The 176,806-nt window shown below is 45.5% G+C and carries 157 protein-coding genes and 3 tRNA genes (1 of these 160 only partly in view); 103 read left to right on the forward strand and 57 right to left on the reverse strand.

What is annotated here, in order from left to right; translation table 11 throughout:
* From ICE90_RS07720 to ICE90_RS07730, 3 genes are all read right to left on the reverse strand, one after another.
* Positions 1-550 carry the 5' portion of a hypothetical protein gene (locus ICE90_RS07720; protein WP_216191839.1) on the reverse strand. 425 nt of this gene lie to the left of the window's left edge, so the window shows 550 of its 975 coding nt (coding positions 1-550); the start codon lies at positions 548-550; its stop codon lies off the left edge, out of view.
* 2 nt (positions 551-552) lie between these two features.
* Positions 553-972, reverse strand: a complete 420-nt coding sequence (locus ICE90_RS07725) for a hypothetical protein (protein ID WP_215320266.1) — start codon at positions 970-972, stop codon at positions 553-555.
* Positions 973-1,058: 86 nt separating this feature from the next.
* The gene (locus tag ICE90_RS07730; RefSeq protein ID WP_216191841.1) at positions 1,059-1,889 is read right to left on the reverse strand and encodes a hypothetical protein; all 831 of its coding nucleotides are present in this window, start codon (positions 1,887-1,889) and stop codon (positions 1,059-1,061) included.
* A gap of 94 nt (positions 1,890-1,983) precedes the next feature.
* Between ICE90_RS07730 and ICE90_RS07735 the strand changes: the two genes are divergently transcribed.
* The 8 genes from ICE90_RS07735 to phoR all read left to right on the forward strand — a co-directional run bounded on the left by ICE90_RS07735 (position 1,984) and on the right by phoR (position 9,799).
* Positions 1,984-3,015: a CorA family divalent cation transporter gene (locus tag ICE90_RS07735; RefSeq protein ID WP_370624658.1), complete on the forward strand. Its 1,032-nt coding sequence runs from the start codon at positions 1,984-1,986 to the stop codon at positions 3,013-3,015.
* Positions 3,016-3,196: 181 nt separating this feature from the next.
* Complete coding sequence (gene pstS, locus ICE90_RS07740) at positions 3,197-4,219, forward strand: phosphate ABC transporter substrate-binding protein PstS (RefSeq protein ID WP_216154849.1); 1,023 nt, start codon at positions 3,197-3,199, stop codon at positions 4,217-4,219.
* Positions 4,220-4,292: 73 nt separating this feature from the next.
* On the forward strand, positions 4,293-5,279 hold the full coding sequence (gene pstC, locus ICE90_RS07745) for a phosphate ABC transporter permease subunit PstC (RefSeq protein WP_215322329.1): 987 nt from the start codon (positions 4,293-4,295) through the stop codon (positions 5,277-5,279).
* Positions 5,276-6,142 carry a phosphate ABC transporter permease PstA gene (gene pstA, locus ICE90_RS07750; protein WP_215320256.1) on the forward strand — a complete coding sequence of 289 codons (867 nt, stop codon included), beginning with the start codon at positions 5,276-5,278 and terminating at the stop codon, positions 6,140-6,142. The genes pstC and pstA overlap by 4 nt, the downstream gene beginning before the upstream one ends.
* An 8-nt stretch (positions 6,143-6,150) precedes the next feature.
* Complete coding sequence (gene pstB / locus ICE90_RS07755) at positions 6,151-6,987, forward strand: phosphate ABC transporter ATP-binding protein PstB (protein ID WP_223146584.1); 837 nt, start codon at positions 6,151-6,153, stop codon at positions 6,985-6,987.
* A 13-nt stretch (positions 6,988-7,000) separates the two neighbouring features.
* Positions 7,001-7,708 carry a phosphate signaling complex protein PhoU gene (gene phoU, locus ICE90_RS07760; protein ID WP_215320253.1) on the forward strand — a complete coding sequence of 236 codons (708 nt, stop codon included), beginning with the start codon at positions 7,001-7,003 and terminating at the stop codon, positions 7,706-7,708.
* Between the two features lie 14 nt (positions 7,709-7,722).
* Positions 7,723-8,436: a phosphate regulon transcriptional regulator PhoB gene (gene phoB / locus ICE90_RS07765; protein WP_215320251.1), complete on the forward strand. Its 714-nt coding sequence runs from the start codon at positions 7,723-7,725 to the stop codon at positions 8,434-8,436.
* Between the two features lie 64 nt (positions 8,437-8,500).
* Entirely contained in the window at positions 8,501-9,799 is a 1,299-nt protein-coding gene (phoR, locus tag ICE90_RS07770; RefSeq protein ID WP_216191843.1) for a phosphate regulon sensor histidine kinase PhoR, read from the forward strand.
* A gap of 2 nt (positions 9,800-9,801) precedes the next feature.
* On the opposite strand, the gene ICE90_RS07775 is transcribed toward phoR, so the two are convergent.
* Complete coding sequence (locus ICE90_RS07775; protein ID WP_215320248.1) at positions 9,802-10,002, reverse strand: hypothetical protein; 201 nt, start codon at positions 10,000-10,002, stop codon at positions 9,802-9,804.
* An 83-nt stretch (positions 10,003-10,085) separates the two neighbouring features.
* Positions 10,086-10,562 carry an MgtC/SapB family protein gene (locus ICE90_RS07780; protein WP_216154853.1) on the reverse strand — a complete coding sequence of 159 codons (477 nt, stop codon included), beginning with the start codon at positions 10,560-10,562 and terminating at the stop codon, positions 10,086-10,088.
* A 476-nt stretch (positions 10,563-11,038) separates the two neighbouring features.
* Between ICE90_RS07780 and ICE90_RS07785 the strand changes: the two genes are divergently transcribed.
* The 8 genes from ICE90_RS07785 (at position 11,039) to ppx (ending at position 18,203) form a co-directional block, all read left to right on the forward strand.
* Entirely contained in the window at positions 11,039-11,215 is a 177-nt protein-coding gene (locus tag ICE90_RS07785) for a hypothetical protein (protein WP_215320244.1), read from the forward strand.
* Between the two features lie 27 nt (positions 11,216-11,242).
* Complete coding sequence (locus ICE90_RS07790) at positions 11,243-11,740, forward strand: arsenate reductase ArsC (protein ID WP_215320241.1); 498 nt, start codon at positions 11,243-11,245, stop codon at positions 11,738-11,740.
* 23 nt (positions 11,741-11,763) lie between these two features.
* A complete protein-coding gene (locus tag ICE90_RS07795) occupies positions 11,764-12,204 on the forward strand; it encodes a tautomerase family protein (RefSeq protein ID WP_215320239.1) in 441 nt (146 codons plus the stop codon).
* A gap of 60 nt (positions 12,205-12,264) precedes the next feature.
* Positions 12,265-13,695, forward strand: a complete 1,431-nt coding sequence (locus ICE90_RS07800; RefSeq protein WP_216191845.1) for a DUF2252 domain-containing protein — start codon at positions 12,265-12,267, stop codon at positions 13,693-13,695.
* Between the two features lie 93 nt (positions 13,696-13,788).
* Positions 13,789-15,534 (forward strand): alkaline phosphatase, encoded by a 1,746-nt coding sequence (locus tag ICE90_RS07805; RefSeq protein ID WP_216191846.1) that lies wholly within the window; start codon positions 13,789-13,791, stop codon positions 15,532-15,534.
* 11 nt (positions 15,535-15,545) lie between these two features.
* Positions 15,546-16,262 carry an MgtC/SapB family protein gene (locus ICE90_RS07810; protein ID WP_216154863.1) on the forward strand — a complete coding sequence of 239 codons (717 nt, stop codon included), beginning with the start codon at positions 15,546-15,548 and terminating at the stop codon, positions 16,260-16,262.
* Positions 16,263-16,316: 54 nt separating this feature from the next.
* Entirely contained in the window at positions 16,317-16,529 is a 213-nt protein-coding gene (locus ICE90_RS07815) for a GDCCVxC domain-containing (seleno)protein (protein ID WP_215320231.1), read from the forward strand.
* A gap of 111 nt (positions 16,530-16,640) precedes the next feature.
* Positions 16,641-18,203 carry an exopolyphosphatase gene (gene ppx, locus ICE90_RS07820; protein WP_216191849.1) on the forward strand — a complete coding sequence of 521 codons (1,563 nt, stop codon included), beginning with the start codon at positions 16,641-16,643 and terminating at the stop codon, positions 18,201-18,203.
* A 70-nt stretch (positions 18,204-18,273) separates the two neighbouring features.
* Here the strand turns inward: ppx and ICE90_RS07825 are convergent, their stop codons facing one another.
* Genes ICE90_RS07825 through ICE90_RS07840 form a run of 4 tightly spaced genes read right to left on the reverse strand, consistent with a single transcriptional unit; the run spans position 18,274 to position 21,469 of the window.
* Complete coding sequence (locus ICE90_RS07825; protein WP_216863863.1) at positions 18,274-19,197, reverse strand: GNAT family N-acetyltransferase; 924 nt, start codon at positions 19,195-19,197, stop codon at positions 18,274-18,276.
* A 19-nt stretch (positions 19,198-19,216) separates the two neighbouring features.
* Positions 19,217-19,621 carry a diacylglycerol kinase gene (locus ICE90_RS07830; RefSeq protein ID WP_216154865.1) on the reverse strand — a complete coding sequence of 135 codons (405 nt, stop codon included), beginning with the start codon at positions 19,619-19,621 and terminating at the stop codon, positions 19,217-19,219.
* Positions 19,622-19,634: 13 nt separating this feature from the next.
* A complete protein-coding gene (locus ICE90_RS07835; protein WP_215320225.1) occupies positions 19,635-20,663 on the reverse strand; it encodes a glycosyltransferase family 1 protein in 1,029 nt (342 codons plus the stop codon).
* Positions 20,660-21,469 carry a UDP-2,3-diacylglucosamine diphosphatase gene (locus ICE90_RS07840; protein WP_370623812.1) on the reverse strand — a complete coding sequence of 270 codons (810 nt, stop codon included), beginning with the start codon at positions 21,467-21,469 and terminating at the stop codon, positions 20,660-20,662. The genes ICE90_RS07835 and ICE90_RS07840 overlap by 4 nt, the downstream gene beginning before the upstream one ends.
* Before the next feature lie 103 nt (positions 21,470-21,572).
* Between ICE90_RS07840 and ICE90_RS07845 the strand changes: the two genes are divergently transcribed.
* Both ICE90_RS07845 and ppk2 (ICE90_RS07850) read left to right on the forward strand, forming a co-directional pair.
* A complete protein-coding gene (locus tag ICE90_RS07845; protein ID WP_216191851.1) occupies positions 21,573-22,367 on the forward strand; it encodes a 1-acyl-sn-glycerol-3-phosphate acyltransferase in 795 nt (264 codons plus the stop codon).
* Between the two features lie 50 nt (positions 22,368-22,417).
* Positions 22,418-23,323 (forward strand): polyphosphate kinase 2, encoded by a 906-nt coding sequence (gene ppk2 / locus ICE90_RS07850; protein ID WP_216154868.1) that lies wholly within the window; start codon positions 22,418-22,420, stop codon positions 23,321-23,323.
* A 4-nt stretch (positions 23,324-23,327) separates the two neighbouring features.
* On the opposite strand, the gene ppk2 (ICE90_RS07855) is transcribed toward ppk2 (ICE90_RS07850), so the two are convergent.
* Together ppk2 (ICE90_RS07855) and ICE90_RS07860 are read right to left on the reverse strand one after the other, a co-directional pair.
* Complete coding sequence (gene ppk2 / locus ICE90_RS07855) at positions 23,328-24,101, reverse strand: polyphosphate kinase 2 (protein ID WP_216191853.1); 774 nt, start codon at positions 24,099-24,101, stop codon at positions 23,328-23,330.
* Entirely contained in the window at positions 24,101-24,391 is a 291-nt protein-coding gene (locus ICE90_RS07860) for a serine/threonine protein kinase (RefSeq protein ID WP_216191855.1), read from the reverse strand. Before ICE90_RS07860 ends, ppk2 (ICE90_RS07855) begins: the two co-directional genes overlap by 1 nt.
* A 143-nt stretch (positions 24,392-24,534) precedes the next feature.
* Here ICE90_RS07860 and ICE90_RS07865 point away from each other — a divergent pair, with 143 nt between their 5' ends.
* The 5 genes from ICE90_RS07865 (at position 24,535) to ICE90_RS07885 (ending at position 27,197) form a co-directional block, all read left to right on the forward strand.
* Positions 24,535-24,861 (forward strand): helix-turn-helix transcriptional regulator, encoded by a 327-nt coding sequence (locus ICE90_RS07865; protein ID WP_215320215.1) that lies wholly within the window; start codon positions 24,535-24,537, stop codon positions 24,859-24,861.
* Complete coding sequence (locus tag ICE90_RS07870; protein WP_216191857.1) at positions 24,858-25,319, forward strand: ArsI/CadI family heavy metal resistance metalloenzyme; 462 nt, start codon at positions 24,858-24,860, stop codon at positions 25,317-25,319. The genes ICE90_RS07865 and ICE90_RS07870 overlap by 4 nt, the downstream gene beginning before the upstream one ends.
* 17 nt (positions 25,320-25,336) lie before the next feature.
* A complete protein-coding gene (locus ICE90_RS07875; protein WP_215320211.1) occupies positions 25,337-25,816 on the forward strand; it encodes an arsenate reductase ArsC in 480 nt (159 codons plus the stop codon).
* Positions 25,813-26,859: an ACR3 family arsenite efflux transporter gene (gene arsB, locus ICE90_RS07880; protein WP_216191859.1), complete on the forward strand. Its 1,047-nt coding sequence runs from the start codon at positions 25,813-25,815 to the stop codon at positions 26,857-26,859. Before ICE90_RS07875 ends, arsB begins: the two co-directional genes overlap by 4 nt.
* Positions 26,860-26,939: 80 nt before the next feature.
* A complete protein-coding gene (locus ICE90_RS07885) occupies positions 26,940-27,197 on the forward strand; it encodes a hypothetical protein (RefSeq protein WP_216154880.1) in 258 nt (85 codons plus the stop codon).
* 32 nt (positions 27,198-27,229) lie between these two features.
* Here the strand turns inward: ICE90_RS07885 and ICE90_RS07890 are convergent, their stop codons facing one another.
* Positions 27,230-28,108 (reverse strand): hypothetical protein, encoded by an 879-nt coding sequence (locus tag ICE90_RS07890; RefSeq protein ID WP_216191861.1) that lies wholly within the window; start codon positions 28,106-28,108, stop codon positions 27,230-27,232.
* Between the two features lie 217 nt (positions 28,109-28,325).
* On the opposite strand from ICE90_RS07890, the gene ICE90_RS07895 reads away from it, so the two are divergent.
* The gene (locus tag ICE90_RS07895) at positions 28,326-28,541 is read left to right on the forward strand and encodes a YdcH family protein (RefSeq protein WP_215320203.1); all 216 of its coding nucleotides are present in this window, start codon (positions 28,326-28,328) and stop codon (positions 28,539-28,541) included.
* 49 nt (positions 28,542-28,590) lie between these two features.
* Here ICE90_RS07895 and ICE90_RS07900 read toward each other — a convergent pair whose 3' ends face one another.
* Positions 28,591-28,935 (reverse strand): zinc ribbon domain-containing protein YjdM, encoded by a 345-nt coding sequence (locus ICE90_RS07900; RefSeq protein ID WP_215320201.1) that lies wholly within the window; start codon positions 28,933-28,935, stop codon positions 28,591-28,593.
* 66 nt (positions 28,936-29,001) lie between these two features.
* On the opposite strand from ICE90_RS07900, the gene ICE90_RS07905 reads away from it, so the two are divergent.
* On the forward strand, positions 29,002-30,801 hold the full coding sequence (locus ICE90_RS07905; RefSeq protein WP_216191863.1) for an AsmA family protein: 1,800 nt from the start codon (positions 29,002-29,004) through the stop codon (positions 30,799-30,801).
* A gap of 27 nt (positions 30,802-30,828) precedes the next feature.
* Here the strand turns inward: ICE90_RS07905 and ICE90_RS07910 are convergent, their stop codons facing one another.
* The 3 genes from ICE90_RS07910 to ICE90_RS07920 are packed head-to-tail and all read right to left on the reverse strand — an operon-like array spanning position 30,829 to position 31,669.
* Positions 30,829-31,176: a phage holin family protein gene (locus tag ICE90_RS07910; protein ID WP_215320197.1), complete on the reverse strand. Its 348-nt coding sequence runs from the start codon at positions 31,174-31,176 to the stop codon at positions 30,829-30,831.
* A gap of 60 nt (positions 31,177-31,236) precedes the next feature.
* The gene (locus ICE90_RS07915; RefSeq protein WP_215361387.1) at positions 31,237-31,437 is read right to left on the reverse strand and encodes a SlyX family protein; all 201 of its coding nucleotides are present in this window, start codon (positions 31,435-31,437) and stop codon (positions 31,237-31,239) included.
* 10 nt (positions 31,438-31,447) lie between these two features.
* The gene (locus ICE90_RS07920) at positions 31,448-31,669 is read right to left on the reverse strand and encodes a hypothetical protein (RefSeq protein WP_215320193.1); all 222 of its coding nucleotides are present in this window, start codon (positions 31,667-31,669) and stop codon (positions 31,448-31,450) included.
* Between the two features lie 33 nt (positions 31,670-31,702).
* Between ICE90_RS07920 and ICE90_RS07925 the strand changes: the two genes are divergently transcribed.
* Complete coding sequence (locus ICE90_RS07925) at positions 31,703-32,701, forward strand: LLM class flavin-dependent oxidoreductase (protein WP_215320191.1); 999 nt, start codon at positions 31,703-31,705, stop codon at positions 32,699-32,701.
* Here the strand turns inward: ICE90_RS07925 and ICE90_RS07930 are convergent.
* Positions 32,696-33,112, reverse strand: coding sequence for a putative toxin-antitoxin system toxin component, PIN family (locus ICE90_RS07930; protein ID WP_216154888.1), 417 nt, complete (start codon positions 33,110-33,112; stop codon positions 32,696-32,698). The two genes, ICE90_RS07925 and ICE90_RS07930, sit on opposite strands and share 6 nt — an antisense overlap.
* A 9-nt stretch (positions 33,113-33,121) precedes the next feature.
* Positions 33,122-33,667, reverse strand: coding sequence for a YaeQ family protein (locus ICE90_RS07935; RefSeq protein ID WP_216154890.1), 546 nt, complete (start codon positions 33,665-33,667; stop codon positions 33,122-33,124).
* 121 nt (positions 33,668-33,788) lie between these two features.
* Here ICE90_RS07935 and ICE90_RS07940 point away from each other — a divergent pair, with 121 nt between their 5' ends.
* From ICE90_RS07940 to ICE90_RS07950, 3 genes are all read left to right on the forward strand, one after another.
* Entirely contained in the window at positions 33,789-35,402 is a 1,614-nt protein-coding gene (locus ICE90_RS07940; RefSeq protein ID WP_216191864.1) for an NAD(P)/FAD-dependent oxidoreductase, read from the forward strand.
* Positions 35,403-35,420: 18 nt separating this feature from the next.
* Positions 35,421-36,836 carry an oxygen-independent coproporphyrinogen III oxidase gene (hemN, locus tag ICE90_RS07945; protein ID WP_216191866.1) on the forward strand — a complete coding sequence of 472 codons (1,416 nt, stop codon included), beginning with the start codon at positions 35,421-35,423 and terminating at the stop codon, positions 36,834-36,836.
* A gap of 169 nt (positions 36,837-37,005) precedes the next feature.
* Positions 37,006-37,641 carry an OmpW family protein gene (locus ICE90_RS07950; RefSeq protein ID WP_216191868.1) on the forward strand — a complete coding sequence of 212 codons (636 nt, stop codon included), beginning with the start codon at positions 37,006-37,008 and terminating at the stop codon, positions 37,639-37,641.
* A 61-nt stretch (positions 37,642-37,702) separates the two neighbouring features.
* Here ICE90_RS07950 and ICE90_RS07955 read toward each other — a convergent pair whose 3' ends face one another.
* Complete coding sequence (locus ICE90_RS07955; protein WP_216154895.1) at positions 37,703-38,299, reverse strand: AAA family ATPase; 597 nt, start codon at positions 38,297-38,299, stop codon at positions 37,703-37,705.
* A gap of 67 nt (positions 38,300-38,366) precedes the next feature.
* Here ICE90_RS07955 and ICE90_RS07960 point away from each other — a divergent pair, with 67 nt between their 5' ends.
* Entirely contained in the window at positions 38,367-40,307 is a 1,941-nt protein-coding gene (locus tag ICE90_RS07960; RefSeq protein WP_216154898.1) for an ATP-binding cassette domain-containing protein, read from the forward strand.
* Between the two features lie 9 nt (positions 40,308-40,316).
* Here ICE90_RS07960 and ICE90_RS07965 read toward each other — a convergent pair whose 3' ends face one another.
* The 4 genes from ICE90_RS07965 to ICE90_RS07980 all read right to left on the reverse strand — a co-directional run bounded on the left by ICE90_RS07965 (position 40,317) and on the right by ICE90_RS07980 (position 43,975).
* Positions 40,317-40,625 carry a chaperone modulator CbpM gene (locus ICE90_RS07965; RefSeq protein WP_216154899.1) on the reverse strand — a complete coding sequence of 103 codons (309 nt, stop codon included), beginning with the start codon at positions 40,623-40,625 and terminating at the stop codon, positions 40,317-40,319.
* Positions 40,626-40,630: 5 nt separating this feature from the next.
* Entirely contained in the window at positions 40,631-41,611 is a 981-nt protein-coding gene (locus tag ICE90_RS07970) for a DnaJ C-terminal domain-containing protein (protein ID WP_216191870.1), read from the reverse strand.
* Between the two features lie 61 nt (positions 41,612-41,672).
* Positions 41,673-43,220 (reverse strand): UxaA family hydrolase, encoded by a 1,548-nt coding sequence (locus tag ICE90_RS07975; RefSeq protein ID WP_216191871.1) that lies wholly within the window; start codon positions 43,218-43,220, stop codon positions 41,673-41,675.
* 53 nt (positions 43,221-43,273) lie between these two features.
* Positions 43,274-43,975, reverse strand: coding sequence for a pirin family protein (locus tag ICE90_RS07980; protein WP_216191873.1), 702 nt, complete (start codon positions 43,973-43,975; stop codon positions 43,274-43,276).
* Positions 43,976-44,062: 87 nt separating this feature from the next.
* Between ICE90_RS07980 and ICE90_RS07985 the strand changes: the two genes are divergently transcribed.
* Together ICE90_RS07985 and ICE90_RS07990 are read left to right on the forward strand one after the other, a co-directional pair.
* Positions 44,063-45,487 (forward strand): TAXI family TRAP transporter solute-binding subunit, encoded by a 1,425-nt coding sequence (locus ICE90_RS07985; RefSeq protein ID WP_216191875.1) that lies wholly within the window; start codon positions 44,063-44,065, stop codon positions 45,485-45,487.
* 70 nt (positions 45,488-45,557) lie between these two features.
* On the forward strand, positions 45,558-46,895 hold the full coding sequence (locus ICE90_RS07990) for a DUF3422 domain-containing protein (RefSeq protein ID WP_215320159.1): 1,338 nt from the start codon (positions 45,558-45,560) through the stop codon (positions 46,893-46,895).
* Positions 46,896-46,952: 57 nt separating this feature from the next.
* Here the strand turns inward: ICE90_RS07990 and ICE90_RS07995 are convergent, their stop codons facing one another.
* A complete protein-coding gene (locus tag ICE90_RS07995; RefSeq protein WP_215320157.1) occupies positions 46,953-48,227 on the reverse strand; it encodes an NAD(P)/FAD-dependent oxidoreductase in 1,275 nt (424 codons plus the stop codon).
* A gap of 14 nt (positions 48,228-48,241) precedes the next feature.
* Entirely contained in the window at positions 48,242-48,574 is a 333-nt protein-coding gene (locus ICE90_RS08000; RefSeq protein WP_255533335.1) for a hypothetical protein, read from the reverse strand.
* Positions 48,575-48,755: 181 nt separating this feature from the next.
* Between ICE90_RS08000 and ICE90_RS08005 the strand changes: the two genes are divergently transcribed.
* From ICE90_RS08005 to ICE90_RS08025, 5 genes are all read left to right on the forward strand, one after another.
* Positions 48,756-50,477 carry a glycosyltransferase family 39 protein gene (locus tag ICE90_RS08005; protein WP_216191877.1) on the forward strand — a complete coding sequence of 574 codons (1,722 nt, stop codon included), beginning with the start codon at positions 48,756-48,758 and terminating at the stop codon, positions 50,475-50,477.
* The gene (locus ICE90_RS08010; protein WP_216191879.1) at positions 50,474-51,712 is read left to right on the forward strand and encodes an exo-alpha-sialidase; all 1,239 of its coding nucleotides are present in this window, start codon (positions 50,474-50,476) and stop codon (positions 51,710-51,712) included. The genes ICE90_RS08005 and ICE90_RS08010 overlap by 4 nt, the downstream gene beginning before the upstream one ends.
* A gap of 8 nt (positions 51,713-51,720) precedes the next feature.
* Positions 51,721-52,323, forward strand: a complete 603-nt coding sequence (locus ICE90_RS08015; RefSeq protein WP_255533336.1) for a hypothetical protein — start codon at positions 51,721-51,723, stop codon at positions 52,321-52,323.
* Positions 52,324-52,398: 75 nt separating this feature from the next.
* Entirely contained in the window at positions 52,399-53,670 is a 1,272-nt protein-coding gene (locus ICE90_RS08020; RefSeq protein WP_216191882.1) for a DUF3300 domain-containing protein, read from the forward strand.
* Positions 53,671-53,691: 21 nt separating this feature from the next.
* Complete coding sequence (locus tag ICE90_RS08025; protein ID WP_216191884.1) at positions 53,692-54,060, forward strand: Rap1a/Tai family immunity protein; 369 nt, start codon at positions 53,692-53,694, stop codon at positions 54,058-54,060.
* Positions 54,061-54,120: 60 nt separating this feature from the next.
* Here ICE90_RS08025 and ICE90_RS08030 read toward each other — a convergent pair whose 3' ends face one another.
* From ICE90_RS08030 to fabI, 6 genes are all read right to left on the reverse strand, one after another.
* Positions 54,121-55,110 (reverse strand): tripartite tricarboxylate transporter substrate binding protein BugD, encoded by a 990-nt coding sequence (locus ICE90_RS08030; RefSeq protein WP_215320145.1) that lies wholly within the window; start codon positions 55,108-55,110, stop codon positions 54,121-54,123.
* A 94-nt stretch (positions 55,111-55,204) separates the two neighbouring features.
* On the reverse strand, positions 55,205-56,050 hold the full coding sequence (locus ICE90_RS08035; RefSeq protein ID WP_216191886.1) for a CoA ester lyase: 846 nt from the start codon (positions 56,048-56,050) through the stop codon (positions 55,205-55,207).
* 39 nt (positions 56,051-56,089) lie between these two features.
* The gene (locus ICE90_RS08040) at positions 56,090-57,466 is read right to left on the reverse strand and encodes an MmgE/PrpD family protein (RefSeq protein WP_216191888.1); all 1,377 of its coding nucleotides are present in this window, start codon (positions 57,464-57,466) and stop codon (positions 56,090-56,092) included.
* An 18-nt stretch (positions 57,467-57,484) separates the two neighbouring features.
* The gene (locus ICE90_RS08045) at positions 57,485-58,369 is read right to left on the reverse strand and encodes a MaoC family dehydratase N-terminal domain-containing protein (RefSeq protein ID WP_216191891.1); all 885 of its coding nucleotides are present in this window, start codon (positions 58,367-58,369) and stop codon (positions 57,485-57,487) included.
* A gap of 22 nt (positions 58,370-58,391) precedes the next feature.
* Positions 58,392-59,720 (reverse strand): chromate efflux transporter, encoded by a 1,329-nt coding sequence (chrA, locus tag ICE90_RS08050; protein WP_216191893.1) that lies wholly within the window; start codon positions 59,718-59,720, stop codon positions 58,392-58,394.
* On the reverse strand, positions 59,717-60,502 hold the full coding sequence (fabI, locus tag ICE90_RS08055) for an enoyl-ACP reductase FabI (protein WP_072583474.1): 786 nt from the start codon (positions 60,500-60,502) through the stop codon (positions 59,717-59,719). Before fabI ends, chrA begins: the two co-directional genes overlap by 4 nt.
* Before the next feature lie 50 nt (positions 60,503-60,552).
* Here fabI and ICE90_RS08060 point away from each other — a divergent pair, with 50 nt between their 5' ends.
* From ICE90_RS08060 to ICE90_RS08080, 5 genes are all read left to right on the forward strand, one after another.
* Complete coding sequence (locus ICE90_RS08060) at positions 60,553-62,421, forward strand: extracellular solute-binding protein (protein ID WP_216191896.1); 1,869 nt, start codon at positions 60,553-60,555, stop codon at positions 62,419-62,421.
* 11 nt (positions 62,422-62,432) lie between these two features.
* Complete coding sequence (locus tag ICE90_RS08065; RefSeq protein WP_215322324.1) at positions 62,433-63,497, forward strand: microcin C ABC transporter permease YejB; 1,065 nt, start codon at positions 62,433-62,435, stop codon at positions 63,495-63,497.
* Positions 63,494-64,519 (forward strand): ABC transporter permease, encoded by a 1,026-nt coding sequence (locus tag ICE90_RS08070; protein WP_215320132.1) that lies wholly within the window; start codon positions 63,494-63,496, stop codon positions 64,517-64,519. The genes ICE90_RS08065 and ICE90_RS08070 overlap by 4 nt, the downstream gene beginning before the upstream one ends.
* On the forward strand, positions 64,516-66,153 hold the full coding sequence (locus tag ICE90_RS08075) for an ABC transporter ATP-binding protein (RefSeq protein ID WP_216191898.1): 1,638 nt from the start codon (positions 64,516-64,518) through the stop codon (positions 66,151-66,153). The genes ICE90_RS08070 and ICE90_RS08075 overlap by 4 nt, the downstream gene beginning before the upstream one ends.
* Before the next feature lie 137 nt (positions 66,154-66,290).
* The gene (locus ICE90_RS08080; RefSeq protein ID WP_215320128.1) at positions 66,291-66,938 is read left to right on the forward strand and encodes a C40 family peptidase; all 648 of its coding nucleotides are present in this window, start codon (positions 66,291-66,293) and stop codon (positions 66,936-66,938) included.
* 26 nt (positions 66,939-66,964) lie between these two features.
* Here the strand turns inward: ICE90_RS08080 and ICE90_RS08085 are convergent, their stop codons facing one another.
* The gene (locus ICE90_RS08085) at positions 66,965-67,888 is read right to left on the reverse strand and encodes a patatin-like phospholipase family protein (RefSeq protein ID WP_216191900.1); all 924 of its coding nucleotides are present in this window, start codon (positions 67,886-67,888) and stop codon (positions 66,965-66,967) included.
* A 186-nt stretch (positions 67,889-68,074) separates the two neighbouring features.
* Here ICE90_RS08085 and scpB (ICE90_RS08090) point away from each other — a divergent pair, with 186 nt between their 5' ends.
* The 10 genes from scpB (ICE90_RS08090) to ICE90_RS08135 all read left to right on the forward strand — a co-directional run bounded on the left by scpB (ICE90_RS08090) (position 68,075) and on the right by ICE90_RS08135 (position 82,224).
* On the forward strand, positions 68,075-68,803 hold the full coding sequence (gene scpB, locus ICE90_RS08090; protein WP_216191901.1) for an SMC-Scp complex subunit ScpB: 729 nt from the start codon (positions 68,075-68,077) through the stop codon (positions 68,801-68,803).
* A gap of 6 nt (positions 68,804-68,809) precedes the next feature.
* A complete protein-coding gene (locus tag ICE90_RS08095; RefSeq protein WP_216191903.1) occupies positions 68,810-70,606 on the forward strand; it encodes a pseudouridine synthase in 1,797 nt (598 codons plus the stop codon).
* 173 nt (positions 70,607-70,779) lie between these two features.
* Positions 70,780-71,271, forward strand: coding sequence for a ribosome maturation factor RimP (gene rimP / locus ICE90_RS08100; protein ID WP_215320120.1), 492 nt, complete (start codon positions 70,780-70,782; stop codon positions 71,269-71,271).
* The gene (gene nusA / locus ICE90_RS08105) at positions 71,268-72,749 is read left to right on the forward strand and encodes a transcription termination factor NusA (protein WP_215320118.1); all 1,482 of its coding nucleotides are present in this window, start codon (positions 71,268-71,270) and stop codon (positions 72,747-72,749) included. Before rimP ends, nusA begins: the two co-directional genes overlap by 4 nt.
* Before the next feature lie 13 nt (positions 72,750-72,762).
* Complete coding sequence (gene infB, locus ICE90_RS08110) at positions 72,763-75,522, forward strand: translation initiation factor IF-2 (protein WP_216191905.1); 2,760 nt, start codon at positions 72,763-72,765, stop codon at positions 75,520-75,522.
* Between the two features lie 5 nt (positions 75,523-75,527).
* Positions 75,528-75,896, forward strand: a complete 369-nt coding sequence (gene rbfA, locus ICE90_RS08115) for a 30S ribosome-binding factor RbfA (RefSeq protein ID WP_215320114.1) — start codon at positions 75,528-75,530, stop codon at positions 75,894-75,896.
* 3 nt (positions 75,897-75,899) lie between these two features.
* Positions 75,900-76,811, forward strand: a complete 912-nt coding sequence (truB, locus tag ICE90_RS08120) for a tRNA pseudouridine(55) synthase TruB (RefSeq protein ID WP_216191907.1) — start codon at positions 75,900-75,902, stop codon at positions 76,809-76,811.
* 51 nt (positions 76,812-76,862) lie between these two features.
* Entirely contained in the window at positions 76,863-78,680 is a 1,818-nt protein-coding gene (gene typA, locus ICE90_RS08125) for a translational GTPase TypA (protein ID WP_215320110.1), read from the forward strand.
* Between the two features lie 111 nt (positions 78,681-78,791).
* The gene (locus ICE90_RS08130) at positions 78,792-81,143 is read left to right on the forward strand and encodes a Tex family protein (protein ID WP_216191908.1); all 2,352 of its coding nucleotides are present in this window, start codon (positions 78,792-78,794) and stop codon (positions 81,141-81,143) included.
* 94 nt (positions 81,144-81,237) lie between these two features.
* On the forward strand, positions 81,238-82,224 hold the full coding sequence (locus tag ICE90_RS08135; protein ID WP_216191910.1) for a tripartite tricarboxylate transporter substrate-binding protein: 987 nt from the start codon (positions 81,238-81,240) through the stop codon (positions 82,222-82,224).
* 75 nt (positions 82,225-82,299) lie between these two features.
* On the opposite strand, the gene ICE90_RS08140 is transcribed toward ICE90_RS08135, so the two are convergent.
* The 3 genes from ICE90_RS08140 to ICE90_RS08150 all read right to left on the reverse strand — a co-directional run bounded on the left by ICE90_RS08140 (position 82,300) and on the right by ICE90_RS08150 (position 89,250).
* Positions 82,300-83,253: a transglutaminase family protein gene (locus ICE90_RS08140; RefSeq protein ID WP_255533337.1), complete on the reverse strand. Its 954-nt coding sequence runs from the start codon at positions 83,251-83,253 to the stop codon at positions 82,300-82,302.
* The gene (locus ICE90_RS08145; RefSeq protein ID WP_370624659.1) at positions 83,231-85,792 is read right to left on the reverse strand and encodes a circularly permuted type 2 ATP-grasp protein; all 2,562 of its coding nucleotides are present in this window, start codon (positions 85,790-85,792) and stop codon (positions 83,231-83,233) included. The genes ICE90_RS08140 and ICE90_RS08145 overlap by 23 nt, the downstream gene beginning before the upstream one ends.
* A gap of 62 nt (positions 85,793-85,854) precedes the next feature.
* Positions 85,855-89,250 (reverse strand): DUF2126 domain-containing protein, encoded by a 3,396-nt coding sequence (locus ICE90_RS08150; RefSeq protein ID WP_216191914.1) that lies wholly within the window; start codon positions 89,248-89,250, stop codon positions 85,855-85,857.
* Between the two features lie 173 nt (positions 89,251-89,423).
* Between ICE90_RS08150 and ICE90_RS08155 the strand changes: the two genes are divergently transcribed.
* From ICE90_RS08155 to ICE90_RS08185, 7 genes are read left to right on the forward strand one after another with little or no spacing between them, the layout of a single operon-like run.
* Positions 89,424-90,083, forward strand: coding sequence for a glutathione S-transferase family protein (locus ICE90_RS08155; protein WP_216154945.1), 660 nt, complete (start codon positions 89,424-89,426; stop codon positions 90,081-90,083).
* A 2-nt stretch (positions 90,084-90,085) separates the two neighbouring features.
* A complete protein-coding gene (locus ICE90_RS08160) occupies positions 90,086-90,523 on the forward strand; it encodes a cupin domain-containing protein (RefSeq protein WP_216189558.1) in 438 nt (145 codons plus the stop codon).
* Positions 90,514-90,852, forward strand: a complete 339-nt coding sequence (locus tag ICE90_RS08165) for a hypothetical protein (protein WP_215320096.1) — start codon at positions 90,514-90,516, stop codon at positions 90,850-90,852. The genes ICE90_RS08160 and ICE90_RS08165 overlap by 10 nt, the downstream gene beginning before the upstream one ends.
* On the forward strand, positions 90,849-92,066 hold the full coding sequence (locus ICE90_RS08170) for a polyhydroxyalkanoate depolymerase (RefSeq protein ID WP_216191915.1): 1,218 nt from the start codon (positions 90,849-90,851) through the stop codon (positions 92,064-92,066). Before ICE90_RS08165 ends, ICE90_RS08170 begins: the two co-directional genes overlap by 4 nt.
* Before the next feature lie 12 nt (positions 92,067-92,078).
* Complete coding sequence (locus ICE90_RS08175; RefSeq protein WP_215320092.1) at positions 92,079-92,294, forward strand: hypothetical protein; 216 nt, start codon at positions 92,079-92,081, stop codon at positions 92,292-92,294.
* 40 nt (positions 92,295-92,334) lie between these two features.
* Positions 92,335-93,123, forward strand: a complete 789-nt coding sequence (gene scpB, locus ICE90_RS08180) for a methylmalonyl-CoA decarboxylase (RefSeq protein ID WP_215320090.1) — start codon at positions 92,335-92,337, stop codon at positions 93,121-93,123.
* Positions 93,124-93,182: 59 nt separating this feature from the next.
* A complete protein-coding gene (locus ICE90_RS08185) occupies positions 93,183-94,085 on the forward strand; it encodes a pseudouridine synthase (RefSeq protein WP_216191916.1) in 903 nt (300 codons plus the stop codon).
* Here ICE90_RS08185 and ICE90_RS08190 read toward each other — a convergent pair.
* Positions 94,074-95,708, reverse strand: a complete 1,635-nt coding sequence (locus ICE90_RS08190) for an FMN-binding glutamate synthase family protein (protein WP_216191917.1) — start codon at positions 95,706-95,708, stop codon at positions 94,074-94,076. The two genes, ICE90_RS08185 and ICE90_RS08190, sit on opposite strands and share 12 nt — an antisense overlap.
* A 168-nt stretch (positions 95,709-95,876) precedes the next feature.
* On the opposite strand from ICE90_RS08190, the gene ICE90_RS08195 reads away from it, so the two are divergent.
* The 4 genes from ICE90_RS08195 (at position 95,877) to ICE90_RS08210 (ending at position 97,861) form a co-directional block, all read left to right on the forward strand.
* Positions 95,877-96,260 (forward strand): translational machinery protein, encoded by a 384-nt coding sequence (locus tag ICE90_RS08195; protein ID WP_216191919.1) that lies wholly within the window; start codon positions 95,877-95,879, stop codon positions 96,258-96,260.
* 25 nt (positions 96,261-96,285) lie between these two features.
* Complete coding sequence (locus ICE90_RS08200; protein ID WP_215361276.1) at positions 96,286-96,546, forward strand: hypothetical protein; 261 nt, start codon at positions 96,286-96,288, stop codon at positions 96,544-96,546.
* Positions 96,547-96,635: 89 nt separating this feature from the next.
* On the forward strand, positions 96,636-97,718 hold the full coding sequence (gene dusA / locus ICE90_RS08205; protein WP_216191920.1) for a tRNA dihydrouridine(20/20a) synthase DusA: 1,083 nt from the start codon (positions 96,636-96,638) through the stop codon (positions 97,716-97,718).
* A 67-nt stretch (positions 97,719-97,785) separates the two neighbouring features.
* A tRNA-His gene (locus tag ICE90_RS08210) sits at positions 97,786-97,861 on the forward strand.
* Between the two features lie 483 nt (positions 97,862-98,344).
* On the opposite strand, the gene ICE90_RS08215 is transcribed toward ICE90_RS08210, so the two are convergent.
* The gene (locus tag ICE90_RS08215; protein ID WP_215319806.1) at positions 98,345-99,346 is read right to left on the reverse strand and encodes a helix-turn-helix transcriptional regulator; all 1,002 of its coding nucleotides are present in this window, start codon (positions 99,344-99,346) and stop codon (positions 98,345-98,347) included.
* Between the two features lie 109 nt (positions 99,347-99,455).
* On the opposite strand from ICE90_RS08215, the gene ICE90_RS08220 reads away from it, so the two are divergent.
* Positions 99,456-102,302 (forward strand): S-layer family protein, encoded by a 2,847-nt coding sequence (locus tag ICE90_RS08220; RefSeq protein ID WP_216191921.1) that lies wholly within the window; start codon positions 99,456-99,458, stop codon positions 102,300-102,302.
* Positions 102,303-102,743: 441 nt separating this feature from the next.
* On the opposite strand, the gene ICE90_RS08225 is transcribed toward ICE90_RS08220, so the two are convergent.
* On the reverse strand, positions 102,744-103,235 hold the full coding sequence (locus ICE90_RS08225) for a hypothetical protein (protein WP_216191922.1): 492 nt from the start codon (positions 103,233-103,235) through the stop codon (positions 102,744-102,746).
* Positions 103,236-103,325: 90 nt separating this feature from the next.
* Between ICE90_RS08225 and ICE90_RS08230 the strand changes: the two genes are divergently transcribed.
* Genes ICE90_RS08230 through ICE90_RS08260 form a run of 7 tightly spaced genes read left to right on the forward strand, consistent with a single transcriptional unit; the run spans position 103,326 to position 113,366 of the window.
* Positions 103,326-104,555: an HD domain-containing phosphohydrolase gene (locus ICE90_RS08230; RefSeq protein ID WP_216191923.1), complete on the forward strand. Its 1,230-nt coding sequence runs from the start codon at positions 103,326-103,328 to the stop codon at positions 104,553-104,555.
* A gap of 2 nt (positions 104,556-104,557) precedes the next feature.
* Positions 104,558-105,391 carry a GGDEF domain-containing protein gene (locus ICE90_RS08235; protein WP_216191924.1) on the forward strand — a complete coding sequence of 278 codons (834 nt, stop codon included), beginning with the start codon at positions 104,558-104,560 and terminating at the stop codon, positions 105,389-105,391.
* 40 nt (positions 105,392-105,431) lie between these two features.
* Complete coding sequence (locus tag ICE90_RS08240) at positions 105,432-105,776, forward strand: diacylglycerol kinase (protein WP_215320065.1); 345 nt, start codon at positions 105,432-105,434, stop codon at positions 105,774-105,776.
* On the forward strand, positions 105,776-106,468 hold the full coding sequence (locus ICE90_RS08245; protein WP_216191927.1) for a hypothetical protein: 693 nt from the start codon (positions 105,776-105,778) through the stop codon (positions 106,466-106,468). Before ICE90_RS08240 ends, ICE90_RS08245 begins: the two co-directional genes overlap by 1 nt.
* A gap of 5 nt (positions 106,469-106,473) precedes the next feature.
* Positions 106,474-109,200, forward strand: a complete 2,727-nt coding sequence (gene bcsA, locus ICE90_RS08250; protein WP_216191929.1) for a UDP-forming cellulose synthase catalytic subunit — start codon at positions 106,474-106,476, stop codon at positions 109,198-109,200.
* Positions 109,201-109,204: 4 nt separating this feature from the next.
* Positions 109,205-112,966, forward strand: coding sequence for a cellulose synthase subunit BcsC-related outer membrane protein (locus ICE90_RS08255; protein ID WP_216191931.1), 3,762 nt, complete (start codon positions 109,205-109,207; stop codon positions 112,964-112,966).
* 58 nt (positions 112,967-113,024) lie between these two features.
* Positions 113,025-113,366 carry a hypothetical protein gene (locus tag ICE90_RS08260; protein ID WP_216191933.1) on the forward strand — a complete coding sequence of 114 codons (342 nt, stop codon included), beginning with the start codon at positions 113,025-113,027 and terminating at the stop codon, positions 113,364-113,366.
* Here the strand turns inward: ICE90_RS08260 and bcsG are convergent.
* Both bcsG and ICE90_RS08270 read right to left on the reverse strand, forming a co-directional pair.
* Positions 113,363-114,907 (reverse strand): cellulose biosynthesis protein BcsG, encoded by a 1,545-nt coding sequence (gene bcsG, locus ICE90_RS08265; protein WP_216191935.1) that lies wholly within the window; start codon positions 114,905-114,907, stop codon positions 113,363-113,365. The genes ICE90_RS08260 and bcsG overlap by 4 nt on opposite strands.
* Before the next feature lies 1 nt (position 114,908).
* A complete protein-coding gene (locus tag ICE90_RS08270; RefSeq protein ID WP_216191936.1) occupies positions 114,909-115,922 on the reverse strand; it encodes a glycosyl hydrolase family 8 in 1,014 nt (337 codons plus the stop codon).
* A gap of 117 nt (positions 115,923-116,039) precedes the next feature.
* Between ICE90_RS08270 and ICE90_RS08275 the strand changes: the two genes are divergently transcribed.
* Genes ICE90_RS08275 through ICE90_RS08295 form a run of 5 tightly spaced genes read left to right on the forward strand, consistent with a single transcriptional unit; the run spans position 116,040 to position 120,953 of the window.
* Complete coding sequence (locus tag ICE90_RS08275; RefSeq protein ID WP_216191938.1) at positions 116,040-117,350, forward strand: HD-GYP domain-containing protein; 1,311 nt, start codon at positions 116,040-116,042, stop codon at positions 117,348-117,350.
* A complete protein-coding gene (locus tag ICE90_RS08280; RefSeq protein WP_215320049.1) occupies positions 117,347-118,900 on the forward strand; it encodes a sensor domain-containing diguanylate cyclase in 1,554 nt (517 codons plus the stop codon). The genes ICE90_RS08275 and ICE90_RS08280 overlap by 4 nt, the downstream gene beginning before the upstream one ends.
* Before the next feature lie 52 nt (positions 118,901-118,952).
* Entirely contained in the window at positions 118,953-120,281 is a 1,329-nt protein-coding gene (locus ICE90_RS10855; protein WP_216191940.1) for an ATP-dependent RecD-like DNA helicase, read from the forward strand.
* 55 nt (positions 120,282-120,336) lie between these two features.
* Positions 120,337-120,627, forward strand: a complete 291-nt coding sequence (locus ICE90_RS08290) for an AbrB/MazE/SpoVT family DNA-binding domain-containing protein (RefSeq protein ID WP_216191941.1) — start codon at positions 120,337-120,339, stop codon at positions 120,625-120,627.
* Positions 120,628-120,632: 5 nt separating this feature from the next.
* On the forward strand, positions 120,633-120,953 hold the full coding sequence (locus ICE90_RS08295) for a type II toxin-antitoxin system PemK/MazF family toxin (RefSeq protein WP_072583596.1): 321 nt from the start codon (positions 120,633-120,635) through the stop codon (positions 120,951-120,953).
* Between the two features lie 8 nt (positions 120,954-120,961).
* On the opposite strand, the gene ICE90_RS08300 is transcribed toward ICE90_RS08295, so the two are convergent.
* Together ICE90_RS08300 and ICE90_RS08305 are read right to left on the reverse strand one after the other, a co-directional pair.
* A complete protein-coding gene (locus ICE90_RS08300) occupies positions 120,962-122,548 on the reverse strand; it encodes a gamma-glutamyltransferase family protein (RefSeq protein WP_216191942.1) in 1,587 nt (528 codons plus the stop codon).
* A gap of 22 nt (positions 122,549-122,570) precedes the next feature.
* On the reverse strand, positions 122,571-123,551 hold the full coding sequence (locus tag ICE90_RS08305) for a tripartite tricarboxylate transporter substrate binding protein (RefSeq protein WP_215320042.1): 981 nt from the start codon (positions 123,549-123,551) through the stop codon (positions 122,571-122,573).
* An 89-nt stretch (positions 123,552-123,640) separates the two neighbouring features.
* Here ICE90_RS08305 and ICE90_RS08310 point away from each other — a divergent pair, with 89 nt between their 5' ends.
* Positions 123,641-124,981: an aspartate aminotransferase family protein gene (locus ICE90_RS08310; RefSeq protein ID WP_216192020.1), complete on the forward strand. Its 1,341-nt coding sequence runs from the start codon at positions 123,641-123,643 to the stop codon at positions 124,979-124,981.
* A 24-nt stretch (positions 124,982-125,005) separates the two neighbouring features.
* On the opposite strand, the gene ICE90_RS08315 is transcribed toward ICE90_RS08310, so the two are convergent.
* Positions 125,006-125,734 (reverse strand): LrgB family protein, encoded by a 729-nt coding sequence (locus ICE90_RS08315; RefSeq protein ID WP_216191943.1) that lies wholly within the window; start codon positions 125,732-125,734, stop codon positions 125,006-125,008.
* Positions 125,727-126,074: a CidA/LrgA family protein gene (locus tag ICE90_RS08320; protein WP_215320038.1), complete on the reverse strand. Its 348-nt coding sequence runs from the start codon at positions 126,072-126,074 to the stop codon at positions 125,727-125,729. The genes ICE90_RS08315 and ICE90_RS08320 overlap by 8 nt, the downstream gene beginning before the upstream one ends.
* Positions 126,075-126,204: 130 nt before the next feature.
* Here ICE90_RS08320 and ICE90_RS08325 point away from each other — a divergent pair, with 130 nt between their 5' ends.
* The 6 genes from ICE90_RS08325 to soxA are packed head-to-tail and all read left to right on the forward strand — an operon-like array spanning position 126,205 to position 130,942.
* Positions 126,205-126,654: a (2Fe-2S)-binding protein gene (locus ICE90_RS08325; protein ID WP_215320036.1), complete on the forward strand. Its 450-nt coding sequence runs from the start codon at positions 126,205-126,207 to the stop codon at positions 126,652-126,654.
* Between the two features lie 10 nt (positions 126,655-126,664).
* Positions 126,665-128,881 carry a xanthine dehydrogenase family protein molybdopterin-binding subunit gene (locus tag ICE90_RS08330; RefSeq protein ID WP_216191944.1) on the forward strand — a complete coding sequence of 739 codons (2,217 nt, stop codon included), beginning with the start codon at positions 126,665-126,667 and terminating at the stop codon, positions 128,879-128,881.
* Positions 128,882-128,908: 27 nt separating this feature from the next.
* Complete coding sequence (soxX, locus tag ICE90_RS08335) at positions 128,909-129,349, forward strand: sulfur oxidation c-type cytochrome SoxX (protein WP_216191945.1); 441 nt, start codon at positions 128,909-128,911, stop codon at positions 129,347-129,349.
* Positions 129,350-129,360: 11 nt separating this feature from the next.
* Complete coding sequence (locus ICE90_RS08340) at positions 129,361-129,837, forward strand: SoxY-related AACIE arm protein (RefSeq protein ID WP_216191946.1); 477 nt, start codon at positions 129,361-129,363, stop codon at positions 129,835-129,837.
* Positions 129,834-130,163 (forward strand): thiosulfate oxidation carrier complex protein SoxZ, encoded by a 330-nt coding sequence (locus tag ICE90_RS08345; protein WP_215320029.1) that lies wholly within the window; start codon positions 129,834-129,836, stop codon positions 130,161-130,163. The genes ICE90_RS08340 and ICE90_RS08345 overlap by 4 nt, the downstream gene beginning before the upstream one ends.
* A 38-nt stretch (positions 130,164-130,201) precedes the next feature.
* Positions 130,202-130,942, forward strand: a complete 741-nt coding sequence (gene soxA, locus ICE90_RS08350; RefSeq protein WP_216191948.1) for a sulfur oxidation c-type cytochrome SoxA — start codon at positions 130,202-130,204, stop codon at positions 130,940-130,942.
* Positions 130,943-130,959: 17 nt separating this feature from the next.
* On the opposite strand, the gene purU is transcribed toward soxA, so the two are convergent.
* The 4 genes from purU to ICE90_RS08370 all read right to left on the reverse strand — a co-directional run bounded on the left by purU (position 130,960) and on the right by ICE90_RS08370 (position 135,203).
* Positions 130,960-131,814 (reverse strand): formyltetrahydrofolate deformylase, encoded by an 855-nt coding sequence (purU, locus tag ICE90_RS08355; protein WP_215320026.1) that lies wholly within the window; start codon positions 131,812-131,814, stop codon positions 130,960-130,962.
* A gap of 74 nt (positions 131,815-131,888) precedes the next feature.
* Positions 131,889-132,269 (reverse strand): hypothetical protein, encoded by a 381-nt coding sequence (locus tag ICE90_RS08360; protein ID WP_216154981.1) that lies wholly within the window; start codon positions 132,267-132,269, stop codon positions 131,889-131,891.
* Positions 132,250-132,654 (reverse strand): surface-adhesin E family protein, encoded by a 405-nt coding sequence (locus ICE90_RS08365; RefSeq protein ID WP_215320022.1) that lies wholly within the window; start codon positions 132,652-132,654, stop codon positions 132,250-132,252. The genes ICE90_RS08360 and ICE90_RS08365 overlap by 20 nt, the downstream gene beginning before the upstream one ends.
* Before the next feature lie 89 nt (positions 132,655-132,743).
* Positions 132,744-135,203, reverse strand: a complete 2,460-nt coding sequence (locus ICE90_RS08370) for a penicillin acylase family protein (protein WP_216191950.1) — start codon at positions 135,201-135,203, stop codon at positions 132,744-132,746.
* Between the two features lie 125 nt (positions 135,204-135,328).
* Between ICE90_RS08370 and ICE90_RS08375 the strand changes: the two genes are divergently transcribed.
* Positions 135,329-135,417 (forward strand) — tRNA-Leu (locus tag ICE90_RS08375).
* Between the two features lie 96 nt (positions 135,418-135,513).
* On the opposite strand, the gene ICE90_RS10845 is transcribed toward ICE90_RS08375, so the two are convergent.
* Positions 135,514-135,657, reverse strand: coding sequence for a hypothetical protein (locus ICE90_RS10845; RefSeq protein WP_251368578.1), 144 nt, complete (start codon positions 135,655-135,657; stop codon positions 135,514-135,516).
* Between the two features lie 73 nt (positions 135,658-135,730).
* On the opposite strand from ICE90_RS10845, the gene ICE90_RS08380 reads away from it, so the two are divergent.
* Genes ICE90_RS08380 through ICE90_RS08405 form a run of 6 tightly spaced genes read left to right on the forward strand, consistent with a single transcriptional unit; the run spans position 135,731 to position 143,344 of the window.
* Complete coding sequence (locus ICE90_RS08380) at positions 135,731-139,207, forward strand: filamentous hemagglutinin N-terminal domain-containing protein (RefSeq protein ID WP_370624660.1); 3,477 nt, start codon at positions 135,731-135,733, stop codon at positions 139,205-139,207.
* Positions 139,208-139,229: 22 nt separating this feature from the next.
* Positions 139,230-140,003: a DUF4239 domain-containing protein gene (locus ICE90_RS08385; RefSeq protein WP_215320016.1), complete on the forward strand. Its 774-nt coding sequence runs from the start codon at positions 139,230-139,232 to the stop codon at positions 140,001-140,003.
* A 2-nt stretch (positions 140,004-140,005) separates the two neighbouring features.
* Complete coding sequence (locus ICE90_RS08390; RefSeq protein WP_215320014.1) at positions 140,006-140,797, forward strand: phosphate ABC transporter substrate-binding protein; 792 nt, start codon at positions 140,006-140,008, stop codon at positions 140,795-140,797.
* Positions 140,797-141,630, forward strand: coding sequence for a phosphate ABC transporter substrate-binding protein (locus tag ICE90_RS08395; protein ID WP_216191954.1), 834 nt, complete (start codon positions 140,797-140,799; stop codon positions 141,628-141,630). The genes ICE90_RS08390 and ICE90_RS08395 overlap by 1 nt, the downstream gene beginning before the upstream one ends.
* Before the next feature lie 12 nt (positions 141,631-141,642).
* Entirely contained in the window at positions 141,643-142,827 is a 1,185-nt protein-coding gene (locus tag ICE90_RS08400) for a TAXI family TRAP transporter solute-binding subunit (RefSeq protein WP_216191956.1), read from the forward strand.
* 49 nt (positions 142,828-142,876) lie between these two features.
* A complete protein-coding gene (locus ICE90_RS08405; RefSeq protein ID WP_251368442.1) occupies positions 142,877-143,344 on the forward strand; it encodes a hypothetical protein in 468 nt (155 codons plus the stop codon).
* Positions 143,345-143,347: 3 nt separating this feature from the next.
* Here ICE90_RS08405 and ICE90_RS08410 read toward each other — a convergent pair whose 3' ends face one another.
* The 5 genes from ICE90_RS08410 to ICE90_RS08430 are packed head-to-tail and all read right to left on the reverse strand — an operon-like array spanning position 143,348 to position 147,532.
* Complete coding sequence (locus tag ICE90_RS08410; RefSeq protein WP_216154985.1) at positions 143,348-143,761, reverse strand: biopolymer transporter ExbD; 414 nt, start codon at positions 143,759-143,761, stop codon at positions 143,348-143,350.
* A 2-nt stretch (positions 143,762-143,763) separates the two neighbouring features.
* Positions 143,764-144,456, reverse strand: coding sequence for a MotA/TolQ/ExbB proton channel family protein (locus ICE90_RS08415; RefSeq protein ID WP_216191958.1), 693 nt, complete (start codon positions 144,454-144,456; stop codon positions 143,764-143,766).
* A 5-nt stretch (positions 144,457-144,461) separates the two neighbouring features.
* Positions 144,462-145,166, reverse strand: coding sequence for an energy transducer TonB (locus tag ICE90_RS08420; RefSeq protein WP_216191960.1), 705 nt, complete (start codon positions 145,164-145,166; stop codon positions 144,462-144,464).
* Complete coding sequence (gene murI / locus ICE90_RS08425) at positions 145,163-145,969, reverse strand: glutamate racemase (protein WP_216191962.1); 807 nt, start codon at positions 145,967-145,969, stop codon at positions 145,163-145,165. Before murI ends, ICE90_RS08420 begins: the two co-directional genes overlap by 4 nt.
* A 39-nt stretch (positions 145,970-146,008) precedes the next feature.
* A complete protein-coding gene (locus tag ICE90_RS08430) occupies positions 146,009-147,532 on the reverse strand; it encodes a fumarate hydratase (protein WP_216191964.1) in 1,524 nt (507 codons plus the stop codon).
* A 187-nt stretch (positions 147,533-147,719) separates the two neighbouring features.
* Between ICE90_RS08430 and acs the strand changes: the two genes are divergently transcribed.
* From acs to ICE90_RS08445, 3 genes are all read left to right on the forward strand, one after another.
* Positions 147,720-149,693: an acetate--CoA ligase gene (gene acs / locus ICE90_RS08435; protein WP_216191966.1), complete on the forward strand. Its 1,974-nt coding sequence runs from the start codon at positions 147,720-147,722 to the stop codon at positions 149,691-149,693.
* 57 nt (positions 149,694-149,750) lie between these two features.
* A tRNA-Ser gene (locus ICE90_RS08440) sits at positions 149,751-149,841 on the forward strand.
* A gap of 103 nt (positions 149,842-149,944) precedes the next feature.
* On the forward strand, positions 149,945-150,247 hold the full coding sequence (locus ICE90_RS08445) for a YciI family protein (RefSeq protein WP_216191969.1): 303 nt from the start codon (positions 149,945-149,947) through the stop codon (positions 150,245-150,247).
* Between the two features lie 69 nt (positions 150,248-150,316).
* On the opposite strand, the gene ICE90_RS08450 is transcribed toward ICE90_RS08445, so the two are convergent.
* Positions 150,317-150,910, reverse strand: a complete 594-nt coding sequence (locus ICE90_RS08450; RefSeq protein WP_216191972.1) for a DUF1080 domain-containing protein — start codon at positions 150,908-150,910, stop codon at positions 150,317-150,319.
* 77 nt (positions 150,911-150,987) lie between these two features.
* On the opposite strand from ICE90_RS08450, the gene ICE90_RS08455 reads away from it, so the two are divergent.
* The 7 genes from ICE90_RS08455 (at position 150,988) to ICE90_RS08485 (ending at position 162,216) form a co-directional block, all read left to right on the forward strand.
* Positions 150,988-153,408, forward strand: coding sequence for a DUF748 domain-containing protein (locus ICE90_RS08455; RefSeq protein ID WP_216191974.1), 2,421 nt, complete (start codon positions 150,988-150,990; stop codon positions 153,406-153,408).
* Between the two features lie 10 nt (positions 153,409-153,418).
* A complete protein-coding gene (locus ICE90_RS08460) occupies positions 153,419-153,643 on the forward strand; it encodes a hypothetical protein (protein ID WP_215319989.1) in 225 nt (74 codons plus the stop codon).
* Between the two features lie 204 nt (positions 153,644-153,847).
* The gene (locus tag ICE90_RS08465; protein WP_216191976.1) at positions 153,848-155,650 is read left to right on the forward strand and encodes an NAD(P)H-dependent oxidoreductase subunit E; all 1,803 of its coding nucleotides are present in this window, start codon (positions 153,848-153,850) and stop codon (positions 155,648-155,650) included.
* Between the two features lie 41 nt (positions 155,651-155,691).
* A complete protein-coding gene (gene fdhF, locus ICE90_RS08470; RefSeq protein ID WP_216191979.1) occupies positions 155,692-158,586 on the forward strand; it encodes a formate dehydrogenase subunit alpha in 2,895 nt (964 codons plus the stop codon).
* A gap of 109 nt (positions 158,587-158,695) precedes the next feature.
* A complete protein-coding gene (locus ICE90_RS08475) occupies positions 158,696-159,004 on the forward strand; it encodes a hypothetical protein (RefSeq protein ID WP_216191980.1) in 309 nt (102 codons plus the stop codon).
* Between the two features lie 116 nt (positions 159,005-159,120).
* Positions 159,121-160,779: an L-aspartate oxidase gene (gene nadB, locus ICE90_RS08480; protein ID WP_216191982.1), complete on the forward strand. Its 1,659-nt coding sequence runs from the start codon at positions 159,121-159,123 to the stop codon at positions 160,777-160,779.
* 63 nt (positions 160,780-160,842) lie between these two features.
* Positions 160,843-162,216: a TAXI family TRAP transporter solute-binding subunit gene (locus tag ICE90_RS08485; protein ID WP_216191984.1), complete on the forward strand. Its 1,374-nt coding sequence runs from the start codon at positions 160,843-160,845 to the stop codon at positions 162,214-162,216.
* Positions 162,217-162,246: 30 nt separating this feature from the next.
* Here ICE90_RS08485 and nadC read toward each other — a convergent pair whose 3' ends face one another.
* The gene (gene nadC / locus ICE90_RS08490) at positions 162,247-163,104 is read right to left on the reverse strand and encodes a carboxylating nicotinate-nucleotide diphosphorylase (RefSeq protein ID WP_216191986.1); all 858 of its coding nucleotides are present in this window, start codon (positions 163,102-163,104) and stop codon (positions 162,247-162,249) included.
* Positions 163,105-163,106: 2 nt separating this feature from the next.
* Positions 163,107-164,237 carry a quinolinate synthase NadA gene (gene nadA, locus ICE90_RS08495; protein WP_216191988.1) on the reverse strand — a complete coding sequence of 377 codons (1,131 nt, stop codon included), beginning with the start codon at positions 164,235-164,237 and terminating at the stop codon, positions 163,107-163,109.
* Between the two features lie 256 nt (positions 164,238-164,493).
* On the opposite strand from nadA, the gene ICE90_RS08500 reads away from it, so the two are divergent.
* From ICE90_RS08500 to ICE90_RS08510, 3 genes are all read left to right on the forward strand, one after another.
* Complete coding sequence (locus ICE90_RS08500) at positions 164,494-166,083, forward strand: TolC family protein (protein ID WP_216191990.1); 1,590 nt, start codon at positions 164,494-164,496, stop codon at positions 166,081-166,083.
* Between the two features lie 9 nt (positions 166,084-166,092).
* Complete coding sequence (locus ICE90_RS08505; protein WP_216191991.1) at positions 166,093-166,947, forward strand: efflux RND transporter periplasmic adaptor subunit; 855 nt, start codon at positions 166,093-166,095, stop codon at positions 166,945-166,947.
* Positions 166,948-166,958: 11 nt separating this feature from the next.
* On the forward strand, positions 166,959-176,806 hold a 9,848-nt coding region (locus ICE90_RS08510), incomplete at its 3' end, for a DUF4347 domain-containing protein (protein WP_216191992.1).

The raw sequence follows: 176,806 nt of genomic DNA on the forward strand, positions 1-176,806 counted from the left end.
CTTGTTCATCGCGTTCAAAATTATTGTTAGAGCCGGGAATGTGTATGCTGACAAATAGAAAATGGTTTTTTACCCAGTAAGCATTTTCAACAAACTTTTGATGTTTAGGGTCAACATCAGATTGTCTGGTGAGCTCTAATTGTTGCTTACCCAAACTCTTACGAGTATTAAAGAAAGTACTTCTGAGTTTGTCTAATCGTTCAATGGGATCATAAGATCCAGCCATCGGTCGATGGCAATCAGTCCACTCATTATCCCCAACGCTATAAATTAAGGGGGATGTGAATTGATTGAAATAGCCCTTAACCTTTTGGTTGTATTCATCGCTACAAGGTGTTGAGCCTGATTTAGTGTCGCCAATAAATAGGCTAAAACTCGGATTAGTTTGGTTGATTGCGGCGATTAATCTCTCGTAGCGGGGGTAGTCTTCAGGGATGGAGTAAGGCATATCTCCTAAGGCTACAAATTTAAATGACTCTAATGATTGAGCGGTTGCACCCAAAGAACAAGCGAAGAGTAGTCCAGCAAGTATTGATTTAAGTAATTTCATGCTTATTTGTAAGAGGTGAGTGCATCATCTAGTTCCTTTATTTCAAGCTCGCCAAAAATATAGGAATCTGAGCTTACTTGCTTCCAGCCTAGGTCATGGAAAACATCTTCATAACTCTTAGAATATTTTTTATTACTCTGATAAAAGATCTCCGTTAATTCATCTTGCTCATCTTCCTCGATGGTATCGGAAAAATAAATCACTTTTTCCCCACCATAAGTCTTGCTAATGGCGCCACCAGGGATATCTTCAATACAGATGCCAATATTTGGGTCGTATGCCTTAATAAAGGTGGGTTTACTTTCGGTTATAACGGAGCCCAATTTCCAGACCATGCCGCACTTAATTTCTTTATTGGATTTCTGAAATAGGTTGCGCTCTACTAAGGAGCCCATTTCTAAAGGAATAATCTGATAGTACATTTAGTTGCTCCAATTTAAATGTAATGGGGTTCCTTTGAGTTTGCTACGAAATTGTGACAATTTCATATCCGCCATCTAATCAAATTTCAAAATCTCCAAGTAATCCCAACTTCGCTTCGTGTTGCCCCGGCCGATTGCGCTGCAAAAGTTTCACCATAGTTTGCTCCGGTCCGCATATAGGAAATACCAAGATCTATAGTCTTAGTAAGGGAGTAAATCCCCGCTATCAAGGCGTAATGACTTAAGTATTGTTCGGTTGATGGTGGGTTAGTTGCTGCCCCAAGGTCTAAAGCGATTTTTAAATTCTTAGAAATAGACCAAACAGGAGCAATAGACACTAAAAAGATATTTGTCCGATTAGGATCAGAAGCAGTCCCGACACTGTAATTCGTGTTGTATGGCGAGCGCATATAAACAACGTTCAGGTGCAGCTCGATATCCTCCCAGTATTTAGAGGCGATGAAGTTCACGCCATAATTCAAGGCAGCTAAGCCTAAGCCTGCAACTTGCTGCTGTTTACCGGCAGGCAATACAGCCGTTGGCTTAATGGCGAGGGCATACCCTAGATCGTTATCCTCATGAAAGCGCCACTTGCTTGCTAGTACATAATTTGAGAACTTGGAGAAAGTACCGCTTGGCTCGTTATAGTAGGTTGCAGAGAGCGATGCCTCTAATTGGTCGCTTAGTCCACGCGTGTACGTAAATGGAAATGCTTTTGCATCGGTTCGGCCGGTGTACTCTTCGCCTGGGGTCATTACGTCTGCTTGCTGGGATCCACCATTTCGGTTGATGGAGAAAAAATATTGCTCAATTTGATTCCCTCCAGCCTTTACAGTACCTGCATCATCGGTATTCAGGGGCTCAAAAGCATAGGCAAATGCTGGTAAAAGCAGAAACGCAAGGAATAACGCTTTCATTGGAATCTACAAAGACCTGCTTATTGTTCAAACAATCTGTTTAGACTAATTTCATGTCATTTTGATGTCAGGTGTACTTAGTGTCACTTGTTGTGTGCCATACAATTTAGTGATGACTTTAGAAATCATTGCAAAACCTTTTCCAGTTGCAGGTGTTGTATTCGCTTGGGCTATGCCCATTTCAGGTAATGGGTATGAAATTCCATTGTTTGAAATTTCTGGGGCACTTGAAAATCCAGATATCTCTATTTGGCTGCATTTAAATCTATCTAATTCCCAAATTCAGCGGTGGCTCGAAAATACCCCATTGATTCCAGAGCGTGTGGTAGAGATGATTCAAGAAGGTGTCAACCTCAGTCGTTTGGAACGCATTGAAAAGTTAGATGATTGTCTTTTAATGGTCATGAACGACTTTCAGCAAGAGTTTGGAGAGGAGGGCGGTGACTCCGGCTTGGGAACCCTTTGGGCGATTGTCCGGCCAAAGCTGATGGTTTCTTTGCGCAACAACCCCCTGAGAACTACCGATAAATTGCGGTATGACTTAAGAAATGGTCAACTCAACCCAGCCTCTGTCATTGAATTATTTCATGAGCTACTGGACTTGCGTGCCGAGCAATTGCGAACGCTGTTGGTACATCTTTCTGAGAATATGGATGATTTGGAGGAAAAACTTCTCAAAGGAAGGGAATTTCCAGAGCATGAAAATCTTGGCAGGATACGCATTCAATGTAGTCGGCTTCGAAGACACTTTTCACCAGAATTAATCGCTTTACATCGCCTATTAAAGCGTCTCCCATACTGGTTTAGCGAGGAAGATAAGCATCGCTTAAATGATGATTTGGACTTGCTTTCCTACTTGGTGCAGGAGATTTCTAGTCTTTACGACCGCGCAAAGGTACTGCAAGACGAGCAGGCAGCCCACGTAGCAGAATTTAATGCCAAGAACTTGCAAGTGTTGTCCGTAATGACGGTAATCTTTTTACCAATGACCTTAATTACCGGCGTGATGGGTATGAATATGGAGGACCTGCCGGGATTAAGAGGGTCTTTTTATGAAGTCATGGTTCTGATGTCTGTTACTGGTGCGGCAGTTTTTGCTGCATTAAAACTAAAAAGGATCATTTAATCTCCTGATTAAGTCCTCCCCAGTTGGTCGAATGGCATCATAGCGGGCTGGAAAATATTGTATAAACCATTGATTTATAATGAATTTTTCCTTAATGACACTTTGTCATTAAATCGTCACAGTGAAAACGTATTGTCTCGTTATCGCAATGTTGCGTTATTTCAATACCAGGACTAATCACATGAAATCTTTTTTGAAAAAAGCACTAGTCATCGGTGCTATTGCTTTGGCCCCTACAGCTTACGCTGTTGAAATGACTGGAGCTGGCTCTTCATTCATCTATCCAGTGCTCAGCAAATGGGCTGAGTCTTATAAGGCTAAAAGTGGTGATGGCCTTAACTACCAGTCTATCGGCTCAGGTGGTGGTATTAAACAAATTAAAGCTAAGACAGTAGATTTTGGTGCTACCGACGCCCCAATGGCATTTGATGATCTCCAAAGTCATGGCATGGTTCAGTTCCCTGCAATTATTGGTGGTGTTGTAGTTGTTGTGAACATTGAAGGTGTTGGTCCAAATCAGCTCAAGCTCTCAGGCGACTTGTTGTCAGATATTTTCCAGGGTAGCGTAACTGATTGGAGCGATAAGCGCGTTGCTCTGTTGAACCCAGGTATGAAGATTCCTTCAGGCCCAATCACTGTTGTTACTCGTGCTGATGGTTCTGGTACTACTGCAATTTTTACTAGTTTCCTTTCTAAGGCAAGCAGCAACTTTAAAGAAGCGGTTGGTTTTGGTGCCCAAGTTAAGTGGCCTGCAGCCTCTACAGTTAGCGGCAAAGGTAATGAAGGCGTTGCTGCAAACGTAGCCCGCATTAAGAATTCCATTGGTTATGTTGAGTATGCATATGCCAAAAAGAATAATTTGAGCTACACACAAGTTCGCAATGCTGATGGCGTAATGGTTTCTCCAACTGCTGAAGCATTTGCAGCCGCTTCCGCTGGTACAGATTGGTCTAAGTTTCCTGGCATGAATACATTCATCACATATGCTGCTGGTGCAAAATCCTGGCCTATTACCGGCGCTACTTTTGTGGTGCTTTACAAAAAGCCAGAAAACAAATCTCAAGCTGCTGCAGTATTGAAATTCTTTGAGTACTCTTTCAAAGATGGCAAAAAAGCAGCTTCAGAATTGGATTACGTTCCAATGCCTGATGCAACTGTAGATTACATTCGCAAACAAGTTTGGTCACAGGTTGACACTAAGTAATTCTTCTTTGTATTTTTGATCATTACGACCCTGGCTTCCAGGGTCGTTTTTTAACTTTAGCTTAAGTCTAATGATGAATACTTTGGAATCAGCGGGCGCGCCGACGCTAGTGGCCGCAAGAATTGCGCGTCTTCAGCGCATTCAAGATTTTCTTTTCCACCGCGTAACTCAATTTTTCTCTCTTTCTGTGCTTTTTGCGCTCTTGGGGATTATTGGCTCCTTATTTGTGAATGCATGGCCTGCATTGAAAGAGTTTGGACCGCAATTTTTCATTACACCAGCCTGGGATATTGTTAATGGTGATTTTGGTGGATTAATTGCTATTTATGGCACCTTGGTCTCCTCGGTGATTGCGCTATTGATTGCAGTACCACTTAGTTTTGGCATTGCTTTTTTCTTGACTGAAATTTGCCCTCCACCCTTAAGGCGTCCACTTGGGACTGCGGTGGAGTTGTTGGCAGCAGTACCATCTATTATTTATGGCATGTTTGGTTTATTTGTTTTTGCACCAATCTTTGGTGACTATATTGAGCCGGCACTTCAGGCCACTCTTGGTCAAATTCCCTTTATCGGAATTTTATTTTCTGGCCCACCAAACGGAATTGGAATGTTATGTGCGGGATTAATTCTTGCCTTGATGATTCTTCCTTTTATTGCATCGGTCATGCGCGATGTCTTTGAAATCGTGCCTCCTGTTCTAAAAGAGTCGGCTTATGGTATTGGTTGCACTACTTGGGAAGTAGTAAGAAACATTGTTTTGCCATACACCAAAGCGGGAGTAATTGGCGGTGTGATGTTGGGTCTTGGCAGAGCGCTTGGAGAGACGATGGCTGTTACTTTCGTTATTGGTAATGCGCAGCGTATTTCAGCTTCTCTTTTTGCGCCAGGAAGCTCAATAGCATCAACATTAGCCAACCAGTTTGGCGAGGCAGAGGCTGGTTTGCATTACTCATCTCTTTTCGCGCTCGGACTTGCTCTATTTTTTATTACGTTTGTTGTATTGGCTTTTGCTAAATGGATGTTGATCAGCATGGAAAAGAAGCAAGGACTTAAATCATGAGTTCAAACGTTAACTTTGATATGACCGTGTTTGCCCGTCGAAAAAGGACCAATAAAATTGGCCTAACTTTATCCATGATTGCAATGGCAATTGGAATGGCAAGTTTGATCTGGATTTTAAGCATCCTTTTTATTAAAGGGTTTTCTGCAATCAATCTAAATATGTTTACAGCAAGCACACCAGCTCCAGGCACTGAGGGTGGTGGATTGGCTAATGCAATTGTTGGTAGCCTTTTATTGGTTGGGTCATGTACATTTATCAGCACGCCTGTAGGTGTGCTGGCGGGTCTCTATCTTTCTGAATATGGTGATCGAAGTCGAGTGGCCTCTTTGACTCGTTTCGTTACCGATATCATGCTGTCCGCACCATCAATCGTAATTGGGCTATTTGTCTATGCCTTATATGTTGCTAAGGTACAGCATTTCTCAGGATGGGCGGGCACTATTGCATTAGCTCTGATTGCAATTCCAGTGGTTGTGCGTACCACGGAAAATATGCTGCGCTTAGTACCTGGAAGTTTGCGTGAGGCGGCTTATGCTTTGGGAACACCTAAGTGGAAAGTGGCATTTATGGTTACCTTGCGCGCTGCACAAAGCGGTATCATGACCGGCATTCTTCTAGCTCTTGCTAGAGTTAGCGGCGAAACAGCGCCTTTATTGTTTACTGCGTTGAGCAATCAATTTTTCTCCACAGATATGAATAAGCCTATGGCTAATTTACCGGTGGTTATTTTCCAATTTGCGATGAGCCCCTATGACAACTGGGTAAGTCTTGCTTGGGGTGGATCTCTTTTGATTACATTTACCGTTCTCGGTTTGAATATTTTGGCACGAGTGGTATTTCGTGAGAAGGTCCAAGGATGATGAGTAATATGAAAACTATGTTTGACTTAAATAAGATTGATGGTCAAGGGGGTAAAGTGGAAACAACAAATCAACATTCAGAACAGGCAGCAATTAATGCCCTTGAAGTCAGAAATCTGAATTTCTTTTACGGTGCTTTCCAGGGCCTCAAGAATATTAATCTGGATATTGAGCAGGGTAAAGTGACAGCATTCATTGGCCCTTCAGGCTGCGGCAAATCCACATTACTACGTACCTTGAATCGTATGTACGACCTCTATCCAGGGCAACGTGCTGAAGGTGAAATCAATTTCTATGGCCAGAATATTTTGGAGCCAGGGCAGGACTTGAACCTGCTTCGTTCACGTATTGGTATGGTTTTCCAAAAACCAACCCCATTTCCAATGTCGATCTATGAAAACATTGCTTTTGGTGTGCGCCTCTATGAAAAACTCTCTCGTTCGGAAATGGATGAGCGTGTTGAATGGGCTTTGAATAAAGCTGCTCTATGGACTGAAGCAAAAGACAAGTTAAACCAAAGTGGTTTATCTCTCTCTGGCGGTCAACAACAACGTTTGTGTATCGCTCGTGGTGTTGCAGTCAAGCCATCAGTCATTTTGCTCGATGAGCCAACTTCTGCTTTGGATCCAATTTCGACTGGAAAAATCGAAGAGCTGATCAATGAGCTAAAGCATGAGTACACCATTGCTATCGTTACTCACAATATGCAACAGGCAGCCCGCGTATCCGACTACACTGCTTATATGTACCTTGGTAGTTTGGTCGAGTATGGTAAAACAGACGAAATCTTTATCAAGCCTAAGCGTAAAGAAACAGAAGACTACATCACCGGCCGCTTCGGTTAATTGGAGATACAAAATGCCAGATAAACACCTATCCTCACAATTTGATGCCGATCTTAATTCGCTTTCAAGCCGATTGCTTGAAATGGGTGGATTGGTTGAGTCTCAAATTTCCACAGCTATGCGTGCATTCACGCAAATGGATCTTGATACCTGCAACATCGTGATTGAAAACGAAAAGCTTGTAAATGATCTTGAGATCCAAATTGATTTAGCTTGCACTGAAGTAATTGCGCGTCGTCAACCAACTGCGCGAGATCTTCGTTTGGTAATGGCGGTATCTAAAGCGATTACGAATTTGGAGCGAGCGGGCGATGAGGCGGAGCGCGTTGCCAAGCGCACTAAGCGTTTAATTGAGTCTGGTACCCCACACAATATTAACGTTGCCGAAATTCGTCTATCAGGGCAAATGGCCATTAATCTATTGCGTCGTAGCTTAGATGCATTTGCAAGGCTAGACACTGTAGCCGCTGCAGAGGTGGTTGCGGAAGATCGTCAAATTGATGAGGAATTCAGAGGCTTTGTTCGTAAGTTAATTACTTATATGTCTGAAGATCCGCACATTATCAGCACTGGATTAGATATGTTAACGATTGCTAAGGCTATCGAACGTATTGGCGATCACGCTAAGAATATTGCAGAATTCGTGATTTACATCGCAAAAGGGTCCGATGTGCGTCATATTCCGCATGAAGACTTGGTGCGCGAAGCCAATAAGCAGTAAACCAGCGCCTGAACATGACTCACCGCATACTAATAGTTGAAGATGAGCCATCAATTGCAGAGTTAATTGCAATTAATCTAACTCATGCTGGTTACGAAGTTGAAAAGGCCATGCAGGCTGATATAGCCTTGGGCATGATGAAAGAGCGCTTGCCGAACTTGGTTATTTTGGACTGGATGCTTCCTGGAAAGTCCGGCGTACAGTTTGCCAAAGAATTAAGAGCAAATGATCGTACAAGGGGACTACCAATCCTGATGTTGACTGCTAAAAGTGAAGAGGTAGATAAAGTCTTGGGTTTAGATTCCGGGGCCGATGATTATGTCACCAAGCCATTCTCGCCCAAGGAGCTGATTGCTAGGGTTAGAGCGCTACTGCGAAGACAGACCGCCGTTGACGATACTGGTCCCCTCACGGTTGGCCCACTAAAGTTAGATCCCAGCTCCCACAGAGTCTTAGCAGTTTGGCCTAATTCTGAGCCAAAGCCAATATCCCTTGGCCCTACTGAATATAGACTTCTTCAGTACTTCATGGCTAACCCAGAACGAGTGCATTCACGTACAAATTTGCTCGATAAAGTATGGGGCAATGAGGTCTATATCGAAGAGCGCACTGTGGACGTTCACATCAAACGCTTAAGGGCTGCATTAAGCCCTTTTGACTGCGATCGATTTATTGAGACAGTTCGAGGTAGCGGCTACCGCATCACCAAGATACCAACTGAATCCTAGGGCCTATTTTTAAGGCTTTTAAGGCTATTTCAGGGCTCTCCTTAAGATGGTCTAAGATTGCACCATGATTTCTGCCATCTCGCGCTACATTGTCTTTGCATGCTTTGTTTTGATAGCTTCATTTACCGCCTTCTATACATGGGGTGCTCAATGGGCTATTTTTATAAGTATTGCCCTAATGTCCATTCCTTTGATTTACTCTTACATCAATCTAGCGCGCCTATTAAAGAATATTCAGTCAGATACCGTTGAGAGCATGCCTTTGCCTAGTGGTTTTTGGGAAGAGATTTTTTTTAAGCTGCAGCGTTTGGTAAAAAGCTTAAAGCAGAGAATGCGCATTATTGAGCAGCAGCATGAGCACTTTATAGAGGCCTTCCAAGCATCTCCTAATGGCATCGTGATGCTTGATGAAAGCGATCATATTGAGTGGTGCAATTCAATTGCAGAAAGTTTCTTTGGCCTGAACTATAAGCGTGATGTCATGCAACGGATTAATTTTCTTATTCGTCGCCCAGAATTTATTCAATATTTAAGCAGACGTCATTTTGAAGAGCCATTACTTTTAGAGCGAATGGGGCCAGACAGTAGCTTTAGCTTAATGGTGCAAGCATTTCCATTTGGAAATCAACGTAATTTGTTGTTGGTGCAAAACGTGACCGATCTGCAAAAAGCAGATTCTATGAGGCGCGATTTCGTTGCTAACGTATCCCATGAGATGAGAACCCCTATTACCGTCTTAATGGGATTTCTAGAGACCGTTCAAACCCTGGATCTCGAGAAGAGTCAACGCGATCAATATTTTGACATGATGATGTCCCAGGCGCACCGTATGAAAAGTTTGGTTGAGGACCTGTTGACGCTAGCAAATTTGGAGGCAAATTCATTGCCAGCTGCAATGAACAAGATCAATACTGAAACTTTGATGGCATTGCTGAGAAATGATGCTGAGGCTTTATCCCAAGGAAAGCATAGCTTTAGTTTTGAGGTTGCTGATAAGCAATGCTTGTTGGGTGAGGAAAGAGAAATACTCTCAGCATTTAGTAATTTAGTTTCAAATGCAATTCGCTACACGCCAGATGCAGGTTCAATTCATGTAAGGTGGTGCGCTAATGCACAAGGGCAGGGTGAATTTTCTGTTACAGATACTGGCCCCGGGATTGCCTCAGAGCACCTTGCAAGGCTGACGGAGCGTTTTTATCGAGTGGACAGAAGTCGTTCTCGTGATACGGGTGGTACCGGCCTAGGCTTGGCAATCGTCAAGCATATTGCAAGTCGTCATCAAGCTCAGTTATTAATAGAAAGCATGCCCGGCAAAGGCAGCACTTTTACGCTGCGCTTTCCTAAAGAGCGTTTAACCCTTTAAATCTAGTCTTTCTTCTTTTTCTTCTTCTTCTTGGATTCTTTGGTCAGCTTTTCCGCCTTTCCGCTTGCGTATAGGCACCAAACCTTAATCTCTTCAAGCAACTCAACTAGATCTTCATGTGGAAGGCTTTTAAGGTCAACCAGCCCAATAGCACCAGTTTCTTGCAGCTGTTTCACTGCGTCTTCATATCGATAATCACTCATGGCATATGCTTGTCATTGTTGGGATGTGCAATCCTAGCAAAGTAATATGACAAAAATCTATTTTTTGACTGTTTTAATGGATTTCAGTCAGGCTCATTCGAGATCTCGGAGCTACGCCTAACCCCATTTAGCCTGGCAAACAACCGCTCCATAGGACCGCCAATCAGTAAGGTGAGCAATATTGCACCCAAAGAGAATCCCCCAAGCGCAAATTGCCCAGCCCCAAATGCCGCCCCAATCAGGGCGCAAGCCCAAAGGCTTGCTGCTGTAGTTAGCCCGTGGACTCGCTGTGAGCGCTGCTCCCGAATAATGACACCGGCACCCAGGAAGCCAAGGCCGGTAATAAGCCCTTGAAGAACACGGCTAACAGACTGCGCATCATCCTTCACAAAGTCGCTGATAAGCATAACAGCCGTGGCTGAGCCAATGGCTACCAAAGAGTGGGTCCGAATTCCGGCAGATTTATGGTGCAGCCAGCGGTTTAGGCCGAGCACAGATCCAACAAAGAGGGCCAGGGCTAATCTGAGGGCAATAGTGCTGTAGAGATCCCAATCAAACATCTGAATTTCCTTGTTGGATAAGTGTTTATATAAGTCGGAGTGTATCGCAGCTGTGTCAATCGGTCACAAAAGCGCCTTCACCTTGTCACTTCGACGGTAAATAATTCAATTGTTAAACCAATGGCATTTTTACAAAATAAAAATGTCCCAATTAATCTTTCATCATAGAGATTTATATGAAAAAAACTTTATTAGCAATTTGGCAAGTCTGGTACGAAGCACGCTTAGCTTATGCAAGTCGTTACGCTTCCCATCGTCTTGGTAGTTAATTTTATTTTCATAATCTGGTCATTTCTTTGTAACAAAGCACTAATATCTTTAATGGGTCAGAAAGTTTCTGACCAAGACAAATCTGTACCGCTCTTCCTTTACACCCAGCCTATGCTGGGTTTTTCTTTTTTAAACGCTTTAATAGAATTGAAATATACAAGCCATAGGATAGCGATATCGATGATTTACTAGAAAGCGAAAACCCTATGAATGCAGATTTAACAAAATACCTATCTGATGTATTTCGGAATGAAGTTCAGGGAAATGCGAATTTCAAATCCGTCAATAATGAAATGCAAGCCAGTAGAGATTTGGTAGACCCAAAGATCGATCAATTTGTACTCGATAAAAGATTCTCACTACGCTTAGATGAAATTATTTAATTAGTGTTCTTTAATGGCTATTGATTGATGACTCATTCTTACAATATTTTATTTCTGTGTACCGGTAATTCAGCTCGATCCATTCTTGCTGAAGCACTTGCAACCACTCTTAGTCATGGTCGTTTTATAGGGTACTCAGCGGGCTCGAATCCAAAGAAATTTGTACATCCGATTGCTTTGAAACTCGCTAGAGAGATGGGATACCCTCTCGAATTGCTTAGAAGTAAGTCTTGGGATGAGTTTGGTAGGCATGATGCGCCACATATGGATTTCATTATTACCGTTTGTGATTCTGCTGCAGGTGAAGAGTGCCCTTATTGGCCCGGCCATCCTACAACTGCACATTGGGGCTTTATGGACCCAGGTGCTGTTACTGGTACCGATCAAGAAATGTGGGGTGCGTTTAGAAAAGTTGAGATGGGTTTGAGAAATCGCATCGAGTTATTGCTTGATCTTCCAATTGATAAATTGGATCATTTGCAAATTAAAGATGAGCTTCATTCTATTCATCAACATTGTGACTAAAGTATTCACAGGTATACCTCACTATGGCTACATATAGCATCAATTACGCCGGAATCTCGCTCACAACTCATCAAAAATTTACTATTGCTAAAGCAATTACTAAAATTCATGCTGATGTCACTGGTGCTGAGGCTTACTTTGCCCAAGTCATTTTTAAGCAATTGGATCCGCATGATTGTTTTATTGGTGGCGTTCTTCTTGATGAACCCCACCTTTTTTTAAGCGGGCAAATCCGCAGCGGTAGAGGTGAGCAAATGAAAAAACAACTTCTCGTTGAGCTTGAGGTAGCCATTCAGAGCGTCTCTGGATTGGCGGGTCATCAGATTTGGGCATATATTGATGAAATTATTCCCTGTCAAATGATCGAATATGGCCAAATATTACCTGCGGTCGGGGACGATAGTGTTTGGTTCTCGACTCTGCCGGTAGGCATTCAGAAGAAGCTAAATTTCCTGAATTCATAGTTAGACCTGTTTTTGAAATAGCTTTAATATGGGTGGGTATATTCATTACCCAGGTAGCCCATGCACCCACAGAAGAAGCCTAAATTTGCTGTACTTAGGTCGGTAGAGTCCTTTAGCAATCCAAGACCTAGCATCAAAAAGCGTATGGCAGATGGCAAGGCCTTGCGTAAGGTGGTGAGCTTTGCTCAGCAGGGTATCTATACGCCACCACCACATCGGATTCATCCCATCACAATTCTTGAGAATCAAGCCAAGACTCGCATTGAGTCCTTGATTCCAATTCGTTACGAACGAATGTTGCAGTCACCTTTTGCTTTTTACCGTGGTGGTGCTGCGATCATGGCTCAAGACTTAGCCAATCAGCCATATACCAATATTACAGTTCAGCTGTGTGGAGATATGCATGTTTCTAATTTTGGCCTGTTTGGAACTGCAGAACATCGTCTGGTATTTGGCATCAATGACTTTGACGAAACTCTGCCCGGTAGTTGGGAGTGGGATCTGAAGCGTCTTGTTGCTAGTGCGGTGATTGCATGTGAAAGCAATGGTGGCGATAAAGCATTAAGCAAAAAAATAGTGTTACGCATTTGCGCTGAATATCAAAAGCGGATGCTTCAATATGCAAAGATGCCCTATTTAGATTTGGCACAAGAATTCATTAGCGATACAAATATTCGCAAGCATTTTAATAAAGATCACCAAAAGCAAATCGACGCTTACTTAAGGCAGACTAAAGGGCAGGGAAATGTGCAGGTCTTACAAAAACTCACCACTCTTGTTGGCAAAGATAGAAAGATTATCAATAAGGCCCCCTTAATTGAGCATTTCAAAAAGAATGCTTTTGGCCATCCTTTGAGTACACTCATTGATAAGGCTTTACTGAATTATTCAAGCACCTTGCTGGCTGATCGCAAGATTCTGTTTGAGCGCTATGTTTTGAAGGATTTTGCACGCAAGATAGTTGGGGTTGGAAGTGTGGGGACTAATTGCATGGTTTTTTATTTTGAGGGTGATAGTGAAAGCGATCCCTTATTCTTGCAATACAAGGAAGCCCAAAAATCTGTCTTGAGTCCGTATTTGGGTGAATCAATCTATCGTGATATGGGCCAGCGCGTCGTGGCTGGTCAGAGATTGCTCCAAGGTGCCCCAGATATCTTTTTGAATTACGGCTCTATGCAATTTGATATTGATAAAAGCCAGGGGTTTTATCTACGTCAATTACGTGATATGAAAGGCGGTATACCGATTGGCTCAGGCGGAGTTTCTTTAAAGAATTTTGCAGATTATTCCAAATTGTATGGCTGGGCACTAGCTCTTGGGCATGCCCGTTCTGGCGATGCAGCTGAGATTGCTGGGTATTGTGGTGAGGAAAAAGAGTTTGGTGCGGCCATGTATTCATTTGCCAGGTCTTATGCAAAGCAAAATGAGCATGACTTTGAGCTGTTCCGTAAGGCCGTTAAGAGTGGAAGACTTAAGGCAGCCAAGGCATGAATGCTCTGAATTAGAGTGCTGTCGGGCGGTCATCAAATTGTCATTTGATTGGGAGATAGTCTAATTTGACCTATCTTGTTCACTATTTATCCCATGAATACATTACCATTTCTGAGAACTACATTTCTTATCTTCTTGGGTAGCTTTGCTGGACTAGCGCAAGCTGCAGCAATTTATCCAATCGATCAAGCCTCTATATTGGCGGGTTCTAAGTTCGATATCAAGGTTGAATTCAATGCCGTTACCACTCCTGAAGAGGTTCTTATCGAACTTAACGGCTCACCAATCAATAAAACCATTGGCGCCAAACCAGAGTTCATTTCAAATGAAAATGGTAGAGGTAGCTCCTTTCTATTTAGGGATGTTCAGCTATCAAAAGCTGGTAAATATCAAATCATCGCTCGAGCACCCCAAGAGAAATTACAGGTAACCTGGGATGTTTACGCAACGGGTCCTCGCCGTGTTAAGAATGTGATTCTATTTATTGGTGATGGGATGACGATTGCTAATCGAACAACTGCTAGAGTTTTATCCAAAGGTATTCAGGAGGGCAAGTATCAAGGTCGATTAGCCTTTGACGATATGCCAAATACTGCCATGATTGGGACATCGGGGTCTGATTCCCTTATTACAGACTCTGCCAACTCTATGAGTGCATATACAACGGGGCATAAGACAGCAGTAAATGCCATGGGAGTCTATGTATCCCGGGCCAGTGATAATCTCGCACATCCCAATGTGGAAACGATTGCAGAGCTCATCAAGCGCAATACCAAGATGGCGATAGGTATCGTTTCTGATGCTGAACTAGAAGATGCAACGCCAGGCGCTATGGTTTCTCATACAAGACGCAGGGCAGACAAACAATATATCGCTGATCAACTACTATCTAGCGGTGCAGAAGTCATTCTCGGTGGAGGGTCAGCCTATTTTTATCCGCAATCCACCAAGGGTTCAAAACGTAAAGATGAAAAGAATTTGGTAGACAGTTTTAAGTCTGATGGTTATCAGTTGGCCTTTACCAAGCAGGAGTTGATTTCTGCGTCTGAAAATAAGACGACTAAAAAGTTATTTGGCGTCTTTCATCCGGACAATATGGATGGATCACTGGATCGCCTGTATTTGAAAAAGAATACGGTTGAGCAATACCCTAATCAGCCAGATTTAACAGAGATGACGCAGTCTGCCATTGATGTGCTATCTAGAAATCCTAATGGATTTTTCTTGATGGTTGAGGCAGCATTAATTGATAAGTTCAACCATCCTCTCGATTGGGAGCGGGCGGCATTCGACACCATCATGTTGAGTAACGCCGTGCAGATTGCTAAAGATTTTGCTAAAACGCATCCGGATACCTTGATCATCGTAACGCCCGATCACACCCATAGCGGATCCATTAGCGGGGTGGTGCACGACGATAAGCCGGGCCCATTGCGTGAAAAGGTGGGCACCTATGCTGAGGCAGGCTACCCAAACTACCCAAAAGCGGATATCCAGGGTTATCCAAATAAGATCGATGTATCTAAACGCATCGCATTTTTTTATGGCAACTACCCAGATCATTATGAGACCTTACATCCAAAACTGGGTGGCACTTTTGTTCCTGCCGTTAAAGATGATTCCGGTAAATATGTAGCCAATCCAAAATATCTCCAACTTCAGGAGGATGCGATTCATGTGGGCGGAAATCTGCCCTCGCACCAAGAGTCTGGGGTGCACACAGCAGATGATGCCGTTCTGAATGCTATGGGTCCGGGGGCAGATAAATTCAAGGGTTTCATGGATAACACCGAGGTATTCAAAGTAATGGTAGAGTCATTAGGTCTTGGCTCTAAATAAATACTAGTCCTATGGAGTTTGTTAGCAACATTAATTACGCGTCGTTAACTGATACCACAATCAGTCTGACTGCGGCTTTTTTCTTTGGCGGTTTAATTGGTCTAGAGCGTCAGTATCGCCAACGAACTGCAGGCTTAAGAACTAATATTCTGGTAGCTATTGGCGCTGCGATTTTTGTTGATGCTGGAAATCGTCTGACGGGTCATGATGGGGCTGTGCATGTAATGGCTTATGTTGTCTCTGGCATTGGCTTTTTAGGTGCTGGCGTCATCATGCGCGAGGAAGGTAATGTTCGTGGGATTAATACGGCGGCCACCTTATGGGCCTCAGGAGCGGTGGGTGCCTGTGCTGGTGCAGATCTAATTTTGGAGTCCGGATTGGCGACTTTATTTATTTTGGCTGCTAATACTCTTTTGCGACCTGTGGTGACTTTTATCAATCGTCAGCCACTAGATACCATCTCGGTTGAGGTGACCAATTCGGTATATATCATCACCCCTAAGCATGCTCAAAAGCATGCCTTAAAGCAATTTATTAAGACGCTAGAAGAAGCAGGGTATCAAACCCAAGACGTTGAGGTGCATCAATTTGGAAGTGATGATGTGGAAATACAGGCTGTTTTAACTGCATCGGCTGTTGATGGAGATGAAATGGATCAGTTGATTGCTAAGATTGCTGATCAAGAGTTCGTGACTCAGGCATTCTGGAGCCCTAGTACAACGGATTAAGCTATTTATATGTATTGACACAATATTGAAATATTTTTGGTTCAGTATTGCGTTGTGAATACAAACGCTGCATTTTTAGAATCTATCGTTACCTGCCCTTATTGCCAAGCTTCAGAGGCTATTCAGATTGAGCAGGGCTCTTCTCAGCACTTATATCGTTGCCGCACCTGTAGTGCTATTTTGAAGCCAAAGTCTGGTGATTGCTGCATCTTATGTAGCTTTGGCAATCGTGATTGTTCCAGTTCAGAGCAAAACTTAGCAGCCTAATCAGAGCTCTTATTCCCGGCCACAAAGGCTTGCTAGCATTTTCATCAATGTGTCACGGTTTTTACATAAAATAGACACAATTGATACAGCATTCCATTTTTGGGGAATATTTTGGCCGGCAATCCCGTAGATCCTTTAGTTCATTCAGAAGACCTTGTTGCTGCGGTCGATTTAGGATCGAATAGTTTTCGCATGCTGGTGGCTCAAGCAGTAAACACCCCATCAGGCACTCAGTTACGTCCTATAGATACCTTGCGTGAGACAGTCCGCTTGGCTGCTGGTCTGACTGAAAATAAATTGCTTGGTAATGATGCCTATCAACGGGGTTTGATTGCTATTCGGCGCTTTGGAGAGCGCATTCGCGGCTTTGATCCTGCCAATGTTCGAGCGGTCGCAACGAATACTTTGCGCGTTGCCAAAAATTCCCAACAATTTATAGAAGATGCGCAAGTAGCTCTAGGGTTCCCGATTGAAGTCATTGCTGGGGTTGAGGAGGCACGGCTGATTTATATCGGAGCGGCGCATGAGGTTCAGGCTGTACAGGGTAATAGATTGGTGATTGATATTGGCGGTGGTTCTACTGAATTTATTATCGGCAAAGGCTATGAGCCTAAGTTGATGGAAAGCCTTTATATCGGCTGCGTATCTCACAGTATGCGATTTTTCCCTAAGGGAAATATTGATGCTCATGCCTTTAAGGAGGCTGAGTTGGCAGCTCGCCGTGAAATACAGGTTATTTCTGGCGCGTATTTAAGAAGCGGCTGGAAGCAGGTTATCGGCTCTTCCGGTACCGCTAGAGCTTTAGCTGATCTCATTGGAAATAATCATTTCAATGGCAGTGGCGACGGCTTAACAATGGGCCGCGTCAATAGCTCAAGCGGAATGATTACCCGTGAAGGCCTTAAGAATCTCAAAAAACACCTTCTCAAGTATGAACATGTAAATCAAGTGGAGCTAGAGGGTCTGAAGGATGATAGAAGATCTGTGTGGCCAGGCGGTTTAGCAATTATGTTGGCAGCATTCGATGAATTGGGCATTGAAGAGATGGAAGTAACGGACGCTGCATTGCGTAGCGGTGTCTTATATGACTTACTTGGTCGATCGCAACATCACGATATGCGATATGTGACTGTAGAGCAATTTATGCAACGCTATATCGTTGATCGAGAGCAGGCAGATCGGGTTGGTAAATTAGCTGCTGATTTTTTGCAGCAATTACCAAAGCCAGAATCAGAGAGTAGAGCTGATAATATTGCCCTATTGCAGTGGGCTGCCAACCTACATGAAATCGGCTTATCAATCTCTCACAATGGCTATCACAAGCATTCTGCTTATATAGCGGGCAATGCAGATATGCCTGGGTTCTCTAAGAATGATCAGGCTAGGCTTGCCGCCTTGCTGATTGGACATACTGGCAAACTAGGCAAGCTAGCGAATAATGTTAGCTTTGAAGACTGGCGCATGCTTTTTTGTTTGCGACTTGCTCAAGTGCTGTGTCGCGGCCGCAATGACACCAACTTTCCGAAGGTAAAAGTTTCTGAACATGCTGGCTCGTATTTAGTTAGCCTTTCCAAGGAATGGGTTGCTGAGCATCCTTTGACTGAATTTAGCCTCCTGAAAGAGGCGGCAGAATGGGAAAGGGTAGGGCGCTCCTACCAAGTTAGCTTTAAGTAGATGTGCATTTCAGAATAAAAAAGCCACTTCAATACGAAGTGGCTTTTGTCTTGCAATTAATGCTCTTGACTTATAAACCCAAGAAATGCTTTGCGTAACGCGGGTTGATTTCTGAGAGACGGAGCATTGTCAATAAGTCGGCTGTATTGAAATCTGGATCCCAAGCTGGGGCGCTACAAATTTTGGCGCCAAGCTTCAAGTAGCCCTTGATTAACGGTGGAGGCTGTACATCTAAGCCGCCATTTAATTTATCTAAAGGCAAAGGTAAACGCGGGAAGGCATGGAACTCCGTTGGCGCCATTTGATCATTGCCTAGGGAGTTGTAGAAGCTCGCTGCAAAGTGACCTCCATCAGCCATGGGGATGCTAGCGCAGCCAAGCATAATTTCATAGCCATTCTTTTGCATATACTGAGCCAAGCCGCTCCATAGCGCCATGATGACGGCTCCTGAGCGATAGTCTTGGTGAACACAAGACCTACCGAGCTCAACCAATTTAGGACGTAGGTGATCAATGCGGGATAGATCGAATTCGGAATCAGAATAGAGGCGACCGATTTCTTGTGCCTTATGTGGAGGCAGTACGCGATAGGTGCCAACTACTTTCAGGCTATCTTGATCGCGAATCAATAAATGATCGCAATAAGAGTCAAACTCATCTACATCTAAGCCTTCGACGTTCTTTGGGAGATTGGCGCCCATTTCTTCAGCGAATACTTTATAGCGTAATCTTTGTGCCTCTTTAACCTCGCCCGGTGTGCTTGCCCAAACAATTTGAAATGCCGGTTTTTTAGGCTTATCAATCTGAATCGCAGGAGCAGGAGCTATTTCTCTGAGCTCAGCTCTGGATGTAGTGACAAATTTTTTGCCAAACAGCTTCTTAGCCAACTTTTTGGTGAGTTTTTTAAGGGGATTTGGCTTGATTCCTTTTAAGGCTTTGACCTTTTTAGGGGAAAAGATCTCAAATGAACCAATTGGATTAGGGATGTCAGACATAACTGGCCTTAGTGGATGATTAAAGTGTTAGAAGTAGGGGGATGCAGACTGCGGCCCAGAGTAGAGCAGCTACAAATAGAGCAAGCATGACAGCGGCACTACCAAAATCTTTCGCTCTTTTAGAGAGGTCATGATGTTCGAATGAGATGCGATCGATCGCCGCTTCCACACTGGAATTTAATAGTTCAATAACAAGCACCATCATCAACGAGGAAACTAGTAATGACTTTTCTAGCAGGGTGATCGGCAACAAGAGGGCGACTGGTGTTAGCAAGGCAAATAAAGTCAGCTCTTGTCTAAACGCACTTTCTTCCATAAATGCATAAACCAAACCACACCAAGAGTTCTTGGCTGCATGCCATGCTCTGGCAAGGCCTCGATTGCCCTTATGGGGGTTCTGATCTATGTGATATGGAGAGTTCAAGATACGTTTTTCTTTAGGCTAGTGCTGTTACATGAACTTCTGTTGTTGGTACGGGCTTAAGGTGATTGGCAAATTGCTCTGAGGCCGCTCTCCAGGAGAATTTCTCAGCATGTGCACGTGCTACTTCACGAGGAATTTTCAGGGCCTGCATACAAGCCTCACGCAAGTCTTCGTTCATGGCGCCTGAATTGGAGTTACCCAGCACATCAATCGGGCCGGTCACTGGGTAGGCTGCCACTGGAGTACCACATGCCATAGCCTCGAGTAAAACCAGGCCAAAAGTATCGGTTTTGCTAGGAAATACAAATACATCTGCTGCTGCATACACTTTTGCTAACTCATGCTGCTGAAGAACTCCCAGATAGTTCACTTCTGGATATTTTTCTTTGATTCCAGCCATCGCTGGACCATCTCCTACCACCCACTTTGAACCTGGTAAATCAATTTCTAAAAATGCATTGATGTTTTTCTCAACAGCAACTCTGCCCACGTATAAAAAAATGGGATGCGCAGTATTCAATGCCTTTGAATCTTGCATCTTAAAAATATCCAGATCAACGCCTCTTGACCACAAGACCACATTCTTGAGGCCGTATTTTTCAAGATCATCTTTAACCACAATGGTTGGCGCCATCACAGCCATTGATGGGCCATGGAACCACCGAATAAATGCATAAGTAATTGCCAAAGGGATGCCGGTACGCGCTTTGACGTATTCAGGGAAGCGTGTGTGATAAGCGGTAGAGAATGGCAGGCGATTCTTTACTGCATAGGCGCGAGCTGATAAACCTAGTGGGCCTTCAGTGGCAATATGCATTGCATCCGGTGCAAATTCTTTAATGCGACGAGCAACTTCTTTTCCTGGAAAGAGTGAGAGAGCAATATCCGGGTAGGTTGGGCAGGGGATGGATTTAAAACCTGTTGGTGTAATCATCTCTACTTGATGCCCCATTGCGGTTAATTCAGCGCGGGTTTGTTTTAGGGTGCGGACAACACCGTTTACTTGTGGATCCCATGCATCCGTAATGATCATAATTTTCATAGCGCAGCCTCTTTGATGAGTGATTCGATAGCGGGTTGAAGAGTGATTTGAGGTGACTCAACTGGCTCACCCTTGATCTGTGTCCAGTGAATAATTTTGAGTTCACCTGTTTGTGTTTCAACTAGTGCGGTAAGGCTCTCGACCCAATCACCATCGTTGCAATACAACAAGCCATCAATCTCGCGAATTTCTGCTTTGTGAATATGTCCGCATACAACCCCATCACAACCACGTAGACGTGCTTCTCTGGCCATAATGTGCTCAAAGTCTGCGATATAACTGACGGCATTCTTTACTTGGTGTTTAAGGTATTGCGATAGCGACCAATACTGCAGACCCATCTTGGCGCGGACCATATTAAAGTAACGGTTTATATAAAGAATAAGCGAATAGAGGTTATCACCAACGTATGCAAGCCACTTGGCGTATTGCATCACGCCATCAAACTGATCACCATGGGTGACCCATAGTTTTCTGCCATCTACTGTTGTATGAATTACCTCTTCAACTACCTTGACATCACCAAAAGACATTCCAAAGAATTGTCTGGCGCTTTCATCATGATTTCCGGGAACATAGATGACTTCGGTTCCCTTGCGTGCCTTACGCAAGAGTTTTTGTACTACATCATTATGCGATTGAGGCCAGTAGAAAGATTTTTTCAGTCTCCAGCCATCAATAATGTCACCAACTAGGTAAAATTTATCTGCTTCGTTGTGTTTTAAGAAATCCAGAAGGTAGTCTGCCTGACACCCTGATGTTCCTAGGTGTACGTCTGAAATCCAGATGGCTTTGTAATGCATCATGAAACAGTATTAAGCCTACTGAGTATGAAACTAGAATGACAGTTCCAAGTCAGTTTTATGACGACGTAGCATTTTCCGAATGTGTTTTATATTCCTATAACGTATGAGTCTAAGTAAATACCTCAAACAGCCCCCGTTTCAATATTGGGCTTCTGCATTCTCGTGGGTTTTAGTGTGGGGTCATGTGATTGGCGGATTAGCTACTTTGTCTTTTCAGTTCCCATTTGCCACTCAGGAGGTCAAAAATAGGCATATTCAAAAGTGGTCAAAAAGGTTGCTATCTATTTTTGGTGTTGAATTAAGACTCAAAAATGCAGAAATTCTTCCTGCCACCCCCTATCTGCTGGCATCAAACCATATCTCTTGGATGGATATTCACGCTATTAATGCGTTTAAGCCTATTCGATTTGTTGCAAAATCTGATGTAGAGGGCTGGCCTATATTTGGATGGATGGCGAAACAATTGGGTACGGTATTTATCAGGCGTGATAGCGCTCGTCATGGAAGGCATGTTGCTAACGAAGTGAGTGATGTGCTTAAAGCTGAGTCTGTCTGCATTTTTCCGGAGGGTACATCCACAATAGGTGAGGGCGTCCTGCCATTCAAGCCTAATTTATTTGAATCGGCTGTTATTGCTCAGGCGCCAGTCTATTCCTTGGCAATTACCTATAGATCTTTGTTATCTGGTGACAGAAGTGAGGCGCCGGCATTTGTGGGTGATATGGGCTTGCTCGAATCCATGAATAGGATCCTGAAAGATCGAAAGCTGATAGTAGAACTGGTCTTTTTACCACCCTCAGGGGCCAGTCCAGATGCATCGAGTGACCGAAAGTGGCTGGCATTGCACAGCCAGGAGGCTATCTCTGCTCATATAAAAGGCAATCCTCGGCTGATGTAATAAATGTGTCATCATTTCTAGCTATAAATCTAGTCTAGGAGCGTAAACCAATGACATCGAAGCATAACGAAATGGCCGACTGGTATCGCCGTGCCCAAGAAGAGATTCTGGATAGCATGGACGAGGAGCTTGAAATGGAGCTCGATGATGATCGTCTATCGCACGATGGAAGCGAGAGCTCTCAAATTCCACGTAATGTCTACTTTCGTGAGCTTTTTAGACTTCAGGGTGAATTAGTTAAGCTCCAAGACTGGGTTGTAGCCAATAAACTCAAAGTTGCAGTCTTATTTGAAGGTCGTGATTCTGCAGGTAAGGGCGGCGCGATCAAGCGAATCACTCAGAGACTTAACCCGCGTGTATGCAAAGTGGTTGCCCTACCTGCGCCAAACGAGCGCGAGAAAACACAGTGGTACTTTCAAAGATATATATCCCAGTTGCCTGCTGGCGGCGAGATCGTTTTATTTGATAGAAGTTGGTACAACCGTGCTGGCGTTGAGAGGGTAATGGGTTTTTGTACTGATGATGAGTACGAAGAATTTCTAAGAACAGTTCCTGACCTTGAGCGCATGATGATTAGTTCAGGCGTTATCTTGATCAAGTACTGGTTCTCTATCTCAGATGACGAGCAATATAACCGCTTCATGATGCGTATTCATGATCCGTTAAAGCAGTGGAAGTTAAGCCCAATGGACCTGGAAGCAAGAAGGCTTTGGGAGGCTTATACAAAGGCCAAAGAAACCATGCTTGAACGTACGCACATTCCTGAGGCTCCTTGGTGGGTGGTCGCCGCCAATGATAAGAAAAAAGCACGTCTCAACTGCATTACGCATTTATTGAATCAAATTCCCTATCAAGAGATTGATCACCCAGAGATTACTTTGCCAAAGCGCGTGCACAATCCAGACTATCTACGTGGGCCAGTACCGCCTGAAATGTATGTTCCAGAGGTTTTCTGAAGGCTTATTTTTCGAGCTTAGATAGATTGCCGTCCCACGTGAAGACAATATCTTTGTTAGCCTTCAGCAAGTTTTTATCTTTGCCAGGATACGTGACTCTTGATAGCAGATCTTGAATCATGTTGAGATGAGCAACTTTTTTATCGTTCGCTTTCACGATGATCCAGGGTACATCCTTAGGGCTAGTTTTTTCTAGCATGTCATTTCTACACTTGCTATAGGCATTCCAATATTTCTGCGCTTGCTGATCAATCGGGCTAATCTTCCATTGCTTGAGTGGATCCTTAGCTCTATCTGCAAGACGAGCAGCCTGTTCCTTTTTAGAGATATCTAAATAATATTTAAGAATAGTCATGCCTGAGCTGGCCAAGATGGACTCAAACTCATTTACGGTTCCCATAAAGTTGGCATATTGCGGCTTGGTACAGAAATTCATGACCTTCTCAACGCCAGCACGGTTGTACCAACTGCGATTGAATAGAACAAAGTCACCTTTCTTGGGTAGTTCTGCTACATATCTTTGAAAGTACCATTCAGCAGATTCGCTATCAGATGGTTTGCCAAGTGCAACCACGCGAGTTTCTCTAGGGCTTAAGTGTTGAGTGATGACTTTAATAGTGCCATCCTTGCCTGCCGTATCACGGCCCTCAAGAATGACCAATATTTGATCACCTTTGCTTATTAAACTATTTTGTAGCTTAACCAACTCAATTTGCAATAAACGAAGTTGATCATCATAGCTAGATCGCTCTAGTTTATCTTTGCCTTTTTGGCCCATTAGCTTGCTTCATTTGTATTTGATGGCTGTGGAGGAGCAGACTTTTTGGAGGCAGCTTTTTTAGCAGGCGCTTTCTTCGTGGGCGTCTTTTTGGCGGCGACTTTCTTTACGGGAGCCTTCTTCGCAGGAACCTTTTTTGTCACAGCTTTCTTGGCCGGAGCTTTTTTGGTAGCTACTTTTTTATCTAACCTATCCAGTGCTTTTCCAAGCTTGTCTATGAGCTTTTCTCTATCGGACTCTAATTTATCAAGCTTTTTTAATAGCTGCTTTACTAATTTCTTCTGGCTCATGCTGATTCCTAGGTGGATTGGTATATCTAATTACCCGATCCTACGTTTTATTTCTCCTATTTTCAAGCATATGTGACACATATATGTCAGTTTTGTGACATCGCTTGTAAGAAAGAAATATATATTTCGATATAATTGGAAATATGAAAAATACTGATGCTATCAAGGTGTTCCTGGCGCTGGGCCAAGAGACCCGCTTAAATATCTTTCGTTTGGTGGTGCAGCGTGGAGATACTGGATTAACGCCTAGTGAGATTATTGAAAAATTAGGTATTGCCAATGCCACACTCAGCTTCCACCTTAAAGAACTGGTTGGCGCTGATCTATTCTCAGTAGAGCGTCAAAGTCGCAATCTCATCTATCGACCCAATGCAAACTTAGTTCAAGAGTTAAGCGGGTTCTTACTTGAAAACTGCTGCGGTGGAAATTCTTGTGAGTCAGTAAAGAAAAAGAAAGTGATTTGCAAATGAAAAGACTTCATGTTCACGTGGCGGTGACTGACATTCCATCCTCTATTCCTTTTTACGCGAAGATGTTTGGGTGTGGGCCAACTATTCTTAAGGGCGATTACGCAAAATGGCAGCTAGAGGATCCTAAAGTTAATTTTGCTATTTCAGCTCGTGGAGCCCCCATGGGTATTAATCATTTAGGTATTCAGGTAGAAAACAATATTGAGCTTGAAGAGATGAAGATGCGCCTCGATACGATTGACGAGGGGGTAATCGAGGAGATGGGTACCGCATGTTGTTATGCAAAATCAGATAAGTATTGGGTCAATGATCCTGCAGGTATTCCATGGGAAACATTTCATACCCTAGACACAATCCCTGTTTTTAATACTGCTCAAAGCGGGGACGATGCATGTTGTGTGCCGCCAACCTTGACAGCAGTATCAGTGGCATCTATTACAAAAAAATCTTGCTGTTAATTAATTAAGGATCAGTAATGAAGCAATACAACATCTTATTTCTATGCACTCATAATTCCGCCCGATCTATTCTGGGTGAGGCATTAGCGTCTACCCATCCTAGTGGTAAGTTTGTCGGCTACTCTGCTGGCTCAACTCCGGGCACCAGTGTTAACCCCATTGCTAGAGAAATTGCCGTGGAGATGGGTATGGACCCTGCAAAATTAAAGTCCAAGAGTTGGGACGTATTTGGAGTGCCTGACGCTCCTAAGATGGATTTTATTATTACCGTTTGTGACAATGCAGCTGGTGAGCAGTGCCCATTTTGGCCGGGTAGTCCAGCAACTGCCCATTGGGGCTTTCCTGATCCATCAAAAGTAGAGGGTTCCGACATGGAGAAAAAGACGGCTTTTGTTGAGGTCATGAATGGACTTAAGAAGCGCATTGATATTCTTGCATCAATGCCGTTGGAGAAATTAGATTCGATGAGTCTCAAAGAAATTCACGCCAAATCATGAGTACAGTTACTAGCAAACTTTCCTTTTTAGATCGATATCTCACTGTTTGGATCTTTGCTGCCATGGCGGCAGGTATTGGCTTGGGATATTTTGTCCCTGGAGTAGAGGGATTCATTAATTCTTTTCAATCTGGTACTACCAATATCCCAATAGCCATTGGATTAATATTGATGATGTATCCACCTTTTGCGAAGGTGAAGTACGAAGACTTGCCTGACGTCTTTAGAGACAAGCGGATCTTTGGATTGGCATTCTTACTCAATTGGATTGTTGCACCTACGTTGATGTTTTTCTTGGCCATCATTTTTGTGCCCAATCAGCCGGATTATATGGCCGGCTTAATACTCATTGGGATAGCGCCTTGTATTGCAATGGTGATTGTCTGGAACGATATTGCTAAAGGCTCAACAGAATATGCCGCTGGTTTGGTTGCCTTTAATGCCGTCTTCCAAGTACTGTTCTTTAGTCTGTATGCCTATTTCTTCTTGACAGTTCTACCGCCATATTTTGGTTTTGCAGGCTCCGTTGTCAATATTACTATTGGCGAGATTGCTAAGACAGTTGCTATCTATCTAGGCGTTCCTTGTGTGGCTGGCTTCTTAACGAGATATATTTCACTCAAATTTGTGTCGAGAGAGTCGTATCAAGATGCATTTGTTCCAAGAATTGGAAAGCTCACATTAATTGCCTTGCTCTTTACTATAGTGGTGATGTTTAGTTTGAAGGGTAAGTTAATTCTTCAGTTACCAATTGATGTCATTACTATCGCAATTCCATTGTTAATCTTCTTTGTAGTGATGTTCTTACTGACATTCTTTATCACCATAAAAATGGGTATTGAATATAAGCGCTGCTGCACTTTATCTTTTACGGCATCTAGTAATAACTTCGAGTTAGCCATTGCCGTTGCAATAGCAGTGTTTGGCATTAACTCGGGAGCTGCATTCGCTGCGGTGATTGGACCTTTGGTAGAAGTGCCCATTATGGTGGGCTTAGTCTCGGTTGCACTCATGCTTAAAGAGAAGCTCTTCCAGGCCGCCTAATTTGGCTGTAAATTCTTGCTTTCCATAACTGGAGATAAGATAGAATTCATCTTTCTCTTATCTGTTAGGCAGCATTCAAAATGTTAAGTCGCTCTCTATTTCTACTGATGTGTTTGTTGTTAGCAGCTTGCTCTACACCGCAAAGTGAATTTGGCGTCTATCAACAATCTGATGGCACGATTGGTGTACATGCGCCTAAGACTGCAAAAGAGAGCGAGGCCCAGGAAGCTGCTCTTGCAGAATGCAAGAAGCAGGGCAAAAGAACTGTGACGATTCTAGAAAGCAGAAAAACGGTCAATGACCGTTTTCCCTTAACTTATATCTATCTTTGTAGATAGTGGCGATTAGTTAGCCCGCCATTGATTGGATCTTAGCTAAGCAACCACTTCTTAATCGACTTGTTGACGCACATTGCATCTAAAGCAAGACCAAAGAACTCAGAGCCATTGGTAACCATGCTTTCGATTGCCTCCACTTTGCCAGACTTGATGCCACGCAAATAGGTTGCAGTACGGTAACGCAAGAAGTGCTCAGTTTCGCCACTTTCATTCTCGGTTGGGCAGATTTCTAGACTGCCATAGCGAGTTTCTGGGTTAATGTTGAGAACGGCTAGGCTCAAAGCCCCAACCAATTTCTCAGGCACTGGGATAGGTACATAGGAGTAGAGGGAGATCATCATTTCCTCTTCGTCTACTTCAATGATGTGATCAATATCCAGCACATCTTTTTCAGTTAACTCAGTCTCGCCAGAATCGCCACCACCAAATGTGGATTCAAACTGCAACATAGCAGTATTGCTTCCTTTGGATATCTCGATCATGTCAGGGTAGCCAAGCAAACCTTTCCACCAATACATCAGTGAGAAAGTGCAGGGCTTTACTTCAACCAATCCCTTGTTGGTAGACTTTGCAAAATACAGACCGTAAAACTCATCATCTTGCTCAAGACCATATTGGTCTACTTTAGGTGATTTAGATGAAGCGGGTTTTGCAGTCTTCTTGGCAACTTTCTTCGCTACAGGCTTTTTGGCCGCAGGTTTCTTTGCCACTGATTTTTTAACTGCTACTTTTTTGGCAGCAGGATTCTTTGCGGCCACTTTCTTGGCTGCTGGTTTTTTCACTACCTTTTTGACTGTCTTTTTGCTTACCACTCTCTTAGCGGCAACTTTCTTGACAGCTTTTTTAACAGGGGCTTTTTTTACCACCTTGGTAGCTACTTTCTTTTTTGCTGGTGACTTCTTTGTAGCCATGGTTTATTACCCTTCTTTCGGTAGTTATTGTGCTTGATGCACTATCTGATATTACTGCAAATTCCCTGGGGAATTCGCCTTTCCTATATGGGGTTTTTCCTGCGGATTACAAGGGTAGGGGTGAAATAAATAGATGGACGTAGCCATTGTTCTTGCAATGCAGGGTTGCTACACTAAAAGCGTGAAGTTTTGTCTAACCTAAATATGAAGAGGGTCTATGTTTCCTGAATATCGCGAACTCATCACCAAGCTGAAAACGACAGATCGTCATTTCTCACATTTATTTGATAAGCATAACAATTTAGATCAAAAGATCCAAAGAATGGAATCCCATTCAGAGCCGAGTACCCCAGAAGAAATCGAGACCTTAAAAAAAGAAAAGCTCCTTTTAAAAGATCAGATTTATGCCGTCTTAAAGAAGGCAAGCAACTAGCTAATTAACTAAGCAAGCAATAAGTTGGAAAAGCCTAGGTTTTGTAGATCTAGGCTTTTTTCAGGAAACAGGCTTTGAGTAGCATATTGCCTGCTTCTGTTTTGCAGTCGACTTCGTGATCACCTGATACCAGACGAATCCCTTTAATCTTGGTGCCAACCTTCAGGGTGGTGGAAGAGCCTTTGACCTTGAGGTCCTTAATGAGGGTGACTGTATCGCCATCTGCCAATAAATTTCCATTGGCATCTTTCACAATGAGCCCAGCCTCAGCCTCTTCTGCAACAGCAGCCATAGGCCATTCATGACCGCACTGGGCACAAACGTAATTTTCCCCATCGGGGTAGGTCATATCTTCCTGGCAGGCAGGACACTTTGGTAGATTATCTGTGCTCATTGACTCATTTTAGTCTACGGGTGATCAGTCTTGTCCCGCATTTAGCACTCGATTTAGAATGGTTAGGTGAATAAAACCCTGAAGATTTCTCTTATTGCTCTGATAGGCTGTCTTGCCATAATAGGTTTGGGTGCATGGTATGCATCATCTTTTGTAAATCCTGCCCAGGTAACCAAGCTCCTGAGTGCTTCGGTCAAAGAGGCTACTGGGCGTGAGTTGAAAATCGCCGGTCCAGTAAGTCTGAGTCTTTTCCCATCAATTAGCGTAAAAGCCGAACAGGTATCTTTGAGCAATGCCTCATGGGCAAGCAACCCTGATTTGTTTGTATTCAAGCATATTGAATTAGATATTAGGATACTTCCGCTTCTGAAAGGTAGCGTTGAAATCAGCAGAATCGGTATAAGAGGGCTAGAGTCGAACTTACAAACCAATAAAGCTGGGGAGGGTAATTGGAACCTCACTCCACCTACGATAGTTGCCAGTGGTTCAGTAACGCAGTCTGCAAATAGCGACTCCTCTAATAACGCCCTTGTCTCCATTAACACTCTTGATGTCGTAGATGCCCATATCAATTATCAAGACGGAGAAAAAGCAGCCAGCCCGATTAGCATTCCCAAAATTTCTTTAGACGCTAGCGATGGAAGGTCTACGATTCTGGTAGATGTTCAGCGCGCTAACTACACCCTAAATCTAAAGGGTAAAACAACTTCACTGCGTAATGCTTACTTCGCCTGGAATCAATCTCCAGTAAACCTAGATCTCGATTTAGTTCTAACCTTAAACGGTAAGTCGCTTGCAATTACGGGCGATATTGATAAAAAGCCAGATCTATTGCCAAAATTCAATATCAATCTCAATTCAAAATCCTTTGATTTAGGACCTTTAGCGGGTTCTGTTGCTATTGCTGGATCAGCTGGAAAAACTCCTCAAGCATCTACACACAAGACCCAAGGAAAGTATTTATTCTCCGATGATGCTCTGCCTTTTGATCTTTTGCCTTTGGCTGACGGCTCGATCAACATTAATATTACTGAGCTTGGGATTCCGCATCAGGCGCCGTTTACTAACTTCAAAACAACACTCCGATTTCAGAAGGATAGGATTGATGCGAGCGATGTCAGCTTTAATGTAGGCAAGGGAAGTGCCCAAGCACAACTTTCCATTGCTCAGTTCACCAGCCCTACGCCTAAGATTTCTGTGAAGGGTATTGCTAAAGACTTTACCTTAGAGCAAATTATTGCCGTCACTGATTCAAGCTCTAGAGTATCTGGTGGTGATGCAAAAGTCGCTTGGAGCTTGCAGGGGAGCGGGATGAGCCCACATCAAATAGCTAGTCGAGCTAATGGCGCTATTCAGGTTTCACTAGGGCAAAGTAAATTAGATTCAAAGTTCATCAATAAAGGCGGGGACTTTGTTATCACTGTAATAGATGCTATCAATCCAATGTACAAGAAATCCAATCAAACTATCTTAAATTGTGCAGTTGCTTACCTACCCATCAATAGTGGAATGGTAAATATTCAGAATTCAGTTGGCATTGAGACGGACCGTCTTGATATCACCTTGGCGGGCACGATCAATCTTGCCGACGAGGCTCTCAATATCAATATTAATCCAAGAGAAAAATCAGGCCTTACAACGGGCTTGAATCTGGCCGGACTTGTAAAAATTGAGGGAACCTTACAAAACCCGCAAACTGGAGTGAATAAGGCAGGGGTGGTGAATAGCGCCGTCTCCATTGGGCTAGGTTTCTTAACCGGCGGTATTAGTATTGCGGCGGAGAATGCTAAATCATTAGCGACCAAGTCGCAGCCATGTAAAACAGCGCTGCACTCTTGGTCTGATATCTATCCTGCTAGCAAGTAAGACTAGCTAAGCTCGTAAACCAGCCTTTTAAAAAACTAAGCCGCTAACAAAGAGACTGAATAAAGAAATAAAGATGCTGGCAAAAAAAGCGGTCCAGAAGCTAGAGATCGTAAAACCACTTACTACTGCAGAAACCAGCATCAACACCAAAGCATTAATCACGAGCAAGAAGAGGCCCATAGTTACTACCGTTAACGGTAGCGTGAAAAGAATGAGCAAAGGCTTAACGATCGCATTGGCAAATCCTAATAGGAGGGCGGCAATTAATAATGAGCCGCCATCCGCAAAGCGCAAGCCACTAAAAATATAACTGGCAACCCAAAGGGATAAAGAAGTTAAGCCCCACTGAACTAGAAATAGAGTTAAGTTGCTCATGGATGATTCCTTTGCTGGTGTTGTAAGGATTTTATGCCTAATGGCTATATTAGCAGTTGATTAATAGTGCGGGGGGATTTCATCTTGAGGGCTTGCGCCTCCGCCTCCGCTACCGCTGGCTTGTTCTTTAATTGCCTTTAATTCGCGATACAGAAATTCGATTTGCTGCTGTTGCTTGTAGACGGTCTCATTGAGCTTTTCAATTAAGTCTTCTGTGAAGCTCAATTTGATTTCTAGATTAGTGATGCGTTCTTCAGACATAACTTACTTTCTATTCTGAGATAAGCTCAAAGCGCCCATCTTCCATTTCTGCTTTTGGCCTAATCCAAAAATCATGAGATTGCATGGATTCATAAACGTAGGCTGGCTCAAGATTTGCCTCTACGTTAGCCAAGAAGACCACTTTATAAAATCCACCAGTCTTAATGTGACGCAATCTACTGCCTGGCTTAAAGAGGCCATCGTCAGGATCGGCCATTTTGGGTTTACTCATGTCAACAATGCACTTTCTCGGTATGATCTAGCGATGGCAAATTCCATCCCATACTCCATTCTAGATATATCTCCGATTCCCCAGGGTTTTACTGCTGCCGATGCACTGCGCAACTCCTTGGATGTGGCAAGGCATGCTGAAAAATGGGGCTATACCCGCTATTGGGTGGCAGAACATCACAATATGACGGGCAATGCGAGCTCTGCAACTGCAGTCTTGATTGGCTACATCGCTGCTGGCACCTCCCATATCCGGGTGGGCTCAGGTGGCGTTATGTTGCCAAATCATGCTCCCTTAGTGATTGCTGAGCAATTTGGCACCCTAGAAGCTTTATACCCGGGAAGAATTGAGCTTGGCTTGGGTCGTGCACCCGGCACCGACCAAATGACTGCCAGGGCATTGCGTAGGGATTTATTGGGTAGTGATGATCGTTTTCCACAGGATGTCCGTGAGTTACAGCATTATTTTGGCCCGCTACAAGAAGGACAATCTGTAAAAGCAATACCGGGAGTGGATAGCAATGTTCCCATCTGGATTTTGGGTTCTAGTTTGTATGGGGCTCAATTAGCCGCTCACTTTGGCTTACCTTATGCCTTCGCCTCTCACTTTGCGCCAGAGCAACTTTTAGAGGCAATGAAGATTTATCGTGAGCTCTTTAAGCCATCGGCACAACAAGATAAACCCTATTCAGCATTTGTGATGAATGTAGTTGCAGCAGATACCGATGAAGAAGCTCAATATCTGTTTACTACTTTGCAACAAAATGTTGTCAGAATGCGGCGCAATACTCGCGGGCAATTACCACCCCCAATTGCTGACATGAATGAATTTTGTGCGCCTCATGAGCAAGCGGCGGCAGATCATACCTTGCAGGTTTCAGTGGTTGGTTCGCTAGAGACGGTAAAGCGGGGGATGCGTCGTTGGTTGGATCTGACTGGCGCAAACGAAATCATCATGACTGGGCAAATTTTCGATCATCAAGCTCGTCTCAGATCATTTGAGATCGCCGCACAGGCCGCGCAAAGCCTATAAGATCGCTACGTTGTAATCTGCGGTAATGAATACTTGTTCTTTTGCAGCCTGATTCGCAAATCGCAGCACTGCATTGTCTTTGCTGATTAAGAAGCAGGGCTTTGCGGTGTAAGCCAGGTCTAAAAAGACTTGGTCATCCGGGTCTTGGCATAGCCAGGGTGCTTTGGCTAAGTTTTTATCATCCATCATGCTTGCTAAACCATGCCATTTCTGGCGAATTTGCTCTTGTTGTACTTCATCGAGCGAAAACAGGGGGCGAGCAATCACATCAGCAAATTCTTCTAAAGTGTTTGGAGTTGCGAGCGCATTTATTTTGCCTTCGATCAGCGCTTGCTTTAAATGAAGCGCTCTAAAGTCATTAAAGACAAAAAGATCTAGCAGGACATTGGTATCGAAAACTACTACCTTCATTTCTAACGCCTATTGATTGTTGCGCCAAATCTCTGGGGTAATAGTGACCTGCCCTTTATCAGAGGAGACGTAAGCCTCACCATCTTGAACATTGACATGAATCACCATGCTGCGCTCAACCAACTTGTTCAGCTCTTCCGCTTGTTCTGCTGGTATAGAGATTATTTGTAAATTGCGAGCACGAGTTAGTTTGTTGGCAATGCCATCCCACCAGATTTTGCTGGTATGTCCGCCGTAGCAATAGACAATCACTTGATCAGAACGACCACAGGCTTTCAGAATACGACGCTCGTCTGGTTGACCGATTTCAATCCACAACTTGATTGCATCGGTAAGATCTTTAATCCACAGATCGGGTTCGTCGGTATCACTCAAACCCTTTGTAAACACTAGATCCTCATTTGCCTGCAATGCAAAGGCGATGATGCGGATCATCATCCGCTGCTCAGTCTCAGAAGGGTGCTTAGCAATAGTTAATGAATGGCTGCCATAGTAGTGGCGGTCAGAATCTGCGACATGAAGGTCGACTTTGTGGATAGTTGCGCGTAGAGCCATGACGTATTATCGCCTTTATGAACCAACTCCTGGCCTGAGCTAACCTATAACCAGTATTATTTGGCTTGGGGCTCCTGATGAGCCTGGAAATACCTCAAAGTACTGTGTACCGTAAAAACCCATGATCCGTATTACTGAATTACGTCTGCCAATTGACCATGCTCCAGAAGCTCTGGAGAAGGCGATATTGAAGCGCCTCAATTTAGACGCTAAAGACTTAATACGATTTGAGGTCTTTAAGCGTAGTTACGATGCTCGAAAGAACGTCGCTCTCTCTTTTATCTATACAGTAGACTTATCTGCAAAGCATGAAGATGTTCTTCTGAAGCAATTTTCTGGAGATCTTCATGTAAGACCATCCCCGGATACGAACTATCACTTTGTAGCAAAAGCCCCTGAAGCTATAGATTCTGGAAAAGCACTGCGCCCAGTAGTCGTTGGATTTGGCCCATGCGGTATTTTTGCCGCTCTAGTATTGGCGCAAATGGGTTTTAAGCCTATCGTTCTTGAGCGCGGCAAGAAAGTTCGCGAACGCACGCAAGATACCTGGGGCTTATGGCGTAAGAATGTTTTAAATCCAGAATCCAATGTGCAATTTGGAGAGGGCGGTGCTGGTACGTTTTCAGATGGTAAGTTGTACAGTCAGATCAAAGATCCTAAGTTTTATGGGCGCAAGGTCATTCATGAGTTTGTGAAAGCTGGCGCTCCCGCAGAAATTACCTATGTAGCTAAGCCGCATATCGGCACCTTCCGCCTAGTTGGCGTAGTCGAGAAAATGCGTCAGGAAATTATTGACTTAGGTGGTGAGATTCGGTTCTCGCAAAAGGTGATTGGCTTTGATATTGAGAATGAGCAAATTACAGGGGTCAAGATTGAAGGGCAAGAAGATCTACCTGCCAACCATGTCATCTTGGCTCTGGGGCACAGTGCACGGGATACCTTTGAAGCCTTGCATCATGCCGGTGTCTTCATGGAATCTAAGCCCTTTTCTGTTGGCTTTCGGATTGAGCATCCCCAATCACTGATCGATAAAGCACGCCTGGGCCCTCATGCTGGCAATGAGTTAATTGGCGCGGCAGATTACAAATTGGTTCATCACGCCAAAAATGGTCGTTCCGTCTATAGTTTTTGCATGTGCCCTGGTGGGACAGTGGTCGCTGCCACCTCCGAGCCGAATCGAGTTGTAACCAATGGCATGAGCCAATATTCTCGTAACGAACGAAATGCCAATGCGGGAATCGTTGTTGGCATTACTCCAGAAGATTACCCGGGTGGCCCATTGGCGGGAATTGAGTTTCAGCGTGCTATTGAATCAAAGGCTTTTGAATTAGGTGGTAGAACTTATGAAGCGCCGGGTCAACTGATTGGCGACTTTTTAGAAGGCAAGCCTTCAACTCAGTTCGGTAGCGTCATGCCGTCATATAAGCCCGGCGTTCATTTAACGGATCTGGCAGATAGCTTGCCCGCTTATGCCATTGAGGCCATTCGTGAGGCGATTCCCGCTTTTGAAAAGCAAATCAAAGGCTTCTCTATGAAAGATGCTGTTTTAACTGGTGTGGAGACACGCACTTCTTCCCCTTTGCGAATTACTCGAGGCGCCAACTATCAGAGTCTGAATATCAAAGGCCTTTATCCAGCGGGAGAGGGTGCTGGCTATGCCGGTGGAATCTTGTCGGCAGGTGTTGATGGGATTAAAGTAGCAGAAGCAGTCGCGCTAGACTATCTGTCAAAGTAAATATCACATAAGAACCCCATGAATTCTGCAGTAACTCATTCATCGACCGAAGAAAAAGAAGTTCTTTTTCATCCGGAGTTATTGAAGAGGTTTGATATTAATGGACCGCGCTATACCTCTTATCCAAGTGCAGATCGATTTCATGGGGATTTTTCTGAGGCTGATTATCTAGGGGCATTAGAGCGGGTGGCTAAAGCGAATGAGCCGCTGTCTTTATATTTTCATTTGCCGTTTTGCCCCAATATTTGCTATTACTGTGGTTGCAACAAGATCATCACCAAGGATCATGGGCGTAGCGCTAAATATATCAAGTATCTTGCCAAAGAAATGGCCATGGTTACTAAAGCCATGGATGCTCAGAAAAAGATTCCCGTTACGCAATTGCATTGGGGTGGAGGCACGCCTACTTTTTTATCTCATGAAGAGATGACCGAGTTGATGAAGCACACTCGCGAGCATTTTGAACTGCTGCCTGACGGTGAGTATTCAATTGAGATTGATCCACGCCGTGTTACTGAGCAAGATATTGCACTCTTGGCTGATCTGGGCTTTAACCGCATTAGCTTGGGTGTTCAGGATTTCAACTTAGCAGTTCAAGAGGCTGTTCATCGCGTGCAAACGATTGAAGAAACTCAAGCGGTGATGGATTGGTCCCGAAAGTATGGATTTAAATCACGCAGCGTCGATTTAATCTACGGTCTACCAAAGCAAACACCGGAAACGTTTAAAGAAACGGTGGATGCAGTGCTGGCCATGAATCCAGATCGCTTGTCTGTTTACAACTATGCGCATTTGCCGCATATCTTTAAGCCGCAACGCCGCATTGCTGAATCTGATTTGCCTGCTGCTGCTGATAAGTTGGATATTTTGTCTAATACCATCGCACGGTTAGGCGAGGCTGGCTATGTCTTTATTGGCATGGATCATTTTGCTAAGCCTGATGATGAATTGGCTATAGCCCAAAAAGAAGGAAGGTTGCATCGCAACTTCCAGGGTTACTCCACCCAGGCGGAGTGCGATCTTTTGGCATTTGGAGTCTCTTCTATTGGTAAAGTGGATGATTGCTACTCTCAGAATGTCCGTACTTTGGATGAATATTACGAAGCATTAGATGCGGGTCGCTTACCGGTACTCCGAGGTTTGCGTCTTGATAAAGATGATCTTCTGCGCCGTGAGTTAATTGGTGAGTTGATGTGCCAATTCGCCTTAGACACCAAAGCGTTTTCAATATCGCATCAAATTGAATTCTCAAATTACTTTAAGACGGAAATGGAAGAACTCAAGAGTCTAGAGGAGGCCGGTCTCCTCAGCTGGGAGGGTGAAAGTATTCTGGTTCCCACGAAGGGTCGCCTCCTGGCTAGACGAGTGGCCATGACTTTTGATCGGCACCTCCGGGAATCCCAGGCTAAAGGGACTTATTCCAAGGTTTTGTAGTGTCAAACCTTAAGCAATTTGATTTAGATCAAATGCACTCAAAAATACTGTTGCTTTTTAGCAAAGAAAAAAATCCCAGGGGCTGTTGATTTGATTTGTATCAAATCGCCCACTCTGTATCAATTCGAAAATGATTTCATCGAAATTGATAACAAAAAGGGAAACCATCATGCGTATTAAATCACTCGTAGGAGCAATGGCTGCAGTTGTATCTTTAGCCCCAATCGCGGCTCAAGCCCAGGCACAAGAAAATCCTTGGATGGTGCGTGTACGCGCGGTGGATCTGCTTTGGCAAAATGGACAGTCTGGCCTGGTTCAAGCCGCAAACGTAAAAGCTAAAAATCAAGTTATTCCTGAGTTTGATGTTTCTTACTTTTTCACAAAAAATATTGCAGCTGAATTGGTGTTGACATGGCCGCAACAGGTGAATATTACTTATGGCCCAGGTAATGCCAACGCCGGTAAGATTACAGCTTTACCGCCATCACTTTTAGCCCAGTACCACTTTACTGACTTAGGTGCTTTTAAACCTTATGTTGGCGCTGGCATCAATTACACCATCTTTGGAAATCGTCAAAATTTCCCTGCGCTCGGAAATCAGGTACAAGTTGATCAGTCAAGCGTTGGTTTTGTTGGTCAAGTTGGCATGGATTACATGTTGGATAGAAATTGGGGTTTAAACGTTGATGTGAAATATGCAACTATGAGTACCAATGTAACTGGTAGCGGAACGCTTGCCGGTGCATCTGGCAAGTTGACATTGAACCCGTGGATGCCAGCAGTTGGCGTAACTTACAAGTTCTAAGAATTCAGTACTTGGGTCTTGAGATAGGGCTCCTTAGGGGCTCTATTTTTTTGTCTCAAAATTACCGGGATAAGTCATCGACGAGTTTTTCAAACCCCCCTTCATTAAAGGTGAAATTATTAAACCGATGCAATTTAGCGTGGTCTGGCGGCTCTATTCTCCGCTTAGCATATTGATCCCAGTGAGCAAGCTTCCATTCGTCTCTTGGGTCAGCTCGTTTCTCCATCCGCTTTTTGGCTTCAGACTCCTCTAGGTCAATCCAAGCAACCTGAATAGAGGTCTGTGGGGGCACCCCCAATTTCTGCGCATCAAACATCTTGCCACTCTGAATCTCCTTCGAGAATGGGCCGATCAGAATGACATTTACCCCTAAAAGCAAATTCTCCCTGGCGATATTAATGAGACCTTGGTACTCCCAATCGCGCAGATTCTCAAGGTAGAAGGGGCTGTCACGGTCATTTGGGTTCTGAGTAGTGAGGCCCATGACATGGGCGCTGAAGTCGCCATACACGGTGTCTTTATCTAAAAAGAAAAAATCTTCTCCAGTTTTCTCAATAATTAGAGGCAGAGCCTTTTTGGCTAAAGTCGACTTTCCAGTGCCGGCATGTCCCGCAAAGAGGATCAGGCGGGGCGCATAAGGAGTTAATTTACAGACCATAAGTAGCTAGTCTCGCAGAAATAAGTGGAAATATCTCCTCTTTTAGGGAAGTGACGATAATGTTGCCATGGCCTTAATCGTACTCACTGATGCAAAACTGGCTTTTGGCCACGTTGACCTCCTCGCAAACACTGCTTTTTCACTGGAATCCGGTGAACGTGTTGGCTTAATTGGCCGCAATGGCACTGGTAAATCTTCCTTGTTGAAGATATTGGCTGGTATAGAAAAGCTGGACGATGGTCTCTTGCAGTATCAGCAAGGCCTCAGAATCGCATATGTTCCCCAAGAGCCTATATTTGAGGCGGAAGAGACTATCTTCGAGGCAGTTTCCAAAGGTGTTGCTCAAGCAAAAGCCTTGCGCGAGGAATACGAGGCCCTCAGCGTTGGCGAGTGGGATGATGCATCCCATGATCGCCTTGACGAAGTGCAATCGCAATTAGAGGCCTTGAGCGGCTGGAATTGGGAGCAACGTGTTTATGAAACATTAGACCGTTTGCACTTGGAGTCTGATCTCAAAATCAATACACTTTCTGGCGGTACTAAGAAACGGGTTGCCTTAGCGCGTGCTTTAGTTGAGATGCCTGACGTGCTACTACTTGATGAGCCAACCAACCATTTGGATTTGGATTCGATTGCGTGGTTGGAAGAACTTCTTAAGGAGTATCAGGGTTCAGTAATTTTGATTACCCATGATCGCGCCTTCTTGGATAACGTCTGCACCCAGATTGTTGAGCTCGATCGCGGCATTCTGCGTAGTTACCCAGGTAACTTTACTCAATATGAAGTATTAAAAGAGCAAGAGCTCAACTCTGAATCCTTAGCTAATGCTCGTGCCGATAAATTATTGGCGCAAGAAGAGGTCTGGATTCGTAAAGGGGTTGAGGCTCGCCGTACTCGAAGCGTTGCCCGAATTGCCCGTTTAGAAAAATTACGGAGTAGCCGTGCCGAACGCAGAGATGCGATGGGGCAGGTGAAGTTGGCTGTTTCTGCTGGAGATCGAAGCGGCAAGATTGTGGCTGATCTTCAAAACGTCAGCAAAACCTACGACCGTCCAATCGTGAAAGATTTCACGGCAACGATTTTGCGCGGCGATAAGGTTGGTTTACTGGGTCCTAATGGCGCAGGTAAAACAACTTTGCTGAAATTAATTTTGGGAACTATTGCACCAGACTCCGGTACTGCAACTATGGGTACACGTATTGAGGTGGCCTACTTTGACCAAATGCGCGAAGGTTTAGATCTCAATGCTTCGCTGGAAGATTACATTAGCCCAGGTAGCGAGTGGATTGAAATCAATGGTAATAAAAAGCACGTTAAAAGTTACCTGAGTGATTTCTTATTTGCTCCAGAGAGAACCAATTCCCCGGTAAGTACTTTGTCGGGCGGTGAGCGTAATCGTTTATTGCTAGCACGTCTATTTGCGCGGCCTGCAAACGTCTTGGTCTTGGATGAACCAACAAATGACTTGGATATTGATACTTTGGATTTGCTTGAGCAACTCCTGCAAGACTATAAGGGCACGGTCTTCTTGGTTAGTCATGACCGTTACTTCCTAGATAACGTCGTCACCAGCATTATTGCCAACGAAGGTGATGGCTTCTGGCGTGAGTACGAGGGAGGTTATGAGGATTGGAAAATCCAGAAAGCGCGCTCAGACAAAATTCGTGCAGCGAATGGAAATGCCAATGCCAACTCGAAAGCTGTAGAAAAAGTTGAAGCCAAAGCAGAGGCAAAGGTAGAAGTTAAGGCGGAAGTTAAGCCTATAGCTAAAAGTGGGGTTCAGAAACTCAATGGTAAAGAGCGCCAAGAACTGGAAGTTTTGCCATTACAGATTGAGACATTGGAAACTGAGCAGACCGATATTGGTATTGCTATGAGCAATCCCGATCTCTATAAAAATGAACCTGAGTTGGCAGCGAGCATGCAAGCGCGCTTGAGTGAAATCACTGCTGACTTAGATCAAAAGCTGCAACGCTGGGAACAGCTTCTGAGTCGTTCGGAGTCTTAGTGCTATAACCTAGTCGCGCGGTAAACGAGCGCGCAACTGGGCGATTTCATCAAGCAAGTCCAATGCTAAGGCAACTCCAGGCACATTCAACTCGAGATCATGGGTGAGGTGTGCAGCGGTTTTTGCTCTTCGCAAAGAGTCGCCACTAAAGCGCCAATCCTGAGGTGATGAGCCTGCTGGACTTAAAACACCTTCAGATACCCAGGTCATGATGAGATCTTCTGGTGTACGTGATGCATGAGAAAGTTCAACAATTGTCATGTGCACTTCATTCTCTACAACTGTACCTTCAATCCAGGTAATATTAGTTTGCGTCATATTCATCATCCCTTCAAGTGAGATCTAGGATTGAAATCAAAAGCCTTTTCAAATATTTGATAGGCTTCTTTTTGTGATTCAATATCAGCAGGTGGCAGGGCGATAGAAGGTACGGCATATAAATCACCTGGCTCTGAGCTTGGTATGCCTTTACCTTTGAGGCGCATCTTACGACCAGCAACAGTTCCTGCGGGGATCTTTAATTCCAAAGTGCTGCCAGCTGGTGTGGGCACCTTAACAGTTGTTCCCAGTGCCGCCTCCCAGGGAGCTAAAGGAATGTCGATGAAGACATCTTTACCTTCTACACGATAAATAGCGTTAGGATGAAATTCAATTTCGAGATAGAAGTCACCAGCTGGGCCCTCGCCAACACCAGGACCACCTTGTCCAGAGAGTCGCAGATTTTGGCCAGCCTTAATGCCTTTAGGGATGCTGACGTCTAACTTGCGTTCTTGGGTGCTGACGTGGCCGCTCGCATCTTGCACGGGCATATGCAATGCAATAGTGCGCTTAGCCCCGTTATAGGCATCAGCGAGATCAATCAAAATTTTGGCGTGATGATCTTGGCCTTTGAGATTCATACCCTGGCGAGGATTGCCACCACGACCACCTTGGCGATGTTTGCCGCGACCGAACAGAGATTCAAAGAACTCACTTTGATCGCCCTCAAAGCCACTACCATAACCCGGGTGACTGCCACCATAGCCGCTATCAGAATATTCAAAGCCTTCATTCCAATTTGGCGGAGGGGTAAAGTCTTGACCGCTTTTCCAGTTCTCGCCAAAGCGATCGTATGCCGCACGTTTCTCAGTGTCTTTTAAAACGGCATAAGCTTCGCCGATTTGCTTGAACTGCTCTTCAGCACCAGGTTCTTTATTGACATCTGGATGGAACTTACGCGCCATCTTGCGATAGGCTGATTTAATCTCAGCTTCAGTGGCGCCACGAGCTACGCCAAGAGTTTCGTAGTAATCCCTAAATTTCATAAGCCTGTTTCAGTTCGTTTTCTGTCTGGGTTGAGCTAATAGGATTAATTCTACAGTTCTCTTAGCTCATTACCCCAATTTGCCAGGGAACAAATTCATAATCTCCCAGGCCAAGAAGTTCACTTTTGGAGACCTCTCCTGAGGCAGTTCGCAGAAATAACTCAAAGATCCGTTGTCCCATCTCCTGAACGGAGACGGTTCCATCCAAAATCTCACCGCAATTAATGTCCATATCTTCAGTGAGGCGCTGATACATTGGCGTATTGGTAGCTAGTTTGATGCAGGGGGCAGGCTTAGAGCCGAACATGGATCCACGGCCGGTAGTAAAAGCAATCAGATTGGCGCCGCCAGCGATCTGGCCGGTGGCGGATACGGGATCAAATCCCGGGGTATCCATAAATACAAAGCCTTTAGTGCTCACTGGCTCGGCATATTTATAGACTTCCATTAGGGGGCCAGTGCCACCCTTCATGGAGGAGCCTAGGGACTTCTCAAAAATATTCGCTAAACCACCAATTTGATTGCCGGGACTTACTTGCCCGTTAATTTGCACATCTCTACCAACAGAGTATTCATCCTTCCACCAGCGAATTCGTTTAATGAGCTTTTCACCCACTTCTTTGCTAACAGCGCGGCGGGTAAGGGTATGCTCTACACCATAAATCTCTGGAGTTTCCGAAAGAATTCCAGTGCCACCATGGCGGGACAAAATATCAATCGCGGCACCTAGTGCGGGATTGGCTGTAATTGAAGAGAAGCCATCGGAACCGCCACACTGTAAGCCAACCGTCAGGTGACTTGCCGACACTGTTTGCCGTTTTGCTTGATTGGCTGCAGGCAAAAGTGCTTTGACAGCTTCGATACCTGCCTCAATGGTTTTGCGCGTGCCGCCCGATTCTTGCATGATAAAGGTATGCAGAGTATTTCCTTCGGCCAGGTCTTCTTGCTCCATCAAGCCTTTTAGTTGATTACGCTCACAACCGAGACCCACAATTAGAGCGGCTGCTAGGTTGGGGTGACGAGCATACCCAGCCATAGTACGGCGAAGCAATTGCATTGGCTCACCACTCATTTCCATGCCGCAGCCGATGTCATGACTAAACGCCACAACGCCGTCTACATTGGGAAAATCTTTCAATCTTTCGGGGGTAAACCAGTCTGCAATTTTGTTCACAACAGTTGCTGAACAGTTTACTGTCGACAAGATGCCGATGTAATTACGTGTTCCTACTTTTCCATTGGGTCTGACGTAGCCCTGGAAGGTAGCTCGTTGAGCTTCGGGCAACAATTGGGTCGGCTTATATTCGCTGGCGTAAGCATAGTCACGATCAAACTCGCGAAACTCGGTATTGTGACTATGTACCATTGTGCCGGGTTCAATATCGGTATTTGCAAAACCTACCGTAACGTTGTATTTCAGAATTGGCTCGCCCTTGAGGATCTTTTTGGTGGCAATTTTGTAGCCAGCAGGTACTTGGCTGCGACTTGTAAAATTCTCGCTAGAGACTTCAACACCAATTCCAACATCAACCCTGGCAACCACAATATTGTCATTCGAGTGAAGACGAATAATCGGGCCAGCGAGTTTTTTTTCAGAAGTTTCAATCATGATCTTTAAGAATTATGGGCGATATATGATCGTAAGCAGTTGCAAAGTAATACTTAATGACTCAAGTCAAAAAAAAGCACTTCTGCATCTACTCCATCGCTTATTTGTAAAGAAGGTTCATTCTCGATCATCAGGGCATCTCCACCGGTCAATTTTTGATTATTAATCATGAGCGATCCGCGGATCAGGTGAACATAAGCTTTACGATTTATATCAAGCTCAAGACAGGCTGATTGAGAGTTGTTAAAAACCCCAGCGTAAATCTTGGCATCAGCATGAATCTTGACGGCCCCATCATTTCCAGTAGGGGATGCGATGATGCGCAACTTCCCAGATTTTTCAATGGCGGGAATGGTTTTCTGCTCGTAGCTGGGGTCAATTTCCAAGACATTGGGCTCTATCCAGATCTGTAAAAAATGCGTAGTTTGATCTTTGGCGTGATTGAATTCACTATGAGTGACTCCACTGCCCGCACTCATACGCTGGACATCCCCAGGGGGAATGCCTTCGACGTTTCCCATGCTGTCTTGATGGGCGAGCTCCCCTGATAAAACATAGCTAATGATTTCCATATTGCGATGACCATGCTTGCCAAAGCCCATGCCAGCAGCTACGCGATCTTCATTGATAACACGCAGATTCCCCCAGCCCATAAAGCGGGGGTCATGGTAGCCCGCAAATGAGAAGGAGTGAAAGCTTTTAAGCCAGCCATGGTCGGCATAGCCGCGATCCTGGGATTTTCTAAGATTTATCATATTTTTAGGGGTGTTAAAAGACCAATTGAAAGAATCAGAATAAGCCTATTATCATTATCTTTAATGATATTTGCCGATTGGTAGCGCATGGGAAGCTTTAAACAAGACATTCATGAAACATTCTTGGGATTTTCTGAGAGCGCTCAGGAGAAGTGGGATGACTTTACGCAATTTCTGAGGGAGACCTGGCCGCTTCTAACCCTTCTTTTGTTAATCCTTATTGGCATCTGGTTGTATGCAGATCCACCCCCACCAAGACACGTTATGTTGGCGACCGGATCGCCTGGTGGCTCCTATGAAGTGCTTGGGAAAAAATATGTGGAATTTTTCAAGAAAAAAGGTGTCACTCTAGAGCTTGTTCGCACTATGGGAGCGCAAGAAAATTTAGATCGGCTATCGGATCGTAATGACCCTTTACAAGCGGCATTCGTTCAAGCCGGTATTGATTCCGCTAATGAAGCCAAGGGGATTAAATCCTTGGGTGCAATTGCCTATGATCCTATTTGGTTTTTTTATCGTGGTCCGGAGCTGAAGTCTGCCGAGTCGGATTCTATTGGCGTTGTAATGCGACATTTTGTTAGTAAAAAGATTTCCGTAGGAATTGAGGGTAGCGGTACCTATGCTCAGTCAACCAAAATACTGAAAGCCGCCGGCTACGAAAAAGGAGTGCAAGTTCTCAATCTTTCTGGAAGTGACGCAGTTAAAGCGCTGCAGGCAGGTGAAATCGATGGAATTTTTATCGTGGATGCTTATGAGGCCCCAAATGTCCAGGTCTTGTTGCAGGATCCGAGTGTGCATCTAGTGACCTTTAAACGGGCAGAGGCTTTTGCTAAGTTAATTTCCTATCTACATATCCTTAACGTACCCCAGGGAGCCTTTAGTTTGCCGCGTAACTTTCCGCCAACTGATATGAAGTTGCTCGCCACAACTACCAATTTATTGATTGATGATCGTATGCATCCGGCTATTCAATTTCTGTTTCTTGAGGCTGCCAGAGAAATTAATGGCAAGGCGTCCTTCTTTGCCGAACGAGGGGAGTTTCCATCCTTCAAGGACTCCGGAGTAACTGAAAGCCCAGTTGCAGTTCATTACGAGAAAAATAATTATCCTTTATTGGCGGCTTATTTCCCCTTTTGGATTGCAGAGCTAATTAGCCGTCTGGTATTCGTGTTTCTCCCATTCTGTATTTTAGGCTATCCAATTTTGCAGTCTTTGCCAAGTTATCGCACTAAGCGCATGCAAAATAAGATTAATCGCTTATACAGCTCTTTGAAATCTTTGGAGCAAGAATTACTGAATGGGTTTGACGGTCAACAGCGGGATGAGTATCTAAAGAGGCTTAACTTACTTGAGTATCAAGCTTTAAATATTAAAGTTTCTAAGCGCCTGTCTGGCGACTACTATGCCTTGCGAGCCAGTATTGATTACGTGCGTAATTGCTTGAATAGGGGCGTACACCCCTATCAATTTGATGAAGTTTTTGACCTAGGCTCTGGCAATATGCGCTATTAGATTTATGGCGCCTTATTAGCTTATAAATCTGGGTATATGATCGTAATAACTTAGAAATTTATACCCTTTTATGAGACCTTACGACCATCCCTCTAGAGCAGTCTTGCATGAAGAGGTTCATGCACGTCCTCCAATCCCACTGTGGCCAAATGAAAGGGTGATATCCCAATCCTTTTTATTGGATGCCGCCTCTCGTCAGCAACAAATCCAGTGGGTGCAAAAATTAGGCAATGCCTTAGGACGTCCTCCAAATACAGATGACCACTCTTTTATGATCTTGCGGTTAGCGCCAGAGCCCGAAAGAGTGCTGGTGAAGTGGGAGTTGCACGGAGAATTCGCAACCATTGCGGTAATTTTTCACAACAAGTCGAAGGTGAAAGAACCTTTGCTCAAGTCTAGATTGGAAAATGAGCGCGAGTTAGATTTACTTTTTAAGGATCTAGGTTGCCCGATCATCTCTGAGGCTGGCGGCCAAAGAATTTCTGCTTTAGATTTAGTTTTTGAGCATCGCCCACTATTTATAGAGGCGCAAGAAGTGTCCGAAATTTTTAGCGGCAATACCGTTTTAGGTAGCCACATCTTTTCTAGTAAAAAGGCTCAGTTATGGACCGACTTACAACTTGATCAGGATGGATTCATTTCTTTTTTCATCCCGCATGAGGGGATGGGCTCAAGACAGCTAGGGCGAATCGCTAGGGCGTTAGCAGAAGCAGAAACATACCGTATGGTTGCCATGATTTCTTTTCCGGTAGCTAAAAGCCTTTCTTTGCCATTAAGAGAGGCAGAGTCTGAGTTAGCCGCCTTGTCTGAAAAGATATCGCAGTTACAAGGTGAGGCCGGTGTGAATACGGAAAAAGATGGGATTTTTCTAGAAGAGCTTTCTCGCTTAGCTTCTCGTATTGAGCAATGGATCTCTGGGTATGGACTTCGATTTACTGCTTCTGAAGCCTATAGTCAGCTTCTATCAAAGAATTTAATAGGCTTAAATGAGTCATCTATCCCAGGGGTGCAAACATTGTCCGAGTTTATGGATCGGCGTTTTCAGCCAGCTATGGGAACATGCATTTGGACTCAGCGACGTTTACGAGAATTATCTGATCGTATCTCCAGAACAACGCAAACCCTAAGAACTCGAATTGAGTTTGTAAACGAGGAGCAAACGCAAAAATTACTAGCTAGTATGGATCAACGGGCCAGATTACAGTTAAGACTTCAAGAAACGGTCGAGAGTTTATCGGTGCTGGTGCTAACTTATTATGCTGTGAGTTTATTGGCATACATTGTCAAAGGCGGGAAAGAGGCAGGTCTCGATATTCACCCTGAGATTATTGCTGCTATAGCGGCGCCAGTGATTGCCATTATTTTCATAATTATTAGTCGGCGTAGACGGCATCGGCTATCGTCTTGATGTCCTGATCAATAAAAAAGAGACTCGAAGGTCTCTTTTTTATTAAGGGTAAAGGCTCTAGCCCAAGCTATCAGCCCAGATGTTATGAGCCCAGCCCCAGGCGTATACCCCTTCAAGAGTTGAGGGTGCTGGAGATAGCCCTCCTGCACCATGAACAGGTTCAAAAGTTTTCTTAGTAGCACTGTATTGATGAACGCTTGCCACGTGAATCACTTCTCGTTCGTTCACAAAACTGTAGCAAGTATTGTTTACTACTGGCGCTGGATTAACTTCCCAATTACTGAGTTCGGCCACAATCGCCGCAGCCGCCACTTTGGCGTGTTGATTGGCCATGTGCCCTGACTTAGGCATTGCTGGCGCTACTTGAATCGAGTCACCCAAGACATGAATGTCTTTTTGTGCAGTAGATTCAAAGTTGAGGTAATTTACATTAACCCAGCGGCCATTGGAATTTGCTAACCCAGTTTTGACGGCAATCTCACCTGCGCTCATCGCCGGTAGGATATTTAAAACATCCGCCTTAATATCGTCCTGGACTTCAAATTTCAAAGTTTTTGTTTTTGCATCCACGGCGGTGACATTGTATTTGGGTAAATACTCAATCAATCCTGAGTACTGTTCTGCCCACACCTTCTTAAAGAGCGCACCTTTTGAAGTGACATCTTGGTTAGCATCCAAAATGAGAACTTTAGACTTAGGCTTGTGGTGCTTAAGATAGTTTGCTACCTGGCAGGCTCGCTCATAAGGACCGGGAGGGCAGCGATACGGTGCTTCCGGAATACTAATGGCAAAAGTGCCACCATCACGCATGGAGGCGAGTTGTTTATGTAAGGCGGTAGTTTCAGGACCCGCTTTCCAGGCCTGGAGGGTAACGCCTGCTTTATTGGCTTGAGCCAGTCCTTCAATACTATTCATGATTAAGGTAACGCCAGGTGAGACGATCGCTTTGTCATAACGCAAGGTTTTCCCAGAGGCAAGCTTAACTGTTTTTTTATCGGGGTCGATGCTGGAGACGCTGTCTTGAATGATCTTCACGCCATGACGCTTGCTCAGATTGTCATAAGGGGTCGTGATTTCAGATATTGTGCGTGAGCCACCTACAACTAAATTAGATAGTGGGCAGGAAACAAAAGCAGCATTAGGCTCAATCAACGTCACCTTGGCGGTATTGTTGGAAAACAGGCGTAAATATTTAGCAGCAGTAGCGCCACCATACCCTCCGCCAATCACGATGATTTCTGCCTTTTGTAAATTTGCGTGGGCTTGACCAGAAAAGCCTGCCATCAAACCAAGTGCGGCGGTGCTCTGACCAATAAAGTGTCGACGATCCATGATGGGCTTCCTTATTAGTTCTTGCCAAGTTGATTGGCAATGGTATTGAGCTGTTCTTCGGTATAGCCCTTGGTCAGCTGCGGCATGATAGTGCCTTCTAATGAGCCAGATTTATAAGCCATCAATTTTTCTAATATTTGTGTATGAGTGAGATTGTTGATGAGTGGGATGTTGCTATCAATAACACCGTTTCCTTCAGTGCCATGACAATTGGCGCAGGTTGCTGCAAGGCTGCGTTTATATAAATTGCTTGCATCTGGATTTTGCGCTAAAGAAAGACTGCTCCATAGCCACAATCCAATGTATGTCGATACTACGATTGCGGGTCTTGAAAACAGTGCTCGCATGCGGTTTTTCTCCATTCAAATTATTTTTTTTGACTCATAGGTTTATTGCTTTATGAGTATCTTAATCAAGAAATCCTTAAAAAGTAGCGCTTACCTCAGATTCATTTTTCATAAGCTCATTCGAAAATACGGGCCTGATGTGTTTTGTTGGAATTTTCTATAAGCCCTATAAACTACGGGTATGAGAATTTCATTTTCTTACCGTTCCGCCTTATTGATACTCCTTTTAGGTGTATTTACCTACCTTTATGGTTTGGATAGCCGATTTGCACCAAAAAACGGTGATGAGTACCCCTATATGCATATTGTGCGTATGACGGCGGAGTCGAGCCAATGGCTGCCGTTGCGGTCTGAAATGGATGGCATCAAAAATACCAAGCCACCACTGATATTTTGGCAAGGTATTGCTAGTACGAATTGGGCAAGTGAATGGAGTTTGGCAAATTTGCGTTGGCCCAGTGTTCTATATACCGGACTCACAGCATTTTTCTTATTTTTAGCAGTCCAACGTTTCAGTGGAAAAACGCAAACTGGAATATTGGCAGCATTAGTTTGGCTCTCCTTTTTTGCAACCTATCGCTATGGTCGACCATTCTTAGCAGATCCTCCGGAAGTATTTTGGATATCGCTACCATTTATGGCGATTTTGTATTGGGGTAAAAGTGCATTTGAATCTAAATTCTTTTTCCCATTGATGGCGGGGGTTTGTTTTGGCTTTGCACTATTTGCAAAATCTTTTGCCTACATCTTTCCTGCTACTTTTGCTTTGGGGCTGTATTACTGGCGCTGGCGGCAGTGGAGTATTCCTCAGGTACTTATCCGCGACCTATATAAGTTAATCCTGATCGCTGTACTTGCCCTGGGCGTATTTGCCTTGTGGTTTGCCATGGACCCTTATCCAGAAGCTGTTTGGAAAGAGTTTGTACTGGGCGAGAATGCCGGTAAGTTTGCTGCACGCCGGTCTAGTTATTTCATGGATTTGCTGCGCGGTGGCGACAGTATTTGGCTTTTAATTTTGACGACGATTACTAATGCTGGCTTATTTAGCTTTGTGTTGATATCGAGCTTGATGCAATGCTGGCGTGCACGTCGCTTTCTGAATTTAGAAGAGGTTCTATTGCTGCTGTTGATAGCAGCGTTCTTCATTGTATTCAGTCTACCTAGTCAGCGTTCAGGTCGCTACCTTTTACCAGTGATGCCAGCCTTTGCGGTGCTAATTGCCTTATATTGGGATAAGTTGCCTTTATGGGGCTTTCGCATTGCTTTGCTTTTGCAATTACTGGTGTTATCGCTCTTGCTATGGATTGGTATCAACCTTCAGTTCTCACAATTTATGGGTGATGCTGGCGCATGGACATACTCCTATTGTCATTGGATCCTCATGGCATCAGGAATACTGCTGGTCTTGCTGGGTTTACTGAATCAACGTTTTACCAAAACCATTTCTTTGGCAGCCTGCTTTTTGGTTTATTGCGGGCTGACTAGTAGTCTTGCTCCATTAGAAGGGCGCTTAGGGCGCTACTCGGCAGAAACGATTACTCAGTTGCAAGGCAAGGATGTTTGGATTCCTTGTGACTATCGAGCCAAGGATGAGGAGTATCGATTATTGCTACCGGGTGCAAAGCTGCATGGTTATTTGGCTAAGGATGCTGCTGAAGTCGCAACCCTTACCTCTACCTATCCCCTGGTAGCAGTGCATACCCCGTTAGGTTCTCTGCCAGCAATCTGTGAGTCTTGTCAGATTGTTGGGCAAAGAATGGAGATGAGGGCACGTCACTCAAACGAAGAAATTCAGGAGATGATGATGGGGAAAATTGGCAAGCATTTATTCGTTAATGAATACCTGATCTCTACACCGGTAGCAAACCCAGATTTATCGAACTTAAAGGATGTTTGTAGATGAGTCGTGTCATTGCCCTTTGTTTTTTGTTGCTTGCTGCAGTGATTGGCTTTCTGCACATTGATAGTCGCCCAGTATGGGCGCCATTTGCGACTCCTTCTTTCCGGGTAGATGAAGTTCTGGATGAGACTGCAGTAACGAAGACAAAAAGTCCCATCAAGATCAACATCCCCGCGCCTCAATCACATTGGCTTCCTGATACTGGTGCTGCCTCAGTCCATGCAGCTTCAATGATTGCCCTCAAGGATGGTGAAGTGAGAGCGTTTTGGTTTGCCGGTAGTCGCGAAGGTGCTGCTGATGTATCGATCTATAGCTCCGTATATGACCCGAAGTCTTCTAGCTGGAGTGCGCCCACTGTTGTGATAGATCGCATTAGCGCAGAGAAGGGGCTTTCACGTTATATCGCTAAGTTAGGCAATCCTGTACCAGCCAGATTAGCTGATGGTCGTCTGCAATTGTTCTTCGTCACCGTCTCTATTGGCGGTTGGGCGGGCAGTTCAATTTCTGCCATAACTTCGAATGATGAAGGTTTGACATGGAGTAAGCCGCAACGCCTTATTAGCTCCCCGTTACTGAATTTAAGTACCCTCGTGAAATCCCCTAATGTGATGTTCGCTGATGACCTACTAGGCTTGCCTGCCTATCATGAATGGATAGGGCGTTTTGGCGAGTTTCTAAGAATAGAGGCAGGTCAAGTAATCGATAAACGTCGTATGAGCTCTGGGCGCGGTGCGATTCAGCCACTTGTATTTGTCAATGACACGCAAGATGCTAGCGCTTATTTTCGACAAACGCGCAGCTCAAGCCTACCAAAGCAAATTCCGGTCGCCCATACCCAAGATGCGGGTCAAACATGGCAACATTCAGAAGATTTGGCAATAGCAAATCCGAATTCTGCGGTTGCAGGACTCATGTTAAAAAATGGCGCTCGTATTTTGGTTTTAAATAATATTGAAAATGGGCGCTATCGCCTGGTCTTATTGATGAGCGATGTCAAATCTGGGCAGTGGCAAACCGTTGAAGTATTAGAGGATGATGAGACTTTACCTGAGGCTCAACGTAAAGAATTCTCATACCCTTACTTAATCACCGTAGACGGTGACGATGCGCATTTGGTTTACACCTGGGATCGTAAGAAAATTCGGCATCGTTATTTTTCTGGTGCTTGGCTAAGACAGGCCCATCAACAAATAAACAGCGCTGAAGCAGATCCGGCTCATCAGGAGGTGCAGCAATGAATCAGCTCATGCAAATCATAGCTTTGATTGAATTGTCTATTTCTTGTGCGGTAGTGGGTATTTGGATCTTGCAAAAGTTTTCTTCAAATCCTTTTCCATTTGCTATAAAAGTATTTTTAGTCCTTCTGATGGGAAATATTCTGTTTTGGCCATTTGGTATGAATTTACCCTTGGTGGCTTATGTACGCGGCTTGACTGGTGATCTGAGCATCGTGCTGACTTTATTGTTGTGGAGCTCATTGCTACCAGCCAATAAGCCTACGCCAATTGCTTTCAAATTTTCCGTGGCAATCATCTCCCTATGTTTTTATCCATTTGCCTTGGGCTTGGGAATGATCGACCCTTATGCATGGGGCTATGGATCCATAGCATTCTTAATTGGGGCCCTATTTTTTGCCCTAGTGTGTGGCTTGGCAGGCTGGACGAAGGGTATATGGATTATTGCTATCGCCATTCTGGCTTGGACAGTCCACTGGCATGAGTCGGCCAACCTTTGGGATTACTTGCTTGACCCATTCTTGGCTATTTGGGCTCTGTTTGCTCTTATAGGGGCCATCTATAGAAGGCGTAGAGATAAAGCTCGCTCTGGATACTTATTTAGACCGGGCTAATGCCCAAAGCATTGCAAAGTAGTAGAGTGGGTTAAATCTAGTGAGCTATTTATTTAGAACAATATTGAGGCGGATATGAAGCGGACAAGTCAAAAAACTATTCCTGCGCAGAATGCAAAAGTTGGATTGCTAACGCTGGCATCGATCGCTTTAGGATCTCTTCTGAATGGATGCGTTATGAATCCTGGACCGTATCAATCAAGTGGCTACTATTATCCTCAGGGTTATATGCAAAGTGGCGGATCTGGTAGTCCTGGCTATACCCAGGATTCAAGCTATAACGCAGGCCCACAAACTATTTCTTCAGAGCAATTGCAGTCCTTAGTTTCGCCAATAGCGCTATATCCCGACTCCTTGCTCTCGCTGATGCTTCTAGCCTCAACGTACCCCTTAGAAGTTGCTGAGGCCTATAACTGGCGCACTAGCAATGCTTCATTGAAGGGCGACGATCTACTAAATGCGCTCAAGGCACAAAGTTGGAACGACAGCGTGAAATCCTTAATATCGTTCCCAGAAGCATTCAATATGATGGGCAGCAAATTACAGTGGACCCAGAATCTTGGCAATGCTTATAAGCTCCAGGCTGCTGACACAATGCAAGCGGTTCAAATCCTTAGAAAAATGGCTATCAAAGCTGGTAACCTTAAGTCTAATAGGCAAATTACTGTCACTACCGATGCGGGTGGTAACGTCTTGATTAGCCCGGCTAATACAAAAGTGGTTTACGTTCCAAGTTATAGTCCAACAGTTGTTTATGGATCATGGCCCTATCCAGAGTACCCACCATATCCTGTCTATGACCCTGCTTGGGGTCTGATGACTTTTGGCCTAGGCTTTGCGATCGGAGATGCTTTCTGGTCATCCCCCAATTGGAACAATGGCACGATTAATTCCACAACAATTAATGCCTCAGGGCGTGTACCTTCTCGGGCAATTATCGGACCAGCAAACATTGCTAACCAACAGCGCTTACTAAACGATTGGAAAAATAACGCCACTCCAGGCGAGAGGCAGGCGGCCAGAATGGATGGTCAACGCGCTAACAATGCTTTTCAGAAAGATGCAACTCCTGAAGAAAGAAATCAAGCAGCACGTTTAAATCAAGAAGCACGCAATGATGCCCAGATGGATAGATCTAATCCCAATATCTATCGCGAGGCCGCTCAAGAAAACGCTTTGCGAGATCAAGCCCGCTTTGATGGCAATCAAGATCGCTCACGTAGCTTTGATAACGGTGGGCGAGATGGTGGATTTGGCGGTGGCCATATGGGTGGGTTTGGTGGTGGCGGTGGTGGCGGCCACATGAGTGGATTTGGCGGTGGCCACATGAGCGGTTTTAGGCGTTAACCTTTATTGAGAGAAAGAATCATGAAAACATTCATAGCAACATTCGTAGTTATTGCATCCATCCTGTCCTTTGCCCCAACTGCATTTGCGCAGAAGGATCTCCCAGCAGATGATGCTAGTACTGCTGCATTTGTTGAGCTCTGTAAAAATCCTGATGATGAGCAAGGCCGCAGTTTTTGTTTTGGCTTTGGCGAAGGAGTGTATCAGGGATACTTAGCGAATCGTCGTCCAGACGCCAAGCCAGCCATTTGCTTTGCAAATAAGAGCGAGACTCGTAATGAGGTCTTGCAAAAGTTCCTGGCGTGGTCCAAGACAAACCCTCAGTTTAATAAAGAGAAAGCAGCTAAAACTTTAGTGCGTTTCTTTACTGATAATTACCCCTGTAAATAAGAACTCAGCACAATAAAAAAGCCAGCGAGATGCTGGCTTTTTTATTTCTAAGGTAAGCCCTTAATCCGCATAGGCTCCAGCCTTGCGAATTACAGGACCCCATTTATTAATCTCAGCCTCAAGATGTTCTTGCAAGCCTTTTGGAGTTCTCTTGGCTGGTGAAACAATTTCAATATTGGACTCTGCTAAACGAGCCTTTACTTCAGGGTCATTCAAAGCAACGTTAAGCGCCTTATTGATTTTAGCGACGACTGCAGGAGGCGTGCCTTTAGAGACATACATACCATGCCAAACTTTGACATCAAAGCCTTTAAGGCCTTGCTCATCCAAGGTAGGGATATTTGGTAAGGCTGGCAGGCGTTTTGGTGTGGTAACACCATAGGCTTTTACTAAACCATCTTTAATATAGGGAACAGTCTGTGTGGTCTGATCGCAGAGTAGGTCAACCTGGCCGCCAAGCAAATCGGTTAATGCAGGGCCAGTTCCTTTGTAGGGAACGGTTGTTAATTCCACGCCTTCGCGCGACATAAATAAAAGGCCACATAACTGAGATACCGCACCAGGACCAGCGTTTGCCAGCGTCACTTTATCCTTATTGGCCTTGATGTAAGCCTCTAATTCTTTAAAGTTGTTTGGTGGGAAGTTCTTGCGACCCAAAAGTACCATTGGTACATCCACGACTTGGCCGATGTATTCAAAGTCCTTCATTGGATCAAAGTTCAATTTTTTATACAAAGCCGGTGCGGTAGCCATACCCATGTGATGAATGAAAATCATATAACCATCTGGAGCGGAGCGCGCAACACGGGTGGCTGCAATGGTGCCACCAGCACCAACAGTGTTTTCAACAATAACGGTTTGGCCCAATTCTTTACCCATCGGCACGGCAATCAGACGAGCAACAGCGTCTGTAGGTCCGCCAGCAGCAAACGGCACAACCAATGTGACGGGCTTATTTGGATAGGGATCTGCGGCTAACGCATTACCTGCAATAAATCCTAGGGTAGCGATTGCACAGAAACCGGCAAATAGTGATTTACGTAATTTCATTTTTGTCTCTAGTAGTAGTTATAAAAATTATATGAGTGCAAAACAACTCAGAGTTATTTTGCCAGTTTTGCAACTCTTTAGACAGAGGAAACTCTTAGTGTTTACCAGCAATAGCCAGGGTTCTTTTAGCCAGCAACACAACTGGGCGATCTATCATGCGGCCATCGAGCTTTACTGCACTGCCCTTGGAGGTCATATCTGCCTCAATAACCCGTTGGGCCCAGGCCAGATCTTCTTCAGTTGGGATAAATGCCTTGATGACGATAGCCACTTGTTTTGGGTGAATACAGAGTTTTCCACCAAAACCCATACGTTTTGCACGCTCTGCGTCATCGGTAATGCGCTCAATGTCGTCAGTGGATGGTGTAACTCCATCAATAGGAGGGGCAATCTGTGCAAGTCGTGATGCTAAAACGATCTGGAAACGTGCTGTTTGCAATTCCGTTTCTTGAAGATCACAGACCATGCCTAGATCCGCTTGTAGATCTAAATTACCCAAAGCAAGGCGAATCACCTGATTGGAGTTTGCAATTTCTTTTAGTTTATCCAGCCCAATTGCCGTTTCAATCATGGGAATAATTGCGGTATTAGGAAGTATGAGGGCGGCGCCATTAATTTGGTCGAGCGATTCACTCTTGGGAATTAATAGGCAGGCAACTTCAAGTTGTTGCGCAAGAATTAGGTCGGCCGAATAAAATTTACTACCAGGTGAATTTGTGCGAATGACTAGACGCTTCTTTTGCTCAGGGCTAAAGCTAGGCCATGCTGTACGAATGGCGTCACGTGCATTCTCTTTATCTTCCTCTGCAACGGCATCTTCTAGATCCAAGACAACGCCGCTAGCGCCACTATCGAGGGCTTTCATAAAACGTTCAGGATAAGTGCCCGGTACAAATAGAAAATTAGTGCTAAAGCCTAGCGGCGTATCAAGTGGGTTCATATCAACCTAAAAAAATAAGGGGGCGAATAGTAGATTTGCTTATGTGGACGGCAGTAGAAAGCTTATCTTGGCTTGTTTGCGGATATTCCACAAGAGATCAATTGCTTTGCTCATCTCTGTTGGGCTAGCACCCCCTCTAAATGCTGCTAAGCGCATTGCTTTATCGGTAATCTCTGCGCGAGATAGGGTATTACCAGGGTCGCCTTTAGGTTCATCCACCCGACCCTCCAGAATTTGCCCATTGTTCAAGTGAACTTTGACTTTGCCAATCCAACGTTGCGGATAGGCGCCATCTACCTCAGGATCTAGCGTCATCGAGACGCGCTCACGGAAGGCGCAGATTGCATCATCATGAAAGTGCCGATCAAATTCTTGTAAGCCAGCAAATTGGTAGTGTGCAACTAAAGCGAGCACCGTTCCCATAGAGAACTTGGACTGATGAATGGTAGTAGGGTCAGTTACTGGGCCTAATACATCAATAGCGCCTTGGTGAACCAAGGTTTCTACTTTCGCAATATCGCTAGGAGATAGTTTGTTTGCCAGCATGACTTGCAGTAGAGCGTCAGCAGCAGGGTGAGTGTGACGGCAGGAGGCGTAATACTTAAAGCTAGTTTCTGCTAAAGCCCAGCGGGTACCTAAACGATCAACCAATTTACTGGGGCGACTATCGCTTGACATGCCTGCCGCTAATCCCTGCTTGCCTTCCAGGATATGTTCAGCGCCTGTAAAGCCAGCTTGTGCAATATAGGCGGACATTAAGCCAGTGGAGGCCGCATGGGCCGTATGCAATTGTTTGGAATCTGCGGCATCACGCAGAAACTCCCAGAGGCCGGCTGACTGCGTGCCCGCTGAACCAAAGGCATGGAGCATTTGTTCTGAATTGAGTTTCAGTAGGCGACCAACTGCCGCAGCTGCAGCTAATGTGCCGGCCGTTCCAGTGGTATGAAACACTTTGTAATGAGAGCGACCTAAAAATTCACCAACCCGAATGCCTACCTCGTAGCCTGCTACTGCAGCAACTAATAAATCTTCACCAGATGCACCAATGGCTTGCGCACAAGCAAGTGCAGGTGGAAATACTACGGTGGCCGGATGAAAGACTGAGCCATTGTGGACGTCGTCTTGTTCTGCAACATGTGATGCTGCAGCATTAGCCATAGCCGCTAAAAAGGGGCTAGAAGTTTTGCGAGAAATTAAAACTTCAGAGGGGCCAGCGTGTGTTGCATTAAACCCACCCATATTTTGTGCAAACTGAGTAATGAGCTCCACTGGGCGCGAGCCTCTGCCAGCAATAGCGGAACCAAACCAATCGACTAATAGGTCTTCAGCACGGTTCATGACATTACTTGGAATGTCTGCAGCTTGTAAATTGGCCGCAAAGCTAGCTAGCTCACGAGAAAGGTGTTGAGTGGTCATCAGTAAACCTTCTTGTGATTAGGCTAGAACAGCAGTGGCTTGCATAGTGAGCCAACCTTCATGATCCTCTGCCCAAATGGAAATAGTTTTTCCACTCGGATCATTTTCTAGATCCGGCTTGGCATTGACTTTAAAGATATTGATATCAAAAGTAGGGCGTATCGCGCGGAACTCAAAACTCTTAAGCTTGCATCCTGGAATACTTTGACGCACTAAATCAACTAATAGAGTCGCAATCAAGGGGCCGTGAACAATGAGGCCTGGATAGCCCTCAACTTCAGTAACATATTTGCGATCATAGTGAATTCGATGGCCATTAAAAGTTAATGCTGAATAACGAAATAGAAGTACGTCATCAGGCGTAATTGCTTTGCTCCATTTAGCATCCGTCGGTGCGGCAGTAGGGGTAACAGGTTTATCGTCTGGCCCTGGCGCATCGCGATACACAATGTCATGCTCTTCAATAATCGCTAGACCGTTCTGGTTAGAGATTTTGTGATTGACCAATACGAAAATTAAGTCGCCTGTGCGACCTGCTTTATGGCTTACGGACTCAATCGTGGAAACGCGTTCAATCTCGTCGCCAACAGCAAGTGGTTTTAGCCATTCAATGCGGCTACCTGCCCACATACGACGAGGTAGTGGCACCGGCGGAAGAAAGCCACCACGTTTTGGATGACCATCAGGTCCGATTTCGGATTCGCGGGCGTGGGGCAGAAAATACAACCAGTGCCATAGCTCAGGTAAAAAAGTCCCCTTACTTGGTGCAGCATCATTGCGATCCAAAGTTGCGGATAGTGCTCGCACAGGGGCTGCTGTGACGGTGTCTTGGAGAGACTCGGTTTTACCAAGCCATTCTTGCAGGTGGGTGATAGTTTGAGATTCGATTCGCATAAGTTCCATTATGCCAATCTTGTGAAAAAACTCACCCTATCAAAATAGAGATGTAATAGAAGAGCAATCCAGCCAAGGCTGAACCGCCCAATACTGAAAGAACACCCTTTTGAAACTTAAATAAAGCCAAACCAGCTAAACCGCAGATCAAAATCGAGATCCAAGAGATAGATCCGCCAAAGCCTCTTGGTAAAAAGACGTGATAAGCAAAGAAGAGGCCTAGATTAGCGATGACGCCAACCACTGCTGCTGTGATTGCGGTTAGTGATGCTGTAAATCCTAGCTTGCCATGGGTTGACTCAATTAACGGACCGCCCACCAAGATAAAAAAGAAGGAGGGTAAAAAAGTAAACCAAGTAGCAACGCAAGCGCCTAGCACTCCAAACCAAAATGGGTTGCTGTTGCCAATCAGATATTGAATATGTCCTGCAAGGTAGCCAACAAAGGCTACCACCATGATCAGCGGGCCTGGCGTTGCTTCACCCAGCGCCAAACCATCAATCATTTGATTGGCGCTGAGCCAATGAAAGTGCTCGACTGCTCCTTGATATACATATGGAAGCACAGCATAAGCGCCACCAAAAGTCAGAAGGGCGGCTTTGGTAAAGAACCATGCGATATTTGGGTATAAGGTTTTCCAGCCAAAGATTGCTACTAGCGCACCAATAGGGGCTAGCCAGCAAGCAAGCGCAACACCACTATGGCGTATCGTTTTTGAATAAGTAAATTTGGCGTGCTCGGGAGTAGGGGTGTCGTCATCAATGATGGCGTTATCAAATTGTTTTGCTTCTTTCGTACTATGCCCACCAGCTTGTTGGAAATATTCTGGATAGCGTTTGCCACCCCAGTAACCGATTGCTGCCGCAATGAGCACGATGATGGGAAAAGCGAGATTCAGAATAAAGATGGCTAAAAAAGATCCAAGGGCGATCCATTGAAGTGCTTGGTTATGAATTGTGCGTTTACCAATTCGCACTGCAGCGTGCAATACGATCGCAGTCACTGCAGGCTTGATACCAAAAAAGATGGCTGCAATCCAAGGAACTTGTCCGAAGGTGAGGTATACCCATGACAAGCCAATCAAAATGAATAAGGAGGGCAACACAAAGAGCGTACCCGCTAGGATGCCGCCCCAGCTGCGGTGCATGAGCCAACCAATATAGGTTACTAGCTGTTGGGCCTCGGGCCCTGGTAATAGCATGCAGTAGTTCAGAGCATGCAAAAAGCGCCGCTCAGAAATCCAGCGACGCTTTTCAACTAACTCTTGGTGAAGAACGGCAATCTGTCCTGCGGGCCCACCAAAACTGATAAAGCCTAGCTTAGCCCAAAACTTCAGGGCCTCGCGCAGCGAAATACTCAAACTTCATCCATTCCGCCAACTACTTGACTAAAGCCGTTGTCAACGTAAATGATTTCAGCGGTGATGCCATTGGCTAAGTCAGACAATAAGAATGCAGCAGTATTGCCCACATCATCAATGGTCACATTACGACGCAGTGGGGCAGTTTCCTCAACCGCTTGCAAAATCTTGCCAAAACCTTTAATGCCAGAAGCCGCTAGAGTTTTAATTGGGCCAGCAGAGATGCCGTTAGCGCGAATGCCTTTAGGGCCAACTGAGCCAGCGAGGTAGCGAACGGATGCTTCAAGCGATGCTTTTGCTAAACCCATAGTGTTGTAGTTAGGAACATTCTTCATGGATCCTAAATAAGTTAATGTGAGCAATGAAGATTTATCACGCAACATTGGGAGTGCTTCTTTTGCCATTGCTGGGAAGCTGTAGGCAGAAATATCATGAGCAATCTTGAAGCCTTCACGAGAAAGACCTTCCAAAAAATCGCCAGCAATTGCTTCGCGTGGGGCAAAGCCAATCGCGTGTACAAAACCATCAAATTGGGGCCAGGATTTAGCTAAATCCTTAAAAAGGGCGCTGATTTGTTCGTCGCTGCCCACATCGCAGTCAAAAATCAGTTCGGTATTGAATTCTTTTGCAAAATCAACGATACGGTCCTTAAAGCGCTCACCTACATAGGTAAAGGCTAGTTCGGCACCTTCGCGGTGGCAGGCCTTGGCTATGCCATAGGCAATAGAGCGATTAGAGAGGAGGCCGGTAATGAGGATTTTTTTGCCGGTGAGAAAGCCCATGTTGTGTCCTTTACTTCAAATATGATTAGCTATCTACAATTGTTGCATATATGTCCACCTTAAAGCCCATTCGACAAATTGCCTATTTATTGCTGCTAGCCCTGCTAGCGGGGCTAGGGGCCAATATCGCTCTGGCAGGACAGGGGATTGCGCAATACGGCAAGCCTAAATATCCTGATGGATTTGCCCATTTTGATTACGTTAATCCCAATGCTCCCCGGGGTGGAACCCTGGTCTTGCCAAACCCGGGGCAAAGAACGAGCTTTGATAAATTTAATCCATTTACCCTGAGAGGTATCACTGCTCCCGGTATTGAATTGATGTTTGAGTCCTTGGCCGAAGGAAGTGCGGATGAGGTCTCTAGTATTTACGGTTTATTGGCAGACGATATTCAGGTGGCCAAAGATCACAAGTCGGTTACCTTCCATCTTCGATCAGAGGCAAAATTTTCAGATGGCAGTCCAGTCTTGGCTGCTGACGTTAAATATAGTTTTGATACCTTGATGAGTGGTAAAGCGCATCCGCGTTATAAAACTACTTTTGCGGATATTAAAGAAGCGGTTGTTTTGTCTGAACGATCCATCCGCTTCGACTTTAAGAATGACAATACTGAACTACCTATTTTGGCGGGGACATTTCCAGTGTTCTCACGGAACTGGGGTAAGCAAGCTGATGGAACGGTGATTCCATTTGAGAAGCTTGCCTTTGAAATGCCAGTCGGTAGTGGGCCTTACTTGATTGAATCTTTTAAAGCAGGTAAATCGATTGTTTATAAAAAGAACCCAAACTATTGGGCTGATCAACTCGGTAAACCATTAAATGTCCGCGTTGGCTTTTATAACTTTGATCGTGTTCTATATAAGCTCTATAGCGATGATGCTGTTAGGTTAGAAGCCTTTAAAGCAGGGGAGTTTGATGCTCTGGTTGAGTATCGCGCCAAGATATGGGCTAAAGGGTATGTTGGCTCTAAGTTTGATCAAGGTGTTCTCTTAAAGAAAGCATTCCTAAATCACAATGGCGCTGGCATGCAAGGTTTTGCCATGAATGTGCGACGTCCTATTTTTAAAGATGCGCGTGTGCGCGAAGCCTTAGGTTATGCGCTTGACTTTGAATGGCTTAATCGCCAAATATTTTTTGATCAGTACAGCCGTATCAATAGTTATTTCACCAACAGTGATTTGAGTGCCAACTTTGACGGCCCTCGCAAACCTACAGAGTTAGAGCTAAAGCTACTTAAGCCCTTAAAAGCAAAATACCCACAGTGGGTTCCGGATGCCGTCTTTGAGCCAATGCCTGCGGCGCCATCAACTAAGCCGCCCGGCAGCCTACGCCAGAACTTAAAGAAAGCCCGTGAGCTCCTTCTTCATGCCGGCTGGCAATATCGTGACGGTGCATTACGCAATGAAAAGGGTGAGCCATTTCGTTTTGAGATTGTGGAAGATGGCGGGTTCTTCTTGAGAGTGATTTCTGCTTATGTACGCAACTTAGAGAAGCTGGGAGTGGAGGTAGATATTAGGACTAGCGACTTTGCTTTGCATCAAAAGCGCATGAATGAATACGACTTTGATATGACCACCGTCAGATTTCAGGACTCCCAAAATCCAGGCAATGAACTCTGGGATCGCTTTGGCAGTCAGGCTGCTAAAGAAAAAGGCTCTGATAATGTGATTGGTGTGCAGTCTCCTGTGGTGGATGCTTTGATTGATGAAATTACCAGAGCACAAAATCGGGAACAGTTAAGAACCGCAACGAGAGCCCTAGACAGAGTTCTGTGGAATAGTTATTACGTTGTGCCGCAGTGGTATAACCCAACGCATCGTGTTGCCTTCCGCCACGAGATGCGTTATCCAGAACCTCCTTTGTATTACTCGGCCGAGACATGGATCATGCAAAATTGGTGGAAAGAAGAGGTCAAATAATGCAAGGTCAAATGCGCGCTTATATTTTTAAACGTTTGCTCTTGATGATTCCTACCATCTTGGGAGTATTAACGCTTACCTTCGCAGTAGTGCAATTTGTTCCTGGTGGTCCAGTAGAGCAAATGGTATTGGAACTAAAAGGGAAGGGTGGCGCTGCAACAGGCGGCTCCGAGTCCTCTGGGTCCGGATCAACCTATCGCGGCCGTCAAGGTGTGGATGCACAGCGCCTAGAGGAGGTGAAAGCGTTATATGGTTTCGATAAGCCACCACTTGAACGCTATTTCATGATGTTAGGCCGCTTTGCCAGATTCGACTTGGGTCAAAGCTATTACCAGCACGAAAGCGTTTGGACTTTAGTGGTCTCTAAGTTGCCGGTCTCGATCAGCATTGGACTATGGACCTTCTTCATCACGTATTTAGTTTCCATACCCTTGGGAATAGCTAAAGCAGTGCGCGATGGTTCACGTTTTGATGCCGTAACCAGCAGCATGATCTTGGTGGGTTATGCGATTCCTGGTTTTGTATTGGGTGTCTTATTGCTGGTGCTTTTTGGCGGAGGCAGTTTCTTGCAGTTATTCCCGCTACGAGGCCTCACTTCAGATAATTGGAGTGATCTGAGTTTGGTTGGCAAAGTCATGGATTACTTGTGGCATTTAGTGTTGCCGATTACCGCCTCTGTTTTGGGTAGTTTCGCCGTAGTCACGATGTTGACTAAGAACTCTTTTTTGGAAGAGATTCGTAAGCAGTATGTTTTGACTGCGCGCGCAAAGGGCCTTACTGAAAAGCAAGTGCTATGGAAGCATGTATTCCGTAACGCACTCTTGCCCTTAGTAACGGGTTTTCCGGCCGCATTTATCGGCGCATTCTTTACTGGCTCACTATTGATCGAAACACTATTCTCATTAGACGGACTCGGTTTGCTTTCGTACGAGTCTGTAATGCGTCGTGACTACCCAGTAGTTTTCGGCACTCTGTATTTATTCACTCTGATTGGCCTATTCACCAAGTTAATCTCTGATCTTTGCTATGTTTATGTAGACCCACGCATTCAGTTTGGTGCAGGAGGCGGCTCATGAGTCGTTGGCAGCGCTTCAAAAATAGTCGTATAGGGTATGTAAGCTTATGGATCTTCATGATCCTCTTTGGCTTATCGATGTGCGCTGAATTGATTGCGAATGATAAGCCTTTGGTGGTGCGCTATGAAGGCCATTTCTATTTTCCGATTGTGAAGAGTCAGCCAGAAACTGTTTTTGGTGGTGACTTTGCGACTCCAACTGATTTCTTAGATCCCGATATTCGTCAGAACATTACTAGTAATGGAAACTGGGCAATCTACCCGCCGATTCACTATAGCTATGAGACGCTCAATTATTTTTCACAAGTGCCTAATCCAGCACCACCATCATGGGAGAACTGGTTAGGGACCGATGATCGTGGGCGCGATGTTTTGGCTCGCCTGATCTATGGTTTTCGCTTATCTATTCTTTTTGGTCTTGCACTAACGATCGTTGGCGTGAGTGTGGGCATCATCACTGGATCCTTAATGGGCTTCTTTGGAGGAAAGTTTGACCTAGTCTCGCAGCGCCTGATAGAAATCTGGTCAGCTATGCCAGAGCTGTACTTGCTCATCATTTTTGCCTCAATCTTTAATCCCAGTGTTTCCCTACTGATTATTTTGTTAGCCGCTTTTGGTTGGATGGGCCTATCAGATTACGTCCGTGCAGAATTTTTCCGCAATCGCGCCCTGGAATATGTGCGTGCAGCAAGAGCATTGGGTTTAACCAATTTGCAAATCATGTGGCGTCACATTCTGCCTAATAGCTTGACACCAGTGATTACCTTTTTGCCATTTCGCATGAGTGCCGCCATTTTGTCGTTAACCAGCTTGGACTTTTTAGGCTTGGGTGTACCCCCAGGTACTCCAAGCTTGGGTGAACTACTCTCTCAAGGCAAAAGCAATCTTGATGCCTGGTGGATCTCTCTATCAACCTTTGTTGTCTTGGTCGCAACTCTGTTGCTATTAACTTTTATGGGTGAAGCATTGCGTAATGCTTTTGATTCTCGCAAGGCTGGCGTAATGAGCGGAGGTCGTTCATGAGTTTGCTTCGTTATGAAGATCTGTGTATTTCATTTGGAACGGGTCGTCGTGAAAAGTTTGCAGTCAATCATCTGGATTTAGAAATCGGCATTGGCGAGCGTGTGGCATTAGTTGGGGAATCTGGCTCAGGTAAGACGCTGACTGCATTGGCGCCATTACGTTTAGAGCCCGAGGGCGCCAAAGTCTCTGGAAAGATTTTGTGGAATAAAAAAGATGGGGAGGGTACGGTGGACTTGCTCTCGATGTCTATCCAAGATATTCGGGAGATTCGTGGTCGTGAGATTGCGATGGTGTTTCAGGAGCCGATGACGGCTCTGAACCCACTCTTTACTGTTGGTAATCAAATCATCGAGGCAGTACAAATCTATCAACCTTTGATTTCTAAGGCGGATTCGATTGATGCTGCAATTGATCTACTCAGAAAGACGGGCATTCCAGAGCCTGAACGCCGCTTTCATTCATATCCACATCAACTTTCGGGTGGCCAAAGGCAGCGCGCCATGATTGCGATGGCTTTGGCATGTAAGCCACGGCTACTGATTGCCGATGAGCCTACGACAGCTTTAGACGTGAGCTTGCGTTTGCAAATCTTGGATTTACTCAAAGAGCTCCAAGAAGAATCCAAAGATCATGGTGGCATGGGCATTCTGTTGATTACCCACGATCTCAATTTGGTGAAGCATTTTGCACAACGTGTAGCTGTCCTAAATCAAGGTAACTTGATGGAGGCTGGGCCAACCAAACAAGTGTTTGAGCGCCCAGAGGATCCTTATACGCGTGCCTTGGTCAATAGTGAGCCGGTACGCGATCTGGCACCTCTGATGCCATTAGCTCCGGTATTGTTGAAAACAGAGGGCCTCTCGGTTGCTTACCCGAGCGAAGAATCAGTCTCCTGGTTTAAAAAAGCGCCATCACATAAAGTATTGAAAAAAGTGAGCTTTGAACTAAAGCAAGGTCAGACCATTGGTGTGATTGGAGAGTCTGGCTCTGGCAAAACCACCCTAGGTATGGCTGTACTCGGCTTGCTAGGTGATTCAATGGCAGAAGTGAATGGCAATGTTGATGTGCTTGGTAGCGATTGGCAAAAACTCAAGCCTATTGAGCGACGTGCGATGCGTTCTAGCTTGCAGGTGATCTTTCAGGATCCCTTTGGCTCGCTGTCACCGCGCATGAACGTATTGCAGATTATTTCTGAGGGATTGGATGTGCATTTTCCGAAACTGTCTACTGCAGAACGTGAGACACGTTTAGTGGATATGCTCAAAGAGGTGGGCTTAGATCGTTCTGCGCTTCTGCGCTACCCACATGAATTTTCTGGAGGGCAGCGCCAGAGAATTGCGATTGCGCGTGCCTTAATTTTGCGCCCACAAATTTTGGTATTAGATGAGCCCACCTCGGCATTGGATGTCTCTATTCAAAAACAGGTACTTGCCTTGTTAACCGAGCTGCAAAAAAAGTACAACTTGGCGTATCTCATGATTAGTCACGATCTAGCAGTTATTAGAGCAATGTCTCACGAGGTGATGGTTCTCAAAGGGGGCAAGGTGGTGGAATTTGGTGATACCGAAACCCTGATTAAGTACCCTCGTCAGACCTATACGAAAGAGCTATTTGCTGCTGCAGAGCTGACTTAGATAGCAGATCAAAACCCCCTTGAATGGGCTAATTTGGTGCATTTGCCCCGATATAAAGCAAATTTATCATTATAAACAAAGACTTAAGCATAGAGTGAAGACTTGGTTAATTGAGGGTTCTTTGTTAAACTGAACCGATGTCATTGAAAAAAGCACTTCTTTTGAAACTACTGGGCCTAGGTTTAGGCGCCATCATCTCTGTATCTGCCTATGCGGTTGATACGGCGGTAGAGGCATCTGCGGATGCTGTAGTTCCCAAAGAAAGTATGTTCCAAGCAGGGCGCTCCTACATTGCCCGAGTATCAGACCGCTTGGCCGATACCGTGACTGGCAAGTCAGACGAATTAATTAACCGCGCTATGGAAGTTATTGGCGTGCGCTATCGCTGGGACACAGAATTACCGCAGTCTGGATTAGATGGCAGTAGCTTCGTTGGCTATGTCTTCAAAGATAAGTTGGGATTCTTATTGCCGCGTAAGTCAACGCAAATGAGCCGTGTTGGTAAACCGATTACCCGTGAAGAATTGCAACCAGGCGATCTCGTATTTTTTAATACGATGCGCCTTACTTTTTCTCATGTTGGAATTTATGTGGGTGATAACAAATTCATTCACTCACCTTCCAGAGGTACCAATGTTCGAGTGGATGATCTCGGCAGCCTCTATTGGGATAAACGTTTTGACGGAGCACGTCGTTTAGATGGTAGCGACAATCTCGATGACTCTGAGCGTCAAGAGCTTCTCAACGAAGTCAAAAATCTTAAGCGTAATTCACGCAGCCTTTAAGTAAGAGACCCTCAGCCTGATTGCTATTAGCCTTTCAGCTTCTCTTTAATCAAACCCATTTGCTCTTGTGCTGCAGCTTCACCAGCGAGTATGGCGGCATTTCTGGATTTGAAATCACCACTACCCATTTGTTTTAACTGCGGCTGAATCACGATGTCAGCGCTTTTGAGTTCGTACTGATTAATACTTCTCTGCATGATGGAGATGGTTTGCTGCAAGACACCTAAGGTTCCACTGGCATCTTGATGAACTGGCTCAGAAGAAATATTTACTGCAATGACTAGGGTTGCCCCCATCTGTCTTGCATAGCTGACTGGCACTGGTGCTACTAAACCACCGTCCACATATTCTTTGCCGCTGATTACTGCCGGCTGAAATACTCCGGGTACGCTGCAAGATGCGCGAACGGCTAGACCGGTATTACCTGTCCTAAATAAAACCCCTTTGCCGGACTGCAATTCAGTGGCAACAATACCTAAGGGGATGCGCATTTGCTCAATCGATTTATTTTGCACTTCTCGGTTAACCATATTTTGTAGTGCATCACCTTTAATGAGCCCGCCAAAACGGCCGGCAAACGGGAGACCCCAGTCAGCAATCGTGGCCTCATCCAGATTGAGGGCCAAGCGATTCAGATCATTCCCGGTGGCGCCTGATGCGAGGAGGGAGGCAATGACACTGCCAGCGCTACTGCCGACAACAATATCGGGTCTAATGCCCTGGGCTTCCAATACCTTAATGACGCCTATGTGGGCAAAACCTCGAGCTGCTCCAGCACCCAGAACTAGGCCAACGACAGGTTTTTTACTCCCCACCAGGCTACAAGAGCTCAAACCTGCGCCTCCAAGTAGGGTCCCCATACCAATTCCGAGGCCCAGGAGTCGACGGCGCTCTATGGAATAGATCGTCCTAGGCATAAATAAAGGGGGTTTGGTGGAATTCTTGTGCATGTGGCTATTGTATTGAGCCTACCTTATAATAAGAGCATGGTGAACGAAAAGTACTTCGTTTCAGCGCGGGCATATCCCAAGAAGAATTGATGAGATGGATTGTCCGTAGTAGCTTGAGAACACCAAAACCCATTACTAAATACCTTTTAAAGCCTAGCCAGGATTACTCCTGGTAGCCCGAATTTTATGGACGATCACAATAAGCGCGTCATTGAAACAGCCCTCCTGTGCGCACAGGAACCACTCACCGTTGCTGATTTGTCTCGCTTATTTGTAGAGGACATCACTACGGCAGATATCGATGAAGCATTAGTCGAGCTGCAACGTGTTTGGGATGACAAGGGTATGGAGTTGGTACATATCGCAACTGGCTGGCGTTTTCAAAGCCGTATCTCAATGCGCGAGTACCTTGATCGCTTGACTCCAGAAAAGCCACCAAAATATTCACGTGCCGTGATGGAAACTTTGGCCATCATTGCTTACCGTCAACCTGTCACCCGTGGTGAGATCGAAGAAATTCGCGGTGTTGCTGTGAGTAGTAATGTAATGAAGCAGTTGGAAGATCGTGGTTGGGTTGAGGTGATTGGGCATAAAGAAACCGTTGGACGCCCAGGCTTGTATGCCACTACTAAGCAATTTTTAGACGATCTCAGTTTGACCAATTTACAAAGCTTGCCGATGCTGGAAGATGCGGCGCCAATGGCTGCTGCAGCGCAATTAGGTCAAGCGGTAATGGAGTTTGATCCATCTGCTACGGTAGAGACAGTAGTAATTGATACTGATGCTCAAGAGGTGATCGAAATAGAAGAAGAGACAACTGAAATCACTGCAGAGGAAATCATCATTGATATTTCTGAGCTAGATTCTGAGGAAGTTACCCCTGAGTCTGAAGACAATCCAGACGAAACAAAATAATAATTAATGACAAGCTCTAACGAAAACGATTCATCCCCGGTAGTAAATCCATCGGCAACCCCTTCTAATGCAGACGTTGCGCCATCGAACTCAGATGGCCAAAAGTCTGAAGGTGGAGAGCGCGGTGAACGCCGCCCACGTCGCCAGGGTGCTGGAGGCGGTAAACACCCGTTTAATAAGAAACGCCCATTTAACAAAGATCGGCCACGCCGCGAAGGTGGCGATGCCAATGGTCCGCGCGAAGGCGGTAACAATCAAGGCAATAACCAATCTTCTAAATTAGCTCCCAATCTAGCTGAGAGTGAGGCTTTGTTTGCTTCAGTTGTCTCTGGTGAGTTTGACGCCGCTTTAGATGCTCCTGAAGTTGAGGAATTAAAAAATCCCGATGGTGTGAATGAGAACGAGGTATCTCATCAAACTGGTGCAGAGCGTCGCGCACAACGTGCACAACGTTCACGCGAGGATGAAGATTCAGATGCGCCAACGGATGAGGAAATGAGTAGTCTGCAGTTTGCCAACGTTGATGATCTCCCGCTCAGTTTGCGTGATGAAGTTTGGTCTGACCTCGATGGTTTGGATGATGATGCAGATGATGAAGATACCGTTAAGTTGCACAAGGTATTAGCTGATGTTGGTATGGGATCCCGTCGCGATATGGAAGACTTGATTATTCAAGGGCGCGTATCGGTGAATGGATTACCAGCACATATTGGTCAGCGCATTGGACCAACCGATCAAGTGCGCATCAATGGCAAGCCAGTACATCGCAAGATTCAGACTAAGCCACCGCGCGTGATCATGTACCACAAGCCTGCAGGTGAGATCGTTAGCCAGTCAGATCCAGAGGGTCGTCCAACCGTATTTGATCGTTTGCCAAAGCCGCGTCAAGGACGCTGGATCGCGGTAGGTCGATTAGACTTTAATACCGAAGGTCTTTTATTGTTTACCACTTCTGGTGAGTTAGCAAATCGCTTAATGCATCCCCGTTATGGTGTTGAGCGTGAATACGCCGTGCGCATCTTAGGTGACTTGAGCCAAGAAAATACTTCACTATTAAAGAGTGGCATTACGCTCGATGATGGCCAAGCTAAATTCTTACGTCTAGCAATGGGCGGTGGTGAAGGCGCTAATCGTTGGTATCACGTTGCATTAAGTGAGGGTCGTAATCGCGAAGTGCGTCGTATGTTTGAGGCGGTTGGTCATGTAGTATCTCGCTTGATCCGAACTCGTTACGGTATTTTCTTATTGCCTCCACGTTTAAGACGTGGCAAATGGGAAGAGATTGAGGCGGGCGGTATTTATAACTTGATGAAGTCTGCTGGCTTAAAAATGCCACAGCCACAAGACAAGGGCCGCAACCCGAATCCCAATAATCGTGATCGTCGCCCGATGGGTGAAGATTTCCAACCGGATCCAATGCAAACCTCAGTTTCTTATTGGGGTTCCCGTGATGCTTTAACCCTTGCTAGTGGCCATAACGGCCTAACGCATCAAGGTAGGGGTGGCAAACCGGCTGGCGGCGGCGGTTCTAGCGAGGGGCGCGGGCCATTCCGTGGGCGCACTCAAGGCGGCAGACCTGGTCAGGGCGGTCAAGGTGGTCGCAGTGGACAAGGCGGGCAGGGTGGTCAAGGCGGTCAGGGCCAAAACCGCAGTAAAGGCAGCAAAGTTCACCACGGGCAGTCCGCTTTTGTGACAGGCAATCCTCAGAGTCCTGGAAATGGACCTAAGCGTAGCGCACCAAAAGGGCGCAAACCCTTCAATAGGGGACCTAGAAAACCCCGTAATCCGGGCGAAAGCTTCTGATTTGTATCAGTTTTCTGCCAAATAGGCTATAATTTTGGTCTTACAGCAGTATTCTGCTGTTTTTAGTGGTTACCGACTGATGTTGCGATCAACGTAAGTCGGCCTGTTCTGAATTTCGAGAATATGGGCTTTGAAGCCCATTTTTTTTTGCCATTTTGGTATGAAGGGGCGTCGTGAAAGATCAGCAGGTTATTTCTGCAGAGCTGGAAAACTTGGGTTACACGCTAGTTGAGATAGAGCGTGAAGCCGGTGGATTGCTGCGCGTCACGATTGAAAACCCAGATTACGAACGCTTGATTTCTGTTTTGGATTGCGAAAAGGTGAGCCATCAGTTGAGTTACACCTTGCCAGTTGAAAACATTCCTTATGAGCGTTTAGAGATTTCATCTCCAGGACTGGATCGTCCAGTGAAAAGTGCCGCTGATTATGAGCGCTTTGCTGGAATGCAAGTGGATTTGAAATTGCGCGTTGCAGCTGGCGGTCGCAAGAATTTTCGTGGTGAGTTGCAAGGTTTGCTGAGTGGTGAATTGAATTCACCAGATGCAAAGTTTGGTTTGGTATTTGAGGGTGCTGATGGTCAGCCCTCTCAATTGGAGTTCTCTTTAGCCGAGGTCGATAAGACTCGGTTGGTCCCTGTTATTGATTTCAAAGGAAGAAAGTCATGAGCCGAGAAGTTCTCATGTTGGCAGACGCGTTAGCGCGTGAAAAGAACGTTGATCAAGCGATCGTATTCGAAGCGTTGGAGATGGCTTTAGCCTCTGCGACTAAGAAGCGCTACGCTACAGAAGATGTGGATATCCGTGTTGCGATTGATCGTGAAACTGGTGAATACGAAACCTTCCGTCGCTGGTTGGTTGTGCCCAATGAAGCTGGTTTGCAAGAGCCGGACAAAGAGATTCTGCAATTTGAAGCCCAAGAGCAACTCGCCGACATGGAAGTTGGTGACTACATCGAAGAGCAAATCGAATCTTTAGCCTTCGGTCGTATCGGCGCACAAGCTGCTAAGCAAGTGATCTTGCAGCGCATTCGTGATGCTGAGCGTGAACAGATTTTGAACGACTACCTTGAGCGTGGCGAAAAAGTCATGACTGGTACCGTGAAGCGTGCTGACAAGAATGGCCTGATTATTGAATCTGGTCGTGTTGAAGCATTGCTCCGCCGCGATCAAATGATTCCAAAAGAGAACTTACGTTCTGGCGACCGTGTGCGGGCATACATCCTTAAGGTGGATCGTGAAGCACGTGGCCCACAAATCGAACTCTCCCGTACTTGCCCAGACTTCTTAATTAAGTTGTTTGAGAACGAAGTTCCTGAGATGGAGCAGGGTTTATTAGAGATCAAAGGCGCTGCCCGTGATCCTGGTATCCGCGCAAAAATTGCGGTTATTACTTATGACAAGCGCATCGATCCAATTGGCACTTGCGTTGGCGTACGTGGCACCCGTGTGACTGCGGTTCGTAATGAAGTTGCTGGCGAAGCAGTGGATATCGTATTGTGGTCTGAAGATCCAGCCCAATTTGTAATTGGTGCTTTGGCTCCAGCTCAAGTTTCATCAATCGTGGTTGATGAAGAGCGTCATGCGATGGATGTAGTGGTTGATGAAGAGAATTTGGCAATCGCTATTGGCCGCAGTGGACAAAACGTTCGTTTGGCAAGTGATTTGACTGGTTGGCAGATCAACATCATGACCCCTGAAGAGTCTGCTGAGAAAACTGAAAAAGAAGCTTCTTCTGTACGTCAATTGTTTATGGACAAGTTGGACGTCGACCAAGAAGTGGCTGATATTTTGATTGAAGAAGGTTTCAATACATTAGAAGAGGTGGCCTACGTACCATTGTCTGAAATGTTAGAGATTGATTCATTCGATGAAGATACTGTGAATGAGTTGCGTACCCGCGCCCGTGATTCTTTGTTAACTATGGAGTTGGCAAAAGAAGAGCGTATCGGCGAAGTGTCACAAGACTTGCGTTCCCTGGAAGGAATGACCACAGAACTGATTGCTAAGCTTGCTGACAATCAGGTACATACCCGTGACGACCTTGCTGAATTAGCTGTTGATGAGCTGGTTGAGGCGACACAAATTGACGAAGAAACTGCGAAAACGCTCATCATGAAAGCGCGCGAACATTGGTTTACTTCATGAGAGGAAGTAGTGCATGGCAACAACAGTAAAAGTACTCGCTAAAGAATTAAAACGTACCGCGCCAGACCTCTTGGAGCAGTTGAAGGCGGCTGGTATCGAAAAAGGTTCTGAGGACGATAGCATTACCGAAAAGGACAAAACTGTCCTGCTTGAGCATTTGCAAAAAGAGCACGGCAGTGCAGACACTGGCGCGCGTAAAAAGATTACTTTAATCAAGCGTGAGAGCTCAGAAATTCGTCAAGCAGACTCTGCTGGACGTACTCGCACTGTGCAGGTTGAAGTTCGTAAAAAGCGTGTGCTCGTTAAGGCCGGTGATAAGGCGCCTGAAGAGATTCCAGTTCCAGCGGCTAAAGAAGTTGCTCCAGCAGCACCAGCTAAACCCGTTATTTCCGAAGAGGAGTTGGAAAAACGCGCGGCAGAGGCAACACGCCAAGCTGAGTTGTTGGCTCGCCAAGAAGCGGAAATGAAAGCTGCCGAAGAAGCACGTCAAAAAGAAGTTGCAGCTCCAGTAATTGCTAAAGAAGAGGCGCCTGTAGATACAGCGCCGGATGCTGCCGCAGCGGCAGCAGAGAAAAAGGCGGCAGCAGATAAAGCAGCTAAAGATTTGGCTGCTAGCAAAGAAAAAGAATTGGCAGATATTCGAGTTCGTCGTGCTGCGGCTGAAGCTGAGGCTTTAGCAATCCGCGACATGATGAGCGCTCCTGCACGTGTTCTCAAAGCACCTAGTGAAATTGCTGCTGAAGAAGCGAAAAAAGGCACTTTGCATAAACCTGCAAAAGTTGAAGGTGCTGATGATAAGAAGAAGGCTGTTGCCAAAGTTGGTGGCAAGACTATTAAATCTTCTGAGACATCATCCACTTGGCAAGAAGAGGGCGCTAAGAAACCTGGCGGCCTAAAGACTCGCGGCGATTCTTCTGGTGGTGTTGGTGGTTGGCGTTCAGGCGGTGGTCGTAAGAAGCAACGTCAAATTGCTGAGGCGAACGTAGATACCAACTTCCAAGTACCAACAGAAGCCATAGTGCGTGATGTTCACGTACCAGAAACCATTACTGTTGCTGAGTTAGCTCATGCAATGGCAGTGAAGAGTGCGGAAGTGATTAAGTTGCTGATGGGTATGGGTCAAATGGTCACCATTAATCAAGTGCTTGATCAAGATACCGCAATGATTCTTGTTGAAGAAATGGGCCATAAGGCTTTTGCTGCGAAATTAGATGATCCAGATTTAGATCTTGGTACCGATGGTCACGATGCAGAGTTGTTGCCACGTCCACCAGTAGTTACAGTGATGGGTCACGTTGATCACGGTAAAACTTCTTTGCTCGATAAGATTCGTGCGGCCAAAGTGGCTACCGGTGAGGCTGGCGGCATTACTCAGCACATTGGTGCATACCATGTGGAAACTCCACGCGGCATGATTACCTTCTTAGATACTCCGGGTCACGAAGCCTTTACGGCAATGCGCGCTCGCGGCGCCAAGGCAACGGACATTGTGATCTTGGTTGTTGCGGCAGATGACGGCGTGATGCCGCAAACAAAAGAAGCAATTCACCATGCGCTTGCAGGTGGCGTTCCAATTGTTGTGGCAATTAACAAGATTGATAAGCCAGAAGCCAATTCCGAGCGCGTCAAAACTGAGTTGGTGGCAGAGCAAGTGGTTCCTGAAGAATACGGTGGCGATGTGCCATTTATTCCGGTATCCGCAAAAACTGGTGAGGGCATTGATGCCCTGCTTGAGAACGTACTCTTGCAAGCTGAAATCTTGGAATTGAAAGCGCCCAAAGATGCACCGGCCCAAGGTTTAGTCATTGAAGCGCGTTTGGACAAAGGTAAGGGCCCTGTAGCAACCATATTGGTTCAATCAGGCACGCTCAAACGTGGAGATATGTTGTTGGCGGGTTCAACCTATGGTCGCGTCCGCGCCATGCTGGATGAAAACGGTAAGCCATGTAATGAAGCAGGCCCATCTATCCCTGTTGAAATCCAAGGCTTAGGGGATGTTCCTGCAGCTGGAGAGTCAGTACAGGTGGTTCCGGATGAGCGTAAGGCTCGCGAGATTGCATTGTTCCGTCAAGGTAAGTTCCGTGATGTGAAGTTGGCTAAACAGCAAGCATTCAAGCTTGAAACCATGATGGAAAACATGGAAGAAGGCGCTATTGAGGCTAAGTTATTGCCATTGATCATTAAAGCTGATGTACAGGGCTCTCAAGAAGCTTTGGCACAGTCATTAATGAAGCTTTCTACACCGGAGGTGAAGGTGCAAATTGTTCACGCAGGTGTTGGTGGCATTACTGAAACTGACGTGAACTTGGCAGTGGCTTCTAAAGCGGTTATTTTTGGCTTCAATTCCCGTGCAGATGCGGCAGCTCGCAAGTTAGCTGAAAACAATGGTGTGGATATTCGTTATCACAACATCATCTATGACGCAGTGGATGAAGTAAAGTTGGCTCTGAGCGGCATGTTGACTCCAGATAAAAAAGAAGAAATCACTGGTCTCGTTGAGATTCGTCAAGTCTTCTTGGTATCTAAGGTTGGCGCAATTGCAGGTTGCTTGGTAGTTGATGGAATTATCAAGCGCACATCTAGTGTTCGTCTCTTGCGTGACAACGTCGTTGTTTGGACTGGTGAACTGGACTCTCTCAAGCGCTTCAAAGATGATGCTAAGGAAGTTCGTGCCGGTGTCGAGTGCGGCCTGTCATTAAAGGGCTATAACGACATTAAAGAAGGTGACCAGCTTGAAGTATTTGAAGTTACTGAAGTTGCACGTTCACTCTAAGCAATATGCATAAAACTAGCCCGCATCGTAACCAGCGTCTCGCCGATCAAATTCAGCGAGACCTGGCCGAGCTTATTCCCCGCGAATTGCGTAGTCCGAGTTTGGGCTTGATTACCTTACAAAGTATTGAGCTCACACCGGATCTGGCCCATGCCAAAGTGTTCTTTACAGTTTTGGGTGCTGAGCCTGAGCATGCGTTAAGGGCGCTTCAAGAAAAAGCCGGATACTTGCACTCACTCTTGTTTAAGCGTTTGCATATTCATACCGTTCCTACTTTACATTTTCACTATGACAGCTCAGTAGAGCATGGCATAGAAATGTCTCGATTGATCGATCAAGCAGTTGAGAGCGATCACAAAGACGAGACTAAGTAATTCATGTCTATACGGATCGACGGCGTAGTGCTACTAGATAAACCCGCTGGAATGAGTTCTCAGGGTGCGGTTACTGCCGTCAAGCGTGCCTTTAATGCTGACAAGGCTGGCCATACCGGTACATTAGATCCAATGGCGACTGGCTTATTGCCTATCTGCTTAGGCGAAGCAACTAAGTATTCACAAGACCTGCTTGAAGCTGATAAGTCTTATATCGCTCGAGTAAAGTTCGGCTCACGCACTGATACCGGCGATGCTGAGGGTCTCACTATTGAAGAATTACCTTTGCCGGTATTTGCCAATGAAGTTGAGCTCAAATCTGCATTAGATGCCTTGCTCCCAAAATTTTCGGGGCCTATTTCTCAAGTGCCGCCAATGTATTCTGCACTCAAGCGTGATGGCAAACCTTTATATGAATATGCTCGTGCAGGTGTTGAGTTGGAGCGCACTCCGCGAGATATCACTATTCACTCCATTCGTTGGACTGACATCGCTTGGCCAGAAGCTACGTTAGAAGTCAGCTGTAGCAAAGGAACCTATATTCGCGTTCTAGCAGAAGATATTGGTAATGCCCTAGGATGTGGCGCCCATTTGGTGGGATTACGCCGAACCGAAGTGGGGCATCTCAATCTTGAGCAGTCCTTTACGATTGAGGCGATACAAAGCAGCCTTCAGAATAGCGCCGACTACATATTGCCTGTTGATGCCTTGCTGCAAACATTGCCACACTTAACGGTGGATGAGCAACAAGCTAAACGTCTTGAAATGGGACAGCGTGTTCCTCTGAACTTACCTTCCATTGAAGCATTGGTACGCATTTATCGAGCGACCGCTGCTTCTCATAACTTTATTGGTACTGCTGATTGGCGTTCTGGTGTTTTGCATCCAAAGCGCTTGATTTCGCAGGCTCATTAATTAATCATTATTTATAACCCTTTTACTTATCTTTAACTCAAGAAGCTTCACATGACTAAACGCGCACTTCGTAACATCGCTATCATCGCCCACGTTGACCACGGAAAAACTACCTTGGTTGACCAACTCTTGCGCCAATCAGGCACATTCCGCTCAAATGAAAAAATGACCGAACGCGTCATGGACTCAAACGACTTGGAAAAAGAGCGTGGCATTACTATTTTGTCCAAGAACTGCGCAGTGGAATATGACGGTACACATATTAATATCGTTGATACCCCAGGACACGCGGACTTCGGTGGTGAAGTAGAGCGCGTTCTCTCGATGGTTGACGGTGTATTGCTTTTGGTTGATGCGGTTGAAGGTCCAATGCCGCAGACCCGCTTCGTTACCAAGAAAGCTTTGGCATTGGGTTTGAAGCCAATCGTTGTGATTAACAAGGTTGACCGTCCAGGCGCACGTTGCGACTACGTGATTAACGCAACTTTTGAATTATTTGACAAACTAGGCGCAACTGAAGAGCAGTTAGATTTCCCAGTGATCTATGCATCAGGCTTGAATGGTTATGCAGGAGAGTCAGAAGATGTGCGTGAAGGTACTATGCGCCCCTTGTTTGATGCTGTTCTGAAGCACGTTCCTGTGCGTGATGACGACGCAGAAGGCCCCTTGCAATTCCAGATTTCTTCAATTGACTACAACAGCTATGTTGGCAAGATCGGAGTTGGCCGTATTAGCCGGGGCCGTGTGAAGTCAGGCATGGAAGTGCTCTGCATGAATGGTCCTGATGGCACGCCATTCAAAGGCCGTATCAACCAAGTATTGAAATTTAAAGGCCTGGAGCGAGAAATCGTTGACGAGGCTGTTGCTGGCGATATCGCCCTCATCAATGGTATTGAAGATTTGGCCATTGGCACAACAGTATGTGCGGTTGATAAGCCAGATCCATTGCCAATGCTCAAGATTGATGAGCCGACCTTGACTATGAATTTTATGGTGAACACTAGTCCATTAGCTGGTCGTGAAGGTAAGTTTGTAACTAGCCGTCAAATTCGTGAACGTTTAGACCGCGAATTAAAAGCCAACATGGCTTTGCGCGTAAAAGAAACTGATGATGACACCGTATTTGAAGTATCAGGTCGTGGCGAGTTGCATCTCACCATCTTGGTAGAGACCATGCGTCGTGAAGGTTATGAGATGGCAGTTTCCCGTCCACGCGTTGTCTTTCATGAGGAGAATGGCGTCAAAATGGAGCCGTATGAGAACTTAACGGTTGACGTAGAAGATGCCACTCAAGGTTCTGTGATGGAAGACTTGGGTAAGCGTAAGGGTGAGTTGCAAGATATGGTGAGTGATGGCAAAGGCCGCACCCGTCTTGAGTACCGCATTCCTGCACGTGGTCTGATCGGCTTCCAAGGCGACTTCATGACCATGACTCGCGGTAATGGTTTGATGAGTCATACATTTGATTCTTATGCTCCAGCGAAAGATGGCATCTTGGGTGAACGTCATAATGGCGTATTGATTAGTCAAGATGATGGCGAAGCAGTTGCCTACGCTATTTGGAAGTTACAAGATCGTGGTCGTATGTTTGTTAGCCATGGTGATCCTGTATACGAGGGAATGGTGATTGGTATCCATAGTCGAGACAATGACTTGGTCGTTAACCCAATTAAAGGTAAGCAATTAACCAACGTTCGCTCTTCAGGCACTGACGAAGCAGTTCGCTTAGTAACGCCAATTGATTTGACCTTGGAATATGCGGTTGAATTCATTAGTGATGATGAGTTGGTTGAAGTAACGCCGAAAAGTGTACGTATCCGTAAGCGCCACCTGAAAGAGCATGATCGTAAGAAAGCATCCCGCGAGTAAGCTCTTTTTCAGCTACACAACAAAAGTCACCTCCGGGTGGCTTTTGTTCTTCATTGAAATCAAAACTATAAATTAATCATTTATAAGTTAAATAAATAAAACTAGATATACATGCTGCCATCAATTGAACAACGTCTTGCCCAAGAACTTGCTGCTAAGCCTGCTCAAGTAGCTGCTGCTATAGCTCTGATGGATGAGGGCGCTACCGTACCATTTATCGCTCGTTATCGTAAAGAAGCTACCGGGGGGTTGGATGATACGCAGTTACGTTTATTGGAAGAGCGTCTTAGCTATCTTCGTGAACTAGAGGATCGCCGCAAGACAATCGTTGCTTCTATTGAGGAGCAGGGCAAGATGACGCCAGAGTTGCTGAAGGCCATTATGTTGGCAGGGGATAAGACTCGCTTAGAGGATCTTTATTTACCGTATAAACCCAAGAGAAGGACTAAGGCGCAAATTGCCTTAGAGGCTGGCTTAGAGCCATTGGCAAATGATCTGCTGAATAACCCCAAGCTCGATCCTGAAACAGAGGCTGCAAAGTATCTGAAGGAAGCGTTTCAGGTCGATGGGACAGATAATCCTGGTGTTGCGGATACCAAGGCTGCGCTTGAAGGTGCACGTCAAATTTTGATGGAACGCTTTGCAGAAGATGCAGCATTGGTGCAATCTCTTAGAGAGTACTTACAAGATCACGGTGTAGTCGAATCTAAAGTGATTGCTGGTAAAGAGCAAGAGGGTGAGAAGTTCGCTGATTACTTTGATTACTCTGAGCCGATTAAAGCTATTCCATCGCATCGTGCCTTAGCTTTATTTAGGGGTCGTCGGGAACAGATGTTAATGGTTAATTTACGTTTAGATAGCGAAGAAGAAAAGCCAAAATGGGATTCTCCTCACAATCCTTGTGAAAATCGGATTGCCAATCATTTCAAGATCAAAAATGAAGGACGACCTGCCGATGCGTGGTTAGCAGATACCGTTCGCTGGACTTGGCGCATCAAGTGTTCACTCCATTTGGAGTCTGAGTTGATGACAGCGTTACGTGAGCGTTCAGAAACTGAAGCGATTAATGTATTTGCCCGCAACCTTAAAGCCCTCTTGCTGGCGGCACCCGCTGGCCCAAGAGTAACCATTGGTCTCGATCCCGGAATGCGAACGGGAGTGAAGGTGGCAGTGGTGGATGCTACTGGAAAAGTAGTGGATACCGAGGTCATTTACCCGCATCAACCAAAAAATGATTGGGCTGGTTCATTGAATGCCTTGGCTAAATTAGCTGAGAAGCACAATGCCACCTTAATCTCGATTGGTAACGGTACTGCATCTCGCGAGACTGATAAATTAGCCCAGGAGCTGATTAAAGCTAAGCCAGAACTCAAGCTCACCAAGATTGTTGTTTCTGAAGCGGGCGCTTCTGTTTACTCTGCGTCTGAATATGCCTCAAAAGAATTACCGGGTATGGATGTTTCATTGCGCGGTGCCGTTTCAATTGCCCGAAGATTACAAGATCCATTAGCCGAACTGGTCAAGATTGATCCTAAATCGATTGGCGTAGGCCAGTATCAGCATGATGTGATGCAAACCCAGTTGGCTAAATCATTAGTTGCGGTTGTAGAAGATTGCGTAAATGCTGTCGGTGTTGATGTGAACACGGCTTCAGCCCCCTTGCTAGCAAGAGTTTCTGGTTTAAGCTCTACAGTGGCTGAAGGGATAGTGGCCTATCGCGATAGCAAGGGTGCATTTAAATCGAGGGCCGATCTCAAGAGCGTTCCGCGACTTGGCGATAAAACGTACGAGCAAGCTGCTGGATTCTTGCGCATCATGAATGGCGATGATCCATTAGATGCCTCTGCAGTTCATCCTGAATCTTATCCTTTGGTAGAAAAGATTCTGAAGGATATTAAGAAAGGCGTAAAAGAAGTGATTGGCGATGCCAGCTTGCTGAAGTCACTTTCACCAGAAAAGTATGCTGATGGTCAATTTGGTCTACCTACTGTTACTGACATCATTAAAGAATTAGAAAAGCCTGGTCGAGATCCGCGCCCCGAATTCATTACTGCAACTTTTAAAGATGGTGTCGAGAAAATTGGCGACCTCAAGACGGATATGATTTTAGAAGGCGTAGTGACTAACGTTGCCGCCTTTGGGGCCTTTGTCGATATTGGTGTACATCAAGATGGCTTGGTGCATATCTCTGCTTTATCTAATACCTTCGTAAAAGATCCCCATAGCGTGGTTAAGGCTGGACAGGTAGTGAAGGTTAAAGTGCTGGAAGTGGATGAAAAGCGTAAGCGCATCGCGCTAACAATGCGTTTGACAGATGAAGCTCCAAGAGAGGGCTCCAAGCCTGATCAAAGGGCTCTTAATCGTCCTAGAGAGCCTGAAAACAGAAAGCCGCATGAAGATAGAAGGCAAGCGCCCCCAATGAATAATGCAATGGCAGCCGCCTTTGGCAAGCTGAAGAAATAATCATTTTTTAGAGAATTTTCCCCTGCTGGGGTGGCAAATTCTCTAAACTATTGCTTTGTATGTTTAACCAAGAATGACAAGGATTACCGTGAAAATGTCCCAATCAATTTTCCGCATTGCAGCGATTTCGCTGTGTGCATTAGGCGTCAGTATTTCTGCTGCAAAGGCGGCTGATTTCCCTGGCGATCGCCCTATTACTTTAGTGGTGCCATTCTCGGCTGGCGGTCCAACCGATAAAGTAGCTCGTGAGCTGGCTTTAGCAATGGGTAAGCAGCTCAAAGGCCAAGTCATTGTGGATAACAGTCCTGGTGCTGGTGGCACGATTGCGGCTAAACGTGTCATTAATTCTAAGAATGATGGTTACACATTACTGATTCACCATATTGGCATGTCTACAGCCCCAGCTTTGTATAAGAACTTGGGCTTTGATCCAATGACCGATTACGAATACGTTGGCCAGGTTGCCGATGTACCAATGATTTTGGTTGGCAATAAAGATTTGCCTCCTAAGAACTATCAAGAACTTCTACCTTATATGAAGGCAAACATAGGTAAGATTGCGTACGCTAATGCGGGCGTAGGTTCCGCTAGCCACTTGTGCGGCTTGCTCTTTATGAGCCGTATTCAGCTGGATTTGACGACTGTTCCATACAAAGGCACTGCGCCTGCCTTGACCGATTTGATCGGTGGTCAGGTGCAATTGATGTGTGATCAAACAACCAATCTTTCAGGTCAGTTGGCAACTAATGCGGTGAAGCCTTATGGTACAACCACCATGCAGCGCATTAAAGCCTTTGAAAAGATTCCCACTCTCAATGAGCAGGGCTTAAAAAACTTTGAAGTGAAAGTGTGGCATGGTGTTTATGCACCTAAGGGCACTCCAAAAGCAGAGATGGATAAGTTGGCCAAAGCATTGCAAGGCGCTATACAAGATCCCCTTTACAAGCAACACATGGCTGAGTTGGGCGTTGAGATTCCATCGCAAGCAAATGCCACTCCAGAAGGTTTGAAAAAGCATCTGAAGGCACAGATTGATTTATGGACGCCAATCATTAAGGCTGCAGGTATTTACGCAGACTAAGTCGAAAGTAATGCACGCTTCAAATAATAAAACCGCCTTCGGGCGGTTTTATTATTGGGGAGAAAGAAGGGTGCCTTAAGAGTTAATGGGCATCACCGTTACCGCTACCTCTAGCGTATGATCTGCTCCGCCATGGATCACCCCGCGAATAGGGGAGACATCTGAGTAATCTCTTCCTTGAGCCAAGTGAACATAATCTTCCCCAGGAGTTCCGTAGCCCCAGCGATTATTGGTTGGATCTAGATCACACCAAATGCCCTTACCTAAAATACTGCTTTCATCCATGCTAGGAACATAAACCGATACCCAAGCATGCGAAGCATCTCCGCCAATTAGTCTTGCTTGACCGGGTGCAGGATTGGTCAGAATATAGCCGCTCATATATTTTGCTGGAATGCCGATACTGCGGAGCGATGAAATCAAAATATGTGCAAAGTCCTGACATACCCCCTCTCGCTTATTCAGCGCCTCTAGTGCAGGGGTGTTGATATCGGTACTTTTGCTAACGTAATGAAATTCACTATAGATGCGTTTCATCAAATCAATTGCAGCATCTAATATAGGTCTACCAGCTGTGAAATTGGCCCTCGCAAATTCTGCGAATTCTGGTCTTAAAGTAATGAATGGAGATGTAAATAAAAATTCTGAGGCGGCATCCCATTGGGTATTGGAGTGATAGCGGAAGTATTCACGTACCAGCTCCCAGGGTGCAGTTTCCTGGGGCTTAGGGCCATATTCAGTAGCTGTAGTCTCGATCAGTGATTTGGCTGTAATGAGTAATTCGCTGTGCCTATTCTGCAAAGAAAAGAAGGTGCAAACATTTCCATGACTATCTCGATTTTCTTCGCTCCAAGAAGGCCTCGGGCTCACCTGAACATCGGACTTTAATACTCGTTGTGTTTCTAGATCTGCTGGTTTGAGGTGAGCAAAATGCTGCGCAATCTCTACATCAGGATCGTAAGAGTAATGGGTATCGTGGGTAATTTCTAGCAACATAAATGGCGCATTACATTTGGATACTGTATTCATTAGAGTGAATCAGATTGAAATAGCGTGCGCTAATTGCATCTGAAACATTCCAGGCGGATTGCGAGCAATTACTCAAACAATTTCTGAGGTTAGGGAGATTGCCAAACCCATCGGCAGTCGATAGGATATATAAGTCGTAATCTAGTAGATTAATGACGCTACGAGTTAACTCATCCGGGTTATTTCGCTCGGTGCCCGCAAGTTTAGAGAGTCTGGCGCGGAGCGCTTTGCTAACCCAGGCCAGGGAACGTGGGTTTTCATCATCCATCACCAGTAAGCTAATTAAAGGAGCTATCTCGCGACTTTGTTGATGCTGCGCATGAAAGGTGATCGTGCTGTCAAATAAATTGAGTAGGGCGGTATAACCTGAGCTATCTGTATTTGGATTGTTAAGTAAGCCAGAAACGATAGCTGAGTCTAATGCGTTTGTTAGAAAGGCGAGCCTCTCGATATGCCTTCCAATTGAAAGTAGTTGCCAGCCGTCATCACGTGTCATACGGTCAGTTTGAGCGCCGGTTATCGCCGCCAAGCAGCTACTCGCGCCATTTAAAGCATCGATAGCGAGCGAAGCGGAAAAATCATTAAAGGTATTGGCTTTATGGCAATCAGACTGAAATTGCTCAATGCAATGATTGATAGTGCTCCATTGTTCCGGGGAGAGTCGCTCTCTCACATTAGAGGCAGTGCGTTTCATGGCGTTCAGGTTGTAGCCCACGCTGGTGACGCTGTCGCTGGCATTGAGAGAGTTAATTAAAGTACGCTCAAAAATTCGGTGACGCATATCACTCTGGTCAAAATTACTTGGTACACCTTCAGGCACAAGCCCGTAGTGGTGACATAGGTTTTCTAACCAAGACCATAATGACCGGGAAGGGGTGTATTCACTATTAATATTTTCAAGATAAAGCTTGGCTAAGCGCAGAATATTTTCACTGCGCTCGGTATAGCGCCCAAACCAATAGAGATTCTCAGCTGCGCGGCTGGTAACCAAGCGCTTGCGCATCACTTTTTCAGGGGCTTGAATCGGGTGCTGAGTTTGTTGTCCTTGCTCTTGGGAGGGCTGCGGGCTTTGAACCCATACATCCGCACTACTACCGCCCCGTTGCATCGAGGCAATACCTGAATCAGTGCTTGCGATACGGGCAAGTCCACCAGGTAATACTTGCCAGCCATTAGGACCATCACTCAAGGCAAAGACTCGCAACATATAAGAGTGGGGCTCAATCAAAGACGCATCATTGAGGTTAAAAGCATTTAACCAGGTTGGCATTTGTGCCAACGGGATGTAGGTTTGTACTGTGTGTTCATCTGGCTGGCGCGTAATGCGACCCACCCATTCATCTAATTGGGCCTGATTCAGATCGCAACCTAGGGCGGATTCATAATTTTGATGACCCGTGCCATTAGGGTAGGTTGGCTTAATAGCACTATGCCCTAAATTTGGAATAGCAGCCTCTAATGCAGCGCGTTCACCACACCACCAGGTATCCATTGCTGGAAGCTGAACTTTTTCATTGAGAAGTCGTTCGCTAATCGCCGGTAAGAATCCCAATAGGGCTGGAGATTCTAGGAAGGCGGAGCCAGGAGCATTTGCCAACACAACATTACCGGCACGTATAACTTGTAATAGACCAGGGACGCCTAGGGTGGAGTCAGAACGCAGTTCTAAGGGATCTAAAAACTCATCGTCCAAACGTTTGAGCAAAATATGAACAGGCTCTAAACCGCGTACTGTTTTCAAAAACAAATGTTGATCGCGTACTGTTAAGTCACCGCCCTCAACCAAAGTTAGGCCGAGATAACGAGCGAGATAGGCATGCTCAAAGTAGGTCTCGTTATAAGGTCCTGGAGTAAGAAGGGCAATATGGGCATTAGCACCTGCTGGACTTTCAAGCTTCAATGCATCGATTAAGTCCCTATAGGCATTGGCTAGCGGGGCAATCTGCATGAGCTCATATGCTTTGGGAAATTGCCTTGTAATCAGATTGCGATTTTCCAAAAGATAGCCAAGACCAGAAGGTGCTTGGGTGCGTTGAGACAGTACTGACCATGATCCATCAGGCGCTCTGGCTAAATCAAAAGCCATGATGTGAAGATATTTTCTGTTTTTCAGCTCGACGCCATGCATGGAGCGCAAGTAACCAGGGTGTCCATGAATTAATGCCGGAGGAATCCATCCTTCCTTCAACAAATTTTGCGGCCCATACACATCCGCCATAATCGCTTCGAGCAAACGCGCTCGTTGTAAAACCCCCGACTGAATTTTTTGCCAAGAATCAGGGCTAATGAGGAGCGGAAATAAATCTACTGACCAAGGGCGCTGCGGACCAAACTCGTCGGCATAGACGTTATACGTAATGCCGTTATCCCGAATCTGCCTGTTAAGTTCTTGGGTGCGTTGATCAAGATCGCTTAACCCGGATGAGCCAAGAGATTCAAAAAAAGTTTGCCATTGGGGCAGTAGCGACCCTGATTCCCCTCGCAACTCATCAAAGTGCCCCTCTTTGGGTGCGGGTGATAGACGGTTGATATCCTCCACCAGCGAAGGGTTGCTCGCGTATTTCAAGGAATGGGTCTGAGAGTTGTCCACAAACTATTGTCTCACCGACGCATATCCAGCGTAAATGGAAATTCCTTACTGGCCGGGAGGTCAATATTCGCCTGAACCCCTTCAGCAGTTCCCGGGGTGTGGCCCATCCTAAAGAAGCGAGAAAGACGGCGACTCTCTGCCTCATAGGCATTGATGGGGAAGTTGTCGTAGTTTCGGCCACCAGGGTGGGCAACGTGATATTGGCAACCTCCCACAGAGCGTTTATTCCAGGTATCAATCACATCAAAAATCAATGGAACATGAATACCAATACTGGGGTGCAGACTAGACGGAGGATTCCAGGCCTTATAACGAACACCTGCTACATACTCTCCTGCAACTCCTGTTGGTTGGAGTGGCAAAGGCTCGCCATTGCAGGTGATGGTGTAGCGACTTTGGTTTAGGCCTGTAACACGCAATTCAATTCTCTCTAACGAGGAGTCAACATAGCGTGCAGTTCCGCCTGCTGAATTTTCTTCACCCATAACATGCCATGGTTCAAGCGCATTGCGCAAGGTAATTTCTGTGCCCATCGTTTGCACTTGTCCAATGAGCGGGAAGCGGAACTCAAGGTGAGGTGCAAACCACTCCGGCTTAAAGTCATAGCCATACTTTTGCATCTCTTGAATGACATCATCAAAGTCCATTTTGATAAATGTTGGTAAGAGACAGCGGTCATGGAGTTCAGTTCCCCAGCGCGTCATTGGCGCCTCATAAGGCTTATCCCAGAAGCGAGCTATCAAGGCGCGAATGAGTAATTGCTGAACAATGCTCATATGTGCATGTGGGGGCATTTCAAAAGCACGTAATTCTAATAAGCCTAAGCGACCCGTTTGACTATCTGGTGAATACATCTTATCAATACAGAACTCGCTGCGATGCGTATTGCCAGTGACGTCAATCAGGATATTGCGTAGTGTTCTGTCAACTAGCCATGGTGGCATGCTTTGGCCAAACTTCTTGCGATTCTCATGAATTTCCTTCAACGCGATTTCTAACTCGTAGATTTGGTCATTGCGCGCTTCATCTACTCGAGGCGCTTGACTGGTTGGTCCAATAAACATGCCACTAAAGAGATAGCTCAAGCTTGGATGGTTGTGCCAATACAAAATTAGGCTAGCCAAGAGCTCGGGTTTGCGTAAGAACGGGCTATCAATCGGTGTTGCACCACCCATTACAAAGTGATTGCCACCACCTGTGCCGGTATGGCGGCCATCTGCCATAAATTTCTCAGCAGAAAGGCGAGATTCAAAAGCAGCTTGATATAAGAATTCCGTATGCTCAACTAGCTCGCCCCAGTTATGAGCTGGATGAATATTGACTTCAATAACGCCTGGATCTGGTGTCACCTGTAACAACTTCAAGCGTGGGTCGCGTGGTGGGGTATATCCCTCCAGCACAATTTGAAACTGAAGTTCTTCCGCCGTAGTTTCTACCGCCTCCAATAAATTGAGATAGTCTTCAAGGCGTGCGAGTGGGGGCATAAAGACATACAGCACGCCTGATTTACCACCATGTTCATTCTCAGCCTTGGGTCCATTGGAGCGCATTGGATCGCGCGCTTCTACGCACATCGCCGTTCTGGTAACCCATGCAGCTGATTCTTGACGTTTTGGATGCCTTACTTCTTGTGACTGACTCCAAATCGTTTTTCCAGACGCTGTAAATTCTTTACGAGTTGGTTGTTGTTGGTGAACAATTGACGCTTGACTGTTTAATGGCGATCTAGGAGCAAATGGATCTTGCTCAATGAGATAAGGATAGTCTGCTTTGCTAACCCAGGGTAGGGACTCTAGGGGAAGTCGATAGCCCATTGGTGAATCGCCTGGTAACAGATAGAGGCGATCATCACGATATTCCCAAGGTCCCGTCTTCCAGGCGGTATCTAAGTAATTCTTTCCTTCATTCGCTTCAATAGGGAGGACGTAGCCCACCACGGAATCTAATTTCTGAGTGAAGACCCGCTTTAACCGAGTGCGCTCCATCTCATCATCTAGGTTTGATTTGAAGGGATCAACGTTGACTGGTAGCTTGGATTCTCGCCAGAGGTAATAAAAAACATCCTCATAGGCAGGTTCAATAAATTTGTCCGCCAAGCCTAATTTTTTGGAGAGTGTGTAGACAAATTTTTCAGCATCTTTGCTGGTGTAGTTTGTGGGGTGGCGTTCATCGGCGAAGAGTTTGGGATTTTTCCAAATAGGGTGCCCATCAGCCCTCCAGTAGATAGACAAAGCCCAACGAGGGAGTTGCTCTCCTGGATACCATTTGCCTTGACCAAAATGAAGGAAGCCACCATCGCCGTATTCCTTGCGAAGTTTTTCTACTAAATCGGTTGCGTAACCCCGCTTAGTTGGCCCTAATGCATCTACATTCCATTCACGTTCATCACGTCCATTAACGGATACAAAAGTAGGCTCACCACCCATGGTCAAGCGAACGTCGCCCGCAACCAATTGCTTATCAACTTGATGGCCTAGATCAACAATCGCTTGCCACTGTTCTTCGGTATACGGTTTGGTTACTCGGGGCGATTCATAAATGCGAGTGACTTCCATGGAGTGAGCAAATTGCACTTCACATTCGTCAACACCACCTTCAATCGGTGCTGCGCCTGAGGGTTCAGGTGTGCAGGCAACAGGAATATGACCTTCGCCAGCAAATAGGCCGGAAGTCGGGTCTAAGCCAATCCATCCCGCACCTGGCAAATACACCTCACACCAGGCGTGCAAGTCTGTGAAATCTACCTCTGTTCCACTTGGTCCATCTAGCGCTTTGACATCTGGTTTAAGCTGAATGAGATAGCCTGAAACAAAGCGCGATGCGAGTCCGCAAAGACGCAAGAGATTCACCATTAACCAAGCAGAATCTCGACAAGAACCACTGCGAAGTTTTAATGTCTCTTCTGGGGTCTGTACTCCAGGCTCCATGCGAATGGTGTAGCTAATATCCTTGTGAACTTTTTGATTGATCGCAACTAAAAAATCGATAGTGCGCATCTTGCTGCGATCAACCGTTTTAAAATATTTGTTGATGCCGTCATTGCGCTTTTTACCTAGGTAAGGGCGCAACTCTTTCTTAAGATCTTGGCTGTAGGTAAAGGGGTAGTCTTCTGCATCTGGTTCTAGAAAGAAATCAAATGGGTTGTATACGGCCATTTCCGTAACAAGATCGACCGTTACTTTAAAGTGCGTCGTAGGTTCAGGAAAAACCAAACGAGCTTGATAGTTTGAAAATGGATCCTGTTGCCAGTTAATGAAATGACCTTCAGGCTCAATTTTGAGAGAGTAAGAAAGAATATGGCTGCGGCAGTGAGGTGCCGGTCGCAAACGAATTACCTGTGGCCCCAGTTTGACTGGGCGGTCATATATGTATTCGGTGACGTGGTGTAGGGCGGCGTGTATAGACATGACTCAAAGTCTATAAGTTCACCACAAGGGTGCATTATTACGGCGCACAAGATGGGTGCGTAAAGGTGAGGTATGCCCAGATTTGGGTAGAACATGTCAAAAATAGGGCATTTGGCTACCAATCCTTATTTCAGGGGGAATAAGTTGTAGTTGTACCTCATTTGAAAGTTCTTATGCCTAAGCAAACTACCTTGACGATTAGTAGCAAAAATTATTCTTCATGGTCATTACGCGGTTGGCTGATGCTCAAGCTTTCTGGCTTACCTTTTCAGGAAGTGCAGGTTCATCCGGATGATGTGGATAACCGAGCAGAACTCTTGCTCTTGTCACCCTCCATTCTGGTTCCGCGATTAGATCATGATGGTTGCAGGGTTTGGGACACCATGGCTATTGGTGAGTATCTGAATGAATTAAATCCCAAAGCGCATCTGCTACCAAAAGATCCAGCAGCAAGAGCCCATTGCCGCTCCATCTGTGGCGAGATGCATTCCGGCTTCTCTGCCTTGCGCGCTTCTTTGCCTATGAATGTCAAAGCGAATTTTGAGTCATTTAAGGTGTGGTCAAAAGCACAAATCGATATTAATCGTGTCTTGGTCATATGGCAGGACTGCTTAACAACATACGGTGGGCCTTTCTTATTTGGCAAGGAACCCACTTTAGCTGACGCTATGTTTGCGCCAGTGGTCACAAGATTCTTGACGTATCACGTAGAGCTGGACAAGGCGAGCAGGGATTACTGCACGCACATCATGGCGATGCCTGAGATGAAGGAATGGGTGATGGGCGCCCTCGAAGAACCCGATGACATTGAAGAACTTGAAGTGGAGTTTTAAAAATGAACGCACCCGTAAAATTTAAAAGTGATACCGAGTTTTCTCATGTAAAACCTGCCGATACTCAGTTTTTACCAGGCGGCCTTAGGGATTTTTTTCTCTATAAAGATTTGGGTGTCGCTAAGGCAACCAAAGGTAAGGTCATTGCCCATCTCGTGAAGGCCAATAAACCCCCAGAGAATGGTACCGGCTGGCACTATCACGTAGCAGAGTTCCAGATTGTCATCATGACCAAAGGCTGGGCTAAGTTTATGTATGAAGATAAGGCTACCTTGGTTGAGGCGGGTGATGTTGTTCATCAAATGCCGGGCATCACCCATTTCCTCTTCGACTATTCACCCGACATGGAGTATCTCGAGATAGTGGGCCCTGCGGACTTTGGCACTATCCCAGTTTCTGTTGCTCCAGCCGAGGTCCCAGGGGTAACTCCATGGAAGTAGTCAAAAACAATGCGCTGGCATCAGACTTTGCGGTCTTGTTTCAGCGGATTATGACAATTGCTGAGGAGCTCGATGGTATGAGGAGTTACTACCGCGATCTTTATCAAAAGATAGAGGCTGGCGAAGTTGCTTCAGACGATCAAGAGTTGCCCGACCTTCTCAAAACTTTTAATGTTGCTGGTTTTGTGAATTTATCCATCGTGGCAGCACGTGCAGCGCAAACCGCAGCCATTATTGCCAATGATGTGTCTTTGAGTAGGGTATTTGACCCAGCACTCAAAACTACAGAACGAGCATTGCGTCATATAGAAAGCGGTGCCCATAGATGATGTACAAAGCTTATCAAACCTTTGCTAATTTGCATAATCCAGTGCGGATGTTTGCAAAAGCGTCAGAGCGCGTCTCTACTAATTGGTTTGGAAACTTTTCCCTAAACCCCATGCAGCGATTGGCTGCGCACTATGAGCAAATTTCTTTGCTTGGATTTACGCATACAAGACCTGATTTTAAAATTCAATCCATCATTGATTCGTTTGGGGTGGAGCAGCCTGTTACAGAGGAATTAATTTACTCAACGCATTTTTGTAACTTGATTCGATTTTCAAAGCCCAATATTTCTGATCAACCTAAGATTCTCTTAGTTGCTCCAATGTCAGGACACTTTGCTACTTTGTTAGCGGGAACCATTAAGACGCTTCTAACTGATCATGAAGTTTATGTAACTGATTGGTTGAACATTCGTGACATTCCATTGAGTTGTGGCGACTTTGACTTTGATACTTATGTCGAGCACATCATTAACTTCTTGCAGGTGATCGGACCTCAAACCCACCTGATGGCGGTATGTCAGCCAACAGTAGCCTGCTTAGCAGCCACAGCCATCATGTCTGAAGACAAGAGTCCCTATGTCCCGGCAAGCTTGACCTTGATGGCTGGGCCGATTGATGTCAGTCAAAGCCCAACAAAGGTCAATGAATTAGCTACCAGCAAACCCATGTCTTGGTTTGAAGAAAAGCTCATCGGGGTTATTCCAAATCAATTCAATGGTACTGGGCGCAAAGTCTATCCTGGCTTCTTGCAGCTCATGGCATTTATGAGTATGAATCCTGATCGTCATGCAGAGTCTTTCAGAAAGCTATATGAGTATCGCGTTAATGGTGACGATGCGAAGGCGGATATGATTCATGATTTTTATGAAGAATATTTTGCAATCATGGATTTATCGGGCCCTTTCTATTTAGAAACCATTAAAAAAGTATTTATGGATCGCGATCTAGCTAATGGAACTTTGACATACCAAGGTAGGTTAGTGAATCCAAAGCTGATTAAGAAGACATTTCTACTCACCGTTGAAGGTGAGCGAGATGATATCTGCGGCATTGGACAAACTTTAGCAGCGCAAGATCTCTGTTCTGGCCTACCTGGATACAGGAAGTCACATCACTTACAAGCGGGTGTCGGCCATTACGGGGTATTTAATGGTAAGCGCTGGGAAAGCCAGATTTATCCAGTAGTTCGCAACCACATTCAGTCAGCACTTTAACCAGGAGGAAATATGGTCGTCTATATCACTCGAAACATCATTGCCAGAATGCGTCGTAATGACGGTACGGATAATGGCTGCAGACCTCTAAATCCTGGAAAATATGAGGCTAACAAGACCAATGATGGAGCGCTGGAAATTCTTCAGGATGCTGGGGAGCCGGTCTATCTTTTACCCTTTATCTGGTGGGAGAAGATGGAGCTAGGTGATATTTTGATTGCGGCTTAATACGCAGACAACCAAAAATAATAAATAAAGAGACAGCGCATTGAACTATCAATACATCAAAACCGAACAGGCAGATTTAATTGCCACAATTCGCTTTAATCATTATGAAAAGCGTAATGCATTAAGTGAGTGCTTAATCGAAGAAATGCATCACGCCTTGGAAGAGTTCGGTAAACAGGATGTGCGCGTATTGGTTTTGCGTGCCGATAAGAAAAATAAAGTTTGGTCTGCAGGTCATGATGTGATGGAATTACCTAGATCAGAGCGGGATCCCTTGCCTGCTGACGACCCTGTTATGGTTTTGCTTCAATCTATCAGGGCGTTTAGAGCGCCAGTGATAGCCATGGTAGATGGTTCGGTATGGGGCGCTTCGACTGATTTAATTATGAGTTGCGATATTGCCATTGGTGATCACGACTCGACCTTTGCGATTACACCGGCCAAGTTGGGACTCCCTTATACCGCGAGCGGAATTTTGCATTTCATGTCACGCATGCCCTTGAACGTTGTTAAAGAGATGTTCCTGACTGCCGATCCTATAGGCGCTGATCGTGCCTTGCAGATTGGCATCCTGAATCATCTCTACGTCTCTGGTGAATTAGAGTTAAAAACTTACCAAATGGCTCGAACTATTGCTTCGCGTTCACCTCAGGCTAACTCTGTGCTCAAAGCCCAGGCACAAATGCTCTCTGATGCCGCAGTCATGAATCCCGCCGTTTTTGAACACTTGCAATCCTTGCGTAAGAATGTGTATATGGGAAGTGACTACCGAGAGGGGATTACCGCCTTCCTAGAAAAGCGCGACCCAGTATTTGGTCAGGCCAAATAAAGCGACGCCAATTACGCTCTGGCAAAAGCATAAAATAGAGCTCCAAACTATGGGGTACTATGAGCACACAAGTTAATTCAGAAGGAGTCTCAGCATCGCGGGTGTATTTGCCTGCAAATCAAACCCATCTGAATTTGCTGGCCTTTTTCATAGCGCAATTTCCCCATATACAAGCTACTGAGTGGGAGCTTCGTTTTAATGAGGGCCTTATTCTAAATATGGAAGGACAGCCTCTTAATGTGGCTGATCCATATCAACCGAATACTCATCTGATGTACTTCAGGAGGCTGACTCGCGAGCCAGAGATTCCATTTGAAGAGCAGATTCTCTATCAAGATGAGCATATTCTGGTTGCAGATAAACCGCATTTCTTGCCAGTAACGCCAAGCGGACTTTACCTGCATCAAACCTTATTAAATCGACTCAAGAAAAAAACAGGCATACAAACGCTCAGCCCCATTCATCGAATTGATCGTGATACAGCAGGGCTAGTTATCTTTTCAGTTAATCTAAATGAGCGAGCTCAATACCAAAATTTATTCAGGGATAGAGCGGTCAAAAAAGTCTATGAGGCGATAGCACCATACTCTGAAGAATTGGAGAAACAACTTCCAATGACTTATCAAAGTCGAATTCAGGAATCAGAACATTTTCTGCAGATGCAAGAAGTTGAGGGTGAGCCAAACTCGGATACCTTGATTGAAATTATAAAATCAAATAAGCCATGGGCTAAATATCGGCTGACTCCTGGTAGCGGAAAAAAGCATCAACTACGTTGCCATCTCAATGCCCTCAATATCCCCATGAAGCATGATCAGATCTATCCCATTCTTACGCCTTATCAAGAATATGACTTGGATTTTTCAAGGTCACTACAGTTACTGGCATATGGGATTGAATTCCTAGACCCAATAACTGGGGAGTTAAGATCATTTAAAAGCCTTCAACAATTAAATTTTTAATGCAGCAAAGCTTTCGGCTTGGGAGCGATTCCAATACAGCTCAAATACTCTTGGCAAATTCAGGCTCGGATCTATATGTTCTGCCTTTAGTAACAGTCCAGCGGGCATTTCAGGGAGTAAGAAGGATAAAAGACGTACTTCATGCTTATTAATGCGTCGGATGATGTGAGGGGCATCAATTTCACCGGGGTGATGTAATCCAGCAGCCTCTACCAGCTCTTTTAAGGTCTTCAGGGTTTCATTGTGGAAGTTGTACACGCGCTCAGCTTTATTCGGCACTACCAATGCTTTCTGGCGCAATGGATTCTGTGTAGTGACGCCAGTAGGGCAGTTGCCCGTATTGCAAACCTGCGCCTGAATACAGCCAATGGAGAACATAAAGCCACGCGCACTATTACACCAATCGGCACCTAAAGCAAAAGCTACAGCCATATCAAAGGCGCTAATGATCTTTCCGGCACAACCAATTTTGATTTGATTTCTTAGGTTTACACCCACAAGGGTGTTATGAACCAGGCGCAGGCCTTCTTGTAGTGGTGTGCCCACGTGATTAGTAAATTCCACTGGCGATGCACCTGTCCCGCCTTCAGAGCCATCCACTACGATGAAGTCCGGATGAATGCCAGTCTCTAGCATGGCTTTGACAATGCCAAACCATTCCCATGGATGGCCAACGCAGAACTTAAAGCCAACCGGCTTACCGCCAGATAGATCACGCAACTTCTTCACAAAATGAATCAGCTCAAGCGGTGTCGAGAAAGCGCTATGCGAAGCAGGGGAGATGCAGGCTTCCCCTTCCTTGACGCCACGTGCTGCAGCTATTTCAGCCGTCACCTTAGAGCCCGGCAAGATGCCGCCATGACCAGGCTTGGCGCCTTGGCTCAATTTAATCTCGATCATCTTGACCTGAGGATCTAAAGCATTCTCCTCATATTTTTTCTCATTAAAACTACCGTCGGTATTGCGGCAGCCAAAGTAACCAGAGCCAATTTCCCAAATGAGATCGCCACCATATATGCGGTGGTATTGAGAGATCGAGCCTTCGCCAGTGTCATGAGCAAAGCCACCCTTTTTGGCACCAAGATTTAAAGCCAAAATAGCGTTAGCACTAAGGGACCCAAAGCTCATGGCTGAGATATTAAAGATGCTGGCTGAATATTTTTGTTTGCAATCTTTGCCGCCAATCTCGACTCGGAAATCATGGCTAGGCAGGCGGGTGGGGGCTAATGATTGATTAATCCATTGGTAGCCAGGGGCCATGACATCCAGAGTGGTGCCAAAAGGAATTTGATCCGGTACAGCTTTAGCGCGTGAATAGACTAATGTGCGCTGTTCTTTTGAAAAAGGGGTTTCATCATTGTCGCCCTCGATAAAGTACTGGCGAATTTCTGGGCGGATAAATTCAAGCATGAAACGCAAATGTCCAATAACGGGGTAGTTTCGAAGAATGGCTATTTTGGTTTGCGTGATGTCATACATGCCTACAAATGACAAAAAGCCAAATAGTAGGAAGAAATTCCAAGCCTGTGGATGCAGCTGTAAAGAGGTAAAACTGGCAATGGCCCCCAGGATGCATAGAGAAAATGGAATATATCGTATGGGTAGGTATTTATTGGGGGACATGGCCGTAACGAGCTTAAATGTGGATGGTCTGAGTATACGAATTTAATACTAATACAAACAATTTGACATAAATCAAACCTAATAGCGCTTCCACAGTGATTTTTCAGTAATCCTTAAGCATTGCTGGAGTATTCTGAAGGGGTAGTTAATACTAATCATAGGAAGAATATGTCATTAAATCACGCAGTAATTTGGATCGACCATAAAGAAGCTCACGTAATGTTCTTGAGCGAAGAGGCTAGCGAAGCCGAAGTGATTCGCAGTAAAAGTACCCACACTCATCTGCATCACAAAGCCAATGAAGTCGGTAGCGGTAAAGTCGCTTTAGATTCAAAATATTTACATTCAGTTATCAATGCCGTGAATGAGTCCAAAGAAATCTTGATTCTTGGGCCTGGATCTGCAAAATTAGAGCTCATCAAACACGCGCACAAACATGATGCCAATATTGCAGAAAAGATTGTTGGCGTAGAAACGGTTGATCATCCTACTGATAGAGAAATTCTTGCCTATGCACGCAAGTTTTTCTATAAAGTGGATCAAATGCTATAAATAAAGACTTCATAGGACGACACAAATGACTAAAGAATTAAACAAAGAAGCTTTAGGGCCAGATGGCCTCCCAGGGCATGATTATTTTCTGGATGCGGTAAATCATATTGATCAAGCAGTAGCAAACAATACGATTGCCGCGGGCGCTGCTAAAGGTTTAGTTTTTAGCCTTGTAGAGACCTTGGGCGCTATGGTTGGTGACCCCGATCTACCGAATCATCTGAAGTCCGGTTACATGGGTGCCTTGGATCTTGCGGTTGAGTTAGAGGCGAAGCTATCTAAATAAGCTAACTATCAAGTGCATCTTCAGTAAGGGCAGCTTCGGTTGCCCTTATGCATTTAAAATGGCGGTCAATCGCCATTTAATCGAAGTTCATGACCAATACTCCAAAGAAACGCTTAGCAGTCGCCCCCATGATGGAGTGGACGGACCGCCATTGCCGTTCGTTTCATCGCACGCTCACTAAAGAGGCTATTCTTTATACAGAGATGGTCACTTCTGGTGCGCTCATGCATGGGGATGTGCCACGTCATTTAGATTATTCACAAGAGCAACATCCTGTTGTTTTGCAATTAGGCGGCTCAGAGCCCGGCGACTTAGCAAGGTCTGCCGAACTAGCTCAACAGTGGGGTTACGATGAAATCGATCTCAATTGCGGTTGCCCCTCAGAGCGCGTGCAACGTGGTGCCTTTGGCGCCTGCTTAATGGCTGAGCCTAATTTAGTTGCAGACTGTGTGCGCTCTATGAGGGGAGCGGTTGATATTCCGATCTCCGTAAAGCATCGTCTGGGCTTGGACTCGATGGATGCCGCAAATTCTGAAGCTGATTACCAATTTGCGCTGAACTTTATTCTTGCTGTTGCCGATGCTGGTGCCAGTCAGGTAACCATTCATGCACGTAATGCAGTGCTTAAAGGTTTATCGCCAAAAGAGAATCGCAGCAAACCACCGTTGCGTTATGAAGTAGCTGCAAAGCTCAGAGTAGATGCGCAGAAGCAATTTCCGAATCTCAAAGTATTGCTTAATGGTGGTTTGGAAACTAATGAACAAATTGCTGGCCACTGGGATGACTTTGATGGTTTCATGGTGGGAAGAGCTGCATATCATTTCCCCGCATTGTTACTCGGTTGGGATGACATGATTAATACCGATGGTGATGCTGCTGGATACCTTTTTAGTGAGACCGAGTGGCACCGCATTCAGATTGCCTTGGTTAAACAAGTGCAAGCTTGGTTTGATGAATGCCAAGCCAAAGGCAAGCCTTTTTATATTGGGGCTTTTACAAGACATATCCTCGGCTTGGCTCATGGCCGGGCGGGATCACGGTATTGGCGTCAACGTCTCTCAGATCATCACGCCTTGGCCAAAGTTCAGAGCAAGGCCGCCATCTTGGATTTCTTTATCGATGCGAGCTTATGTCTTGGGGATTGGGCGGCCTTTGAGTTCGAAAGCGCCTAATAGCGGGCCTTAAAAGGGTGTTTTTGACAGTATTTTGAGCAAAAAGCTATAATCTAGGTCTTCAGTGGCGGACGTAGCTCAGTTGGTAGAGTCCCAGATTGTGATTCTGGTTGTCGCGGGTTCGAGCCCCGTCGTTCGCCCCATATAGCATAAGGACTTCCTGTCCGTTACTGTCAAAATCAACAGCTTTTAGTGTGAAATTTGGGAATTTCTTGTCGTTTCTTCCCCCTAAATCACTGATTCTTGATCCCTGAAATTGGTGAGAGTATATCCCCGCAAAGCCTTGATCTATATAGGTTAATGGTTTTAAGATCCCCAAAAACTACCGCAGGCCCATCTGTCTTTTTGATGTTCTATATAGAATGTTCATCTGGTTGTCGCGGGTTTAGGCCTAGTCATTTAATCTATATGGAATATAGCTCTGCTGTCTACTGCCGTGTTTTATGAGGCTGAAAAAAATTCCCAAATTGGGAACAACTCTTCTAAAGAGACTCTATTTACCGCCGTTAATCTGTTATAAATTTAAGTGGAGGTAATAGGGTTTAAGTGGCTGTTATTAGATGATCTGCGGACACTCTAATAGAGTATTTTTAGGCACTCGAGAGGCAGAGAACGGCCAATAGGCGTCACTTATACTTTCTCAAGCCTCCAGGTGCATACCCAAACTTCTTCTTAAATGCAGCACTGAAATGATTGACATGGGCATAGCCCAGCCTCTTAGCCAAATGCTTAAGTGCAACATTGGATTGGGCAATTGCTTTATGTGCTGTGTTGAGTCTGTGATTGACTACAAAGTTAAAGATGGATTCTCCGTACTCTTGTTGAAACTCATCATTTAGCAAGCGAGGAGATCTATCAAACTGAGCTGCTAGAGAATTCAGGGTGGGCAGCTTGCCCTCTAGTTCCATAAGGTATTGCTTGATATCTTTTAAACGCTTTTTAGCTTGCCTACTTGTCAGGTCTTTTTTATCGGGGTTTTCGCACAAGTATTTTGTTAGTTCAGATAAAAACTCTAACACTTTGGACTGAGCAGACACCTTCCTGAGGGTTGGGGAGTATTCATTTTTTAAGCATGTCTGAAGAGCGTGGTTGACATAGCTGGGGATTTGCTTGACCACAACCTTCGGTGAAGGCAGCAACTTCAGGTTCTTAAGGAGCTGGCTTGCTAAATCTTCTCCGATGAGTGTTGTGAGAGATGCCTTGCCAATCATCACCAAGATCATATCGATTTCAGTGGAGGTGTCCATTACTGGGGTAACAGAGATCTCTTTGCAGAGGCGAAATAGGTCAACCCCTTCGCCAAAAATCAAATCATTAGTAGATAACTTATCTTTGTGAATGACTCTTCCCTTGGCAAGGGTTTGGATCATTAGTGTTGACTCTTTGAATTTAGTTGTTACAGCAGCCAAAGGCACCAACTGTCCGCTAACTTTCGGATTAAATTGAAAGTTGGAGTGATAAATCACAATATCATTGGTTAGAAACAAGCCTTCATATCCGCCTACCCCAATTTGCTTTGGTATTGGGGCCTCAGTCCAAGGAATATCTTGATTGTTCAAGGTTTCCGATGTTGGCTCGGAGTCCTCTAGTAACCAATTGAAATTGACGAATTCTGTAGATGTAGGCATGAGTAGATATTACACACAACAAATACCCAAGGTAAATAGCAGGATTACATGTAATTTTGGGCACAATTCATGTAAAAAATAAAACAGAAAAAAGTGATTTTCTCTACAGTTGAGCCTAAATAAATTAGAGGTTACTACTGTGAAATTTAAGGCATTAATAATAATTGCTGCTGGAGCGTTTGTTTTCTCATCCAACCTATCTGCACAAAGTTGCGGAACTGAATCACCCCAAAATAATTGGACTATTGCATCAAACGCTACTACTTGTACGGTGACGACAGGCGCTGTAAGTTTGACAGTAAATGCGGGCGTAGCTGTGACCCCGTTTGCATCGGGAGATAACGGCATTAATTTCAATACGGCTACTCACTTAGATGCCCTTACCAATCTTGGAAGTATTTCAGGGAACTATGGCATCAACGTTAATAATCTAAGTATGGCAAATATTGGCACGTTGGCGAATGGTTCGGCTACCAATGCAAGCGCCACAATCTCGGGCGACAGTCAGGCAATAGTTTTGTATTCAGGCAGTACGATTACGAACTTAAATAATTACGGAGCAATCTCTGGTACTTACTTTAGAGGTCTCTATAACAGTGGTGGAAGTATTGGCACTATCAATAACTATGGAACAATTTCTCAAACGGATGCTATTTTTGGACTGGGAGACGGCGCGATAGTGAATGACGCGGGAAGTATTGGCATCATTTCAAATAATTCAACGGGGAATATTTCTGGCGCAAATAATGCAATCAACAATCAGACTGGCGGGGTAATAACAACTATTTCTAATCTTGGAAATATCGTTGGTGTTAATGCAAGTGGTATAAAAAATGCAGGATCTATAACGTCGATTAATAACTCTAGTGGCGCATCAATTTCTGGTGCCAATGGCTACGGTATTGAGAATACCGGAATAATTACGACACTTAATAATACCGGCACTATTAATGGCGGAATCTTAAATTCCGGCGCAGGCAGTATTGGCACTGTCAACAACGCACAATCTGGACTGGTTTTTGTGAATAGTGTCCCGGGAGTTAATATGCCATCTCGCTACAACATTATTGTGAATAGTGCATCTAGCTTCGGTACTGCTGATTTTCAGAGCATCAATGGAAGCACTATTTTTGGCGTTGCATCCTCGTCTACATTGATGGCCAATACCTACTTAGGGATTTTGTCGGGTATATCAAGTTTAGGAATCAGTAATTATTCTTCCATTTTTAACACTTGGACTAACTTCAATAGCTCGTACAAGTGGGAGTTAATCGCTGGCGCGAACTCTACAACTTGGAATTTGGTTGTTGCTGCACTCGCACCTCCGCCACCAGTTACAACCAATATTACTGGGGCTGGAACTATCTATCAGTCTTCCAATCTTGGCACGACAGTCAATCCTGTCTTTGATGGCGGCACATTGCAAGTCTCTTCGACTGGCAATATTGCAAATAACTTTACTGTTAATGGCAATAATGGCGTGATCGATCAAAATAGTGTCGCATCAAACTTTACTGGCGTGATTTCAAATGCCTCTGCTGGCTCTCCAGGTTCGATTACTATCACCAATAGTGGTAGCGGCGGCTCCGTAACGTTCTCTGGTGAAAACACTTATACCGGATCAACCACAATTAATAATGGTGCCACTTTGGCGCTGTCAGGCGCTGGCTCAGTTTCTCAATCGAGTGGTGTTACCAATAACGGCACCTTTAACATCGCTGGTAAGACTGGCAACGTGAGTGTTGCTAGTTACACCCAAGGTGCTACTGGTACTTTGTCGATGGGCATAGTGCCAAGTAATTCACCAAAATTAAACGTAAATGGCGTAGCGTCATTAGCTGGCGGATTATCTCTAACTGCTAGCTCTGGATCTTATGCTCCGGGTAAGTACACCTTACTAACTGCTAATGGCGGTGTCACAGGTTCATTTGGCAATCTAACAACCAACCTGTCTTCTTACACAAGGTTGGGTTACGGATTAGCCTACGATGCCAATGATGTGTATTTGATATTCACTCCTAACGTAGCTGACACGCAGCAATCTTTAGTAAACACCGCATCAGCATTACAAAACATCTACACACTGCAAAACTCTGTTCTAGCAAATAGCTTCTCTTACGACTGTAATGAGTTTGGCGCTAACGGGGTTTGTATCTCAGTGGGCGGTCGTAATACGGCAGTATCAGCAGCAAACGGACTGAATAGCACTAGCGGTTTATTGATTGCAGCTTATCGCCCACATCGGAACTATCGTATCGGTGCGTACGTTGATCAAAACCTATCGGTAAACAATGCTGGGTCAACGGTTAACCTCGGCAATAACACGCCGCTAATTGGCCTGTTTGGTGCTTGGAATGAGCGTGTTGATGGCACTGGTACAGAAGTCAAAGTATCTGCAGCTTATGGTCAAAAGAATACGACCATCAATCGTCAAGTGGTAGGTACATCTGAGGCTGGATCAGGATCCTCGCAGCTCAATAGCCAGGGCGCCCAAGTGACGGCTAAGTATGGTTTTGCGGCGCTACCAGCAGTGATTGTTTCTCCATACATTGGTATTCGTTATACCCAAAACAATATGGGTGGCTACACCGAAGGTACTAGCGCAACAGTTACGGCACCACTTACATACTCGGCCCTCAATACGAATGCTACAACTGCATTAGCAGGGTTAGGAGCAAGCTACAGGTTTATTCCGAAGGCAACGTTATTTGCAAGTGCTGGTGTTGAGACTGATACCAACACGGCGAACGGCACATATTCAGCCACTGGATTGACTGGCCTGACACCAATAAACTTCAATGCCAATCCGGTTAAGACTAGACCAACAGCCACTATTGGCGCGTACTACGATGTTGAAAAGAATCAGCGAGTAGGGGTTACTGGCATCTATCGTCAGGAGCCATTCCAAGCCGTTCAAACAACTACTGTGATGGCAACATATACGGTCGGCCTATGAGTAACGCTATCCAGCCTTGCAGAAGACCCGCTTTGGCGGGTTTTTTGTTGTTTGCGAAAGTCTGCTTTGGGTCGGACTCTGCCAGCGGCGGTTAAGTAATGTGAATGACCGCTCTACACCTTATAGCTACCTTCCGAGTAATATAGTCAAACAGGCTCTAGTGACAGTTGTAAACCAGCCACCTTACTGCAGGATAGAAGTTCTCAATAGCTGCTTATTTTTTGGGAACGGCCGACGTAGGACCCTTGCTCTATAAGGGGCCTAATCCTCAAATTAATTCCCAAAAAAGCCCGTAGAGCCATATAGAATATGACTTGCATACCCAGATTGTGATTCTGGTTGTCGCGGGTTCGAGCCCCGTCGTTCGCCCCACAGTATTAAAGTAAAAAAGCTCCTCAATGGGAGCTTTTTTACTTTTCGCCACCCATATCTCTTTTGCTCTTATCTCTTACTTCTGGCCGATCTAGCCGATTCAGCGGCAAGGTTAGACATTTTTACAGCTTCGGCGGCGGCCATGGCTGCGCGCTTAGTGGCTTCAGCAGCTTCAGCTGAGGCAAGGATTGAGGACTCCTCGGCTTGATGAGCAACAGCGGCAGCAGCAGCTGCGGCAGCAGCGGAGGCGGCAGCGGCAGCCTCAATGGCAGCTTCGGCGGAGGCGGCAGCGGCATCAGCAGCCGCCTCTGCGGCATCTACTACTGCTTCTGATGCGGCTAGCTTGGCCGCGGTTGCGCAATTCTTGGCGGAGAGGGAGGCTTTTTCAGCGGATATAGCGGCTCTCTTAGCGGCTTCAAGCGCGCTCGAGGTCAAAGCCTTGAGGGTATCTATCGCATCAGCATAGCGAGCATTGACGGTAATGTATCCCTGACGTAGGTTGCTCACCTCAGTTTCTAGACCGATCAGCTTTGCATAGATTTTTTCAATATCTTCTTTCATATTCCCTTGTTAGTAGTTTACGTTTTCATACTCTGCCTATTTATTGGCAATTGCAAGCCTTTTAGGGCGATTTAGAGCCATAATAAAAACATGAAAACAAAGCCTATAAATCAGCATAACTTATCTTCTGATTTAGCCATTCGTGACGAGTTAGAAAAGCGAGGCTGGGCTTTGTCTGCACTTTCGGAAGCAGCTGCTGCGCTAGCACGTGCTAATTCAACTGAGTTATTGATTCAAGAAGTTTGTCAGGCGATTGCTGCACAAGGTCCATACGTTCTGGCTTGGGTAGGGCAAGCTCAGGGCGATGCCTTCAAGACCGTCAAAGTAGTTGGAGTTGCTGGGGTTGCCTCTGGCTATATTAAAGATATTGTGGTGAGCTGGTCCAATGCTGAAGTAACTGGACGCGGACCTGCAGGTAGTTGCATTCGGAGTAATAAAACGAGCGTAGTTATCGATGATGAAATCGATCCTGGATTTGTTGCTTGGCGCGAGCGTGCCAAAGAGTTTGGCATTCGTTCGGCAATCGGTTGTCCAATTCCTGATGGTATTACTGGGATGCCCTTTGGTGTTCTGATGGTGTATTCGAAAGTTCCGAATACATTTGGATCTTCTGAAGTTCAGTTATTTGAAAGTCTTGCCAAAGAAATTGGATTTGGACTGCGCTCCATTGAACGTCAACATAAGTTGGATGACCAAATTCATGAAAAAGAACTAATGCAAGAACGCCTGGCAACTGCATTACGCGCAACTATTGAGGCTATGTCCAAAACCATGGAGTGGCGCGATCCCTATACTGCCGGTCATCAAAAGAGGGTAGCCAGTATTGCGATGGCTATTGGCCGTCAATTAGGTTGGGACAATGAGCGTATTCAGGCTATCTATATGGCAGCAATGGTGCATGACATTGGCAAGATGGCAGTACCATCAGAAATTTTGACCAAGCCCTCACGATTGACTGACCTGGAAATGCAAATGGTGCAAGGGCACGTAGAGGCTGGCTATCAAATTCTGAAAGATATTCCATTTCCCTGGCCAATCGCAGATATGGTTCGTCAACATCATGAGCGTTTAGATGGCAGTGGTTATCCAATGGGCTTGAAAGACAAGCAGATCAGCCAGGAGGGACGGGTGTTGGCCGTAGCCGATACGATCGAGGCAATGGCAACCCATAGGCCCTATCGACCTGCTAAGGGATTAAATTCGGCAATGGATGAAATTCAAGCTGAGGCAGGCATCAAGCTAGATACGAAAGTTGTCGAGGCTGCATTCAAGTTGCTTGAAAACGGAAATGAACTGCAAAAGATATTAGATACGCATTAACGATGATGATTAAAGTGATTGCACTCGGCGCATATTATTTGGCATTACTTGCGCAAGTTTTTGCAACGATTTTTGCGCTCAAGATATTTTTGAAATCAAAGGCGTATCGTCTTGCTAGCGGCTCCTTAGCCCTCGGTTTTGGTTTGATGGTAGGAAGGCGAATTACTCCTCTTCTGCATTTTTATTTAGATGGCTACTACAATCTCCTGGATGCAGGCTTGGCCTTTTCTATTTCAGTACTGCTTTTTCTGGGGCTGATGCAAATCAAAAAAATTATTTTAGAGTTAGAGGAAAAGAACTTCCTGCTCGATCACATATCAAAGACAGATTCATTAACTCAAGCGTTAAGTCGATTAGAAACTTTCCATCAAGCAGAATTGGAGATTGAGAGATCTTTACGTAATGGGGAGCCCGTAGCTTTCCTTATGCTCGATATTGATCGCTTTAAAAATATTAATGATGAGTTTGGCCATCCGCTAGGTGACATCGTTCTGACAAATCTTGTGAAGCACTGCCAAAAAGAGCTTCGTGTTGTTGATATCTTCGGGCGTGTAGGGGGCGAGGAATTCTTCGTTGTTTTGCCAGGGGATGATATTGGGAGTGCTTTTGAGGTCGCTGAGCGCTTGCGTAAAAGGGTGTTCTCTACCCCTTCAGCCCTTGTGGGTGGTAAAGAGGTCTTTATATCAATCAGTATCGGCGCCGCTAGTTTCAGCCCCAAAATGGATGGAGAGACCAAGTCCAGTCTGGTTTTAAGGGCTTTTTATGCCAAGGCTGACCAAGCCATGTATGCGGCTAAGTCTAAAGGCCGTAACCGAACGGAGATTTGGACTCAATAGGCTAATAAAATAGCTTATATTCCTAATAAAATTGATAGTAATGCAAAAAAAGCGAAATATTATTCATGCAACTATTAATGCAATTGATGGTGCTAAAGAGCTCATCCTTCAAAAAGCGGCCCGTAGAGAGTTAATTCTTGCGGTGATTGCTATCGGATTTTTTTGTTATCGCCCAAATGTATATACCGTATTAATAGCTGTTCTATCCCTGGTTTTGCTGGCGGTTGAAGCTCTTAATACAGCTATTGAAAAGATCTGTGATCTCATTACCTTGGAAGAGCACCCTGAGATTAAAAAGATCAAAGATCTTGGAGCGGCAGCAGTGATGATTATCGTGCTGGCTATTGTTCTCATCTTTATTCGCTACTTATCTCCATTCTTCTGATGAGTAACTTTTTAAGTGCCTTTCATATACAAATCATTCCTAGGAGTGATATAGAGTCAACGGATGAATCATCTCATCAAGCCATTCGCGAGAAGCTACTTCTTTTGATTTCAAGAATTTGTAAAGATTTTCGTGGCACACTATTTGAAGAGTCTCGCGGAAAAATCATTTATTCATTTGAGCAAATCAGTTTCGCAGCTCAAGCGGCTATGGCTATTCAAATAGAGGCGGATGCATTGAATGCAAAAAATCATTCAGACCCTATATGTTTAGCTTCGATTGGGGTTGTTGCTCTGATTAATCCATTTACTGGGCTCAGGGAAGAGGAGCGCTCGATCCAACTAGCCTCGTTCATGGCTGAGGCTGCTGGCCCTGGAGAGCTTTACCTATCTGAGGGTGCGCATGATTCATTGAAAAACCCAGACTTACTTCTATGTCGCTTTACAAGGCAGTTACTGAGAACGGGTGAGGATAGAGCCCTTAATGCCTATGAAGTCTTTTGGAATCCAACAGAAGTTGATCCAGGAAGGCTCCATAAGGATCCTAATGGCATTGATTTGGAGCTTCAGCCAATTCGCTCCTTTGGTTTGAAATTGGCTGCCGGAGTTTTGCTAATGTTCTTTGGAGTTCTTTTACTTACTGTAGGCTGGGAAGCACTTTGGGTCTGGTTTATTGCAGTGGTAAATCGCTAATGTTTATGCGCGATCGTCATTTTAGAATCACTGCAAGCTTATGCATGTTTGCCTTTGGTGTTGGTCTCATGATTTACTTCGCCGAGGAATTACTCAATCTTGGCGGCCAGCTCTATTTAGGTTGGGGCTCTTTTTTCATCATCTTCCTAATGTCGAAGGTGAGGTATTTCCGTAATCAACCTTGGCGTTCTGTATTCATTGTTCTAGCGCTCTTTGTTAGTTGCCGTTATATGGCATGGCGTATTTTTGACACCTTAATTTATAACGGTTTCTTTGACTTTATCGGCACCGCCCTGTTATTCCTGGCAGAGCTGTATGGCTTCACCTTATTTCTGCTAGACATGTTTGTGAACTTCTCGCCAATGTCTAGTGAAATTATTCCCTTATCTAATGACGAGTCCTCTTATCCCTCTGTAGACATCTTTATTCCTACTTACGATGAGTCTGAAACTATTGTTCGCATGACGGTGACGGCTGCGACTCAGATTCAATACCCTAAAGAAAAGCTCAATATTTACATCCTGGACGACGGCGGGACCCATGCCAAGCGTCGCAGCAAGGAAACGGGTCATCAAGCCTGGAGGCGCCATTACAGCTTGAGAAGACTCGCCAAAGAGCTGGGTGTGCAATACATCAGCCGCGATACCAATCAAAAAGCTAAGGCCGGTAATATCAATCATGCTTTGCAGCATAGCAAAGGTGATCTCATTTTAATTTTGGATTGCGATCAAATACCAACCAAAGATATATTGCACAACACAGTGGGGCAGTTTTTAAGCGATCCCAAAATGTTCTTGGTGCAGACCCCGCATTTCTTCATCAATGAAACTCCAGTCAATAACGTGATTACTGGTGTTTCTAATCGCCCGGATGAGAGTGAGATGTTTTATCGCAAGATTCAACCCGCGATGAATTTTTGGAATTCGGCCTTTTTCTGTGGCTCCGCAGCAGTTCTGCGCCGTCAGTACCTCATGGAAGTAGGCGGTATTGCGATTAAAACGATTACGGAAGATTGTGAGACTTCACTGATTCTCCATGCGCATGGCTATAACAGCAGCTATATTAATAAGCCCATGGTCTGCGGCCTTTCCCCAGAAACTCCATCTGACTATCTAACCCAGCATTCTCGTTGGGCTAAGGGGATGCTCCAGATCTTGATGCATTACAACCCCTTGTTTATGCGTGGGCTGAGTCTGCCCCAACGCCTGGCTTATTTTTCTTCGTCATACTCTTGGCTTTTTGGATTTGCTCGCTATATTTTTTTCTTGGCGCCATCAGCATTTTTAATCCTAGGGCTGAATGTGTATTCAGCCAATTGGCACGAGATGGTAGATTTCACGGTTCCTTATGCGTTGAGTATTTTGGTGGTGATCTCATACTTCTTTGCTGGTTCGCGTCAACTTTTCTTCTCGGAAATTTATGAAACTGTGAAAGGTTTTAGGATGATTCGAGAGCTTATGCCAGTTCTCCTAAATCCCTGGAAGCAAAAGTTTCTGGTAACGCCAAAAGGTCTTACTTTAGAAAAAGAGCAGCTCAGCTGGGATGCCTTCCCATTATTTATTCTGGTAACCATCAACGCGGTTTCTATCGCTATTGCGATTATTCGCTGGCATTACGAGCCGATTTGGCATGACAACATCGTTATTACCGCAATATGGTGTTGCATCAATATTTGGTTGGGCTTAATGTCTCTAGGTGCCTTTTGGGAAAAGCGTCAAGTCAGAGCTTATTACCGAATTGGCGGTGGTGGAACGGTCACAGTACTTCGTGGCAATGGCCTACCTTGCATTGAGGCAAATTTGGAGGATGTTTCGGTAAGCGGCATTGGGTTCGTTCTCCCATTCAATACGGACCTGAAAGTTGGCGAATCTATTCAATTGGCCGTGAATGATAGTTATGGAAATCACTATACATTTAGGGCAAAAGTAGTTCGTATGCAAAAAGAGGCCGACCATTATTTTTGTGGCACACAGTTTGTAGAAGAGCAAATTGGAAGTCCTGGCGCTATTGCTTTTGTATATGGTGATAGTGGTCGTTGGCAGCATATATGGGATGCTAGTGCGGAACTCAAGCATGCAAAACTTCAGCTGTATTTGTTAACGAAGTTGGGGCTTAAGGCCGTACGCGAAAACTCTACGGGCTATTTTGCATACATCACAAAAAGTCTAGGTACTTTTATCGTCATGCTATTTAATCCCTATGTTTGGTTTTACGCGGTCACTGGCTTAACCAATTGGATTATTTATCTATTCTATTTATTTGTGGTCTACACCATTGGCTTGATCGATCATGAGCAAGCAAGAGCCTTCCCTCGTTTACAGGCCGGGGAAAAGATGACAGTGTATTTTCCTAAGTTGGATGCCACGTTAGAGGGATGGGCCTTTGATATATCCCTTACCGGTATCGGTATCAAGGTGAATCTACCGTTCTTAATTGACGATAACGAATTAATAGAGGTTTCTGTATCTGGCGTAATAAAAGCCCAGCAACGCATGGATTGCATGATTCGCCGAGTGATTAAACAAGGCGATGAAGTTATCCTGGGCGCTGAATTTATTGTCGATAACAGCAATTTCTTCAAAATCGTCAGCTTCGTTTATGGCCAAGGATCCAAAATGGTATTTTCTTTGGCGATTCAGAATTTAAGAAGAATTTTGTCTTATCTCTTTTTCACCGGCGAGCTATCTGATGAACGCAAGAGTGTCACTTCCTTTAAGCCTTTGGGTAAATGACTCTTTGAAAATAAAAGCCCTTCATCTCTGCTTCAGTATTGCAATGCTCGCTTCAGCTGGGATGGTGGAGCTTGTCTACGCTTCAGAAGCAACCCTCAGCAGACAAGAGATTGCAGAGGCCAGAAGGGCGCTAACTCAGGCCACCATTCTTCAAAAAAGTGGCAAGCCAGCCGAGGCCAATACCCTTCTAAAAGAGAGGTTCCCGAATGGGCCACCTGCGGGTGATCTAGCGGTTGGCTATTACAAAATTATCGCTAGCTTGCCAGGTGGATGGAATGAGGCACGTTCGGGGTTAGAGGGTTTGGTTCAATCTGACCCAAAAAACTTGCAGTACAGCTTAGCTTTAGATGTCTTATTAGGTTCAAAGCGAGAGACTCGTGATCTTGCGTTTCAGAATTTAGCTGCAACATACAAAGTCCGCAAAGTAGATAAGCAGCGAGTGCTTCAAGTATGGCGAGAGGTTCTCAATGCTCAAGAGATTGGCCCCGAACTCATTCCACTTTATGAGCAGTATCTAAAGTTAGACCCCCATAACCAAGAAATAACCGGTCGTTGGATTCTGGAGAAGGATGCGCTTGAAGAGCGCAAACGTATTGCAAGCGATCCCTTGCTCAGGCGTCGTCAGGTGGGTTTAGATCTATTGGATAAAGGTGACATCGTAGGAGCAGAGGCGCCTCTACTAGATACCCTTAAGGATAGGCCAAAAGATTATTTGGCATTAGGTGGCATGGGCTTAATTCGGATGAGGCAAGGCAATTATCAAGAAGCTGTTGCTTACTATCAGAAAGCCTTAGCCCTCAATCCTGAAAACAGTGGCAAGTGGAAGAGCCTGATATCCACCAGTCAGTACTGGGGTCAAATTCATCAGGCTGAAGATGCCCGGGATAAGAAGAACTACCCGTTAGCGATGGAGAAAATCCGTGCAGCCATTCAGTTGGAGCCGCAGGGTGCAGAGGGGTTTGCTGTATTTGGCACTATTGAAGCTGAACGAGGAAATAACAAAGAAGCAGAGAAGGAATTTCGTGAGGCTTTAGCGATCGAATCCGATAACGGCATTGCTTTAAGGGGATTGGTTCAGCTATTAATTAATAACGGCAGACGCGATGAGGCGCTGGCATTAATTAATGCGCAGGCACCTGCAAGCACCTCTGCTGGTAAGGGATACGATTATTTGCGTGTCAAGATTTTGAGTTCACAGGCAGATGATTTAGTAAATAATGGGCAGAGTGAGGCAGCTATTCCCTATCTCCAGAGCGCGCTAAAGCTTGATCCACTCAATCCTTGGTTACGATTTCAGCTGGCTGGAGTTTATGAGGGCCTGGGCTCAGTCGACAAAGGTTTGGCTGTAATGAAAGAGGGATTGCAACTTGCTCCCAATGATCCCGAGATGACCAATGCGAATGTCCTATTCTTATTAAGTACGGATAAAACTGAGGAAGCTTTAAGCCTGATGCGCGGCGCACTGGCTAAACCCTCTTCGGATGCAACATCTCTTCGCTTAACGTATGCCAATGTTCTTAATCGCTTACAGCGTGATGATGAGCTAGATCCAGTATTACAGCAGCTTGCCAAAGCCCAGCTATCACCAAGCGATAAGTTGAAATTGACTCAGATAAGACTCGATTTTGATATTCGCCAAGCGCTAGCGGCGGGCGACATCCAAAAAGCCATTGTGCTTTTGAAGCAGGCAGTAGCGCTTGACAAGGATGAGATTTGGCTGCGCCTAGATTTAGCGCGTTTATATGCAAAGCTGCACCGCCCTAAAGAGGGCATCGCAATATTTGATGCCTTTCTAAAAACGCACCCTAATAGTATTGAAGGTTTGTATGCCTATGCTTTGTACTTATCTGGCCTAGATCAAAATCAACCAGCCCTCAAAGTCTTGGAAAGTATTCCAGCGTCTGAACGTACCCCTAAAATTACACGCTTCCAAAGAGGCGTTTGGGTTGATTTACAGCTAACTCAGATAAATAGACTCAATGCCCAGGAAAATCATGATAAGGCTATCGCCCAACTAAGCGTGCTTGAGGATGAAGTATCCAACGATCCCGATCTTTCTTCCTTGGTTGCATTGATGTGGGGCAAAATCGGAAAAGTGGAGCAAGCCAACGCTCTTTTTCAGAAAATTGAGCAGAGTACTCCAAACCTTTCAGTTGAATGGCATTTGCGTTATGCCAACTTTCTCCTTAATAACGACCAGCTAGAAGCATTCCAACAGGAGATGGCGCTGGTCTCAAATCAAAAGTTAAGCCCAGGGCAAAAACAAGATTATGCCGATCTTCAAGAGGCGGCAGAGCTTAGGGCGATTGGTCAATACATTCGCTCCGGTGATATTCAAGTTGCTAAACAAAAGCTACAACCGCTGATTTCTGTGGCGCCTAATAACTACAAGATGATGTATTTGGATAGTCAGATCCAAAGAAGAGAGGGGTATTTGGATAAGGCGATCGATATTGAACAACGTGCCCTTGTTCAATCTCCAGTGCCACTTTCTAGTTACCACAGTCTGTCTACACTCAAGCCAGTAACAAGCTCGTCCCGAGTTTCTGTATTCCAGATTGAACCACCCATTCTGGAGCCATCGGCCGTTCCATCAGGAAGTGCATATCAATATAAACAGATGGCCGACATGATAGAGATGCGCACTAATTGGCTTGATTCAGCTGTCGACTATTTATCTCTCAATGGCACCCCAGGGCAGTCTTACTACCGTGCAACGGAGATTCCGCTAGAGTGGAAGATGCCAATGCGCGCAGATGAAAGAATGACTTTCCGTGCAGACCAGGTCAATATTAATGCGGGCACCATTGATGCTGGTAACTCGTATCAAGTAAGTACTTTTGGTTCGATGGCTGCCTGTAAAACCAATTGCCCAACCACATTTTCAAATCAATCTGCATCAGGCACTGCCCTCAACATTGGGTATGAGAAGCAAAACTTTAAGGCGGATATTGGTACAACCCCATTAGGCTTCCTGACCCAAAATTGGATTGGCGGAGTAAAGCAGAAGCTGGATGCGGGTCCTGTTGGCATCTCTTTGGAATTGGCGCGCCGCCCCATGACCAGTACTTTGCTTTCATATGCCGGTACTCGTGATCCTGTGACCGGTTCCGTCTGGGGCGGTATGGTTGCGACTGGTGGAACGGTTGGCTTGAGCCTGGATCAGGGTGGTACCTTGGGCGGATGGACTTACTATCGCGCGCGCAGCCTGACGGGTACCAATGTGCAGAGCAATAGTGACAATCAATTTATGGCCGGTCTGAACTGGCGTATCGTCAATGAAACGGATCGTCAGCTCTCTAGCGGTCTCACGGGCATGCTCTGGGGCTTTAAAAGAAATGCCGGAGAGTTTACCTATGGTCAGGGTGGCTATTACAGCCCGCAAAGCTATCGCTCTGTAACACTCCCTTTAAATTACTCGCAGCGTTTTGCGCGTTTCTCCTATGTTGTTGGTGGTTCGGTTTCAACCAACTGGTCACGTACCGATGCAGCACCATACTTTCCTACCAATTCAGAATATCAAGCTGCCTCCAATAACGCCACGTATTCAGGAAGCTCTGGACCTGGTAGCGCCTATTCTTTCTTGGCGGCTTGGGAGTACCAAGTCACACCATCAGTCTTTGTTGGTAATCGCTTAAAGTTAGAGCGTTCGCCTTACTATGCTCCAAATAGTTTTGTGCTGTACGTCCGGATTGCGCTGGATGGTACTGCGCCAAACCCTGTACCTTTGCAAACGCAGCCGGTAATCCCGACGTCCCGCTTTTAATGAATTTTAGATAATGAAAAAACCTATCTCATCCTCTATTTTGCTTATGGTGATAGGTATGGTCGCATCCTCAATGCTGAGTGCTCAGCCCTTGAGTGGTGCCCCTGAGTTTGATCCCTATCTTCCCGGAGAACTCAATGAACGTGCACTGTATGCGTTGAAGGAGCAAGATATCTCTACCGCAGTCATTCTGTTGGAGAGGGCCTATCGCTTAAATCCGTATAGCCCTGACATTAAGGCTAATTTAGAAGTAGTTCGAAAGATTGCTCAAGAAAAGACCCCCATTGAAATCAATGGCGAGGTTGTTTACTTGGATGCACTTGGAAATTCGGTCGGCGTTGATAAAGCGATAGATATTCCTGCGCTATGGCCGGAGTCTACAGCCAAGTCGAAGCCTTAGTTATTGGTTTCGAATAGATTCCAGTTGATATCGTTTGAGCGAAAATAGTACGAGGCTCCAAACTTCATAATCACTGAATCTTCATTCTCAGCCACAAAGCGTGTACTCGGCAGGTTCTTTAGATAAATCTCTGGACTTGGAGTATTAGCACCAAAGGGTGCTTTGCCCACAAACTTGGAGATTAAATCGGATGCAGCAAGATAGCTAGTCGGCTGCTCAATAATATTTGTCTTGAACGGGCCATCTGCTTTTCCGGTAAACATGATTCCCACAGGAATATTAGTCACATTAGGGCTTGGGATTTCACGCATACCTACGATCTCATTTTTGTTTCTGCGAATCGCTGCACCATGCTCTGGGATGAATACAATCACCACTTGTCGGCCAGAGCTATTGACCTTGGCATAAAAGCGATCAATATCACTCAATAACTTACGGGCTCTGCGGGAGTAGGTTTCAACACTGTTTTCCAGTCTGCCGCCATCCAAAGCACGATTGCCGTCATGCAAAGAGATGGTGTTGTAAAAGAGGGCAACTTTTTCGTTGGGTGACTTCATGCGGACATCCCACCAATTGGATAATACGGAGTAGTCATCATAGACTTGAGAGCCGTCAAAACCTCTCAAGTAAGGTGCGGCATTCGTGTTATCGAATAGCGGGGCAGACATACCACCCTCATTACGGATTTCCTTCAGGAGGTCACCGTATTTACCATCATGATTCAATGCAAGCTGAACCTGGAAGCCTGTTTTATTGAGATTGTTAAATAACAGGGAATCTTCAACGGCAGGTTTATATAAATCGCGTTGATCTTGTTGTCCACGGCTGCCACGCAATAAACGAATGATCGAAGGTCCACTATAGGAAGATGCTGAATTAAAGTTGGTAAACAAATAGTGGAAGCGCTGGAACAGCGGATTGTTATCTTCTTTGATGTATTTCAGGTCATCCCAAGCCAGCGAGCAGACATTAATGACTAGGACATCAAACGGGGCACTGCCGGCCTTTTGTGAGCGGTTAAAGGCGGTACGAGATGCTTCTTCAATAAAGAAGCCGTCAAGGGATTCGGTGAGTTCTAAATCGCTAGGCAGACCAATGACTTGACCATCTGAATCGTAGGCTAAGGAAGGCATAGTCGCCCCCAGTGGAAGCAAGGTAGTAAAGATGGCCAGGGTGGCTATTGTTGTCATTCTGATCTTCTTAGAAAGAAGGAAGTAAACAATATAGAGCCCCAACAAGATGGCTATAACTCGCCAATCAAAAATTCGGTTTAAGAGTTCAATGTAATACTGATAACTAAAATCGAGTAATTGGCTAATTTTAGGGATGATATTTCTGAGGGGTGGGAGCGGGCTATCAAAATACAGAATAACAATAGCAATAGGCAGCGCTACCCATTTACGAATCCGAAGCAAGGTCGGATTAGCATGGGAAAAAATCAAAAATAGCGCAAAAGTAGCATTAACAAAAAAATGGAAATGGATATAACCTGTATAAAACAGGATTATTTTGATAATGAAATAAAAGCTCCAAATTCCCATATTACTTTTTGAGATCCTCTAGAGCCATGTTGGTAAATAAAGATAGCATAGAAGAGTAATAGCCTTGAGACGGATTAAAGCTGGGTAATGGGGTTGTATTTAAATTGGGGTAAGCAAGTGTTATAGCTGCAACACTATAAAAGCCTGCAGATGCATTGTACGTTGCCATCTCACCAGTATTCACGTTTACCCAAGCCGGTAAGAGCGGTTTACCAGTAAAGGAGTCCCAGAAGTTTTGAAAGGGCTTAATCGTGGTGGGGGTGGCTTGCTGACCCCAAATGAGGTAAAGAGGTATGCGGACAGCGTCGTACCCAAATTGATCGCCATCCACTGGGGCGATAACCGCACCTTCCAATGTCAACCAATCGGGCGGCAATTGCCATTTTCCAAATCGGGCCTCTTGAATGAGCTGCAAACCCGTTGTTCTTAGTTCCTCCCACTCCGGCGCTGGGTCAAGCATGGCAAGATCGTTAATGGCAGGGAAGACCCAGTAGGACAGGTTAAGTTTTAATCCCTCTGGCTTTTCAAAGCCTATTGCACCAGGAAGCAAAATAGTTCCTTTGCTAGTTTTACGCAAAAGCTTTGCTCTAATAGATTGACTAATTTGGAGGGCTGCAAAAAGATAACTAGGCTCACTCCATTTGCGATATGCACGCGATAAGGCCCAGGCAATAAACAAGTCACCATCGCTAGCATTGTTCATATCATTAATGCCCGTCTTAGGAGACCAATTCCAGGCAAATAATTTATCATCACGCACTTGAAGATTTCGTTGGGTCCAAGTCCAAATTTGAGCAAAGGCGTCCGGATCATTATTTTGTACTGCTAGTAGCAATGCCATTCCTTGACCCTCGGTATGGCTAATTCCATTCTGGCCAACATCGATCACTCGGCCATTTTCAATAAATGCAGATTTAAATTGAGCCCAGTCTTCGCCACCAAAAGCATGCGCTGTAGAGTTCAGCATCAGAACAATACTCAAAAGCCAAAAGCGGAGAAGGGTATGCCAAGTCATGGGATTATTGAATTAGATGAATAATATGCTGGCAATTGATTATGATTTGTAATACTGACTAATAAGGTACATTATGTATTACCGGCATTTAATTGGCCTAATTTATTTAGATATTTCATGCAGTTAGCAAATCAAACTTTTTACTTTGCCATATTTATCGTCCTAGTCGGCTTGATGGGCCGTTTCTTGGCAAACCGGGATGACGATCGTGCTCAATTTAGGGCTATCTATTGGCCAATAGGTCTGAGCTTTTTAGCGGCCTCCATGTTGGGTTATGCAATCGCTCCATGGGCTGGCAAGATGGTGTTGGCCTTGGCCAATATCTTCCTTATTGCAGGCGTCGCCAACATTTCATTATTGTTCAGCGTTTGGAATGGCGCGTTAATGAAGTCGAGCAGAATGGTTGCTCTCGCTATATTTGTAAGCGCCTCCTTAATATACGTTTATTTGCACTTTTTTGGAGAAACACAAGACCGTATTCATTTGATGAATTTTGCGCTCAGTATCTTTTGTGTTTGGCAAATTACATCTTTAAGTCAGCTATTAAAAAAAGATAACGCTTATCAAATTAAATTATTGCTTGGGGTTGAGTTTTTCCAGCTTGGTGCCCGCATCATTCGATCGCTTTTAGCACTAGATGAAGCGACTCACCCCGGCACGCTTTATCAAGAAGGCGGCTTAGCCTTTGTAATGCGGATAACGGCAATACTCTGTATTGTCACGATTTGCATATTAATTACCAATTATTACCTCGAAAAGCTCTGGCATGAATATCGCAGGAGCTCGCATGCCATTGAGGATGGGATGCTCAATAGCCTAAATGCACTATCCATGGTGAGGGATAACGAAACCGGTAATCATATTCTGCGCACTAAAAACTATGTGCGTGCTTTAGCTGAAAGATTGAGGTCAAGTGGGGCCTATGCAGATGAGCTAACTCTAAAAGCAATAGAGAATATCGTGAAGGCTGCACCACTACACGATATTGGGAAAGTCGGAATCCCCGATGAAATCTTAAAAAAGGCGGGATCCCTGACCGACGATGAGTGGCAAACCATGAGAACCCATGCCAATTTGGGCAAAGATGTTCTCAGCGCTGCCAAACTCAAAGATGCAAAGAACACCCATGTCTTGGATGCTGCCATTAAGATTGCTGGGGGGCACCATGAGAATTGGGATGGTTCAGGTTATCCACTGGGGCTAAAGGGCGAGGAAATTCCTTTACCAGCCAGACTGATGTCCTTGGCCGATACCTATGATGCTTTGGTTAATGAACGGGTGTATAAAAAGAAGTGGTCTCACGAAGAAGCTTGCTTGGAAATTATTAGATTAAAAGGAGGGCGCTTTGACCCGCGTATTGTCGAAGCATTCATCCAGGAAAAAGACAATTTTTTGAGAATCTCTGAGTTATACGGAGACCTTAAATGACGATTAGTTTTGAGCCGAGCTCCAATGTTCGCCGCAACTCTCGCCTTATTTTGGGCGCCTCTATTATTTTGGCAATCATCTTCATTATCAATGCGGTAATTTCAGGGTATTTGCTACGCCGCAATACAACCGAAGATCGCGCGGATCAACTTGCCACCTTGACATTAATATTGGCCGAGCACACTTCGCAGATTATTTTTTCTGCTAATACTGTTTTAAATAGTATTGATGATGTGGTTTATGCAGCAAAAATTAAAGATGAGAAAAGCTATCGCAAGTTCACTTCCAATAAAAATCAGTTTGAGCTGCTAGACGAAAAGACAAAATCGAATTCCATTTTAGATGTCACTACCTTTGTGGCTAATGACGGTAAAGTGCTTAATTTTTCTCGCTCTTACCCTGCGCCTGAAATTAATCTGGCGGATCGAGACTATTTTGTCTACTTAAAGAGCCATAATGATCTTGAGACCTTCTATAGCGCTCCCGTCCAGAATAAGGGGAACGGTAAATGGGTTTTTTATTTAGCTAGGCGCGTCAATGGTGCGCACGATGAGTTTCTAGGCATCATCTTGGTAGGCGTCTCTGTTGAGGTATTTTCTGTTCTCTATGAGCGATTAGGCTCCAGTTTGGGCGACGGTGCCGCCATTACCCTCTACCGTGATGATAAAACTTTGTTGACTCGATGGCCCTTTGTCGACAAATTCATTGGCAAGGTAAATACCAACACCTTGATTGACCAATCTTTAGGCGCTGCAGCAGAAGGTAATGGTGTGATCTTTACATCCAAGACCGGCTTTACTCGGCAAAATACGTCCCCGGTCGAGCGTATGATTTCCTACAGAAAAGTTACCGGATATCCATTCATTGTTGGGGCCGTAGTCCCTGAGACTTTGTATTTGGCCAACTGGTATAAGAATGCGACAGGTGGATTAATCGCTACCATTTTGAGCATCATCATTTTATTTATTGGAACTTTTTTTCTGCTGAGGACTTATCGACGTAATGCTGAGAACCAATATCGTGCGCATCACGATGTTCTTACCAGGCTGCCCAATAGAACCTTATTCTCTGACCGCCTTTCTTATTCCCTGGCCAATTGCAAGCGCAACCAAACTGAATTAGCGCTTCTTTTTATTGATTTAGATAATCTTAAAACGATTAATGATGTCTACGGCCATCTCGTGGGAGATGCAGTCCTGGTGCAGGTTGCCGAAAGAATACGAACCTGTTTACGAGATACTGATACCGTAGCTCGTCTCGGAGGGGATGAATTTATTGTGCTCTTGCCGGGTGTTGGTGATGAGAAGAATGCCTTGATGGTTGCTGAAAAAATTCGATCCTCTCTGATGTTGCCGATGACGGCCGACGGCGTTCCTGTAAGCACAAGCGCAAGTATTGGAGTGGCCCTATATCCTGATCATGGATCTAATGAGTCTGATTTGATGAACAATGCCGATATGGCGATGTACGAGGCTAAATCTAGCGGTCGAAATACCATTCAGGTATTTAGCGAGAAAGTGCTTAAATCAGTTTTTAAGGATATTAGTTGAGTCTAGACCTGTATTTTGTCTGGCACTATTTCATTGCATGAAACAATAGGGAATGACTAATCCTGTTGTAGATTCCTCCGAAATTGAAATTACCCCCGATTACCAAGCGGTAATTGAGGCTATTGAACGTCACGATCCTTACATCTTCGTTAGCGGTAAAGCAGGCACTGGAAAAACGACCCTCATCGGCTACTTACGAGAAACCATTCCCGGTAACGTTGTAGTAGTTGCACCAACAGGGGTTGCCGCGCTCCAGGTTAAAGGAGTGACCATTCATTCCTTTTTTAGGTTGCCTCCACGACTCATTTTTCCAGAAGAAGATATTAAGCCCCTGCGCGACAAGCGTCTTTATAAAGATATCAGCTTACTCATCATTGATGAGATCTCGATGGTGCGTGCGGATGTCGTGGACGCAATGGATTTGTTTCTGCGCGAGAACGGTCCGCAAAAAGGCAAGCCCTTTGGCGGCATTCAGGTAATGTTTGTGGGGGATTTATTCCAGCTGCCACCAGTAGTCTCTAGTTCTGATATGCAAGTCCTAGCAGAGCGTGGTTACGAAGGACCTTATTTCTTTTGTGCCATGGCCTTACATCGCAAAGACGTCACTATGGTTGAGCTCTCTAAGATCTTCCGTCAAAAGGATGAGCACTTCGCAGGCTTATTAAATCGCATTCGGATTAATCATGACATTGATGAGGCTCTTGATACTCTGAATGCACAGTGCTATCGGAAGGATGTCGAGATAGATGAGCAGACCATCACTCTGACCACTACGAATGCACGAGCAGATCAAATAAATGGAGCAGGCTTGCGGGCAATTTCCGTTGAGGGCAAAGTCTACTCAGGTTCGTCGACTGGAAAATTTAATATTGATGAGCGTAACCTACCGTCACCTAATAATTTAGTACTTAAGGTTGGCGCCAAAGTGATGTTCACTGCAACGGATCCTGGATTTCCTAAGCGCTGGGTCAACGGTACGATCGGTGTAGTGCGTGAGTTACTGCCAGATAAGGTGAAGGTGATGGTGCAAAACGGGCCTTACGCAAATACGGTAGAGGTAACAGGCCATCAGTGGGAGTCTTATCGTTACGATCACGACATGATGTCAGGAAAGATATCTCCCAGCATCATCGGCACTTATGTTCAGATACCGCTCATGCTGGCTTGGGCTGTAACGATTCATAAGAGCCAGGGCAAAACGCTTGATAAAGTGAAAGTTGACCTCTCATCAGGAGCGTTTGCCTCGGGACAAGTCTATGTTGCCCTAAGCCGTTGTAAAACGATTGAAGGCATTTCTTTACAGAGGCCGATTGAGCCCAGAGATGTCAGTTGCGATCAGGAGATCAAGCGCTTCTATCTAAATTGCTTGCCGTCCAAGTAGGGATATATTCCCTTATTTGACGTCTGCCGAGTAATGTAAAAACATTGTTATTACTATGAATAAGAGCCATAAATCTAATGCTAAAACTAGAGCACCACTACAGCTAGCTATTCGAGCTATTGGCAACTCTAAAGGCGTGGTTATCCCAAAGATTATTCTTGATCAATCTGGATTAAAGGAGATTGTTGAGATGTCGGTCGACGGAGAAAAAATTATTCTAAGTAAGCCCAAAAATACTGTGAGAGAGCATTGGGCTCAAGATGCCCAAAGCCTTGCTAAGGTTGGCGAGGATAATTTGGTGCTTGGAGATTTTGCAAACGAAGATGATGGAGATTGGGCTTGGTAAAGAGCATTGTTTCTCGTGGAGAAATTTGGCTTATCAATTCAGATCCTACGATCGGAAGTGAAATTAAAAAAACACTTCCTTGTATTGTGGTATCACCTCAAGATTTAAATGATCATTTGCGTACCATCATTGTTGCGCCTATGACTAGCAAGGGTAGACCTGCGGGCTTTCGGGTACCCATTACGCACGATGGCAAGAAGGGGCTGATTCTTTTAGATCAAATCAGAGCTGTTGATAAAGCGCGCTTGGTCAAGAAAGTGGGCAAGAGCAATCCAAAAACCCTATCTGCCAGTCTTGGTGTGCTACAAGAAGCTTTTGCTATTTAACTTCTTTATTAGAAGCCAGCCGCCAATCCATCTCTACGGTGATCACTACCAGCAATAAAAGCAGAGTCGGCATCTTCTGAGAGTTTGGCAATTGCTTGCGCACTGCCAAAGTCCAAGCTGTTTGCTGGTTGTACAGCAACCTCATGCCCTAGCGCTTTCAATCCATCAACCACGCTCTGGGGCATTGCCGCTTCCACAGTGAGCCTACCTACATCATCAATACGCCAACGTGGCGCATCAGAACAGGCTTGTGGATTAAGGTATTCATCTACAAAGCGCATCACGAATTGAATATGACCCTGCGGCTGCATATTGCCGCCCATCACACCAAATGCCATAGTAGGTTTGCCATCCTTAGTGAGGAAGGCGGGAAGAATGGTGTGGAAAGGGCGCTTACCTGGAGCAACTTGATTGGGGTGCCCATCTTCTAATCGGAAGCTCATGCCACGATTATGAAAAGCAATGCCACCTGGGGCGACTACTCCAGAGCCAAAGCCTTTGAAGTTGGATTGAATATAAGAAATCATCATGCCGGATTCATCGGCGGCACATAAGTAAACAGTACCGCCTGAGTGTGGGTCTCCAGGTCCATAGCTCCCAGCCATGTTGTGATCAATCATGGCTGCACGATTAGCTAAGTAATCTCTATTTAAAAGAGAGCTCACCGGCATTTGCATAGAGCGTGCATCTGAAACGTAGGCATAAACATCAGCAAACGCCATCCGCATTGCTTCAATTTGTAAATGAATCCGTTGCGCTGAGTTGGCGGGGTACTGCTTCACATTAGCTGCCTGCAAAATACCTAGGGCAATTTGAGCGGCGATACCAGATCCATTTGGCGGAATTTCATGAAGAGTGTAATCACCATAATCGAAAGCTATAGGCTCGACCCACTCCGGCTGGTTATCGGCGAAGTCTTGCATAGTGAAGCAACCACCAGTAGCTTGCGCAAAATCCACCATACTCTGTGCAAGGGGGCCTTTATAAAAAGAGTCGCCTTCTGTAGCGGCAATTTCTTTGAGAGTTTTGGCTTGTGCGGAGTATTTCCAGATTTGTCCCGCTTGAGGTGCTTTACCATCAATTAAAAATGATTCTACAAAACCAGGTTGGTTTTTAAGGATTGGAATAGCTTCACGCCATTGACGGGCGATGACAGGTGAAACTGGAAAACCATTTTCCGCATAATCGATCGCGCGTTTAAACAATTGCGCAAAGGGCAGCTTGCCAAACTTTCTGGAGAGTTCGATCCAGCCAGCAACCATGCCTGGGACAGTAACTGTATTCCAACCAATTAAATCCATAGCCTCTTTGCCGGAAAAATACTCCGGCTTCCACGCTGCAGGGGCTCGGCCAGAAGCATTTAAGCCATGTAATTTCTTACCATCCCAAAGGATTGCAAAGCCATCTCCGCCTATGCCATTCATCGTAGGCTCAACAACTGTGAGCGTGATTGCAGTTGCAAGTGCCGCATCCACTGCGTTGCCGCCACTTTGTAGAGCTTCAATGCCAGCTTGAGTAGCCAGTGGTTGAGAGCTCGCAACGGTGTTTTTAGCTAAAACAGGGGCGCGACTACCAAAAGGAGGGGATATCAACATAAGGACTTATCTATTTAACGACTTAATCAACTTTAACATTCGCTGACTTTACTACCTTCTCCCATTTACTAGCTTCGCTTGCAGTAATTTCAGACAATTTTTCGGAGTTTGCAAACTGAGGATGAATACCTTGGGCTGCCATACGCGCTTTGAAATCTGGATTCGTAAGAATCTTACGGATTTCTTTTTCTAATTTTGCAATGATCAGTGGAGATGTTCCCTTGGGAACATAAACCGCATAAAAGTTTTCCACATCAAACTGCTTCAGGCCATCTTGTCCGAGAGTGGGAACATTGGGCATTAAAGGAGAGCGTTCTGCTGCGGCGATAGCAATCGGGCGTAGCTTGCCACTCTGAATATGGGGCAATGAAGCTGTTACGCTGTCAAACATCATGAGGGTGTTGCCCGCAATCAAATCAGGCAAAGCAAAGCTGCTGCCCTTATAAGGAATATGGGTTCCTGTTGCGCCGATACGTTGCATAAACAAAGTGGACTCTAAGTGGGAGAGGCTGCCATTACCTTGCGATGCGTAATTAAAGTCACCCTTTTTAGATTTAATAAAGGCGATGAGTTCGGGAAGGTTTTTTGCTGGAACGCTGGGGTTCACCACAATTAAATGGGGAATTGTTCCAATTAATGCCACTGGAACAAAATCTTTTTGTAAGTCAGCCGGTGGATTTTTAAATAAGGCTGAAGAAATCGATTGATTTGTCAGCGCGCTAATGTTGATAGTGTAGCCATCAGGAGCAGCTTTAGCGCCAGCTTGTAAGCCAATCATACCGCCAGCGCCCGGCTTGTTCTCCACAACGATGGATTGTCCCAATGCTTCTGCTAATGGTGCCGTCACACTTCGCGCAAAGATATCGGTAGATCCGCCTGCAGGAAAAGACACAATCGCAACAATCGGTTTTTTAGGCCAATCTGTATCGGGGGCGGCAAGAGCCAAGTTACTTAAAGTCAAAAGTCCTAAGGAGCCAAGGATGAGGGATTTGAAATAGCGCATTTAATGATCCGATAGTGAGATGAGTAATATAGTATTGGAAATTCAGAATCTAGTTTCAAAAAGATCAAATAGAGAAACGCATGACAACAATGAACAAAACAACCAGCGGAATTGATATGTCAGCCTATTGGCTGCCTTTCACACCAAACCGCTACTTTCAGCACCATCCGAAGATCATGCAGTCTGCCAATGGAGCTTACTACTTTGATGATCAGGGTCGTAAGCTGTTTGATGGTTTATCTGGGCTATGGTGCTCCCCATTGGGGCATGCTGATCCACGTATTGGTGCAGCGATTCAAAAGCAGTTTGAAACCATGGACTATTGCCCTGCATTTCAGATGGCCAGTGAAACAACTTTTAGCTTAGCTAGTCGAATTGCGAAGATGGCGCCGGAGGGGCTGGATAAAGTATTTTTCACCAACTCTGGTTCTGAGGCGGTTGATACTGCATTGAAGATCGCCATTGGTTATCACCGAGTAATGGGTAATGCATCCCGTATTCGACTGATTGGTCGAGATCGCGCTTATCACGGTGTTGGTATCGCCGGTATATCCGTAGGCGGCATGGTCGCCAATCGCAAAATGTTTGCCAGCATGATGATGCCCGGTGTAGATCATTTGCCACATACGTTAAATCTCTCGCAGATGGCATTCTCAAGGGGACAGCCAAAGTGGGGTGCCCATTTGGCAGAAGAGTTAGAAAAGATTGTTGCTCTTCATGATGCCAATACGATTGCTGCTGTCATCATGGAACCTGTGCAAGGGTCAACCGGAGTCATAGTCCCACCGGATGGCTATTTACAAAAGATTCGTGAGATCTGTACTAAGCACGGTATTTTGCTGATCTTTGATGAGGTGATTACTGGCTTTGGGCGCTTAGGCGCAAACTTCGGTGCAGATCGTTTTGGTGTGACACCCGACATGATTACTTTTGCTAAAGGGATTACGAATGGCGTGATTCCAATGGGTGGTGTGATTGTGCGTGGAGATATTTACGACAACATTATTTCGAATGGTGGTCAAGAGCAAGCAATTGAATTTTTCCATGGCTATACCTATTCAGGGCATCCAATCCCAGCAGCTGCAGGCCATGCAGTGCTCGATATCTTCGAGTCTGATGATTTGGTCAATCGGGCTAGAGCCCTTGAACCTGTTTTAGAGGATGGACTTCATGCCCTTAAAGGTAAGTCTGGCATTTTGGATATTCGTAACTTTGGTTTATCTGGGGCTGTTGAGCTTGACCCTGTCCCTGGGAAGCCGGGTCTTCGTTCCATGAAGGTGCTGGAGGCCTGTATTGAAAGAGGCACTTTAGTAAGGGTGGCGGGTGACGCTATTGCCGTAGGGCCTCCATTTATCTCTAAGCCTGAAGAGCTCGAGTTTATGTGTAGCGTGTTAGGCGATGCTATTGATGTAGCGATGCAGATTAAATAAGCGGATTAAAGAAACAGAGATCTATCACTTGTTAAACAAGTGATAGATCACAGGAATCGCCACTGCACTGACAACGCCATTCATGCCCATCGCTAGACTGGCATATGTTCCCGCTTCAGGGTGAATGCTAAACGCACGTGATGTGCCGATGCCATGTGCACCGATGCCAATGGCAAAACCTCTTTGCCACCAAGCTTTCATACCCAATGCATTCAATACAAAGGGTGCCAAAATAGCGCCTAGTATTCCGGTACTTACTGCAAAGATGGCTGTCAAGGTAGGTGAGACGCCAATACGCTCTGCGATACCCATTGCAATTGGTGCGGTAACAGATTTTGGATACATGGCACCAGTGATGCTGGAGTCTGCCCCAAGCACAGTAGCAATACCTACCGCACTAATGATTGACACCAAACCGCCTGTGCAGAGCGAAGCAATCAAGGGGAGTGATCTCCCCTTAAGACTGCCCAATCCTCTGTAGATGGGAATGGCTAAAGATACCGTCGCCGATCCCAATAGAAAGTGAATAAACTGAGCGCCCTCAAAATAAGTCGAGTAGGGCATTTCAATAAATTGAATCGTGCTTGCCACAATCAAAATGGCAATTGCTACTGGATTGGCTAATGGATTCTGATGACTGGCCTTATAAATACTGAGGCCAATTTGATAAGCCGCCAGCGTAATGAACAAGGCAAAAAGCGGGCTACCTGATAAGTAAACCCAAATCTCGACGATGGAGTGCTTTTCACTCATGAGATTCTTTCTTGCTCAATAAACGAGCGACTAACGCGCTAGAGGCAATGGTGAGGATAACGCTACCAATGAGGGCGCTAATAATGGCCCATGCATTTGCCTTGAGTTGCGGCAGGAAAAGCACCACGCCAACAGCGGCTGGAACAAAGAGTAAGCCCAGGTATTGACTAAAACCATCAGCCACTATGGCTAACTCGGAATTAATCCCCTTGCGCAAAACAAGCCACAGTACTAGGAGAACCAATCCAATGACAGGACCAGGTAGCGTTGGCAAAAGGAACTTAGAAACGAGTTCGCCCAAGCTTTGAAAGAGAAGGATTTGTACAAGGCCAAAAATCATGCTTTATCTTACTGCCCATTAATTTATGTTGCATAGCAATATATTAATTCTTAGTTAAGATAAGCACACGATAAAAAGGGGTAATGAACTCACCCCTGACACCATAAAAAGAATTTACAGGAGAGCACTAATGGCTGAATTGAATGTCAATGGCAAAAAATACAAGGTAGACGTAGATCCAGAAACCCCATTGCTTTGGGTAATCCGCGAACAGGTTGGATTAACCGGCACTAAGTATGGATGTGGAGTGGGTCAATGCGGCGCATGCACAGTGTTATTCGAGGGTCAGGCTATTCGTAGTTGCTCAATTCCTGTAAGTGCAGCTGAAGGTAAAAAAATTGAGACCATTGAAAGCTTGGAGAAGAGCGGTCAGCTTTCTAAAGTTCAAAAAGCGTGGGTAGATAATCAAGTGCCTCAGTGCGGTTACTGTCAGTCTGGCATGGTGATGGCAACCACAGCCTTGTTAAGAAATAATCCAAAGCCTACCGATGCGCAGATCGATGAATCCATTACTAATATCTGCCGCTGTGGCACATTCCAGCAAGTGCGCGCAGCGATTCATGCTGCTAGCAAGGCTTAAGGGGAAAGACATGACTACAAATACAAATACTTCCCGTCGCTATTTTGTTATTGGCTCTAGTGCAATTGCCACTGGCTTAGCCATTGGGCTCGATCTCTCTTTCATGTCTGCTGCAAATGCAGCCATGGGCACTGGCACCACTGCTATGACGCCATTAGCTACCCCAGAAATTGGTATTTGGGTGGTAGTAAAGCCAAATGATGATGTTGTCGTGCGCATTGTTCGTTCCGAAATGGGGCAGGGCACGATCACAGGTTTAGCCCAGTTAGTTGCAGAAGAATTGCAATGCGATTGGAAAAAAGTGTCTTATGACTATCCATCACCTGGCGAGAATTTAAAGCGTAAGCTGGCATGGGGCAGCTACTCAACTGGTGGCAGTCGCGGTATTCGCACCTCTGAACAATATGTTCGTAAAGGTGGAGCTGCTGCGCGCATGATGTTGATTCAGGCTGCAGCCAACCAGTGGAATGTTCCTGCTTCTGAATGCGTTGCAAAAGATAGCGTGATTACCCATACACCGTCTGGCAAAAAAACGACTTTCGGTAAAGTATCTGTAGCAGCATCACAGTTGGAAGTGCCAAAAGACGTCCCATTGAAGGATCCCAAAGAATGGACCTTGATTGGTAAGCCTGTCAATCGTATCGACGGTGTTTCTGACAAGGTGACTGGTCGACAGGTCTATGCAATTGACTTGAAGATGCCAGGCATGCTGGTAGCTAATATTAAAGAGTCCCCAGTATTTGGCGGCAAAGTGAAAAGCTACGATGCAGCTAAAGCGCAGAGTATGAGAGGCGTGAAGAAAGTAGTTCAGGTCGGTGACTCAGCGGTAGCAGTTGTCGCTGAAACATTTTGGCAGGCTAAAACCGCTTTAGACCAAGTGAATATCGTTTGGGATAGTGGGTCCAACGCCAACGTCTCCAGCGCTTCTATTAAGAAGATGTTGGAAGAGGGTTTGAACGCTGATGATGCTTTTGTACACAACACCAATGGTGATGTCAAAGCAGCGATGTCTGGTGCATCTAAGAAATTAGAAGCTACTTATTTCTACCCATTCTTAAATCATGCCACCTTAGAGCCGCAAACAGCGACTGCAAAGTGGACTGCCGACTCTTGTGAGGCTTGGGTTCCAACTCAAGACGGTGAAGCTTCATTGGCAGCTGTTATTGCTGCATCTGGACTTCCTGCGGAAAAATGTAATGTTTATAAGGTAAACCTTGGTGGTGGCTTTGGTCGTCGTGGCGCTTTCCAGGATTACACAACACAAGCGGTCAATATTGCCAAGCAAATGCCAGGCACTCCTATTAAGTTGATTTGGACTCGTGAAGAGGATATGACCCAGGGTCGCTACCATCCCATCATGATGTGTAAGATGACTGCAGCAATCGATGACAAGAAAAACGTCACTGGCATTAATATGCGCCTATCAGGTCAATCTATTTTGGCTGCGGTGCGTCCGGCGGTAGTTGCCGCAAACAAAGGTAAAGATCCTTTGACCTTCCAGGGTCTTGAGGACAGCGGGGAGCATGGTATTACTTACAGCTTCCCTAATATCACTATTGATCATGCGATGCGTAATACTCACGTGCCACCAGGATTCTGGCGTGGTGTGAACGTCAACCAAAACGCAATCTTTATTGAAACGTTTATGGATGAGTTGGCTGAAGCAACCGGCATGGATGCAGTAGAGTTCCGTCGCAAACATATGGAAAAATATCCACGTGCAGTTGCAGTATTGAATGCGGTAGCTGATGGTATCGGTTGGACCAAGCCAGCTGCCCCAGGCGTATATCGTGGGGTTGCGCAAATGCGCTCATTCGGTAGTTACGTTGCTGCAGCCTGTGAGCTATCGGTTAAGAACGGCAATGAAGTGAAGATTCATCGTATTGTTGCTGCTACCGATCCGGGCTACGCAGTAAACCCTGCGCAAATTGCCCGTCAAGTGTCCGGCTCCTTTGTCTTCGGCCTATCCGCTTTATTCGAAGAAGAGATCACGATTGAAAATGGTGCTGTTGTTCAGAAGAACTTTGATACCTTTAACTCAATCCGCCTCTATCAGATGCCGAAAGTCGAAACCATCATCATTCAAGGCGGTGGCAAAGACTGGGGTGGGGTAGGCGAACCAACGATTGCGGTGGCTGCACCAGCTGTTCTCAATGCCATTTATCGTGCGACAGGTAAACGCTTGCGCACCGTGCCTTTGAAAAACAGCGGCATCAAGTTGGTTTAAGAGCTAGCTCACAGTGAAGTTGTGTCGATGAGAAAGAGGATTGCACTAGCGTTTTTATGGCTAGTCATCCTCAATCTGAATGCTGTGCATGCTCAAGTAATTACGGGGGATTCGATTTTCGAATCCCTTTCTTCTGAGGTAGGCAATCCAGCCCGTGGCAGGGAAATCGTGGCAAGTCGTCAAAAGGGCTTGTGTTTGTTGTGTCATAGCGGCCCCTTTCCGGAAGAACGCTTTCAAGGGAACTTAGCTCCCGAATTAAAGTCAAGCGTAGCGAGGTTAAATGCACCTCAATTAAGAGCCCGTATCGTAAATGCAGCGCATTTCAATCCACAAACGATCATGCCAGCCTACTATCAAACAAGCCATCTCAATCGTGTAGCCTCTAAATTTGTTGATCAAACCATATTGAGTGGCCAAGAGATCGAAGACGTGATTGCTTTCTTAATGACTTTGAATAATCAAAACTAACTGTAACCAAGATGAAAAATATTATTTACCAGCATCGCCGAAAATGGCTTAAGCAGGTTCAGGGTCTTGGGCTCATGACCGTTGGCTTGCTAGCAAGTCCTTTAACAGCCTTTGCTAAAAAAGAGGATGCAAATGAAGCCATTAAAAAAATTGTTGGTGGCGCCACCCTTCGGGAGGGTAAGGTTACTCTAACTATTCCTCCGCTGGTGGAGAACGGCAATCTAGTGGTTTTGAAGGTCAGCGTAGATAGTCCGATGACTGCCAATGATTACGTTAAGACCATATATGTGATTGCCGAGGGTAATCCTTTACCCAATATCTTTACTGCGTACCTTACCCCTCGCTCAGGAACTGCCAATATTACGACTCGCGTCCGTTTAGCTGATAGTCAGAAGGTATGGGCTATTGCGCAAATGAGTAATGGTAGTTTTTGGCAAGGTTCTGCTGAAACTTTGGTAACCCTTTCAGCATGTACGGAGATGGTATGAGTAAAACTTCCCGTACATCCATTACGATGCCGGCGACGGCAAAAAAAGATTCCATTATTGAGATTCGCGCAATTGCGCAGCATGATATGGAGTCTGGTTTTCGATATAGCGAGGGCGGTAAGCCCATTCCGCGCGACATCATTCGTACCTTTACCTGCACCTACAACACCGTGGAAGTCTTTAAAGCGGATTTCTATTCAGGGATTGGGGCTAATCCCTTGATCATCTTTACTACTATCGCTGTTGAGTCTGGAACCCTGGAGTTCAGATGGGTTGGGGATGATGGGTACGAGGCGATAAACCAGTCTCACATTACTGTTTCGTGAATAAGCAGACATCTCTTTTTCTTAGCAGTATTTATCTCATGCTTGCTAACTTCATATGCATGGGGGTAGCCAAAGCGCTGCCACCATCACAGCAATCTAGTTATGAATTAATGTCTGGCGAGAACAAGGCGATGCAGGATGACCCCTCACTCAATCCTGCAATGTTTTGGGTTGGTGATGGAGAAAGCCTGTGGCAACAAAAGCTTGGCCCAAAAAATAATTCTTGTAGCACCTGTCATGGAGATGCAAAAAAATCCATGCGTGGTGTAGCTACGCAATATCCTAAAGTCATCAAAGGCAAACTCCAAACACTGGAAGGTCAAATCAATCAGTGTCGCGTCAGCGCTCAATCAGCTCCCGCCCTAGTCTACGAGAGCAAAGATCTCTTAGCCTTAACTGCCTTTATTGCGTTTCAGTCCAAGGGCATGCCAATTGCAGTTAATGAAAACTCTACTAACGCATCTTTCTTAAAAAAGGGAAGGCAAACTTTTAATGAGCGCATGGGGCAGCTCAATTTATCTTGTGCGCAATGTCATGAGGATAGAGCAGGTCTAAAGCTTGGCGGCAGCCCGATACCGCAAGGGCATCCCAATGCCTATCCGATATATCGCTTAGAGTGGCAAACCCTAGGGTCATTACAAAGGCGCCTACGGAACTGCATGAGCGGTGTACGGGCACAACAATTTGAGTATGGTTCGCCAGAGATGGCGCAGTTAGAGTTGTTTCTAATATGGCGAGCTAGAGGTCTACCCCTGGAATCTCCAGGAGTGAGGCCGTAGCAAAGATCCTTTCTCAGTTAATCAGAAAAGACTACTGAAGTCGCTCCATTAATAAGAACGCGATCGTGTAGGTAGTAACGTAAAGCTCTTGAGAGGACGGCGCGCTCTAAATCTCGACCCTTTCGTACCAAATCATCTGGTGTGTCGCCATGGGTAACGCGAGTTACGTCTTGTTCGATGATCGGACCTTCATCCAGATCGCTGGTCACAAAATGGGCGGTAGCTCCAATCAGTTTGATACCGCGCGCATGTGCTTGGTGATAAGGCTTGGCACCCTTAAAACTAGGTAGGAATGAATGATGTACGTTAATACAGCGGCCAGATAGCTTGGTCGATAAATCATCGGACAAGATTTGCATGTAGCGCGCCAAAATCACCATATCAACCTTAGACTCGGCAACGATTTCTAGAAGTCTGGCTTCTTGCGCCGGCTTGGTTTCAGGTGTGACTGGTAAGTGGTAGAAGGGAATATCTGCAAAATCGATGCTGGCATAGACGTCACGAGGATGATTAGAGACGATACCGCAGATGATCATTGGCAATTCACCAATGCGCCAGCGATAGAGAAGGTCAACCAGGCAATGGTCTAACTTGGAAGCCATGATTAATACGCGCTTAAGATCCTTTACGGCACGTAGCTCCCAAGTGAGCTCAAAACGCTTTGCAATTTCCACAAAGCCCGCTCTGAGCGACTCTACATTCGCAGGACAGCTAAAGCTGACGCGCATAAAAAAGCGCTTTGACGCTTTGTCATCAAACTGTTGAGCCTCTTCAATATCACCCCCCAGTTCAAATATGTAAGTAGAGACCGCGGCAACAATGCCAGGCTTATTGGGGCAGGTGAGGGTGAGGTAATAGTTTTCAGTGATCATATGAAATTGTTAGTGGAATGCTTATAAGGTGTAATTTTAGTCTGTTATCCCCTGGTTGGGGGTGGGTGGCAGAGTTATTGCTGGGCGGATTTTTGAATCGTATCCGCAGGACCCAATAAGGGCTCGCTATTGTCAGTAATCGTTGGCAGGACAACTTCAATGCAGATAGGTTTTGAGTCAATCACATTAAAGAAGCTGCATTCCTTCTTGGTAGCAGCAGATGCAGCGTGTTCCAAAGGGGACTTGCCTGTGGCTGCAGTTGATGCAAGGCTAACTGCTGTTCCAGGATTGGCTACAGCAGCAGTTCCAACAGCGCTGGCAGCTGCCGTACTGGAACTACTTAAAGCGGCTAAAGGCGCAGCGCATCCGCTAATAAAAAAAACCGATATCCCTAAGACGGCTAGGACAATCGCTTTCAGCGTTAATAAACCTGTTTTACTTTGTCCGGCAAGCAACGTTAAAGACTCCGGCTGGCCAAGATCCATTCTCAATAGGCTCAAAAGAGCTATCTGGAGTTTTTTGTTCTTCTACTACTTTGCCTTTGCCCATATTCCCGGAAAAGACTTTAAATTCGATAGGGCGATACTTCGTGGCGCTGCAATCAAATTCGTTAAGGCCAATAAGGGAGTTTGCAGTCTCTTTAGTTTTTGGATTTTGTCCCGGTTTTTTGAAATCTAATAAAGACATAATTTGTACTTTATCGCCTTGCTTTTGAATCGTAGCTGCGTCTACATAAAGAGTAAAAGCATCAGGTTTGCCGATCTCTTGCCATTCTGCAAATGCGTTGGGAGAGCAAATTATGGTGGTGGCTAGAACAAGCAGAGAAGATAATTTTTTCATGAAAGGCCCTTTAAAATTTCTGGTCACAATAATCACATTTTACCTGCCATGAATGGCAGCCGTGGGATTTTTAGCATTCATTGAAATGCTTATTTATTCATCAATTCAAGCTGTCGACCAGTCTTTTCTGGCTTCATCTGCAGCGGGAGATATTCATTATTGGCCCACAAAGAGTTCATATTGCGATAGAGCTTGCTTTGCACCCATCCAGATTGGCCTGTCTGATATACAAAGAGTGATTTCTCCAAATCGGATAAATCATAGACTGTCCGTAAGCTTGGAGCCTGAAGTGTTTCATAGGGATTATTGGATTGCATCAGCTCAAGTCGTCCCACATTGACAGAAAAGCTATCCCCAGGGAAGGGGGTTTTGATATTAAATAAACCTCCCAGTAGCGGCACCTTGCTAAATGGACGATGCTCAGAGACGGCGATATGCGCTTTACCCCAGGCCCAAGATTTAGGATCGCTGCCATACTCCTTGCTTAAGTAATCCAGGGCTTTATCAAGCGCCTGATTGGAGGACTCCTGACAGGATTCAACCTTCTCAGTTTTTGGATCGTCACACCAGGGACTGTTAGGGTTTTTCACTTGCTGTATTAGTGGAGCGCGATAGTTACGTGCCCCATAATTTTCAGTAAATAGGTAACTCAATCTAGAGAAGAGATTGCGCGTTAATTGGTCCGCCCAGACATTGAAAATAAGTGCGCCTGCGCTATCTACTCTCATATTGCCATCAAAACTTTTACCAATCTCCATTGCTTGCGCGCTTAAGGGATGAGAGCTTTGGCTGGCCTTAAATAGTTCTAATAGGGGTGTTGCCCCAAGCGATAGGGTATCGCCTTGCATGATTTTCATATCATCAGCCGAATGGGTGTCCTTAGATTTGATGAGATCAACTATGCGGTCATAACGGGTTGGTAAGTCCCAGTCGCCCGTTAAAGGGTTGGGATCATTAGCCGTAATAATTTTTTGATTGGCGGTCGCTATCCAACCTTGCTCTGGGTTGTTGCTGGAGGGGAGTTGTTCAAATGGGACATAGCCATTCCAGTCATACTGACGTTCCCAGCCAGGAGCTGGCGCTACCCCATAAAGCCCCTGGTGCAGAATTCTTTTGGGAGCCACTCCCGCCGCCTGATAAGCAATATTACCTTCTGTATCTGCCATCACCACGTTTTGCATCGGGGCATAATTTTTTCGTAGAGCTTGTTTAAATTGGTCAAGATCAGCTGCACGATTCATATCCATCAAGCCAGCAACTGATTGGTTTTCAAGATCGAGTGCTGTCCAGCGCAAGGCAAGAGCAAAGCGATCCGTATCAATCGTACGTTTGGCCTTTGCATAGGAATCAGAGATAATGGGACCATGTCGAGTTTCTTTTACCAAGAAAGTCAGCGATGGAGATCCTTTGATATCAATAATCTCTTGATGCACTTTGAATGGAAGTGGTCCATCAGGACCTCGATACATACCCGGATTCTTTGAATCAATTTGCTCAATGTATAAATCTTGAACGTCAGGCCCGGTATTGGTAAAACTCCATGCAAACTTATCCGTTCTACCCAAAACCACTGCAGGTATTCCAGGGAGGGTGCCACCGATGACATTTAAACCAGGGGCTTCAAGGTGGGCGAAGTACCAGACAGCCGGAGCGGAAAGTCCCAGATGGGGATCATTGGCCAATAAGGGCTTGCCAGAAGTACTGAGCTTGCCGCTCAAGGCCCAGTTATTGGAGCCGATACCATCTCTTGCTCCCATTTGATCTAACTGGCTCAATTCGGTTGCAGGCAAATTCTGAGGCCTGCTTTCTGCTGGACCAGGAGAGGGGTGAAAGACCTTCAACTCTCTATAGAGCTTGGAAAAATCAACATTGCTGACGGGCTCATCATTTTCATATGGCTGAATCACTTCCCATACTTGTTTGGTGCTCAGGAATTGTGAGAGCTCAAGTCTTTGTAACTCTTTCTGCCAATTTCCACCTAAGTCATAAGCCATCATCAGCATCCAAGCTACGCTATCTGTTGGTGACCAATGGCCTGGTTTTGAACCTGTTAAGAAATACTCCACTGGGAGAGCCCAGCCTAATTGCGCATTACCAGCATTGACACCATCGGCATAGGCTTGTAGTAGACGCTTGGCAGAAACGGGGTAACGATCAAATTGGCGTTCAGCTGCACGCTTGATGCCGAGGGTGCGCACAAAGCGATCAATTTTTACGGTGTCATTACCCAATATTTCTGAAAGTCGACCGCTCGCAATACGTCGATTCATTTCCATTTGCCAGGAGCGTTCACTAGCATGTAGGTAGCCTAAAGCAAAATAGGCATCTGCTTGGCTTTTTGCATTGATATGCGGAATGTCAGACGCATCAAAGGTAATGGCAACAGAATCACCCAGACTTTTAATTGCACGTTTGCCGGAGATATTGGATTGGGCAGAGTATAAATAGGCAAGAGTGCCTGCTAGGCCGGCTATGAGACATAGCCCTATAAGCCATATTCCAGAGCGCAAAAGCTTGCCGAGCCCCGATGATTTTTCCGGTAAATTCATGGATGCATTTTAGATGTTTTATCTAGTGCACTCTTGGGCAGAGGGGCAAAAGGGGCTCTAGGGGCCTTGCGTGCTAAAATTTCGTTTGTCTTGGTTTGTTTAGCACTGCTTCACTAAAAGTGCGGGCCCGAGTGGTGAAATCGGTAGACACAGCAGATTTAAAATCTGCCGACTCAAAAAAGTCGTGCCGGTTCGATTCCGGCCTCGGGCACCACCTCCAAACCACAATTTCCCCTATTCCTCCTTTTGGATGTATTTTTTGGCCTTTTCTCGCACCACTTTTATGAGAAATCCCAGTAAAATCAGGGCTTTAACCTGCCATATAAAATTTTTTGATTAATCCGCCAAGGATTTCATCCTCAAACTCTTCGTTTGGGTTTATCTCAATTTCTTCCTTAGGGATTAAGAAGGCATTAACACTTTCTTTTTTTATTGGAGGGTTTGCTGGTTTCATTCAAGCCGCCTCAGCTGCTCCTCCAGTAAATGCGCTCCCAATCAACGGCCAAGTTGTCGCTGGTTCCGCCTCCATTTCCCAAACCCAAACCCCCACATCTGCAGCAATGACGGTGAACCAAACTTCACAACGTGCGGTAGTGAACTGGGATAGTTTTAACGTTGGTAAAAATGCGACAGTAACCTTTAATCAACCGAACGCTAATTCTGTAACACTGAATCGCGTGACTGGTGCAACTGCATCAATGATTGAAGGCGCTGTTAAAGCAAATGGACAAGTCGTCTTTGTTAATCCAAACGGCGTGACCTTTGGCAAAGGCGCAGAAATTAATGCTGCTGGTGTCGTAGCCACTACCATGGATATCTCCAATAAAGACTTCATGGACGGTAAAGGCACTTACAAAGGTAATGGTAAGGGATCAGTGATCAATGAAGGCAAGATCTCTACCAATGCTGAGGGTGGTTACATTGCTCTATTGGCCCCCGAAGTGCGTAATGATGGCTATCTTCTAGCCAAAAAAGGATCTGGCACGGTAGCGATGGCTGCCGGTGAGCAAATTACCCTGGACTTTAAGGGCAACTCCCTGATGTCCGTCAAAGTAGACGTCGGAACCTACAACGCCTTAATCGAAAACAAGCGGGTAGTAGAAGTTAATGGTGGCCTAGTCGTGATTGCGGCAGGATCAGCTAACCAACTCATGGCCAGTGTCATTAAAAACACCGGCAGAATCTCTGCCGGCAGCATGGTGAATAACGGCGGAGTCATTGAACTAGTAGCCAATACCGTCACCCAGGCTGGCAAAGTAACAGCCAACAGCAAAACAGGCGAAGGCGGCCAGATCAATATCGTCGGTAATGACATCACCATTGCCCAAAACTCCAAAACGACCGCTACTGGTACTACCAATGGTGGTCAGGTCAACATCGGCTTAGCCGCAACAGCAGTATCTGGCGGTAGCCAGGTAAATGCATCTGTAGTTAATCCAACTCAAGCCGCCCAAAATGTAAAGGCTAATGCAGATGCTGCAGCCAAAAATAATCAACTCGCTCAAACAGTCGCCATCCAAGAGAATGCGTTGATCGATGCATCTGCTACTCAAGCTGGGAATGGCGGTGTGATTGCTATCTGGTCACAAGTGCAAACTTCGGTTGCGGGCATCCTTAAATCGATGGGTGGAGCAATCTCCGGTAACGGTGGATTTGTTGAAACATCCTCTAAAGGATCTGTCTCCTTAGTGCCAACAGCGAGTATCAATACCAGCGCAGTAAATGGCAAAGCGGGAACCTGGCTATTGGATCCAGTCGACCTGATGATTGATGCTTCAACAGCAAATACTATTTCTACGGCTTTATCTACTGGCAACGTCACTATTGCTGTAACTGCCAACACCACTGCTTGTAGTGTGGGTAGCTGTATTGTCAATGGTACCGGTTCGATGACCGTTGACAGCGGGGCACATATCCTCAAGGCTGGAACTAGTTACACCACCTTAACTATGAGCGCGGCTGGCAACTTTGTCCTGAATGGCAGTATTGAAGGTCAAAACTTAGATGTGATTATTAGTTCTTCAATTGCCTATCTCGGTGCAGCAGGATCATCTATCAATGCATCCAAGATAACAATTCAGGCGCCCACGATCACAATTGCTAGCAATGCAAGGGTTTTGGCAAATAACTACTTATTTAGTGGGGGCGCTGGTACTCTAGGCAATGCAATTGAGTTGTTAGCTCAAGCCATCTATATATCAGGCGCTCTAAGGTTAAGTGCTGGCCTGCCAACAGTGCCTGCAGCACCCCTTACGGCGGTGAATCTGATTACCCTTAACGCTGTCGGTAGTGGTAATACGATTTACTCTAGCGCGGCAGCAAATGATCCTACCTTGCTTGTTGTTAACTCAACAACGCAAGCTGCAAGTAATGTCATTTATTTGACGGCTACTCAAATAATTCCAACTAACGCTGCGATAGTGGGTTTGGAGTCTGGCTCTCAGGTTCTGGCAAACGGAACCACGGGCGGAGCTATTTACCTAGCGGGTACGGATGTTTATACCGGGGGCGCCTATACCGATCCCATTACCAATCTCGTTATGCCTCGAAGTCAATTACAGGCTAATGGAGTGGCTGGCGATGGCGGCATGATTGGTATAAAGGCGGATACGATCACTATAGCTGGGGAAGCATCTGCAGGAGGATCAGTTAATGGTGGCTCAATAAATCTGATTGCTAACACTGGTACCTTGAATCTCCATGGCGGTCTCATTCAAGCCAATGGTGGAAGTGGTAGCGGTGGAAGTATTAGTGCTCTAGTGACAGCAGCTGCATCATTTACTGCGGATAATCATTTTGGAGTCGCTCTCGCGGGGTCAAGCTTTGACTTAAGCAACACTCTGTTTATCACTGAAAATACAGCGACAGCCACCTCGGGATCCTTGAATCTTGGTTATCAGCTAACGAATGCCTCTGGTACTACCATCACTCTTGGTGCTGGTTCTTATGCAAATCTTTCTATTTCGGGGACGCCAAGTTACTTAAGTAATGCCAGTGCCATTACGAATTCAGTAGGCGCTGGCAGCTATCCAAACCTCATCGTCAAAGGGGTGACCTTGAGTGGAATGGACTCTGGTCACTTTATGCTGGTAGCTACTCCTGTGAGCCTAACAGTTAGTGCCGCACAACCAGCGGCACCCTCAAGACAACCAGCGACAACGTCAGTGCAAGCAGTAGCAGCAGTTGCCCCTCAACAACCACCGCCACCACCGCCACCGCCCCCAGCGGTGTTCTCTAGTGCGCCGTTGCCTGCTCCAGCTCCTCCGCCTGTCGCAAATACACCGCCACCTACTGCTGCAGCGGGAGAGACTTCCATGTCAGTACCGGGTAAGGCACCACCTTTAGTGATGATGGCTGACGGTAGTATTCAGCTCACTCCACCTGCGCCGCCTCCTACGGCTAATGCTTCAGCACCCCCACCGCCTCCACCGCCAGCGGCGCCTCCACCGCCAAGTAATCGTGCCAGCTCCAATCGAGAGAGTGGGGATGGTAGAAGTGCCGCTAACAATTCCGAGGCACGAAGGAATGGAAGTGCTAAAGATGGCGTAGATAAAACGGATGCAAAAGAGCGTTCGAGCAAGTCCAATAATGGGCCATCTAAGTACGTCAGTAAGTATGCGAATGGATTCCGTAATAACGATAAGCCAGGCTCTAAAGCGGGGGCTGCTAAAGACCTCGCAGCTAATAGACCTGGCCCCAATAGAGTAGGTAAGTATGAAAACCGCGTACAAGCCATGGGCAACAACCCGGCCGCTTTTGCTGCAATGAAACAAAACCCGTTTGCGGGATCTATCTTGCCATTTCCGGCAGGTGTTCAGCAAGTTGACACAACACCAATTATTCTTAGGGGTGGTGATAGCTTGGCGCAATCCTACGATGATGTACCATCAATAAGAAATTCTGGGGTCGCTACTGTAGGTCGTTCGCGTAACTCTGAAAATTTCCATGAAAGTCTTGAGTCGGTTAATCTCATGTCGACTTTAAATTTATTTATCCTCCATTAATTGGGTTGAAGATTGGCAATACATGATTAGTTACTTACACACGCTTCCCAATATAGTCATTGGCCTTGGTTTTATGTGTGTTGGATTATTGTTATCTACAGTAATTCCTTCCTACATTCGCTGGAAATACAAACTGAATCCTGGGGAGCATCTTGCTAAGGGCGCCGAAGAGGGCTTTAAATTATTTACCTCTATTACTTTGTTATTGATTGCTTTTTCATTGGTGCGTGTACAAGGTGATCATCGTAATGTTGAAGATCTAGTTTCACGCGAAGCTGCGCTAATGTTTAAATTAAACCGCTCTTTAGCGGCTTTTGGCGGCGCGAATGCCGCAGAGCTCCAAGGCGATTTAAAAAGTTATGCAAATGCCGTTGTAGATGATGAATGGCCATTAATGGCAAAAAACGAACGAAGTGAGGAGGCTTCTAACGATCTGACTGATTTGACGCAGGGCATTCGACTCTTAGATCCTAGAAACCCAGTACAGCAGATGGCTAGAGCGGAAATCGTCACGACCTTAAATCAACTATCTGATGTTCGCGAGGCTCGTTTATCATCCGCCCGTTTAAAGTTGCCCCCGTACTTAAGAGATGCCCTAGCTATTTCAGTTATTTTGCTCATTCTATTTGGTTGGCTGCAAAATCCGTTGCCAAAAATGGTTGCGTATGTCGGAGGGGTGACTATTGGAGTCGCGGTTCTGTTTACATTAGTCATTGCCCTGGAAGGATTGTTTGTTGGTGAAAGCCAAGTCACTCCTGAAGCTATCACTCATATACTGCCGTCATTGGGCGCCTAACTATGTCCATTAAGTCTGTTGATTCAACTGATTTGCAATTCATTCAACTACGTGGGTCAACTACAGTCATGAAGTTGATGCAGAGGATTGGTATGCGCTATATGGATGCAAACCCCAATGTGCATTTGCCTCTAGTTGGCGGCAATACTGCGGTAGGTTATAAGTCCGCATTAGATGGTACCTCTCAGATTGGGATGGCTTCTGGACAGATGCCGGCAAATATTGAGGTTTGGGCTCACAAACATAAACTTCAGATTGAGGAGGTGACGATTGCTACTGATGGTATTGCGACCATTGTCAATCCGGCTAACCCAATTAATAACCTTACGCTTGAGCAGTTACATGACATATTTACGGGAAGCATCACTTCCTGGAATTCATTGGGTAAATACTCTGGACCAATCAATGTCGTAAGTCATGACCCTCAGTTGGGAACATACGAGCAATGGAAGAGGCAGGTTGCTGGTAAAGAGCATATTACTTTGAGAGCAAAGGTAGTAACAAGCTTAAGTAGTTTGATGCAGGCCATTACCTCAGACCCTTATTCGATTGGGTATGTGGGCACGACTTTTTTGAATAGGGAAAAAGTAAAACCGTTATCTATAAACGGTGTTTTACCGACCTATTTCACCATCAAAGATCGTCAGTATCCAATTCGCAATAACTTGCAGCTCCTGATCAACCCGTCAGCTGGAAAAGAAGTTAAAGACTTTGTTGCTTATTGTTTAGATGCAAAAGCGGGGCAAGCCATCATCAGAGAGATGGGCCTGGTTCCGGTGGCGAGCGAGCAATGATGGAACGCCGCCAATTTCTTCGCAATATCGGCATTGTTGCCGGCATCGGTGGTGCAGCACTGGCTGGTTTGGCTGTATATCCTTACGTGATCGCAAGAGCTCAAAAAGAGCTCATGATTTCTGGATCTGTTGCGGTATCTCGTTTTGTTGCTTTATTGTCCGCGCCATTTGTCGAAAAAAATCCCCATGTTAAGGTAGCAATTGAAGGGGGCGGCTCTTTAGCGGGCTTGACCGCACTAGATAACGGCGGCATTGATTTGGCGATGATGTCTAGAGATCTAAGTTTTGAAGAATTTAACCTTGATCTGCAAAGCCATCTGATTGGAATCGAAGGCGTAGCCATCGTGACTCATCCTGGCTTGAGTATTAAAAGTATTTCTATTGAGCAGTTAAGCGATATCTTTGAGGGCATCATTAGCAACTGGAAGCAATTAGGCGGGCCCAATGAAAAGATTCATGTATATGGCCGCAATGAAGGTTCAACTACCCGCGCATTTATTGAAGATGTTGTTTTAAGGGGCGCTAAATTCACTCGCGATATTAAGGTCTTTGATAGTGCCGCTGGAATGTCAGATGCCATTACAGATGATTCTTTTGGTATTGGATATCTAACCAATAAAAATCTCAGCGATAAAGTAAAAGCAGTTCCTATAAATGATGTTGAGATTAGCGATAAAACACTTTTACTGAAACTATATCCGCTAAGTAGGGATATGTTTTTGGTAACTAAAAATTCGGGTAGTGCGATTGCTAAAGATTTTGTGAAATTTAGTTTGAGCACTCAAGGGCAGGATATTTTTGTCAAGCATGGCCTAACCCAGGTATCACGATAGGTATTTAAGTTCATGGCAGATACATCAAACGAAGTTGAAGAGCTATTATTTAAAGGCTTGGATTGGCTCAGAAGTAAGCACCATATACGCAAGGGTCTGGCGCTTATTGTTATCATTCTTCTGCTCGGGTTGGCTGGTAAATTTGCATATGAGCTTTACCCTCGTCATTATGAGTTGACCATTAGCGGTGGGGGTATGCTTACCAAAAGTCACCACCTAGCTAAAGTTTTGCAAGAAGAGGCTTCTCGCAGAAATGTCACCCTGACTATCGCCCCCACAGCCGGTTCATTTCAGGCCCTCAATGATTTAAACGATGGGACTCTAGATCTTGCCTTTGTTCAGGGCGGTATTGATGCAGTGGGTTACGAGAATGTACGCCAGGTTGCATCGATTGCCCCACAGTTGATTCAGTTTCTGGTGAGGGGTGAAGTTAAAACCATTCACGACATCCGTGGCAAGACAGTGAATTTAGGTGAAAAAAATGGTGGCCCCAGCGTGGTCTCCAATCAGATCCTCCGTTTTTCAGGTTTAGTTCCTGAGGTCGATTACGCTGAGACTAACTTTAGTGATGAGCAGTTGCTGTCTATGAAGGCTGATAAGCTTCCTGATGTGATTGTTCAGGTTTCTTATGCACCATCCGCTACAGTCGACTTTCTGGTGCAAAAACGGGGGTACCAGCTCTTAGAGATGTCATTCCCACCATCATTAGCTATGCGCATGGGCTGGGTAGCTGACGCTAAGATTTTGGCTTATATGTATCAAATTTCGCCACCTGTTCCGGCTAAAGATATTCAAGTGGTAGGCGTCAATCTCAATCTTTTGGCAAATAAAGATGTAGATTCATATGCCATTGCAGCTCTACTGCCTGTTTTATACAGCCCACAGATTGCCTCGCGTTTTAACTTTCCAATTTCAGAAGACAAAATGCTTACGCCATCGGGGTTTCCGATTTCCGATGGAACAGAGGTCTACATTGCTAGCAAACAACCATTTATTACTGCTCAAACGCTCGATCAGATTAAGGGAATCTTTGGCCTGGTGATGTCGTTGTTATCAATTGCTTTGGTGGTGTTTAAGTGGTTTAAAGCTCCCGAAGATGTAGGGGAAGCCAGTTTGAAAGATGATGAATCCGAGAATGATTCCGAGACGCCAAACCCTATCAATACAATTGCGACAAATATCTCTCAATTAGAATAGCGACTTTGACTTTAGGTTGCGCTTTTATCGTTGTGGCATTTCCATCATTATGAATTTATCTAAAATCCTCCTTTGCTTTTGTTTAGCTATTGCCTCTCTATCTAGCTGGGCTGTAGATGTTCTGGAATTTAATTGCAAGCGCACAGAAAAAGGCTACACCGAAGAGTATGAGATGAAAATGACTCTTGCTTCGGGCGCCCAAAAGGCCAAGATCTTTTTAGATGATCGTGACCTAGATCAGTCAGATATGTATGGAACACAAGTCGTCAGGAGCATTACCTTGGCGCGACCCAATATTTTGATATTGATAGAGGCAAATTTTCAGCCTGAAGAAATTATGGGAGTTTCGTATCCTGCAGGCAATGTCATCACTAATATTACGCTTGACCCAGTAACCGGCAAGTTCAAGAAGGTCGAGAAAATACAGGGTGGTATCTTGGGTGCAACTATAGGAAACGGCACCCACACTAGTGAAGAGACTTGTTTTCCCTCGAAAGCGCCATACAGGGCTAAGTAACGCTTAGTTCGGCTCTGTCACAAATCCGAGTTTTGTTAAGCCAGCGCGGCGCGATGCAGCCAACACCTGCGCAACATATTCATACTTCACGGATTTGTCAGCTCGCAGATTAATTTCTGGTTGAGGATCTTTCTGGGCGGCTTTTTCAGCATAGCCATCAAAGGTCTTTAAATCGATCGGAGTACTATTCCAAAAGATTTGACCATTAGCATCGATTGAAAGCTGCACTGACTCAGGTTTTACTTCGTTGCGTACGCTATTGGCCTTAGGAAGTTCTACCTTCACTGCCTGCTGAATCACCGGTAGTGTGATGATGAAAATAATCAACAACACCAACATGATGTCCACCATCGGCGTCATATTGATTTCCGACATGATGTTATCGTCATTTTGGTCGTCTTGGATATGAAAAGACATGACTATTCTCCGGAGTTAACGCGGGCACCAGTAACGAAGTAGGCTAATAGATCATTGCCAAAGCGATTGAGGTCAGCAATAAATAATTTATTGGCGCGATTAATGGCGTTAAAGCTCAATACGGCAGGGATGGCAACCGCAAGACCAAGTGCAGTCATGATGAGCGCTTCGCCAATGGGGCCAGCCACTTGATCCAGTTGCGCGCTTCCTGAGCTGCTGATGGCAATCAGGGCATGATAGATGCCCCAAACAGTGCCAAACAAACCAATAAATGGAGCGATTGCGCCAGTAGATCCTAAAAAGGTCAAGCCCTTCTGCAATCCCGCTGCAATGCTGTCAACGCTGTTCTTAAGGCTTCTTGCCATCCACTCAGAATAGTTCAGTGTTTGCAGTAATTCACGGTGGTTGGTCGATTGACTTTGATGATGCGCGGATGCTTTAGTCGCAGACTTGGCAATTTGATAGTAAGGATTGGCAGCATGATTGCTAAATGCTTGTAAGCCTTGATCAAATGAAGTGGCACGCCAGAATTGCTCAAGTTCAGGCTTGAGTTTGCGTAGATTACGTAAATCCCAAAGTCGAGTGAGCAAAATGACCCAAGTCACAATAGAGCAGATGAGCAGGGCAATTGCTACAAATCGTGTAATCGCATCGCCTTCAAGCCAGAGATTTGCAATGCCAAATGGTGTATTCATATTGATTAATTCTTGAGATTAAATTTGATTAAAAGATTAGTGGAAATTCTTTGGGGCGAACCATTTACTAAAAAAGGTTTAAAGCGATAACGTTTGCCAATATCAGTTGCAGCGCGATCAAGCCTAGGAAAAGTGCTTGATTGCAGCAATGCCACATCTTCTACGTTACCAGTTTCATCGATGATCAACCGCACTACAACTGCACCTTGTTCGCCAGAGCGTTTAGAGAACGAAGGATAGTAAGCGTCAGCATCAGGCTGATAAACCACAACTAGTTTACCAATGTCGGTCTGAATCGGCGTGCCGCTAGCACCCCCACTGGTCGCAGGGGCAACAGCAGCGTTTTGGGTCTGCGATTGAGATGGCGACTGAGACTCAGACTTATTCTGTGCTTGGTTTTGCTGTGGCGTCTGCTGTGCTTGAGTCGGACTGGGTTTATCCGAAGACTTCTCTTTTGGTTTTTCTTTAACTACTTTTTTCTGCTCTTTAGTCTTTGGCGGAGCAGCGGCTGGTGGCTGTTGGGCTGTGGATGCCTCCGGGCTCACCAAATTTGCCATGACGCGCTCATCATCCATTTGCGGCGGGCGCTGACTAAAGTGCAAAAACTCAAGTGCAGGCAGGGCGTGTAATAAAACTACAATGCCAATAATGATGCGTTCTGTTTTATTGAACGGTAGAAAGACATCTAATTTATTGAGAAAGGTGCTCATTTCATTTCACCCAAGATGCGTGCTTCAACTGCATGAGAAGTTAAGTCAGCAGACATTAAATCTTGCGCCATCATTAATAGCGATTCTTCATTTTTACTGCTCAGGAATAGTACCGCTCCATGCTGCACGGTAGGAATCACCTCTTGCAGATTCTCAAGCTGCCTTTTGAGTTGTCTAACTACAGCATCACTGGTGTCAATCAGCGTAATGGATTCACCAAGGAGCTTACGAATCGCTTTTCTTAAAAAAGGGTAGTGCGTGCAGCCTAGCACCAAGGTATCTGCACCTGCATCTTGAATGGGCTCAAGATGTTTAGCCAACAACTCTAAGGTTTCTTCGCTATCCGCATTGCCAGACTCGATTAAAGGAACCAGTCCTGCGCCAGCTTGTCTAATGAACTGACAATCATTTGGAAGGGTATTTAATAATGCATTGAACTTATCGCTCCTAAGAGTCGCCTCAGTAGCGAGGACACCCACAATATTGTTTTGCGATTGCATGGCTGCTGGCTTAATGCCTGGCTCAACACCAATAATAGGAATAGAAAGCGTTTCCCGAATTTGCTTTATCGCTTCAGCAGTTGCAGTATTGCAAGCAACTACGATAGCGTCGCATGCTTTACTGGCTAGATAGCCGCAAAGGGTGAGGCTGCGTTTGGCAATCCAGTCGCTCGATTTTTCGCCGTAAGGCGCGTTGGCTGAGTCAGCAAGATAAATATAGTCATGCTGGGGCAGCTGACGCAGAGCCTCATCCAATACGGATAAGCCTCCAACGCCAGAATCAAATACCCCTATGAGTGCCAAAGTTGACCGTGCTTACTCTGTAATGAAGTTGTTAGGGTGTTAAGCAATCTTGACTGGAATGCCAGCAATCTTCGCTTGCCATTCGCGTGGACCTTCGTTGTGCATAGAGATGCCCTCTGAATTCACCGCAACGGTTACTGGCATGTCTTTGACATCGAACTCGTAAATCGCTTCCATACCCAAATCAGCAAAGCCAACTACTTTAGAAGTTTGAATGGCCTTGGACACTAAGTAGGCAGCGCCACCAACAGCCATTAAATAGGCTGACTTATGTTTCTTGATAGCCTCAATCGCTTCAGGTCCACGCTCAGCTTTACCAATCATGGAGATCAAGCCAGTTTTGGCAAGCATCATCTCAGTAAATTTATCCATACGAGTTGCGGTAGTGGGGCCTGCTGGGCCAACTGCCTCCTCACGTACTGGATCCACTGGGCCAACGTAATAGATTACGCGGTTTTTAAAGCTCACTGGCAATTCTTCACCTTTAGCGAGCATGTCTTGAATGCGCTTATGAGCGGCGTCACGACCAGTCAAAATCTTGCCGTTCAGTAATAGTGTTTCGCCTAGTTTCCAACCAGCCACTTCTTCAGCAGTGAGGGTGTCTAAATTCACGCGCTTGGATTTTTGAACATCTGGTGTCCAGGTGACATCTGGCCAATCTGAGAGTGAAGGTGCTTCGAGTTTTGCAGGGCCATCGCCATGTAAATGGAAATGAATATGACGAGTCGCCGCGCAATTCGGAATCATGGCTACTGGCAATGAAGCAGCATGCGTTGGGTAATCCAAGATCTTGATATCGAGCACAGTGGCTAAACCACCAAGGCCTTGAGCACCGATGCCAAGTTTGTTTACTTTTTCATAGAGCTCAAGTCGTAGTTCATCAACGCGATTTTGAGGTCCACGCTCAATGAGCTCTTGAATATCAACAGGACCCATCAAGGCTTCTTTGGCCATGAGCATGGCTTTTTCTGGTGTGCCGCCAATACCAATGCCGAGGATGCCAGGAGGGCACCAGCCTGCGCCCATGGTAGGCACGGTCTTCAGAACCCAATCCACGATTGAATCTGAAGGATTTAGCATGACCATCTTGGCTTTATTTTCTGAGCCACCACCCTTAGCCGCGCAAATGACTTCAACATCATCGCCCGGGACGATTTCGTAATGGATCACGGCAGGAGTGTTATCGCCAGTATTTTTGCGTTTGCCTGCTGGATCCGTTAGAACGGATGCGCGCAACATATTGTCGGGATTAAGGTAAGCGCGACGCACACCCTCATTCACCATATCGGTGACGCTCATCGTTGCATCAGGCCATTGAACATTCATGCCAATCTTGAGGAAGACTACGGCAATACCAGTGTCTTGGCACATGGGTCGATGACCTTCGGCGCACATGCGGCTATTAGTCAAAATTTGAGCAATCGCATCTTTGGCACCGTGACCCTGTTCCAATTCATAAGCCTTGCCCATGGCGGTAATAAAGTCCTTGGGATGGTAGTAGGAAATGAATTGAAATGCGTCCGCAACGCTTTGAATCAGGTCGTTTTGTTTGATATTGGTCATGGTTATCTGCTTATTTCCACATTATTAGTAAGGTTTGCCCTATTTTAAGGGTTTGCCATAGAGCAAATCCCAAGTGTTTTCACTTATCTTCTAAGGTCTTGAGACTCTAAATATGCCATTTTGCGACATTTTCTCGCATTTGTTGTTGATTTTAGATTATTGATTATTAGATAGAGGGCTGTGAAGCATGGAACCATTAAAGCAAGAAAACCGCGTTTTTAACCCACCTGCAGACTTTGTAAAGAGTGCGGCAATTCCAGGTATGGAGGCTTATAACAAGCTCTGTGCTGAAGCCAATTCAGATTACGACGGTTTCTGGGGTCGCCTTGCTAAAGAGAACCTCTATTGGAAAAAGCCATTTACAAAGGTTTTAGATGAATCCAAGGCGCCTTTCTACAAATGGTTTGAAGATGGAACTACCAATGCTTCATACAATTGTTTAGATCGTCAAGTTGAAGCCGGCCTAGGTGATAAGACTGCCATCATTTTTGAAGCAGATGACGGTAGTGTTACTAAAGTAACTTACAAAGAGATGCTTGAGCGCGTTTGCAAAATGGCAAATGCACTGCGCAAGATGGGCGTTAAGTCCGGTGACAGTGTCATCATTTATATGGCAATGACCATCGAAGGTATTGTTGCTATGCAGGCGTGTGCGCGTATCGGCGCAATTCACTCTGTAGTGTTTGGTGGTTTCTCTGCCCAAGCATTGCGTGACCGCATTATGGACGTGGGTGCCGTTGCAGTGATTACTGCTGATGGCCAGTTCCGCGGTGGCAAAGCATTGCCACTCAAAGCAATCTGTGACGAAGCTCTTTCAACTGGCGAGTGCCCTAAGGTTAAGCATGTAATAGTTAGTAAACGCACTGGTACTGATGTCACCATGCAAGCAGGGCGTGACGTGTGGATGCAAGAAATCGTAGCAAACGAAGCTACTACTTGCGAGCCAGAGTGGGTAAGCGCTGAACATCCGTTGTTCATTCTTTACACATCCGGTTCAACCGGTAAGCCAAAGGGTGTACAACATTCAACAGGCGGCTACCTCTTGTGGGCCATTCTCACAATGAAGTGGACCTTTGATATCAAGCCAAACGATGTGTTCTGGTGTACTGCCGACATTGGTTGGGTGACGGGTCACTCTTATATTACTTATGGCCCACTCGCAGTTGGCGCTACTGAGATCGTATTTGAAGGTGTACCAACTTATCCAAATGCTGGCCGTTTCTGGGACATGATCCAAAAACACAAAGCATCCATTTTCTACACAGCACCAACTGCCATTCGTTCATTGATTAAAGCGTCGAGCAACGATGAAGCAGTGCATCCAAAGAGCTACGATTTGTCATCACTGCGCCTCCTAGGTTCTGTAGGTGAGCCAATCAATCCAGAAGCATGGATGTGGTACTACGAGCATGTTGGTAACTCAAAGTGCCCGATTGCCGATACGTTCTGGCAAACAGAAACTGGCGGTCACATGATTTCACCATTGCCAGGCGCAACCCCAATGATTCCGGGTTCATGCACATTGCCATTGCCAGGTATTCAGGCGGCGATTGTGGATGAGGCTGGTGTAGACGTTCCTAACGGTCAAGGCGGTATCTTGGTTGTGAAACGTCCATGGCCTTCCATGATTCGTACGATTTGGAATGATGCAGATCGTTTCGTGAAATCTTATTTCCCAGAAGAGTTGGGCGGTACTTTGTATCTTGCTGGTGACGGTGCAATCCGTAACAAAGATACTGGCTACTTCACCATTACTGGTCGTATCGATGACGTGTTGAACGTTTCTGGTCACCGCATGGGAACCATGGAGATTGAATCTTGCTTAGTGGCTAACCCATTGGTTGCTGAAGCAGCAGTTGTGGGTCGTCCTGACGAGCTGACTGGTGAAGCCATTTGCGTCTTCGTCGTTCTGAAGGGTGGTCGCCCAACTGGTGATGAAGCCAAGAAGCTTGCAACTGAGCTGCGTAACTGGGTAGGTAAAGAGATTGGCCCGATTGCTAAGCCTAAGGACGTTCGTTTCGGTGATAACTTGCCTAAGACCCGTTCTGGCAAGATCATGCGCCGTCTCTTACGCGTGATTGCTAAAGGCGAAGAGGTGACTCAAGACACCTCCACCCTGGAAAATCCACACATCTTGGATCAGCTCAAAGAGTCTCTCTAAGCAGCCAAATCAGGATTTAGACCAAATCCTTTCGGCAATCGTATAATCATCGGTTCCGGAAGGGTGGATGAGCGGTTTAAGTCACACGCCTGGAAAGCGTGCGTAGGTTAATAGCCTACCGCGGGTTCGAATCCCGCCTCTTCCGCCAAGTATCAAGAAAACCACCTTCGGGTGGTTTTTTCTTTGGAACTTACCGTAATATCTTGCTAATTAAGATTTAAAAATAAAACCAATTAAATGATGGAGAAAACATGATCTTTGCAATTTTGTTGATGGATAAGCCTGGTACTGCTGACTTGCGTGTACAAATTCGACCAGAGCATCGCGCTTACTTGGCGCAACTTTCTGACCGCATGGCTTTTGCTGGACCGATGACTTCTGATGACGGTAAGACTACAGTTGGTAGCTTGCTCGCAATCGACTTTCCTAGCAGGGCAGATGTGGAAGCTTGGTTAAAGGATGAGCCCTATACCAAGGCAGGTGTTTATGAAAAGCCCATCATTAATGTATTTAATAATATGTGGGAGCAAAAAGCAGGCTTTCCGCCAGCGTAAGACGCTTGATCTCGAGAGAATTAAAAAAGCCGCTTGTCAGCGGCTTTTGATTTATTTGGGCGTCAAAGCTTATAGAGGCTTTATTTGCAACTTCTTAAATTTAATGACGCCACCAGCAGATTGCAGGGCAATAGGGCCTTCAGAATATTTGCTATCTTGGCCATTCGCCACTGTGACTACACCATTCATCATGACCTTAAAGTTGGAGCCATTTGCAATAATCTCCATGGTGTTCCAGCGTCCACCAGCCTTAGGTACTGGGTCAACTTTGGCAACATCCACAATAGCGCCGGTTGCATACGCTTGTTCAGGACGGGTATCCCAAATATTAATTTCATAACAAGTGGATTGACTCACCTTGTTAGGGTCTTGGCAGCGAATGAAAATACCGCTATTCGTACTAGGCTCGGCATAAAACTCTGCTTTGATGATAAAGTTTTTGTAAGTCTTAGCGCTAACTAAAAAACCATTGGGTTTATTGCCTTCGACAATACCGTTACCAATGACCCAGTTGGCGCTTCCAATAATGTTCCATCCACTCAAGCTCACGCCGTCAATCAGATCAGTAAACCCGTCTGAACTTTGGGCGTTAGCAACACTACCGATCGATAGGGCGGCAAGGCATGCAATAGATAAGGCCAGTTTTTTGATGAATATTTTCATGGGTCTCCTGAGGGGGTATATTTATTATTCTGCGTTCATTTTCATTGTTGCTGATATCGCCCTATAAAGACAAGTAGATGCTTTCCCTCACAAACTCCCAAATAAAGCGATGGTCTTTGCGTTTGGCGGGACTTTTTATTCTGATGGCGGCCTTATTTTGGTTGGGAAGCCATTTGTTGCTGCCTGGGTTGATTAAAAAGTCCCTAACTGAATATGGCAAGAAGATTGGCTATGAGATCTCCTATCAACACCTCAGTCTTTCTCCATTGCGGCTAAGGGTGGAGCTTGATGGCCTTCACTTGGCAAAAGAGGGTGGTTCTAAATTACTGGAATTTAAAAAGCTGGCAATTACCCTCAAGTGGACAAAGTTGGTTATAGGAGAGCTGGGCTTTGATGAGGTTTTGCTGGAAGAACCTAAGGTGTTGGTCGAGAAGAATCTACCTAAGGGCATGCACGCAGGGTCCTGGAATTGGCAGGAATTGATTGCCGCCGTTGAAAAGGCGATACCCCCTTCAGATCCCAAAGAATTCAAGAAGCCTCTCAAAATATCGATCGATGAAATTATCGTCAGTTCAGCTTCTTTAAGTTTGGTGGATGATTCGAGCAAATTAAAAGAATCACTCAACCCGTTTACGATGAGGTTGCTTGATGTAGCCAATTACGATAAGAATGGTTTGGTAACCGGGGTCCGTGGTCAATACGACTTTAATCTTGGTGCCTTGCAGTTCTTCATACCTGGAATCAATAAAACTATTGCGTATCGCCATGTTGCTATTACAGGTGGATTGGATAATCCTCAGCCAGGTAACTTAGGCGCGCAGCTCAACTTGAGGTTGGATGAGGGTGAGATACGATCACACTGGGATTTCAATACCGGCTCGAAGTCAGTTAATGGCAAGTTAGAAATTCACAGTCTTGCAACCTCGCCAATCGTCGCTCTATTGCCGGCTAATAAAGAGCTCATCGGTACCAGTGGCTTGATGAACGCCGATCTAACTGTGAAAATAGGCGGTGAGACTGATTCAGTTGCGGGCGATATTCATATTTCAGACTTAGCAATACTGGAGAAGGGTCAAAAAAATCCTCTGATTGTTTGGAAGATGGCAGATATTCATCAATTTGAATATCAATCCGTTAAGTCAAAACAAGGTTTCAAAAATAGTCTCGCGATAGATGAGTTGGCCATTGATGCGCCAACCCTGCAATTTGAAATTAATGAAGAAGGCTTCTCAAACTTTAGAAGGTTATTTGCTAAGCCAATAATAGAATTAAAGTCCGAGCCTGTAGCTGGGTCTAAGGTAAGCACTCTCTCCACATTCAATTTAGATATTCGATCCACTCTTCTGAAGAATGGCGAAGTGTACTTTTCAGATATGGCGATGCGTCCTAATTTCAAGGTGGATGTGAAGAGGTTCAATGCCACTCTTTTGGGGGTTAGCAATACTCCTGGTCGATTTGCCACTGTGGCGATGGATGGTATTGTTGCTGGCTCGGGAGGTTTGCGAGTAAAGGGTCAAGCATCATTTGATGATCCACGACGCAATCATGACATCTTGATGAGTTTTAGAAACCTTCCGCTGACCGCCTTCAATCCAGCAGTGATGACATTCGCAGGCTATCAAATTGCTAGCGGCCGACTCAACCTCAATCTCAATTACAAAGCCAAAGATGGCGAACTTAATGGAAGCAACCAGATCATCATTAAGAAGGTGGTGCTGGGTGATGAGGTGCCGGACTTTACTGGCAAAAAATTACCGCTAGGCTTAGCAATTGCTTTATTAGAAGACTCTGATGACACGATTGACGTAACGGTTCGCATCGCAGGCAATGTCGACTCCCCAGAATTTAGTGCCAGTGGTTTGGTTTGGCAGGCCATTAGTAATGTTCTAACAAACGTAGCAACAGCACCATTTAGAGCTCTTGCATCTATTTTAGGAATGGGTGGCGAAGAGGGTGTTAATGCTGTGCCTGGAGAAGCAGTCTTCCTGGTTGCTGATCAAGATCGCCTGGAAAAATTTGGCGAGTATTTGGTGAAGCGCCCGAACTCGAGCTTAGAGATCATTGGTACTTATGATCCTGTGCTGGATAAGAAAGAGCTTGCAAGAGCTAAGGCAGATAGCGCCATTTTGCAAGATGCCGGATTTAAGTTGGCACCTGGCGAACCAGTGCCCACTCCATCATTTACAGACCCGAAAGTACAGTCAGGCCTGAAGGCGGCATATGCCCAATACATAGGGCGCATCAAGCTTGGTCAACGTCTTTTGACTCTTCCAGATGGCGAGAAGCGCACTGAGCAACTGCATGAGGAGTTGATTTCTGGGATAGAGATCACTGATGTCGAGCTTCAGGAATTGGCAAAAAGTAGGGCGAAGACGGCCTACGGCTTCATGGTTAAGGCTGATCCAAGCCTAAAGGACCGTGTTCAGCTGGGAGATGTGAAGACTGTAGAGGTAGGAAAAGAGGGTATACCTCTCGATGTTGAGATCAGAATCAAGTAGACTTGAGGCCATGAATTCAACAAAATTGCGCATTATTTCTGTCGCCTCATTGATTGCTAGCCTTGGCCTAGTGGGTTGCGGCTCCATTGAATCAGCAGCCCAGGACGACTGTACTTCGATTGGCTGGCAAATTGGTAGTAAGGGTTACCAAGATTGCTACAAGGATAGGCTCTATGAGCGTAAGTTGGACTACTCCCTGCCTCCTGGTGACCAGCCTTCACCATCCCTCCTTTAGTAGGGTAAACCCTTTATATAAGTCCTTGAGCGCCGTCAAGGACTTAGGGGTATAAATAACCCAAAATAATGCGTTATTTTGCGTAATCATAACTAGCCAAGTATTTGGATTGGCAAGGTTTTTTTGATGGGCAAAGTGTGACAACGCTCTGCATTGGTGCTGAGCACAAAATAGCAATAAATAGAAAATTAGAGACTACGAACTATGAATCATCCAAAGCCTTCTGGAGAAGTCAAAGCAGTTGCCGTTGCAACCGCAGATGATTTGAGGGAAACCATTCGCCGAAAGAGCAAATTGAAAGGACGTCAAGCAGACGATGTTTCCGTTGCTGAAGTTCGCCAGCTCATTGGTAATGCGCCACATCGTCGTGATCTATTAATTGAAAATCTTCACAAGCTTAATGATGAGTATCGCGCTTTGCATGATCGTCATTTAGTCGCGCTTGCTAAGGAAATGAATCTGCCGATGGCAGAAGTATATGAAGTAGCTACTTTCTATCATCACTTTGAAGTAGTGCGTGGAAACGATCCGGTAGCAGACATCCTTATTCGCGTTTGTGATGGTATTGCCTGTGAATTGGCGGGGGCACAAAATCTATTGGCCAAGTTGCCAAGTATCTTAGGTAATCCAAATATCAAAGTCGCCGCAGCTCCTTGCGTGGGACGTTGCGAGCAAGCCCCAGTAGCAGTAGTTCATCAATATCCAGTTCTGTTTGCAACGACAGACAAAGTACAGGCTGCTGTTAATAACAAGCTGACCACTCAGCCAATGGCTAAAGACGATGCCGTCTTTGATCCTGCTGCTTTGGCGGAGCAGGGCGTTTCTCCTCAGGGTGAGATGCAGGCTGTTTCTCCTGACTATGTTGGTTACGAGTCTTATCGTGCTCAAGGCGGTTACGCTTTAGCTAAAGAAATTTTCGAAGGCAAGAAAGACGCTGAAAGCATCATCAAGGCAATGGAAAGCTCTGGCTTACGTGGCTTAGGTGGTGCAGGATTCCCGGCGGGTCGCAAATGGCGCATTGTTAAAGATCAAGTAGCACCTAAATTGATGGCAGTGAACATCGACGAAGGTGAGCCAGGAACATTTAAAGATCGCACTTATTTAGAGCGCGACCCACATCGCTTCCTGGAAGGTCTGTTAATTGCAGCCAGCGTGGTTGGAATTGAAGCTTGTTATATCTATTTGCGTGATGAGTACCACGGCTGCCGTGAGTTGCTTGAAGCTGAATTAGCAAAACTCAAAGCTAATCCGCCATTTAAATTACCGAATATTGAATTGCGTCGTGGTGCTGGTGCCTACATCTGCGGTGAAGAATCCGCCATGATTGAGAGTATTGAAGGTAAACGTGGTGAGCCACGGATGCGCCCTCCATATATTGCACAAGTCGGTTTGTTTGGACGACCAACGCTCGAGCACAACTTTGAGACGCTGTACTGGGTGCGCGATATCGTTCAGCGTGGGCCTGAGTGGTTTAGTTCATTCGGTCGCCATGATCGCAAAGGCTTGCGTAGCTTTAGCGTGAGCGGGCGCGTGAACAAACCTGGTGTGAAGTTAGCCCCAGCAGGCATCACGATTCAAGAATTGATTGATGAGTACTGTGGTGGCATGCAAGATGGCCACAAGTTCTACGGCTATTTGCCTGGTGGCGCATCGGGCGGTATTTTGCCGGCGACCATGAATGACATCCCGCTCGACTTTGATACTTTGCAACCTTATGGATGCTTTATTGGTTCTGCTGCAGTCATGGTGTTTAGCGACAAAGACAAAGCGCGCGATATGGCATTGAACGTGATGCATTTCTTTGAACATGAGAGCTGCGGTCAATGTACACCTTGCCGTGTTGGCACAGGTAAAGCAGCCAAGTTGATGCAAGCCAAGTCATGGGATCAAGAAACCTTAGAGGACTTAGCCACCGTGATGGTTGATGCTTCTATTTGTGGTCTTGGCCAAGCGGCACCAAACCCTATTCGTTGTATTCATAAATATTTCCCTGAAGAAGTTGCATAAGGAAGTCACTTAAATAATATTCAGGGAGTAACGAGACAAACATGAACGCACCCACAAATCCAAAAGAACTCGAATTACAAACCGTAGAGTTCAAGCTAGACGGCAAGACGATAGTTTCGTATGAAGGCGAAACGATTCTCAAGGCTGCCAAACGACACGGTATTGATATTCCACATCTATGCTTTAAAGATGGTTACCGTCCTGACGGTAACTGCCGTGCATGCGTAGTGGAAATTAATGGCGAGCGTACATTAGCGCCAAGCTGCTGTAGAAGTGCTACTCCAGGAATGGAAGTGAAGGCTAATAGCGAGCGTGCTGTTAAGAGCCAGAAGCTGGTTCTTGAGATGTTGCTCTCCGATATGCCTGATGAAGGCTTTAAGTGGGTTGGCGATAGCAAAGAAGAAGAGCAACAGAACCAGCATGGTGAGCTGAGTACTTGGGCTGCCCGCATGGATGTGACTGTTCGTCCGGAACTCAAAGCATTACGTCGCGAAAAAGTTAGTAGTGATATTTCCCATCCAGCGATGGCTGTGAATTTGGATGCATGCATTCAATGTAATCGCTGTGTACGTGCTTGTCGTGAAGAGCAAGTTAATGATGTGATCGGTTACGCCATGCGTGGCGGTCATAGTGAGATCGTATTCGATTTAAATGATCCAATGGGTGACAGTACTTGCGTTGCCTGTGGCGAATGTGTACAGGCTTGCCCAACTGGTGCATTGATGCCTAAAGGTTTGATTGGTTCACAGACAGTGGATCGCAAAGTCGATTCTGTTTGCCCGTTCTGTGGCGTCGGTTGTCAAATCACTTATAACGTTAAGGATGAAAAGATCGTCAGCGTTGAAGGTCGTGATGGCCCGGCTAATCACAATCGTCTCTGCGTTAAGGGTCGTTTTGGTATGGACTACATCCATAACCCACAACGCCTTACTAAACCATTAATTCGTAAAGCGGGTGTTGCTAAAGATGAGTCTATGCTTGAAGGCAAGCAAGACTGGTCTAACATCTTCCGTGAAGCGACTTGGGAAGAGGCCTTAGAAGTTGCCGGCGGCGGTCTGAAGAAACTCAAAGATCAATATGGCAATAAAGTATTGGCAGGCTTTGGCTCTGCAAAAGGCAGCAACGAAGAGGCCTATTTATTCCAAAAACTGGTGCGTACTGGTTTTGGCAGCAATAACGTAGATCATTGCACACGCCTTTGTCATGCTTCATCGGTAGCAGCCCTTCTTGAGGGTGTTGGTTCTGGTGCAGTAAGTAACCAAGTGAATGATGTTGAGCACTCGAGTATGATTTTCTTGATTGGATCCAATCCAACCGCTAATCATCCTGTTGCTGCTACCTGGTTCAAGAACGCCGCGAAACGTGGTGCAAAAATTGTTCTGTGTGATCCTCGTAAGACCGAGATTAGTAAGCATGCTTGGCGCACAATGCAGTTCAAGCCGGATACCGATGTGGCCATGCTCAATGCCATGATCTTCACAATTATTGAGGAAGGTTTGGTCGACAAAGAATTTATTAAAGACCGCTCTAATAACTTCGAGGCTCTGAAAGAAAACATCAAAGGTTATAGTCCTGAAGCGATGGCGCCAATCTGCGGTATTCCGGCAGAAACATTGCGTGAAGTCGCCAGAGAGTTTGCTACGACCAAGTCCGCAATGATTTTATGGGGCATGGGCGTAAGTCAACACGTGCACGGCACAGACAATGCACGCTGCTTAATCGCTTTAGTGAGTATCACAGGTCAAATTGGTAAGCCAGGGTCTGGTTTGCATCCATTGCGTGGTCAGAACAACGTGCAAGGTGCTAGTGATGCTGGCTTGATTCCAATGATGTTCCCGAACTATCAACGCGTCGATAATCCAGAAGCGCATGCATGGTTTGAGAAATTCTGGGATACGCCATTAGATAAAAAACCTGGATATACCGTGGTAGAGATCATGCATAAGATCACTGCCCCCGATTCCGATCCGGACAAGATTCGGGGCATGTTTGTCGAAGGTGAAAACCCGGCGATGAGTGATCCGGATTTAAATCATGCGCGTCATGCATTAGCGGCTCTTGAGCACTTAGTTGTACAAGATATCTTCATGACTGAGACAGCATTGCTTGCTGACGTAGTCTTGCCTGCAAGTGCTTGGCCTGAAAAGGTTGGTACGGCTAGCAATACTGACCGCATGGTTCAGATGGGCAAGAAAGCCATTAACCCTCCTGGTGATGCGAAACCGGATTTGTGGATTATTCAAGAGATCGCCAAACGCATGGGCTTGAACTGGAACTACCAAGGCCCTGATGCTGGTGTTGCTGAGGTTTATGACGAGATGCGTCAAGCAATGCATGGTGCCATCAACGGCATTACTTGGGAGCGCCTAGAAAAAGAATCTAGCGTTACCTATCCATGCTTATCTACTGAAGATCCGGGTCGCCCAATTGTCTTTAATGACAAGTTTGACACCAAAGATGGACGAGTGAAGTTAGTGCCGGCCGATATCATTCCTGCGAATGAACGTCCTGATACTGAATATCCATTTGTCTTGATCACTGGTCGTCAGTTAGAGCATTGGCACACTGGCAGTATGACGCGTCGTGCCACAGTGCTGGATGCGATTGAGCCAATGGCAACCGTATCAATGAATGGTGAAGATATGACCCAGCTAGGTGTTTCTGCTGGCGATGTGATTACCGTTCAGTCTCGTCGTGGTGAAGTCGGTATCCACGTGAGAAGAGATGATGGCACACCGAGAGGCGTAATCTTTATTCCGTTTGCCTACTATGAGGCTGCTGCTAACTTGATTACCAATTCAGCACTAGATCCATTTGGCAAGATTCCAGAGTTTAAGTATTGCGCTGTGAAGCTTGCTAAGGGCGGTGAAGCATCCAAGATCATGGGCTATGGCACGAATGCCCCAGGTGGATCTAAGGTAATGTCTAACGTTTAATTAGGATTTGGCAATTCACAAAATGGCTCCCAGATGGGAGCTTTTTTGTTGAAAGACCTTGTTTTCAGCAGTACTGCTTTTGTAGTAAAAAGGCTTTACGGGGGAAATCATGAGCAGATCAGTCAAAATTAATGATGATTTATATGAGGCGGCAAAGGTTGAGGCTAGAAAAGAACACCGAACTATTGCGGCTCAAATTGAATTTTGGGTAAAGTTAGGGCGGGGAGCGATTGATAATCCCGACTTACCTACATCCTTCATTGCTGACTCATTGGAATCACTTTCAGAGCCATGGCCAGCAAAGCAGCCTCAATATAAGTTAGAAGAATTGCTGGCTAATTGGAATCCAGGGGAAAAGCGCTCTAAAGAGGATGAGGCATGGCTGGAGATTAAGCCCATAGGTAAAGAGTTTTGGTAGCGTCTTAGGCATATGTGCACCTTGTTTTGCTTGATATCTTCGCAGTTTTTTTGGTTGCTTTGGACTCATTTAAAGTCATGTGAGAACAAGATTCCTAATGCGCTTTAGAATGAAGTATGGCCAGTTCAAAACCTTCCTCAAACACCAGCGATAAAGCAGAACTTCCCGTCCTCATTATTGGGGCCGGATTAGCCGGATTGACTGTTGCCCTCCATATGGCTGAATCTCAGCCGGTGATTTTGATGGCTAAACGGGGCTTAGGTGAAGCTGCTACAGCTTGGGCCCAGGGCGGCATTGTTGGCGTTGTCGACAAAGAGCATGACAGTATTGATTCACATGTGGCCGATACTTTGGACGCGGGTGCAGGACTTGTAGTGGAATCCACTGCACGCTATATCGCCGAAGAAAGCGCTGATGCAATTCGTTGGTTGGTAGATCAAGGCGTTCCATTCACAGAAGATAAATCCGGTCCAATGGGTTTGCACTTAACGCGTGAAGGCGGGCATAGTCATCGCCGTATTGCTCATGCCGCGGATGCTACTGGTAAAGCCATTCATGAAGTGCTGTTGGATAAAGCCAAAGAGCATAAAAATATTCAGATCTTGGAGCATTGGATTGCACTCGATCTCGTTACCAATCGTCAACTCGATGCTAAAACCCAGCGTACTAAGCCGAATCGTTGTTATGGTGTGTATGCACTAGATATTAAAAATAATCGTGTAGAAACGATTGAGGCCAAGTCAGTGGTATTGGCTACAGGTGGCGTTGGTAAGGTCTATCGCTACACCAGCAATCCCGATACCGCTACCGGCGATGGCATTGCTATGGCTTGGCGTGCAGGTTGCCGTGTGGGTAATATGGAATTTATTCAATTTCACCCAACATGCTTGTATCACCCGAGCGACCGTACCTTCCTGATTACAGAAGCGATGCGAGGAGAGGGCGGTTTGCTGAAGTTGCCTGATGGCACGCGTTTTATGCCCGAGCATGATTACCGCAATGAATTAGCTCCACGTGACATTGTTGCTAGAGCCATCGACTTTGAAATGAAAAAGCACGGCTTGGACTATGTTCATCTAGATGCCACACATCTGGGCGAAGCATTCATTAAAGAGCATTTCCCGATGATCTATGCGCGTTGCATGAGTCTTGGTTTAGATATCACAAAAGAGCCTATTCCGGTGGTGCCTGCTGCGCATTACACCTGTGGTGGCGTTGTGACAGACCTTAAAGGCCGCACGGATTTGCCTGGCCTCTACGCAGTTGGCGAAGCAACCTATACCGGTCTTCATGGCGCCAATCGTTTGGCAAGCAACTCATTATTAGAGTGCGTAGTCATTGGTAAGGCAGCAGCAGAAGACATATCCAATCTCAAGACCCCAGTGATGCCTGCTCTTCCTTTATGGGATGAGAGCCAGGTTGAAGATGCCGATGAACAAGTTGTTATTGCCCATAACTGGGATGAGTTACGCTCTTTGATGTGGAATTACGTAGGTATTGTGAGAACCAATCGCCGCCTTGAGCGAGCCCTACATCGCATTAAGTTGCTGCGTTATGAGGTGCAAGAGTATTACGCTAACTTTAAGGTCACACGTGATCTCATTGAGCTCAGAAACTTATTGGAATGTGCAGAGTTGATCGTACGTTCAGCGCTCATGCGTAGGGAAAGCCGTGGTCTCCATTACAGCCGTGACTACCCCGGCACTTGGGCTGTCTCTTACCCAACCATCCTGACTCCTCAAGCAGAGGGTGCTGAGACGGATTCCGCCTCCTAGGCCTTCAAAGCTATAAAACTTCGTTTTTTGGTGATAAGCTAGCCCAATATCACGAGGAATGACATGGCCAGCTTTAAAGAGGAAGTCAGCGAACATATCTCTGCGGTTTATCAAACGGCAGCAGATGAAATCAAGAATTGGTTCAGCGCTTTGCGAGAGATCTGGCCACTTGTTTTCTTATTAATTCTTGCTCTATTGATTCTAGTTTGGTTTGCAAAGCCTGCACCACCCAATAAAGTATTAATGGCAACTGGTACCGGCGGCTCCTACAAAGTATTGGGTGAAAAATATAGGAGCTATTTTGAGAAAAAAGGTATTGAACTTGAATTAGTAGAGACCCACGGCTCTAAAGAAAATCTTCAACATCTCATTGATCGAAAAGATCCAATCCAGGCAGCCTTCGTGCAGGGTGGAATGATTGGAGTCGACAATCTAGCTGGTGTTGAATCTCTCGGTAGCATTGACTATGAGCCGGTGTGGATGTTTTACCGAAAGAATGCTTTTAATGAAAGCATTCATATATCCGATAGAGATATAGCTAAGCTAAAAATCAATATTGGCCCAGTGGGGAGCGGAACACGTATACAGGCGCTTGGTATATTTAAACTCAATGACTTAAATGGCGATGCCCCTAATTTGCTCAGCCTAGGAAATCCTGAAGGTGTTGATGCCTTAGAGCGTGGCGAAATTGATGCAGTGATTTTGGTAGATGGTTTTGATTCACCAAACGTGCAAAGACTCATTAAAAATCCAGGCATTAAGTTAGCTTCATTTACGCGTGCAGACGCCTATACCCGTTTATTGCCATATTTCGAGGAGGTATCAGTGCCTATGGGCGGCTTTGATCTCGGGAAAAATATCCCGGATCATCCAATTGAGCTGATTTCGACTACGACCAATCTCTTAATTGATAACCGCCTGCACCCAGCAATTCAGGTCCTATTTCTAGAGGCTGCGCGAGAAATCAACGGTAACAAATCCTATTTTGCTAAAACCGGGGAATTCCCTGCTTACATGAACACTGAGGCCCCTTTAAGTGAGGAGGCTAAATTTTTCTATGAAAAGGGTACTCCTACCTTAATGAAGTATTTGCCATTCTGGCTTGCGGAGTTCTTAGAGCGCATGTTCTTCCTCTTGCTCCCGTTTGCTGCGTTTGCTTATCCCGTTATTAAATCAATTCCTACTTACAGAACCAATCTTGCTAAGAAGCAAATTAACTCAATCTATAAAGAGCTCGATAAATTCGAGAAAACTACGATTGAAAGCTTTGACCCAGATCGTCGTGGTGAATATATTGAGGTACTTAATGAGATGGAGCGCAGAATACTCCGATCAAAAGCAGCAAAGCTAGCAACTGCTGAATGCTATAGCCTGCGAAACAATATTGAATTTATTCGTAATGCGCTCGAGAGGCAGTTGATTTATAAGGGCAGGTAAGGCTAGAAAAGGTTAGGCCCAAAGGGTGTTTTAACCCAATATTCTCATTGAGAAATCAACTGCATACACATCCTTGGTGAGCTTGCCAAGAGAGATGCGGTCAACGCCAGTAGATGCAATAGCACGCATTTGATCTAAATTGATGCCGCCAGAAGCTTCCAGCAAAGCCCGACCAGCAGTGATTGCAACGGCTTGCTTCATTTGATCGGTATTGAAGTTATCAATCAAAATACTTTTCGCACCCGCAGCTAAAGCTTCTTCAAGTTCAGCAAAGTTTTCTACTTCAATCTGAATATCTACTCCTGCATTTAATGCCTGAGCATTTTTCAAGGCTGCGGTTACGCTACCTGCAGCAGCAATATGGTTTTCTTTGATGAGGATGCCATGCCATAGAGCTAGACGTTGATTCTTGCCGCCACCCACTAGCACCGCATACTTCTGAGCCTGGCGTAATCCAGGAATAGTCTTGCGTGTATCCAATACAGCGCAACCTTTAGGGTTTGGGCTAGCCCCTGCAATGGCATCAACGTGCTGACGCGTAATGCTGGCCGTCCAAGAAAGGGTTTGCAAGAAATTAATACATGTACGTTCAGCAGAGAGTAGGGCTTGTGAGTCAGCCTCTATATCGCAGACCTTGGTATCCGGCTTCATGAGGTCGCCCTCTAGGTAATGCCAAGTAACCTTCGCATTGGGATCGAGCTTCTTTAGTGTTCCTTCAAACCAATCTACGCCACAAAGAACAGCTTCTTGACGAACAATGAGTTGCGCCTTGACTGGTTTGCTAGAAACGAGTTTGGCAGTCCAATCGCCAGTGCCGATATCTTCCATTAGTGCGTCAGCAATATTACGTTGACGCGCTTGCTCTAAGGTTTCGTTGTATTCAAACATGATTAAGCGGCACCAATATTTTTTACAAAGCCATGTTGCGCTTTTGCTAATAGGTCAGGATGATTCTTAGTGAAGTCGAGCATGCGCTCAATGCAGCCTAATGCCTCAAGACGAATAGGTTCTTCAATGAAGATTTCACCAGAAGCGTTTTCTAGGCAATTCAAAATCCCTTGTAAGCCATTCATGGCCATCCAAGGGCAGTGAGCGCAGCTCTTGCACGTTGCACTATTGCCAGCAGTAGGCGCCTCAATCAGTTTCTTATTGGGGGCTAGCTGATGCATGCGATGCAAGATGCCATTATCGGTAGCAACAATGTACTCAGCTGCAGCGCCTTCAACCACAGCCTTAATCATGGCAGAAGTAGAGCCAACAACGTCTGCAAGGTCAACGACTGCTTGCGGTGATTCAGGGTGAACCAAGATCATGGCGTTGGGGTGGGCTGCTTTGAGCATCTCTAATTCAACCGCTTTAAATTCATCATGAACGATACAAGCACCATTCCACAGCAACATATCAGCGCCAGTTTGCTCTTGAATGTAGCGACCTAAATGACGGTCAGGTGCCCATAAAATCTTTTTGCCTTCAACTTTCAGTTGATGCACGATGGCTAATGCACAAGAACTCGTTACCATCCAATCGGCTTGGGCTTTGACTGCTGCCGAAGTATTTGCATAGACCACAACAACACGATCGGGATGCGCAGCTCTAAATGCAGCAAAGTCAGCAGCATCGCAACCCAAGTCTAGAGAGCAGGTTGCATCAAGGTCAGGCATGAACACCCGTTTTTCAGGGCTAAGTATTTTTGCAGATTCACCCATAAAGCGCACGCCAGCAACAATGAGGTTCTTGGCAGAGTGGTTTTTACCAAAGCGCGCCATTTCTAAAGAGTCGGCAACATACCCACCAGTTTCCAAGGCTAAATCTTGAATGTCACCGTCCACATAGTAGTGGGCGACTAATGCAGCATCTTTCTCAATCAACAATTGCTTGATGCGGGAAATAACAGTGGCTTTTTCAGAACCATGAAGTTGGGGTGGCGTTCTTGCCCAAGCTTGGGCAGTGCAGGTGGCTCCGGCAGCATTCTGCTGGGGGTAGTCAAGTGAAACGCGTGAATTTGGGGCTGGAATTGGCATGTCAAATATTAAACTGCTAGTGGTTTTTTGTCTTAAAAGACTGGATTGCCGTATTCAATAAATTTGTGTAACATATTGAATAATATAGGTTTTTTAATATTTTAAATGAAGTTTATAAATATAATTCATTTCATATTAGTGACATTTATACCTCGAAATTGTATAATCACCCGAGAGCTAATACGGTGTTTTTATCATAAAAATCAATCAGTTAGAAAATAATTAATAGTAGGCTTTAGGAAGCTTCATGCACACTGTGAGCAAAGTACGTAAGTTAGGTGTTTTTTGGTTTTTAATAGCGGCTGTATTGCTGTTGGATGGTTGCTCCATCCTCCCTAAGCCTATCACTCAAGATGAGCAGCAAAAGCTCCTTTATCAAGACCGAATTAAAGCTCAGAAAGAGGTTGAGCCAGTAGGCAAGTCTCTGACCTTGCATGAGGCAGTTGCTCGAGGCATCAAGTACAACCTTGATTACCGCTCAAAAATGATGGAGCAGGCTATCGCGATGGGCGTATCAGATCTATCGAATTACGACATGCTGCCTAAGGTTGTAGCAAATGCAGGTTACAACTATCGCAATAACTACTTCATCACTACTGCTACCGGCGCTTATTCGGGCAATCCTTCTTTAAATGAGCCTTTTGTTTCATCGGCTAAGACTTATGACACAACCGGTTTGATGTTGAGTTGGAATTTATTGGACTTCGGTGTCAGTTATTTTAATGCGCGTCAAAATGCAGACCGAATCATTGTCGCCTCAGAAAAACGTCGTAGAACGATGCACGTGTTGGTTCAGGATATTCAGGTTGCTTATTTAAGGGCTGCTTCTGCACAGAAATTGAAATCTGATCTACAAAAGACGGTTAAAGAAGCTAATGAAGCTTTAGAAAATTCCAAGAAGACGGACACCCAAGGTTTAAAGGCTCCTATTGATGCATTGAAATATCAAAAATCTTTATTGGATAACGTCAAGATTTTAGAAACGATTGATCAAGAGCTTACATCTGCCAAGATTGAGTTGAATCAATTGATCAACTTGCCCGCAAGTGCAAGCTATACCCTGGAAGATCCGGACAAGATTGCAGCCCCAAACTCCTATGCTCATGCGGATGTTCAGGAGTTCGAAGTAAGGGCGCTTGCGCACAATGCCGATTTGAAGGAAGGTATTTATAACGCTCGTATTGCCGTTGAAGAAACGCATAAATCAATATTGAAGTTGCTACCAGGCATCAGCTTTAACTATGGTCCTCAAGCGACGAATAATAGTTTTTATATCAATAAAAATTGGGTGGAGGGTGCGGCGCAGATCAGCTTTAATCTCTGGAATATCCTCACGGCACCTGCCACCATAAAGCTTGCTGATGCAAACCAAGATTTAGCTCAGCAAAAGCGCATGATGGTGCAGATGGCAGTAATCGGCCAGGTTTACTTATCTAAACAGCAATTAGAAAATGCATTGCAGTTGTATCAACGCTCCGCTGAAATTGATAAAGTCGATTCGAAGATTGCAAAAATTACCGCAGATAAAGAAAAAGAGGGCGCAGCAAGTCAGGCCGAAAAAGTTGCGGCAAATTCATCTGCGATCGTTAGTAAACTCAGAAAATATCAAGCGCTGTCACAATTATTCGCAGCCAGCGGAAAGATGCAGGCTACTTCCGGTATGGAGCCAGATATTGGCAGCGTCAATGACATCTCTTTGGGTGATCTCACCAAGATTGTTAAGAAATCCTTCGAGGAGTGGAACTCAGGCAAGTTACCACCAGTTGAGCTGCAGCCCATACCAGTATCTGAGACCTCAAAATCAAGCGATGCGGTTGTCGTGAATTCAAGTTCTACTACCCGTTAATTAGTATTCATGCGTAAGCCATCGTCTGCTGCTGTACTTGGAGCTTTTGTGCTTTTGGTATTGGTGCTGATTGAATGGCGGCCATGGCATAGCTTGACCGAAGACAAGGCTGTTGAAGTAGAAAGCTCTCTTTCAAAAAATGAGGCGGTCATTGATGACAATGCCGGGCTAGGTGAGCAGTCTATTAGGGCGCAATTAAGTCCAGTGACTTACACCACGGTCGCTTCAGAACTTGCTGCAAAAGTAGACAAATTTGATTTCAGGGAGGGTGAGTCATTCACGACTGGACAGACTCTTGTCACGTTTGACTGCAAAACCCAACAGGCCCAGTTTCAGAAGAGCAAAGCCTCCATGATGATTGCTGAAAGAAATTACGTTACCAATAAAAAGTTATTGGACCTGGGATCTGTAGGGCGTATTGAGTATGAAAATTCTCAGTCTGAGTATCAAAAGGCAAAAGCTGAGGCTGATGAATTAGGTGCTGTAGTAGCTAAATGCAAAATTCTTGCACCATTCGATGGTCGCGTAGCGGAGCAAAAAGTCCGTGCCCAGCAGTTTGTGCAAGCAGGCCAACCACTGCTAGATATTTTAGACAATAGCGCATTAGAGCTTGAATTTATAGTCCCTTCAAAGTGGTCAACTTGGTTGATAAATGGCTATGACTTCCAAGTGAAGGTTGATGAGACTGGCAAATCCTACCCAGCAAAAATTATTCGTGTCGGCGCACGTATCGACCCCGTAAGCCAGACATTTAAGGTTGCAGCAATCGTGAATGGTGAGTTTCCAGAACTCACCCCAGGCATGAGTGGCACAGTAGAAATTAAGGCACCGAGTCAAACTCCAGAAACGCAAGCAACCCATTAAGGGGTGAAAAGATGAAACTGAGTCAAAAAATGAAACAGGCCTGGGCAAAAAGTAATAAACCCAACATGATTGCGCTTGAGCAAAGAATGCTCTTTGATGGTGTTGTGGCAACCCCAGTGGCAGCGACTAAGCCGACTCCAACAGCGCAGCCGGAGGCCAATGTTTTATTGAATTTGACTAAAGGGGTAATGACCCCAGCGTTGTCCTCGGAGGTAAATCAAGTCGTTTTTGTCGATACACGCTCGGGTGCGCTGCCAGTTTTTGATCAAGCACCATCTTCCTCGGTGGATGTTGTTTGGGTGAATGCGGACGCGGATGGCCTTCAGCAAGTCACGAATTATCTCGCCTCCCATACCAACATTAGCGTGCTTGCATTAGCTGGTGAAGTTGATGCAAATGGACAAACATGGCTTGGCTCATCCTTGTTGGACTCAAATACTTTGGCGCAGCATAGCGATCAATTGGCACAATGGCATTCTGGCCTGGCTGCTAATGCAAAGATCGATTTAGTTCAGGCAGATTCCACCGTTGATTTAACTGACGCTAGCAATACCCTTCAGGGCATTACCGGCGTTGATGCCTCTACAACTGATTTGTCGGTAGACCAGAATCCAACCTGGCATCTTGGTATTGCAAACCCTGGTTTACAGGCGGGGTCAATAACCGAACTCATTTTTGTAGACTCTCAAGCATGCAATAACATCCAATTTGCAGACTTGTCTAAACCGGGCGTTGAGGTGATTATGCTCAACCCGACCGAAGATGGTTTGAGTCAAATTGCAACCATCACACAGGGATATGCAGATCTAACTGCAATCCATATTGTGGCTTCGGCTACCAGTAGTGGTCTTGGCTTGGGTTCCGCTAAGTATTCCAGTCTTGATCTGTCTGCGCGCTCTGCGGATATTTTGCAAATAAGTCAGATGGTTAGCTCCAATGGTGTGGTGGATTTTTATGCTACCGATACCAATGCTTTCCAAGCAGATCTTCATTTTGTAGACAAAGTTGCTACTTATTCAGCTAGCGGCGTACTGGAAGCACAAAGACTAGTAGCGGCCGATCCGAGTTTGGATGCTGGTAAGACTGAAGTTATTTTTATTGATTCAAATCTAGATAACTGGCAGCAATTGGCTTCATCAGTCAAGCCTGGTCTTGAAGTGGTTTTGGTAAATGGGTGGGGAGATGGCCTACAAGAGGTGGCGGATTACCTTGGTGGTCGCACCAATATAGATGCGATTCATATTGTTAGTCACGGCAGTCAGGGGGAGTTATTTTTTGGCTCTCTAGATGCCACCTCTGGCAATATTCAAAACTACTCTAATGATCTTGCTTCTATTGGCGCCACCTTGTCTTCAGGTGGAGATATTTTGCTTTATGGCTGTTTTATAGGTGAGGGTTTAGCTGGACAAGCGTTCCTAGATCAAATTGCCAGCGCTAGTGGTGCAAATGTTGCCGCATCTACAGATATTACTGGGCCTGTCAGCTTAAGTGGTGATTGGATTCTTGAGGCTTCATCAGGAACAATTCTTGCATCAACGGCCTTTAATTCCGCATTAGTCCAATCGTATCAATATGAACTCGGTGGCTCTTACACTGTGACAACTGGTACCAACGTAGATACGGCTGGGGCAATCACTGGTTTGGTGGGCGCTGGAAAGACTATTCAATTTGATCCAATCAATATCAGCGCCGCAACTGCTACAGCTCAATTGATTATTAAAGCGTATGACGTTGACTACGGTTTGCTTCAGAGCAATGGAACCCCATACGCTGTGGGTAATGCCAACTCAGAATGGGATGGCGTTTACATTCAAAAGAGTGGTTCAGCAACATGGCAGTTTGTTGGTTATCTCACGGGTACGAATAATACATGGAGTACTTCTACTTTAGATGTGACTACTTATGTTAAAGCGCAAGGCTCTGGTTCTTATATTGTTCGAGTCATTCCTGATGATAACGGCACACAAACCCAATCCAATAATGGCGGTAGATGGGTGGTTGGCGTATCTTCAATGCAAATGTTGGTGGACGGGGGTTCTGGTACAAACACTCTTACCTCCATAGCTGAAACAGGACAGGTCGTCACTTCTAACGTAACGGTGGCTTCTACTGGGACTTATACTGTTGAATACAACTTAATTAATGCTAGCGGCCAAGATATAGCTGCACTAACTAAAACTGTGCCGATTACTGCAAGCACATCTACGGCAGTTGGTGGTAGCTTGGTGTTGAATACTAATTTCTACGGCTCGGGATCGACTTGGTCCAATGTGCCCAGCGGCTCCTATACATTGCAAGTTACTTTGCTTGATGCCAATGGCACAGTTCAGGCTAGCAGTTCACTTCCTTACACGGTCATTGCTGCAGCAAGCGTCCCTGTTTCAGGTGTAACAGCGTTAGTGACCGGGTTGGATGCTGGTTCTTGGACCACAACTACAGCATCTGATTTAATGCACACGGCAACATCCAATACAACACCAATGATTGTTGGGGCCCTTTCGAACATTGCATCAGCCTTAGCAACTTCATATGTTGACGTCTATGCTGACGGAGTCTATGTTGGCACAACCGGCGTTGCCCCAAATTCAAAAACATGGACTATGCAATTTGGAGCATCTTCCAATGCAGTAGGGCAGACGACCGCAGCACTTTCTATTGGTAACCACGTATTTTCTGCAGTGTATTCCACTACTGCATCAGCTTCGGTTTCAGCAACTTATACGGCAGGTGGCTCAGCAGCAACACTCGACTCTTCAATGAGTATCGTAGGTACAACTGTACCGTTTAAGGCTTATGTATCGCTAAACTCTTATTTAGAAGTTGTCGGAACTGGAAACAGTACTAGTCCTCAATACTACGATGCATTAACTGTTGCATCCCTTCCTTCAACGCTTATACAAAGTTATAACAAGCAGGGTGTTTTAACTATTTCAGTTAAGAGTGGACAAACGGCCTCGGTTGCTGACTTTAAAACAGCGTTGGATTCTGTGACATTCTCTTCAACTGTCGCAGATCCAACAAATGCTGGAGCCCTCCCTTCAAGATCCATTTCCTGGCAATTAGCTTTTGGTAGTTCGAGTACTACTTATAGCGCTATCAAAACAACTTCTTTGAATGTTCTTGCTTCATCTACAGCGCTAAAACTCAACACGCTTTCATATAGCAGTGGGGTTGTAGTTACACCTTCTACGCCTTCAGTAACTGACTACACAAATAGCGGATCTATCTCCATAGCCGGAGCTAGCGGCGAGAGCATGAGTATCGTGACTAGTCGATCTTCAATTTCCAGCGCTACGGTTTCGCTTACGAGTGGATATAACGCAGGCGAGGATACACTTAGCTTCGTGAATAACAGCTCTTCTGTATTTGGTAACATTACTGGCAGCTACTCTGCGGGGGTGTTGACTCTTGGATCAGCTGGATCTACGGCATCTAAAGCACAATGGATCGCTGCTCTGGAGGCAATTACCTACACAAACTCAAATACTAGCAATACTCGAGCGCAGGTTAACAGAACAATCAGTTATGTCATTAGCGATGGCATTGCTACATCATCACCTGTTACCTCAACAATTGTGGTATCAAATACAGCAGTTAGCACGAATCAGGCACAAATTTTAAATGCAGGCAATTATATCCCTGCAGTCTCAGGCACTACCTATGTAATTAACCCTAATCTGATTGTTACCGCCCCCTCTGGAGCAACCTTTTCGAAGGTAGTGATAACCGATGCCTCCGGGAGTGCTAGTAACACCCTTGCGTTTGCTAATACCGCTTTAGTTACTGGTTCAGGGGGTATATCGGGTACCGCATTGACCCTTACCTCCGCTACCGCTCTATCAGCGGCGCAATGGCAGACTGCCTTGAGAACGGTAACATTTTATAGGAGTAGCTCTACAACACGTGACCGTTTGGTTACGTTTCAATTTTTTAGTTCAAATACTCCAGTTTCAAATCTGGCTGCAACATCGATGCAGTTTTCTAGCTCTTCTGGCTCGGGAGCCGCAACTACCAAAACTACCACTACTTACACAGCAGCCAATGCTCCTGCCGACTCTCTTAATGTTGGTGGTTCGGGTTACGTTTCGCAATCAACAAACTATTCTGCCTCAGCACCAACTTATTCATTGTTGATAGATGCACCCAGTCAAATTACACCATCCATCGTCGCAATTGATGGTACCAACGCTTTAACCACAACTGCAGACCGTTCACCTACGCTTTCAGGTACTGCAGCTCCAGGAGTTTCGTTACAGATTTCATTGGCTGGCTCAACATTAGGATATGTAACGACCAACTTAGATGGTACATGGTCCTATTCTTTGCTGGGCGTCCAATCCTTACCAGATGGTGCTTATACATTCACTGCAAAAGATACGGTTAATTTAATAACGACAACCTATGCATTAACGGTTGCATCTCCACTTCCAACCATTTCGGTTTTAAATATTCATATTTCAGTGGACGGCGGATCTTCTACTGCTGACTTCGTAACATCAACGGCTGCCCAGACTATTAGCGCAAAACTTAGCGCTTCCTTGCCGACTGGATCCTTCCTTCAGGCATCCTTAGATAGTGGTGTCACTTGGACAGATGTTACATCTGGTGTCACAGGTGGCGTTAATGTCAGTTTTAGTGGCACCTTGCTGGCTGGTTATGTAGACAGCAACTTTGATAAGCGTACCATTCAGCTCAGGGTAGGTAATGCCTCGGGATATGGGCCGGTTGCATCTCAGGATTACCTTTTAATTAATAGCATGAGCACCCCAGTGTCTATAACCAACACTGCTTATTACTCTTCTAGTCAGCCAACGGTAATCGGTACAGCTGATCCGAATAGTATTGTCACTGTGAGTTATGTCCTTGCATCTGGTGGCACTCCAGCAACAGCTACAGTGCAACCTGATCTTAATGGTAACTGGACCTTTACAGTGCCTACTTCTCTTACTAATGGGGTCTACAATTTCACTGCAACTGAGCAGGATCCAGTATCGGGTGCCTCAGGCACGGTTTTAAATAACACCCGCTCAATTACGGTCGATACCACCCTGGGCTACATTACGGGTTCTATCCATCTTTCGTCTGATACCGGAAGTAGTGCGACCGATAACATTACAGATGTCGCATCTCAAACTATTTCGGCTACGCTTAGCAAGGTATTGGGCATAAATCAAAAGCTATACGGCTCTTTGGATGGAGGGTCGACTTGGAGTGATATTTCAGCAAAGGTATCTGGTACAGTAGTTTCGTGGACTGGTGCTACGCTTGCTGTCGGGGCTAATGCCATCGAACTTCAGATTCAGGATACCTCTACCAATGCTAAGGGTGCCTTAGCATCCCTTGCCTATGTATTGGATACCACTGCGCCAGTATTTGCGCATGGTTTTTTAAACCCTACTAACAATACAATTACCTTAAGCTTTACAGAAGCGGGGTCTGGATTTGACAAAACCATTATTCCGGCGGCCTCAACTTTTACGCTTGTTGACACTACCGGTGCAGCATTAACGGTTACTGGCGTTCAAATTACTGATGCAAATACGGTTGTCTTGGCTTTCACGGGCGCAACAATGACCGCGCTTGATTCTATAACTGTTACTTACACTCAGCCAACATCAGGATCCGCTTTAACTGATATTGCTGGAAATAAAGTTCTTACATTTGATCCTCCTGTTACAAATCCAATTACTGTTCTTGCTGTTGCAGATACGGTATCAGCTCTGGAGGCAGGCGGTATCAGTAATGCTGTTGTAGGTCTCGACCCAACCGGAAATGTTTTGGGCAATGACTCTGGTTCAAGCATTGCAGTAACTGGAGCTATGTCCGGCGGAACATATACCGCTGGCACAGCTGTTATCGCTGGCTCTACTAGTCAATCCTCCCCAACACCCATTACTGGTACTTATGGTAGTTTATTTATAGGAGCTGATGGCTCTTACATTTATCAAGTAAATAATGCTAATACAACGGTAAATGCTTTAAATGTAGGCGGCACGCTAACAGATACTTTCTCTTATCAAATCACTGATGCTAGTGGAAATACATCAAGCTCAACATTAATCGCTACTATTAACGGTGCAAATGATGCGCCCGTGGTAGTTGCGGGAACAGGGCCAACATATACAGAACGCTCATCAGCAGTTGCCTTAAGTGGCATTACTATATCCGACGTGGATAGTGCTAATTTAGCCGGGACTGTTGTTTCCATATCCGCAGGTCTTAATACGGGAGACTCATTAAGCTTTACCAATACTACGCATATAACTGGTAGCTACAATTCAAGTACAGGAGTTTTGACATTAACTGGCTCTGATACTGTTGCAAATTATCAGGCGGCACTTCGCTCAATTACATTCTCATCTGCGAGCCACGATCCTACCGTCAGTTCCGCAACTCGCACTATTTCTATCCAAGCAAATGATGGATCCGCATCCAACAATCTGTCATCAGTAGTTACTGAGACCATCACAATTCAACCTGTTAATGATGCTCCAACGTTATCTACAACAGCATTAGCACCTTCCTTTGGTGCTGGAAGTGCGGCGGTCTCAGTGTTTACTGGAACCAGTATTTCAACGATTGAAGCGGGTCAAACTATTAAAGCCTTGACATTTACCGTCTCTGGAATAGCAGCGGCAGATACCAGCAATGAAATTGTGGGGGTTGACGGCTCAAATATTAATATTGGTAGCTCATCCTCTGGCACAACAACAACTAATGGCTTGTCTTATCATGTTAGTTATTCTGGTGGTACAGCTACAGTTGCCTTGAGTGGTGGCTCGCTGAGTGCATCTGCAGCACAGGTATTGATTGACGGTATCACCTATCGCGACACTAAACCGTCACCTACAGCAGGCAATCGGGTGGTAACATTAACTCTAGTTCAAGATAGTGGGGGTACTACGAATGGTGGTATTGATACTACAACCCTAACCAATGCTTCAACTATTAGCGTTTCTTCTGCGGCGCCTCCTGCTGAAACTGTCAGTATTCTGTCCATGACTCACGATACAGGCGCATCCTCGACTGACTTTATTACAAATGATAGGGTTGATAGTAGAACGGTTTCCGGAACAATTAGCGCTAGTCTCCAAGCAAATGAAGTAGTTCAAGCTTCGTTTGATGGTGGTAGTACTTGGGTGAATGCTACCGTTAGTGGGAGTACTAACTGGACAGTTACTGATAGCGGTAGTCATAGTGGTAGTTGGACAATTAAAGCGCGGGTATTTAATTCTTCTACCTCTCTAGCGAGTACAGTTTCTACGCAAGCAGTTACCTATATTGGATCATTAATAGCACCCATGGTAGGTCTGACTACTGATAGCACCGATGGTGTTATTGGTGACAATACTGACTCTATTTCTAATAATGCAGCATTAACGATCAGCAGCGCAGGAGCTGGCGTGACTCGTGTATTTGCGGTTGACGGCGGTAGCTCTAGCAGCACTTATACAGCACCTTCTACCAATGGATCACATACAGTAGTAGTGACTGATACAGATCTTGCTGGAAACACCGCAAATACGAGTTACACATTCACATTGGATAAGCAAGCCCCAGTAATTAGCGCAGCAACCGTGAGTGGGTCAACTCTAGTATTAAGTTATATTGAAACTGGTGCAGGACTCTCATCAGTTACCCCTGACTTTGCCGACTTTAGCGTTACCGCAGGTTCTGGAGGTGCGCCTATTGGAATTAGCAACGTTTTAGTTGATACTGTGAATAATAAGATTATATTAACTTTGGATTCTGCGCTCGTATCAACGGACTCCAATATCAAAGTTAGCTACGTAGCTGGAGCTAATCCGACCCAGGATATTGCCGGCAATCAATCAGCAAATCTTACCAACCTTACTGTTACCAATCAATCACCGCAACAGGCTCCCACACTAAGCGTAACGACATCAACCCCGACGTTTATAGAGGGTGGATCTGCAGCATATCTATTTGGCAGCGCAAGCGTATCCACTATTGAAGCAGGTCAAACCTTGACTCGCTTGGATATGACGATTAATAACGTTAGCAATAGTTCGGCTGAGCAGCTGATTATTGATGGCTCAACAATTAATCTGGTAAGTGGTACAGGTACAACAACCAGTAATAGTTTGGCCTATACCGTAAGCGTTAGTGCTGGACTTGCTACTGTATCTCTTACTAAAGTTGGCGGCATTGATAGTACGACAATGGCTTCTGTTGTGAATGGAATTCAGTATCAAGATATAACGAATGACCCCACGGCTGGTAATCGAGTGGTTACCTTGACCCGTATTGATGATAGCGGTTCAAGCACTTCTCCTAACGCCAATTCATCGTCTTTGTCACTTGCATCGACAGTGACAGTTGTTCCTGTAAATAACGCCCCAACGCTGACAGCTACAGGTTTGAATTCTCCATTTGGGGCTCAAGGAGCAGCGGTTTCGGTATTCACTGGCACCAGTATTTCAACCGTTGAATTCGGACAAACAATTCAGTCCTTAACATTTACTGTCTCTGGGGTTAGTGATACCAGCAACGAAGTCGTTGGCGTTGATGGCTCTACTATTTCGATCGGAAGCTCTTCTAGTGGCACTACCACCACTCATGGATTAGCGTACTCGGTTACTTATTCAGGGGGTACTGCGACCGTTAGCTTAAGTGGCGGCGCCCTGAGTGCTACAGATGCACAAGCTCTAATTAATGGCATTACATACCGAGATACTTATTCATCACCAACAACAGGTAGTCGTGTATTTACCCTTACCCAAATTCAGGATAGCGGGGGAACAGCAAATAGTGGTGTTGATACAATCACATTAAGTACCGGTTCAACCATTAGCGTTTCATCTGCCACGCCTCCTGCCGAGACGCTTACCATCGCCTCAATGTCTAACGACTCTGGAACAGCTGGTGACTTTATTACTAATGATGGAACCTCAGGAAGAACAGTTAGCGGAACGCTAAGTGCTTCATTGGGTTCTAACGAAGTAGTTCAAGTCTCCTTTGATGGCGGTTCTACTTGGAACGTTGCCTCTACTACCAGCACCAACTGGACGATTACTGACAGTGGTGTCCATAATGCAGACTGGCTGATTGCTGCGCGGGTATACAACACATCAACTCATCTGGCCAGCTTAGTAGCTACCCAAGCCGTAACCTTTGATAATGTCGCTCCAGCTACTCCAACCGTAGCACTGACTAGTGATACAACTGATGGTGTAGCAGGGGATAATACCGATACCAAGACCAATAGTGCTGCTTTAACAGTGAGTTCACTTGCAAGTGGGGTGACGCGCAATTACACAGTTGATGGTAATTCGATTGGTTCAACCTATACTGCGCCTAACGCCGATGGCACTCACACTGTTGTTGTTACCGATACCGACGTTGCCGGTAATGCAGCTACTGCAAGCACTACCTTTACATTCGATAACACAGCCCCAGCGATTAGCACTGCTGCAGTCAACGGTAGTACTTTAGTTTTAAGTTATACCGAAGCTGGTGTGGGTTTCTCAACGGTGACACCGGCCAGTACAGATTTCTCAGTCTCAGTTGGTGGCGTCGTGAGCGCACCATCTTCAGTAGTAGTTGACGCTACCGCTCATACAGTGACCTTAACTCTGGCTAATGCCGTACTTAATACTGATACTGTATTAGTAAGCTACACCCCCGGTGTTAATAAGATCGAAGATATTGCCGGTAACTTAGCAATTGCTCTGACAGGGCGGGCCGTAACTAATAATACGCCAGCAGCTCCTGCCGAGACGCTTACCATCGCCTCAATGTCTAACGACTCTGGAACAGCTGGTGACTTTATTACTAATGATGGAACCTCAGGAAGAACAGTTAGCGGAACGCTAAGTGCTTCATTGGGTTCTAACGA

The sequence above is a fragment of the Polynucleobacter sp. AP-RePozz3-80-G7 genome, assembly GCF_018882145.1.
Taxonomy (GTDB): domain Bacteria; phylum Pseudomonadota; class Gammaproteobacteria; order Burkholderiales; family Burkholderiaceae; genus Polynucleobacter.

Coding starts and splice junctions, on each gene's coding strand:
- ICE90_RS07910 (WP_215320197.1), bottom strand. CDS start 31,176: ATGAGCAACTTAACTCTATTTCTAGTTCAGTGGGGCTTAACTTCTTTA.
- ICE90_RS07940 (WP_216191864.1), top strand. CDS start 33,789: ATGATCCGTATTACTGAATTACGTCTGCCAATTGACCATGCTCCAGAA.
- ICE90_RS07970 (WP_216191870.1), bottom strand. CDS start 41,611: ATGAAATTTAGGGATTACTACGAAACTCTTGGCGTAGCTCGTGGCGCC.
- ICE90_RS07920 (WP_215320193.1), bottom strand. CDS start 31,669: ATGAGTAAACCCAAAATGGCCGATCCTGACGATGGCCTCTTTAAGCCA.
- ICE90_RS07955 (WP_216154895.1), bottom strand. CDS start 38,299: ATGGTCTGTAAATTAACTCCTTATGCGCCCCGCCTGATCCTCTTTGCG.
- ppk2 (WP_216191853.1), bottom strand. CDS start 24,101: ATGGGCCAAAAAGGCAAAGATAAACTAGAGCGATCTAGCTATGATGAT.
- ICE90_RS08300 (WP_216191942.1), bottom strand. CDS start 122,548: ATGTTGATATCCCCTCCTTTTGGTAGTCGCGCCCCTGTTTTAGCTAAA.
- ICE90_RS08420 (WP_216191960.1), bottom strand. CDS start 145,166: ATGAGCACCTTTCTCAATAAATTAGATGTCTTTCTACCGTTCAATAAA.
- fdhF (WP_216191979.1), top strand. CDS start 155,692: ATGAACGCACCCACAAATCCAAAAGAACTCGAATTACAAACCGTAGAG.
- ICE90_RS07790 (WP_215320241.1), top strand. CDS start 11,243: ATGACTCATTCTTACAATATTTTATTTCTGTGTACCGGTAATTCAGCT.
- rbfA (WP_215320114.1), top strand. CDS start 75,528: ATGCATAAAACTAGCCCGCATCGTAACCAGCGTCTCGCCGATCAAATT.
- ICE90_RS08140 (WP_255533337.1), bottom strand. CDS start 83,253: ATGAATACAGTATCCAAATGTAATGCGCCATTTATGTTGCTAGAAATT.
- ICE90_RS08365 (WP_215320022.1), bottom strand. CDS start 132,654: ATGAAAAAATTATCTTCTCTGCTTGTTCTAGCCACCACCATAATTTGC.
- ICE90_RS08445 (WP_216191969.1), top strand. CDS start 149,945: ATGATCTTTGCAATTTTGTTGATGGATAAGCCTGGTACTGCTGACTTG.
- ICE90_RS07800 (WP_216191845.1), top strand. CDS start 12,265: ATGCACCCACAGAAGAAGCCTAAATTTGCTGTACTTAGGTCGGTAGAG.
- ICE90_RS08280 (WP_215320049.1), top strand. CDS start 117,347: ATGACGATTAGTTTTGAGCCGAGCTCCAATGTTCGCCGCAACTCTCGC.
- ICE90_RS08405 (WP_251368442.1), top strand. CDS start 142,877: ATGAATTTATCTAAAATCCTCCTTTGCTTTTGTTTAGCTATTGCCTCT.
- ICE90_RS08175 (WP_215320092.1), top strand. CDS start 92,079: ATGGTCGTCTATATCACTCGAAACATCATTGCCAGAATGCGTCGTAAT.
- ICE90_RS10845 (WP_251368578.1), bottom strand. CDS start 135,657: ATGAAACCAGCAAACCCTCCAATAAAAAAAGAAAGTGTTAATGCCTTC.
- nadB (WP_216191982.1), top strand. CDS start 159,121: ATGGCCAGTTCAAAACCTTCCTCAAACACCAGCGATAAAGCAGAACTT.
- ICE90_RS08015 (WP_255533336.1), top strand. CDS start 51,721: ATGCAAATCATAGCTTTGATTGAATTGTCTATTTCTTGTGCGGTAGTG.
- bcsG (WP_216191935.1), bottom strand. CDS start 114,907: ATGGGAATTTGGAGCTTTTATTTCATTATCAAAATAATCCTGTTTTAT.
- ICE90_RS07890 (WP_216191861.1), bottom strand. CDS start 28,108: ATGGCTACAAAGAAGTCACCAGCAAAAAAGAAAGTAGCTACCAAGGTG.
- ICE90_RS07825 (WP_216863863.1), bottom strand. CDS start 19,197: ATGTCTGACATCCCTAATCCAATTGGTTCATTTGAGATCTTTTCCCCT.
- ICE90_RS08230 (WP_216191923.1), top strand. CDS start 103,326: ATGAAAACAAAGCCTATAAATCAGCATAACTTATCTTCTGATTTAGCC.
- ICE90_RS08005 (WP_216191877.1), top strand. CDS start 48,756: ATGAGAATTTCATTTTCTTACCGTTCCGCCTTATTGATACTCCTTTTA.
- ICE90_RS08225 (WP_216191922.1), bottom strand. CDS start 103,235: ATGAAAGAAGATATTGAAAAAATCTATGCAAAGCTGATCGGTCTAGAA.
- ICE90_RS08170 (WP_216191915.1), top strand. CDS start 90,849: ATGATGTACAAAGCTTATCAAACCTTTGCTAATTTGCATAATCCAGTG.
- ICE90_RS08325 (WP_215320036.1), top strand. CDS start 126,205: ATGGCTGAATTGAATGTCAATGGCAAAAAATACAAGGTAGACGTAGAT.
- ICE90_RS07775 (WP_215320248.1), bottom strand. CDS start 10,002: ATGAGTGATTATCGATATGAAGACGCAGTGAAACAGCTGCAAGAAACT.
- ICE90_RS08315 (WP_216191943.1), bottom strand. CDS start 125,734: ATGAGTGAAAAGCACTCCATCGTCGAGATTTGGGTTTACTTATCAGGT.
- ICE90_RS08165 (WP_215320096.1), top strand. CDS start 90,514: ATGGAAGTAGTCAAAAACAATGCGCTGGCATCAGACTTTGCGGTCTTG.
- dusA (WP_216191920.1), top strand. CDS start 96,636: ATGACCAATACTCCAAAGAAACGCTTAGCAGTCGCCCCCATGATGGAG.
- ICE90_RS07900 (WP_215320201.1), bottom strand. CDS start 28,935: ATGAGCACAGATAATCTACCAAAGTGTCCTGCCTGCCAGGAAGATATG.
- ICE90_RS08095 (WP_216191903.1), top strand. CDS start 68,810: ATGACAAGCTCTAACGAAAACGATTCATCCCCGGTAGTAAATCCATCG.
- ICE90_RS08080 (WP_215320128.1), top strand. CDS start 66,291: ATGTCATTGAAAAAAGCACTTCTTTTGAAACTACTGGGCCTAGGTTTA.
- ICE90_RS07930 (WP_216154888.1), bottom strand. CDS start 33,112: ATGAAGGTAGTAGTTTTCGATACCAATGTCCTGCTAGATCTTTTTGTC.
- acs (WP_216191966.1), top strand. CDS start 147,720: ATGGAACCATTAAAGCAAGAAAACCGCGTTTTTAACCCACCTGCAGAC.
- ICE90_RS08070 (WP_215320132.1), top strand. CDS start 63,494: ATGAGTCGTTGGCAGCGCTTCAAAAATAGTCGTATAGGGTATGTAAGC.
- ppk2 (WP_216154868.1), top strand. CDS start 22,418: ATGACATCGAAGCATAACGAAATGGCCGACTGGTATCGCCGTGCCCAA.
- ICE90_RS08290 (WP_216191941.1), top strand. CDS start 120,337: ATGAATAAGAGCCATAAATCTAATGCTAAAACTAGAGCACCACTACAG.
- ICE90_RS07865 (WP_215320215.1), top strand. CDS start 24,535: ATGAAAAATACTGATGCTATCAAGGTGTTCCTGGCGCTGGGCCAAGAG.
- ICE90_RS07935 (WP_216154890.1), bottom strand. CDS start 33,667: ATGGCTCTACGCGCAACTATCCACAAAGTCGACCTTCATGTCGCAGAT.
- ICE90_RS08415 (WP_216191958.1), bottom strand. CDS start 144,456: ATGAATACACCATTTGGCATTGCAAATCTCTGGCTTGAAGGCGATGCG.
- ICE90_RS07870 (WP_216191857.1), top strand. CDS start 24,858: ATGAAAAGACTTCATGTTCACGTGGCGGTGACTGACATTCCATCCTCT.
- ICE90_RS08485 (WP_216191984.1), top strand. CDS start 160,843: ATGGCCAGCTTTAAAGAGGAAGTCAGCGAACATATCTCTGCGGTTTAT.
- ICE90_RS08450 (WP_216191972.1), bottom strand. CDS start 150,910: ATGAAAATATTCATCAAAAAACTGGCCTTATCTATTGCATGCCTTGCC.
- ICE90_RS07975 (WP_216191871.1), bottom strand. CDS start 43,220: ATGATTGAAACTTCTGAAAAAAAACTCGCTGGCCCGATTATTCGTCTT.
- soxX (WP_216191945.1), top strand. CDS start 128,909: ATGAGAAAGAGGATTGCACTAGCGTTTTTATGGCTAGTCATCCTCAAT.
- ICE90_RS08030 (WP_215320145.1), bottom strand. CDS start 55,110: ATGAAATTACGTAAATCACTATTTGCCGGTTTCTGTGCAATCGCTACC.
- bcsA (WP_216191929.1), top strand. CDS start 106,474: ATGCGCGATCGTCATTTTAGAATCACTGCAAGCTTATGCATGTTTGCC.
- purU (WP_215320026.1), bottom strand. CDS start 131,814: ATGATCACTGAAAACTATTACCTCACCCTCACCTGCCCCAATAAGCCT.
- ICE90_RS08240 (WP_215320065.1), top strand. CDS start 105,432: ATGCAAAAAAAGCGAAATATTATTCATGCAACTATTAATGCAATTGAT.
- ICE90_RS08020 (WP_216191882.1), top strand. CDS start 52,399: ATGAAGCGGACAAGTCAAAAAACTATTCCTGCGCAGAATGCAAAAGTT.
- ICE90_RS07730 (WP_216191841.1), bottom strand. CDS start 1,889: ATGAAAGCGTTATTCCTTGCGTTTCTGCTTTTACCAGCATTTGCCTAT.
- ICE90_RS08260 (WP_216191933.1), top strand. CDS start 113,025: ATGGTCGCATCCTCAATGCTGAGTGCTCAGCCCTTGAGTGGTGCCCCT.
- pstC (WP_215322329.1), top strand. CDS start 4,293: ATGAATACTTTGGAATCAGCGGGCGCGCCGACGCTAGTGGCCGCAAGA.
- ICE90_RS08195 (WP_216191919.1), top strand. CDS start 95,877: ATGTCATTAAATCACGCAGTAATTTGGATCGACCATAAAGAAGCTCAC.
- ICE90_RS08475 (WP_216191980.1), top strand. CDS start 158,696: ATGAGCAGATCAGTCAAAATTAATGATGATTTATATGAGGCGGCAAAG.
- pstA (WP_215320256.1), top strand. CDS start 5,276: ATGAGTTCAAACGTTAACTTTGATATGACCGTGTTTGCCCGTCGAAAA.
- ICE90_RS08060 (WP_216191896.1), top strand. CDS start 60,553: ATGTCCACCTTAAAGCCCATTCGACAAATTGCCTATTTATTGCTGCTA.
- ICE90_RS08320 (WP_215320038.1), bottom strand. CDS start 126,074: ATGATTTTTGGCCTTGTACAAATCCTTCTCTTTCAAAGCTTGGGCGAA.
- ICE90_RS08200 (WP_215361276.1), top strand. CDS start 96,286: ATGACTAAAGAATTAAACAAAGAAGCTTTAGGGCCAGATGGCCTCCCA.
- ICE90_RS07915 (WP_215361387.1), bottom strand. CDS start 31,437: ATGTCTGAAGAACGCATCACTAATCTAGAAATCAAATTGAGCTTCACA.
- ICE90_RS08130 (WP_216191908.1), top strand. CDS start 78,792: ATGCTGCCATCAATTGAACAACGTCTTGCCCAAGAACTTGCTGCTAAG.
- ICE90_RS08135 (WP_216191910.1), top strand. CDS start 81,238: ATGTCCCAATCAATTTTCCGCATTGCAGCGATTTCGCTGTGTGCATTA.
- ICE90_RS08460 (WP_215319989.1), top strand. CDS start 153,419: ATGAATTCAACAAAATTGCGCATTATTTCTGTCGCCTCATTGATTGCT.
- phoR (WP_216191843.1), top strand. CDS start 8,501: ATGATTTCTGCCATCTCGCGCTACATTGTCTTTGCATGCTTTGTTTTG.
- ICE90_RS08155 (WP_216154945.1), top strand. CDS start 89,424: ATGCCTAAGCAAACTACCTTGACGATTAGTAGCAAAAATTATTCTTCA.
- nusA (WP_215320118.1), top strand. CDS start 71,268: ATGAGCCGAGAAGTTCTCATGTTGGCAGACGCGTTAGCGCGTGAAAAG.
- ICE90_RS08370 (WP_216191950.1), bottom strand. CDS start 135,203: ATGAATTTACCGGAAAAATCATCGGGGCTCGGCAAGCTTTTGCGCTCT.
- arsB (WP_216191859.1), top strand. CDS start 25,813: ATGAGTACAGTTACTAGCAAACTTTCCTTTTTAGATCGATATCTCACT.
- ICE90_RS08235 (WP_216191924.1), top strand. CDS start 104,558: ATGATGATTAAAGTGATTGCACTCGGCGCATATTATTTGGCATTACTT.
- ICE90_RS07995 (WP_215320157.1), bottom strand. CDS start 48,227: ATGGATCGTCGACACTTTATTGGTCAGAGCACCGCCGCACTTGGTTTG.
- truB (WP_216191907.1), top strand. CDS start 75,900: ATGTCTATACGGATCGACGGCGTAGTGCTACTAGATAAACCCGCTGGA.
- ICE90_RS07985 (WP_216191875.1), top strand. CDS start 44,063: ATGGGAAGCTTTAAACAAGACATTCATGAAACATTCTTGGGATTTTCT.
- infB (WP_216191905.1), top strand. CDS start 72,763: ATGGCAACAACAGTAAAAGTACTCGCTAAAGAATTAAAACGTACCGCG.
- ICE90_RS07840 (WP_370623812.1), bottom strand. CDS start 21,469: ATGATGCATTACAAAGCCATCTGGATTTCAGACGTACACCTAGGAACA.
- ICE90_RS08010 (WP_216191879.1), top strand. CDS start 50,474: ATGAGTCGTGTCATTGCCCTTTGTTTTTTGTTGCTTGCTGCAGTGATT.
- ICE90_RS08025 (WP_216191884.1), top strand. CDS start 53,692: ATGAAAACATTCATAGCAACATTCGTAGTTATTGCATCCATCCTGTCC.
- ICE90_RS08465 (WP_216191976.1), top strand. CDS start 153,848: ATGAATCATCCAAAGCCTTCTGGAGAAGTCAAAGCAGTTGCCGTTGCA.
- soxA (WP_216191948.1), top strand. CDS start 130,202: ATGCTTGCTAACTTCATATGCATGGGGGTAGCCAAAGCGCTGCCACCA.
- ICE90_RS08345 (WP_215320029.1), top strand. CDS start 129,834: ATGAGTAAAACTTCCCGTACATCCATTACGATGCCGGCGACGGCAAAA.
- ICE90_RS08505 (WP_216191991.1), top strand. CDS start 166,093: ATGCGTAAGCCATCGTCTGCTGCTGTACTTGGAGCTTTTGTGCTTTTG.
- ICE90_RS08430 (WP_216191964.1), bottom strand. CDS start 147,532: ATGACCAATATCAAACAAAACGACCTGATTCAAAGCGTTGCGGACGCA.
- ICE90_RS07925 (WP_215320191.1), top strand. CDS start 31,703: ATGGCAAATTCCATCCCATACTCCATTCTAGATATATCTCCGATTCCC.
- ICE90_RS08065 (WP_215322324.1), top strand. CDS start 62,433: ATGCGCGCTTATATTTTTAAACGTTTGCTCTTGATGATTCCTACCATC.
- ICE90_RS08330 (WP_216191944.1), top strand. CDS start 126,665: ATGACTACAAATACAAATACTTCCCGTCGCTATTTTGTTATTGGCTCT.
- ICE90_RS08245 (WP_216191927.1), top strand. CDS start 105,776: ATGAGTAACTTTTTAAGTGCCTTTCATATACAAATCATTCCTAGGAGT.
- ICE90_RS08035 (WP_216191886.1), bottom strand. CDS start 56,050: ATGAACCCACTTGATACGCCGCTAGGCTTTAGCACTAATTTTCTATTT.
- ICE90_RS08215 (WP_215319806.1), bottom strand. CDS start 99,346: ATGCCTACATCTACAGAATTCGTCAATTTCAATTGGTTACTAGAGGAC.
- ICE90_RS07835 (WP_215320225.1), bottom strand. CDS start 20,663: ATGAAAATTATGATCATTACGGATGCATGGGATCCACAAGTAAACGGT.
- ICE90_RS07845 (WP_216191851.1), top strand. CDS start 21,573: ATGAGTCTAAGTAAATACCTCAAACAGCCCCCGTTTCAATATTGGGCT.
- ICE90_RS08390 (WP_215320014.1), top strand. CDS start 140,006: ATGTCCATTAAGTCTGTTGATTCAACTGATTTGCAATTCATTCAACTA.
- ICE90_RS08160 (WP_216189558.1), top strand. CDS start 90,086: ATGAACGCACCCGTAAAATTTAAAAGTGATACCGAGTTTTCTCATGTA.
- fabI (WP_072583474.1), bottom strand. CDS start 60,502: ATGGGCTTTCTCACCGGCAAAAAAATCCTCATTACCGGCCTCCTCTCT.
- ICE90_RS08305 (WP_215320042.1), bottom strand. CDS start 123,551: ATGCGCTATTTCAAATCCCTCATCCTTGGCTCCTTAGGACTTTTGACT.
- hemN (WP_216191866.1), top strand. CDS start 35,421: ATGAATTCTGCAGTAACTCATTCATCGACCGAAGAAAAAGAAGTTCTT.
- pstB (WP_223146584.1), top strand. CDS start 6,151: ATGAAAACTATGTTTGACTTAAATAAGATTGATGGTCAAGGGGGTAAA.
- ICE90_RS07965 (WP_216154899.1), bottom strand. CDS start 40,625: ATGACGCAAACTAATATTACCTGGATTGAAGGTACAGTTGTAGAGAAT.
- ICE90_RS08085 (WP_216191900.1), bottom strand. CDS start 67,888: ATGCACAAGAATTCCACCAAACCCCCTTTATTTATGCCTAGGACGATC.
- ICE90_RS07980 (WP_216191873.1), bottom strand. CDS start 43,975: ATGATAAATCTTAGAAAATCCCAGGATCGCGGCTATGCCGACCATGGC.
- ICE90_RS08190 (WP_216191917.1), bottom strand. CDS start 95,708: ATGTCCCCCAATAAATACCTACCCATACGATATATTCCATTTTCTCTA.
- ICE90_RS08150 (WP_216191914.1), bottom strand. CDS start 89,250: ATGTCTATACACGCCGCCCTACACCACGTCACCGAATACATATATGAC.
- ICE90_RS08410 (WP_216154985.1), bottom strand. CDS start 143,761: ATGTCTTTTCATATCCAAGACGACCAAAATGACGATAACATCATGTCG.
- ICE90_RS08000 (WP_255533335.1), bottom strand. CDS start 48,574: ATGCGAGCACTGTTTTCAAGACCCGCAATCGTAGTATCGACATACATT.
- nadA (WP_216191988.1), bottom strand. CDS start 164,237: ATGCCAATTCCAGCCCCAAATTCACGCGTTTCACTTGACTACCCCCAG.
- ICE90_RS08395 (WP_216191954.1), top strand. CDS start 140,797: ATGGAACGCCGCCAATTTCTTCGCAATATCGGCATTGTTGCCGGCATC.
- ICE90_RS08270 (WP_216191936.1), bottom strand. CDS start 115,922: ATGACTTGGCATACCCTTCTCCGCTTTTGGCTTTTGAGTATTGTTCTG.
- ICE90_RS07725 (WP_215320266.1), bottom strand. CDS start 972: ATGTACTATCAGATTATTCCTTTAGAAATGGGCTCCTTAGTAGAGCGC.
- scpB (WP_216191901.1), top strand. CDS start 68,075: ATGGACGATCACAATAAGCGCGTCATTGAAACAGCCCTCCTGTGCGCA.
- ICE90_RS07950 (WP_216191868.1), top strand. CDS start 37,006: ATGCGTATTAAATCACTCGTAGGAGCAATGGCTGCAGTTGTATCTTTA.
- ICE90_RS07810 (WP_216154863.1), top strand. CDS start 15,546: ATGGAGTTTGTTAGCAACATTAATTACGCGTCGTTAACTGATACCACA.
- ICE90_RS08455 (WP_216191974.1), top strand. CDS start 150,988: ATGCTTTCCCTCACAAACTCCCAAATAAAGCGATGGTCTTTGCGTTTG.
- ICE90_RS08310 (WP_216192020.1), top strand. CDS start 123,641: ATGAACAAAACAACCAGCGGAATTGATATGTCAGCCTATTGGCTGCCT.
- ICE90_RS08040 (WP_216191888.1), bottom strand. CDS start 57,466: ATGACCACTCAACACCTTTCTCGTGAGCTAGCTAGCTTTGCGGCCAAT.
- ICE90_RS07785 (WP_215320244.1), top strand. CDS start 11,039: ATGAATGCAGATTTAACAAAATACCTATCTGATGTATTTCGGAATGAA.
- ICE90_RS07885 (WP_216154880.1), top strand. CDS start 26,940: ATGTTAAGTCGCTCTCTATTTCTACTGATGTGTTTGTTGTTAGCAGCT.
- ICE90_RS08400 (WP_216191956.1), top strand. CDS start 141,643: ATGGCAGATACATCAAACGAAGTTGAAGAGCTATTATTTAAAGGCTTG.
- ICE90_RS08340 (WP_216191946.1), top strand. CDS start 129,361: ATGAAAAATATTATTTACCAGCATCGCCGAAAATGGCTTAAGCAGGTT.
- typA (WP_215320110.1), top strand. CDS start 76,863: ATGACTAAACGCGCACTTCGTAACATCGCTATCATCGCCCACGTTGAC.
- ICE90_RS07895 (WP_215320203.1), top strand. CDS start 28,326: ATGTTTCCTGAATATCGCGAACTCATCACCAAGCTGAAAACGACAGAT.
- nadC (WP_216191986.1), bottom strand. CDS start 163,104: ATGTTTGAATACAACGAAACCTTAGAGCAAGCGCGTCAACGTAATATT.
- ICE90_RS07860 (WP_216191855.1), bottom strand. CDS start 24,391: ATGAGCCAGAAGAAATTAGTAAAGCAGCTATTAAAAAAGCTTGATAAA.
- ICE90_RS08185 (WP_216191916.1), top strand. CDS start 93,183: ATGAGCACACAAGTTAATTCAGAAGGAGTCTCAGCATCGCGGGTGTAT.
- ICE90_RS07875 (WP_215320211.1), top strand. CDS start 25,337: ATGAAGCAATACAACATCTTATTTCTATGCACTCATAATTCCGCCCGA.
- phoU (WP_215320253.1), top strand. CDS start 7,001: ATGCCAGATAAACACCTATCCTCACAATTTGATGCCGATCTTAATTCG.
- ICE90_RS07960 (WP_216154898.1), top strand. CDS start 38,367: ATGGCCTTAATCGTACTCACTGATGCAAAACTGGCTTTTGGCCACGTT.
- ICE90_RS07795 (WP_215320239.1), top strand. CDS start 11,764: ATGGCTACATATAGCATCAATTACGCCGGAATCTCGCTCACAACTCAT.
- pstS (WP_216154849.1), top strand. CDS start 3,197: ATGAAATCTTTTTTGAAAAAAGCACTAGTCATCGGTGCTATTGCTTTG.
- ICE90_RS08385 (WP_215320016.1), top strand. CDS start 139,230: ATGATTAGTTACTTACACACGCTTCCCAATATAGTCATTGGCCTTGGT.
- phoB (WP_215320251.1), top strand. CDS start 7,723: ATGACTCACCGCATACTAATAGTTGAAGATGAGCCATCAATTGCAGAG.
- ICE90_RS07990 (WP_215320159.1), top strand. CDS start 45,558: ATGAGACCTTACGACCATCCCTCTAGAGCAGTCTTGCATGAAGAGGTT.
- ICE90_RS07780 (WP_216154853.1), bottom strand. CDS start 10,562: ATGTTTGATTGGGATCTCTACAGCACTATTGCCCTCAGATTAGCCCTG.
- ICE90_RS07805 (WP_216191846.1), top strand. CDS start 13,789: ATGAATACATTACCATTTCTGAGAACTACATTTCTTATCTTCTTGGGT.
- ICE90_RS08045 (WP_216191891.1), bottom strand. CDS start 58,369: ATGGAACTTATGCGAATCGAATCTCAAACTATCACCCACCTGCAAGAA.
- ICE90_RS10855 (WP_216191940.1), top strand. CDS start 118,953: ATGACTAATCCTGTTGTAGATTCCTCCGAAATTGAAATTACCCCCGAT.
- ICE90_RS08075 (WP_216191898.1), top strand. CDS start 64,516: ATGAGTTTGCTTCGTTATGAAGATCTGTGTATTTCATTTGGAACGGGT.
- ICE90_RS08275 (WP_216191938.1), top strand. CDS start 116,040: ATGCAGTTAGCAAATCAAACTTTTTACTTTGCCATATTTATCGTCCTA.